The organism is Yinghuangia seranimata (genome assembly GCF_029953285.1).
GTDB classification, from domain to species: domain Bacteria; phylum Actinomycetota; class Actinomycetes; order Streptomycetales; family Streptomycetaceae; genus Yinghuangia; species Yinghuangia seranimata.
In genome coordinates, this window is sequence record NZ_JASAOI010000017.1 from 1 (window position 1) to 230,686 (window position 230,686).

Annotated in this window: 215 protein-coding genes, 4 tRNA genes, 1 pseudogene and 1 riboswitch (1 of these 221 cut by a window edge); of the genes and pseudogenes, 64 read left to right on the top strand and 156 right to left on the bottom strand. The window is 71.7% G+C overall.

Going from position 1 to position 230,686, the window contains the following annotated elements; all coding sequences use genetic code 11:
- The first annotated feature begins 133 nt into the window (after positions 1–133).
- Together QI554_RS11500 and QI554_RS11505 are read left to right on the top strand one after the other, a co-directional pair.
- Positions 134–865 carry a polysaccharide deacetylase family protein gene (locus QI554_RS11500; protein ID WP_281468856.1) on the top strand — a complete coding sequence of 244 codons (732 nt, stop codon included), beginning with the start codon at positions 134–136 and terminating at the stop codon, positions 863–865.
- A gap of 369 nt (positions 866–1,234) precedes the next feature.
- Positions 1,235–2,647: a thioester domain-containing protein gene (locus tag QI554_RS11505; protein WP_281468858.1), complete on the top strand. Its 1,413-nt coding sequence runs from the start codon at positions 1,235–1,237 to the stop codon at positions 2,645–2,647.
- 143 nt (positions 2,648–2,790) lie between these two features.
- On the opposite strand, the gene purH is transcribed toward QI554_RS11505, so the two are convergent.
- Together purH and purN are read right to left on the bottom strand one after the other, a co-directional pair.
- Entirely contained in the window at positions 2,791–4,368 is a 1,578-nt protein-coding gene (gene purH / locus QI554_RS11510) for a bifunctional phosphoribosylaminoimidazolecarboxamide formyltransferase/IMP cyclohydrolase (protein WP_281468861.1), read from the bottom strand.
- Complete coding sequence (gene purN, locus QI554_RS11515) at positions 4,365–5,009, bottom strand: phosphoribosylglycinamide formyltransferase (protein WP_281468863.1); 645 nt, start codon at positions 5,007–5,009, stop codon at positions 4,365–4,367. The genes purH and purN overlap by 4 nt, the downstream gene beginning before the upstream one ends.
- A 333-nt stretch (positions 5,010–5,342) precedes the next feature.
- On the opposite strand from purN, the gene QI554_RS11520 reads away from it, so the two are divergent.
- A complete protein-coding gene (locus QI554_RS11520; protein WP_281468865.1) occupies positions 5,343–6,059 on the top strand; it encodes a hypothetical protein in 717 nt (238 codons plus the stop codon).
- 617 nt (positions 6,060–6,676) lie between these two features.
- On the opposite strand, the gene QI554_RS11525 is transcribed toward QI554_RS11520, so the two are convergent.
- Entirely contained in the window at positions 6,677–8,128 is a 1,452-nt protein-coding gene (locus tag QI554_RS11525) for a cell division protein PerM (protein ID WP_281468868.1), read from the bottom strand.
- A gap of 238 nt (positions 8,129–8,366) precedes the next feature.
- On the opposite strand from QI554_RS11525, the gene QI554_RS11530 reads away from it, so the two are divergent.
- On the top strand, positions 8,367–9,902 hold the full coding sequence (locus tag QI554_RS11530; protein WP_281468869.1) for an RNA polymerase sigma factor: 1,536 nt from the start codon (positions 8,367–8,369) through the stop codon (positions 9,900–9,902).
- An 8-nt stretch (positions 9,903–9,910) separates the two neighbouring features.
- Here QI554_RS11530 and QI554_RS11535 read toward each other — a convergent pair whose 3' ends face one another.
- The 9 genes from QI554_RS11535 to QI554_RS11575 all read right to left on the bottom strand — a co-directional run bounded on the left by QI554_RS11535 (position 9,911) and on the right by QI554_RS11575 (position 20,828).
- On the bottom strand, positions 9,911–10,288 hold the full coding sequence (locus tag QI554_RS11535) for a DUF4259 domain-containing protein (RefSeq protein WP_281468871.1): 378 nt from the start codon (positions 10,286–10,288) through the stop codon (positions 9,911–9,913).
- Between the two features lie 94 nt (positions 10,289–10,382).
- On the bottom strand, positions 10,383–11,045 hold the full coding sequence (locus QI554_RS11540) for an LppU/SCO3897 family protein (RefSeq protein WP_281468873.1): 663 nt from the start codon (positions 11,043–11,045) through the stop codon (positions 10,383–10,385).
- Between the two features lie 341 nt (positions 11,046–11,386).
- Positions 11,387–12,271 (bottom strand): succinate--CoA ligase subunit alpha, encoded by an 885-nt coding sequence (sucD, locus tag QI554_RS11545; RefSeq protein WP_281468875.1) that lies wholly within the window; start codon positions 12,269–12,271, stop codon positions 11,387–11,389.
- A gap of 17 nt (positions 12,272–12,288) precedes the next feature.
- Positions 12,289–13,464 carry an ADP-forming succinate--CoA ligase subunit beta gene (gene sucC / locus QI554_RS11550; protein WP_281468877.1) on the bottom strand — a complete coding sequence of 392 codons (1,176 nt, stop codon included), beginning with the start codon at positions 13,462–13,464 and terminating at the stop codon, positions 12,289–12,291.
- Positions 13,465–13,814: 350 nt separating this feature from the next.
- Positions 13,815–15,170, bottom strand: a complete 1,356-nt coding sequence (locus QI554_RS11555; protein ID WP_425527956.1) for a VWA domain-containing protein — start codon at positions 15,168–15,170, stop codon at positions 13,815–13,817.
- Between the two features lie 143 nt (positions 15,171–15,313).
- Positions 15,314–15,517, bottom strand: coding sequence for a hypothetical protein (locus tag QI554_RS11560; protein WP_281468879.1), 204 nt, complete (start codon positions 15,515–15,517; stop codon positions 15,314–15,316).
- Positions 15,514–18,744, bottom strand: a complete 3,231-nt coding sequence (locus QI554_RS11565) for a DUF5682 family protein (protein ID WP_281468881.1) — start codon at positions 18,742–18,744, stop codon at positions 15,514–15,516. The genes QI554_RS11560 and QI554_RS11565 overlap by 4 nt, the downstream gene beginning before the upstream one ends.
- Positions 18,745–18,791: 47 nt before the next feature.
- Entirely contained in the window at positions 18,792–19,904 is a 1,113-nt protein-coding gene (locus tag QI554_RS11570) for an ATP-binding protein (protein ID WP_281469367.1), read from the bottom strand.
- A gap of 225 nt (positions 19,905–20,129) precedes the next feature.
- Entirely contained in the window at positions 20,130–20,828 is a 699-nt protein-coding gene (locus QI554_RS11575; protein WP_281468883.1) for a hypothetical protein, read from the bottom strand.
- A 199-nt stretch (positions 20,829–21,027) separates the two neighbouring features.
- Between QI554_RS11575 and QI554_RS11580 the strand changes: the two genes are divergently transcribed.
- Together QI554_RS11580 and QI554_RS11585 are read left to right on the top strand one after the other, a co-directional pair.
- Positions 21,028–23,091, top strand: a complete 2,064-nt coding sequence (locus QI554_RS11580) for a sensor histidine kinase (RefSeq protein ID WP_281468886.1) — start codon at positions 21,028–21,030, stop codon at positions 23,089–23,091.
- A complete protein-coding gene (locus QI554_RS11585; protein ID WP_343230779.1) occupies positions 23,088–24,026 on the top strand; it encodes a response regulator in 939 nt (312 codons plus the stop codon). The genes QI554_RS11580 and QI554_RS11585 overlap by 4 nt, the downstream gene beginning before the upstream one ends.
- On the opposite strand, the gene QI554_RS11590 is transcribed toward QI554_RS11585, so the two are convergent.
- The 4 genes from QI554_RS11590 to QI554_RS11605 form a co-directional block, all read right to left on the bottom strand.
- On the bottom strand, positions 24,014–24,379 hold the full coding sequence (locus QI554_RS11590) for a hypothetical protein (protein ID WP_281468887.1): 366 nt from the start codon (positions 24,377–24,379) through the stop codon (positions 24,014–24,016). The genes QI554_RS11585 and QI554_RS11590 overlap by 13 nt on opposite strands.
- Positions 24,380–24,455: 76 nt before the next feature.
- Positions 24,456–25,970 carry a DUF5691 domain-containing protein gene (locus QI554_RS11595; protein ID WP_281468889.1) on the bottom strand — a complete coding sequence of 505 codons (1,515 nt, stop codon included), beginning with the start codon at positions 25,968–25,970 and terminating at the stop codon, positions 24,456–24,458.
- A 74-nt stretch (positions 25,971–26,044) separates the two neighbouring features.
- Positions 26,045–26,512 (bottom strand): helix-turn-helix domain-containing protein, encoded by a 468-nt coding sequence (locus tag QI554_RS11600; protein ID WP_281468891.1) that lies wholly within the window; start codon positions 26,510–26,512, stop codon positions 26,045–26,047.
- Between the two features lie 302 nt (positions 26,513–26,814).
- Positions 26,815–28,386, bottom strand: coding sequence for an SWIM zinc finger family protein (locus tag QI554_RS11605; RefSeq protein WP_281468893.1), 1,572 nt, complete (start codon positions 28,384–28,386; stop codon positions 26,815–26,817).
- A 335-nt stretch (positions 28,387–28,721) separates the two neighbouring features.
- On the opposite strand from QI554_RS11605, the gene QI554_RS11610 reads away from it, so the two are divergent.
- Positions 28,722–29,624 (top strand): esterase/lipase family protein, encoded by a 903-nt coding sequence (locus QI554_RS11610; protein WP_281468895.1) that lies wholly within the window; start codon positions 28,722–28,724, stop codon positions 29,622–29,624.
- A gap of 287 nt (positions 29,625–29,911) precedes the next feature.
- Entirely contained in the window at positions 29,912–31,669 is a 1,758-nt protein-coding gene (locus QI554_RS11615) for a M23 family metallopeptidase (RefSeq protein WP_281468897.1), read from the top strand.
- 176 nt (positions 31,670–31,845) lie between these two features.
- On the opposite strand, the gene pcrA is transcribed toward QI554_RS11615, so the two are convergent.
- The gene (gene pcrA / locus QI554_RS11620; RefSeq protein ID WP_281468899.1) at positions 31,846–34,338 is read right to left on the bottom strand and encodes a DNA helicase PcrA; all 2,493 of its coding nucleotides are present in this window, start codon (positions 34,336–34,338) and stop codon (positions 31,846–31,848) included.
- A gap of 52 nt (positions 34,339–34,390) precedes the next feature.
- Positions 34,391–34,747, bottom strand: a complete 357-nt coding sequence (locus QI554_RS11625) for a hypothetical protein (protein WP_281468901.1) — start codon at positions 34,745–34,747, stop codon at positions 34,391–34,393.
- Between the two features lie 215 nt (positions 34,748–34,962).
- A riboswitch (cyclic di-AMP (ydaO/yuaA leader) is annotated at positions 34,963–35,110 on the top strand.
- An 8-nt stretch (positions 35,111–35,118) separates the two neighbouring features.
- Between QI554_RS11625 and QI554_RS11630 the strand changes: the two genes are divergently transcribed.
- On the top strand, positions 35,119–36,192 hold the full coding sequence (locus QI554_RS11630) for a C40 family peptidase (RefSeq protein ID WP_281468903.1): 1,074 nt from the start codon (positions 35,119–35,121) through the stop codon (positions 36,190–36,192).
- A 137-nt stretch (positions 36,193–36,329) separates the two neighbouring features.
- Here the strand turns inward: QI554_RS11630 and QI554_RS11635 are convergent, their stop codons facing one another.
- Complete coding sequence (locus tag QI554_RS11635) at positions 36,330–37,010, bottom strand: LuxR C-terminal-related transcriptional regulator (RefSeq protein WP_281469371.1); 681 nt, start codon at positions 37,008–37,010, stop codon at positions 36,330–36,332.
- Positions 37,011–37,012: 2 nt separating this feature from the next.
- On the bottom strand, positions 37,013–38,278 hold the full coding sequence (locus QI554_RS11640) for an ATP-binding protein (RefSeq protein WP_281468905.1): 1,266 nt from the start codon (positions 38,276–38,278) through the stop codon (positions 37,013–37,015).
- A gap of 134 nt (positions 38,279–38,412) precedes the next feature.
- Between QI554_RS11640 and QI554_RS11645 the strand changes: the two genes are divergently transcribed.
- Both QI554_RS11645 and QI554_RS11650 read left to right on the top strand, forming a co-directional pair.
- The gene (locus QI554_RS11645; RefSeq protein WP_281468907.1) at positions 38,413–39,684 is read left to right on the top strand and encodes a PspC domain-containing protein; all 1,272 of its coding nucleotides are present in this window, start codon (positions 38,413–38,415) and stop codon (positions 39,682–39,684) included.
- The gene (locus QI554_RS11650) at positions 39,674–40,018 is read left to right on the top strand and encodes a hypothetical protein (RefSeq protein WP_281468909.1); all 345 of its coding nucleotides are present in this window, start codon (positions 39,674–39,676) and stop codon (positions 40,016–40,018) included. The genes QI554_RS11645 and QI554_RS11650 overlap by 11 nt, the downstream gene beginning before the upstream one ends.
- A gap of 2 nt (positions 40,019–40,020) precedes the next feature.
- Here the strand turns inward: QI554_RS11650 and QI554_RS11655 are convergent, their stop codons facing one another.
- Complete coding sequence (locus QI554_RS11655) at positions 40,021–41,259, bottom strand: hypothetical protein (protein ID WP_281468911.1); 1,239 nt, start codon at positions 41,257–41,259, stop codon at positions 40,021–40,023.
- A gap of 198 nt (positions 41,260–41,457) precedes the next feature.
- On the opposite strand from QI554_RS11655, the gene icmF reads away from it, so the two are divergent.
- Positions 41,458–44,676, top strand: a complete 3,219-nt coding sequence (gene icmF / locus QI554_RS11660; RefSeq protein ID WP_281468913.1) for a fused isobutyryl-CoA mutase/GTPase IcmF — start codon at positions 41,458–41,460, stop codon at positions 44,674–44,676.
- On the opposite strand, the gene QI554_RS11665 is transcribed toward icmF, so the two are convergent.
- Positions 44,673–45,581, bottom strand: coding sequence for a helix-turn-helix domain-containing protein (locus QI554_RS11665; protein WP_281468915.1), 909 nt, complete (start codon positions 45,579–45,581; stop codon positions 44,673–44,675). The two genes, icmF and QI554_RS11665, sit on opposite strands and share 4 nt — an antisense overlap.
- 207 nt (positions 45,582–45,788) lie before the next feature.
- Between QI554_RS11665 and QI554_RS11670 the strand changes: the two genes are divergently transcribed.
- Together QI554_RS11670 and QI554_RS11675 are read left to right on the top strand one after the other, a co-directional pair.
- Positions 45,789–46,535, top strand: coding sequence for a dienelactone hydrolase family protein (locus tag QI554_RS11670; protein WP_281468917.1), 747 nt, complete (start codon positions 45,789–45,791; stop codon positions 46,533–46,535).
- The gene (locus QI554_RS11675) at positions 46,532–47,479 is read left to right on the top strand and encodes a nuclear transport factor 2 family protein (RefSeq protein WP_281468919.1); all 948 of its coding nucleotides are present in this window, start codon (positions 46,532–46,534) and stop codon (positions 47,477–47,479) included. The genes QI554_RS11670 and QI554_RS11675 overlap by 4 nt, the downstream gene beginning before the upstream one ends.
- Before the next feature lies 1 nt (position 47,480).
- On the opposite strand, the gene QI554_RS11680 is transcribed toward QI554_RS11675, so the two are convergent.
- Positions 47,481–47,954, bottom strand: a complete 474-nt coding sequence (locus tag QI554_RS11680; RefSeq protein WP_281468921.1) for a MarR family winged helix-turn-helix transcriptional regulator — start codon at positions 47,952–47,954, stop codon at positions 47,481–47,483.
- A gap of 98 nt (positions 47,955–48,052) precedes the next feature.
- Here QI554_RS11680 and QI554_RS11685 point away from each other — a divergent pair, with 98 nt between their 5' ends.
- Positions 48,053–48,871: an NAD(P)H-binding protein gene (locus QI554_RS11685; RefSeq protein WP_281468923.1), complete on the top strand. Its 819-nt coding sequence runs from the start codon at positions 48,053–48,055 to the stop codon at positions 48,869–48,871.
- Between the two features lie 63 nt (positions 48,872–48,934).
- Here QI554_RS11685 and QI554_RS11690 read toward each other — a convergent pair whose 3' ends face one another.
- From QI554_RS11690 to QI554_RS11700, 3 genes are all read right to left on the bottom strand, one after another.
- Positions 48,935–49,492, bottom strand: a complete 558-nt coding sequence (locus QI554_RS11690) for a hypothetical protein (RefSeq protein WP_281468925.1) — start codon at positions 49,490–49,492, stop codon at positions 48,935–48,937.
- Between the two features lie 97 nt (positions 49,493–49,589).
- Positions 49,590–50,702: an MFS transporter gene (locus tag QI554_RS11695; protein WP_281469374.1), complete on the bottom strand. Its 1,113-nt coding sequence runs from the start codon at positions 50,700–50,702 to the stop codon at positions 49,590–49,592.
- 182 nt (positions 50,703–50,884) lie between these two features.
- Entirely contained in the window at positions 50,885–51,166 is a 282-nt protein-coding gene (locus tag QI554_RS11700) for a hypothetical protein (RefSeq protein ID WP_281468926.1), read from the bottom strand.
- Between the two features lie 81 nt (positions 51,167–51,247).
- Here QI554_RS11700 and QI554_RS11705 point away from each other — a divergent pair, with 81 nt between their 5' ends.
- Positions 51,248–52,453: an ROK family transcriptional regulator gene (locus QI554_RS11705; RefSeq protein ID WP_281468928.1), complete on the top strand. Its 1,206-nt coding sequence runs from the start codon at positions 51,248–51,250 to the stop codon at positions 52,451–52,453.
- Positions 52,454–52,466: 13 nt separating this feature from the next.
- Here the strand turns inward: QI554_RS11705 and QI554_RS11710 are convergent, their stop codons facing one another.
- Entirely contained in the window at positions 52,467–52,976 is a 510-nt protein-coding gene (locus QI554_RS11710; protein WP_281468930.1) for a DUF1990 domain-containing protein, read from the bottom strand.
- A gap of 117 nt (positions 52,977–53,093) precedes the next feature.
- On the opposite strand from QI554_RS11710, the gene QI554_RS11715 reads away from it, so the two are divergent.
- Positions 53,094–53,690 carry a Uma2 family endonuclease gene (locus QI554_RS11715; protein WP_281468932.1) on the top strand — a complete coding sequence of 199 codons (597 nt, stop codon included), beginning with the start codon at positions 53,094–53,096 and terminating at the stop codon, positions 53,688–53,690.
- A 30-nt stretch (positions 53,691–53,720) separates the two neighbouring features.
- Here QI554_RS11715 and guaA read toward each other — a convergent pair whose 3' ends face one another.
- A complete protein-coding gene (gene guaA, locus QI554_RS11720) occupies positions 53,721–55,310 on the bottom strand; it encodes a glutamine-hydrolyzing GMP synthase (protein WP_281468934.1) in 1,590 nt (529 codons plus the stop codon).
- Positions 55,311–55,674: 364 nt separating this feature from the next.
- Between guaA and QI554_RS11725 the strand changes: the two are divergent.
- A pseudogene (locus tag QI554_RS11725) lies at positions 55,675–55,980 on the top strand (chorismate mutase); the annotation flags it as partial.
- A 704-nt stretch (positions 55,981–56,684) separates the two neighbouring features.
- Here the strand turns inward: QI554_RS11725 and QI554_RS11730 are convergent.
- The 6 genes from QI554_RS11730 to QI554_RS11755 form a co-directional block, all read right to left on the bottom strand.
- Entirely contained in the window at positions 56,685–58,256 is a 1,572-nt protein-coding gene (locus QI554_RS11730) for a succinic semialdehyde dehydrogenase (protein WP_281468936.1), read from the bottom strand.
- Positions 58,257–58,319: 63 nt separating this feature from the next.
- Positions 58,320–60,191, bottom strand: coding sequence for a serine/threonine-protein kinase (locus QI554_RS11735; protein ID WP_281468938.1), 1,872 nt, complete (start codon positions 60,189–60,191; stop codon positions 58,320–58,322).
- Between the two features lie 775 nt (positions 60,192–60,966).
- Positions 60,967–62,625, bottom strand: coding sequence for a serine/threonine-protein kinase (locus tag QI554_RS11740; RefSeq protein ID WP_281468940.1), 1,659 nt, complete (start codon positions 62,623–62,625; stop codon positions 60,967–60,969).
- A gap of 144 nt (positions 62,626–62,769) precedes the next feature.
- Positions 62,770–64,620, bottom strand: coding sequence for a serine/threonine-protein kinase (locus tag QI554_RS11745; RefSeq protein WP_281468942.1), 1,851 nt, complete (start codon positions 64,618–64,620; stop codon positions 62,770–62,772).
- Between the two features lie 96 nt (positions 64,621–64,716).
- Complete coding sequence (locus QI554_RS11750; RefSeq protein ID WP_281468944.1) at positions 64,717–66,792, bottom strand: serine/threonine-protein kinase; 2,076 nt, start codon at positions 66,790–66,792, stop codon at positions 64,717–64,719.
- Between the two features lie 169 nt (positions 66,793–66,961).
- Positions 66,962–68,671 carry a glycerol-3-phosphate dehydrogenase/oxidase gene (locus QI554_RS11755; protein ID WP_281468946.1) on the bottom strand — a complete coding sequence of 570 codons (1,710 nt, stop codon included), beginning with the start codon at positions 68,669–68,671 and terminating at the stop codon, positions 66,962–66,964.
- 207 nt (positions 68,672–68,878) lie between these two features.
- Between QI554_RS11755 and QI554_RS11760 the strand changes: the two genes are divergently transcribed.
- On the top strand, positions 68,879–69,724 hold the full coding sequence (locus QI554_RS11760; RefSeq protein WP_281468948.1) for an HAD family hydrolase: 846 nt from the start codon (positions 68,879–68,881) through the stop codon (positions 69,722–69,724).
- Positions 69,725–69,819: 95 nt separating this feature from the next.
- On the opposite strand, the gene QI554_RS11765 is transcribed toward QI554_RS11760, so the two are convergent.
- From QI554_RS11765 to QI554_RS11785, 5 genes are all read right to left on the bottom strand, one after another.
- On the bottom strand, positions 69,820–70,935 hold the full coding sequence (locus tag QI554_RS11765; RefSeq protein WP_281468950.1) for a GuaB3 family IMP dehydrogenase-related protein: 1,116 nt from the start codon (positions 70,933–70,935) through the stop codon (positions 69,820–69,822).
- 137 nt (positions 70,936–71,072) lie between these two features.
- The gene (guaB, locus tag QI554_RS11770) at positions 71,073–72,575 is read right to left on the bottom strand and encodes an IMP dehydrogenase (RefSeq protein ID WP_281468952.1); all 1,503 of its coding nucleotides are present in this window, start codon (positions 72,573–72,575) and stop codon (positions 71,073–71,075) included.
- Positions 72,576–72,822: 247 nt separating this feature from the next.
- A complete protein-coding gene (locus QI554_RS11775) occupies positions 72,823–73,047 on the bottom strand; it encodes a hypothetical protein (RefSeq protein WP_281468954.1) in 225 nt (74 codons plus the stop codon).
- Positions 73,044–73,637: an RNA polymerase sigma factor ShbA gene (gene shbA / locus QI554_RS11780; protein ID WP_281469376.1), complete on the bottom strand. Its 594-nt coding sequence runs from the start codon at positions 73,635–73,637 to the stop codon at positions 73,044–73,046. Before shbA ends, QI554_RS11775 begins: the two co-directional genes overlap by 4 nt.
- A 130-nt stretch (positions 73,638–73,767) precedes the next feature.
- Complete coding sequence (locus QI554_RS11785) at positions 73,768–74,379, bottom strand: response regulator transcription factor (protein WP_235054757.1); 612 nt, start codon at positions 74,377–74,379, stop codon at positions 73,768–73,770.
- A 516-nt stretch (positions 74,380–74,895) separates the two neighbouring features.
- On the opposite strand from QI554_RS11785, the gene QI554_RS11790 reads away from it, so the two are divergent.
- Positions 74,896–75,207, top strand: coding sequence for a WhiB family transcriptional regulator (locus QI554_RS11790; protein ID WP_281468958.1), 312 nt, complete (start codon positions 74,896–74,898; stop codon positions 75,205–75,207).
- Positions 75,208–75,310: 103 nt separating this feature from the next.
- On the opposite strand, the gene QI554_RS11795 is transcribed toward QI554_RS11790, so the two are convergent.
- The 4 genes from QI554_RS11795 to QI554_RS11810 form a co-directional block, all read right to left on the bottom strand.
- Complete coding sequence (locus tag QI554_RS11795; protein ID WP_281468960.1) at positions 75,311–76,120, bottom strand: SDR family oxidoreductase; 810 nt, start codon at positions 76,118–76,120, stop codon at positions 75,311–75,313.
- A 172-nt stretch (positions 76,121–76,292) separates the two neighbouring features.
- On the bottom strand, positions 76,293–77,927 hold the full coding sequence (groL, locus tag QI554_RS11800; RefSeq protein WP_281468961.1) for a chaperonin GroEL: 1,635 nt from the start codon (positions 77,925–77,927) through the stop codon (positions 76,293–76,295).
- 166 nt (positions 77,928–78,093) lie between these two features.
- Positions 78,094–78,402, bottom strand: a complete 309-nt coding sequence (groES, locus tag QI554_RS11805; RefSeq protein ID WP_235054761.1) for a co-chaperone GroES — start codon at positions 78,400–78,402, stop codon at positions 78,094–78,096.
- 217 nt (positions 78,403–78,619) lie between these two features.
- Complete coding sequence (locus tag QI554_RS11810; RefSeq protein WP_281468964.1) at positions 78,620–79,012, bottom strand: DUF6193 family natural product biosynthesis protein; 393 nt, start codon at positions 79,010–79,012, stop codon at positions 78,620–78,622.
- 75 nt (positions 79,013–79,087) lie between these two features.
- On the opposite strand from QI554_RS11810, the gene QI554_RS11815 reads away from it, so the two are divergent.
- Positions 79,088–80,281, top strand: coding sequence for a class I SAM-dependent methyltransferase (locus QI554_RS11815; protein ID WP_281468967.1), 1,194 nt, complete (start codon positions 79,088–79,090; stop codon positions 80,279–80,281).
- Here QI554_RS11815 and QI554_RS11820 read toward each other — a convergent pair.
- The 4 genes from QI554_RS11820 to rimI form a co-directional block, all read right to left on the bottom strand.
- Positions 80,269–81,159, bottom strand: a complete 891-nt coding sequence (locus tag QI554_RS11820) for a polysaccharide deacetylase family protein (protein WP_281468970.1) — start codon at positions 81,157–81,159, stop codon at positions 80,269–80,271. The genes QI554_RS11815 and QI554_RS11820 overlap by 13 nt on opposite strands.
- Positions 81,160–81,492: 333 nt before the next feature.
- Positions 81,493–81,765, bottom strand: coding sequence for a hypothetical protein (locus QI554_RS11825; RefSeq protein WP_281468971.1), 273 nt, complete (start codon positions 81,763–81,765; stop codon positions 81,493–81,495).
- Positions 81,762–82,802, bottom strand: a complete 1,041-nt coding sequence (gene tsaD, locus QI554_RS11830; RefSeq protein WP_281468973.1) for a tRNA (adenosine(37)-N6)-threonylcarbamoyltransferase complex transferase subunit TsaD — start codon at positions 82,800–82,802, stop codon at positions 81,762–81,764. Before tsaD ends, QI554_RS11825 begins: the two co-directional genes overlap by 4 nt.
- Entirely contained in the window at positions 82,792–83,289 is a 498-nt protein-coding gene (gene rimI / locus QI554_RS11835; RefSeq protein ID WP_281468975.1) for a ribosomal protein S18-alanine N-acetyltransferase, read from the bottom strand. Before rimI ends, tsaD begins: the two co-directional genes overlap by 11 nt.
- A 434-nt stretch (positions 83,290–83,723) precedes the next feature.
- On the opposite strand from rimI, the gene QI554_RS11840 reads away from it, so the two are divergent.
- Positions 83,724–86,180, top strand: a complete 2,457-nt coding sequence (locus QI554_RS11840; protein ID WP_281469377.1) for an endonuclease/exonuclease/phosphatase family protein — start codon at positions 83,724–83,726, stop codon at positions 86,178–86,180.
- A 114-nt stretch (positions 86,181–86,294) separates the two neighbouring features.
- Here QI554_RS11840 and tsaB read toward each other — a convergent pair whose 3' ends face one another.
- On the bottom strand, positions 86,295–86,957 hold the full coding sequence (gene tsaB, locus QI554_RS11845; RefSeq protein WP_281468978.1) for a tRNA (adenosine(37)-N6)-threonylcarbamoyltransferase complex dimerization subunit type 1 TsaB: 663 nt from the start codon (positions 86,955–86,957) through the stop codon (positions 86,295–86,297).
- A 190-nt stretch (positions 86,958–87,147) separates the two neighbouring features.
- Here tsaB and QI554_RS11850 point away from each other — a divergent pair, with 190 nt between their 5' ends.
- The 3 genes from QI554_RS11850 (at position 87,148) to QI554_RS11860 (ending at position 91,722) form a co-directional block, all read left to right on the top strand.
- Positions 87,148–88,299, top strand: coding sequence for an alpha/beta hydrolase (locus tag QI554_RS11850; protein WP_281468980.1), 1,152 nt, complete (start codon positions 87,148–87,150; stop codon positions 88,297–88,299).
- Between the two features lie 111 nt (positions 88,300–88,410).
- On the top strand, positions 88,411–89,076 hold the full coding sequence (locus QI554_RS11855) for a hypothetical protein (RefSeq protein ID WP_281468982.1): 666 nt from the start codon (positions 88,411–88,413) through the stop codon (positions 89,074–89,076).
- Between the two features lie 258 nt (positions 89,077–89,334).
- A complete protein-coding gene (locus QI554_RS11860; protein WP_281468984.1) occupies positions 89,335–91,722 on the top strand; it encodes a transglycosylase domain-containing protein in 2,388 nt (795 codons plus the stop codon).
- Positions 91,723–91,736: 14 nt separating this feature from the next.
- Here the strand turns inward: QI554_RS11860 and tsaE are convergent, their stop codons facing one another.
- The 6 genes from tsaE to QI554_RS11890 all read right to left on the bottom strand — a co-directional run bounded on the left by tsaE (position 91,737) and on the right by QI554_RS11890 (position 98,562).
- Positions 91,737–92,285 (bottom strand): tRNA (adenosine(37)-N6)-threonylcarbamoyltransferase complex ATPase subunit type 1 TsaE, encoded by a 549-nt coding sequence (tsaE, locus tag QI554_RS11865; protein WP_425527957.1) that lies wholly within the window; start codon positions 92,283–92,285, stop codon positions 91,737–91,739.
- 114 nt (positions 92,286–92,399) lie between these two features.
- Positions 92,400–93,623 (bottom strand): alpha/beta fold hydrolase, encoded by a 1,224-nt coding sequence (locus tag QI554_RS11870; RefSeq protein WP_281468986.1) that lies wholly within the window; start codon positions 93,621–93,623, stop codon positions 92,400–92,402.
- Positions 93,620–94,744 carry an alanine racemase gene (gene alr / locus QI554_RS11875; RefSeq protein WP_281468987.1) on the bottom strand — a complete coding sequence of 375 codons (1,125 nt, stop codon included), beginning with the start codon at positions 94,742–94,744 and terminating at the stop codon, positions 93,620–93,622. Before alr ends, QI554_RS11870 begins: the two co-directional genes overlap by 4 nt.
- Before the next feature lie 776 nt (positions 94,745–95,520).
- Positions 95,521–96,990, bottom strand: a complete 1,470-nt coding sequence (locus tag QI554_RS11880; protein ID WP_281468990.1) for an NAD(P)H-hydrate dehydratase — start codon at positions 96,988–96,990, stop codon at positions 95,521–95,523.
- Positions 96,991–97,068: 78 nt separating this feature from the next.
- On the bottom strand, positions 97,069–97,449 hold the full coding sequence (locus QI554_RS11885) for a holo-ACP synthase (protein WP_281468992.1): 381 nt from the start codon (positions 97,447–97,449) through the stop codon (positions 97,069–97,071).
- 138 nt (positions 97,450–97,587) lie between these two features.
- Positions 97,588–98,562: an EamA family transporter gene (locus QI554_RS11890; RefSeq protein ID WP_281468994.1), complete on the bottom strand. Its 975-nt coding sequence runs from the start codon at positions 98,560–98,562 to the stop codon at positions 97,588–97,590.
- A 138-nt stretch (positions 98,563–98,700) separates the two neighbouring features.
- On the opposite strand from QI554_RS11890, the gene QI554_RS11895 reads away from it, so the two are divergent.
- On the top strand, positions 98,701–99,228 hold the full coding sequence (locus QI554_RS11895) for a MarR family winged helix-turn-helix transcriptional regulator (RefSeq protein WP_281468996.1): 528 nt from the start codon (positions 98,701–98,703) through the stop codon (positions 99,226–99,228).
- 61 nt (positions 99,229–99,289) lie between these two features.
- Here QI554_RS11895 and QI554_RS11900 read toward each other — a convergent pair whose 3' ends face one another.
- Entirely contained in the window at positions 99,290–99,862 is a 573-nt protein-coding gene (locus tag QI554_RS11900; protein ID WP_281468998.1) for a GNAT family N-acetyltransferase, read from the bottom strand.
- A complete protein-coding gene (gene glmS, locus QI554_RS11905) occupies positions 99,859–101,709 on the bottom strand; it encodes a glutamine--fructose-6-phosphate transaminase (isomerizing) (protein ID WP_281469000.1) in 1,851 nt (616 codons plus the stop codon). Before glmS ends, QI554_RS11900 begins: the two co-directional genes overlap by 4 nt.
- Positions 101,710–101,887: 178 nt before the next feature.
- On the opposite strand from glmS, the gene coaA reads away from it, so the two are divergent.
- The gene (gene coaA, locus QI554_RS11910; RefSeq protein ID WP_281469002.1) at positions 101,888–102,856 is read left to right on the top strand and encodes a type I pantothenate kinase; all 969 of its coding nucleotides are present in this window, start codon (positions 101,888–101,890) and stop codon (positions 102,854–102,856) included.
- Positions 102,857–102,943: 87 nt separating this feature from the next.
- Here coaA and glmM read toward each other — a convergent pair whose 3' ends face one another.
- The 3 genes from glmM to rplM form a co-directional block, all read right to left on the bottom strand.
- Positions 102,944–104,296 (bottom strand): phosphoglucosamine mutase, encoded by a 1,353-nt coding sequence (gene glmM / locus QI554_RS11915; RefSeq protein ID WP_281469003.1) that lies wholly within the window; start codon positions 104,294–104,296, stop codon positions 102,944–102,946.
- 183 nt (positions 104,297–104,479) lie between these two features.
- A complete protein-coding gene (gene rpsI / locus QI554_RS11920; protein ID WP_281469005.1) occupies positions 104,480–104,965 on the bottom strand; it encodes a 30S ribosomal protein S9 in 486 nt (161 codons plus the stop codon).
- A gap of 38 nt (positions 104,966–105,003) precedes the next feature.
- Positions 105,004–105,447 carry a 50S ribosomal protein L13 gene (rplM, locus tag QI554_RS11925; RefSeq protein ID WP_281469007.1) on the bottom strand — a complete coding sequence of 148 codons (444 nt, stop codon included), beginning with the start codon at positions 105,445–105,447 and terminating at the stop codon, positions 105,004–105,006.
- A 340-nt stretch (positions 105,448–105,787) separates the two neighbouring features.
- On the opposite strand from rplM, the gene QI554_RS11930 reads away from it, so the two are divergent.
- Complete coding sequence (locus QI554_RS11930; RefSeq protein ID WP_281469009.1) at positions 105,788–106,978, top strand: hypothetical protein; 1,191 nt, start codon at positions 105,788–105,790, stop codon at positions 106,976–106,978.
- A gap of 51 nt (positions 106,979–107,029) precedes the next feature.
- Here QI554_RS11930 and truA read toward each other — a convergent pair whose 3' ends face one another.
- From truA to QI554_RS12165, 47 genes are all read right to left on the bottom strand, one after another.
- Complete coding sequence (truA, locus tag QI554_RS11935; protein ID WP_281469011.1) at positions 107,030–107,899, bottom strand: tRNA pseudouridine(38-40) synthase TruA; 870 nt, start codon at positions 107,897–107,899, stop codon at positions 107,030–107,032.
- Positions 107,900–107,996: 97 nt separating this feature from the next.
- Positions 107,997–108,521, bottom strand: a complete 525-nt coding sequence (rplQ, locus tag QI554_RS11940) for a 50S ribosomal protein L17 (protein WP_281469013.1) — start codon at positions 108,519–108,521, stop codon at positions 107,997–107,999.
- A 167-nt stretch (positions 108,522–108,688) separates the two neighbouring features.
- Complete coding sequence (locus QI554_RS11945; protein ID WP_281469015.1) at positions 108,689–109,705, bottom strand: DNA-directed RNA polymerase subunit alpha; 1,017 nt, start codon at positions 109,703–109,705, stop codon at positions 108,689–108,691.
- A 125-nt stretch (positions 109,706–109,830) separates the two neighbouring features.
- Positions 109,831–110,457, bottom strand: coding sequence for a 30S ribosomal protein S4 (gene rpsD, locus QI554_RS11950; RefSeq protein WP_281469017.1), 627 nt, complete (start codon positions 110,455–110,457; stop codon positions 109,831–109,833).
- Between the two features lie 28 nt (positions 110,458–110,485).
- Complete coding sequence (gene rpsK, locus QI554_RS11955) at positions 110,486–110,887, bottom strand: 30S ribosomal protein S11 (protein WP_235054792.1); 402 nt, start codon at positions 110,885–110,887, stop codon at positions 110,486–110,488.
- A 69-nt stretch (positions 110,888–110,956) separates the two neighbouring features.
- Positions 110,957–111,337, bottom strand: coding sequence for a 30S ribosomal protein S13 (gene rpsM / locus QI554_RS11960; protein ID WP_281469021.1), 381 nt, complete (start codon positions 111,335–111,337; stop codon positions 110,957–110,959).
- Positions 111,338–111,540: 203 nt separating this feature from the next.
- Positions 111,541–111,654, bottom strand: a complete 114-nt coding sequence (gene rpmJ / locus QI554_RS11965; RefSeq protein WP_009740505.1) for a 50S ribosomal protein L36 — start codon at positions 111,652–111,654, stop codon at positions 111,541–111,543.
- Positions 111,655–111,754: 100 nt separating this feature from the next.
- Positions 111,755–111,976 (bottom strand): translation initiation factor IF-1, encoded by a 222-nt coding sequence (infA, locus tag QI554_RS11970; protein ID WP_018382544.1) that lies wholly within the window; start codon positions 111,974–111,976, stop codon positions 111,755–111,757.
- A gap of 178 nt (positions 111,977–112,154) precedes the next feature.
- Positions 112,155–112,493 carry a DUF1707 SHOCT-like domain-containing protein gene (locus QI554_RS11975; RefSeq protein WP_281469046.1) on the bottom strand — a complete coding sequence of 113 codons (339 nt, stop codon included), beginning with the start codon at positions 112,491–112,493 and terminating at the stop codon, positions 112,155–112,157.
- Positions 112,494–112,504: 11 nt separating this feature from the next.
- On the bottom strand, positions 112,505–113,293 hold the full coding sequence (gene map, locus QI554_RS11980) for a type I methionyl aminopeptidase (protein ID WP_281469381.1): 789 nt from the start codon (positions 113,291–113,293) through the stop codon (positions 112,505–112,507).
- A 174-nt stretch (positions 113,294–113,467) separates the two neighbouring features.
- A complete protein-coding gene (locus QI554_RS11985) occupies positions 113,468–114,124 on the bottom strand; it encodes an adenylate kinase (protein ID WP_281469048.1) in 657 nt (218 codons plus the stop codon).
- Entirely contained in the window at positions 114,125–115,447 is a 1,323-nt protein-coding gene (secY, locus tag QI554_RS11990; protein WP_281469050.1) for a preprotein translocase subunit SecY, read from the bottom strand. It abuts the gene before it with no gap.
- A 214-nt stretch (positions 115,448–115,661) separates the two neighbouring features.
- Complete coding sequence (rplO, locus tag QI554_RS11995; protein WP_281469052.1) at positions 115,662–116,114, bottom strand: 50S ribosomal protein L15; 453 nt, start codon at positions 116,112–116,114, stop codon at positions 115,662–115,664.
- A gap of 1 nt (position 116,115) precedes the next feature.
- Positions 116,116–116,298: a 50S ribosomal protein L30 gene (gene rpmD / locus QI554_RS12000; RefSeq protein WP_235054798.1), complete on the bottom strand. Its 183-nt coding sequence runs from the start codon at positions 116,296–116,298 to the stop codon at positions 116,116–116,118.
- Positions 116,298–116,903 (bottom strand): 30S ribosomal protein S5, encoded by a 606-nt coding sequence (rpsE, locus tag QI554_RS12005; protein WP_281469054.1) that lies wholly within the window; start codon positions 116,901–116,903, stop codon positions 116,298–116,300. Before rpsE ends, rpmD begins: the two co-directional genes overlap by 1 nt.
- A 46-nt stretch (positions 116,904–116,949) precedes the next feature.
- Positions 116,950–117,333: a 50S ribosomal protein L18 gene (gene rplR / locus QI554_RS12010; protein ID WP_281469056.1), complete on the bottom strand. Its 384-nt coding sequence runs from the start codon at positions 117,331–117,333 to the stop codon at positions 116,950–116,952.
- A gap of 2 nt (positions 117,334–117,335) precedes the next feature.
- Positions 117,336–117,872: a 50S ribosomal protein L6 gene (gene rplF, locus QI554_RS12015; protein WP_281469058.1), complete on the bottom strand. Its 537-nt coding sequence runs from the start codon at positions 117,870–117,872 to the stop codon at positions 117,336–117,338.
- Between the two features lie 20 nt (positions 117,873–117,892).
- Positions 117,893–118,291: a 30S ribosomal protein S8 gene (gene rpsH, locus QI554_RS12020; protein ID WP_281469061.1), complete on the bottom strand. Its 399-nt coding sequence runs from the start codon at positions 118,289–118,291 to the stop codon at positions 117,893–117,895.
- Between the two features lie 184 nt (positions 118,292–118,475).
- On the bottom strand, positions 118,476–118,661 hold the full coding sequence (locus QI554_RS12025) for a type Z 30S ribosomal protein S14 (protein WP_179814568.1): 186 nt from the start codon (positions 118,659–118,661) through the stop codon (positions 118,476–118,478).
- A gap of 1 nt (position 118,662) precedes the next feature.
- Complete coding sequence (gene rplE / locus QI554_RS12030) at positions 118,663–119,232, bottom strand: 50S ribosomal protein L5 (protein WP_281469065.1); 570 nt, start codon at positions 119,230–119,232, stop codon at positions 118,663–118,665.
- Positions 119,232–119,555, bottom strand: a complete 324-nt coding sequence (rplX, locus tag QI554_RS12035) for a 50S ribosomal protein L24 (RefSeq protein WP_281469383.1) — start codon at positions 119,553–119,555, stop codon at positions 119,232–119,234. The genes rplE and rplX overlap by 1 nt, the downstream gene beginning before the upstream one ends.
- 16 nt (positions 119,556–119,571) lie before the next feature.
- Positions 119,572–119,940 (bottom strand): 50S ribosomal protein L14, encoded by a 369-nt coding sequence (rplN, locus tag QI554_RS12040; protein WP_235054803.1) that lies wholly within the window; start codon positions 119,938–119,940, stop codon positions 119,572–119,574.
- A 62-nt stretch (positions 119,941–120,002) separates the two neighbouring features.
- Positions 120,003–120,284 (bottom strand): 30S ribosomal protein S17, encoded by a 282-nt coding sequence (gene rpsQ / locus QI554_RS12045; RefSeq protein ID WP_269453204.1) that lies wholly within the window; start codon positions 120,282–120,284, stop codon positions 120,003–120,005.
- On the bottom strand, positions 120,281–120,517 hold the full coding sequence (rpmC, locus tag QI554_RS12050) for a 50S ribosomal protein L29 (RefSeq protein WP_281469068.1): 237 nt from the start codon (positions 120,515–120,517) through the stop codon (positions 120,281–120,283). Before rpmC ends, rpsQ begins: the two co-directional genes overlap by 4 nt.
- Positions 120,517–120,936, bottom strand: a complete 420-nt coding sequence (gene rplP, locus QI554_RS12055; RefSeq protein WP_235054805.1) for a 50S ribosomal protein L16 — start codon at positions 120,934–120,936, stop codon at positions 120,517–120,519. The genes rpmC and rplP overlap by 1 nt, the downstream gene beginning before the upstream one ends.
- Positions 120,937–120,941: 5 nt before the next feature.
- Entirely contained in the window at positions 120,942–121,778 is an 837-nt protein-coding gene (gene rpsC / locus QI554_RS12060; RefSeq protein ID WP_281469070.1) for a 30S ribosomal protein S3, read from the bottom strand.
- Complete coding sequence (gene rplV / locus QI554_RS12065; RefSeq protein ID WP_231778761.1) at positions 121,778–122,122, bottom strand: 50S ribosomal protein L22; 345 nt, start codon at positions 122,120–122,122, stop codon at positions 121,778–121,780. The genes rpsC and rplV overlap by 1 nt, the downstream gene beginning before the upstream one ends.
- 47 nt (positions 122,123–122,169) lie before the next feature.
- Positions 122,170–122,451: a 30S ribosomal protein S19 gene (gene rpsS, locus QI554_RS12070; protein WP_235054808.1), complete on the bottom strand. Its 282-nt coding sequence runs from the start codon at positions 122,449–122,451 to the stop codon at positions 122,170–122,172.
- An 11-nt stretch (positions 122,452–122,462) separates the two neighbouring features.
- Entirely contained in the window at positions 122,463–123,299 is an 837-nt protein-coding gene (rplB, locus tag QI554_RS12075) for a 50S ribosomal protein L2 (protein WP_281469077.1), read from the bottom strand.
- A gap of 34 nt (positions 123,300–123,333) precedes the next feature.
- Entirely contained in the window at positions 123,334–123,660 is a 327-nt protein-coding gene (gene rplW / locus QI554_RS12080; protein WP_281469079.1) for a 50S ribosomal protein L23, read from the bottom strand.
- Complete coding sequence (rplD, locus tag QI554_RS12085; RefSeq protein WP_281469081.1) at positions 123,657–124,340, bottom strand: 50S ribosomal protein L4; 684 nt, start codon at positions 124,338–124,340, stop codon at positions 123,657–123,659. Before rplD ends, rplW begins: the two co-directional genes overlap by 4 nt.
- A 4-nt stretch (positions 124,341–124,344) precedes the next feature.
- Positions 124,345–124,989 carry a 50S ribosomal protein L3 gene (rplC, locus tag QI554_RS12090; RefSeq protein WP_281469083.1) on the bottom strand — a complete coding sequence of 215 codons (645 nt, stop codon included), beginning with the start codon at positions 124,987–124,989 and terminating at the stop codon, positions 124,345–124,347.
- Positions 124,990–125,002: 13 nt separating this feature from the next.
- Positions 125,003–125,311, bottom strand: a complete 309-nt coding sequence (gene rpsJ / locus QI554_RS12095; protein WP_066889903.1) for a 30S ribosomal protein S10 — start codon at positions 125,309–125,311, stop codon at positions 125,003–125,005.
- Positions 125,312–125,769: 458 nt separating this feature from the next.
- Positions 125,770–126,963 (bottom strand): elongation factor Tu, encoded by a 1,194-nt coding sequence (gene tuf, locus QI554_RS12100; RefSeq protein WP_281469089.1) that lies wholly within the window; start codon positions 126,961–126,963, stop codon positions 125,770–125,772.
- A 117-nt stretch (positions 126,964–127,080) separates the two neighbouring features.
- Positions 127,081–129,219, bottom strand: coding sequence for an elongation factor G (fusA, locus tag QI554_RS12105; RefSeq protein ID WP_281469091.1), 2,139 nt, complete (start codon positions 129,217–129,219; stop codon positions 127,081–127,083).
- Positions 129,220–129,258: 39 nt separating this feature from the next.
- Positions 129,259–129,729, bottom strand: a complete 471-nt coding sequence (gene rpsG, locus QI554_RS12110) for a 30S ribosomal protein S7 (protein ID WP_231778769.1) — start codon at positions 129,727–129,729, stop codon at positions 129,259–129,261.
- Positions 129,729–130,103 carry a 30S ribosomal protein S12 gene (gene rpsL / locus QI554_RS12115; protein ID WP_020549242.1) on the bottom strand — a complete coding sequence of 125 codons (375 nt, stop codon included), beginning with the start codon at positions 130,101–130,103 and terminating at the stop codon, positions 129,729–129,731. Before rpsL ends, rpsG begins: the two co-directional genes overlap by 1 nt.
- 470 nt (positions 130,104–130,573) lie before the next feature.
- Complete coding sequence (locus tag QI554_RS12120) at positions 130,574–131,206, bottom strand: DUF1707 and DUF4190 domain-containing protein (protein WP_281469095.1); 633 nt, start codon at positions 131,204–131,206, stop codon at positions 130,574–130,576.
- A 163-nt stretch (positions 131,207–131,369) separates the two neighbouring features.
- Positions 131,370–135,263 carry a DNA-directed RNA polymerase subunit beta' gene (locus tag QI554_RS12125; RefSeq protein ID WP_281469097.1) on the bottom strand — a complete coding sequence of 1,298 codons (3,894 nt, stop codon included), beginning with the start codon at positions 135,261–135,263 and terminating at the stop codon, positions 131,370–131,372.
- 135 nt (positions 135,264–135,398) lie between these two features.
- The gene (gene rpoB, locus QI554_RS12130) at positions 135,399–138,884 is read right to left on the bottom strand and encodes a DNA-directed RNA polymerase subunit beta (RefSeq protein WP_281469099.1); all 3,486 of its coding nucleotides are present in this window, start codon (positions 138,882–138,884) and stop codon (positions 135,399–135,401) included.
- A 713-nt stretch (positions 138,885–139,597) separates the two neighbouring features.
- Positions 139,598–139,981 (bottom strand): 50S ribosomal protein L7/L12, encoded by a 384-nt coding sequence (gene rplL / locus QI554_RS12135; RefSeq protein WP_281469100.1) that lies wholly within the window; start codon positions 139,979–139,981, stop codon positions 139,598–139,600.
- Between the two features lie 99 nt (positions 139,982–140,080).
- Positions 140,081–140,659 (bottom strand): 50S ribosomal protein L10, encoded by a 579-nt coding sequence (gene rplJ, locus QI554_RS12140; protein WP_281469101.1) that lies wholly within the window; start codon positions 140,657–140,659, stop codon positions 140,081–140,083.
- 394 nt (positions 140,660–141,053) lie between these two features.
- Positions 141,054–141,785, bottom strand: coding sequence for a 50S ribosomal protein L1 (gene rplA, locus QI554_RS12145; RefSeq protein WP_281469103.1), 732 nt, complete (start codon positions 141,783–141,785; stop codon positions 141,054–141,056).
- 111 nt (positions 141,786–141,896) lie between these two features.
- Positions 141,897–142,328: a 50S ribosomal protein L11 gene (rplK, locus tag QI554_RS12150; protein WP_235054823.1), complete on the bottom strand. Its 432-nt coding sequence runs from the start codon at positions 142,326–142,328 to the stop codon at positions 141,897–141,899.
- Between the two features lie 210 nt (positions 142,329–142,538).
- On the bottom strand, positions 142,539–143,360 hold the full coding sequence (gene nusG, locus QI554_RS12155; protein WP_281469106.1) for a transcription termination/antitermination protein NusG: 822 nt from the start codon (positions 143,358–143,360) through the stop codon (positions 142,539–142,541).
- Between the two features lie 128 nt (positions 143,361–143,488).
- Entirely contained in the window at positions 143,489–143,815 is a 327-nt protein-coding gene (secE, locus tag QI554_RS12160; protein WP_281469108.1) for a preprotein translocase subunit SecE, read from the bottom strand.
- A gap of 121 nt (positions 143,816–143,936) precedes the next feature.
- Positions 143,937–144,009, bottom strand: a tRNA-Trp gene (locus tag QI554_RS12165).
- Positions 144,010–144,183: 174 nt separating this feature from the next.
- Between QI554_RS12165 and QI554_RS12170 the strand changes: the two genes are divergently transcribed.
- Together QI554_RS12170 and QI554_RS12175 are read left to right on the top strand one after the other, a co-directional pair.
- A complete protein-coding gene (locus QI554_RS12170) occupies positions 144,184–145,443 on the top strand; it encodes a pyridoxal phosphate-dependent aminotransferase (protein ID WP_425527958.1) in 1,260 nt (419 codons plus the stop codon).
- 143 nt (positions 145,444–145,586) lie between these two features.
- On the top strand, positions 145,587–146,621 hold the full coding sequence (locus QI554_RS12175) for an adenosine deaminase (protein ID WP_281469111.1): 1,035 nt from the start codon (positions 145,587–145,589) through the stop codon (positions 146,619–146,621).
- An 88-nt stretch (positions 146,622–146,709) separates the two neighbouring features.
- On the opposite strand, the gene QI554_RS12180 is transcribed toward QI554_RS12175, so the two are convergent.
- The 13 genes from QI554_RS12180 to QI554_RS12240 form a co-directional block, all read right to left on the bottom strand.
- Positions 146,710–148,176 (bottom strand): DHA2 family efflux MFS transporter permease subunit, encoded by a 1,467-nt coding sequence (locus tag QI554_RS12180; protein ID WP_281469113.1) that lies wholly within the window; start codon positions 148,174–148,176, stop codon positions 146,710–146,712.
- A gap of 146 nt (positions 148,177–148,322) precedes the next feature.
- Complete coding sequence (locus tag QI554_RS12185) at positions 148,323–148,955, bottom strand: TetR/AcrR family transcriptional regulator (protein WP_281469114.1); 633 nt, start codon at positions 148,953–148,955, stop codon at positions 148,323–148,325.
- 45 nt (positions 148,956–149,000) lie between these two features.
- Positions 149,001–150,074 (bottom strand): UDP-N-acetylmuramate dehydrogenase, encoded by a 1,074-nt coding sequence (locus QI554_RS12190; protein WP_281469116.1) that lies wholly within the window; start codon positions 150,072–150,074, stop codon positions 149,001–149,003.
- A gap of 49 nt (positions 150,075–150,123) precedes the next feature.
- The gene (locus QI554_RS12195) at positions 150,124–150,549 is read right to left on the bottom strand and encodes a MaoC family dehydratase (protein WP_281469118.1); all 426 of its coding nucleotides are present in this window, start codon (positions 150,547–150,549) and stop codon (positions 150,124–150,126) included.
- Between the two features lie 3 nt (positions 150,550–150,552).
- On the bottom strand, positions 150,553–151,014 hold the full coding sequence (locus QI554_RS12200; protein WP_281469120.1) for a MaoC family dehydratase N-terminal domain-containing protein: 462 nt from the start codon (positions 151,012–151,014) through the stop codon (positions 150,553–150,555).
- A gap of 95 nt (positions 151,015–151,109) precedes the next feature.
- Positions 151,110–151,274 (bottom strand): 50S ribosomal protein L33, encoded by a 165-nt coding sequence (gene rpmG / locus QI554_RS12205; RefSeq protein WP_004571794.1) that lies wholly within the window; start codon positions 151,272–151,274, stop codon positions 151,110–151,112.
- Positions 151,275–151,355: 81 nt separating this feature from the next.
- Positions 151,356–151,428: transfer RNA gene (locus QI554_RS12210), tRNA-Met, on the bottom strand.
- Between the two features lie 46 nt (positions 151,429–151,474).
- A tRNA-Thr gene (locus tag QI554_RS12215) sits at positions 151,475–151,547 on the bottom strand.
- Positions 151,548–151,641: 94 nt separating this feature from the next.
- Complete coding sequence (locus QI554_RS12220) at positions 151,642–153,846, bottom strand: hypothetical protein (RefSeq protein ID WP_281469145.1); 2,205 nt, start codon at positions 153,844–153,846, stop codon at positions 151,642–151,644.
- A complete protein-coding gene (locus QI554_RS12225) occupies positions 153,843–157,910 on the bottom strand; it encodes a vWA domain-containing protein (RefSeq protein ID WP_425527959.1) in 4,068 nt (1,355 codons plus the stop codon). Before QI554_RS12225 ends, QI554_RS12220 begins: the two co-directional genes overlap by 4 nt.
- A 4-nt stretch (positions 157,911–157,914) precedes the next feature.
- Entirely contained in the window at positions 157,915–159,105 is a 1,191-nt protein-coding gene (locus QI554_RS12230; RefSeq protein WP_281469146.1) for an ATP-binding protein, read from the bottom strand.
- Positions 159,102–164,198: a hypothetical protein gene (locus tag QI554_RS12235; protein WP_281469148.1), complete on the bottom strand. Its 5,097-nt coding sequence runs from the start codon at positions 164,196–164,198 to the stop codon at positions 159,102–159,104. The genes QI554_RS12230 and QI554_RS12235 overlap by 4 nt, the downstream gene beginning before the upstream one ends.
- Positions 164,195–165,049: a DUF4132 domain-containing protein gene (locus QI554_RS12240; RefSeq protein ID WP_281469151.1), complete on the bottom strand. Its 855-nt coding sequence runs from the start codon at positions 165,047–165,049 to the stop codon at positions 164,195–164,197. Before QI554_RS12240 ends, QI554_RS12235 begins: the two co-directional genes overlap by 4 nt.
- A 322-nt stretch (positions 165,050–165,371) precedes the next feature.
- Here QI554_RS12240 and QI554_RS12245 point away from each other — a divergent pair, with 322 nt between their 5' ends.
- Complete coding sequence (locus QI554_RS12245; RefSeq protein ID WP_281469153.1) at positions 165,372–165,635, top strand: hypothetical protein; 264 nt, start codon at positions 165,372–165,374, stop codon at positions 165,633–165,635.
- A gap of 150 nt (positions 165,636–165,785) precedes the next feature.
- Positions 165,786–166,586, top strand: coding sequence for a hypothetical protein (locus tag QI554_RS12250; RefSeq protein WP_281469155.1), 801 nt, complete (start codon positions 165,786–165,788; stop codon positions 166,584–166,586).
- 69 nt (positions 166,587–166,655) lie between these two features.
- On the opposite strand, the gene QI554_RS12255 is transcribed toward QI554_RS12250, so the two are convergent.
- From QI554_RS12255 to QI554_RS12275, 5 genes are all read right to left on the bottom strand, one after another.
- The gene (locus QI554_RS12255; RefSeq protein ID WP_281469157.1) at positions 166,656–167,003 is read right to left on the bottom strand and encodes a S24/S26 family peptidase; all 348 of its coding nucleotides are present in this window, start codon (positions 167,001–167,003) and stop codon (positions 166,656–166,658) included.
- A gap of 111 nt (positions 167,004–167,114) precedes the next feature.
- Positions 167,115–168,233 (bottom strand): winged helix DNA-binding domain-containing protein, encoded by a 1,119-nt coding sequence (locus QI554_RS12260; RefSeq protein WP_281469159.1) that lies wholly within the window; start codon positions 168,231–168,233, stop codon positions 167,115–167,117.
- 92 nt (positions 168,234–168,325) lie between these two features.
- Positions 168,326–169,282, bottom strand: coding sequence for a prolyl aminopeptidase (gene pip / locus QI554_RS12265; RefSeq protein ID WP_281469161.1), 957 nt, complete (start codon positions 169,280–169,282; stop codon positions 168,326–168,328).
- 126 nt (positions 169,283–169,408) lie between these two features.
- Positions 169,409–170,302 carry an arylamine N-acetyltransferase family protein gene (locus QI554_RS12270; RefSeq protein ID WP_281469163.1) on the bottom strand — a complete coding sequence of 298 codons (894 nt, stop codon included), beginning with the start codon at positions 170,300–170,302 and terminating at the stop codon, positions 169,409–169,411.
- Positions 170,303–170,429: 127 nt separating this feature from the next.
- Entirely contained in the window at positions 170,430–171,380 is a 951-nt protein-coding gene (locus QI554_RS12275) for an AraC family transcriptional regulator (protein ID WP_281469165.1), read from the bottom strand.
- A 178-nt stretch (positions 171,381–171,558) separates the two neighbouring features.
- Here QI554_RS12275 and QI554_RS12280 point away from each other — a divergent pair, with 178 nt between their 5' ends.
- A complete protein-coding gene (locus tag QI554_RS12280) occupies positions 171,559–172,260 on the top strand; it encodes an anthrone oxygenase family protein (RefSeq protein WP_281469167.1) in 702 nt (233 codons plus the stop codon).
- 137 nt (positions 172,261–172,397) lie between these two features.
- On the opposite strand, the gene QI554_RS12285 is transcribed toward QI554_RS12280, so the two are convergent.
- The 8 genes from QI554_RS12285 to QI554_RS12320 form a co-directional block, all read right to left on the bottom strand.
- Complete coding sequence (locus tag QI554_RS12285; RefSeq protein ID WP_281469169.1) at positions 172,398–172,580, bottom strand: hypothetical protein; 183 nt, start codon at positions 172,578–172,580, stop codon at positions 172,398–172,400.
- A gap of 70 nt (positions 172,581–172,650) precedes the next feature.
- Positions 172,651–173,094, bottom strand: coding sequence for a hypothetical protein (locus QI554_RS12290; protein ID WP_281469171.1), 444 nt, complete (start codon positions 173,092–173,094; stop codon positions 172,651–172,653).
- 68 nt (positions 173,095–173,162) lie between these two features.
- Entirely contained in the window at positions 173,163–173,444 is a 282-nt protein-coding gene (locus tag QI554_RS12295; protein WP_281469173.1) for an acylphosphatase, read from the bottom strand.
- Positions 173,445–173,541: 97 nt separating this feature from the next.
- Entirely contained in the window at positions 173,542–174,045 is a 504-nt protein-coding gene (locus tag QI554_RS12300) for a VOC family protein (protein ID WP_281469175.1), read from the bottom strand.
- Positions 174,046–174,220: 175 nt separating this feature from the next.
- Complete coding sequence (locus QI554_RS12305; protein ID WP_281469177.1) at positions 174,221–175,060, bottom strand: class I SAM-dependent methyltransferase; 840 nt, start codon at positions 175,058–175,060, stop codon at positions 174,221–174,223.
- 65 nt (positions 175,061–175,125) lie between these two features.
- A complete protein-coding gene (locus QI554_RS12310) occupies positions 175,126–176,670 on the bottom strand; it encodes an ArnT family glycosyltransferase (RefSeq protein ID WP_281469179.1) in 1,545 nt (514 codons plus the stop codon).
- 101 nt (positions 176,671–176,771) lie between these two features.
- Positions 176,772–177,377 carry a hypothetical protein gene (locus QI554_RS12315; protein WP_281469181.1) on the bottom strand — a complete coding sequence of 202 codons (606 nt, stop codon included), beginning with the start codon at positions 177,375–177,377 and terminating at the stop codon, positions 176,772–176,774.
- Between the two features lie 136 nt (positions 177,378–177,513).
- Positions 177,514–180,606: a PQQ-dependent sugar dehydrogenase gene (locus QI554_RS12320; RefSeq protein WP_281469184.1), complete on the bottom strand. Its 3,093-nt coding sequence runs from the start codon at positions 180,604–180,606 to the stop codon at positions 177,514–177,516.
- A 1,122-nt stretch (positions 180,607–181,728) separates the two neighbouring features.
- Between QI554_RS12320 and QI554_RS12325 the strand changes: the two genes are divergently transcribed.
- On the top strand, positions 181,729–182,901 hold the full coding sequence (locus QI554_RS12325; RefSeq protein WP_281469185.1) for a Fic family protein: 1,173 nt from the start codon (positions 181,729–181,731) through the stop codon (positions 182,899–182,901).
- Positions 182,902–183,147: 246 nt separating this feature from the next.
- Positions 183,148–183,510 (top strand): hypothetical protein, encoded by a 363-nt coding sequence (locus QI554_RS12330; protein WP_281469187.1) that lies wholly within the window; start codon positions 183,148–183,150, stop codon positions 183,508–183,510.
- 162 nt (positions 183,511–183,672) lie between these two features.
- Here the strand turns inward: QI554_RS12330 and QI554_RS12335 are convergent, their stop codons facing one another.
- The 3 genes from QI554_RS12335 to QI554_RS12345 are packed head-to-tail and all read right to left on the bottom strand — an operon-like array spanning position 183,673 to position 185,627.
- Entirely contained in the window at positions 183,673–184,101 is a 429-nt protein-coding gene (locus QI554_RS12335) for an NUDIX hydrolase (protein ID WP_281469189.1), read from the bottom strand.
- Positions 184,098–184,847 carry a protein phosphatase 2C domain-containing protein gene (locus QI554_RS12340; protein WP_281469191.1) on the bottom strand — a complete coding sequence of 250 codons (750 nt, stop codon included), beginning with the start codon at positions 184,845–184,847 and terminating at the stop codon, positions 184,098–184,100. Before QI554_RS12340 ends, QI554_RS12335 begins: the two co-directional genes overlap by 4 nt.
- A 12-nt stretch (positions 184,848–184,859) precedes the next feature.
- Entirely contained in the window at positions 184,860–185,627 is a 768-nt protein-coding gene (locus QI554_RS12345; protein ID WP_281469193.1) for a GntR family transcriptional regulator, read from the bottom strand.
- A gap of 468 nt (positions 185,628–186,095) precedes the next feature.
- Here QI554_RS12345 and QI554_RS12350 point away from each other — a divergent pair, with 468 nt between their 5' ends.
- The 13 genes from QI554_RS12350 to QI554_RS12410 all read left to right on the top strand — a co-directional run bounded on the left by QI554_RS12350 (position 186,096) and on the right by QI554_RS12410 (position 196,580).
- Positions 186,096–186,365: a hypothetical protein gene (locus QI554_RS12350; protein WP_281469195.1), complete on the top strand. Its 270-nt coding sequence runs from the start codon at positions 186,096–186,098 to the stop codon at positions 186,363–186,365.
- Positions 186,362–187,714: a hypothetical protein gene (locus QI554_RS12355; protein WP_281469197.1), complete on the top strand. Its 1,353-nt coding sequence runs from the start codon at positions 186,362–186,364 to the stop codon at positions 187,712–187,714. The genes QI554_RS12350 and QI554_RS12355 overlap by 4 nt, the downstream gene beginning before the upstream one ends.
- Entirely contained in the window at positions 187,711–188,415 is a 705-nt protein-coding gene (locus QI554_RS12360) for a DNA cytosine methyltransferase (RefSeq protein WP_281469199.1), read from the top strand. Before QI554_RS12355 ends, QI554_RS12360 begins: the two co-directional genes overlap by 4 nt.
- Positions 188,412–188,795 (top strand): RRQRL motif-containing zinc-binding protein, encoded by a 384-nt coding sequence (locus tag QI554_RS12365; protein WP_281469201.1) that lies wholly within the window; start codon positions 188,412–188,414, stop codon positions 188,793–188,795. The genes QI554_RS12360 and QI554_RS12365 overlap by 4 nt, the downstream gene beginning before the upstream one ends.
- Before the next feature lie 73 nt (positions 188,796–188,868).
- Positions 188,869–191,100, top strand: a complete 2,232-nt coding sequence (locus tag QI554_RS12370) for a P-loop NTPase family protein (RefSeq protein ID WP_281469203.1) — start codon at positions 188,869–188,871, stop codon at positions 191,098–191,100.
- Between the two features lie 141 nt (positions 191,101–191,241).
- Complete coding sequence (locus tag QI554_RS12375) at positions 191,242–191,523, top strand: hypothetical protein (protein ID WP_281469205.1); 282 nt, start codon at positions 191,242–191,244, stop codon at positions 191,521–191,523.
- 44 nt (positions 191,524–191,567) lie between these two features.
- A complete protein-coding gene (locus QI554_RS12380) occupies positions 191,568–191,837 on the top strand; it encodes a hypothetical protein (RefSeq protein ID WP_281469207.1) in 270 nt (89 codons plus the stop codon).
- A 95-nt stretch (positions 191,838–191,932) separates the two neighbouring features.
- A complete protein-coding gene (locus QI554_RS12385) occupies positions 191,933–192,184 on the top strand; it encodes a hypothetical protein (RefSeq protein ID WP_281469208.1) in 252 nt (83 codons plus the stop codon).
- Between the two features lie 33 nt (positions 192,185–192,217).
- Entirely contained in the window at positions 192,218–192,661 is a 444-nt protein-coding gene (gene ssb, locus QI554_RS12390; RefSeq protein ID WP_281469210.1) for a single-stranded DNA-binding protein, read from the top strand.
- 93 nt (positions 192,662–192,754) lie between these two features.
- The gene (locus tag QI554_RS12395) at positions 192,755–193,816 is read left to right on the top strand and encodes a bifunctional DNA primase/polymerase (RefSeq protein WP_281469211.1); all 1,062 of its coding nucleotides are present in this window, start codon (positions 192,755–192,757) and stop codon (positions 193,814–193,816) included.
- Positions 193,813–194,958: an AAA family ATPase gene (locus tag QI554_RS12400; protein ID WP_281469213.1), complete on the top strand. Its 1,146-nt coding sequence runs from the start codon at positions 193,813–193,815 to the stop codon at positions 194,956–194,958. The genes QI554_RS12395 and QI554_RS12400 overlap by 4 nt, the downstream gene beginning before the upstream one ends.
- A complete protein-coding gene (locus tag QI554_RS12405) occupies positions 194,958–195,146 on the top strand; it encodes a helix-turn-helix transcriptional regulator (RefSeq protein WP_281469215.1) in 189 nt (62 codons plus the stop codon). The genes QI554_RS12400 and QI554_RS12405 overlap by 1 nt, the downstream gene beginning before the upstream one ends.
- Positions 195,147–195,209: 63 nt before the next feature.
- On the top strand, positions 195,210–196,580 hold the full coding sequence (locus tag QI554_RS12410; protein ID WP_281469217.1) for a tyrosine-type recombinase/integrase: 1,371 nt from the start codon (positions 195,210–195,212) through the stop codon (positions 196,578–196,580).
- A 171-nt stretch (positions 196,581–196,751) separates the two neighbouring features.
- On the opposite strand, the gene QI554_RS12415 is transcribed toward QI554_RS12410, so the two are convergent.
- A tRNA-Tyr gene (locus QI554_RS12415) sits at positions 196,752–196,834 on the bottom strand.
- Positions 196,835–197,044: 210 nt separating this feature from the next.
- Here QI554_RS12415 and QI554_RS12420 point away from each other — a divergent pair.
- The gene (locus QI554_RS12420) at positions 197,045–197,533 is read left to right on the top strand and encodes a YajQ family cyclic di-GMP-binding protein (protein WP_281469219.1); all 489 of its coding nucleotides are present in this window, start codon (positions 197,045–197,047) and stop codon (positions 197,531–197,533) included.
- 140 nt (positions 197,534–197,673) lie between these two features.
- Here the strand turns inward: QI554_RS12420 and QI554_RS12425 are convergent, their stop codons facing one another.
- From QI554_RS12425 to QI554_RS12485, 13 genes are all read right to left on the bottom strand, one after another.
- Positions 197,674–198,675: a glycosyltransferase family 2 protein gene (locus tag QI554_RS12425; protein WP_281469221.1), complete on the bottom strand. Its 1,002-nt coding sequence runs from the start codon at positions 198,673–198,675 to the stop codon at positions 197,674–197,676.
- Between the two features lie 215 nt (positions 198,676–198,890).
- On the bottom strand, positions 198,891–199,295 hold the full coding sequence (locus QI554_RS12430) for a YccF domain-containing protein (RefSeq protein WP_281469223.1): 405 nt from the start codon (positions 199,293–199,295) through the stop codon (positions 198,891–198,893).
- 73 nt (positions 199,296–199,368) lie between these two features.
- Positions 199,369–200,226: a zinc metalloprotease HtpX gene (gene htpX, locus QI554_RS12435; protein ID WP_281469225.1), complete on the bottom strand. Its 858-nt coding sequence runs from the start codon at positions 200,224–200,226 to the stop codon at positions 199,369–199,371.
- A gap of 110 nt (positions 200,227–200,336) precedes the next feature.
- A complete protein-coding gene (locus QI554_RS12440; RefSeq protein WP_281469227.1) occupies positions 200,337–201,977 on the bottom strand; it encodes an NADH-quinone oxidoreductase subunit N in 1,641 nt (546 codons plus the stop codon).
- On the bottom strand, positions 201,974–203,548 hold the full coding sequence (locus tag QI554_RS12445) for a complex I subunit 4 family protein (protein ID WP_281469229.1): 1,575 nt from the start codon (positions 203,546–203,548) through the stop codon (positions 201,974–201,976). Before QI554_RS12445 ends, QI554_RS12440 begins: the two co-directional genes overlap by 4 nt.
- On the bottom strand, positions 203,545–205,467 hold the full coding sequence (locus tag QI554_RS12450; RefSeq protein WP_281469231.1) for an NADH-quinone oxidoreductase subunit 5 family protein: 1,923 nt from the start codon (positions 205,465–205,467) through the stop codon (positions 203,545–203,547). Before QI554_RS12450 ends, QI554_RS12445 begins: the two co-directional genes overlap by 4 nt.
- The gene (gene nuoK, locus QI554_RS12455) at positions 205,464–205,838 is read right to left on the bottom strand and encodes an NADH-quinone oxidoreductase subunit NuoK (RefSeq protein ID WP_281469233.1); all 375 of its coding nucleotides are present in this window, start codon (positions 205,836–205,838) and stop codon (positions 205,464–205,466) included. The genes QI554_RS12450 and nuoK overlap by 4 nt, the downstream gene beginning before the upstream one ends.
- Positions 205,839–205,842: 4 nt before the next feature.
- Positions 205,843–206,439: an NADH-quinone oxidoreductase subunit J family protein gene (locus tag QI554_RS12460; protein WP_425527960.1), complete on the bottom strand. Its 597-nt coding sequence runs from the start codon at positions 206,437–206,439 to the stop codon at positions 205,843–205,845.
- Entirely contained in the window at positions 206,436–207,023 is a 588-nt protein-coding gene (locus tag QI554_RS12465; protein WP_281469235.1) for a NuoI/complex I 23 kDa subunit family protein, read from the bottom strand. The genes QI554_RS12460 and QI554_RS12465 overlap by 4 nt, the downstream gene beginning before the upstream one ends.
- Positions 207,020–207,979, bottom strand: a complete 960-nt coding sequence (locus QI554_RS12470; RefSeq protein WP_281469237.1) for a complex I subunit 1/NuoH family protein — start codon at positions 207,977–207,979, stop codon at positions 207,020–207,022. The genes QI554_RS12465 and QI554_RS12470 overlap by 4 nt, the downstream gene beginning before the upstream one ends.
- The gene (locus QI554_RS12475) at positions 207,976–209,037 is read right to left on the bottom strand and encodes an NADH-quinone oxidoreductase subunit C (protein WP_281469239.1); all 1,062 of its coding nucleotides are present in this window, start codon (positions 209,035–209,037) and stop codon (positions 207,976–207,978) included. Before QI554_RS12475 ends, QI554_RS12470 begins: the two co-directional genes overlap by 4 nt.
- Entirely contained in the window at positions 209,034–209,666 is a 633-nt protein-coding gene (locus QI554_RS12480) for an NADH-quinone oxidoreductase subunit B (RefSeq protein ID WP_281469241.1), read from the bottom strand. The genes QI554_RS12475 and QI554_RS12480 overlap by 4 nt, the downstream gene beginning before the upstream one ends.
- Positions 209,657–210,034: an NADH-quinone oxidoreductase subunit A gene (locus tag QI554_RS12485; protein ID WP_281469243.1), complete on the bottom strand. Its 378-nt coding sequence runs from the start codon at positions 210,032–210,034 to the stop codon at positions 209,657–209,659. Before QI554_RS12485 ends, QI554_RS12480 begins: the two co-directional genes overlap by 10 nt.
- 244 nt (positions 210,035–210,278) lie before the next feature.
- On the opposite strand from QI554_RS12485, the gene QI554_RS12490 reads away from it, so the two are divergent.
- The 5 genes from QI554_RS12490 (at position 210,279) to QI554_RS12510 (ending at position 216,470) form a co-directional block, all read left to right on the top strand.
- Complete coding sequence (locus tag QI554_RS12490) at positions 210,279–211,610, top strand: sensor histidine kinase (protein ID WP_281469245.1); 1,332 nt, start codon at positions 210,279–210,281, stop codon at positions 211,608–211,610.
- Between the two features lie 149 nt (positions 211,611–211,759).
- On the top strand, positions 211,760–212,404 hold the full coding sequence (locus tag QI554_RS12495) for a response regulator transcription factor (RefSeq protein WP_281469247.1): 645 nt from the start codon (positions 211,760–211,762) through the stop codon (positions 212,402–212,404).
- A 247-nt stretch (positions 212,405–212,651) separates the two neighbouring features.
- Positions 212,652–214,514, top strand: coding sequence for a 2-oxoacid:acceptor oxidoreductase subunit alpha (locus QI554_RS12500; RefSeq protein WP_281469249.1), 1,863 nt, complete (start codon positions 212,652–212,654; stop codon positions 214,512–214,514).
- Complete coding sequence (locus QI554_RS12505) at positions 214,507–215,601, top strand: 2-oxoacid:ferredoxin oxidoreductase subunit beta (protein ID WP_281469251.1); 1,095 nt, start codon at positions 214,507–214,509, stop codon at positions 215,599–215,601. The genes QI554_RS12500 and QI554_RS12505 overlap by 8 nt, the downstream gene beginning before the upstream one ends.
- 119 nt (positions 215,602–215,720) lie before the next feature.
- The gene (locus QI554_RS12510; protein WP_281469253.1) at positions 215,721–216,470 is read left to right on the top strand and encodes an ANTAR domain-containing protein; all 750 of its coding nucleotides are present in this window, start codon (positions 215,721–215,723) and stop codon (positions 216,468–216,470) included.
- A gap of 52 nt (positions 216,471–216,522) precedes the next feature.
- Here QI554_RS12510 and QI554_RS12515 read toward each other — a convergent pair whose 3' ends face one another.
- From QI554_RS12515 to QI554_RS12540, 6 genes are all read right to left on the bottom strand, one after another.
- Complete coding sequence (locus QI554_RS12515; RefSeq protein ID WP_281469256.1) at positions 216,523–217,092, bottom strand: hypothetical protein; 570 nt, start codon at positions 217,090–217,092, stop codon at positions 216,523–216,525.
- 340 nt (positions 217,093–217,432) lie between these two features.
- Positions 217,433–218,410 (bottom strand): ABC transporter permease, encoded by a 978-nt coding sequence (locus tag QI554_RS12520; RefSeq protein WP_425527961.1) that lies wholly within the window; start codon positions 218,408–218,410, stop codon positions 217,433–217,435.
- Positions 218,397–219,398 (bottom strand): ABC transporter ATP-binding protein, encoded by a 1,002-nt coding sequence (locus tag QI554_RS12525; RefSeq protein WP_281469258.1) that lies wholly within the window; start codon positions 219,396–219,398, stop codon positions 218,397–218,399. Before QI554_RS12525 ends, QI554_RS12520 begins: the two co-directional genes overlap by 14 nt.
- Positions 219,395–220,675, bottom strand: a complete 1,281-nt coding sequence (locus tag QI554_RS12530) for a LolA family protein (RefSeq protein WP_281469260.1) — start codon at positions 220,673–220,675, stop codon at positions 219,395–219,397. Before QI554_RS12530 ends, QI554_RS12525 begins: the two co-directional genes overlap by 4 nt.
- Before the next feature lie 158 nt (positions 220,676–220,833).
- Entirely contained in the window at positions 220,834–221,727 is an 894-nt protein-coding gene (locus tag QI554_RS12535) for an MBL fold metallo-hydrolase (protein ID WP_281469262.1), read from the bottom strand.
- A gap of 106 nt (positions 221,728–221,833) precedes the next feature.
- Positions 221,834–222,247, bottom strand: coding sequence for a winged helix-turn-helix transcriptional regulator (locus QI554_RS12540; RefSeq protein WP_281469264.1), 414 nt, complete (start codon positions 222,245–222,247; stop codon positions 221,834–221,836).
- Positions 222,248–222,453: 206 nt separating this feature from the next.
- On the opposite strand from QI554_RS12540, the gene QI554_RS12545 reads away from it, so the two are divergent.
- The 9 genes from QI554_RS12545 to QI554_RS12585 all read left to right on the top strand — a co-directional run bounded on the left by QI554_RS12545 (position 222,454) and on the right by QI554_RS12585 (position 229,723).
- Positions 222,454–222,918 (top strand): MarR family winged helix-turn-helix transcriptional regulator, encoded by a 465-nt coding sequence (locus tag QI554_RS12545; RefSeq protein ID WP_281469389.1) that lies wholly within the window; start codon positions 222,454–222,456, stop codon positions 222,916–222,918.
- 153 nt (positions 222,919–223,071) lie between these two features.
- Positions 223,072–223,662, top strand: coding sequence for a dihydrofolate reductase family protein (locus QI554_RS12550; protein WP_281469265.1), 591 nt, complete (start codon positions 223,072–223,074; stop codon positions 223,660–223,662).
- A gap of 168 nt (positions 223,663–223,830) precedes the next feature.
- Positions 223,831–225,336: an MFS transporter gene (locus QI554_RS12555; RefSeq protein WP_281469267.1), complete on the top strand. Its 1,506-nt coding sequence runs from the start codon at positions 223,831–223,833 to the stop codon at positions 225,334–225,336.
- Positions 225,337–225,516: 180 nt separating this feature from the next.
- Positions 225,517–226,068 carry a DUF6328 family protein gene (locus tag QI554_RS12560; protein ID WP_281469269.1) on the top strand — a complete coding sequence of 184 codons (552 nt, stop codon included), beginning with the start codon at positions 225,517–225,519 and terminating at the stop codon, positions 226,066–226,068.
- 1,212 nt (positions 226,069–227,280) lie between these two features.
- On the top strand, positions 227,281–227,484 hold the full coding sequence (locus QI554_RS12565; RefSeq protein WP_281469271.1) for a hypothetical protein: 204 nt from the start codon (positions 227,281–227,283) through the stop codon (positions 227,482–227,484).
- A complete protein-coding gene (locus QI554_RS12570; RefSeq protein WP_281469273.1) occupies positions 227,468–227,989 on the top strand; it encodes a DUF6879 family protein in 522 nt (173 codons plus the stop codon). The genes QI554_RS12565 and QI554_RS12570 overlap by 17 nt, the downstream gene beginning before the upstream one ends.
- The gene (locus QI554_RS12575; protein ID WP_281469275.1) at positions 227,986–228,798 is read left to right on the top strand and encodes a helix-turn-helix domain-containing protein; all 813 of its coding nucleotides are present in this window, start codon (positions 227,986–227,988) and stop codon (positions 228,796–228,798) included. Before QI554_RS12570 ends, QI554_RS12575 begins: the two co-directional genes overlap by 4 nt.
- Positions 228,799–228,945: 147 nt before the next feature.
- Complete coding sequence (locus QI554_RS12580; RefSeq protein ID WP_281469277.1) at positions 228,946–229,191, top strand: DUF397 domain-containing protein; 246 nt, start codon at positions 228,946–228,948, stop codon at positions 229,189–229,191.
- Positions 229,192–229,270: 79 nt separating this feature from the next.
- Positions 229,271–229,723, top strand: a complete 453-nt coding sequence (locus tag QI554_RS12585) for a hypothetical protein (protein WP_281469279.1) — start codon at positions 229,271–229,273, stop codon at positions 229,721–229,723.
- Between the two features lie 26 nt (positions 229,724–229,749).
- On the opposite strand, the gene QI554_RS12590 is transcribed toward QI554_RS12585, so the two are convergent.
- Positions 229,750–230,223 (bottom strand): GtrA domain-containing protein, encoded by a 474-nt coding sequence (locus QI554_RS12590; protein ID WP_281469281.1) that lies wholly within the window; start codon positions 230,221–230,223, stop codon positions 229,750–229,752.
- Positions 230,224–230,517: 294 nt separating this feature from the next.
- On the opposite strand from QI554_RS12590, the gene QI554_RS12595 reads away from it, so the two are divergent.
- Positions 230,518–230,686, top strand: the 5' end (the start) of a protein-coding gene (locus QI554_RS12595) for a hypothetical protein (protein WP_281469282.1). It continues 287 nt past the right edge of the window; the window shows 169 of its 456 coding nt (coding positions 1–169); its start codon is at positions 230,518–230,520; its stop codon lies beyond the right edge, outside the window.

The window sequence follows — 230,686 nt, forward strand, 5'->3', positions numbered from 1 at the left end:
GATCTGGCCCGCGCGCCCCCGGGCACCCCGCGGGGCGGCCCGGGGGGCCCCCCCCCGCGGGGCCCCGCCGACGCGTCTGCTCCCGCACAACGTCCAGCACCGCAACGCCTCAGGCAAGGACGCGATGCCCCGCATGACTTCGTTCTCCCGGCAGCGCCGCCGGATCGCCACATGGCTGGCCGCCGTCGCCGCACTCGTCGGCTTCGTCACGGTCGGCCCGGCGGCCCCGACGGCCTCCGCCGCCACACCGTGCTCCAACGGCTACGTCGCGATCAGCTTCGACGACGGGCCGAGCGCGATGACCCCGCAGTACGTCCAGGCGCTGCACGACGCCGGCTACGTGAAGGCGACCTTCTTCCTCACCGGCGCCCACGCCCAGGACTACCCGCAGTACGTCAACCAGATCGCCGCCAACGGCAACTGGATCGGCAACCACTCGTACTCGCACCCGTTCCTCGACGAGGTCGGCGAGCCGAACGCGTTCAACGAACTGCTCGGCACGAACCAGATCCTGCAGTCGATGACCGGCCACGCGCCGACGCTCTTCCGCCCGCCGTACGGCCGGACGAACGCGCAGATCCGTCAGGACGCCACCAGCCTCGGCATGACCGAAGTGCTGTGGACCAACGACACGTTCGACTACAACGGCGTCACCACCCAGGAGATCGTCGACAACGCGCTCCAGGTGAAGCCGGGCGGCATCATCCTGATGCACGAGGGCTACGAGACCACCCTCGCGGCGATCCCGCAGATCATCAACGGGCTCGCCGAACGCGGCCTGTGCGCGGGGAAGATCGTCCCCAGCGCGACGCCGGTGACCGCGTGGGAAGGCACCACGTACTACGCCGTAGCCGCACACTGGTGACCCGGCGCAGCGAATCCGCTTAAAAGCCACGAAGGCGGGCCCCCTGATTCCAGGGGGCCCGCTTTCGCGTGTTTTGCCGCCCGTTCCCCGGATTATCCACCACGAAATTCGCCCAATATTTGTCGACAGCTCGACAGGTTTATGTCCCGAAATCCGACAAACCCCGGGGCAGGTAAAAGAATGGGAACAAGGCTGTGACAATTCTCGGAGCGCGCAACCTTCGGCCCCTAGGCTGCCTAGGTCGATCGGCGGCCCCGTCATCTGTCCCCGCCGCACGCCCCCCATAGACGGTCCCAAATTGAGGGAGTGCAACACATGTCCCATTTCCCGGAACGGAGGACGGCCGTTCGCCGGCTGTCCGCTCTCGCGATGGCCTCGTCCCTGGCCGTCGGCGGAGCGATCCTCGCCGCCGCACCCGCGCACGCTGACAGCGGCGTCAAAGGCACCTACGAGAGCTTCGCCGACGTGACGGGCGACGGCAACCCCGACGACTCGATGCCGCTGATCGTCACCGGCAGCAGGCACAAGACCGTCCGCGCTGGTCTGATGAACCTCAAGCTGGACACGGGCGAGACGCTCAAGGTCTACTGCGTCGACATCGACACGGACACCGAAAAGGGCAACCAGTACTCCGAAAGCCCGTGGGACAACCAGGACGACAAGAGCACCTGGCCCAAGGGCGACAACTCCGCGCAGCGCCGTGCGAAGCTGAAGTGGATCCTGCTCAACTCGTTCCCGACCGTCGGTGTCGACAAGCTCAAGACCTACGCGGACATCCCTGACCTCGACGCGCAGGAAGCCGCAGCCGCGACGCAGGCCGCGCTGTGGCACTTCAGCGACAACATCACGCTGAACGACGACGGCAAGGTCGACGTCACCAAGCTGTACAAGAAGCTCGTGGCGGACGCCGACACGCACGGCATGGACACGTCCGAGCCGCCGACGACGCTCGCGCTGACCCCGGCGGAGTTGGGCCTGCAGCTCGACAAGGCGCCCAACGGGATCGGCCCGTTCACGGTGAAGACCAGCGCCAAGGGCAAGACGATCGACGCGGCGATCAAGAACAACCTGCCTGCGGGCGCGAAGCTGGTCGACAAGAACGGCGCGGCGGTCTCGAAGGTCGGCGACGGCGACGATGTCTACGTCAAGCCCGCCGCAGGCGACACCAACGGGCAGGCCACCGTCCAGGTGTCCGGCAAGTCCAGCGCCGAGGTCGGTCGGCTGTTCACGGGTACGCAGAAAGGCAAAAAGGACGAGCACGGCAACGAGGTCGCGGCTCAGAAGCTGATCCTCGCGCAGCGCAGCGACACGCAGGTGCAGGCCACCTCGGTCGCCAAGTGGGGGAAGGGCCCGCTGCCCGCCTACGCCGCCGAGGTGCAGTGCAAGCAGGGCGGCGTCGAGGTCACCGTGACCAACAACGGCGACCAGGACTTCGTCTTCACCCTCGACAACAAGCAGTCGACCGTGGCGAAGAACGGCGGCAAGATCACGCAGCTGGTCAAGGTCAACGAAGACCAGGCCTACACCATCCAGATCATGCGCGACGGCAAGGTCGACAAGGAGTTCAAGGGCGTCCGCGACTGCGAGACCGCGTCCACGCCCACCACTCCCCCGACCACCCCGCCCGCCACGCCGGCTCCGCCCGCCCCCAAGGGTCCCGAGCTGGCCCAGACCGGTGGTGACGGCAGCGGCAACACGGCCCTCTACCTGAGCGGCGGCGCGGTGCTGCTGCTCGGCGGCGGCCTGGTGTTCTTCGTCGTGCGTCGCCGCACGGCGCAGTAGCCCGCCCCTGAAGGACTGAGACAACGGAAGGCCCCGGACACGGAGTTCGTGTCCGGGGCCTTCCGCGTTGTGTCGATCAGGCCTTCAGCTGTTCGGTGTTCGACCAGTCCGACCGTGCCGCCGTTCGGGACCGGTCGGACCGGTCAGTGGAAGAAGTGCCGCGTCCCGGTGAAGTACATGGTCACGCCGGCCGCCTTCGCCGCCTCCACGACCAGCTCGTCGCGTACCGAACCACCCGGCTGCACAACGGCCTTGATGCCCGCCGCGGTCAGCACCTCGAGCCCGTCGGGGAACGGGAAGAACGCGTCGGACGCCGCGACCGAGCCGAGCGCCCGCTCGCCGGCCCGCTGCACCGACAGGCGCGCCGAGTCGACCCGGTTGACCTGGCCCATGCCGACGCCGACCGTCGCGCCGCCGGAGGCCAGCAGGATGGCGTTGGACTTGACGGCCCGCACCGAGCGCCACGCGAACACGAGGTCGCGCAGCGTCGCCTCGTCGGCGGCCTCGCCGGTGGCGAGCGTCCAGTTCGCGGGGTCGTCGCCCTCGGCCTGGAAGCGGTCGGCGTTCTGCAGCAGCAGGCCGCCGTCGATCTGCCGGAACTCCGCGGACCCCGAAGAGACCGCGGGCGCCTCGGGAGCGCGCAGGACGCGGATGTTCTTCTTGCGGGCGAGCACCTCGACGGCGCCGTCCTCGTAGTCCGGGGCGACGATGACCTCGGTGAAGATCTCCGCGACCTGCTCGGCCATCGCCACCGACACCGGGCGGTTCACGGCGATGACGCCGCCGAACGCCGAGACGGGGTCGCACTCGTGGGCGAGGCGGTGCGCCTCCGCGACGTCCGCGCCGATCGCGATGCCGCACGGGTTGGCGTGCTTGATGATGGCGACGCACGGCTCGGTGTGGTCGTACGCGGCGCGGCGGGCCGCGTCGGTGTCCACGTAGTTGTTGTACGACATCTCCTTGCCGTGCAGCTGCTCGGCGCCCGCGAGGCCGCCGGTGCCGTTGCTGTACAGCGCGGCCGCCTGGTGCGGGTTCTCGCCGTACCGCAGCACGTTCTGGCGCTCGCGCACGGAGCCGAGGAAGGCCGGGAACTGCTCGTCGTCCGCCGGGGCGTAGACGTTGGAGAACCAGGACGCGACGGCGACGTCGTAGGCGGCGGTGTGCGCGAACGCCTCGCCGGCCAGGCGCTTGCGGGTGGCCAGGTCGAACCCGCCGTCGGTGACGGCGGCGAGCACGTCCGCGTAGCGCGCGGGGCTGGTCACGACGGCGACCGACGGGTGGTTCTTGGCGGCGGCGCGGACCATCGACGGGCCGCCGATGTCGATCTGCTCGACGCACTCGTCCGGCGTCGCGCCCGAGTCGACGGTCGCCTGGAACGGGTAGAGGTTGACCACGACGAGGTCGAACGGCTTGACGTCGAGCTCCTCGAGCTGCGCGCGGTGCGACTCGAGGCGCAGGTCGGCGAGGATGCCGGCGTGGACGCGCGGGTGCAGCGTCTTGACCCGGCCGTCGAGGCACTCGGGGAAGCCGGTCAGCTCCTCCACCTTGGTGACCGGGACGCCGGCCGCGGCGATCTTCCCGGCGGTGGAGCCGGTCGAGACGAGCTCGACCCCGGCGGCGTGCAGCCCCTGGGCGAGCTCCTCAAGCCCGGTCTTGTCGTACACGCTGACCAGCGCGCGGCGGATCGGACGCTTGTTCGGGGAGCTCTCGGGGGTGCTCATGATCCGAGTCGGACCTTTCTTCCTTCGATGCGGTAGCCCTCGCGGGCGAGGCGGCCCACGATGTCGACGAGCAGGGAACGCTCGACAGTCTTGATGCGCTCGTGCAGCGCGTCTCCGCCGTCGGCGTCGTCGCCGTCCTCGACCGCGACCACGCCCTGGGCGATGATCGGGCCGGTGTCGACGCCCGCGTCGACGAAGTGGACGGTGCAGCCGGTCACCTTCGCGCCGTACGCGAGCGCGTCGCGCACGCCGTGCGCGCCGGGGAACGACGGGAGCAGGGCGGGGTGGGTGTTGACCGTGCGGCCCTCGAAACGGGCCAGGAACACCGGCCCGACGATCTTCATGAAGCCCGCGGACACCACCAGGTCCGGCTGGTACGCGGCGACCGTGTCGGTCAGCGCGGCGTCCCACGCGGCGCGGTCCTCGTACGCCTTGACCGCGACCACGTGCGTCGGGACGCCGGCCTTCTCGGCCCGCTCGAGGCCCAGGATGCCGTCGCGGTCCGCGACCACGGCGACGACCTCGGCGCCGTACGCCGTGTCGGCGGTCGCGTCGAGCAGCGCCTGGAGGTTGGAGCCCGATCCGGACACAAGGACGACGAGCCGCGCGGGCCCGGGAATGCGCGGGGCGTAGACGGCCACAGCGGGGGCTCTTTCCGAACGGGGCGGAACGGGGTGAATAGGCACGCCGGGAACACGCGGGCGGCGCCCGAACGTCAGCAACGATAGCGTCAGGTGGTGTGCGGTACCGAACCAGGGACCACCACCGGGACCGGGGTCGGCGCACACACGTACGATCCCGGGTAAAGAACGGCACCGGCCGGCTCGCACAGCCGCGCCCGTAGTACGGAGGTCGGGCGCACTGCTGGACGAGGCCAGGCGCGGCAGGTACGCGGCAACCCGTGGGATGGACGCCGTGAGGCATTGGGAGCGGGTGCCCGTTGGGGATCCGGCACGACGAGGGCAGGCACACACATGAGTACGGGCAACGAGACCGACGAGCGGGATCCGTACGCCCCGCCGCCGGAGGGGGCGCCCGATCGTCCGCCGGCCGCGCCGTGGAACCTCCCCGGTTCGGGGGGCTCCGGCTCGGACGGCCAGGGCGGCGGCCCGTGGGGCGACCCGCGGTCCGGCCGCGACCAGCGCCCTGACCGGGACCGCGACCGGGACCGGGACCGCGAGCGGCGCGACGACGAGCGCACACCCGTCGACCCGCGGAAGCGCAACGCGCGCATCGCCGTGTGGCTCGGCGTGTGGGGCCTCGTCATCGCCGTGACGGTCCGCGAGGAGATCGGTCTCGTGATGGGCATCGCGGCGACCGTCCTGGGCGTCCGCTCCCTCCGCGGCACCTCCCCCGCCCGCGTCGGCCCCCGCATCGAGCAGGGCCCCGGCGGCACCGCCCGCACCCCGGGCCGCGCCCGCCGCCTCGCCCGGCCCGCCCGCGTCGAAACCCCGCCCACCGCCTCCGTCCAAGGCACCATCGCCCGCCCCCAGGGCGCCCTCGCCGGGCTCGTCGCCGGCGCCCTGACGGTGGTCTTCGTCCTGGGCGTATGGGGCTTCCGCACCTGGCAGAGCGACTACTACGACTGCATGGACGCCGCCCTGACGAACACCGCTGAGAAGCAGTGCAAGCAGGAGCTCCCGAGCATGTTCCGCAGCCTGGTGGACGAGGTCGACAACAAGTACGTCTGACCCGACGGGCCTCCGACAACCACCGAGGCCCACCGAACACCGACCGGGGCCGCCCACGCGCAAAGCGCGAAGGCGGCCCCGTTCGCTGTGTAGGCGCTGCTAGGGCATACGAGCGCCCAGGCGGCGCCCGACGCAGGCGGCGCAAACGACGGCACGACCACGAGCCGACCGCCACCGCCACACCGCCACACCGCCACCGCGAAGGGTGCCGCCCGAACGGCACCGGATCGCAACCCCGGCCGCCCTGACCCGACACCCCGTCAGACCACGGGCCCACCCTCGGTGTTCGCACTTGCGCGAAGTACGCCGCCTGGGCACAGTCGCAGCGCCCCCACCTCACACACACGAAGCCTTCCGCCGCGCGCTCCAAGCTCCCCGCCCAGACACCGTCAGGTTGTCCCGCGCCGCGGGCGAGCGGACGTCAGACCGTCATCGACGCCGAAGGCCGGTGTCCACGACTCGCCCGCTGCGCGCCGCTCGCCGCCCCTTCGCGGCGGCTACGCCGTCAGATCGCAGACTCGCCCGGCACCCCGCGCCGAGTTGCCGCAGCGCGGGCACTCGTACACCGTCGAAGCGCCCCTCGCCTCGTCTGCGGGTGGGCTCTCGTCGGGGCGGGGTCATGGCGTCGGGGTGGGCTGTTCCGGGACTGCGACCACGACTGTTTCGAGGGCCGCGGCGGATTTCACGGTTCGCCAGCGGTACCAGGCGGCGATCAGGGCTGTCAGGGCGGCGACGGTCGTGACCTCGGCGGTGATGGCGGCGGCGGTGGTCAGGACGTGGGGGCCGACGCGGGTCAGGCGGTGGGTGCCGGCCGCGCCGGTGGAGAGCCAGGTGGCGGTGGCGGTGAGGGCGCCCGCGACGGGGCCTGCCGCGGCGGCGGTGGCTGTGGCGGTCCAGAGGCGGCCTGCCTGGCCCGTGCGAGAGGCGAGGAGGCCCGCTGTGAGGCCCGCGGCGAGGGGGACAGCGAGGGTGCACCAGCCTGCCGGGGTCGGGCCGCCCGGGAGGGCGCCGAGGAGCGGTAGGGCCGGAAGGGCGCCGAGCTTCACGCCGGTGGGTGCCACGGTCGTGCCGACGCCGACCGCGAACCCGGCGCACGACGCGTACGCGACGGCGCACGCGATCGCGTTCGGCATGAGCGCGGCGCACAGCAGCGCGAGCCCGATGGTGTCGGGTGCCCGCTCCGCGACCTGGTCGGCGAGCGCGGTGACCCGGTCGAGGTGGGTCACCAGCGCGGCCGAGACGACGACCGCTCCGCCGGCCGCGAGGGTGGCCGCGGCGGCGGCGCCCGCGCGTACCGCAGTCCCTGCCGGAAGGGCGAACGGTCGGAGCCGGTCCGCGACCTGACGGGGCATCCGGTCCGGCAGCGCCTCGAACGCTCCCGCCCGCGCCGCACCGTACGTCGCCAGTACGAGCGCGGCGGCGCCGGCCGCGAGCGGGGCACGTTCGCGTACGGGCTGGATGGCGTCGGTGCCGCAGATGACCGCGAGGCCGTACGCGCATGCCGCGTACACCCCCGTGCACGCGGCGAGGGCGAGCGCCGCCGCGCGGACGGGGTGCCCGTCGGGCCCGGCGGTGTCGGGCGAGGCGGCCGCGGCGCAGCGGCGTCCGGCCCGGATCAGGACGACGACGAGCGGGACGGTGACGCCGAGCGGCACGATCCCGAGCCGCACCGGCGCCGCGCCCGGCTGGTCGCCCGCGACGTCGAGGCCGACGCGCTGTGCGGCGAGCCAGATCTGCCCGGCCGTGCGCAGGATCGCGCCGGGGTCGGTGAACCCGCCCGCGAAGGCGTCGGCGAGCACGGCGACGAGGACCGGCGCGACGGCGATGCCCATGCCGAGGCCGACCGCGGTCAGTCCGGCGAGCGCGCCGTCGAGTGTCGCGCGGAGGTCGGCGGCGTGTTCGCCGAGCGGTCCGGCGTCGGCGTCGAAGCCGCCGTCGGGGTCGTCGTCCGGGCCGTCGTCGGGATGAAGGTCCGTCGCGAGGACGGCGTCCTCGACATCGGTGTGGAGGCCCGCGCCGCGGTCGGCCCCTGGGTGGCTCGGCGGCGCTGGTACGGGGGTGTCGCTCACGATCACTCATGCTGCCAATGCCGAGGCGATCCGCCCGGTATATGGCGTTCGCTCCGATCGTGTCGGCCGATATCGGCCTCGGTTGATCAGTTTTGATTAGAAATATTGCATTACTAATCATTCAAGGGGGTATCGGCGCACCCAGGCGGATGCTCCACCCGTCCCGTTCCGCACGGTCCGGCACACGAGCAACCGGGACCGACGCACCACCGGAGCGAGCACGGGGAGCACCGCAGGCATGAACGACGAGCCCATCGAGGACTTCGACGCGTTCTACGAGCGCACCGCCCCCGACGTGGCCAGGCACATCTACCTGCTCACCGCCAGCCCGCACCGCGCCGCACACGTCACCCATCAGGCCTACGCGAAGGCCTACACCGACTGGGACACCGTCTCGCGCATGCCCTCACCGCTCGCGTGGATCCGTATGGCGGCCTCCGACCTCGCCCTCGACCACGTGCGCCGCGGCCTCCAGAAGGTAGGCGGCTGGATACCCCACCCGGACCGGCTCGCGACCAAGGTCCGCCGCGAGCCCGCGACACCCGCCCCGGCACGGGACGACGAGCCGACACCGCCGGAGGCCGTCGACATCGAGGACATCGAGAACGTCGAACCCGAGGCGCCCGAGCCCGAACCGGCCGACGCCGACCTTGAGGCCCACGACGCCGAGCCCGAGGACCACCCCAAGCCCGTCCGCGACAACCGCAGCAAGAAGAAGGGCCGCAAGCAACGCACCTCCCGTCAGGCCCCCGCGCCCGAGCCCGACGCCACCGCACCCGAACCCGAAGCCGAACAACCCGAACGGCCCGGAGAACCCGAGGGACCCGAGGAACCCGAACCCCTCGCCCCCCTCACCCCCCTCCCCCTCCCCCTCCCCCTCCCCGTCCCCGACCTCTCCGACGAACCCCTCGACGCGCCCGGCGACCTGACCTGGAAGGCGGACGTCGCGCTGTTGCGTGCGCTGCGTCGGCTCCCCGCGCATCGCCGCCGTGCCGTCGTCCTGCACCACCAACTCGGGCTGTCCGCGGAGGAGATCGCCGCCGAGACCGAGGCCACCACCGCCGCGACCCGCGACCGTATCGCCCTCGGCAACGCACAACTGGCCCGCAAGGTCGGTGAGTTGACCGGGCCCAACCCTGACGGCCCGGAGGCGCACGAGCGGCTCGGCGCGGTCCTGAACGACCTGACCGGCCGTTACGAGCCCAAACTGCACTCGCCCCGCACCGTCCGCAACGGCGCGCGCACGCGCACCGGCGTGCTGGTCGCGGTGGTGGCCGTCGTGGTGCTCGGCCTCGCCGGGCTCGCGCTGTCGGCGATGACGACCAGCGGCCTGCCGAACAAACGCGCCGAGGTCCAGGCGTCCATGTCCGCCCGCGAGGCGGCAGGCATCCGGATCGTCGTGACGCCGCCGCCCGCGCCGTTCAAGTTCGGCCGCACCAACGCGAAGGCGGAGCGGATCCCCGACGAGCGCAGGGAACTCGTCTACGTGCAGGGCACGGTCGACCGCGACGGCGGCACCTTCCTGACCGTCAAAACGGCACGCGACGCCGACGGCACCGGCGGCACCGACGGCGTACCGGACGTCCGCGACGTCCCCCTGGCCCCGATCGTGAGCGTGCGCGGCGCGCAGGCGTTCGGCCTCCCGGAGCCGAAGTCGGTGACACCGCAGGACTTCCTGGCCGCGCTCGCCGACGGCAAGCTCACGAACACCGCGTTCGACCTGCACTTCAACATGGACGACCAGGTCGACCGCATCAACGAGTACGTCCGCTGACGACGGCCCTAGCCGGCTTCCTTCGCCACGCAGACCTCGACGAGGCGGTCGAACGTCCCGACCAGCACCTCGCGGCGCTCGGCCTTGTACTCGGGCCGCGGGCCCAGGTCGTCGATGGTCCGGTCCCACACGTCCATGAAGACCCGTTTCCACTCCACGACCACGTCCGCCGCGGGCAGTTCGGTGCCGACGTAGCCGCGCAGCGCGATCAGGTGCAGCAGCTCCAGGTTGCACGGCACGGCGACGCCCCAGTACTCGTCGGGCTCCAGCTCGACGGGGTCGCCCTCCATCGCCTCCGCGACCTCGGCCACCAGCCGTCCGGTCAGCTCCCCGAGATGGTCGGCCGCCGTGTCACTGTCGAAGTTGCCCCTGCCCCAGGTCCCCACGGCTCTCCCCGTCGATGAAGTCGATGGCCTCGCTGTCGCCCAGGCATTGGACACCACCGCTACGACAGCAAGCCCCGACCACGCACACCGCCACCTACCGAGCCGAGTCCACCGCGACCAGACACAACACGTACTTGTCGTCGTTGCGGTCGTTCCGGTACGTGAACGCCGCCGTGGACTCGTTCGGGCAGCCGGCATCCGACGTGGCACCGTCGAGCCGCCCGACCACCCTGAACACACCCGGCTCCGTCGAGTCGCACGCCACGAAACGCATCTCCGGGTCGTTCTCCGTACCGGAGTTCACGACGCAGTCACCACGCTCGGCGAAGCGCATGTCATCGCCATCGTCCCGAGTGGCCGCGTACACCAGCGCCGAGACGAGCAGCAGCGGCACCACGAGCATCGCGATCGCGAACCGCTTGTGCACCGGCTTCCCGACCCGCAGCGGCGACCGCGGGCTGCCGGGCACCGGCTCGGGCAGCTTGCGGATCTTCCGGTAGGCGTTCAGGTTGGCGAGCAGAGTCACCGGAGCGACGAACATCGAGAACACGCCCCACCAGCCCCTGAACAGGGTGGCCGACGTCATGTCGCGGAACTCCGACAGACCGCACGAACGGCAGAACGGCCCGTTCAGCTTGATGCGTTCCATCCACACCACGGCCCCGTGGTGCTGCCGCAGGTTCACGTCCGCCGCGGGGTAGGAGCCGCAGATCGAACACACGAACGGCACGCCGTCCGCATAGCCGGTGTGCACCACAGGCACGTGATACGCCGGCCCGAGCATCCCGGGCTTACGCGGCGGATCCGCCTCGGGCTGCTGCTCGTTCCGTGGTTCAGCCTGCGGGTCCGCTTCGACGGACGGTTCCGGGGCCAACTCTTCGGACGGTATGTGCGACGGGGTCGTCAACGAGGCCTCATGGTGGTCGCATTCGGGGACAGCGGCACACGATAGCGCCGCGCCCCCGCTAGCGCTCCAGCGCCGCCCCGTCGATCGCGAACGTCGATCGGGTGGCCGCGCGGAACGGTTGGGCGCGGGAACGCGGAACGCCCCCGCCGGGAGTCCGGCGGGGGCGTTCTTCACGCGGGCGGAGGGGCTGGTCAGCCCTCCATGATGGCGCGCATGAGACGGGCGGTCTCGGACGGCGTCTTGCCGACCTTGACGCCGACGGCCTCGAGCGCGTCCTTCTTCGCCTGGGCGGTGCCGGCCGAGCCGGACACGATCGCGCCGGCGTGGCCCATCGTCTTGCCCTCGGGGGCGGTGAAGCCCGCGACGTAGCCGACGACCGGCTTGGTGATGTGCTCGGCGATGTAGGCCGCCGCGCGCTCCTCGGCGTCGCCGCCGATCTCACCGATCATCACGATCGCGTCGGTGTCCGGGTCGTCCTGGAACGCCTGGAGGCAGTCGATGTGCGTGGTGCCGATGATCGGGTCGCCGCCGATGCCGACCGCGGTCGAGAAGCCGATGTCGCGCAGCTCGTACATCATCTGGTACGTCAGCGTGCCCGACTTCGAGACCAGGCCGATGCGGCCCGGCTTGGTGATGTCGGCCGGGATGATGCCGGCGTTCGACTGGCCCGGCGTGATCAGGCCGGGGCAGTTCGGGCCGATGATGCGGGTCTTGTTGCCCTTCGCGCCGGCCAGCGCCCAGAACTGGGCGGTGTCGTGCACCGGGACGCCCTCGGTGATGACGACCGCGAGGCCGATCTCGGCCTCGATCGCCTCGACGACCGCGTCCTTGGTGAACTTCGGCGGAACGAAGATGACCGTGACGTCGGCGCCGGTGGCCTCGATCGCCTCGGCGACGGTGCCGAACACCGAGATCTCGGTGCCGTCGACGTCGACCTTCTCGCCGGCCTTGCGCGGGTTCACGCCACCGACGATGTTGGTCCCGGAGGCCAGCATGCGGCGGGTGTGCTTCATACCCTCCGAGCCGGTCATGCCCTGGACGATGACCTTGCTGTCCTTGGTCAGGAAGATAGCCATGGCTGGTTCAGGCTCCCTTACTTCGCAGCCGCGAGCTGAGCGGCACGGTCGGCCGCGCCGTCCATGGTGTCCACCTGCTCGACCAGCGGGTGGTTCGCGTCGGTCAGGATCTTGCGACCCAGCTCCGCGTTGTTGCCGTCGAGACGCACGACGAGCGGCTTGGTGACCGCCTCGCCCTTGCTCTCCAGCAGCGCGAGGGCCTGCACGATGCCGTTGGCGACCGCGTCACACGCGGTGATGCCGCCGAACACGTTGACGAAGACCGACTTGACCGCCGGGTCGCCCAGGATGATCTCGAGGCCGTTCGCCATGACCTCGGCCGACGCGCCGCCGCCGATGTCAAGGAAGTTCGCGGGCTTGACGCCGGAGTGGTTCTCACCGGCGTACGCGACCACGTCGAGGGTGCTCATGACGAGGCCCGCGCCGTTGCCGATGATGCCGACCTCGCCGTCGAGCTTGACGTAGTTGAGGCCCTTGGCCTTGGCCGCCGCCTCGAGCGGGTCCGCCGAGTCCTTGTCCTCGAGGGCCGCGTGGTCCTCGTGGCGGAAGTCGGCGTTCTCGTCCAGCGTGACCTTGCCGTCGAGCGCGATGATCTTGCCCTCGCCGGACTTGATCAGCGGGTTGACCTCGACCAGCGTGGCGTCTTCCTTCACGAAGACGGTCCACAGCTGCTGCAGCACCTCGACGAGCTGGTCGTGCAGCTCGGCCGGGAACTTCGCGGCCTCGACGATCTCGCGGGCCTTGGCCGGCGTGACGCCCTCGATCGCGTCGACCGCGATCTTCGCGAGCGCGTCGGGGTTCTCCTCGGCCACGACCTCGATCTCCACGCCGCCCTCGACGGACGCCATGGCGAGGAAGGTGCGGTTGGTGCGGTCGAGAAGGAAGGAGACGTAGTACTCCTCCGCGATCTCGCCCAGACCGGCCAGCATGACCTTGTGGACGGTGTGGCCCTTGATGTCCATGCCGAGGATGTCGGTGGCCTTCTCGACCGCCTCGTCCGGGCTGAACGCGAGCTTCACGCCGCCGGCCTTGCCGCGGCCGCCGACCTTCACCTGCGCCTTGACCACGGCCTTGCCGCCCAGGCGCTCGGTCGCCGCACGCGCGGCCTCCGGCGTGTCGACGACTTCACCGGGGAGAACCGGCACCCCGTGCTTGGCGAAGAGGTCCCTCGCCTGGTACTCGAACAGGTCCACGCGCGTCCGTCCTTGTGATCGCGGTTGTTGTCGGAAGACATTCGCGCCACGTTCGTCGACCATGAAGGTCCCGCGGAGGCCAGGAAGGCTCGCCCCCAGAACCCTGGTGGACGGCGTCCGTACGCGCAGCTGATCCGCCTTGCAGATTAACCGGGGCGGCGACGTGCTCTGAACCGGGGGCTTGATCACACGTGCGAACGTGTCGAGCCGCCGGCTCCGAGCGAGCCCCGCACCAGGCCGGGTACGTCCCGTTTACACCCGATCCATCGTCGCGCAACCCGCACGCTCGTGCACACTCCGGACAAGAATCCACCCGGCCGATGTGGCGCAGGCCACGTCACTCACACGGCCTACCCCGCATTGTGAGCGCCGCGGGGTGTCTCGTGCGGGATCGGGCGGCCGGCGAGGGCCGCCGCCATCACCTCCGGGAACAGGTCCGGCGTGCACGCGAAGGCGGGGCTGCCGAGCGCGGCCAGGGCTGCGGCGTTCTGGTGGTCGTACGCCGGGGCGCCCTCGTCGGACAGGGCCAGCAGCGTCACCACCTGGACGCCCGCCCGGCGCAGGGCCGCGACGCGGCGCAGCATCTCGTCCCGGATCCCGCCCTCGAACAGGTCGCTGACCAGCACCAGGACGGTGTCGGCGGGACGGGTGACCAGCGACTCGCAGTAGGCCAGCGCCCGGTTGATGTCGGTGCCGCCGCCCAACTGGGTGCCGAACAGGACGTCGACGGGGTCGGCCAGCTGGTCGGTCAGGTCGACGACGGCGGTGTCGAAGGCCACGAGCGACGTGCGGAGCGAGCGCATCGACGCGAGCACCGCGCCGAACACCGACGCGTACACGACGGACGCGGCCATCGAGCCCGACTGGTCGACGCAGAGGATGACGTCCTTCCGCACGCCGTTGCGGCGCCGCCCGTAGCCGACGAGCCGCTCGGGCACGACGGTCCGGTGCCCCGCCTGGTAGTGCCGCAGGTTGGCGCGGATCGTCGCGTTCCAGTCGATGTCGTGGTGCCGGGGCCTCTGCACGCGTGCCGAACGGTCGAGCGCGCCCTGCACGAGGCTGCGCGTGCGCTGCTCGACGCGCCGCTCCAGGTCGTCGACGACACGCCGGACGACGGCGCGGGCGGCGTCCTTGGCGGCCTCGGGCATGATCCGGTTCAGCGACAGCAGCGTGCCGACCAGGTGCACGTCGGGTTCGACGGCGGCGAGCATCTCCGGCTCCAGCAGCAGCCGCGTCAGGTCGAGGCGCTCGATGGCGTCCTGCTGCAGGATCTGCACAACGCCGGACGGGAAGTACTCCCGGATGTCGCCGAGCCACCGCGCGACCGACGGCGCAGACGCCCCGAGCCCGGCCCCACGGGCCCCACCCCCGGCGGCACCCCGGCCCTCCGACGGGGCGGGCCGATAGAGCGCGGCCAGCGTCTCGTCGATCCGCCGGTCCTGACCGGTGAGGGCTTGGCCGGTGCCGTCGGCATCGCCGCCGAGAATGAGCCGCCAACGCCGCAACCGCTCCCCGTCCTCGGCGGGCGGGGTAGAGGCCTGGGCGAGGGGGGACGGGACGGTGTGGCGGGCGGGTGCGTGAGCCGGGTGCGCGGGGTCGGGACGGCCCGCGGCAACGCCGGGCGCGGCGGTGTCGGCGGGAGACGGCTCCGGCGCGGACGGGTTCGCAATGCCACCGGGCCGGGGCGGGGTGGTCGGCGTGCTCACTTGGACACCTCCGCGGCGCGACCGCGTGGGCGGCGTGTCGTGGGCGGGTCGCGTTGGGTCGGGATGGGTCACGGCGACGACGGGCGCGGTGTCGGTGGCGGGCGACGGCTCGGGGGCATCCGTTGTGGGCGTGCTCGGTGTGCTCACCTGGGCACCTCCGCGGGGCCGGTTCGGGGCAGGGTGGTCGAGGCCCGAACGTCGGCCGCGCGCGTGGTGGCCGGGTCGGCGGCCGACCCGATACCCGCGACCGCATAGGCGGCCACAGCGTCGACCGGGTTCGGCTCGGAGGCTTCCGCAGCGAGCGTGCTCGCCTTCGTCGGCGAGCTCGGCGTGGTCGGAGTGGTCACCTCGACACCTCCGCGGGGCCGGTTCGGGGCGGGGGTGTCGGGGCGCCGAGGAGGTAGGCGACCAGGGGGAGCGCGGCGTCGGCTCGGGCGGGGTCGAAGGGGAGCGGGTCGGTGTCGCGGGCGGCGCGGCGGGCGGCGGAGGCGGCCGGTGCGCGCAGGCGCTCGCCCAGCGTGCGCCGCTCCGGGGCGGCGAACGACGCGAACGTGCGGCGCAGCAGCGGCAGCACGTCGGTGAAGTCCTCCGGCGGGATGCCCGCCACCCAGTCGTCGACCAGTGCCAGCAGGTCCTCGTCGTGCACCAGCAGCAGCCCGCCGCCTGACAGGAAACCCTCCACCCACGCCGCCGCGTCGCGGTATGGCGTGCCTCGGGTCAGCGCGCGGGCCAACCGGGGCGCGGCGTCGGCGGCGGTGAGCCGGTCGCCGTCCAGGAGAAGGCGCACGGCACGCCCGGTGAGCAGGCCGGGCACCGCGGGGCGGTCGGCCAGGCGGACGAGCGCGGCGTACCAGTGCTCGCGCAGGTCGTCCGTGGAGTCCGGGGGTCGGGTCGGGCCGGCGGCCCCTCCGGACCCTCCCACTGCTTCGGAATCTCCCGCTCCCCCGGCCCCGCCGGTTCCTCCGGCCCCACCGGCGGCCGCGGCGACCCGTGCGGGCTCGCGCGCCGCGGCCAGGAGCCGTACCGCGTCGTGCACTTCGTCGACGCGTCGGCACATGTCGCGCGCCCCGTCCGCGTCGAGGCCCGCGCACGCCGGGACCAGGCCCACGCAGACGCGCAGCAGCAGGCCCTCCACGACGGTCGCCAGCGCCGCCGTGTCGGTGCCCCGTACGTCGCCGTACCGCAGCGCCCGCACGAGCGCCGGCAACGCCTGTGCCATGCCCGCCACGTCGGAGTGCAACGCGGCGCGTTCCTCCAGGACGCGCATGACCAACGGCAAGGCATCCGGCAGGTCGGCGCGCAGGCACTGTTCCGCGACCGCCGTCACGTCGGCGAGCGACTCGGCGCGGTAGGCCAGTTCGGCGGCGCGGTTGGTCGCGGCCGCCGCCACCGTCGTGCCCCACACGCCCGCCTCCGCGACGCGGATCGCCAGCTCGGGCTGCCAGTGCAGCGACCACGCCTCGCGGAAGGTCCCGGTGCCGCGGCGTGCGGTGGACGGCACGCCCCACGGGACGTCGAGCAGGTCGAGCCTGGTCAGCAGTCGGCTGCGGTCGGCGTCGACGGGCTTGCGCAGGTCGAGTTCGAGCTCGCGCGGGGCGGCCTCGGGCTTGAGCCGCAGCCGGTTCTGCTCGCGGGTGAGGTCGCGTTGCAGGGGTACGGCGGGCACGCCGTCCGGGACGGTGCCGATGCGGTCGCCGACGACGATGTCGTCGACGACGAGCGCGAGCGGGGCGTCCTCGCCGTCGCACATGACCGCGCGCACGGCTTCGAGGGTCTCGTCGAGGCCGGCGAGCGGTCGGCCGCGCAGCATCGCGAGCGCCTCGGCGTGCCGCACCGCCTCGATCACGTGCGCGGGCGACACCGGCCGGCCCGCGTCGCGGAACAGTTCGGCGATGCGGACGAACCACGACGGCAGCAGCGTCTCCCGCGGCCGGTCGGCGGCCGCGAACAGGTGCCCGTACCAGCCCGGCGAGGCGACGCCGGCCCCGTAGCCGGACGCGTGCGCAAGCCGCCGGTGCGTCCACGGCACCCACGTCGTCTCGACTTTCACTCGCGGCAACGCCCCGCCACGCCCGAACGGCGCAAGCACCGCCCGGTCCTCCGCGGCGGGCCGCGGCTCGACGAGCGCGGGCACGTGCCACGCCCCGCACACCACGGCGACCTCGCGGAACCCTTGCCGGTAGGCGGTGGCGACGGCCAGCCGCATATGCGCCTCACGCGCGGCTTCGAGGCCGGGCAGGTCCGCGGTGGCAACGGAGCCGACCGCCCGCGAACCGGGTCGCACCGACGCGGGGGCCGCCGACGGAGAGGTGGCCGACGCGGGGATGACCGACGCAGGGCTGACCCCTGGCAGGCCGGTCGCGCGTGACGTGGCCATACCCGCGGTGTCCCGACCAGCCGCGGCAGCGAGACCTGCCTGAGTGTCCAGGCCGTCCGGCGCGGGGCCGGTACGCGCGGACGGGCTCGGCGTGTGGTGTGCACCGGCTGCCTGCGCGGTCGCGCCCCAACGTCCCTCCCGCACAGGCCCTGTCGCGCTCCCATCGCGATCAGCCACACCATCGTGGCCAGGGGCGGCCAGAGAATCGGCGTCGGCGGCGCCGCGTTCGTTCGCGCCCTCGCCCGTAGCCGAAGCGGTACCGCGCCCGGGCATCGCCGGACTGCCCTGCAGCGGCCGTCCCGTCGTGTGCCCGTCCGTCACGTTCGCCTGTCGCGCGGTGTCCTCGTGAGCGCCCAGCGTCGCAGCGGAGCCCGCCCCGCTTGCCCGGAGTTCGGCCATCGCCTCGGCCAGGAGGGCGAACGGCGCCATCGGGTCGGCGTGGTCGGTGTGGTCGGTGTGGTGCTCGACCGCGTCCTCCCACCAGCGTTCGGGGTCGTCGTGGCCGGCGACGTGGGCGAGGGCGGCTATCGGGTCGGCGCGAGGAGCGGGGGCGGAGGCGGGGTCGGCGTCCGGTTCGTCCTCGTCGGCGGCGTCGGCCCGCGCGCGGTCGAGGGCGAAGGTGCAGCCTGCCGGGAGGTCGATGAAGCGGACCGGGACACCCTTGTCGAGCGCGTAGCGGATGGCGACCCACTCGGGGCTGAACTCGGCGTACGGCCAGAACCCGGCCTGCGCCGGGTCGTCGGCCGCGTGGGCGAGGAGCGCGACCGGCGGGCGCATGCCGGGGTCGGCCGCGTAGGACAGCAGCAGGTCCGCTTCCGGCGGCCCTTCGATCAGCACGATGTCGGGGGCGAGCGCGGTCAGAGCGGCGGCGACCGCGCGGGCCGAGCCGGGGCCGTGGTGCCGGACCCCGAGCAGGTGCGGCCGGGGCGCGGGGCGCCGGGCGGAACGCCCGGCCGGACGCGCGGTCGTGGGCGCGGTCGTACGCGCGGCGGCCCGTCCGGACACCGCGCCGGGACGCCGGGCCGGGCGCACGGCTGACGCACCCGCCGTGGCCGGGCGCTCGTCGGACGCACCCGCATCGGCCAGGCCCTCCTCGGCCGCGACCACGTCGACGGGAGCCTCATCCGCCGGCCCCACCTCGGCGTGCCCCGGCCCCGCGCGGCCCACACCGGTACGGCGCGCGCCGGCAAGGCCCATGTCAACCGGGCGCGCCTCCGTCGGGACGCCCGTCGGGGCGTCCGCCATCAGGCCGCCCCCGCCTCGCGGCAGGCCCGGTAGAAGTCCTGCCAGCCGTCGCGGGACCGCACCACGGTCTCCAAATACTCCTGCCACACGACCCCGTCGGCGGCCGGGTCCTTCACCACCGCGCCGAGGATCCCGGCGGCGGTGTCGGCGGCCCGCAGCACGCCGTCGCCGAAGTGGGCGGCGAGGGCCAGGCCGCCGGTGACGACGGAGATCGCCTCGGCGGTGGAGAGGGTGCCCGACGGCGACTTGAGCTTTGTGCGTCCGTCCTCGGTCAGTCCGGCCCGCAGTTCGCGGAACACCGTGACGACGCGCCGCAGTTCGGCGTCGGCGGCGGCGACCTTCGGCAGTTGGAGGGACACGCCGAGCTGTTCGACGCGGCGGGTGACGATGTCGACCTCGGCCTCGGCGGTCGCGGGCAGCGGCAGGACGACGGTGTTGAAGCGCCGGCGCAGCGCGCTGGACAGGTCGTTGACACCGCGGTCGCGGTCGTTGGCGGTGGCGATCAGGTTGAAGCCGCGGACCGCCTGGACCTCGTCGCCGAGTTCGGGGATCGGCAGGGTCTTCTCGGACAGGATCGTGATGAGCGTGTCCTGCACGTCGGCCGGGATCCGGGTGAGTTCCTCGACGCGGGCGACGCGGCCTTCGGCCATGGCGCGCATGACGGGGCCGGCGACGAGCGCGTCGCGGCTGGGACCGTGGGCGAGCAGCTGGGCGTAGTTCCAGCCGTAGCGGATGGCTTCCTCGGGTGTGCCGGCGGTGCCCTGGACGAGCAGCGTGGAGTCGCCGCAGACGGCCGCCGCCAAGTGCTCGGACACCCACGTCTTCGCGGTGCCGGGCACGCCGAGCAGGAGCAGCGCGCGGTCGGTGACGAGGGTGGTGACGGCGACCTCGACGATGCGGCGCGGGCCGACGTACTTGGGGCTGATGACGGTGCCGTCGGGCAGGACGCCGCCGAGCAGGTACGTGGACACCGCCCACGGCGAGAGCTTCCAGCGCGGCGGCCTCGGCCGGTCGTCGGCGGCGGCCAGTGCGGCGAGTTCGGCGGCGAACGCGTGCTCGGCGTGCGGCCGCAGCGCCGCACCCGCCTGCTCGTCGGCGTGTTCGCCGGTCACGGCGGAGGACGCGGCAGAGGTCACGGACAGCCCCCGGAGGTCGAGTTCGGAACGCGGTTGCACGTCCAAGCTTGCCGGTCCGTACCGACATACAGGCGACCCGGGGAACGTGACAAGCGCCCGAGGACACCGGCCGACCGGTGTCCTCGGGCGCGTCGCGCGTCGGCCCGGACGGGGACTAGTGCCCGGGCCCGCGCCCGCTGTCCGGCGGGGTCCGGACAGCCGTCATCGGGTGATGGTGCTCTTGCCGAACGTCAGGCCGAGGCCGGTGATCAGCAGCCACGGCTGCGCCACCAGGGCCGGCAGGCCGGGGACCGGCTCGAACGCCCAGAAGACGAGCAGCGCCAGGATGAGCAGGACGGACACGACGCCGATCCAGCGCGAGACGGTCCGTTCGCGCAGCGCCATCCACGCGATGGCGCCCGCCGCGACGACCACGCCGAGCCAGCCGATGTAGCCGCCGAAGTCGGTGAGCATGTAGTAGACGTAGCGGCCCTGCTCGTCGAACGCGTCGTCCTCCTTGCCGCCCTGGGCGTAGATGGCCAGCGCGCCCTTCCAGCCGTAGCCGTACGTGAGCCCCGCGGCCGACGCGGCCACGCCGAGGCTGACCACGCGGGCCGCGGTGCTGCCGGGCACGCGCGGTTCGACGTGCCGGCGCCACATCGCGGCCAGTACGAGCAGCAGCGTGACGGTGACGACGCCGGCGTAGAAGCCGAACCTCGCCGTCGTGACGTTGACGTCTTTCACCATCGCGGACGTCACCGTGACGCCGCCGTCGGGATCGACGTGGACGTCCGTCAGGATCGTCGCCGTGAGCCCTGCGAGGCCCGCGGCGGTGAAGACCAGCGGCCAGTAGGTGCGGCGCGCCGGGGTCTCCCCCACCCCGGCGCGCCCGCCGACGGGACCGGATTCCGTGTACGTCATGTGGTGTTTTATCCCCCCACACAAGTCGCCGCTTGCGATACCGCCCCCCAGCGGTGCGTACTCGGACCCTGTGCCCGGTGCGGCGAGGTATACGTTCGCCGGACCGGTGTCCCGGGTACCAGGGACACCCGCACCGGGTCTCCGGGATTCCGCACGGGGGCGGTGTCGGGCGGCGCGGCCGCTGCGGCAGCATGACGGCGTGACCACGCACCAGCCGCCCGCCACGGACCTCGCCGACCTGCCCACGCCCCCGGTGGGGCGGGTGCGGGCGGCGGTGCGGCGCGTCCCCGAGCCGGTGCTCGTGCGGACGGCCGCGGTGCTGGCGGTGGTCGCGGTGGTGGCGATGGCCGCCTACATCCCCGTGTACGACTGGGTCGCGGCGCGGGCCGACGTGGTCCCGCTGTCGTGGGGCGACGTGATCCTCGGCTCGGCCTGGCCGGTGATCGGCGCGTTCGTCGTGCGGGGACGGCCTCGCAACCCGGTGGGCTGGCTGCTCATGGTGCCGTCGTCGTACGGCCCGTACCTCCTGGTCTCGCTCTACGGGGTGGCGTCCGCGCGCATCGCCGACGACCCGCTGCCGCTCGGGGACTTCGCGGCGTGGATCGGGACGTGGGGCTTCGCGCAGTACTTCGTCGTCGTCCCGATGCTGCTCCTGCTGTTCCCGGACGGGCACCTCCCGGGGCGGCGCTGGCGGTTCGCGGCGTACGGCGTGTTCTTCTGCGCGGCCGTGGCGGCGCTGTCCGCGGCGTTCCACGAAGGCCCCGTGGACATCAGCGACGAGGTCGACAACCCGTACGGCATCCCGGGCACGCGATGGCTCATGTACGGCGTCATGGCGGGCGCGCTCATCACGCTGCTCCCGGGCACCCTGGTCGGCGTCGCGTCGCTCATCGTGCGGATGCGGCGCGCGGTCGGCGTGCAGCGCGCCCAGTTGCACTGGCTGGCCCTGGGCGCCGTCGGCATGGTGACCAGCTGGCTCGTGTCGTCGGTGCTGAACGACGGGCAGCTCACGGACGCGCTCTTCAGCGTCGGACTGCTGTGCCCGCCGATCGGCATCGCCGTCGCCATGCTGCGGCACCGCATGTTCGACGTGGTGGTGGTGCTCAACCGGACGATCGTGTCGATCGTGCTGACGGCGCTCATGGTCGGCGTGTACGCGGTCCTGGTGATCGGCGCCGGGCAGGTCGTGCCGAAGTCGACGATGGGGATCGTCGGGGTCGCGTTCATAGCGCTGTTCGCCTCCTTCGGGCACGACGCGGTGCAGCGCGTCGTCGACCGCTGGCTGTTCGGGCACCGGCACGACCCGTACGCGGTCGTCGCGCGCGTCGGCCGGCACGTCGCGCCGGCGTCCGAACCGACCGAGGCGCTGCAACGGCTCGTGGACGCGCTGCGCAAAGCGCTGCGGCTGCCGTACGTGGCGTTCCACGGCGACGGCGTCGAAGCGGTCAGCGGAACCGCGGTCGCGGGCTGGCACACCGTCCCGGCCCGGGCCCTCGGACAGGACATCGGCGAACTGCACGTCGGCATGCGCACCAGCAAAGAACGCTGGACCCCCGAGGAACTCGCCGCCGTCGAAGAGGTCGCCGCACGCGCCGCCACCCTCGCCTACGCCGCCAACCTCGTCGCCGACGTCGCCGCGAGCCGCGCCCGCATCGTCGTCGCCCGCGAGGAGGAACGGCGCAGGCTGCGTGCCGACCTGCACGACGGCGTCGGCCCGGCGCTGGCCGGCACCGCGCACCAGCTCGACGCCCTCGCGCGGCGCATCGACGCCGCCGGGCAGCCCGAACTCGCCGGGCGGGCCCGCGGCGTCCGCGACCGGCTCCGGCAGACCGTCACCGACCTGCGGTCCGTCGTGCACGGACTGCGCCCGCCCATCCTCGACCAACTGGGACTCACCGGCGCCCTGCGCGACCTGATCGCCGGCTACGAGACACCGCGCTGCACCGTCGACCTCGGGCCCGGCCTGGACACGGTGCCGGCCGCCGTCGAGGTCGCGGCGTACGCCATCACCGCCGAAGCGGTCAACAACGCCGTCCGCCACAGCGCCGCCGGAGAACTCCACGTCGGCGCACACCTGCGCGGCGGGAACCTCGTCGTCCACATACGCGACAACGGCTGCGGCATGCCGGTGCACCCCTCCGCCGGGGTCGGGCTCCGCAGCATGGGCGAACGCGCCGGCGAGGTCGGCGGCCGCGTCGACATCCTCCCGACGCCCGGCGGCGGCACAACGGTGCGGGCGAGCCTGCCGGGAGGACAACAGTGAACGCCGGCACCGACGAGCGCTACCAGCTGGCGCAGGCCGGCGGTGTGGACGAGCCGGGCCCTCCGACGCAGTCCGGCGTTGTGGACGGGGCAGACCGCTTGGCCGAGCCCGACGCGACGCCCGCACCGCACCCGTCGTCCGACACCTGCCTGACTTTCGAACCGCATCCGCACGCCGGAGCGGTCTTCTTATTACGCACTGTGGACACCCCACCCACCTCCGAGACCCCCCAGAGGCCCGACATCTCCACGCAGTCCGAAACCCCGTCCCCGTCCGGCGTCCGCGTCCTGGTCGTCGACGACCACCCCGTGTTCCGCGCCGGGATGGTCACCGTGCTCGAGGACCTCGACGACCTGGACGTCGTCGGTCAGGCGGGCGACGGCGCCGCCGCCCTCGCCGAAGTGGCCCGCCTCGCACCCGACGTGGTCCTGATGGACCTGCGCATGCCGGGCATGGGCGGCCTCGAAGCCACCGCGCAGCTCAGCACCACGCACCCCGACACCGCGGTCATCGTCCTGACCATGGACGAGGACGACGACTCGGTCTTCGCGGCCCTCCGCGCGGGCGCCCGCGGCTACCTCCTCAAGGAGGCCGACGGCGACGACATCCGCCGCGCCATCCTCGGCGTCGCCCGCGGCGAGGCGGTCTTCGGCCCGCGGATCGCCCAACGCGTCCTGTCCTTCTTCGCCGGCGCCCCCGCGCACGCCCGCGGCGCCGTCCCCTTCCCCCAACTCACCGACCGCGAACGCGAGGTCCTCGACCTCCTGGCCCACGGCCTCGACAACGCCTCGATCGCCCGCCGCCTGGTCCTGTCGGAGAAGACCGTCCGCAACCGCGTCAGCGACGTCCTGGCCAAACTCCGCGCCCGCAGCCGCGCCGAAGCCGTAGCCATCGCCCGCGACGCCGGCCTCGGCCCGGCGCCTCAGTCGTCGTAGGCGTGGGCCTTCCACCAGGTGACGTCGATCCGGGCGTCCTCGATCTCCTGCGCCCGACGCAGCACATGCTCGACGAACTCACGGGGCAGGCGCACGGCATGCTCGATGACGTAGTGCCCGAGCCCGCTGGGCCAGATATAGGTGCCGTCCGTGCGCTCGTCCCCGCCGTTCGCCTGCCCGCAGATGCGGCACCGCGAAGCACCCATGAACTGCCTGGCCACCTGCCCGTCGTGCAGATAGGTCTCGACGAGTACCCGCTCCTCCATGTCCCAGCCGGGATCCACGAGCACCTTCGGATCGGGGTAGGCGGAGGCGTCCTCTGACCACCAGTAGCCGACCATACGCAGGTCCATGTCAGCCTCCGCTCCGCGTGACGACGGGTGTGCCGGCCCGGACTTCGTTGATGACGGCGGCCACCTGGTCCTCGGCCTACTCCGCGTCGAACTCGGCGCGCATGGTGGCGCGTTCGCGGAGGGTGCCGGCGAGGTCGGTGAAGACGCGGGGCCAGTAGCCGGCGTCGTCTGTGGTGGTGGTCAGGGTGTGGACGGCGGGGAGCAGACCGGGGTTCATGGAGCGGCCGGCCATGCCGGTGACGCCGCTGTAGCTCCAGGGGTAGGCGGATTCGCGGGCGGCGGTGGCGAGGGCGTCGAGGACGGCGTGGCCGAGGACGTCGGGCCAGACGGCGGGGCAGCCGGCGAGGAGTTGGAAGGCTTCGGAGAGGCCGTGTTCGGCGACGTGCGCGGCGACATGGGCGGCGCGTTCGTCGACGGGGAGGACGGACAGCAGGCGGGTCGGGGCGCCGCGGCCGGCCTGGGCGCGGGCCCAGGCGGTGTCGTGTTGGGCGACGGCGGCGCGGGCCCAGCCGTCGCGGACGTCCTCGGCCCAGCGGGTCGGGAGGCGGCGGGCGAGGATGGCGGCGGGCGGCTCGGCGAAGGCCTCGGTCCATGCGGAGAGCGGGGTCGCGGCGACGATCTCGCCGAGCCACCAGGCGCGTTCCTCGCGGCCGGTCGGGGACTTGTCGGCTATGCCGTCGCGGCGCATGGCCTCGTCGCAGGCCTCCGGCGGGACGACGGTCACGGCGTCGGTGCCGTTGGGGCGTACGCAGGCGAGGGCACGCTCGGCCATGCGTCGGGCGAACGCCGAGCCCGGCAGGGTCGCGAGCAGTGCGGCGGCGCCGACGCGGACGGCCTTGCCGCGGTCGTCGAGGGCGGTTTCGAGGAAGGCCTCGTCGGCGTGGGAGAGGCCGGTGGCGAGGGCGGCGAGGAACTGGGCGCGGTCCTCGGCCGGTTCGCCGCGCCAGGTCTGTTCGAGCAGGTCGCGGGCGGCGTCGGGGCCGCGGCCGCGCAGGGCGGTGAGGAAGGCCAGGCGCTCGCCGAACAGGCCGTGGCGCCACACGTCCGGGTCGGCCGAGGTGTCGGCGGCGGCGACCCGTGCGGCCCATCCCCAGTCCGGGTTCAGACGGGCGAGCCAGCGGCCGCGCGGTCCGGCCAACGCCGCGACGTCGCTGCGTAGTTCGCTGTGCGCGCGGGCGATGTCGAGCAGGGCGGGGAGCTCCGACTCGGGTGCGCGGAAGCCACGTGCGCGGGCTTCGGCGAGCCATTCCGGCAGGAGTTCGGCGATCGCGGTACGGCCGGCCGGGGCGCCGCCTCCGCCGAGGAGGATCCGCAGGCGGACGCGGGCCCGGTCCGGGACCGTCGGCCGCGGGTCCGGCGGGCACCGGTCGGGGAGGGCCGCACCGGTGCCGGGCCGCCGTCCGGCACGGCGGTGGACGAGCGTCAGCGCGGCCAGGTCGAGGAGGCGTTCGGCGGGGTCGGCGCGCCCGACGCTGAGAGCGGCGGCCCCGAGCGGGCCGGCCGGGTCGACGCCGGGCACGGCCCGTTTGCCGGTGCCGACGAGCGCGGTGGAGACGAGGTCGTCCCACAGCGCCTCGGTGTTCGCAGTCATCGCCACCCCGTTGCTTTGACTCTCGGTGAGACTCGGCAATCCCGGTGTTTCCGCCGGGATGGTTCGTGACGGTGTCACCCAAGCACGACCTGCGTTCGGGTGCCCTGTCGACGATGTACCGCTTCCTCCCGCCGCTGGTGCGGCGGGATTGCTCGGGCACCCTCGCGCTGGCCCCGCTTGGAGTTGGCGTAGTTGTCGAACGCGGCAGACGCGTTCGCCGGCCCGGTGTTGTACGCCTCCTTGGAGTTCTCCGCCCACCAGCCGGCGAACCTCCGGTCGGTGTGCTTGACACGGTTGAACTCCCGGCGCAACGCGGGCAGCGCCCACGACCGCCACGCGGTCAGCCCGTCCTCGGGGACGCCGTAGGTCTCCTCGGCGGCACGCTGCCGCCACACCGCCTCGACCCACGCCACCGCCCAGTTGAACGCCGCCCGCGCCGCACCGCAGTGTGAGCGAAACCCCGCCTCCCGCGCCGCGTTCGGGTCCAACGCGAACCGGAACGCCTGCACGACGCAACCCTCGCGCACCACGATCCGCTTCACCGTGCACCCCCGCCCAACGTTTCGGACACGCCCTGACTTCCAGCCCCCCGTTGTCGCAGAGTTCACCGCCGGAGCGGCAAATCCGCTGCGAACCAGCCTAAAGGGACGGTCTGACAGTGTGGGTCAACGGTGGGACGGGTGCTCGACGGCGCGGCGCAGGCGTGTGCAGGCCGACGAGCCGTCGGCCTGCGGCGGTCCTCGTCGAGACGAATCTCGTTGTCCGGGTCCGATGCCGGGCCTCCACTTGCGCGGATGACGCGCGGCACCTATCGACCGTCACTCGGACCGTGTTCGTCCTCGCGTTACAGCGGGACCGCCCGGCCCTCGTGCCAGCAGGTCACCGGGGCGAAGCCCCGTGCGCCGTACTCGCCGAAGACCGTCATGCCGGCTCCGCCCGACATCGCCGCAAGGCGCCACAAGGCGTCGTCGCGGCAGCGGGAGCGGTCGACCGGGAGCCAGAAGCCCTTGTCGCCCGCGAAGTTCGGCAGGCCGCCCATGTCGGCGGCGTCCTGCGACAGGTCGCCGCCGAGGGCGACGATGCGCCAGCCGAGGACGTCGGGGACGGCGGCGACGTCGGCGAGGACGACCGGCCAGGTGTCGAGCCAGGGTTCGCGGCGCAGCGCGTCGGCGTAGGCGAGGGCGGCGTCTTCGGCGCCGCAGCCGGCCGGGACGTCGGCGGGCTCGGGCGGGCCGTGGCGTTCCGCGAGGTGGGCGCGCAGGGGTGCGGCCGCGTCGTGGAAGACCAGGTCGGCTTCGAAGCGCTCGCCGACGGGGAGGGCGAGCGGTGGGGCCTGGCCGGCGGCTCCGTAGGCGAGCACGAGGGCGGTGCGCCCGGTGCGTTCGCCGAGGAGCCATATCTGGCGGCGGACGGTGGGGTTGTCCTCGTCGTCACGACTGCCGAGGACGGTCCAGTGGTCGCGTACGGCGGTGCCCTGTTCGGCGGCGCGCTTGACGAGTTCCGCCGAGTCGACGTTCCAGCCGATGCGGGCCCGCAGGGACGCCGCCAGCGGCGCTTCGAGGCCGGCCAGCCGCTCGGCACCGTCGAGGCGTTCGCCGTCGAGACGTTCGCCGTCCAGGCCGGGGTCGGCGGCGTCGTCCGGTCCGCCGAGCCGGTCGTGGGCGCGCAGGACGAGCCACATCAGCGCGTAGTCCTCCAGCAGCCGGCTGGGCCAGCCTTCGCCGGAGCCCGGTCTGGTGCCGGCCTCGCGGAGCCGTTCGGCCAGCCGCGGGGCCTGCGCGTCGACCATGCTGCGCGCCTCGTTCTCCCAGTGCGCGTAGCCGGCGCGTTCGGCGCCGGCGAGGCCCTGGCGGACCTGGTCGGTGAGCCAGCGGCCGAGTTCGTCGACGCCTTCCGCGACGCGCGCGGCCTTCTGCGCGGCGCGGCGCCGCGCGGCCTCGGGGTCGGCGAGGCCGCCGCCCGCGGGCCGCTCCGTTTTCGGGCGCGCCGTCGCGGGCTCGCCGCCGTAGCGCGCGGTCAGCCATGAGGTGACCCACGCGGGCGCGCCGACGGCGCCGCGGTCGTCCGTGTCTGCGGCATCCCCCGCGACCCCGCCGGCCGACCACAGCAGCAGCAGTCCGAGCGCGTGCTTGCACGGCTGCTTGCGGCTCGGGCATGTGCACGACCACGCGGGCGCGTCTGGGTCGACGACCGTGCGGTACGCGGTTGCGCCGCTTCCCGTGCACAACCCCCACACACCGCCGCGTGCGGTGCCCGGCGCGCCCCCTTGTTCGTCGCCGGTCGTGTCGCCGAGGGGTATGAGTCCTGCTCCGAGCCCCGTCCACGGCCCGGGGGCCGCCAGCTTCGTTCCGGCCTTCTGCGACGCGGCGTCGGGTGCCAGTGCCAACACCCGGTCCGCGGTCCAGCGTTCCAGCATGACGGTCACGGTACGGGTTTGCGCCGACACCTGCACCGTGGGGCCGGAATCCGGCCATTACCGCCACCCCTACCGGTCATGTCGGCACTGTGCGTGAACCGTCGCGCGCCCGCCGCACGTGTTCGTTGACATGACCGGGACGGTGCGCGGACGGGTCCGCGACGTCCCCCAAATGCCATACGCATAAAGGGGATTCATCCCCAACCATGATGTTAACGGGGTGTTTCGTGACATCCCCGGCCGGGGATACCGGCCGGTAGGGACCCGCGCCGGCGCTCGGCTCGCGGCGTCGCCACCACGGGGGACCTCTCCTTGATGACGCACGGAGGTGGGTCATGGCTGCGTCCTCGGACCCGGAAGCGATCGACACAACGCCCGGCGAAGCCGTCCCGCCGGCCCCGCCAGCGGACCCGCCGCGCCGCACCGGCATCCCGCCCGCCGGACTGTTCGTCGGCGTGGCGCGTGAAGTCGCGTGGCTGGTCGGCCATCTGGCGCTCTACCCCACCGGCCTGCTCCCCTTCCTTCCCGCCGCCCTGTCGACGTGCCCCGCCCGGGAACCCGCGGCCGTGCCGCCGCCGGCACCGGGCACGCTGCCCGTCGTCCTGGTGCACGGGCTCGCCGACAACCGGTCGATCTTCGCGGTGCTGCGGCGCGCGCTGCGCCGCGCGGGCTGCGCGTCGATCCATCCGTTCGACCACAACCCGCTGGGCGGCGACATCCGCACCAAGGCGGAGCTGCTGGACCTGCACATCGCGCAGGTCTGCGCGCGCACGGGCGCGACCGCCGTGCACGTCGTCGGGCACAGCCTCGGCGGCCTCATCGCCCGCTACCACGCGCAGTTCGTCGACCGGGGCGTACGGGTGCGCACGGTCGTCACCCTCGGCACACCGCACCGCGGCACCGCGGCGGCGCACCTGCTGCGCGCGCACCCGCTGGTCCGCGAGCTGTGCCCGGACAGCCCGGTCGTCGCCGAGCTCGCCGGGCCGGCGCCCGGCTGCGCGACCCGATTCGTCGCGTTCTGGGGAGACTTGGACCCGTTCGTCATCCCGCTGGCGTCGGGCGCGCTGGCGCATCCCGACCTGGACGCGACCAGCGTCCTCGTCCCGGGCGCGGGGCACCTCACGCTCCCGGCGTGCCGCGCCGTGGTCTCCGAGGTGTGCGCGCTGGCGGCCGCCGCAAGCGATGCGGCACCGGTACGCGACGGCCTCCTGCGAGGCGAGGTCCGCGCGGCGGCCTGACGCGCCACGACCACGCCGACGGGCCACGACCGCGAGCGGGCCCCGGCGAACCGCGTGCCGGTGGTGACGTATTGAGACGTCCCGAACCCCCCGATCGGTTGCCGGGTTTCCCCACGTTCATCCGTTCGGGGGAGCGGCTGATCGCCACGCGGGTGAGCCCCGATGGATTGTCCCGGCCGCGCACGGCGGGCTAGAGTCCCCCCTTGATTGCAGTTGAGGACCTGTTGAGCTGAGCCCGCCGCCGTGCGCGGAGGGTCGTATTTGCCCCCGAGACGAAGGCGAATCAGGTGACGGACGGCCGCTATCCGGACGGCGACCCCTACGGTCGCGGCGTTCCGGACGACGGCATGGCCTACACCTCCGGTGACTACGCCGCCTACCAGGCCCACGACTCGGGCGCCTACAACGCAGGCGGGTACCAGCAGGCCGCACCCGGCGGATACGCCGCGGACGCCTACGCGGGCTACGACTCCGGCGCCTACAACGCCTACCAGGCCACCGGCTCCTACTCCACCGGCTACGACGCCTCCTACGCGTCGGGCACGTACGAGGCGAGCGCCTACGAGGCCGCCTCCTACGACGCCTCCGGCCAGTGGCAGACCGCCGGTTACGGCACCGCCGACACGACCGGCGGCTACGCGGCCGACGGCTACGGCACCGCCGTGCAGAGCGGCTACGACTCGGGCGCCTACAACGCCTACCAGGCCACCGGCTCCTACGACGCCCCGTACGACAGCGGCGGCTACCCCGCGGCCGGCTACGGCGAGATGGACCCCAACGCCGCCGCGACCGCCGCCTACGCCGCGTTCCCGCACCAGGCCTCGTACGACACGGCGTACGACGCCGCCGCCTGGTCCGGCGACGTCATGACCGCGACGGCCGCGCCCCAGCAGGCCGACCCGTGGTCCGCCGACGCCGCGACCACCGCGTGGCCGTCCACAGCCGCGGGCACCGACCTGTGGACGGGCGGCGACAACCGGCTGGGCTCGGACGCCTTCACCGACGCGCACCGCAACGAGAGCGGCGCCGCGGCCGGCTGGTACGACGAGGCGACCATCGTCCAGCAGGCCGTCCCCGCCTACGACTCCGACGGGTCCGGCACGTGGGACGCCCCCGAGCCGTGGGCGCACCAGGCCGTCACGGCCGAGGCGGACGCCCCGGGCGACCTCCAGGCCGACGCCGACGAGGACGACGACGCACACGACGAGACCCCGGACGGCACCGCCGACGCGGACACCGACGAGGACGCACCCCGCGCCAAGGCGGCCTCGGTCGCGACGGCCGCGAGTGCCGCCGCCACGGCGGCCGAACTGCGGTCCCGCGCCGCACGCCGCAAGACCACCAAGCGCACCCGCCCGATGGCCAAGGTCGCCGGCGGTTCGCTGGCGGTCATGGGCGCCGCCGCGATGGCCGTCGCCGCGGCGGGCGGCATCCAGGCCGCGGACGCGCAGGGCGACTCCTCCGCGTCGGGCCGCGACGTACCGCTGGCCGCCTCGCCGCTCGACCAGCAGTTCACCGATCTCCGGGACGGCGCCGAGGACTTCGCCGACCGGGCGAGCCGCGCGCAGGCCCGCGTCGCGCTGCAGGAGCGCCAGGAGGAGATCGCCCGGCAGCAGGACGAGGACCGCAAGAAGCGCGAGTCGCTGCGGCCCAAGTACGTGCTGCCGGTCAGGCCGGGCCTGTCGGCCTACTTCGGCCAGGCGGGTGGCCGCTGGTCGCACCTGCACACCGGCATCGACTTCCCGGTGGACCGCGGCACGCCGGTGCGGGCGGTCACCGACGGCGTCGTGCGGACCGAGTGGAACTCGGCCTACGGCAACATGGTGATCGTGACCGCGCCCGACGGCACCGAGACGTGGTACTGCCACCTGACCCGCGCCAAGGTCGTGTCCGGCCCGGTGAAGGCCGGCGACGTCATCGCCTACTCGGGCAACAGCGGCAACAGCACCGGCCCGCACCTCCACCTTGAGGTGCGCCCGGGCGGCGGCCAGCCGATAAATCCCATACCGTGGCTCCGCGACCGAGGCCTCGACCCGACGGGCTGAACGGACCGCGCGGGCTGCACGGGCCGAACAGGCCGCACGGGCCTCGGCCTACACCCCTATTCAACGATCAGGCGGCGGACCCGGTTGGGTCCGCCGCCTGTTTCGTCTTCCTCTGACGCCTGCCTCCGACGTCTTCGCCCGGCGCCCCCGTACGACGCCGGACGCCTCCGTCCGCCCTAGAGCTTCTCCACCGGCGCGTACCGCAGCAGCAGCTGCTTCGTCCCGCCCGCGCCGAAGTCGATCGTCGCCTGGGCCTTATCGCCCTCGCCCTGCGTCGCGACGACCGTCCCCAGCCCGAACTTGTCGTGCGTGACCCGGTCCCCGGCCTTCAGGGCGACGACCTCGCGCTCGACGATGCGGCTCGGTCCGCTCAGCCGGCCACCGCTCGGCGCCGAGCGCGGCGTACGCGTCGCGGACAGGGTCTGCCCGGCGGAGCGGCTCAGCCCCTTCCACTCGACCAGCGACTCCGGCAGCTCGCCGATGAAGCGCGACTCGGGGTTGTAGGCCGGCGCGCCCCACGCGCTACGCAGCTTCGCGCGCGTCAGGTACAGCCGTTCGCGCGCGCGGGTGATGCCCACGTACGCCAGCCGCCGCTCCTCCTCCAGCTCCTTCTTGTCGCCGATGGCCCGCATGTGCGGGAACACGCCGTCCTCGAGCCCGGTCAGGAACACCACCGGGAACTCCAGGCCCTTGGCCGTGTGCAGCGTCATCAGCGTCACGACGCCGCCGTCGTCGTCCGGGATCTGGTCCGAGTCGGCGACCAGCGACACCCGCTCCAGGAAGTCGGCGAGCGTCCCCTCGGGCTCGGACTGTTCGAACTCCAGGGCCACCGCCGCGAGTTCCTGGAGGTTCTCGATCCGGGTCTCGTCCTGCGGGTCGCTCGACGCCTGCAGCTCGGCCAGGTAGCCGCTCTGCTCCAGCACGGCCTCCAGCACCGTCGCGGGCCCCGAGCCGGCGTCCACGAGGGTGCCCAGCTGGTCCAGGAGCGTCACGAAGCCGGCCACCGCCTTCGCGGACCGGGTCGCCATCCCCGGCGCCTCGTCCGCCCGCCTCAGCGCCGCGGCGAACGGGATCCGGTCGCGGGCCGCGAGCACCTCGACGCACGCCTCCGCGCGGTCGCCGATGCCGCGCTTGGGCACGTTCAGGATGCGCCGCAGCGACACCACGTCGTCGGGGTTCGCGAGCACCCGCAGGTACGCGAGCGCGTCGCGGACCTCCTTGCGCTCGTAGAACCGCACGCCGCCGACGACCTTGTACGGCAGGCCGACGCGGATGAAGACCTCTTCGAACACACGCGACTGCGCGTTGGTGCGGTAGAAGACCGCGACCTGGCTCGGCGTGACCTTCTCGGCGTCGGAGAGCCGGTCGATCTCGTCGGCGACGAACTGTGCCTCGGCGTGCTCGTCGTCCGCGACGTAGCCGACGATCCGGGCGCCCTGCCCCGAGTCGGTCCACAGGTTCTTGGCGCGCCGGTTGCTGTTCCGCTCGATGACGGCGTTCGCCGCCGCGAGGATCGTCTGCGTCGAGCGGTAGTTCTGCTCCAGCAGGATCGTCGTCGCGTCCGGGTAGTCCTCTTCGAAGTCGAGGATGTTGCGGATCGTCGCGCCACGGAACGCGTAGATCGACTGGTCGGCGTCACCCACGACGCACAGCTCGGCGGGCGGCACCTCGGACAGCCCCTCGGCGGCCGGGTTGACCAGGTCGCCGTCGACGGTGCGCTTGGGGGCCTGCCCCGCCGCGCCGCCGACCAGCTCGCGGACCAGCACGTACTGCGCGTGGTTGGTGTCCTGGTACTCGTCGACGAGGACGTGCCGGAAGCGCCGCCGGTAGTGCTCGGCGACGTCGGGGAACGCCTGGAGCAGGTTGACCGTGGTCATGATCAGGTCGTCGAAGTCGAGCGCGTTGGCCTGCCGCAGCCGCGCCTGGTAGAGCGTGTACGCCTCGGCGAGCTTGCGCTCGGTGTCGTTCTGCGCGGTCGCCGCGTAGGTCTCCGGGTCGATGAGCTCGTTCTTGAGGTTGGAGACCTGCGCGTTGAACTTGCGCGGCGGGTACTGCTTGGCGTCCAGGTCTAGGTCGCGGCACACCATCGCCATGAGGCGCTGGGAGTCGGCGGCGTCGTAGATCGAGAAGCTCGAGCCGAGGCCGAGCTTCTTGTGCTGCTGGCGCAGGATGCGGACGCAGGACGAGTGGAACGTGGAGACCCACATCGCCTTGGCGCGCGGCCCCACGAGCGCCTCGACGCGCTCCTTCATCTCGCCGGCGGCCTTGTTGGTGAACGTGATCGCCAGGATCTCGCCGGGGTGCGCCCCGCGCGCGCCGAGCAGGTACGCGATGCGGTGGGTCAGCACGCGGGTCTTGCCGGACCCGGCGCCCGCGACGATGAGGAGCGGCGAGCCCTCGTGCACGACCGCGGCGCGCTGCTGCGGGTTCATCCCGTCGAGCAGGCGGTCCGGGTCGATGACGGGCTTGCGGGCGCCGTTGCGGTAGTACTCCTCGTACGGCTCGGCCGGCGGCGGCACGTACGCGCCGTCGAACAGGTCGTCCGGGGCCGGGTCGTACTCGGGCGGCGGGGGCGCGTCGTCGTATCCCGGTTCGGCGGGGGGCTCCGCGGGCGGCGGGATCGCGGCGTCGAATCCGGGCAGCGGCATGTCGTCGAAGAGGTTGCTCATCGTCTGCCGAGTCTACGAGGGCCGGACCCCCGCCGGATTCCAGGCCGCGAACTCAGGTCCACATGACGGCGATGGCGATGTTCGCCACAGTGAGCAGCCCGACGGCGCCGAAGACCTTCACGCTGACGCGCTCCTTCATGCGCTCCGTCCACACCAGCAGCAGGACCGCGACCAGGATGACCAGCTTGGTGGCGATCTTCGCGTTGTCGACGGGCAGGTCGAGGGCGCTCTGCCGGACGCCGACCAGCGCGACGCCGGTGACCAGCATCGTGAGGGCGCCGTGCGTCATGGCCGGCACGATCCGCACGTCGCCGGTCTTCATGCCCTTCATCTGCGTGAAGAAGCCGCCGAGCAGCGCTCCGATCCCGACGATGTGCAGGACGAGCAGGAGTTGACGGACGACGTCCACGGGTGGGCTCCTCTGAGTCGACTGACCCGCAGCCTACAAAAATGACAAACCGGACAATGAAACGGGTCCCAAGGTAAAGAATTCGCAATACGCGCCGGAATCCTGGGGGCCGTGACACAGCTGTGACTAATGTTCTCGGCCAAGTGGCCGTACGTCCGCACTCCGACAGGAGCGCGCGGCCGCTACCGCCGAGTCCGGCGACGACCGGGCGGCCTCCCCCAAGGCCGTCGGGACCGAGCCGGAGCCGGGGACCCACGTGTTATCTGAGGCGAATCGGGGACCAGGCCGCTACCTGGGAACCGTAGGGCGTCTTCTTCCGCCCGAGCCTGTCAGCTAACCCGGTAGGCGGCAGAGGAAGGAGTGACGCTTTCGTGGCGTCCCATCGCCGTCCCCCGCAGCACCGCCGCACGAAATCGCGCACCGCCCAGCGCGGAGCCGCGACGCTGGCCACCGCGGCCGCAACCGTCACCGGTGTCATCGCGTTCGCCGCCCCGTCGCACGCGGACCCCGCGCCGACCGTCGCGCAGGTGCAGGAGCAGGTCAACCAGCTCAACCACGAGGTCTCCAAGCAGACCGACCTGTTCAACGGCGTCCAGGAGAAGATCGAGAAGCTCCAGAAGGACTCCAACGCCACGCAGGACCGCGTCGCGCAGGAGCAGGCGGCGATGTCCCAGCTGCGCGACCAGCTCGGCACCATGGCCTCCGAGCAGTACCGCACCGGCGGCATCCCGCCCGAGCTCCAGCTCGCGCTGAGCGGGAACCCCGGCGACTACCTCAGCCGCGCGCAGATGATCGACCAGCTCGACTCGCAGCAGGCCACCAAGCTCCAGCAGATCGCCGCGCAGGCGCGCATGCTCCAGCAGGACCGCGCCGAGGCGTCCGCGCAGCTCGCCGAGCTCGACGGGCTCCGCCAGGATCTCAACGCCAAGAAGGGCGAGATCCAGGAGAAGCTCAACAAGGCGCAGACGCTGCTCAACACGCTCACCGCCGCCGAGCGCCAGAAGGTCCTGGACGCCGCCGACCAGGCCGACAGCCGCACGACGGACCGCAGTTCGCGCGACAACAGCCGCACCGACCTGCCGAACGTCCCGGCCTCGCCGCGCGCCGCGGAGGCCATCGCCTTCGCCCGGGCGCAGATCGGCAAGCCGTACGGCTGGGGCAAGGAAGGCCCCGCGTCGTTCGACTGCTCCGGCCTGACCAAGGCCGCGTGGGCCGCCGCGGACGTCTCGCTGCCCCGCACCACGTGGGACCAGATCAACGCCGGCACCCGGGTCTCCAAGGCCGATCTGCAGCCGGGCGACCTGGTGTTCTTCTACTCGGACATCAGCCACGTCGGCCTGTACATCGGCGACGGCCTGATGATCCACGCCCCGCACTCCGGCACGACCATCAAGATCGCGCCGATCAGCCAGATGCCGTTCTACGGCGCGGTGCGTCCCGGCTAGGACCACCCCCACCCTCCGGCCGAGGGCGACCCACCCCACCGCGCCACCGGAAGCCCGCCCGCCCCACCGGGCGGGCTTCCGCACGTTCCGGCGGGGTCAGGGCGGCCGCACAGACGGCCGGAAGGACGACCGGACCGTCAGACCAGGCGCCGGTCCGTCGCCCACCGCGTCAGCTCGTGCCGGTTCGACAGCTGCAGCTTGCGCAGCACCGCCGACACGTGCGTCTCGACCGTCTTGATCGAGATGACCAGCCGCCGCGCGATCTCCTTGTACGCGTAGCCGCGCGCGATCAGCCGCAGCACCTCGCGCTCGCGCTGCGTCAGCCGGTCCAGGTCCTCGTCGATCGGCGGCACGTCGGTCGCCGCGAACGCGTCCAGCACGAAGCCGGCCAGGCGCGGCGAGAACACCGCGTCGCCGTCCGCGACCCGGCCGACCGCGCGCACCAGTTCGTCGCCGGTGATGGACTTGGTGACGTAGCCGCGCGCGCCGCCGCGGATCACGCCGATGACGTCGTCGGCCGCGTCCGACACCGACAGCGCCAGGAACCGCACCTGCTTCAGGTCGGCGCACTGCTTGAGCACCTCGACCCCGCCGCCGCCCGGCAGGTGCACGTCCAGCAGCACCACTTCGGGCAGTTCGGCGCGCACCACGGCGACCGCGGACGCGACGTCGTCGGCCTCGCCGACCACGTCGACCCGGTCCCCGATCTCGGCGCGCACGCCCGTGCGGAACATGCGGTGGTCGTCGACCAGGACGACCCGCACGAGGGCGCCGTCCCCGCCGCCGCCCGCGCCCTCCGGTCCCGTGCTGTCCGGCATGCTCACGACCTGCTCCTGTTCGACTCGCTGCGGGCCATCTCCAGCTCGACCTCGGTGCCTTCGCCGGGTTCGCTGCGGATGACCGCGGTGCCGCCGTTGCGGCGCATCCGCCCGATGATCGACTCTCGCACACCCATGCGGTCCTCGGGCAGCGTCTCGGGGTCGAAGCCCGGCCCACCGTCCCGGACGAACACCGTCACCATGCGGTCCTCGACCTCCGCGAAGACCTGGATCGGCGCGCCGGGCGCGTACTTGGCGGCGTTGACCATCGCCTCGCGGGCCGCGGCGATCTGCGCCGCGAGCCGCTCGTCGACGGGGCAGTCGCCGACCGGCACGATCTCGATCGTCGCGCCGTGCAGGTCCTCGACCTCGGCGGCCTGCTTCCGCAGCGCCGCCGCGAACGTGCGGTCCGGCTCCTCGCCTTCCGGCCGATACAGCCACGCGCGCAGCTCGCGTTCCTGCGCGCGGGCCAGTTTCGCGACCTCGCGCGGGTCGTCGACGTGCCGCTGGATGAGGGTGAGCGTGTGCAGCACGGAGTCGTGGACGTGCGCGGCCACTTCGGCGCGTTCCTGGGCGCGGATGCGGGCCCGGCGCTCGGCGCTCAGCTCGCGGGTCTGGCGCAGCGCGTACGGGCCGAAGATGACCAGCAGCCCGAAGAACAGCAGCAGCGCGCCGCGCAGCGCGGCGAACGCGTCGCCCAGTCCGCCGCGGTAGGCGACGAAGATGCCGATGCCGATCGCGAAGACGATCAGGCCGAACACGGTGCGGATGATGCCGAGCGTGCGGCTGCGGCCGTCGAGCGACAGCCAGCGGGTGCGCTGCGTGTCGTCGGCCTGCCGCCACACCACGGCGACGCCGAGCGCGGCGAGCATCAGCGGCCAGATCCACCCCTTGCCGCCGATGCTGCCGATCATCATCACCATGGCGAACGCGAGGAGCACCGTGACGACGGCCAGCGCGGCGTGCCGCGACTTGCGCTCGGGCCCGGTCGGCGGCGGAGGCGCCTCCCCCTCGGGGACGTTGAGCCACAGCAGCCCGTAGAGCACCACGCCCAGTCCGCCGCCCGCGGTCAGCACCGCGAAGCCGATGCGCAGCCATGCCACGTCGACGCCGAGGTGGTCGGACAGGCCGCGGGCGACGCCCGCGACGATCCGGCGCTCGGGATTGCGGTAGAGCGTGGGCGCGGGGCGCCACGAGGCGTTCTTGGGCGTGGCGGTGCCGCTCCCGGTCGGATGTCCGGACAGCGGCGGGGGTGGTGCGGTAGTCACGCGACCGATCGTCTCGCGCGGCACGCCGTCCGCGCATCAGGGTGCGACCCTGATACGCCCTCAGGGTCCGTTCGGGGTAGCCCCGGGGCCCCACCCGATAGGCCCGCACGCCTGCGGCCGGAACGATGGACCACATGAGCGAGACGACCTCTTCCGCAACGCAGAACCCGCCCCCGGGCCCGCCGGGCGACCGCGGCAACCCGCCGCTGGTCCGCACCGTCGACGACCGGGTCGTCGCGGGTGTCGCGGGCGGCGTGGGCCGGCACTTCGGCGTCGACCCGGTCATCTTCCGGGTCGTGTTCGCGGTCCTGACGCTGTTCGGCGGCCTCGGCGTACTGCTGTACGGCCTGTCGTGGCTGCTGATGCCCGCGGACGACCAGCCGGTGCCGCTGGCCCGCGACGTCCTCAACGGCCGGCACATCGGCCAGGCGGTCCTCCCGATCGCCGTGGCGGGCATCGGCACCGGCGTGTTCTTCTCCTATGTCGACGACGGCTTCGACGGGGCGTTCCCGCTGCTGATCGTCGCGGCGGTGCTCCTCTACATCTCGCGGGCGCACACCAGACGGGGTCAGGCGAAGACGCTCGCCCAGTCCCCGGTGGCGTGGTCCGACGGCCCCGGCACGGCGGCGTACGCCGAGGCCGCCGCGGGCACGGCGACCGCCCCGGGCGCGGCCGACGCCCCTGTCGGCGGCACCGGCGGGCCGGCGGCCGGGCCGGGGCTGGCTCCCGGCCCGGCGCCGTGGTGGCAGCGCTCGACGCCCGAGCAGGCGGAGCCGGCCCCGAAGAAGCCGAAGCCGCGCTCCTACCTGGCCCCGGCGACGCTGTCGCTGGCCACGGTCGCCGCCGGCGTCATGTGGTGGCTGGACGCGACGACGAGCGTGAACATCACCGCTCAGGTGGCCCTGTCGGTGGTCCTCGCGATCCTCGCGTGCGGGCTGCTGGTCGGCACGTTCGTCGGCCGCGGCCGGTGGCTGGTGGTGCCCGCGCTCGTGGTCTCCGCGATGGTGACGGCCGTGGCGGCGATCAGCGTGCCGATCACCGGGTCGCTCGGGGACCAGACGTTCCACCCGACCACGCCGGCGGCGGTGCACTCCCCGTACCGGATGAAGGCCGGGGACATGCGGGTCGACCTGACCGACCTGGCGCCGTACGACGGCGTGAAGGTCACCGCGACCATCGGCGCGGGGACGGTCCGCGTCTTCGTCCCGAACGACGCCCGCGTCGTGGTGCACGCCACGTCCGACGCCGGCGAGATCCGCCTCGGGGACGACCAGCGCAGCAGCGGCTGGCACCCCAAGCGCGACACCGTGCTCGAACCGGCCGCCGGCGGAACGCCGGGCGGGACCATCACGCTCGACCTGGGAGTCGGGCTCGGCGACGTCGAGGTGATCCAAGGTGGACCGTGACCCGCTGACCAGGCCCGGCCTGATCACCCCCGACGACCCGATCTGGTCGGAGCCCCTTCCGGGTTCGGCCGCGCACCCCGACCAGGGCCGCACGGCCCGCTCATCCTGGAGGCTCCCCGTGGAACGCCACGACTTCGACCCCATGGCGATGATCGCGGGCGGCGTCTTCATGGCGATCGCGGTCATGTACATGCTCGACGCGAACGGCGCGATGGACGCCCGGCCGGGGCTGATGCTCGCGCTCGCCGTGATCGGCGTCGGAGCGTCCGGCTTCGCCGGTGCCGTATGGGCAGTCGTCACGGGCCGCCGCCGCAAGCGTGAGGCGGCCGAGTAGCCCTACTCGGCGACCTCTATCTCATAGGGATTCGACTCGACCCCGGACGCCGTCACCACGCACAACTCGACGCGTCCGGGGTCGACGTCTACCGGGATGGGCACGACGACCACCGCGTCGCACGGGTTGGCGAAGCCGGTCTCGGTCGGCACCAGCGGCGCGTACACGTGCACCGCCCCGAACCGCACCACGACGCGGGCGAGCTGGTCGGGCTCGCGGCCCCCGGCGCCGACCAGGTTGGTGCCGCGGATCTCGATGTCGTCGCCCTGGCGCAGCGCGGTGTCCAGGTTGCCGGGCACGTGCACGCGCACCACGGACAGGATCACGGGGCGGTTGTTCTCCACCAGTTTGGCGACCAGGTACACCACCGCCGAGACGACCGCGAGGGCGACCAGGGTGGCCGGGATGTCCGGCAGGCCGTTCGGGTCGCGGGCGAGCTCGACGACGACGAAGCCGGCCGCGACCAGGTTGACCAGCAGGTACTGGGCGTCGGCGAGCGCGCTGCGGCCGGTGTCCTCGGTCACCAGGTCGAGCAGCCGGGCCCGGTCGGAGTACGGCTTCTGCAGGACGCGGCGGGTGACCTTGTCCCCCACGACGCGACGGACGAGCACCGCGGCGAACAGCGGCGCCCCGACCAGCAGAAGCATCTCCGCCGAGACCGAGCCGAGGTTGTCGAGCAGGTCCGAGCGGTCGCCGCCGTCGGACGCGGCCGCCAGGCGCACGGCGAAGAACACGAACGTATAGGTGAGCGCGACCGCCCACAGCCCGGCGACCGCCTTCGAGGTCGACAGCCGCCCGTCCAGGCCGCGCACAGGCGCGTACATCCCGGCGCCGGTGCGGGTCCAGTACGCGAGGGCGCTCAGCGCCACGACCGTGACGACGGCGGCGACCAGGGCGGCGGTGCGGGTGACCGTCCAGCCCGTGCCTATCGCGGTCAGCGCCTGGACGAGCAGCAGCACGACGACCGCCGCCCACACCGCGCTCAGCGTGCGGGTGCCGAGCAGCCGCAGCGCCGCCCGGCCGTGTGCGCGCCGCTTGGCGGCGAGGTCCTTCGACCTGCCGCGCAGCTCGTCGTCTATCCACTGGCGGGTGGCCGGCTCGGACGGCGCGACGACGGTCGGCACGCCTTCCCGGCGGGCCAGCGCGCGGCGGGCGTCGTCGAAGTCCGCGCGGGCGCGCCGGTACTCCTCCCGGATCACGCAGTGGCAGTCCGGTCCGTGCACGCTGAGGCCGTGCGCCATCAGGAAACCCTCCCCTGGGACGGCGGCGCGTCGTTCGCGGGACCGGGCGGCGTTCCGGAAGCGCACCTGCCAGCGGGCATTCTGCCGCATCGGCAGGCCCAGAAGTTCACTCTTGCCCCACCATGCTTAACCTGGGAAATAGTTGGACTTCCTAGTATCTTGGGAGGTGACCCGCTCCATGCGTCAACGGAGGCTTCGGTGGCCCTGTACGTCCCGGTTCGACCCGTGCGGTTCGTGACCGCGTCCGCCCTCTTCGACGGCCACGACGCGGCCATCAACATCATGCGGCGCATCCTGCAGGCGCAGGGCGCGGAGGTCATCCATCTGGGCCACAACCGCTCGGTGAGCGAGGTCGTCGACGCGGCGCTGGAGGAGGACGTCCAGGGCGTCGCGGTCAGCTCCTACCAGGGCGGCCACGTCGAGTACTTCGAGTACCTCGTCGAGCGGCTCCGGGCCCGCGGGGCCGGCCACGTCAAGGTGTTCGGCGGCGGGGGCGGCGTCATCATCCCCGAGGAGATCGCCCGCCTCGCGCAGTCCGGCGTCACCGTCTTCTCGCCCGAGGACGGCCAGCGGCTCGGCCTCGCCGGCATGATCAACACGCTGGTCCAGGCGTGCGACACCGACCTGACCGAGCACCCCGCGCCGCTCGACGCGCTGCTGGCCGGCGACCGCGCGGCCCTGGCCCGCACGCTGACCGTGGTGGAGAACCGCGGGCTCGACGACGAGACGCTCAAGGCCGTCGAGGCCGCCGCCGCGCCCCGGCACGTCCCCGTGCTCGGCATCACCGGCACCGGCGGCTCCGGCAAGTCCTCGCTGACCGACGAGCTCGTCCGCCGGCTGCGCACCGACCAGCAGGACAAGCTGCGTATCGCGGTGCTCGCGGTCGACCCGACCCGGCGCCGCGGCGGCGGCGCCCTGCTCGGCGACCGCATCCGGATGAACGCGCTGGACGGCGAGCGGGTCTTCTTCCGCTCCTTCGCCACCCGCCGCGCCGGCTCGGAACTCCCCGAGCGCGTCGAGCAGTTGCTGAGCGTGTGCAAGGCGGCCGGATACGACCTGATCATCCTGGAGACCCCCGGCATCGGCCAGGGCGACGCCGCGGTGACGCAGTACGCGGACACCTCGCTGTACGTCATGACCCCCGAGTTCGGCGCGGCGTCCCAGCTCGAGAAGATCGACATGCTCGACTTCGCCGACGTCGTCGCGATCAACAAGTTCGAGCGCCGCGGCGCCCAGGACGCGCTGCGCGACGTGTCGCGCCAACTGGTGCGCAACCGCGAGGCGTTCACCTCGCGCCCCGAGGACATGCCGGTGTTCGGCACCTCCGCCGCCACGTTCAACGACGACGGCGTCACCGCGCTCTACCAGCACCTCGCCGAGCGCCTCGGCGGCCAGGGCCTGCCGCTGGAGCCCGGCGTGCTGCCGCGCGTCACCGGCCGCACGTCCACCGGCGCGGCGCACATCGTCCCGACCTCGCGGGTCCGCTACCTGGCCGAGGTCGCCGAGACGGTCCGCACGTACCACGCCGAGACCGCCGGGCAGACGGCCGCGGCGGCGCGGCTGCAGCGCGTGGACCTCGTCCGCGGCGAACTCCCGGAGCCCGTACCGTCCGTCGAGGCCCTGCACGCCGACGCGGAGGCGGGCGTCACGCCGGCCTCCCGCGACCTCCTCGCCGGGTGGCTGGCCACGGTGGAGGCGTACTCGGGCGACGAGCAGGTCGTGAAGATCCGCGACCGCGAGCTGCACACGGTGCTCACCCGGGAGTCGCTGTCGGGCAACAAGATCCGCCGCGTCGCGCTGCCGCGCTACACCGACCACGGCGAGCTGCTGCGCTTCCTGCGCGAGGAGAACCTGCCGGGCCACTTCCCGTTCACCGCGGGCGTGTTCCCGTTCAAGCGGGACGGCGAGGACCCCGCGCGCATGTTCGCCGGCGAGGGCGACCCGTTCCGCACCAACCGGCGCTTCAAGCTGCTGTCGCACGGCGGCGAGGCGACCCGGCTGTCCACCGCGTTCGACTCGGTCACGCTGTACGGCCGCGACCCCGACGAGCGCCCCGACATCTACGGCAAGGTCGGCACCTCCGGCGTCTCCGTCGCCACCCTCGACGACATGAAGGCGCTGTACGACGGCTTCGACCTGACCGCGCCGTCGACGTCCGTCTCGATGACCATCAACGGCCCCGCGCCGACCATCCTCGCGTTCTTCCTCAACACCGTCGTCGACGCCGAGGTGGACAGGTTCCGCGCCGCCGAGGACCGCGAACCGTCCGCCGACGAGGCCGCCGCCATCCGCGCGAAGGCCCTCGCGACCGTGCGCGGCACCGTGCAGGCCGACATCCTCAAGGAGGACCAGGGCCAGAACACCTGCCTGTTCTCCACCGAGTTCAGCCTGCGGATGATGGCCGACATCCAGGAGTGGTTCATCCAGAACCGGGTGCGCAACTTCTACTCGGTGTCGATCTCCGGCTACCACATCGCCGAGGCCGGGGCGAACCCCATCTCGCAGCTCGCCTTCACCCTCGCGAACGGCTTCACCTACGTCGAGTCGTACCTCGCGCGCGGCATGGACATCGACGACTTCGCGCCGAACCTGTCGTTCTTCTTCAGCAACGGGATGGACCCCGAGTACTCGGTGCTCGGCCGCGTCGCCCGCCGGCTGTGGGCGGTGGCGATGCGCGACAAGTACGGCGCCAACGAGCGGTCGCAGAAGCTCAAGTACCACGTCCAGACGTCGGGCCGGTCGCTGCACGCGCAGGAGATGGACTTCAACGACATCCGCACCACGCTGCAGGCGCTCATCGCCATCTACGACAACTGCAACTCGCTGCACACCAACGCGTTCGACGAGGCCGTCACCACGCCGACCGAGGACTCGGTGCGCCGCGCACTGGCCATCCAGCTCATCATCAACCGCGAGTGGGGCCTCGCGATGAACGAGAACCCGCTCCAGGGCTCGTACATCATCGACGAGCTGACCGACCTCGTCGAGGAGGCCGTGCTCGTCGAGTTCGACCGCATCTCCGAGCGCGGCGGCGTGCTCGGCGCCATGGAGACCGGCTACCAGCGCGGCCGCATCCAGGACGAGTCGATGCTGTACGAGCAGCGCAAGCACGACGGCACGCTGCCGATCGTCGGCGTCAACACCTTCCGCAAGGAGCACGCCGGCGACGAGGCCCACGGCCCGGTCGAACTGGCCCGCGCGACCGAGGCGGAGAAGGAGTCGCAGCTCGGCCGGGTACGGGACTTCCGCTCCCGCCACCACTCCGCGGCCGACGAGGCCCTGGCCGCCCTGAAGCACGCCGCGACGCACAACGAGAACGTCTTCGCGGTGCTCATGGACGCGGCGCGGGTGTGCACGCTGGAGCAGGTCACCAACGCGTTCTTCGAGGTGGGCGGCCAGTACCGCCGCAACGTCTAGGCGTTCCGGCCGGCGGGCGGGCCGGTGAGCGGTTGGCTCACCGGCCGCCCCGCGCCGTACGGGTCCGGGGCCGCGTCCGGCGCCGCCCACGACGTGAGCAGTTGGAGGGCCGCCTCGGTCGGGCCGTCCGGCTCGGGTTCGAGGGTGACCAGGCGCTGCCGTGCGTCGCCGGGGAGTTCGAGGTTCTCGTACCGGAACGTCAGTACACCGACGGCCGGGTGCCGGAAGCTCTTCGTGCCGTGTGCGCGGACCGCCACGTCGCCGCGCGCCCACAGGCCGGCGAATTCCAGGCTTCCCTCGCGCAGTTCGGCGAGCAGCCGGGCGAGCTCGCGGTCGGCGGGGAAGCGCCCTGCGACCGAACGGAGTTGGCCGACGGTCGCGGACGCCACGTCGTCCCACTCCACGTAGAAGTCGCGCCCGGCCGGGTCGAGGAACAGGAACCGCGCGAGGTTCGGCATGCCGCCCGGAGCCGTGGCGAACGGGCCGAACAGGCGGCGGGCGAGCGGGTTCAGGGCCAGCACGTCGAACCGGTCGCCGACCACCATCGCCGGGACCGAGACCCGGCCGAGCAGACTCGCGAGCTCGGGCCGCACCACCGCCGCGTCCGGCGCGGCCGGCTCCGCCGCCTTCGGCGGCCGTGCCAGCCTGCGCAGGTGGTCGCGCTCGGTGGGTGTCAGGGACAGGGCGTCCGCGAGCGCGTCGAGGATCGCGTCGGACGGATGCCGCGCCCGGCCCTGCTCCAGGCGCTGGTAGTACTCGACGCTGATCCCCGCCAGGTGCGCGAGTTCCTCGCGGCGCAGGCCCGCGACCCGGCGCCGGGTACCCGCGCGCAGCCCCGCGGCCTCCGGGGTGATCCGGGCGCGCCGCGCCTTGAGGAATCCGCCCAGGTCCTGACGATCGTCCATGCCCGCCAGTATGCCGAGCGGCGCCGCGCGCAGCGTGGCCCTGCGAGTACCCGGAAAACCAGGGACCTGGGTACGTCCGGACGGGCCCGGCAGGCTCGGTGGCGTCGCCGGAGCGGCCGGCCGCGGCAGGACGCGGAGCCGGTCCGGCGCCCTCCCGACCGCCTTGTGCCGCCGCCGCGCGGCCGCCCAACGAACCGAGGCCCGCCCATGTGCCACACCACCGACAGCTGCCCGCCCGCTTCCCCCGTCGTGACCGGCGGCATCGCCGACAGCGGCGGTTTCGAGCTCGGCGCCGCGGACGGCAACCGCTTCCGCGCCTTCCACGCCGCGCCGACCGAGCCCAACGGCCGCGCGATCGTGCTGCTCCCTGACCTGCGCGGCCTGCACCCGTTCTACGAGGCGCTCGCCGGCCGCTTCGCCGAGGCCGGGTTCGACACGCTCGTGATCGACTTCTACGGCCGCACCGCCGGCACCGGACCGCGCGACGACGACTTCGACGGCATGGCGCACCTCCCGCTGCTGGAGCCCGCACACGTCGAGGCCGACGCCGCCGCGGCCGTCGCCTGGCTGCGCGAACGCGGCCACGGCACCGTCTTCAGCGTCGGCTTCTGCCTCGGCGGCGGCTACTCGTGGCGGCTGGCCGCGGCCGGGCTCGGACTCGCCGGAGCCGTGGGCTTCTACGGGCCGCCGCGCTTCTTCGGTGACCGCACCGACGCTCTGGCGGCGCCCCTGCTCATGCTGCTGGCCGGGGACGACGTGGCCACCGGGCAGGCCGAGTTCGACGCGCTGGCGGCGGGGTTCGCCGCGGCCGGCAAGCCGTACGAGATGCACGTGTACGAGGGCGCCCCGCACTCGTTCTTCGACGCCGCCTACGCGGACTGGCGCGAGGCCTGCGACGACGCCTGGCACCGGCTCGTCGACTTCACCGAGCGCCACGCGGCGGCCGCGGCATGAGCCGGCCGACAACGGGAGCCGCCGACGACAGGTACGCGCGCGGCCTCGCGCGGCAGGCCGAGCTCGGCGGCCCCGGAGCCGCACGCGCCCAGGCGTACGACGCGCTCGCCGACATCGCGCCCGATCTGCGGCGCCTCGCCCTTGAGTTCGCGTACGGCGACATCCACGCCCGCCCCGGCCTGGACGCCGGCCGCCGCGAACTCGTCGTCCTGGGCGCGCTGATCGCCCTCGGCGGTGTCGAACCGCAGTTGGAGGCCCACCTCGGGTCCGCGCTCGGCGCCGGACTGACGGCGCCCGCGCTGGTCGAGGCGATCCTCCAGGCGCTGCCCTACGCCGGGTTCCCCCGGGTGTTCGCGGCCATGGGCGTCGCCCGCCGCGTCTTCGCCGAGCGCGGGCTGCTGCCGGTTGCGGCGTCCTCGCACGACGCCCCCTGCCCCCCGAAGACCCCCTGCTCCGAGGAGACTTCCGTGAGCCGGCCCGCACACCCCGACACCGACCGGAACGCCGTCGTCGACCTGGCGTCGCGCATGATGCACCTGATCGACACCCGCGACTGGGAGCGGCTCGGCGACGTCTTCGCCGACCGGGTCCTGCTGGACTACACGAGCCTGTTCGGCGGCGAGCCGGAGGAGTTGGCGCCCACGGCGATCGTCGCGAACTGGTCGGCGCTGCTGGGCGCGTTCGACGCTACGCAGCACCTGCTCGCGAACCAGCTGGTCTCGGTGGACGGCGACCAGGGCGAACTGACCGCCGCGTTCCAGGCCACGCACCGGCTCGCGAACCCCTTCGGGTCGCCGCTGTGGACGCTGGGCGGGACGTACCGCGTCGGCGTGGTCCGGGTGGCCGACACCTGGCGTGTCGACCGCCTGGTCATGACCGCGACCTGGGCGGACGGCAACAAGGACCTGCTCGCCCTGGCGACCGCGTCCGCGGCGGCTGCCTGAGCTACGCCTGACCGCCCCCGGCCAGGCGCGCTGCCTGGTCCCGGCCGACCGCGGCGGCCTTGCGCAAGTAGTCGGCGATCAGCCGCAGTTCGTCGTCCGAGTAGCTGTCGAGCACAGCGACGAAGGCCCTCCCCGGCTCGTCCCACGCCGCCCCGATCCGCGCCCGGGCCTCGGGTGCCAGCGCCACCAGCTGGCGCCTGCGGTCGTGCGGGTCAGGGTGGCGTTCGACCAGTCCGGCCTTCACCATGCGGTCGACGAGCCGGGTCGCCGAGCCGGACGTCAGCCCCGTCAGGCGCGCGACGTCGCCGACACTGACCGGAGCCGACTCCAGGTCCAGCAGCGAGACGCACTGCAGGTCGGTCGGGTGCAGCCCCAGATGGTCGGCCATCGCCTGGTTGAACAGCATGTAGTCGGCGTAGTGCCGCTGACTGTCGTCCGCCACCTGCTCCAACAGCCGCGCACGGGTGGTTGACACTCCGCACCTCCCTGCCTAGATTTATCTGCGTTACGCAGATACTTCTCAACGCAGAAGCTGCGTCACACATCATGCTACCGCTCCGAAGGAGACCTCTCGTGACCGTCCTCGTCACCGGCGCCCGCGGCGCCGTCGCCCGCCACCTCATGCGCCTGCTCGACGAACGCGGCATCGCCTACCGCGCCGCGTCCGCCACCCCGTCGGACACCGCCGTCGCCTGCAACCTCAACGACCCGGCCACCTTCGCCGCCGCCCTCGACGGCGTCGAGTCGGTGTTCCTGTACGCCAACCCGACGCACATCGACGCGTTCCTCAAAGAGGCCGCCGCCGCGGGCGTCCAGCACATCGTGCTGCTGTCGTCGTCCGCGGTCCTCGCCCCCGACGCGTCCGTCAACGTCATGGCGAAGTCCCACCTCGACGTCGAGACCGCCCTCGTCGCCTCGCCGATCCGCGGCACGCTGCTGCGCCCCGGCTCGTTCGCGTCCAACGCCGGGGCGTGGGCCTGGTCGATCCGCTCCGGCGCGCCGGTGAGCCTGCCGTACCCGGGTGCCCACAACGACCCGATCCACGAGGCCGACGTCGCCGAATGCGCGCTCGCCGTCCTCACCGACCCGGCGCTCGCCGGCCGCGCCTACACGCTCACCGGCCCGGAGTCCGTCGACTTCACGACGCAGATCGCCACGCTCGCGCGCGTCACCGGCACCGACATCGCGACCGCGCACGTCACCCGCGACGCGTGGAAGACCGCGATGGCCGACTACATCCCGGCGCAGTACGCCGACGCGCTGCTCGACTGGTGGGAGTCCAACGACGGCAAGCCGGTCGACCTGACGGACTCCGTCGCCGCCCTCACCGGGCACGCCCCGCGCGACTTCGCCACCTGGGCCGCCGACCACCGCGCGGACTTCACCGCCTGACCGGCGGGCGCGCTCCGCGCCCGCCCGGTCGCACCACCCGCGCCTGTTCGCGCCTACCCGCGCCTACCCGCGCCCCAGCATCCGCCTGGCCGCGTCCCGCAGCGACGCGTAGTGCTCCGGGTCCCGCCACACCCACGGCTGCAGGCCGACCATCTCCCCGATCCGCTGGACGAACAGCTCAGCGGTCGGCTCCGGGCCCGCGCCGAAGTTCAGGTGCCCGTCCTTGGCCCACTCGCCGACGACCGTCGCCGTGCCGCCGTCGAGCGTCCTCGTGAACTCCAAGGTGAAGTACCGGGCTTCGAGCGTCTTCGGGAAGAGCGCGGCCGTGAAGTACGCCTCCGTCATCCGCTCCGGCGCCGGAAACGCCATGACCGCGAGCATCTCGTCGCCGGGTCCCCAGTAGAGCGTCGACCCGAGGCCGTCGGGCGCCAGCCGCTCCTCCTCGGGGAGTTTGTCGCCCTCGCCCTGCCAGATCCGCCCGAGCAGTTCGTCCAAGAGCCCGGCGAGCGCGAACGCCGCCAGGTCCGTGGGCTGCTGCAAGGCGATGGCACGCACCACGCCGTGCGCGACCGTGTAGTGGTGTCCGCGCGGGCGGCCGGCCGCCCAGTCCGAAGTCGTCACGTCGTCCGGTCCCCCTGCCGGCGGCACCTGCGGCCGCCCGGCCACAGCGTAGGCCTGCCCCACCGGTCCCCACAGAGGGCGAACCCTCAAGCCCGGCTCAAGCCTTCGCCTTCACCCGCAGCACGTTCGCGCCCACGATCAGGCCGAACGACAGGGCCGTCACGACACCGAACGACACCACCAACGACGTCGCGTGCGCCAGGCCGCCGATCAGCGACGGGGCGACCAGGCCCGACGAGTACGTGACCGTCGCGACGCCCGCGATGGCCTGGCTCGGGTTGGGGCCGCTGCGGGCCGCCGCCGCGAACGCCAGCGGGACCACGACCGCACAGCCGAGGCCGAGCAGCGCGAACCCGGTGATCGCCAACGCCGGACCCGGTGCCAGCACCACCAACAGGCCGCCCGCGGTGGACAGGACGCCGCCGGCCCGCACCGTCAGCACCCCGCCGAAGCGGTCCACCACGCGGTCGCCCGCGAGCCGGGCCACCGCCATCATGAGCGCGAACGCCGTCGTGGTCGCGGCCGCGAGGCCCGCCCCGGTGTCGATCACGTCCTTCAGGTAGACCGCCGACCAGTCCAGGCTGGCGCCCTCCGCGAACACCGCGCAGAAGCTGATCATGCCGATCAGCAGCGCCGACTTCGGCGGCAGCGCGAAGTGCGGCGGGGCCTCCTCGTCCGGCTCGGGCCGGACGTCGAGCACCGCACGCGAGACCAGCAGGCCGATCACCAGCAGGACGCCGGAGGCGACCGCCTGGTGCAGGCGCGCGTCGACGTCGAGGTGCGCCGCGAGCGTGCCGACGGCGGAGCCGACCAGCACGCCGACGCTCCACATCCCGTGCAGGCCCGACATGATCGACCGGCCGAGCCGGTTCTCGGTCTCCACGCCGAGCGCGTTCATCGCGACGTCGGGCATCCCGGCCGCGGCGCCGTACATGAACAGGGCGATGCACAGCACCACCAGGTTCGGGGCCAGCGCCGGGAGGACGAGCGCGAGCGTCCATCCGCTCAGCAGGATCCGCAGCGCGCGGCGGGCGCCGAGCCGGTGGCTGATCGCGGCGGCGAGCGGCATCGCGAGCGACGCCCCGATCGCCGGGAACGCGAGGGCGAGCCCGAGCTGGCCCGGGCCGATGCCCGTGTGGTCCTGGATCCACGGCACGCGGGTGGCGAAGTTGCCGGTCACCGCGCCGTGCACGGCGAACACGGCGGCGATCGCCCACCGGGCCCGGACGAGCCGGGCCCGGTCGGTCCCGTCGCCCGAGGTCTCCCCTGTGGTGACGCGCGGCGCGTCGAGCCCCACCCCGTGTGGAGCTTCCGCGCCGCGCGCCACCAGGCCCTCCCCGGGGGCGGCCTCCTCCGCGGCGGCCCGCCCGTCTTCCGTGGTCCCGATGTCGGTCACCGACGCCCCTCCGTGCCGCACCGCAGGTCCGCGTCGGCCGGGTCCGCGTCACCGGCGACCGGGTCGGCCTCCCAGACGTGGACCCGGTCTCGGCCGCGCGGCGTCCTTCGCCGCCGCACTCGGCCGGCGTGCGGCTCGTCGGCCACGCGCGGGCCGGGCGTCGGGGTGACGGCGGCGACGCCGGTGGAGCCGCCGATGCCGAACTCCCGTCCCTTCCCGCACCGCACGGCCTGGATCGCGCCGACGATGCCGGCGGCCTGGATCGCTTCGTACGCCATGACACCCTCCCCGGGTCGTTCTCCGTGACGGTAAACTATCAGGAACCCTTCATGAAAGAAATATCTGCGAGGATCACCCCCATGCCCCCCGCCTCTCCCAGCACCGCCCGGGCCCACAACGACCGGCTCGCCCTGCGGCTCCTCCAGCAGCAGGGCCCGCTGACGGCAGGGCAGCTCAAGGACCTCACCGGGCTGTCCCGCCCGACCGTGGCCGACCTCGTCGACCGCCTGCAGAGCTCGGGCCTCATCCACGACGTCGGCGAGTCCGCCACCGGCCGCCGCGGGCCCAACGCGCGGCTCTACGGCATCGTCGCCGACGTGGCGCACCTCGCCGCGCTCGACGTCCGCACCGAGACCGTCAGCGTCGTCGTCACCGACCTCCTCGGCACCCGCCTCGGCGAAGCCACCGCCCCCATCGACGCCGAAGACGGCATCCAGGCCGCCGTCGACCAGACCCTCGCGCTCGTCGAGAGCGCCGTACGCGACGCCGGCGCCACCCGCCTGCACAGCATCGGCATCGGCGCGCCCGGCCTCATCGACCCCGCGACCGGCGAACTCCGCCAGGCCCCCGGCCTCCCCGCGTGGCACCGCAGCCTGGCCGCCGCGCTCCGCGTGCGCCTCGGGGCCACCGTCCGGGTCGAGAACGAGACCAACCTCGCCGCGCTCGCCGAACGCCGCAACGGCGTCGCCCGCGACATCGACACCTTCGTCCTGATGTGGCTGGCCAACGGCATCGGCGCCGCCGTCATCCTCGACGGCGAACTACGCCGCGGCGCCTCGGGCGGCGCGGGCGAACTCGGCTTCCTGCCGGTGCCCGGCACCGACGGCCTGCCCTCCCGCAACGGCTGCGAAGGCGGCTACCACTCCCTCGTCGGCAACCCCGCCGTGTGCGAACTCGCCGAACAGCACGGGCTCGGCCACCTCATCCCGTCCGTCCACAGCGCGCACGACGAGGCCGTCGAACCCCTCGGCGCCACCCTCGTCCGCGCCGCGCGCCACGCGGGCCCGGCCGGCTCCGCGTTCCTCGACGAGTTCGCGGCGCGCCTCGCACTCGGCGTCTCCGCCGTCGCCGCCGTCCTCGACCCGGGCTGCGTCGTCCTCGCCGGCGAACTCGGCCACGCCGGCGGCACCGACCTCGCCGCCCGCGTCCAGGCGAAGGCCGCGGCCCTCTCCCCCGTCAACACCGTCGTCCGCGCCACCACCCTGGGCGGCTCCGCGATCCTCCAAGGCGCCCTCTACGCCGCCCAACAGGCCGCCCAGGACGCCCTGTTCCCCTCCGGCGACTGACGGTAGCCCGCGCTCAGCCCGCGAACCGCCGTGCAGCCGCGACGTATTGCTCTGTCACCCGGCGCTGCATCAGCCGCGTGACCGGCGCACCCAGCTTCGCCCACCACGTCCCCGGCCGGCTGAACGCCTTTACCGTGAACCAGACTTCGCCGTCGGCATCGATCTCCGCGAGGAACGCCTCCTCGCCGCGGGCCGGATGCCCCGGCAGCGTCCCGTACGCGAACCCGCCCCGCCGCGGCCCGTCGACGACGGCCACCACCCGGCACGGCACCTTCACCCGCACCGGCCCGACCCGCGTCACACACACGACCCCGACGCCTTCGCCGACCCGCTCCCCCTCGGCCCGCACCTCAAGGCCGGCGCCGCGCTGGACGTCCCACCGCATGATCCCGTCGACGAGCGCCCGGTACGAAGCCTCCCCGGCCCCGACCCGCACCCGCCGCTCCACGTGCCGGTACCCCGACGGCATCGCCTCGGCGAACGTGCCCCCGACCTCGTCATACGTGAGTTCCGCGCGTGTCATGCGGCCATTCTCCCGCTCAGCCAACCGTCTAGCCCGAAAGGGTGATCTATTCGCTTTTGCCTGCGGCACGCTCCCCACCTCTAATCTGATGGCGTCGGTCTCGACGGAGGAGGGCATATGACCGTCATGGTCGACGCCGAGCAGGAGCACCGCATCACCGATCTCCTCGATGCCATCGACACGCCCGAGGGCTGGCGTGTCGAGTACATCGAGGAAGGAATCATCGTGACGCCACCCGCCGGGCCGTACCACGAGTCGATCCTCACGAACCTGCTGTACCAGCTGATCCCAGGCGTCGCATTCGTACTGCAGGCGGGGCGTGGCTACTGCCTGGACGCCGGTTCGGAGAAGCACACCGGCGACCACGTGATCCCGGACCTGGCAATCGGATCCAGGGCGTTCAGCCCCGAGGAGATGGCAAGGTCGGCCGAGACTCACAGCGGCTGGCTACCGGCTGACGCCCTGGCCGTCGTGTTCGAGGTGACCAGCTCGAACCGCAGGACCGACGTTCGCGACAAGCTCGTCGCTTATGGCCGAATGGGCATTCCGCACTATGTGCTGATCGACCGCGCTACCGGAACCGTCGTCGTTCACTCGGACCCCACCGGCGACTGCGACTCTCCCGGCTACGCGTCGAAGAAGACCACCAAGTTCGGTCACGACGTGCAACTGCCCGCCCCCTACCCCGTCCTGGAGACCAAGACCTGGCAGTGAGCGGGCAGTCGCCTCGCGGTCAGAGGGAGGTCACTCCCACTCGATGGTGCCCGGGGGCTTGCTGGTCACGTCGAGGACGACGCGGTTGATCTCGCGGACCTCGTTGGTGATGCGGTTGGAGATCCGGGCCAGCAGGTCGTACGGGAGGCGCGACCAGTCCGCCGTCATGGCGTCCTCGGAGGAGACCGGGCGCAGGACGACCGGGTGGCCGTAGGTGCGGCCGTCGCCCTGGACGCCGACCGACCGGACGTCGGCCAGGAGCACGACCGGGCACTGCCAGATCTCGCGGTCCAGGCCCGCCTTCGAGAGCTCCTCGCGGGCGATGGCGTCCGCGTCGCGCAGGGTCTCCAGGCGGTCGGCGGTCACCTCGCCGATGATGCGGATGCCGAGGCCGGGGCCGGGGAACGGCTGGCGCCACACGATCTCGGACGGCAGGCCCAGCTCCTCGCCGACCGCGCGGACCTCGTCCTTGAACAGCTTGCGCAGCGGCTCGATGAGCTTGAACTGCAGGTCCTCGGGCAGGCCGCCCACGTTGTGGTGCGACTTGATGTTCGCGGTGCCGGTGCCGCCGCCGGACTCGACGACGTCCGGGTAGAGGGTGCCCTGCACGAGGAACTCGACCTGCTCGCCGTGCGCGCCGGCCTCGGCGACGACCTCGGCGGCCGCCTGCTCGAAGACGCGGATGAACTCGCGGCCGATGATCTTGCGCTTCTCCTCGGGGTCGGTGACCCCGGCCAGCGCGTTGAGGAACCGCTGCTGCGCGTCGACGACCTTGAGCGACACACCGGTCGCCGCGACGTAGTCCCGCTCGACCTGCTCGGCCTCGCCCTTGCGCAGCAGGCCGTGGTCGACGAACACGCAGGTCAGCTTGTCGCCGACGGCGCGCTGGACGAGCGCCGCGGCGACCGCGGAGTCGACGCCGCCGGACAGCCCGCAGATGACGTGCTTGTCGCCGACCTGCTCGCGGATGAGCTCGACCTGCTCGTCGATGACGTTGGCCATCGTCCAGTCGGCGCGCAGCCCGGCGCCGACGTGCAGGAAGCGCTCGAGGGTCTTCTGGCCGTACTTCGAGTGCAGCACCTCGGGGTGGTACTGGACGCCGTACAGCTTGCGCTCGTCGTCCTCGAACGCCGCAACCGGCGCGCCGCCCGTGGTCGCGGTGACGGCGAACCCGGCCGGGGCCGCGGCGACCGAGTCGCCGTGCGACATCCACACCGACTGGTCGGCGGGCTGGCCGTCGAAGAGCGTGGACGCGGTGTCGGTGACGGTCAGCGGGGTCGCGCCGAACTCGGCCAGACCGGTCTTGGCGACGTCGCCGCCGAGCGCCGCGGCCATCGCCTGGAAGCCATAGCAGATGCCGAACACCGGGACACCGGCGAGGAACAGCTCCGGACCGACCGCCGGGGCGCCGTCGGCGTACACCGACGAGGGGCCGCCGGACAGGATGATGGCGGCGGGCTTCTTCGCGAGCATCTCGTCGACCGGCATGGTGTGCGGGACGATCTCGCTGTAGACGCGGGCCTCCCGGACCCGGCGGGCGATCAGCTGCGCGTACTGGGCACCGAAGTCGACGACGAGAACGGTTTCGGTTCCGCTCGCGTCCGGACTGGTCGAGGTCACGAAGGGCCTTCCGGCGATGTAGTGCGGGGGTCACCTCGATTCTACGGGCTGCCCGCGAGGCGCCCGGCCGCAGCCTCACGGCCACCCTTCGGCCACTGCCCGGCCACCCGCAACCAACCGGAACGCCTGGCGCCCATAGCCCCTGTTCGGAGGGGGTCTCGGCATCCGGATAGTTGTGGCAGGCACGCATCGGGCCGGGCATACTGGCGGCATGTTCAGCGGCACGCACCTCAGCTTTACCTATGGCACCGGGCAACCCGGCGCCATCGCTGCCGCCTGAACGACATCAGGCCTCGACGACGCCCCGGGTTCTCGGAACCCGGGGCGTTCGTCTGTCGCGGCCGGGGCACCCGAGGACTCCCGAAGCACACGCCAGCAGGACAGGAGACCCGACATGAGCGCCACGCAGAGCAGCACCGAGCAGACCCCCGAGCAGGTCATCGCGGACGCCCGCGCCCGCATCGACGATCTGGACCGCCGCATCATCGCGTTGATCACCGAGCGCGTGACCGAGTCCCGCGAAGTGCAGCGCACCCGCATCGCGGCCGGCGGCCGGCGCGTGCAGCTGTCCCGCGAGATGGAGGTCATCGCGCGCTACCGCGAGGCGCTCGACAAGCCCGGCACCGAGGTGGCGATGGCGCTGCTGGAGCTGTGCCGCGGCCGCGTCTGACAGCGGTACGCACGGGCGGGTCCGGGCCCTCGCGGCCGGGCCCGCCCGACCCGCCTGACGATCTCTCAGGCCCCGGCCCGGCAGGGCTTCGCACCCTGCGTCACTCGAAAGAGCACCGGGACTGACCCGACCGCGTAACCTCCCCGCGCCGACCGTCGTTGTGCCTGCTGACCAGCCCGCCGCGGGGCGGCCCTGGTGCAAGATCGCCGGCGCGATGAGGCATGCCGTTGACGGCTGCCGTGGGACCTCGCGTCGGCGCCGTGACCGGGACGCAGGGGACAGCAATCCGGTCACGACCCCGCCGGCGGCCGGTGTCGGGGACGCCCGACATCGGCCGCCGAGCCACGGCGGCGGCACGGCACGACACCCTGCGGCACCGAAGCACGGTGACGCTCCGCCGAGAGGTCACACACTATCCGCTATCGGCCCGGCCGCGCGCGGTTCGGCGCGCACGCCGCGCCTTGCCGACCCCGGCCGCCCGCGGAAAGCGCGGAGTGAGGGCAGGCCGCCTCCACAACGCACCAACGAGGCACAGGAGCGGTACGACGGACGCGCGCCGGGCGGCGACCCTGCCCGATACGACCGTCGTCCCGCGTCACAGGACCCCCACCCGGTGCGCCCACCCGCCGCCGTGGACCGGCCGCACGGCTCCCGCCGGGCCGGTGCTCACGCCGGGCCGGTCCCCCGTCCCGGCCCGGCGGGGTTCAGCGCATCCCGAGCGTCTTGAGGATCCGCAGCGACAGCGTCAGCGACCGCGCCCACTGCTCGTCCGTCAGCCCGAACGACGCCGCGATCGGCACCAGGCGCTGCGTCGCGACGGTCTGCGCCTCGGTGAACTTCGCGATGCCCTCGACGCCGTGCCGGCGCCCCAGGCCCGAGTCGCCCATGCCGCCCATCGGGGCTCCCGCGCTGCCGTAGGCGGCCGCGTAGCCCTCGTTCACGTTGACGGTGCCGGCGTGCAGGCGGCGCGCGATCTCACCGCCGCGGCGGGTGTCGCGCGTCCACACGCTCGCGTTGAGGCCGTACGCGGTCGCGTTCGCGCGCTCGACGGCCTCCTCGACGTCGGTGAACGGGTACACCGACACGACCGGGCCGAACGTCTCGTCGCCGCACACCGCCATGCCGGGCGTCACGCCCTCCAGCACCGTCGGCTCGTAGAACAGCGGCCCGACGTCGGGGCGCGCCCGCCCGCCGGCGAGCACCTTCGCGCCGAGCTCACGGGCCTGGTCGACGTGCCGCGACACGGCGTCGAGCTGGCGGCGCGACGTGAGCGAGCCCATGTCGGTGTCCCAGTCGTAGCCGGCGCCGAGCCGCATGTTCCCGACCCGGGCGAGGAACCGCTCGAGGAACCGGTCGACGACGTCGGCGTGCACGTACATGCGCTCGATCGACACGCACAGCTGCCCCGCCGACGAGAAGCACGCGCGCACCGCGCCCTCCGCCGCCCGGTCCAGGTCCGCGTCCGCGAGCACGATCATCGCGTTCTTGCCGCCGAGTTCGAGCGACGCCCCGACCAGCCGCGCGGCGGCCTGCTGCGCGACCTGCCGCCCGGTGCGGGTCGACCCGGTGAAGCACACGTAGTCGGCGCGCTCGATAACGGCGGGGCCGATGACCGGGCCGTCGCCGATCACGATCTGCCACAGGTCCTCGGGCAGTCCGCACTCGGTGAGCAGGTCGAGCGCCCACAGCGCGGTCAGCGCGGTCTGCGTGTCCGGCTTCATGACGACCGCGTTGCCCGCGATCATCGCGGGGATCGCGTCGCCGATGGACAGCGCGAGCGGGTAGTTCCACGGCGACACCAGGCCGACGACGCCCTTGGGCTGCCGCACCTCGACCGCCTTCGTCAGCACCGGCAGCGCGCCCGCGCGGCGCCGGTCGCGCAGGTAGCCGCCGGCCCGCCGACCGTAGTGACGGCACGTCAGCGCGACGTCCAGGACCTCCTCGAAGGCGTGCTTGCGCGCCTTGCCGGTCTCGGTCTGGATGATGTCGAGGATCTCGTCCTGGCGCGCCAGCAGCCTGTCGTGGAAGCGCAGGAAGACCGCGGCGCGCTGCGCGACGGGGCGTTCGGCCCAGCGGCGCTGGGCGACGCGCGCCCGCTCGTAGGCCGTGGCGACGTCCTCGTCGGTCGACTCCGGCAGGTCCGCGACCGCGGCACCGGTGAACGGCGCCCGGGTCGTGACACGGGTCGGCATCGGTCCGGCGACGACCCGACGCACGAGGCGGTCGACGGGGACGTCGGGGTGGGCGGCGGCCGCTTCGCGCGCAGTGTCCGTCATGCGTTCAGCCTAAAGCGGGCTACTTCACGGTAACAAGGCTTCCGGCACCCGCCGTCGCGCGCGTCACCCCTGGCGGAAGTTCGCCACCGCGGTGTCGAAGATCGGCTTCGCGGTCGACCAGTCCGCCTCGAACGACGCGACGTAGATCGCGAAGTCCTTGCCCTTGTCCGTGCGCATGCCCAGGTCGATGGCGTGGCTCGGCTTCAGGGTCGCGCTCTGGGGGTCGAACGGATTGCCGATCCACTTGAACTCCCAGACCGCGGCGTCCCAACCGGGCACGCCCACCTGGTACGCCCCGAGCTGCAGCGTCGCGTACTCCTGCTTGACGCCCGCGAACTGCTTGTCCAGCGCCGTGAAGTTGTCCAGCGGCTTCTTGTTGCCGGTGGTCGTGCTCACGCGCAGCAGCGTCTTGCTCTTCGGGTCCATGAAGTCGACCCCGGTGTTGTTCGTCACGCGCGTCCACCCGGACGGGACCATCATCGAGAACCCGGCCGGGTCCTGCACCCAGGTGTAGCCGGCCGGCGTCGGGGGCGCGCCCGACCCGGGCGGCTTGAGCGTCGTCGGGGCGCCGCTGCTCGCCGACGGGGTCGGCGTCTGCGGCCCGACCGGCAGGTTCGCGTCGTTGCTCGCGGGCGGGTTGGACTGGTGCCCGGCGTTCCCGGCCTTGTCGTCCTTGCCGTTGCCGCGCAGCACCACGACGACCACCACCGCCGCCGCGATCAGCGCGACGACCAGGGAGACGACGCCCAGAATCATCGGCTTACGCGAATGCCGCGCCGGGGCCGGGGCGGCCTCGAACGCGGTGTCGTAACCGGAGGGCGTGTCGTACGGGGCCGCCGGGCCGGTGGCGTAGCCCGCGCCGCGCGACGGGTCGTTCGGGTAGCCCGCGTCGTACGCCTGCGCCGCGTACGGCTGCGGCGTGGCCGCCGACTGTGTCGGTGCCTGCGCCTGTGACTGTGCCTGAGCCTGTGTCCACGACTCGGCGGCCGGCGCGGACTGCGTGTGCGACGTCGAGGCGCTCTGCCCCGCCGGGGTCGGCGGCAGCACCGGCGCGCCGGCCGGCACCGCAGCGGAGTGCGACTGCGTCTGGTCGCCGCGGACGATCCCGACGAGCAGCCGCTCGACCTCCTTCGCCGGCAGCCGGTGCGCGGGGTCCTTCTGCAGCAGCCCCTCGATCACCGGCAGCAGCACACCCGCGCGCCGCGGCGGGTCCGGCTCCTCCAACATGATCGAGTTGAGCGTGCTGATCATCGTTGGACGGTCGAACGGGTTGCGGCCCTCGACCGCCATGTACAGCACCAGGCCCAGCGACCACAGGTCCGCGGCGAGGTTCGGACGCAGGCCCTGCGCGCGCTCGGGCGCCAGGAAGTTCGGCGAACCGACGAGCATGCCGGTCGCGGTGAGCGTCTGACCGCCCATCTCCGTGGCGATGCCGAAGTCGGTCAGCACGACCCGCCCGGTCTCCGTCACCAGGATGTTGCCGGGCTTCACGTCACGGTGCAGCACGCCCTTCGCCTCGGCGGCGACCAGCGCACGCAGCACCTTCACACCGATCTCGGCGGCCTCGACGGGCGACAGCATGCCGCGCTTGAGGATGTCGGCGAGCGACTCGGCCTCGACGAGCTCCATGACGATCCACGGGATGCCGCCGTCCTCGACGACGTCGTGGATCGTGATGACGTTCTCGTGCCCGATCCGCGCCGCGGTACGGGCCTCGCGCAGCGTGCGCTGCTGCTGGATGTCGCGTTCCTCGTCGTCGAGGTGCTCGGGCAGGCGCAGTTCCTTGACGGCGACGTCCCGGTGCAGCATCTCGTCGACGGCCCGCCACACCGTGCCCATGCCGCCGCGTCCGAGCACCGACGTGAGCCGGTACCGCCCCGCGACTACGCGCGTCCCGCTCGCACGCGCACCGCCGGGGGTCGCCCCGTCCGCCATGCCTAGCCCTCCCCATCACTCCGGTGGCCCGACCTCCCCGCCGCACTCCACCGGGGTCCGCAGTCGCCCGATCAGGTTAACGGCCTCCCCAACCCCCCGCGCCCCGCGCCCAGGCCTGAACCGAATAGTGATGTCCCGATCCCGCCCCGCCACCCACCCCACGAGCCCCGTTTCCGACGTCTGCCCCCTCCCCGACCGACGAGCACCCCCGCCGTCGCAGACGGTGGGGACGCCCTGCCGCCCACAACACCACAGCCACACAACCCTGTTGCCCAGCAGACGACAGATCGCCAGGTAGCAACACGCAGACGCACCGTTCCGAGCCACCGTGCGAGCCCTGCCCCAGACGGGTGCCGTTGGCGGGTGCTTGTCGCGGGCTGCCCTCTGGGGCCACACACTCGTCGTGGCCCCCGCGTCGTCGTGCTCTGCGCCGGGCGGCTTCGTTGGAGCTGTTCCGCCTGTCCTCAGACCGAGCCCGGCGGCAACGCCTCAGCCGCGCTGCCGACTTGCCACGTCGGTGCCCGCAGCGGCCGCTGCCTCGACGCCGGTCGCATGCGCCGTTCCGAGCCACCGTGCGAGCCCTGCCCCAGACGGGTGCCGTTGGCGGGTGCTTGTCGCGGGCTGCCCTCTGGGGCCACACACTCGTCGTGGCCCCCGCGTCGTCGTGCTCTGCGCCGGGCGGCTTCGTCGGACCTGTTCCGCCTGCCCCCGGACCGAGCCCGGCGGCAACGCCTCGGCCGTGCTGTTGACTTGCTCTCCGCTGGTCGGGGCCTGCTCAGCCGCCGGGGGCTGGTTCGGGCGGTGGGGCCGCTGCGTTGCCGCCGGCGGCTGGGGGCGGGGGTGCCACGGCGGTCGGGGACTTGGAGGTGGTGGTCGGCGGCTTCGAGGTTGTCGTCGACCAGGTGGGCTTGGTTGTCGTGGTGGTCGGCTTTGTCGTGGTCGGCGCCGGGCGGGTTGTCGTCGGGCGGTGGGTTGTTGATGTGGTCGTGTCCGACGTGTCGTCGTCGGTCGGGGTCGCGGAGCGGGCGGAGGTCGTCGACGGGCTGCCGGCCGCGCCGAGGCCCGCTCCCGGGTCCGACGAGGACGATGTCGCCACCGACGATCCGCTGTCCTTGCCCCCTCCCCCGCCGCTGTTCTGGTCGCCGAGGGCCGGGACGACGAAGAACGCCGCCGCGGCCACGCCCGCCACCGCCAGGCCGCCCAGGACCGCGTAGAGGCCCTTCGCGCGGCGCCGCGGCGGGTACTGCTCGACCTGCGGGACCGGCCGGGTGCCGTGGAAGCCGCCTACCGCGAACGGCGGCGGGGTGTCGCCCATGCGCGGGTGCCCCGCGCCCGCGGTGCGGGTCTCGTCGGCGTGCCCGTGGGCTGAGGTGTCGTACGCGTCCACCGCGCCGGTACGAGGGCCGAGCCCGGCCGCTGCCCCGCCCGCCGCTGCCGCCGCCGCCTCGTGTCCGGACCGCGCCGCGCCCTGGCCGAACGTCGGCCCGCCGGGACCGCGCGGGTCCTCGACGGTCAGCGCGGAGTCCGCCCCTGGCGGCCCGGGTATCGGCGGCGCCGGAATCGACGGCAGTGCCGCGGAGGCCTGCCCGGTGCCTTGCTGCTTCCCCTTCAGCGCGGCACCGAGCAGGAGTTCGGTGGCGGCCTCGTCCGGCCGCTCGTCGGGCTCCTTGCGCAGCAGCTGCTCCAGCGCGGGGCCGAGCGCACCCGCGTGCCGGGGCGGGTCGACGCTGTCCGTCAGCACCGCGGTCAACGTCTCGATCGGCGTGATCCGCTTGAACGGCGAACGCCCCTCGACCGCCTGATACAGCGTCACGCCGAGCGACCACAGGTCGGACGCCGGCCCGGGCCGCCGCCCCAGCACCCGCTCTGGCGCGAGGTATTCGGGCGAGCCGACGAGCATGCCGGTCGCGGTCAGCGTCGCCGACCCCAGCACGGTCGCGATCCCGAAGTCGGTGAGCACGACCCTGCCGCCTTCCGACAGCAGGATGTTGCTCGGCTTGACGTCGCGGTGCAGCACGTCGGCGATGCGCGCGGCGCGCAAGGCGGCCAGCACTTTCAGGCCGATCTCGGCGGCCTCCGACGGCGACAGCCGCCCCTCGTTCTCGATGACCTCCTCGAGCGACCGGGCGCGCACCAGCTCCATGACGATCCAGGGCCGCCCGCCGTCCTCGACGACGTCGAAGATCGTCACGACGTTCGGGTGCGTGACCCGCGCCGCGGCGCGCGCCTCGCGCATGGCGCGCTCGCGCCGCATCTCCTGTTCGCCGGGGTCGAGGTCGTCCGGGACCCGGACCTCCTTGACCGCCACCTCACGGCGCAGCACCTCATCGACGGCGTGCCACACCGTGCCCATTCCCCCGCGGCCCAGCGATTCGCCGAGCCGATACCTGCCGTTGACCACGCGGCCGGCTGTGCCGCCGCTCGCCTCCGTCACGGTTCCTCCCCATCGGACCGTGGAGTCGTCGCTCCCCCAGACGACAACGTAAGGAGACACCTGCCCACTCGGGTGCCGCGCAACCGGATCCGGACGTCCCCGTGACGGAACCGGCACACGCGGCGCGCACTCCGGCGCGGATGATCAACGTGTAGGCGTGAAGCTGGACTTCGCCTGGTCGAAAGCGCCCCGCACGGTTGGCGACTGGGCCTCCGGACCGGACACCCAGAAGTCGTACGTGTGACCGTTCGCCGTGTAGCGCAGGTTGACGGTGCGCCGCTGCACCCCGGAGTCCGACCAGGTGAACTCCCAGACGACGGCCGGGTTTCCCTTGTACGTCGTCCGGGTCAGCTGGATCGGCGTGTAGCCGGGGTAACTGCCCGCTCCGGTGCCGGCCTGCGCGGCCAGATCCTTGTACGCGTCGCCGGACGCGTCCGCCGGGTCCATCCGCACGCCGAGCCGCAAAGAGTCGTCGGACGACCGGAAGAACACCCGGTCGCCCTTCGGGTCACGGGTCCACCCGTCCGGCACCAGCACGCTGAAGCCGGCCTGGTCGTTCGCCTGGTGGTAGCCGGCGGGGTTGGTGGACGACGGCGGCACCGGCGACGCCGACGGACCGGTCCCGGCCGGCGCGGACGGCGACGCCGCGGCCCCGGACGCGGCCGGCGAGGCCGCGTCGTGCGAGTCCTTCGAGTCGCCGCCGACCACCTTGAGCAGCACGACGACCACCGCGGCCGCGACCACGAGCGCCGTACCGCCCAGCACCAGGGGCAGCCGACGACGGCGCCCGCCGCCACCCGACCCGGCCCCGTCCGACCCCGCGGTCGGCGTGACCGCGGGGCCGCCCTGACCGGCTGCCACCGCCGGCCCCCACGTGGCGGCGTCGCCCAGGTCCGCCCCCGACGAGCCACCCTGGCCGGACGTCTGGGACACCGGGGCGGTGTACCCCACCGCCGCCGAAGCCGAGGTCCGCTCCGGCCGCGTCACGCGCGGCGCCGGAACGCCGTCGACGGTGACCGCCGCCGCGGCCGGGTCCACGCCGCCCCGCACACGGCCGCCGTCGGTCGCGCCCGCAGGCACGCCGTCCAAGACCACCGCGCCCGGCGTCCCGGCCTCCACCGCCGTCAGCAGCTTGATCGCCGCCTCCGCCGTCATCCGCTGGTCGGGGTCGGCGGTCAGCAGTCCGGCCAGCACGGGCTCGAGCGCGCCCGCGTGCCGCGGCGGGTCGTACTGGCCGTCCATCACGGCCTGCAGGGTCGCGAACTCGCCGTTGCGGCGAAACGGGGAGCGGCCTTCGACCATCTCGTAGAGCGTCGCCCCGGCCGACCACAGGTCGGACGCCGGCCCCGGCCGCACCCCCAGGGCGCGCTCCGGGGACATGTACTCCAGGGTCCCTATGGTCGTGCCGGTGGCGGTGATGGTCGTCGACCCGACGAGCGTGGCGATGCCGAAGTCGGTGAGCACGGCCCGCCCGTCGCGCGCCAGCAGCACGTTGGCGGGCTTGACGTCGCGGTGCACCACGTCCGCGGCGTGCACGGCCCGCAGCGCGTCGATGATCTGGCGGGCCACACGCGCCGCCTCGCGCACCGGCAGGCGGCCCTCGTCGAGGTCCTCGGCGAGCGTCCGGCCGGGCACGAACTCCATGACGATCCACGGCCGTAGGTCGTGCTCGACGACGTCGTACACGACCACCACGTTGGGGTGCGCGACCAGCGCCGCCGCCCGGACCTCGCGCATGGCGCGGGCCGAGCGCCGCCCGCGTTCCTCGTCGTCGAGCTCGTCGGGGACGCGCACTTCCTTGAGCGCCACGATCCGGTCGAGGACCGCGTCGTGGGCCTGCCACACCGTGCCCATGCCGCCGCGGCCGAGCATCTCGCCGAGCCGGTAGCGGCCGGCCACGACCCGCTCGCCGCCCTGCCCGCCGCCCCGTTCGGCACCCCGCTGGGCACCGTGGGCGCCGCGCTCGGCGCCGCGCCCACCGTCCGGTTCCGTCATGTCCGCCTACCCCGCCCGTTACGCCGCGACCTCCACCATGCGCGCCCCGTCGGCTCCGCACGCCCCCCTTGTGGGGGGCCAACCTATCCAGGGACGTCACCGGACGATCGACAGGTTCTCCTTCGCGTGCTCGAAGTACGCCCCCGCGGTCGGCCACAGCTCTTCGCGGCAGCGCACGGTCATCCAGTAGCGCACCCCGTCCTCGGTCCGGACGACCAGGTCCTTGCCGTGGAACGCGGCGCCCTCGGGGCCGCGCCACACGTACTCCCATTCGGCGGCGTCGTGGCCCTTGTAGTCCATGGACGCCAGTTCGACGCGCCGGTAGCTCTCGCTGTCGCGGTAGTCGCGCGAGGCCAGCGTGCCGTGCTCGCGGTGCAGCACGGACTCCTCGGGCGGCATGACGATGCCCTTGTCCACGGCGACGGTCACCGAGACGAGCCGGTCGGGGTCGTACACCGACAGGCCGCTGTCGGTGGTGGTGCAGCTCCAGCCCTCCGGGACCGGCAGCGCGAAGCCGAGCCCCGACCCGGTACGCAGCCGTCTGAGCACCGCGCCGTCGATGAGCGGTCCGAGCAGGAGGCAGCCGCCGACGACCGCGAGCACCTCGACGAGGTTGGGGTTGATGTCGCGCAGCTGCAGCACCCCGCCGCCGATCACCCCGACCAGCATCGCCGCCGGGACCGACCGGGAGAGGCGGCGGTGCGGCAGGAAGAGCCACACCGCGAGGATCGCGGCGAGCAGCGAGATCGTGTACATGCCGGCCCAGCTGCCGTAGTCGGCGAGCCAGCGGGACACCGCGGCGCTGCAGATCGCGACGACGACCAGGACGGTCGCCCAGTGCCTGATCCACCAGCGCGGCCAGCGCCGGTAGCGGGCCCGGAAGCCGCCGCCGCGGCGGGCCCGGGCGCGTTCCGCGCGGGTGGGCTTGCCGGTCCGGCTGACCGGCAGGACTTCGGTGGGGTCGGACACGCGTTCGCCCGCGTGCGTGCTCTGCACGCGCAGGTTGGTCTGGGTCACGCCGGCGGGCGGTGTCGCGCCGTCCGCCTCGGCCTCGACGCTGTGCCCGGCGGGCTCGACCGTGCCGACGGGCCCCTCGTGCCCGGTGCGCCCGGTCGCGTGGCCGCGCCGCGCGCCGCCCGGCTCCAACGGGGAGTGCCGCACCGCCGGGGCGCCGTCCCGGACGCCGCGCAGCGCGCCCGCCGCACCGCTCACACCGTGCGGCGGCCCGTGCCCGGTGCCGTGGACGGCGTGCCGGCGCCCGGTCACCCCCGCGGCGCTGCCGACGGCCGTCCGGGCCCGGCCGGGAAAGCTCCGCGCGCCGGGCGTGCCGGGCGCGACGGCGGGCGCCGTGTCGGCGGCCTCGATCAGGCGCTCGCGCAGGAGCGCCGAGTCCGCCCGGGCGGTCGGGTCCTGGACGAGGACGGTACGCAGCGCGGGCATCAGCGGCCCGGCGAGCTCCAGGTCGGGGAACCGCGCGGCGGCGACCGCGGCCAGCGTCGCCGCGTGCGTGGCGCGGCGGTAGGCGGCCTTGCCCTCGACCGCCTCGTACAGCGTCACGCCGAGCGACCACAGGTCGGAGCGCGGGCCCGGCATCTGCCCGTCGATCTGCTCGGGGGCCAGGTACTCGGGCGAGCCGACGAGCGCGCCGAGCTGGGTGAGCGTCGCGCTGTCCTCGACGGAGGCGACGCCGAAGTCGGTGAGCACGACCCGTCCGTTGCGGGCGAGCAGCACGTTGGCGGGCTTGACGTCGCGGTGCAGGACGCCGGCGGCGTGCGCGGCGTCCAGCGCGGACAGCAGGCGCAGCCCGAGCTCCGCGGTGCGGCCCGCCGGCAGCGGGCCCTCCTTCTCGATCGCCTGTGCGAGCGAGAGGCCGCGGACCAGCTCCATCACGATCCACGGCCGGCCGTCCTCCTCGACGACGTCGAAGATCGTGACGACGTTGGGGTGGTCGATGCGCGCCGCGGCCCGGGCCTCGCGCAGCATGCGGGAGCACAGCGTGTCGCGCTCGTCGTCGTCGACGTTCCGGGGAACGCGCAGCTCCTTGACCGCGACCTCGCGGTCCAGCACCTCGTCCAGCGCGCTCCAGACCGTGCCCATGCCGCCCCGACCCAGCCGCTCCCGCAGCCGGTACCGGCCCGCGAGCAGGCGCCCGTCGGACTCGGGGTCGGTCATGCGCGTCTCCTGGTCTTCGGGTTCGCGACCCTTCCAGTCAACCACCCCGAGAGCGCTTCGGCGGTCCGTCCGGCGGGGAACCACCCGCGCCGCCGAGCGGACCGCCGACCTGACGATTCGTCACCTTTGGCCGGTTCGCGACCGTCGCGCACCCGGCGCGCGCGCGAGGTCACACCAGCGGGACGACCTCCTCCGCGCCCATACGCACAGCGTCCGCCGTGCGGTCGTCCGGCTGCTCCTGCGACTCGCGTTCGGCGTCCACCCGTTTGAGGTAGTAGTCGACTTCGCGCGCCACCTGCTCGTCGGTCCAGCCGAGCACCGGGGCCATCAGCCGGGCGCACTGCTCGGCCGCGCCGACGCCGCGGTCGAACGTCTCGATCGAGATGCGGGTGCGCCGGTCGAGGACGTCCTCCAGGTGCAGCGCGCCCTCGTGCGTGCACGCGTACACCACCTCGGCGCACAGGTAGTCGTCCGCGCCGGTCAGCGGCCGTCCCAGCGCGGGGTCCTCCTCGACGAGCGCCAGCACCTCGTCGACGAGCGCCCCGTACCGGTTCAGCAGGTGCTCGACGCGTGCGACGTGCAGGCCCGAGCGGGCCGCGATCGTGGCGCGGGCGTTCCACAGCGCGTGGTAGCCCTCGGCGCCCGCCAGCGGCACCGTGTCCGTGCAGCTCTGCGCGACCTTGCGGTCGAGCCCGTGCACGGCCGCGTTCACGGCGTCGGCCGCCATGACGCGGTACGTCGTGTACTTGCCGCCCGCGACCACCACCAGGCCCGGCACCGGGTGCGCCACGGTGTGCTCGCGCGACAGCTGGCTGGTCGCGTCGGACTCGCCGCGCAGCAGCGGCCGCAGGCCCGCGTACACGCCCTCGACGTCCTCGCGGCTGAGCGGCACCGCGAGCACCGCGTTGACGCGCTCCAGCAGGTACTCGATGTCGGTGGCGCTGGCCGCCGGGTGCGCCTTGTCCAGGTCCCAGTCGGTGTCCGTGGTGCCGATGATCCAGTGCCTGCCCCACGGGATCACGAACAGCACCGACTTCTCGGTGCGCAGGATCAGGCCGGTCGACGAGTGGATGCGGTCCTTCGGCACCACCAGGTGGATGCCCTTGGACGCGCGCACGTGGAACTGGCCGCGCTCGCCGACCAGCGCCTGCGTCTCGTCCGTCCACACGCCCGTCGCGTTGACCACCTGGCGGGCGCGGATCTCGTACTCGCGGCCCCGTTCGAGGTCGGCGACCTGCACGCCCACGACACGCTCGCCCTCGCGCAGGAAGCCGGTCACCGTCGCGCGGTTGGCGACGTGCGCGCCGTAGCCGGCGGCGGTGCGCACGAGCGTCATGGTGTGGCGCGCGTCGTCGACCTGCGCGTCGTAGTACTGCACGGCGCCGACCAGCGCGTCCTTGCGCAGCGCGGGGGCCAGGCGCAGCGCGCGGCGGCGGCTCAGGTGCCGGTGCCCCGGCAGGCCGCGCGCGTAGCCGCTGGACACGCCCATCGTGTCGTACAGCGCCACCCCCGAGCCGACGTAGACCCGCTCCCACGCGTGGTGCTGCAGCGGGTACAGGAACGGCACCGGCTTCACCAGGTGCGGTGCGAGCCGCTGCACCATCAGCCCGCGCTCACGCAGCGCCTCGCGCACCAGCGCGAAGTCGAGCATCTCCAGGTAGCGCAGCCCGCCGTGGATCAGCTTGCTGGACCGGCTGGACGTGCCCGACGCCCAGTCGCGCGCCTCGACCAGGCCCACGCTCAGACCCCGGGTGACCGCGTCGAGCGCCGTGCCGGCGCCGACCACGCCGCCGCCGACGACGACCACGTCCAACTCCCGTTCGGCCATCCGGTCCAGTGCGTCCCCGCGCGCCCGCAACCCCAACGCCGTGGTCCTCAACGCGTCGTCACCCGCTCCCGTTCGCCGGCGCCTGTCGGTGCGCCGGCCGCCTGCTTGATCAACAACCCGATCATCACCCGTGCCCGCGTCTGCCGCGCGGAACCGCGCTCCCCGGCCGTGTCTCGCCCGGATCCTCTATACCCCGCCCGGGTGAACACCGCGTGAGCCGGCGGGTACCGTCGAATCCCAACGAGAGCGAGGCCTCCCGTGACCCAGCCGCCGCTGATCGTCTGCGACCTGGACGGCACCCTCCTGAGGCCCGACGCGACCGCGTCCGGCTACACGCGCGACGTGCTGAACCGCCTCATCGCCGCGGGCATTCCGACGACCATCGCAACGGCACGCGGCCTGCCGTCCATCCGGGCGCTCCTGCCGGACGTCGAACTGGCCCTTCCGGTCATCGAGTTGGGCGGCTCGTACGTCTCCGACCCGGCGACCGGCAGGCACCTGTCCCACCACACCCTGGACCGAGGCCTCGCCGCGCGCGTCGTGGACCACCTGCTCACCGCCGGCATCGAGCCGTCGCTGACCGCGTGGGACGGCGAGACCGACACCGTCGCATACGGCGACCTGACCACCCCCGGGACCCGCTGGTTCTACGAGGAGAAACGCGACCTCGGCGACCCACGGCTGCGCTACTGCGCCGACTTCCGCGCGCTGACCGCCGAGCAGCGGATCGCGCTGATCCGCGTGTCCGTCCCCGACGCCGACGCCGAGTCGTTCGCCAAGACGCTCGACACGCTGTGCCGCGGCCAGGCGTCGATCGTCTCCATGAGCAACGGCTACTGCCCCGGCCAGACCGAGTTCGGCGTGCACAGCCCCACCGCCGACAAGGGCGCCGCGGTCCGCGACCTGCGCGAGCGCGTCGGCCACACCGGTGAGCTGCTGGTGTGCGGCGACCACCTCAACGACCTGGCGATGTTCGCGCTCGCGGACCGCCGCGTGGCGCCGAGCTCGGCGCACCCGGACGTCCTGGCGCTGGCCACGGACGTGACCGGCCCGAACGACGAGGACGGCGTCGCGCGTTTCCTGGAACGGGAGTTCCTCGCCTGAGCCCCCGGGCTCACCGGCCGACGTGACGAGCCCGGAAAACACCGACGGCCCGGCCCCCTCGCGGGGACCGGGCCGTCGGAGAACCGCAGAGCGCGTCAGTGCGCCGGCGACACCGTCACCTCGACCTGCTGGAACTTCTTCAGGTCCGTGTAGCCCGTCGTCGCCATCGCGCGGCGCAGCGCGCCGAACAGGTTCATCGAGCCGTCCGACACGTGCGACGGCCCGGTCAGGACCTCCTCCAGCGTGCCGACCGCGCCCAGGTCCATGCGGCGCCCGCGCGGCAGTTCGGGGTGGTGCGCCTCGGAGCCCCAGTGGTGCCCGTTGCCCGGCGCGTCGGTCGCGCGCGCCAGCGCGCTGCCGATCATCACCGCGTCGGCGCCGCACGCGACGGCCTTGGCGATGTCGCCGCTGTTGCCGACGCTGCCGTCCGCGATGACGTGCACGTAGCGGCCACCCGACTCGTCGAGGTAGTCGCGGCGCGCCTCGGCGACGTCGGCCACCGCGGTCGCCATCGGCACCGCGACGCCCAGCACGTTGCGCGTGGTGTGCGCCGAGCCGCCGCCGAAGCCGACCAGCACGCCCGCCGCGCCCGTGCGCATCAGGTGCAGCGCGCCCTGGTAGGTCGCGCACCCGCCGACGATCACCGGCACGTCGAGGTCGTAGATGAACTGCTTGAGGTTCAGCGGCTCGGCCCGGCCCGACACGTGCTCGGCCGACACCGTGGTGCCGCGGATCACGAAGATGTCGACGCCCGCGTCGATGACCGCCTTGTGGTACTGCGCGGTGCGCTGCGGCGACAGCGCCGCCGCGGTGACCACGCCCGCCTCGCGGATCTGCTTGATCCGGGCGCCGATCAGCTCCTCCTTGATCGGCTCCGCGTAGATCTCCTGCATGCGGCGCGTCGCGGTCGGCTCGTCCAGCGTGCCGATCTCCGCGAGCAGCGCCGCCGGGTCCTCGTAGCGGGTCCACAGGCCCTCGAGGTTGAGCACGCCCAGGCCGCCCATGCGGCCCACCGCGATCGCCGTCTCCGGGGAGACCACGCTGTCCATCGGCGCGGTCAGGAACGGCAGCTCGAACCGGTACGCGTCGATCTGCCACGCGATCGAGACCTCTTCGGGGTCCCGGGTGCGCCGGCTCGGGACGATGGCGACGTCGTCGAAGTGGAAGGCACGCCGGCCGCGCTTGCCTCGTCCGATCTCGACCTCAGTCACGTTGCGCCTCTCCTGCCGTTCTCAAGTGGTTGGGCCGCCGTTCATACGACATGCCCGGGGACAAGCGTACGGGGCGGCCCGGAACCTCCGGTTCCCGACCGCCCCGTACGGAAAACCCGCCGGATGCCCCCGCCGCGTCAGCGCGACGAGTAGTTCGGCGCCTCGACCGTCATGTTGATGTCGTGCGGGTGCGACTCCCGCAGGCCCGCCGCGGTGATCCGGACGAACCGGCCCCGCACCTTCAGGTCCGGGACGGTCGGCGCGCCCGCGTACCCCATCGACGCGCGCAGGCCGCCGATGAGCTGGTGCGCGACGGCCGACAGCGGGCCGCGGTACGGCACCTGGCCCTCAATGCCCTCGGGAACCAGCTTGTCCTCGGACAGCACGTCGTCCTGGAAGTAGCGGTCCTTCGAGAACGACTTGGCCTGGCCGCGCGACTGCATGGCGCCCAGCGAGCCCATGCCGCGGTAGCTCTTGAACTGCTTGCCGTTGATGAAGATCAGCTCGCCGGGGCTCTCCTCGCAGCCTGCCAGCAGGCTGCCGAGCATCACGGTGTCCGCGCCGGCCGCGATCGCCTTGGCGATGTCGCCCGAGTACTGCAGGCCGCCGTCGCCGATCACCGGGACCCCGGCCGGGCCGCACGCCAGCGACGCCTCGTAGATCGCGGTGACCTGCGGCGCGCCGACGCCCGCGACGACGCGCGTGGTGCAGATCGAGCCGGGGCCGACGCCGACCTTGACGCCGTCCACGCCCGCGTCGATCAGCGCCTGGGCGCCGTCCCGCGTCGCGACGTTGCCGCCGACGACGTCGACCTTGGTGTTCGCCTTGACCTTGGCGATCATCTCCAGCACGCCGCGCGAGTGGCCGTGCGCGCTGTCCACCACGATGAAGTCCACGCCCGCGTCGACCAGCGCCTGCACGCGGCGGAAGCTGTCGTCGCCGGTGCCGACCGCGGCGCCGACCACCAGGCGGCCGTCGGCGTCCTTGGTGGCGTGCGGGTACTGCTCGCTCTTGACGAAGTCCTTGACGGTGATCAGGCCGCGCAGCCGGCCCGCGTCGTCGATGAGCGGAAGCTTCTCCACCTTGTGGCGGCGCAGCAGCTCCATCGCGTCCTCGCCGCTGATCCCGACCGGCCCGGTCACCAGCGGCATCGGCGTCATGACCTCGCGGACCTTGCGCTGGTGGTCCACCTCGAAGCGCAGGTCGCGGTTGGTGACGATGCCCAGCAGGCGGCCCGTCTCGTCGGTGACCGGGACGCCGCTGATGCGGTAGCGGCCGCACAGCTCGTCGGCGTCGCGCAGCGTCGCGTCCGGGCCGATGGTGATCGGGTCGATGACCATGCCGGCCTCGGACCGCTTCACCAGGTCGACCTGGTTCGCCTGGTCCTCGATCGACAGGTTGCGGTGCAGCACGCCGACGCCGCCCTGACGGGCCATCGCGATCGCCATGCGCGACTCGGTGACGGTGTCCATCGCCGACGACAGCAGGGGGATCCGCACGCTGATGTTGCGGGTGACGCGCGAGGAGGTGTCGACCTCACTCGGCACGACGTCGGACGCGCCCGGCAGCAGCAGGACGTCGTCGTAGGTCAGCCCGAGCATCGCGAACTTCTCGGGTACGCCGTCGGCCGTGAGACTCATGACACCTTCCGGTTTCCGGTTCGGTTGCGTGGGACTCGAAGGGGGATCGAGCCGGAGCGATCTGCTGGAGCCCGGCGACACGCGGCCGTTCCCGCCGGGCCGCGGGAAAACGACGACTCCACCGGTCCGCCGCCGCCCGCGTGGGACGGCCGCCCCGGAGGTGTGTCCATGGGATGGGGCCCAATGTTACTCGGCTTCAACAGCGCGCGGGCCCGGGTGCTTCCCGCACCGGCTCGCCCGCGCCCGCTCACGCGCGGTCGGAGACCGCTCGGCGCACCGCCGGACCCGCGTCGACCTCGGCGAGCAGCGCGTGGAACAACCGGGTGACGCGGTCGCCGGACGACCACGTGGCGCGCAGTCGCAACGTCTCCACGAGTTCGTCGTCCCGGCGCAGGAGTCCCAGGTCGGCCAGGGCGCGCGGCGTCGGGGCGCCCATCCGCACCTGGCGCATACCCGGCACTCGTGCAGTCACGCGGTCATCTCCTCCTCCGCCAGCGCGCGCAGCCGGGTCAGAGCACGGTGCTGCGCGACCCGCACCGCGCCCGGCGACATGCCCATCGCGCGCCCGGTCTCCTCGGCGGACAGGCCGACCGCGACCCGCAGCACGAGCAGTTCGCGGAGGTTGTCGGGGAGCCGGCCGAGCAGGGCGCGCGCGTGTGCGGCGTCACTGCGGCGGACCACCTGGTCCTCGGGCCCCGGATAGTCGTCGATCGCCTCGGGGAGGTCGCAGGTCGGGACTGCGGCGCGCACCGCGGCGCGCTGCACGTCCACCACCTTGTGCGCCGCGATGCCGAACACGAACGCCTCGAAGGGGCGGCCCTCGTCGCGGTAGCGCGGCAGCGCCGACAGCACCGCGAGGCACACTTCCTGAGCCGCGTCGTCCGCGGCGTGCTCGGCGCCGGACACCCGCCCGAGCCGGGCCCGGCAGTACCGGAGCACCAGCGGGCGTACGTAGGCCAGCAGTTCGTCGGTGGCCTGAAGATCCCCTTGGACAGCCCGAACCACCACAGCCCGCAGGCCGTCGTCGACCCGGCTGTCGGCCCGTTCCGGTCTGTCCGGCATGCGCTCGGCGGTCCCGCCCATGAGATTCAGTATGCCGGGCCCGCGGCCCTGCGGTTCGCACGAGGGGCCGGGCACGGCCTGTGCCGGGCCCGCCGTCCGCCGTTCCGCAGGGTCCGCGAACACCGTCGGATCACCGCACGAGGCCCCAGCGGAAGCCCAGCGCGACCGCGTGCGCCCGGTCCGACGCGCCCAGTTTCTTGAACAGCCGCCGCGCGTGCGTCTTGACCGTGTCCTCGGAAAGGAACAGCTCACGGCCGATCTCCGCGTTGCTGCGGCCGTGGCTCATGCCCTCGAGCACCTGGATCTCGCGCGCCGTGAGGGTCGGCGCCACACCCATGTCCGCGGACCGCAGCCGGCGCGGCGCGAGGCGCCACGTCGGGTCCGCGAGAGCCTGCGAGACGGTGGCACGCAGTTCCGCGCGCGACGCGTCCTTGTGCAGGTAGCCGCGCGCCCCGGCGGCGACCGCGAGCGCGACCCCGTCGAGGTCCTCGGCCATCGTCAGCATGATCACCCGGGCACCCGGGTCGCCCGCGAGCAGCCGGCGCACCGCCTCCACACCGCCGAGCCCGGGCATCCGCACGTCCATGAGGACGAGGTCGGAGCGCTCGGCGCCCCAACGGCGCAGCACCTCCTCGCCGCTCGTGGCCGTGGTCACCCGCTCGACACCGGGGACCGTCGCCACCGCACGCCGGAGCGTCTCCCGGACCAGCGGGGAATCGTCGCAGACCAGGACGGTCGTCATCGCCGGCCTCCGCAGCAGATCCGCGTCACGTTGAGCCTCCACGCCTGTACGTTCCGTTGCCTATGCGATCGTGATCAGGAGTCTCCACCCGCGCGATGCACCCACGGGGTCCGAACCGCCGACCGCCTCACCCATCCCCAACGACCGTCACTCGAAAGGGTTACGGGATTGTTCAGGGGGCCGTCCGGCCACCCGCTACCACAACGAGCCGACCCCTCCTGAGGGCACGCCGACGCGGTGACCTTTCCGAGCGACACGACCTCACTCTGGCGAGCGCCCGGCGGCCGCCAGGCGCACATCAGCCAACCGCAAGCCAACCGCTTCGCGGGTCCAGGCCACAGATTTTTTACTGGTTTTCGCGCATAAGACCGATATATGCATGGAACTGATCAACTTGTGGCACTTTCGCACCATCCTTTGATCGGATGGATCCGCCACCACTGCGGAGGGATCCGCTAGTGACCGTGAACGCACGGCTACGACCCTGCAACTGCCCCTGAACACGAGGGACGACTCATGGCTGATTTCTCACGGCTGCCCGGCCCCAACGCCGACCTGTGGGACTGGCAGCTCTCGGCCGCCTGCCGCGGTGTCGACAGCGCTCTGTTCTTCCACCCCGAGGGCGAACGCGGCGCGGCGAGGGTGGCGCGCGAGGCCGCGGCCAAGGAGGTGTGCCAACGCTGCCCGGTCCGCGTGCAGTGCGCCCAGCACGCGCTGGCGGTACGCGAGCCCTACGGCGTCTGGGGCGGCCTGACCGAGGACGACCGCGTCGAGATGGACGGCCGGCGCCGGATGCTCAACCGCACGGACGTGACCACCGCGGGCTGACCCGCGACAACGACGGCGACCCCGTCCCGAACGGCTCGGGACGGGGTCGCCGTCTTCCCGGGGCGGCCGGGCGACACGTGTCGCCCCTGGCCGCGCGCCGGACTCACATGCCGAACGCGGACAGGTCCAGCTCCCACATCTTCGGCCAGTCCTTGCCGCGCAGCAGCGCGTCCGTCCCGCCGTCCGAGAACACCACCGAGCCCACGAAGAACGTCGACTCGGGGCCGAGCAGGAACGCGGTGAGCGCGGCGATCTCCTCGGGGCGGCCGCCGCGGCCGATCGGCAGCGGGAACATCTTCATGCCCTCGGCGGTCAGCGGGTCGACCTTGCCGGCCGCCGTCATCGGCGTCTCGATCAGGCCCGGGGCGATCGCGTTGAGGCGGATGCCCGCGCCGATCCACTCCTCGCCGACACCCTTGGTGCGCACGTAGTACGCGAGCGCGGCCTTGGCCGCCGGGTAGGAGCCAAGCGGGTCCTTGTCCGCCGCCTCGCGCGCCGCCGCCTCGTCGCCGGCCAGGCACAGCTCGGCCAGCTCGACCGGCCAGTTCGGCTGGCACGTCGTCGAGTTCGAGCTCACCAGGACCGCGGACGGGTTGGTGCCGTTGGCCAGCAGCGGGCGGACGCCCTCCAGCACCTCGACGGCGCCGAAGTAGTTCACGGACACCATCAGCGAGCCGGGCCGGCCGGTGGCCGCCGCGAGGCCCGCGAACGGAACGAAGCCGTCGAGCGCGCCGCCGGACAGCTCCGTGACGCGGGCGACCGCCTCCGCGCGGCCGTCCGCGGTCGACAGGTCCACGTTCACGTCGCTGTCGCGCAGGTCCACGCCGATGACCCGGTGGCCGTCCGCCTCCAGCCGGGCCTTGGTCGCCGCGCCGAGGCCGGACGCCGCACCGGTGATCGCGTACGTACCCATCGTTCTCCCTTGCGTCGGGCAGCTCTGACGGACTGTCAGATTGCGTGCACGGCGCACTCTTCCAGATGAGCCGGGCACACAAAAGGCCGAGTGCCCGGCGACACGCAGGGTGTCGCCGGGCACTCGGCCCAGCGTTTGCCGTCAGGCGGCGTCAGGCCGCGTCAGGCGTACGTCAGTGGCTGTGGCCGTGGCCGCCGTGGCTGTGGCCGTGGCCCGCCGCCTCGGCCTCGGCCGGCTTCTCGACGACCAGCGACTCGGTCGTGAGCAGCAGCGACGCGATCGACGCGGCGTTCTGCAGCGCGGAGCGGGTCACCTTGACCGGGTCGATGACGCCGGCCTTCAGCAGGTCGGTGTACTCGCCGGTGGCCGCGTTGAAGCCGTGGCCGACCTCGAGCTCCTGCACCTTGTTGACGATGACGTAGCCCTCGAGGCCCGCGTTCTCGGCGATCCAGCGCAGCGGCTCGACCATCGCGCGGCGCACGACCGCGACACCGGTCGCGACGTCGCCCGCCAGGCCGAGGTTGCCCTCGAGCACCGACGCGGCGTGCACGAGCGCGGCGCCGCCGCCCGCGACGATGCCCTCCTCGATGGCCGCACGGGTCGCGGAGACCGCGTCCTCCAGACGGTGCTTCTTCTCCTTGAGCTCGACCTCGGTGGCCGCGCCCACGCGGATCACGCACACGCCGCCGGCCAGCTTCGCGAGGCGCTCCTGGAGCTTCTCGCGGTCCCAGTCGGAGTCGGTGTTCTCGATCTCGGCCTTGATCTGGCGCACGCGGTCCGAGATCTTCTCGGAGTCGCCGGCACCGTCGACCACCGTGGTGGCGTCCTTGGTGATGGTCACGCGGCGCGCGGTGCCCAGCACGTCCAGGCCGACCTGGTCGAGCTTGAGGCCGACCTCGGGGGCGATGACCTGGCCGCCGGTGAGGATCGCCATGTCCTCCAGCATCGCCTTGCGGCGGTCGCCGAAGCCCGGGGCCTTGACCGCGACGGCGTTGAACGTGCCGCGGATCTTGTTGACCACCAGCGTGGACAGGGCCTCGCCCTCAATGTCCTCGGCGACGATCAGCAGCGGCTTGTTGCCACCCGCCTGGATGATCTTCTCGAGGATCGGGAGCAGCTCGGCGATCGCCGAGATCTTGCCCTGGTTGATCAGGATGTACGGGTCGTCGAGGACGGCCTCCATACGCTCCTGGTCGGTCACCATGTACGGCGACAGGTAGCCCTTGTCGAACTGCAGGCCCTCGGTGAACTCCAGCTCCAGGCCCATGGTGTTCGACTCTTCGACGGTGATGACACCGTCCTTGCCGACCTTGTCCATGGCCTCGGCGATGAGCTCGCCGATCTGACGGTCCTGGGCGGACAGCGCGGCGACGTTGGCGATGTCCTCCTTGCCGTCGATCGCGCGGGCGGTGCCGAGCAGCTCGTCCGACACGGCCTTGACCGCGGCGTCGATGCCCTTCTTCAGGTCCATCGGCGCGGCGCCGGCCGCGACGTTGCGCAGGCCCTCGCGGACCAGCGCCTGGGCGAGCACCGTGGCGGTGGTGGTGCCGTCACCCGCGATGTCGTTGGTCTTGGTCGCCACCTCCTTCGCGAGCTGCGCGCCGAGGTTCTCGTACGGGTCCTCGAGCTCGACCTCGCGGGCGATGGTGACACCGTCGTTGGTGATGGTCGGCGCGCCGAACTTCTTGTCGATGACGACGTTGCGGCCCTTGGGGCCGATCGTCACCTTGACCGCGTCGGCGAGCGCGTTGACGCCACGCTCAAGCGAACGACGGGCGTGCTCGTCGAACTGCAGAATCTTCGCCATGGAAAGTGAGTCCTCTTGTTCCTTGGTCCTCGTCAGCGGAAGCCCGGCCGGGGGCCGGGCCTAGCCTTGGCGCTCAACGACACCGCCCCGGGCGCCCCAGTCGGGGTGCCCGGGGCGGGTCGATGAATCAGCGGCCCCTAGCGCAGTGCCTGCTGGGGCCGCGATGTCACTTCTCGATGATCGCGAGAACGTCGCGCGCCGAGAGGACGAGGTACTCCTCGCCGTTGTACTTCACCTCGGTGCCGCCGTACTTGCTGTAGAGGACTACGTCGCCGACCTTCACGTCGAGCGGCAGGCGCTGCCCGTCCTCGAACCGGCCCGGACCGACGGCCAGGACGACGCCCTCCTGGGGCTTCTCCTTCGCCGTGTCCGGAATGACCAGGCCCGAGGCCGTGGTCTGCTCGGCCTCGAGCGTCTGGACCACAATGCGGTCCTCAAGCGGCTTGATGGCAACCTTGGTGCTGGCGGTCGTCACGATCCGACCTCCCCCTTCGGAGATCTCACGGGGTAATTGTCAGGTGGCGACCAGGTAAGCCCGTCGTCGCGGGTGCCGGACCTGCCCGTCGCGTTGGCACACTCATAGGGAGAGTGCCAATCACAGACCCTAGGCCGCGCTTAGCACTCAGTCAACTAGAGTGCCAACGCCTCGCCCGCCGTGTTGCCCCGCGAGGCAGCCTGGGCCCGGTTCCGCATCACCCGCCCTGGGCTGCCCCTGGACCGTGACCTCGGGAAATCAACCGCTCTACCTGAGCGATCGCAACAGCCGCGTCGTCCGTTCTGAGGATCTCCGTATGCGGGGCCCCCGGCGCGGCGTCGTCCCTGCTGTAGACCAGGTAGCCGCCCTCACGAGTCGGCGCGATTCCCACGGACAGCAGATCGTCCTCACCCAGATACCAGCGAGGTCCGGTGCCGAAGCGGACTTCATAGTGGCTCGTGAACGGGTAGAAGCGGCGCAGCGAACTGTCCCGTGCAGCGCGGATCAGCGCGAGCTCGAGGGCCGGATACCCGGCTTGTCGGGACTGTCCGTCACGTGCCGCCGAGGCTTCCTCTTGAAAGTCCCAGGCCGATCCCGAGGGGTCCGTCATCCAGTGATGATGCCGCGACCACATGTGCGGGCGAAAGCTGCGCGGAGGTCTGAGCGCTGCTGATCCGTTGGGAGAATGGGGGGTGTGGATCTCGACGCCTTTTCTCGACTGCTCGCGCCCGAGGGGCAGGGGCTGCTTGCCGTGCTCGCCGATTACCGGGTGGAGGAGGAGATCGGGTGGGCCACGCGGTTGCGGCGGGAGCATGAGGCGGGGTTGGTCGCGGCGGCGTTGACGCAGGCTCGGTTGCGGCAGCGGGCGCGGGTGAAGTTCGGGGCGGACGCTGGGCGGATGTACTTCACGGCGAACGGGGTGGAGCAGTCGACGCGGGCCGAGGTGGCCGCGCACCGGGCGGAGCGGATCGCGGGGGCCGGGGTGCGGACGGCGGCCGACCTGTGTTGCGGGATCGGCGGGGACGCGTTGGCGCTCGCGCGGGCCGGGGTGCGGGTGACGGCGGTGGACATGGATCCGCTCACGTGTGCGGTGGCGGAGGCGAATGCGGCAGCCCTCGGCGTCGCGGATCTGGTCGAGGTGCGGTGCGGGGATGTCGCTCACGCGGACGTGTCCGGCGTGGACGCGGCGTTCCTGGATCCGGGGCGGCGGACGGCGCGGGGGCGGGTGTTCGATCCGGAGGCGTATTCGCCGCCGCTGTCGTTCCTGGACGTGCTGGCCGCGAAGGTGCCGTGCGGCGCCGCGAAGGTCGCGCCGGGCATCCCGCACGAGGCCGTGCCCAAGGGCATGGCCGCCGAGTGGGTGTCGTACGGCGGGGACGTCAAGGAGGCCGTGCTGTGGTGGGGCCCGTTCGCTGAACGGCCGTTGCAGGCCACGTTGTTGCCGGGTGGCGCGGTGCTGGCCGCGGACCGGGCCCGGCAGGCGCCCGACGGTCCGGTCGGGCGCTACCTGTACGAGCCGGACGGCGCCGTCATCCGCGCGCACCTGGTCGCCGAGGTGGCGGAGGAGGTCGGCGGCCGACTCGTCGATCCGACGATCGCCTACATCACGGCGGACACGCTGACCCCGACCGCGTTCGCGACGGCGTACGAGCTGACCGACGTCCTGCCGTTCAATCTGAAGCGCCTCAAGGCGATCGTGCGCGAGCGCGGCATCGGTGCGCTCACGGTGAAGAAGCGCGGGTCGGCGGTGGAGCCGGAGGAGGTGCGCCGCAAGGTGAAGCCGAGCGGCCCCGCGTCCGCGACGGTGTTCCTGACGCGGGTGGCGGGCGCCCCCACGATGCTGCTGGGGCACCCGCTGAAGGCGGCTCAGCCGATGTAGTCGTCCAGACGCGCGATGGTGAAGCCCTGGTCCTGGATCTTGCGGAACAGGTTGACCATCATCTGGGTCATCGTCGTGCCCTTGAGCTCGGACGGGCCGCGGAAGTGGGCGAGGATGATGTCGCCGGGCTTGAGCTGCTTGCCCTCGGCGTACTGCATGTCGTTGATCTGCATCGACTCCTTCCACAGCACCACCGCCCCCATGCCGCACTGCCCCGTGGCGGTGAGGGTGGCCGGGTTGTAGTTGCCGAACGGCGGCCGGAACAGCCGCGGGCGCGTGCCGTACGCGGTCGCGATGCGGTCGGAGTCGTCGCAGATCTCGCGCTTCTGGGCGGCCGCGTCGAGGGTCTTCAGGTTGGGGTGGTCGACGGTGTGGTTCTGGATCGAGTTCCCCATCGCCTGCAACTGCCGGAAGTAGTCCGGGTTCTGCTTGATGTAGGTGTCGTTGAGGAACATCGTGACCGGGATGTTCATGTCCCGCATCAGGTCGAGGAACTTCGGGTCCTTCTCCGCGCCGTCGTCCAGCGTCACGAACACGACCTTCTGGTCGGTGGGGATCTGCTTGACGACGGGCGGCGCGGCCGGGTTCGCCTTTATGGGCTTCACGGCAGGTGCCGCGGGCGGGACCGCGAACGGCTTGAGCCCCCACTTCTCGGCGCGGGCCGCGGCGTCCGGCACCGCGGCGGGGGCCGCCTGCGTGGTGGTCCCGTTGCCGTTCTTCGCCGCCGGCCCGGGCGCCCCGGGATCCGCGGAGTGCGCCGACCCGCCGCCCTGGAACGGCGCCGAGTCCCCCGACCCGCTGCCGCAGGCCGTGAGGAGCAGTGCGAGCGCGGCGCCCGCGACCGCCGTCCGAACCCGAACCCTTGTGCGTGCAGCCACCGTTCCCCGAGCCTCTCGGTCAACCCCGCGCGCCGTCCACGCCGGGCGTACGCCGGTCCACGCTACGCGACCCGCATACACCACCGTGCGCGCCACGAACACGGGAATGTCGATACGGGTGTAAACAGCACCGCGGTCGGGGCACACTCATGTCCTGAAGGCATGGCGCGTGCGGCGGCGCGACGCCATGAGTGCGGCCCTCCCGTCCCCGGCTTGTGAATCAGGCCTCCTCGCCGGGGGCGGGACGGAGTTCCGCCCCTAGCCAACGCCCTTGCCATGCAAGGGCGTTCGCTTTTCCCCCGACCGGCGGCCGCGATCGTCACGCGACGAGGATCAGCGCAGCACCTGCTCGAACTCCCACGCGTGCGGCGGCCGCGCGATCAGGTCGAACGGGGGGTCGGGCAGCCCGATCGGCTCTCCGCCTTCACCCCAAAGGCTGATGACGACGACGCGGTGGTCGGCGCTCTGGAACACCTCGACGCGGCGCAGCCCGTCCGCCCCGTCCAACGACGGCACCGCGACGTCGTACACCCAGTCCACCAGCGCGTCGGCCCGCCCCGGGTTCGCCTTCGCCTCCCACATGGCGGCGGTCACGCGCGCGGTCATGCCTGAGTCACCGTGACCGGCATCGACGAGTCGGCCGGGATGTCGAGCATCGACGGCGCCCGGTCGCGCCACACCATCTCGGCGCCGAGCGCCGCGACCATCGCGCCGTTGTCCGTGCACAGCTTCGGCCGCGGCACACGCAGCGAGACGCCGGCCGCCTCGCAGCGCTCCGCGGCCAGCGCGCGCAGCCGCGAGTTCGCCGCGACCCCGCCGCCCAGCAGCAGGTGCTCGACGCCGTTCTCGCGGCACGCCCGGATCGCCTTGCGGGTCAGCACGTCGACGACGGCCTCCTGGAACGACGCGGCGACGTCGGCGACCGGCACCGGGTGCCCGGCCCGCTCCCGCGCCTCCACCCACCGCGCCACGGCCGTCTTGAGGCCGGAGAAGGAGAAGTCGTACGCCGCGTCGCGCGGCCCGGTCAGCCCGCGTGGGAACGCGATCGCGTCGGCGTCCCCGTCCCGCGCCGCGCGGTCGATGATCGGCCCGCCGGGGAAGCCGAGGCCGAGCACGCGCGCGACCTTGTCGAACGCCTCGCCCGCGGCGTCGTCGATGGTCGAGCCCAACGGGCGTACGTCGGAGGTCACATCCGGCACCAGCAGCAGCGACGAGTGCCCGCCCGACACCAGCAGCGCCATGCACGGCTCCGGCAGCCGGCCGTGCTCGAGCTGGTCGACGCACACGTGCGCGGCGAGGTGGTTGACGCCGTAGACCGGCTTGTCGAGCGCCATCGCGTAGCCCTTGGCGGCCGCGACGCCGACGAGCAGCGCGCCCGCGAGGCCGGGGCCCGAGGTGACGGCGATGGCGTCGATGTCGGCCATCGTCACGCCGGCGTCCTTGAGCGCGCGGTGCACGGTCGGCACCATCGCCTCCAGGTGCGCGCGGCTGGCCACTTCGGGCACGACGCCGCCGAACCGGGCGTGCTCGTCCACGCTGGAGGCGACCGCGTCCGCGAGCAGCGTCGTGCCGCGCACGATGCCGACGCCCGTTTCGTCGCACGAGGTCTCGATGCCGAGGACCAGGGGTTCGTCAGCGGCCACCGTCGGTGGCTCCTTCCTGCGTTTCATCCGAACGAGTGAGGTCGCAGCGCATCACGAGCGCGTCGACGTTGGCGGGCTGGTAGTAGCCCCGGCGCACGCCCAGCGGCTCGAAGCCGAAGCGCTCGTACAGCCGTTGCGCGCGGGTGTTGTCGACCCTGACCTCCAGCAGGACGTGGTGGCAGCCGCGCCGCCGGGCCGCGTCCAGCAGGTCGCGCAGCAGGGTCGCGCCGAGCCCGGTGCCCCACTGGTCGCGCCGTACGCCGATCGTCTGAACGTCCGCCTCGCCGCCGATCGCGGCGAGCCCCGCGTATCCGGCCAGGCCGCCGCCCGCGTCCTCGGCGACCACATAGTGCCGCGTCTCGGGATCGGCCAGCTCGGACCAGAACATGCCCGCCGACCAGGCGTCTTCCGGGAACAGGTCGTGCTCGAGGTCGAGCAGCGGTCCGATGTCCCACCACCGCAGCGGGCGCAAGGTGCAGGCGCTCATGCCCGCGAGTCTACGGCGGTGCCCCACGGGCCTCGGCCGCACCAGAAGCACGGCCCGTGCCCGGCGGGGCCGCCCGGGCGGCCGCTCCGGAGGGACGGCCGCAACGGCGCGGTCCGTCGAAACGGTTCCCGTCGGGCCCGCTCGCCGCTAGTCTTCGCGCGTAGAACGCACGCCCGGCGCCACGCGTGCTACGCGCGAAGATCACGCACCGACTTGTCCGGTTTCCCCGTCGATGTTCCGCCGTGCACGCCTTCTCCGTCGCCCGCGCGACGAACCGCGTTCACCGGCGGTCCCGAGGATTTCGCCCACGCCCCGCCGACCTCAGGAGGACCCGGGTGACACCCCGTCAGCCCAGCAGCACCGGCCCGGACCACGCGTCCGGACCGGCCGACCAGGAAGCGCCCCGGCCGCGCCGGCGGCGCGTGTCAGGGCCCGTGGCGACGGCCGTCGCCGGGGCCCTCGCCGCGGCCCCGGCGGTCTTCGTCCCGGCGTCCGCCGCGGCCGCGCCGTCCGCCGACGCGGTGATCGCCGAGGTGTACGGCGGTGGCGGCAACTCCGGCGCCACGCTGACCTCCGACTTCGTCGAGCTGGCCAACCGCGGCGCGGCCGCCGTCGCGCTCGACGGCTGGAGCGTGCAGTACCTGCCCGCCGCGCCGTCGCCCACGAGCAAGTGGCAGGCCACCCCGCTCACCGGCGCGCTCGCGCCCGGCGCGCGCTACCTGGTCGGCGAGGGCAAGGGCGCCGGCGGCACGGTCGCACTGCCCACGCCCGACGCGTCCGGCGGCATCAACATGTCCGGCACGGCCGGCACCGTCGCGCTCGTCCAGGGCGCCACTCCGCTCACCTGCCTGACCGCCGCGGACTGCCTCGCCGACCCGCGCGTGCGCGACCTGGTCGGCTACGGCACCGCCGTGGTCCGCGAGGGCACCGGCGCCCCGGCCGCGAGCAACACCACGTCGGTGGCCCGCGGTTCGTCGCTCGCCGACACCGACGACAACAGCGCCGACTTCACCGCGGGCGCCCCGACGCCGCTCAACTCACGCGGCGAGGGCCCGACCGACCCGGGCCCCGGGCCCGGCCCCGACCCGACCCCTTCGGCGCGCATCCACGACATCCAGGGCCCCGGCCGCCTGTCGCCGCTCAAGGGCACGCAGGTCTCCGCCGTCCCCGGAGTCGTCACCGCGGTGCGCGACTTCGGCTCGGCGCGCGGCTTCTGGATCCAGGACCCCACCCCGGACAACGACCCGCGCACGTCCGAGGGCGTGTTCGTGTTCACCGGCTCGGCGTCGCCGAAGGCCGCGGTGGGCGACGCGGTCGCCGTCACCGGCAAGGTCGAGGAGTACTACCCGGGCGCGGCCGACAGCAACGGCCAGTCGCTGACCGAGGTCACGGGCGCCACGTGGACGGTCAAGTCGTCCGGCAACGCGCTGCCCGCCCCGGTCGTGCTCGACGCGGCCACGGTGCCCGACGCGTACACCGCCGACGGCGACCTGGAGGCGCGCCCGCTCCAGCCGGACGCCTACGCGCTCGACCTGTACGAGGCGCTGGAAGGCGAGCGCGTGCAGGTCGCCGACACCCGCGTGGTGGGCGCGACCAACACCCACAACGAACTGTGGGTGACCGTCGAGCCGACGCAGAACGCGACCGCCGCGGGCGGCACGCTGTACGGCTCGTACGACGCGCAGAACGGCGGCCGCCTCAAGGTCACGTCGCTGATCCCGTTCGCCGAGCGGCCGTTCCCGGCGGCGAACGTCGGCGACACGCTGTCCGGTGTGACCGCGGGCCCGCTGACGTACGACCAGTTCGGCGGCTACACGGTGGCCGCGACGACGCTCGGCACGCTCACCTCGGGCGGCCGCGCCGCCGAGGTGACGCGCGGCCAGAAGACCACCGAGCTGGCGATCGCGACGTACAACGTCGAGAACCTGTCGCCGAAGGACCCGCAGGCGAAGTTCGACCGCCTCGCGCACGGCGTGGTCGACAACCTCGCGCGGCCCGACATCGTGGCCCTGGAGGAGATCCAGGACAACAGCGGCCCCACGAACGACGGCACGACCGCCGCCGACCAGACGCTCCAGCAGCTGGTCGACGCGATCGTGGCGGCGGGCGGCCCGCGCTACGAGTGGCGCTCGATCGACCCGCAGGACGGCAAGGACGGCGGCCAGCCGGGCGGCAACATCCGCACCGCGTTCCTGTTCGACCCGGCACGCGTGCAGTTCGTCGACCGCGCCGGCGGCGACGCGACCACGCCGGTGGGCGTCCGCAAGTCGTGGCTCGGGCAGACCCAGCTGACCCTGTCGCCGGGCCGCATCGCGCCCGCGGACGAGGCGTGGACGAGCAGCCGCAAGCCGCTCGCGGCCGAGTTCCGGTTCCGCGGCCGCACCGTGTTCGTGGTCGCCAACCACTTCAACTCCAAGGGCGGCGACCAGGGGCTGGACGCGCGCGTCCAGCCGCCGCAGCGCTCGTCCGAGGTGCAGCGGCTCAAGCAGGCCGCGCTGGTGCACCAGTTCGTCGGCGACGTCCTCAAGTCCGACCCGCGTGCCAACGTCGTCGTGCTGGGCGACCTGAACGACTTCGGGTTCTCGCCGGCGCTCAAGACGCTCACCGACGACGGTTCGCTGCGCGACCTGGTGACGACGCTGCCCGCGAACGAGCAGTACGGGTACGTCTACAACGGCAACAGCCAGGTCCTGGACCACATCCTGACCAGCCCGCGGGTGACCCGTTTCGAGTACGACATCGTGCACGTGAACGCGGAGTTCGCGGACCAGGCGAGCGACCACGACCCGCAGGTGCTGCGGGTCCGCCCGAGCACCGGCAGCGACCTCCTCGACTGGATCGACCAGCACGTGTTCGAGGGGTGGCTGGACGGCACCCCGCCGCGTCCCTGAGCGGCGGTGTGAGACCCGTCCCGCGTCGGCCGCCAGGCGCACGGCGGCCGGCGCGGGGCGTCAGCCCGGCAGTTCACGCAGCGGCACACCGGCGCAGGACACCGGTGCGGTACGTCAGTTCGGGGTGACCGGCTTGTAGTTCGCCGGCACCTTGGCGTCCGGCCGGCGCAGGTACAGCGGCTCCGGGGGGAGGAACTCGCCGCCGTTCTTCAGGCGTTCGACGGCGAGCTCGGCCAGCGCCGCCGCGTCGACGTGCTCGGGGCCGGCCACCGAGGCGAAGGACTCCGCGTACAGCGCGGCGCCCGCGCCGAAGGCCGGCAGCCCCGCGACGCCGTCCGCGATGTCTGCGGCGCGGTCGACCCCGGGGCCTTCCAGGCGGGTTCGGGCGTCGGCGTAGCGCGCCCAGTAGACCTCTTTGCGGCGCGCGTCGGTCGCGGCGACGAACGGGCCCTGGTCCGCGGTGCGGCCGGTGGCGTACGCGAGGGCGTCCAGCGTGCACACGCCGTGCACGGGGATGCCGAGCGCGTCGCCGAGCGCGCGGGCGGTCATCAGGCCGACGCGCAGGCCGGTGTAGGGCCCCGGGCCGACGCCGACCGCGATGTCGGACAGCTCGGCACGGTCGCGGCCCGCGTCGGCGAGCGCCGTCACGATCCCCGGTACCAGGAGCTCGCCGTGGCGGCGCGCGTCAATTTGTGTGCAACCGGAGACAACCCGGGATCCGTCGTGTAGAGCGACGGTCACGGCGGGGGTGGCGGTATCGAAGGCGAGCAGCAGCACCGGGCCAGGCTATCCCGATCGCGCGGTGCGGCCGCCCGCGTCCGAAGCATTGATCTTGATGGGTGACACTGGATGGACCTTGCCGGATAGGGGCAAAGCGGACTACCCGTCCGCCCGCTCTCATCCGGTTTGTCCTGTAGGGGACCCACGGTGACCACCGTGGCCTGCGAGAACACGAGGAGCACAACCGATGGGTCCTGCCGGCACGCCGTTCATGTGGCTGACGGTGCTTCTCCTCGTGGCCGCACTGGTGTCCACGGTCCTGCTGTGGCCGAAGCTGGCCGGGCGCACGCCGCTGCACTTCGCGGGGCGCACCGGACTCGTGGTCACCGGGCAGCTCTTCGCGGCGCTCGCCGCGCTGATCATCGTCAACAAGACGCTCGGCCCGTTCTACGTGACCTGGGCCGACCTCTTCGGCCAGGACGTCGGCCAGGTCTCCCCCGGCACGGCCTCGGGCCCCAACTCGGGCGGCCCCGGACCCGGCGGCGGCAAGACGGCGCCGGGCGGCGGCGGGCACAGCGGCGTGCCGCACAACGGCACACAGCAGTTCGAGTCGTACTCGGGCCGCTTCGTGAAGACCGACTTCGCCGGCCCCAAGTCGGGCGTGACCGGCGAGGTCGACGTCTACACGCCGCCGCAGTACGACGACCCGGCCAACAAGGACCGTGAGTTCCCCGTCGTGATGCTGCTCCACGGGATACCGGGCACCAACTCCGGCTGGGTCGGGGACAAGGCGATGAACGTCCAGAAGCAGGTCGAGCCGCTGGTCGCGAGCGGCAAGATCCAGCCGTTCATCCTCGTGGTGGCCGACATCGGCAACAACAGCAACAACACCCAGTGCAGCGACGTGCCCGGCAAGGGCAACCGCGGCACGTGGCTGGCCGACGACGTCCGCACGATGGTCATCGGCAACTTCCGCGCCGCGTCCGACCCCAAGCAGTGGGCCACACTCGGCTACTCGACCGGCGGCACATGCGCGATCAAGCTCGCGGTGCAGCACCCGCAGGCGTTCCACTACGGCATGAGCATGGCCGCCGACGACTACAAGGGCGACGGCTCGGCCTTCAAGGGCGACAACGACCTGCGCAACAAGAACAGCGCGCTGTGGCTGCTCCAGCACCAGAAGCCGGCGCCCGACGTGTCGCTGTGGCTGATGACCAGCAAGGAGGACGAGGTCGGGCAGACGCGGTTCAGCGACGAGCTCATCCAGGCGGCCAAGGAGGCCGGCGTGCAGGCCGAGGCCTTCACCGTGCCGCGCGGCGGCCACGTCACGGCGACCTGGCGGCAGCTCGTGGAGCCCGCGTTCGTCTGGCTGAACGGGAAGATGCAGCAGGGCCGCTGAGCCCGACACGCACGGCACGGCCGCCCGTACTGGCACGATGTGTCCTGACGGGCCGGCTCGGGGGACGACGGCGGGTCCGCGCGGAAGAGGCGGCAGGAGAGGCACACGGTCATGGCGAATCCGGGGACGACGGTCGCGGGCATCACCATCGCGGCGCTGATCGGCGTGGGCGCGTTGGCGTGGCAGGCGGCCGACACCGCGCCCAAGGACCGCAGGGCGGGGATAACCGCGTCCGAGTCGCCGTCGCCGTCCGGCAGCGGCGGCCCCGCGCCGACGGCCCCGGCAACGCCGCCTCCGCCGTCCGTGCCCGCGAACTCGGGCACCGGCCTGCGTGTCGTCTACTCGGTCGGCCAGAACCACGTGTGGCTCGTCGACGCCAACAACGGCGTGCCGCGCGAGTACGCGGTGGCGCCCGGCACCGTGCTGACCCCGGTCGGGCAGTACCGCGTGCAGCGGAAGGCCCCCGGCCCGCAGACCGGCGGCGACGGCCTCAAGATCGTCAACACCGTCGTGTTCGGCACGTCGAACGGCATGACGCTCGGGTTCAGCGGCACCGACACGCCGCTGGCCGACATACTCGCGGCCAACGCGCCGGCGACCCCGTCCGGGTCGCCCTCGGGCACGGCGACCGGCGGGACCCGCAAGCCGACCGGCACGGCGACCAAGTCGCCGACGAGCACCAAGGCGAAGAACGCGGGCGTGCGCGAGGCCGTCGACACGAGCAAGGCGATGTACGAGTTCGTCGACATCGGCACGCTGGTCGTCGTCGTCCCGTAGGACCCGCCGGCGGACCCCTGGGCGGACCCGGGGCGGACCCCCCGCGCGCGTGAAGATCGTCACGTCCGCGCGCCGGAACCGTCCCGCGCGCACTTCACCTGATCAGCGCAGGAGCACCCGACGGCGGGTTCCCCGCGCTCCCGGCATCGCCGCCATAACATCACCTTTACGGACTTGTCCGCTTAGCATCGCCTGCAGACTCGGGACGATACGCAGGTAAATGTCGGTAAAACGACGGCAGCGGAAAGCGGTGACTCAGTGGCAGACCAGACCCCGGCCCCCGGCGGACCGGCGTTCGGGCCGCCGTCCGCCCCCGCCGTCTCGGTCCCGCGTCGCCGCCCCGTCATCGACTACCCGCGCGCCGGCAGGGGCCCGCTCCGCCGCTGGGTGCCGTCGTTCAAGCACCTGGTCACGCTGAGCCTGTTCCTGCTCGGCCTGCTGTTCATGGGCGTCGGCGTCGTGTACGCGATGACCCCGATCCCGTCGCAGGCCAACGCCGACGCCACCAAGCAGAGCAACATCTACCAGTGGAGCGACGGCACCGAGATCGTCCGCACCGGCTCCACCAACCGGCAGAACGTGCCGCTGTCGTCGGTGCCCCTCGAGGTCCAGCGCGCCTTCCTCGCCGCCGAGAACCGCAGCTTCTACTCCGACTCCGGCATCTCCGTCACCGGCACCCTGCGCGGCCTGTTCAACTCGGTCACCAGCGGCGGCTCGTCGCTGCAGGGCGGCTCGACGATCACCCAGCAGTACGTCAAGAACCTGTACCTGACGCAGGAGCAGACGGTCTCGCGGAAGCTCAAGGAAGCGATCATCGCGACCAAGATGGACCGCACGGAGTCGAAGGACGACATCCTCGAGGGCTACCTCAACACCGTCTACTTCGGCCGCGGCGCGTACGGCATCGAGGCCGCCGCGCAGGCCTACTACGGCGTCCCCGCGACGCAGCTGAACGCCGAGCAGGGCGCCTACCTCGCCGCGCTCATCAACGCGCCCGGCGCGTACGACGTCAAGAACACCACCGAGCGCGCCCGCGAACGCGCCGTCGCGCGCTGGAACTACGTGCTCGACGGCATGGTGAAGTCCAAGTGGCTGACCCCCGAGCGGCGCGCCGCGATGGCCTTCCCCGAGCCGGTCGACCCCAAGACCGCGCCCGGCCTGCAGGGCATGAACGGCTACCTCGTCGAGACCGCCAAGCAGTACCTGCTCGACCACGACGTGCTCACCGAGCAGGAACTGGCGGCCGGCGGCTACACGATCAAGACGACGTTCGACAAGGACAAGACGCAGGCGATGTACGACAGCGTGCAGAAGACGCTGTCGGACAACCTCGACACCGCGAACAACAGCAAGGACGTCGGCGTGCGCGTCGGCGGCGCGTCCGTCGACGTGGCCACCGGCAAGATCGTCGCCATCTACGGCGGCCCCGACTACGTCAAGCAGTACGTCAACAGCGCGACCCGGCGCGACATCCAGGTCGGCTCGACGTTCAAGCCGTTCGTGCTCGCCTCCGGCCTGCGCGACGGCGCGCAGGACGGCAAGTCGCGCGTCTCCGTGACCCCGCAGAGCCGCTACAACGGCGACGACGACGTGACGATCACCTACCCGAACGGCAAGCCCGTCCTGAACGGCGGCAAGCCGTGGCAGCCCGGCAACGAGGACGGCCGCAGCTACGGCGACATCACCCTCAAGCAGGCCATGCAGGTGTCGTCCAACACCGTCTACTCGCAGCTCGGCGTCGACGTCGGCATGGACCGCGTCGTCGAGGACACCGTCCGCGCGGGGATCCCGAAGGACACCCCCGGGCTCGGCACGAACCCGGCCACGACGCTCGGCACCGCGACGCCCAGCGCGCTCGACATGGCCGGCGCGTACGCCACCTTCGCCCGGCAGGGCACCCGCGTCGAGCCGTACTCGGTCGAGAAGCTGACGCACAACGGCGACGACGTCGACCTGCCGTCGCACGACGGCGAGAGCGCGTTCGACCCCGACGTCGCCAACAACGTCACCGGCGTGCTCGAAGGCGTCGTCGACAACGGCACCGGACGCCGCGCCCAGGCGCTCGGCCGCCCCGCGGCCGGCAAGACCGGCACCACCGACGACAACAAGTCCGCGTGGTTCGCCGGGTACACGCCGCAGCTGTCGACGACGATCGGCATGTTCCGGCAGAACCCGACGACCAACGCGTTCGAGTCGATGAGCGGCACGGCCGGGCAGTCCCGCGTCGACGGCGGCAACCTGCCGACGCGCATGTGGACCACGTACATGAAGACCGCCCTGCAGGGCGAGCCGACGGTCGACTTCGCGACCCCGTCCGACTCCGACAACGGCGACCTGCCGACCGAGACGCCGACGACCGCGCCGCCGACCACCACCGCTCCCCCGACCACGGCGCCGCCGACGACCGACGCCCCGACGACGGCCCCGCCGACCACGGACGACCCGACCACGCCCCCGACCAGCACGCCGCCCACGACCCGGACGCCGACGAAGCGGCCGCCGACGACCGCACCTCCGACGACGGGGGCGCCCAGCACCTCCGGCGGCACGTCTGACGGAACATCGGGCGACACGTCGGGCGGAACGTCCAGCCAGACGGAACGCAAGGCCGCACGGGAGTCCGAGCGCGCGCTCGTGCCGCGCTAGCGGACCGGCGCGGTTCAGTCCTCGGCGAGCGCCTTCGCGACGTCGACACCCGACCAGCGCGCGCCGACGCCGATCAGCGTCACCGTGCGCACGTCGTCGGCGCCGTCCGGCGCGTCGTCCGCTTCCGCGCGCGAGATCAGCACCTGCAGGCGGTCCTCGGCGAGCTCCTCGACCTTGCCCTCGCCCCACTCGACGACCGTCACCGATTCGTCCAGCGACGCGTCAAGGTCCAGGTCGTCGACCTCGCTGACCACGTCCGAGCCGCCGCCGAGCCGGTACGCGTCCACGTGGACCAGCGCCGGGCCGCCCACCAGCGACGGATGCACCCGCGCGATCACGAACGTCGGCGAGGTCACCGCGCCGCGTACCCCCAGCCCCGCGCCCAGGCCCTGCGTCAGCGTCGTCTTGCCCGCCCCCAAGCCGCCGGACAGCAGCACCAAATCGCCGCCGCGCAGCAGCCCCGCGAGCCGCCGACCGAGGTCGCGCATCCCCTCGCCGGTCGCGACCGACACCCGCGTGGCGTCCGCCGACGCCACCGTTTCCTGACCCTGCACGCGCAACATCCCCACACGCCTGAACGACAGTCGAACTTCCGGACCCGAACCTACGCCCAACGAGCTTCACCCGGACGCGTCACGGCCCGCCCTTTACAGACCCGATCCCCGGCCCACCGGGCGTCACCCGGAGGTGTCACGGCCGGTCCCCTGCGGACCCGGGCCCGGCGGGCCCTTCGGCCCGCCCTGGCTCGGCGGACGCGCCTGCGAACCGGCGGAACCCGAGGATCCGCTTCGCCGCGACCCACCGCCGGTACCGTTTCGCCGGGCGCATGCGCGCGCGGCGCGCGCGAGAAGCCCGCGCAGCGCCGCGTTCACCACCTCCGGATGCTCCAGCGGCGTCAGATGCCCCGACTCGGGCACGACCACCAGCTCCGAGTCCGGAACCACCTCGTGGATCGCCTCGCTGTGCGACGCCGGCGCCATCAGGTCGCCCTCGCCGCCGACTACCAGCGTCGGCACCCTGCCCAGCACCGGGAGCGCCGCGAGCTTGTCGTGCGTCTCGAACGCAGGGAAGAACTCGGCGATCACGTCGATCGGCGTCGCCGAGATCATCCGGTCGGTGAACCGCACGATCGCCGGGTCCACCTCCGAGTCGAACGCGTACCGCTCGGTGAACACGTAGACCAGGTCGCGCGCCGCGCGCCGGCCCGCCTCCACGAGGCCCGCCCGTTTGCCCAGCGTGCGCAGCACCCCCGGCGCGACCCGGTGCACCAGACGCGCACCCGCCGCCGGGATGCCCAGCGTCACCGTCGCCCACTTGCCCGACGAGGTGTTCATCAGCGCGACGCCGACCACCCGCGTCCCGAACAGCTCCGGGTGCTGGTCGGCCAACGCCATGATCGTCATGCCGCCCATCGAGTGCCCGACGAGCACCATGGGACCGTCCGGCACCAGCTCCTGCAGCACCGCGTACAGGTCCGTGCCCAGCTGGTCGATCGTCGACGTCTCCGGCGCGCCGCGGCCCGACCGGCCGTGGCTGCGCTGGTCGAACAGCACCAGCCGGTACTCGCCCATGAGCTCGGCCCGCTGGAAGTGCCAGCAGTCCATGTTGAGCGTGTAGCCGTGGCACAGCACCACCGTGAGCGGCGCGTCCGGGACGCCGTCGACCTCCGCGTACAGCTCGACGCCGTCCGGGGCGGACACCACGTGCGTTTCGCCGCGCAGCGTGCCGTACTCGGCCATAGCGTCCAGCTCGGCCTCGGCCCGGCGGCGCACCCGGCCCACCGTCATCCGCTCGATCGCCACACCCGCGGCGGCACCCACCGCCAGGACGCCGACCGCCGCACCGAAGATCCCGGCCCGGCGGCCGACCGCGCTCGCGGCGCTCGCCGCGGCGTCCGTCATCGGGCCCCCAGGTACACCCGCGGCACGCGCGACCCGATCCGCGTGACGATCTCGTAAGCGATCGTGCCGGCCGCCCGCGCCCAGTCCTCCGCCGTCGGCTCGCCCCGGTCGCCCGGGCCGAACAGCACCACCTCGTCGCCGGGCAGCGGCGTGTCGTCGCCGAGGTCCACCACGACCTGGTCCATCGCCACGCGGCCCACGACCGTGCGGCGGTGGCCTCCGACGAGCACCGGGCCCGCGTTGCCGGCGTGCCGCGGAACGCCGTCCGCGTAGCCGACGGGCACCAGGCCGAGGTTCGTGTCGCGCTCGGTGTACCAGGTGTGGCCGTAGCTGACGCCGTGGCCCGCCGGGACCTGCTTCACACCGGCCAACGACGCCACCAGCGTCATCACCGGGCGCAGGCCCAGCTCGGCGGGCGTCGCCAGATCCGGGATCGGGGAGACGCCGTACGTCGCGAGACCGCAGCGCACCAGGTCGAAGTGCGACTCGGGCAGGAGAAGTGTGGCCGGCGAGTTCGCCATGTGCCGTACCTCGGGCGTGACGCCCCACTGCTCGGCGAGGGCCACGGCCTCGTGGAAGGCGGCCAGCTGGATCCGCACCGACGGATGTTCGGGCTCGTCGGCACACGCGAAGTGCGACCACAGCCCGACGACCTGCACCAGCCCGTCGGCCTGCGCCTTGAGCGCGGCCTCGACGAGGGCCTCCCAGTCGTGCGGCTGGCAGCCGTTGCGGCCGAGGCCGGTGTCGGCCTTGAGGTGGATCCGCGCGGTCCGGCCCGTGCGGCGGGCCGACGCCTCGACCTCGCGCAGGGCCCACGACGCGCTCACCGAGACGTCGACGTCGGCCTCGATCACCTCGTCGAACGGGTCGCCCGGTACCCAGAGCCAGGTGAGGATGCGTCCGACGAGGCCTGCGTCACGCAGTTCCAACGCCTCACCGGGCAGCGCCGCGCCGAGCCATGAAGCCCCTGCTTCCTGCGCGGCCTTGGCGCAGGCCACCGCCCCGTGCCCGTACGCGTCGGCCTTCACCACGGCCATGACCTGGGCCTTGCCGACCCTTGCCTGGACCGAGGAGATGTTGTGCCGAACCGCGTCGAGGTCGATCCGGGCTTCGGCTCGCATAGGGCGGTGGATCCCCTCGTTAGGCAGGCGTCGCGGTCGTCCGGGACCCGAGGGTGCGGGCGACGGGCGCACAATCGGGGTTCCCAGTGTGGCAGGCCTGTTGGCATCACGCTGTCGCACGTACGTCCGACCGGCCGGGCTTCGGTCACTGGGGGCCTGGGTTCGGGGGGCTGTTGGGGGGACGGGCTCTTGTCGGGGGTGGTTTGGGGATGGGCCGAACGGTTCAATTTCGGGTGCTCGGCTGCACGATTCCTGACCTGGTTTGTGGTGTTGGCCTGACGCCCCTCCCGCTTTGGGATTTTCGCTTGGACGGCCCGCGCGTCAAGGCGCGGTGGGGTCTTCTTCGTGCTGTTGGCCTGTCCCGGGGTTCGGGGGGCGCCTTGACCCGCGGGCCGTCCGCGCTGACTACCTCGGCGACTGGCGGGAGGGGCGCGGGGTGTGGACGCGCTTTCCTTCGTTTTCCCTGCCGGGCTGCGGTTTGCGTGTGGTGCGGGTTTTGTTGCTGGGGTTCGTTGCGCTGCCGGGCTGCGGTCGTTCTGTGGGTGCGGTGCGGGGTTTGTTGCTGGGGTTCGTTGCGCTGCCGGGCTGCGGTCGTTCTGTGGGTGCGGTGCGGGGTTTGTTGCTGGGGTTCGTTGCGCTGCCGGGCTTCGTTCCAGCGTGGGGCCGCGCTTGTCCGACTCGGTCGGGGGCACGGCCTCGACCCCCCATCACTTTGCCGTCACGTATGCGAATCACCAGAACTCCCTCATTGGGGGGGTGTTCGCGTCACACTTGCGTCACTCGCGGTTCGTGGTCTCTCGCCAGGCTTCGCCCAGTGCGGCTGTCACGTCGGAGGCGGCGCAGGGGGTTCCGTCGTCGGAGGCGAGGCGGCCGGCGAGGCCGTGGAGGTAGGCGCCGGCGATCGCGGCCCGGGTCGGCGGGAGGCCGGTCGCGAGGAGGGCTCCCGTCAGGCCGGTCAGGACGTCGCCGCTGCCGGCCGTGGCCAGGAACGGGGTTCCCGTCGGGTTCACCCACACCTCGCCCGACGGGTCGGCGATCACCGTCGTGCTGCCCTTGAGCAGGACCGTCGCGCCGTAGCCCGAGGCCAGGCGGGTCGCGTGGGCGATCCGCGCGGCCTCGACCTCGTCGCGGGTCGCCTCCTCGCCGAGGCCCTGGAGCAGGCGCACGGCCTCGCCCGCGTGCGGGGTCAGCAGCGCTGCCGGGACGCCGTCGAGGGCCTTCGGGCCTTGTTCCGCCAGCAGGGTGAGGCCGTCCGCGTCGACGAGCACCGGGACGGCGGCGGCGAGGGCGTCGGCCAGGCGCTGCCGCGATTCGTCCGTGGTGTCCAGGCCCGGGCCGACCGCGTACGCCTGCACACGCCCTGCGCCCACCATCACCTCCGGGTGGGCCGCGACGACGGCCTGGCCCACGGGGTCCGGTCCGACGTACCGCAGAGCGCCGATGCCGCCCCGCAGCGCGGCCCCTGCCGCGAGCACCGCCGCGCCCGGGTAGCGCGTTGATCCGGCGGCCAGGCCGAGCACGCCGCGCCGGTACTTGTCGGTCTCCCGTTCGGGGGTCGGCAACAGTCGGGCGATGTCGGAGTGTTGGGCGGCCCGGAGAACCGGCTCCGGCGTGTCGAGTCCGATGTCGACGAGTTCGACGACGCCCGCGTGTGTCGCGCCGGGGTCGACGAGCAGGCCGGGCTTGTGGGTGCCGAACGTGACGGTGACGTCGGCCCGTACGGCGGGTCCGGCGACCGCGCCGGTGTCCGCGTCGACGCCGCTCGGCAGGTCGACCGCGACGACGAGCGCGCGTGCCCGGTGGGCGGCTCCTGCGAGCACGTCTGCGGGTGCCCGGAGTGCGCCTCGGCCGCCGATTCCGACGATGCCGTCGAGCACCAGGTCGGCCGTGTCGATCAAGGCCAGGATGCCCGTCAGGCCCTCCGCCTCGGCGGCCCGGTGGTCACGTCCACCTGCCGCCCGCAAGGCCGCCAGGCCGGCCGTGTGAGCCCGTTCCGGGCTGAGCAGGACGGCGTCGACCCGCGCGCCGCGCCGGGCCAGGCGTTCGCCTGCGTAGAGGGCGTCACCTCCGTTGTCGCCGCTGCCTACCAGCAGGACGACGCGGCTGCCGTAGACCCGGCCCAGCAGTCCGGCACAGCTCGCGGCGAGCCCCGCCGCGGCCCGCTGCATGAGCGTCCCGTCCGGCAGCTTCGCCATGAGCGCGCCCTCCGCCGCACGCACCTGCTCGACGCTGTGGGCCTGTCGCATCCGCCGCTCCTTTGCGTCGCTTCCCGTTTGCGTCGCTTCCCGCCGCTCGGCTTTGCGCGCGGGAGGACCCGCCGCTTGTCACGCCTCGGCGATCACTACCGCGGAAGCGATCCCCGCGTCGTGACTCAACGACACATGCCAGGTCGTGACCCCGAGTTCGGCCGCGCGCGCGGCGACGGTGCCGCGGACGGTGAGTATCGGTCGGCCCGAGTCCTCGGTGCTGATCTCGGCGTCCTGCCACTGGAGGCCTGGGGGCGCTCCGAGCGCCTTGGCGAGGGCTTCCTTGGCCGCGAACCTGGCGGCGAGCGACGCGCCGCCGCGTTCCTGGCCCGGCCGCACGTACCGCTCGGCCTCGGTGAACAGCCGGTCGGCGAGCCCCGGCGTCCGTTCGAGCGACTGCTCGAAGCGCCCGATGTCCGCCACGTCGATACCCACGCCCACGATCACGTGCGCCAGCATCCCACGCCTGGTCGGCGCGGATGACCGCACGGGGATGGGGAGTTCCCCCTCATGTTGGTTACCTGCGACGCCGACAACGGTGAAGGGCGGGCCTCTTCGAGGCCCGCCCTTGTGTGTCCGCTTGGTTTTCGTTCGGCGTCAGCGCGTTGCGCCTGCCGGGATCCGCTCTTCGGTGAGTTCCGCCGTCGCCGGGGCGGACTCGGCGACCGTCCGCTCGGCCTCCTTGCCCTTGCCGCGGGCCGGCGCCTGGCCGACCAGCAGGGCGCCCAGGGCCAGCAGCAGGCCGACGATCTGCATCGCGGTCAGGGTCTGGTCGAGGACGATGATGCCGCCCGCGGTGGCGACCAGCGGGTTGACCAGGCCGAGGAAGGACGCCGGGCCGGCGCCGAGCTGCTCGATGCCGCGGAACCACAGGACGTACGCCAGGCCGGTGCCGAACAGTCCCAGGTAGGCGAAGCCGGCCCAGTTGGCGCCGGTCAGCGCCGGCGGCGCGCCCTCGGTGACGGCGGCCAGCGGGGCGAGGAACAGTCCGCCCGCGACGAGCTGCCACGCGGTCAGGTCCAGCATGGTGACGCCCTCGGGGCGGCCCCACTTGCGGGTGAGCACGGTGCCGAGCGCCATGATCACGATCGCCGTCACCATCGCCAGGAGGCCCAGGCCGTTCAGGGTGGCTCCGCCGGTGAGGACCAGCAGGCCGACGCCGACGACTCCGACGCCGCCCGCGACCAGTGTGCGTCCCGTGGGCCGCACGCCCAGGACCAGGGCGGAGAAGCCCGCGACCAGCAGGGGCTGGATGGCGCCGATCGTCGCGGCGACGCCTCCGGGCAGGTGGTAGGCGCCGATGAAGATCAGCGGGAAGAAGAAGCCGATGTTCAGCATCCCGAGGATCGCGGCCCTGCCCCACCACCGGCCCTTCGGGAGCTTGCGGCCGAGCAAGAGGAGCAGCACGCCGGCCGGCAGCGCGCGCATCGCCGCGAGGAGCATCGGGCGTCCGTCGGGCAGCAGCTCGGTGGTCACCAGGTACGTCGTGCCCCACGCCGCGGGAGCGAGGGCGGCCGCCGCCGCGACACCGATCCGACCGGCGGAAGCCTTGCCCGCGAGAACCCCACCCATGACGACCACCTCAGCGTTGAGTATCTGAACGTTGAGATAATTATGCGGCACGGGGAAGGCGAACGTCAAGTATGTGAACGTTGAGATAGTGAAGGTGATAGAAAGACTCCCGACGGTCCCGGGAGAGGTGACGGAGACATGACGGACAGCGACATGACGCACAGCGAGGAGCGTGACGCCGTGGACGACATCGTCGACCAGTGGGCTCGCGAACGCCCTGAACTCGACCTGCGCCCGATGGCACTGGTCGGCCGCTACAACCGCTTCCACGCGTACGTCGAATCGGCGCTGCGCGAGTACTTCGCGAAGGCCGGGCTCGACTTCTCCGAGTTCGACGTCCTCGCGACCCTGCGCCGCTCCGGCGCGCCCTACGAGCTCAAACCCGTCGAGCTGCTCAAGTCGGCGATGGTCACGTCCGGCGCGATCACCAACCGCGTCGACAAGCTGTCCGCCAAGGGCCTCGTCGAGCGCCGCCCGTGCGAGACCGACCGCCGCGCCGTGCTCATCCGGCTCACCGACGCCGGCAAGGAGCTCATCGACAACATCGTCGCCGGCCACGTCGAGAACGAGGCCCGGCTCGTCGACGTCCTCACCCGCGACGAACAGGAGCAGCTCAACGGCCTGCTGCGCAAACTGCTCATCGCCCGCGAGCCGGCCGCGCGCTGAAAAGCACCGGGCCGGGCCCGTTTTCGCGAGCCCGGCCCGGTGCGACCACGTCCTGCGCGGCTCAGTCCAGCGCCCACCGCAGCACATGCTGCGGCCCGGCGTCTCCGCCCAGGTACAGCCGCCCGGTGTCGGCGAACCCGCACGCCAGGTAGGCCGCCGTCGCGCCCGTGTTGCGCACGTTCACCGTGAGCGCGAGCGCCCGCGCCCCCGGCAGCGCCTTGCGCGCCGCCTCGGGCAGTGCCCGGATCGCCGCTCCGCCTATGCCGCGTCCCTGCCACGCCACGCCCACGTAGAACGCGCGCAGCAGCACCACCGGCACCGGGCCGCTCGGCGACGCGTGGCCCGCGTCCACCGCCGCCAGTTCGTCGGGGTAGCCCTGGACGTCCAGCACGCCGAACCCGGCAGCATCGCCGTCGCACACGATCGCGAACGGGCTGCGGTACGGGTCCTGGTCGGCCACCGGCAGCGTGTCCCGCGCCCGCCCGGAGAACTCCTCCTGGTCGGCCCGCGGCGCGAGCGCGAGCACCGCGTCGCGGAGCCGCGCCACACGCGGCTCCGCGAGGTGCCCGGTCGCCTGGTCCGGCACCGAGATGTCGACCAGCTCGACGAGCGGGGTCGTCCGGGACTGCGTCACTCGACGGTGACCGACTTCGCCAGGTTGCGCGGCTGGTCCACCTCGTGGCCCTTGGCGGTCGCCAGCTCGCACGCGAACACCTGCAGCGGCACGGTCGCCACCAGCGGCTGCAGCAGCACCGGCGTCACCGGGATGCGGATGAGGTGGTCGGCGTACGGAACGACCGCCTCGTCACCCTCCTCCGCGATCACGATGGTCTTCGCGCCGCGCGCCCGGATCTCCTGGATGTTCGACACGATCTTGTCGTGCAGCACGCTGCGCCCGCGCGGCGACGGCACCACCACGACGACCGGCAGCCCGTCCTCGATCAGCGCGATCGGCCCGTGCTTCAGCTCGCCCGCCGCGAAGCCCTCGGCGTGCATGTACGCCAGCTCCTTGAGCTTGAGCGCACCCTCCAGCGCCACCGGGAATCCGACGTGCCGACCCAGGAACAGCACCGACGTGGCGTCCTTGAGCGACCGCGCCAGCTCGCGCACCGGCTCCATCGTGTCGAGCACCTTGTCGACCTGCTCCGGCATCGCCGCGAGCTGCTCGATCACCTCGGTGATCTCGTCGCCCCACTTGGTGCCGCGGGTCTGCCCCAGGTACAGCGCCACCAGGTAGCACGCCACCAGCTGGGTCAGGAACGCCTTGGTCGACGCCACCGCGACCTCGGGGCCCGCGTGCGTGTAAAGCACGGCGTCGGCCTCGCGCGGCATCGTCGAGCCGTTGGTGTTGCAGATCGCCAGCACCTTGGCGCCCTGCTCGCGCGCGTGGCGCTGCGCCATCAGGGTGTCCATCGTCTCGCCGGACTGCGAGATCGTTATCACCAGCGTCTGCCGGTCCAGGATCGGGTCGCGGTAGCGGAACTCGCTCGCCAGCTCGACCTCGCAGGGCACGCGCGTCCAGTGCTCGATCGCGTACTTGGCGATCATCGCGGCGTGGAACGACGTACCGCACGCGATGATGACGACCTTGTCGACCTCGCGCAGCACCTGGTCCGGGATCCGCACCTCGTCCAGCGTCAGCCGGCCGTCCGCGCCGATCCGGCCCAGCAGCGTGTCGGCGACCGCCTTCGGCTGCTCGGCGATCTCCTTGAGCATGAAGTAGTCGTAGCCGTCCTTCTCGGCGGCCGACGCGTCCCAGTCGACGTGGTACTCGCGGAACGTCCCCGGGCCGCCCGCGAAGTCGGTGATCGTCACACCTTCGCGGCGCAGCTCCACGACCTGGTCCTGGCCCAGCTCGACGGCCTCGCGGGTGTGGGCGATGAACGCCGCGACGTCGGACGCCAGGAAGTTCTCGCCCTCGCCGCGCCCCACCACCAGCGGCGAGTTGCGGCGCGCGCCCACGACGACGTCCGGCGCGTCCGCGTGCACCGCGACGAGCGTGAACGCGCCCTCCAGGCGGCGGCACACGCGGCGCATCGCCTCGGCCAGGTCGCGGCCCGACGGCTCGAACTGCTCGGCCAGCAGGTGGGTGACCACCTCGGTGTCCGTCTCGGACAGCAGCGTGTGGCCGCGCTCGGCCAGCTCCGCGCGCAGCGCGGCGAAGTTCTCGATGATGCCGTTGTGCACCACCGCGACCTTGCCCGCGTTGTCCAGGTGCGGGTGCGCGTTCGCGTCGGTCGGCGCGCCGTGCGTCGCCCACCGGGTGTGGCCCAGGCCGGTCTTGCCGACCGGGAGCGGCGTGTCCTGCAGCGCCTTCTCCAGGTTCTGCAGCTTGCCCGCGCGCTTGTCGCTGACCAGAACGCCGTCGGTGAGCACTGCCACGCCCGCCGAGTCGTAGCCGCGGTACTCCAGGCGCCGCAGTCCCTCTATGACGACGTCGAGCGCCGACTTCTCACCTACGTAACCGACAATCCCGCACACAGATTGTTTCCCTTCCGTGGGATCTGCCCCACGTCGCCGCACTTGGGGCCCAGACTACGGGTTCCCTTCTCACGCCCGCCCACCCGTCGCCCCCCACCGCCCATACTCGAGGTCGCTTCGCTCCCGCCCCCTCTGACCCGGCGGCACCCGCGTGAACCGGGCGGGGACAATATGTGCCGTGCACACAATCGCCACACCCGGCACGGCACGCGACCTGTCTCCGTACGTCGAACTCGACCGCGAGGCGTGGAGCCGACTTCGGGCGAACACACCGCTCCCGCTCACCGCGGACGAGCTCGAACGGCTGCGCGGCCTCGGCGATGTCGTCGACCTCGACGAGGTCAGCGACGTCTACCTGCCGCTCTCCCGCCTCCTCAACCTCTACGTCGGCGCCACGCGCGGCCTCAACTCCGCCCTCACCACGTTCCTCGGGAACGACGAGCGCCGCACCACCCCGTTCGTCATAGGGGTCGCCGGCAGCGTCGCCGTCGGCAAGAGCACCACCGCGCGCATCCTCCGCGAACTCCTCGCCCGCTGGCCGGACCACCCCCACGTGGCCCTGCTCACCACAGACGGCTTCCTCTACCCGAACGCCGAGCTCGAACGGCGCGGCATCATGCACCGCAAGGGCTTCCCCGAGTCGTACGACCAGCGCGCCCTCGTCCGCTTCGTCGCCGACGTCAAAGCCGGCAAGCCCGAGGTCACCGCCCCCGTCTACTCGCACCTGAGCTACGACATCGTCCCCGACGAACGGCTCGTGGTCCGCCAGCCCGACATCCTCATCGTCGAGGGCCTCAACGTCCTCCAGCCCGCCCGGGTCGGCGCCGACGGCCGCCCGCGCCTCGCCGTCTCCGACTTCTTCGACTTCAGCGTGTACGTCGACGCCCGCACCGACGACATCCGCCGCTGGTACCTCGACCGCTTCCTGAAGCTCCGCCAGACCGCCTTCCGCGACCCGGCCTCGTACTTCCGCCGCTACGCCGCCATGACCGAGGAAGAGGCGGTCGCGTACGCCCAGGGCGTCTGGCGCGACATCAACGAGCTCAACCTCCTCCAGAACGTCCTGCCGACCCGCGGCCGCGCGACCCTCGTGCTGCGCAAGGGTGCCGACCACTCGGTGAGCCGGCTGCGCCTGCGCAAGCTCTGACGCCGCCGCGCCGCCACGGCTCCGGAAACGCAAAGGCCCCGTACCGCGTGCACGCGGTACGGGGCCCTCCGCTTCTCGGGCGTCGGCTCAGACCGCCAGCTCGATGCGCACGACCTCGGCCAGCACTCCGGCTTCGTGCACCGCCTGCTCGTGCGTCTGCGCCTCGACCATGACCCGCACCAGCGGCTCGGTCCCGGACGGACGCAGCAGCACCCGGCCGCCGCCGCCCAGCCGCGCCTCGGCCTCGGCCACCGCCGCCGCCAGACCCTCCGACGCCTGCACCCGCGTACGGTCCACACCGGCCACGTTCACCAGCACCTGCGGCAGCCGCGTCATCACACCGGCCAGCTCGTGCAGCGGCCGCCCGGTCTGCGCCACCCGCGACAGCAGCAGCAGCGCCGTCAGCGTGCCGTCGCCGGTCGTCGCGTGGTCGAGCATGACCACGTGCCCGGACTGCTCGCCGCCCAGCGAGAACCCGCTCGCCTGCATGGCCTCCAGCACGTACCGGTCGCCGACCGCGGTCTCCACGATCTTCACGCCGGCCGCCTGCATCGCCAGCTTCAGGCCCAGGTTCGACATGACCGTCGCCACCAGGGTGTCCTCGACCAGCCGGCCCGCGTCACGCATGGCCAGGGCCAGCACCGCGAGGATCTGGTCGCCGTCGACCTCGTTGCCCAGCGCGTCCACCGCCAGGCAGCGGTCCGCGTCGCCGTCGTGCGCGATACCCGCGTCCGCGCCGTGCTCGACGACGGCCGCCTTCAGGTCGTCCAGGTGCGTCGAGCCGCAGCCCTCGTTGATGTTGAGGCCGTCCGGCTCGCAGTGGATCGTGATGACCTCGGCACCGGCCTGGCGCAGCGCGTCCGGCGCGACCCGCGACGACGCGCCGTTTGCGCAGTCGAGCACGATCTTCAGGCCGTCCAGGCGGTGCGGCAGCGCCGACAGCAGGTGGTCGACGTACCGCGCGTGGCCCTCGGGGTGGTCCTGCACCCGGCCCACCGCCACGCCCGTCGGCCGCTCCCACTCGGTACCGAGCAGCGCCTCGATCCGGTCCTCGACCTCGTCGGGCAGCTTGTGCCCGCCGCGCGCGAAGAACTTGATGCCGTTGTCCGGCATCGCGTTGTGGCTCGCGGACAGCATCACGCCCAGGTCGGCGCCCAGCATGCCGGTCAGGTACGCGACCGCCGGCGTCGGCAGGACTCCCGCCCGGTACACGTCGACCCCGGCGCCCGCGAGACCCGCGACCACCGCGGCCTCCAGGAACTCGCCCGACGCCCTGGGGTCGCGCCCGACCACCGCGAACGGCCGGCGGCCGTGTCCCGCGGTACGCCCCTGCGACCCGAGGACCCGGGCCGCGGACACCGCGAGATCCAGGGCCAGCTCGGCCGTCAGCCGGCCGTTGGCCAGACCGCGTACCCCGTCCGTACCGAAGAGTCGTCCCACCTTCGGACCTCCCACGTGGAAAGCATCGAGAACATGGCGAACTTCAACCAGCCACGCGTCAGGGCACGCACCGGCAGGCGGGGCGTGCGTCGCGGACGCGCGAAGCATCAGGAAAAGCATCGGACCCCGGGGCACAGACTGTGCCCCGGGGTCCGATGCAAAATGCAGGCAGCGCGCCGGGATTTAGCGCTTGCTGTACTGCGGAGCCTTACGGGCCTTCTTCAGACCCGGCTTCTTGCGCTCGGTGGCGCGCGCGTCACGGGTCAGGAAGCCGGCCTTCTTCAGCGCCGGGCGGTTCAGCTCGACGTCCGCCTCGTTCAGCGCACGGGCGACGCCCAGGCGCAGCGCACCGGCCTGGCCGGACACGCCGCCGCCGGAGATGCGGGCGATGACGTCGTACTTCTCGTCCAGCTCAAGGATCTTGAACGGCTCGTTGACGAGCTGCTGGTGAACCTTGTTCGGGAAGTAGTTCTCGAGCGTACGCCCGTTGATCTTCCACTTGCCGGTGCCCGGAACGATCCGGACACGGGCGATGGCCTCCTTGCGGCGGCCGGTGGCGGCACCCGGCTGCGGGTCGCTGAAGCGACCGGCCAGGGACTCCGACGTGTAGCTCTCGAGGGCGACCTCTTCGGTCTCCTCGATGGGGGCCTCGGCGATGGTCTCGGCCACGATTCTCCTTATTTGCTCGTCAGGCGATGTGGCCGTGACTACTGCGCGACCTGGGTGATCTCGAACGGCACGGGCTGCTGCGCCGCGTGCGGGTGCTCCGGACCCGCGTACACCTTGAGCTTCGACAGCATCTGCCGGCCCAGGGTGTTCTTGGGGAGCATGCCCTTGACGGCCTTCTCGACGGCCTTCTCCGGGTTCTTGGAGAGCAGGTCGTCGTAGCGGACCGCGCGGAGACCGCCCGGGTGACCCGAGTGGCGGTACGCCATCTTCTGGGTCCGCTTGTTGCCGGACAGGTGCACCTTGTCCGCGTTGATGATGATGACGAAGTCACCGGTGTCGACGTGCGGCGCGTACACCGGCTTGTGCTTGCCCCGGAGCAGGGCAGCGGCCTGGGTGGACAGACGGCCGAGCACGACATCGGTCGCGTCGATGACGTGCCACTGACGCTGGACGTCGCCGGGCTTAGGGCTGTACGTGCGCACGGTCGATAGCCTTCGCTTCTTCGTGAGTGTGTGCTGACGGGATGGCGCTTAGGGCTTGGCCCGGCAACTTCCGCGCGGTGCTGGAATCACACAGTGCGAGGTGCTGCCAGGGGCCCCTCTTGCGGCGCCCGGCGTACCGACTTCACTCAAGCAAGCCAATACGCACAACGAACCGGCAGAATACCGGGTTTTCGGGGTGCCGGTCAAAACGAGCATCGGGGGGCTGTGCTCCCCGAGCCCCCTCCCCTTCTGCCCTATCGTATCCGCCCTGGCGAGCGAAACCGACCACGCCAGTATGCTGCGCGCGAAGAGTGGGGGCGCAGACCTTGGGGAGGCTGCCGTGAGTGGTGACAACAACGGGTACGGCGGCGCGTACGGACAGCCCGGCGGCCCCGGGCAACACGGCGCTCCGGGCGGCCCCGACGAGCCCACGCAGTCGCCGTGGACCGTGCGGCCGGGCCAGCCCAACTACTCGGGCTCGGGCCAAGACCCTTACGCGGCAACGCAGTCCGCGCCGTACGGCGGCCAACAGCAGCCGCAGGGCGGCCAGTACCAGCAGGCCCAGTACCCGCAGCAAGGCCAGTACGCGCAGCAGCAACAGCAGCCGTACGCCCCGTTCGCGCAGCCCACGCAGAGTTACCCCGGGCCCGCGTCCGCGCCGGACAACGGCGAACCGGACTGGAGCGCGCTCGCCGACCGGGAGGGCCGCCGCGGCCGCCGCCGCAAGACGGTCGTGTGGACGACGTCGATCGTCGTCGGCCTCGGCCTCGTGGGCGGCCTGGTCGCCGCGTCCATCGCCATGTCCGGCGACGACAAGAAGCCGGCCGCCAAGCAGTCCGCGGCGCCCTCGCCGTCCGCCGCGCTCCCGTCGGCCCCCAAGCCCACGTTCAAGCCGGCCCCGAGCGTCCCGCCGGCACCGGGCTCCGCGAAGGTGCTCGCCGACCCTGCCCTGGACACCGACCCGTTCACGCCCGAGGCGCTGTTCGGCGCGACGCAGTTCACGACGGACGGCCGCAGCTACTCCGTCGTCGGCACCAAGCTCGACAACAGCTGCCCCGACGCCGCCAACACCGACCTGGGCAAGGTCCTGCGCGCGCACAGCTGCGTCCAGGTGCTCCGCGCCACAGTGACCGGCCCCAACGGCACCGCGGCGACCGTCGCCCTCGGCTCCTTCGGCGCCGTCGACGACGCCAAGGGCGCCGCCAAGGACGGCGACAACAACACCGCGGCGGTGAGCGGCCTGCCCGGCGGCGCCGTCAAGGTGCTGTGTCCGGAACCGACCCCCGGCAAGCCCGGCGTGCTGTGCCTGCGCACCACGAACTCCTATGGCCGGTACGGGATCTTCGTGGTCGCCGGCTACCCGGGCACGGAGAACAAGCTCACCCCGCCCGACCCCAAGGTCGACCAGATCGCCCAGGACATCGACGCGTACGTGCGCGGCCTGCTCACCGCGCGCGGCGAGAAGACCTCGCAGGCCATCTACGACAAGGCCAAGGCGGACGCCGAGAAGCAGCTGCAGGGCACGCCCTGACCGGCACCCGCTAGACGCCTACCGGCCAGCCGTACACCCGCGCGGCCCGGCTCACACCACGTCGAGCCGGTGCCGCTTGGCCTTGGCCGCCCGCTCGGCGAGCCGCTCGTCCGACGGATAGGCGACCTCTTCGAGCACCAGCCCGTGCGCCGGCGCCACGTGCACAGACGAGTCGCGCACCCCGCGCGCCAGTATCTCCGCAGGCCAGCGCACCTCACGGCGCCCCGAACCGACCGCCAGCATCGCGCCGACCAGCGAGCGCACCATGTTGTGGCAGAACGCGTCCGCCCGCACCGACGCCACCAGCAGCGGCAGGTAGCCGGGGCCCGCGTCCGCCTCACCGGGCGTCTCACGCACCCAGTGGAACTCCTTCAGGCAGCGCACCGTGCTCGCGCCCTCGCGCCGCTTGCAGTACGCCGCGAAGTCGTGGTCGCCGAGCAGCAGGCCGGCCGCCTCGTTCATGCGCGCCACGTCCAGCGGCTGGTCGTACCAGACCACGTGCGCGCGCCGCAGCGGGTCGACACCGCCGGGAGCGTCGCTGACGCGGTACGCGTAACGCCGCCACTCGGCCGCGAAGCGCGCGTCGAAGCCCTCCGGGGCCACCGACACCGCGCGGACCCGCACATCGCGCGGCAGCGTCCCCGACAGCCGCCGCACCAGCTGGTGGCCGTCCATCGTCCACGTGTCCGCGGGGATGTCCACATGCGCCACCTGGCCGCGCGCGTGCACGCCCGCGTCCGTCCGCCCCGCCACCGTCAGCTGCGCCGGCTCGGGCAGCCTCAGGACCGTCGTGAGCGCCTGTTCCAGGACGCCCTGCACGGTCCGCAGCCCCGGCTGGCGCGCCCAGCCCGAGAACTCGGCCCCGTCGTAGGCCAGATCGAGGCGCAGCCGCACCGGATCCGTGGTCACGTTCGTCGTCATCCCCATCACATCGCCGCCCACCGCACCCCCGACAACGCCACGGGCCCGCCCCCGCCCCGAAGGGTGGGAACGGGCCCGCATGCTGTCAGAGAGACGCTCAGGCGTCCTTCTCCGTCTCGGCGGCCTCGGGGGCCTCCTCAGCGGCCTCGGCGGCGGGGGCCTCGGTCTCCTCGACCTTGGTCTCCTCGGCCTTCTTGGCCTCCTGCTCCTTGACGGAGCGCTTGGTCGCGGCCTCGGCCTCGCCCACCGCGGTCTGCGCCACGGTCAGCGCCTCGACCAGCTCGATGACGGCCATCGGCGCGTTGTCGCCCTTGCGGTTCCCGATCTTGGTGATGCGGGTGTAGCCGCCGGGACGGTTCGCGTAACGCGGGCCGATCTCCTCGAACAGCGTGTGCACGACGCTCTTGTCGCGGACGACCGTGAGCACCTGACGACGCGCGTGCAGGTCGCCGCGCTTCGCCTTCGTGATCAGCTTCTCCGCGACCGGACGCAGGCGGCGCGCCTTCGCCTCGGTCGTGGTGATGCGGCCGTGCTCGAACAGCGCGGTCGCCAGGCCCGAGAGGAGCAGACGCTCGTGGGCCGGACCGCCGCCGAGACGGGCTCCCTTTGCGGGACGGGGCATTGCTTTCTCCTTGGTATCCCTGCACCGGCCGTATCAGGTACCGGTGTCAGTCCGCCCGGGCCGGACGGCCCGGGCGCGAGCCCCCGGCGGGTGCGCAGGGGGCGGTCCGCACCGGCGGGCCCGAGGGCCCGCCGACACGACGTTCTTGTGAGTCCCTAAGCGGGGGCTCAGTACTGCTCGGTCTCCGCGAAACCGTGGTCGTCCTCGTCGCCGAAGCTGTCGGCCGCGGCGGTCGGGTCGAATCCGGGCGGGCTGTCCTTGAGCGCCAGGCCCATGCCGGCCAGCTTCGCCTTGACCTCGTCGATGGACTTCGCACCGAAGTTGCGGATGTCCAGCAGGTCCGCCTCGCTGCGCGCCACGAGCTCACCCACGGTGTGGATGCCCTCGCGCTTGAGGCAGTTGTACGAGCGGACGGTGAGCTCGAGCTCCTCGATCGGCAGCGCCAGGTCGGCCGCCAGGGCGGCGTCCGTCGGCGACGGGCCCATGTCGATGCCCTCGGCGTCGACGTTGAGCTCGCGGGCCAGGCCGAACAGCTCGACCAGGGTCTTGCCGGCCGACGCCATCGCGTCACGCGGACGCATCGACGGCTTGGTCTCGACGTCCACGATCAGCTTGTCGAAGTCCGTGCGCTGCTCGACACGGGTCGCCTCGACCTTGTACGTGACCTTCATGACGGGCGAGTAGATCGAGTCGACCGGGATCCGGCCGATCTCCTGCCCCGCCTGCTTGTTCTGCACCGCGGAGACGTAGCCGCGACCGCGCTCGACGGTCAGCTCCATCTCCAGCTTGCCCTTGGCGTTCAGCGTCGCGAGGACCAGGTCGGGGTTGTGCACCTCGACACCGGCGGGCGGCGCGATGTCGCCGGCGGTGACCACACCCGGGCCCTGCTTGCGCAGGTACATCACGACCGGCTCGTCGTGCTCCGAGGAGACGACCAGCTGCTTGATGTTGAGGATGAGGTCGGTGACGTCCTCCTTGACGCCCGGCACGGTGGTGAACTCGTGCAGGACGCCGTCGATGCGGATGCTGGTGACAGCGGCACCCGGGATCGACGAGAGAAGCGTGCGACGGAGCGAGTTGCCGAGGGTGTAGCCGAAGCCGGGCTCCAGCGGCTCGATGACGAACCGGGACCGGAACTCGTCGACGACGTCCTCGGTCAGCGTGGGACGCTGCGCGATAAGCATGGTTTTCCTCCATGTCTTCGGTGCCCGCTATATGACACCGACGGCTATGGCAAGGGTACGGGCGGAACGGTCGAAACCGTTCCGCCCGAGCCCTTTTTCCCGGCTTGCGCCGGGATGTCGGCCTACTACTTGGAGTAGAGCTCGACGATGAGCTGCTCCTGGACCTGCGTGTCGATGACCTGACGCGCGGGCAGGGAGTGCACGAGGATGCGCATCTTGCTCGGGATGACCTCAAGCCACGCCGGAACAGGACGCTCGCCGGCCTCGGCACGGGCGACCACGAACGGGGTCAGCTCGAGCGAGTCCTTGCGGACCTCGACGATGTCGTTCTCGCTGACGCGAGCCGACGGGATGTCCGTCTTGGTGCCGTTGACCAGGATGTGGCCGTGGCGGACCAGCTGACGGGCGTGGTCACGCGACTTGGCGAAGCCCGCGCGGTAGACCACGTTGTCCAGACGGGACTCGAGGATGCGAAGCAGGTTCTCGCCGGTCTTGCCCTGCTTGCGGTTCGCCTCCTCGTAGTAGCCGCGGAACTGCTTCTCGAGGACGCCGTAGATGCGCGCGCACTTCTGCTTCTCGCGCATCTGCAGCAGGTACTCGCTGTCCTTGGTGCGGCCGCGGCCGTGCTCACCCGGCGGGTACGGACGGATCTCGATCGGGCACTTCGGGCCCTCACACTTGCTGCCCTTGAGGAACAGCTTCATCTTCTCGCGACGGCAGCGCTTGCAGTCAGCGCCGGTGTAACGCGCCATGGTTCTAGTACTCCTACTCAGCTACAGGTCAGACGCGGCGGCGCTTGGGCGGGCGGCAGCCGTTGTGCGGCACGGGGGTGACGTCCTGGATGGAACCCACCTCGAGGCCGGTGGCCTGGAGCGAGCGGATGGCGGTCTCACGACCGGAACCCGGGCCCTTGACGAAGACATCGACCTTGCGCATGCCGTGCTCCTGGGCACGACGGGCGGCCGACTCGGCGGCCATCTGCGCGGCGAACGGGGTCGACTTGCGCGAGCCCTTGAAGCCCACGTGGCCCGCGGAGGCCCACGAGATCACGTTGCCGTTGGGGTCCGTGATCGACACGATCGTGTTGTTGAACGTGCTCTTGATGTGGGCGTGCCCGTGAGCGACGTTCTTCTTTTCCTTGCGGCGCACCTTCTTGGCGCCGGTGCGGCTCTTGGGAGGCATCTGCTGGAAACTCCTGAGGTCGTCGGTCCGCTGACGTAATGCGGGCCGTCATGATCCGGCCTAAGCGGACTACTTCTTGCCCGGCTTCTTCTTGCCGGCGATGGCGCGACGCGGGCCCTTGCGGGTACGCGCGTTGGTGTGGGTGCGCTGACCGCGGACCGGGAGGCCGCGGCGGTGACGCAGGCCCTCGTAGCAGCCGATCTCGACCTTGCGGCGGATGTCGGCCTGGACCTCACGGCGGAGGTCACCCTCGACGCGGTAGTTCGCGTCGATCCAGTCGCGCAGCTTGACGAGGTCGTCCTCGGTCAGGTCGCGCACGCGCGTGTCCGGGTTGACGCCGGTGTTGCTCAGGGTCTCCAGCGCGCGGGTGCGACCGACGCCGAAGATGTAGGTGAGTGCGACCTCGACCCGCTTTTCGCGGGGCAGGTCTACGCCGACGAGGCGTGCCATGTACAGGCTCCTGTAGTTGTCGGAGGTCTTGCGCAACACCGGTCCGGAAGGCCGATAGCAACGGTCCTTCGGTCCCCGGCCTCCTGCCGGGGGTGGCGTCCCGCGCCTGGTAACTGCGGGGGTCGGGTGCTGCGTCTCTTACGTGGTGCGTCGCGCGACGATCTCGTGCCGCGTGCGCGGTGCTCTGCTCGGGGACCCGGAGGTCAGCCCTGGCGCTGCTTGTGACGCAGGTTCTCGCAGATCACCATGACCCGGCCGTGACGGCGGATCACCTTGCACTTGTCACAGATCTTCTTGACGCTCGGCTTGACCTTCATGGATTCTCCGGTACGTGCTGACGAGGGCGCCGTCAGGCACCCTCATCGCCGAGGCGGTTGTCGGGCTCGCTCCCGCACCCAGCAGGGCGCGTCGGCTCGCCTACTTGTAGCGGTAGACGATGCGGCCACGGGTCAGGTCGTACGGGCTCAGCTCGACGACAACCCGGTCGTCCGGGAGGATCCGGATGTAGTGCATCCGCATCTTCCCGCTGATGTGCGCGAGGACCTTGTGCCCGTTCTGCAGTTCTACGCGAAACATTGCGTTGGGCAGAGACTCGATGACGGTGCCCTCGATCTCAATGGCCCCTTGCTTCTTGGGCATGTCCTCCGCGCTTCATCTACTCGGGATCATCTACCGTCGGCTCTGACTGCTCCGCGGACACCCTCGGACCACCCACTCGGTGAGCGTCTGCCTGAGGCGTGCCAAAAAGCGGCTACAGATAAGCCGACGAGTCAGTCTAAGGCACGCACCCGTGTGATGGGAAACCGGGCCCGGGACCCTAGACCAAAAGCAGCGTGACGCACAACGCGACGAGCAGGAGCAGCATTCCCGCGCAGCCGCCTCGCCTGGCCGGGGCCGCGCCGCCGTCGGAGGACGTGCCGTCCACGGGGAGCCCGCCTCCCGCGGGCCGCGGCTGCTCGCTGTCGTGCGATGTGTCGCGCCGCGTCGGCAGGCCGTGCAGCACCGCGTCCAGCTCCCCGGCGGTCGTCGCCGCCCGGACCCGGCGCAACCGCGCCTGGTAGTCCGTCAACGACAGCCGGCCGGCCGCCATGTGCTCGCGCAGGACCGCCGTCACCCGCTCGCGGTCCGCGTCCCCCACCGCCCCGTCAGCACCCATGGCACCGAAGGCTACTTCGGCAGGCTGGTCAGGACGACCGGGCCGTCCTCCGTCACCGCGATGGAGTGCTCCCAGTGCGACGCGTAACCGCCCGCGCTGGTCTTGACCGTCCACTCGTCCGGCATGGTGAACGTCGCCGGCTTGCCCAGCGTCACCATCGGCTCGATCGCCAGGCACACGCCCGGCAGCAGCTCGGGACCCTGGCCCGGACGGCCGTAGTTGAGGATGTGCGGGTCCTGGTGCATCTCGGTGCCGATGCCGTGGCCGCCGTAGTCCTCGACGATGCCGTACTGGCCGCCGCCGAGCGGCGTGTTCGCGCGGATCGCCTTCTCCACCGCGTGGCTGATGTCGGTGAGCCGGCCGCCGGGCTTCGCCGCGGCGATGCCCGCCCACATCGACTCCTCGCACACCCGGCTGAGCTCCGCCAGCTCGTCCTCGACCGTGCCGACCGCGACGGTGATCGCCGAGTCGCCGTGCCAGCCGTCGAGGATCGCGCCGCAGTCGATCGAGATGAGGTCGCCCTCGCGCAGCGGCGCGTCGTCCGGGATGCCGTGCACCACCACGTCGTTCACGGACGCGCAGATCGACGCCGGGAAGCCGTGGTAGCCCTTGAACGACGGGATCGCCCCGGCCCCGCGGATCGAGGCCTCGGCGAGCGCGTCCAGCTCACGCGTCGTGATGCCCGGCACCGCGGCCGCCCGCAGCTTCTGCAGCGTCTCCGCCACCACCGCGCCCGCCAGCCGCATCTTCTCGATCTGCTGCGGGGTCTTCCGCTCGATCTTGGAACGCCGCCTCTTGATCACTGGGCCGCTGTCCTTCCGCGCCGCCTAGGGCGCTCTCGTGCCGCCGGCGATGCCGCCGGGCCGGAATGTGCCGAGGTCCTCTACCCGCTCCGAAACGCGAACATGGGCGACCCGGATTCCCGGATCGCCCACGCCCCGCGGCCGCGGACGGCCGCTCGGTCCCGCGTGTGCTCAGTCCTGCTTGTACGGCTTGAGCGCGGTCATCGCGCGCTCGGTCACGTCACTCACCCGACCGGTGGCTTCGATGACCACGAGGATCCCCTGCTCGGAGTAGTAGCCGATCAACGGCTCGGTCTGCTCCTTGTAGACGTCCAGACGGTGCTTCACCGTCTCCTCGCGGTCGTCGTCGCGCTGGTAGAGCTCGCTGCCGCACTCGTCGCAGATACCGTCGACGGCCGGCGGGTCGAACACGATGTGGCACACGTGCCCGTGCGCACGGCACTGCCGGCGCCCGGACAGCCGCTGGATGATCTCCTTGGACGGCACCTCGAGCTCGAGGACCGCGTCAAGCTGCGTACCGTGCTCGGCCAGTATCTCGTCGAGCACCTTCGCCTGCGCCGTGTTGCGCGGGAAGCCGTCCAGCAGGAAGCCGTCCGCGGTGTCCGGCTGACCGAGCCGGTCCCGGACCATGCCTATGGTCACTTCGTCGGGGACGAGGTTGCCCGCGTCCATGTACTTCTTGGCTTCGAGGCCGAGGGGAGTGCCCTGGCCGACGTTGCTCCGGAAGAGGTCGCCCGTCGAGATCGCGGGGATCGACAGGTTGGCGGCGATGAACTGGGCCTGGGTTCCCTTGCCCGCGCCCGGGGGGCCCACAAGAACGATACGCATTTAGCGGAGGAAGCCTTCGTAGTTGCGCTGCTGGAGCTGGCTCTCGATCTGCTTCACAGTTTCCAGACCCACTCCCACAATGATCAGGATGCTCGTACCACCGAACGGGAAGCTGTTGGTGGAGTCGAAGAGCACGAGCGCGATCATGGGTACGAGCGCGATCATGCCCAGGTAGAGCGATCCGGGCCACGTGATCCGGGTAAGGATGTAGTTCAGGTACTCCGCAGTCGGTCTGCCGGCGCGGATGCCCGGGATGAACCCACCATACTTCTTCATGTTGTCCGCAACTTCCTCGGGGTTGAACGTGATCGCCACGTAGAAGAAGGCGAAGAACACGATCAGCAGGAAGTACGTGACCATGTAAATCGGGTGGTCACCCTTGACGAAGTTGTTCCTGATCCACAGCGCCCACCCCGACTTGCTGCCGCTGAACTGAGCGATCAGGGCCGGGATGTAGAGCAGCGAAGAGGCGAAGATCACGGGGATGATGCCCGCCTGGTTGACCTTCAGCGGGATGTAGGTCGAGGTTCCGCCGTACGCGCGCCGCCCGATCATCCGCTTGGCGTACTGAACCGGGATGCGGCGCTGCGCCTGCTCGACGAACACCACCAGGCCGACCATGAGCAGACCCACCGCGATGACGGTGAAGAACGCCACCCAGCCGCCGCCGAGGGTGCCGGTCTGCTTGATGTTCCAGAGGGCGGAGGGGAAGCCGGCCGCGACCGACACGAACATCAGGACGGACATGCCGTTGCCGATGCCGCGGTCGGTGACCAGCTCGCCGAGCCACATGATCGTCGAGGTGCCGGCCGTCATCACGCACACCATCACGACGATGCGGAACAGGCTCTGGTCCGGGACGATCTGGGACGGTACGCACTCACCGCCGCCGGCGCTGCTAAACAGCGCGCCGCTGCGGGCGGTCGCGACCAGCGCGGTCGACTGGAGGATCGCCAGGGCGATCGTCAGGTACCGGGTGTACTGGGTGATCTTGGCCGTGCCGGCCTGGCCCTCCTTCTTGAGGGCCTCGAGCCGCGGGATCACCACGGTGAGCAGCTGGAGGATGATGCTCGCCGTGATGTACGGCATGATCCCCAGCGCGAAGATCGTGAGTTGCAGCAGCGCGCCGCCGCTGAACATGTTCACCAGGCCGAAGAGGCCGCCCTGGTCCGCCGCGTCGACGCACTTGCGGACCATCTGGAAGGAGACGCCTGGGACCGGGATGTGCGACCCGATCCGGAACAGGACGATGATCCCCAACGTGAAGAGGAGCTTCTTCCGCAGGTCGGGCGTGCGGAACGCCCGGGCGAACGCGGTGAGCACACTGCCTCCTGCGCCTCACCCGTCTGGGGCGAGTCGTTTGATGATCGGTCCCGTGGTGTACGGGCGGGTTCCCTATGGAACCTCACGGACAATAACAGCGTCAGGCCGCGGAAGTGTCGCACGGACTGTGGGATTTGCGCGCCCACGGCCGGAGACGACGCAGGGGCGCCACCACCTTACCGGCGTGGCGCCCCTGCAAAGAAGCCGTTGGCTCTCAGACCTCGTCGGTCGAGCCGCCGGCCGCCGCGATCTTCTCCTTCGCGGAGCCGGAGAAGGCGTTGGCCTTCACGCGGACCGCGACGGTGATCTCGCCCGTACCGAGCACCTTGACCAGCTGGCCCTTGCGGACCGCGCCCTTGGCCACGAGGTCGTCGACGGTCACGTCGCCACCCTCGGGGAACAGGGCACTGATCTTGTCCAGGTTCACGACCTGGTACTCGGTGCGGAACGGGTTCTTGAAGCCCTTGAGCTTCGGCAGCCGCATGTGGAGGGGCATCTGCCCACCCTCGAAGCGGGCCGGAACCTGGTAGCGGGCCTTGGTGCCCTTGGTGCCGCGACCGGCGGTCTTGCCCTTGGAGCCCTCACCACGACCCACGCGGGTCTTGGCGGTCTTGGCGCCGGGGGCGGGCCGCAGGTGGTGCACCTTCAGCGGGTTCTCAGCACCCATGTCAGTCCACCTCCTCAACGGTGACGAGGTGCGACACCGTGAAAATCATGCCGCGGATCTCCGGGCGGTCCTCCTTGACGACCACGTCGTGGACGCGCTTGAGGCCGAGCGAACGGAGAGTGTCGCGCTGGTTCTGCTTGCTCCCGATCTTCGACCGGGTCTGCGTGACCTTGAGACGCGCCATCACGCACCCACTCCCGCGCGGGCACGCAGCAGGGCGGCCGGGGCCACGTCCTCCAGCGGAAGCCCGCGGCGAGCCGCGATCTCCTCGGGACGCTGGAGACCCTTGAGGGCCGCCACCGTCGCGTGAACGATGTTGATCGCGTTGTCCGAGCCGAGCGACTTGCTCAGCACGTCGTGGATGCCGGCGCACTCGAGCACGGCGCGCACGGGGCCACCGGCGATGACACCGGTACCCGGCGAAGCCGGCTTGAGCAGCACGACACCGGCCGCAGCCTCACCCTGGATCGGGTGCGGGATGGTGCCCTGGATACGGGGGACCTTGAAGAAGTGCTTCTTGGCCTCCTCCACACCCTTGGCGATGGCGGCCGGCACCTCCTTGGCCTTGCCGTAACCGACACCCACGGTGCCGTCACCGTCGCCCACCACGACGAGCGCGGTGAAGCTGAAGCGGCGGCCACCCTTGACTACCTTGGCCACACGGTTGATCGCGACGACGCGCTCGACGTAGGCGGTCTTCTCGACGGCGGCGCCGCCATCGCGCCGATCCCGCCGGTCCCGACGCTCGCCGCCGCCGGCGCCGCCACCGCGGCGCTGGGGTCCAGCCATCAGAAAATCCTCATCTGTCGTACGAAGCCTGTCCGGACCAGCGGGCTCAGAAAGCCAGCCCGTTCTCGCGCGCGGCATCGGCGAGCGCGGCGATACGGCCGTGGTACTTGTTGCCACCACGGTCGAACACCACGGTCTCGACGCCCGCAGCCTTGGCCCGCTCAGCGACGAGCTCGCCGACCTTGCGCGCCTGTGCGGTCTTGTCGCCCTCGCCGCCACGGATGGACGTGTCCATCGTCGAGGCGGACGCCAGGGTGACACCGGCCAGGTCGTCGATGACCTGCGCCACGATGTGACGCGTGGAGCGGGTCACGACCAGACGAGGCCGCTGGGGGGTACCGGAAACACGCTTCCGGACCCGGATGTGCCGACGCTTCCGGGAGGTGGCCTTCTTGGCCACGCCCTTGCCGGCCTTCACACCGACGGCCATGCCTACTTACCAGCCTTTCCGACCTTGCGGCGGATGACCTCACCCGCGTACTTCACGCCCTTGGCCTTGTACGGGTCGGGCTTGCGAAGCTTGCGGATGTTCGCGGCGACCTCGCCGACCTTCTGCTTGTCGATGCCCTCGACCGAGAACTTGGTCGGGCTCTCGACGACGAAGGAGATGCCCTCGGGGGCGTCCACGACGATCGGGTGGCTGTAGCCGAGCGCGAACTCCAGCGAGGAGCCCTTCGCCGCGACACGGTAGCCGACACCGCTGATCTCGAGCTTCTTCACGTATCCCTGGGTCACACCGGTGATCATGTTCGCCACCAGGGTCCGGGACAGCCCGTGCAGGGCCTTCGAGAGGCGCTCGTCGTTGGGACGGGACACCGCGAGGGTGCCGTCCTCGAGAGCGATCTCGATCGGAGCGGCGAGATTGTGCGACAGGGTGCCCTTGGGGCCCTTCACGACGACCTCGCGGCCATTGATGGTGACGTCCACACCGGTGGGAACCGGGATGGGCAGCCGTCCAATACGCGACATTGCCTATCCTCCTTTCCCGGTTACCAGACGAAGGCGAGGACTTCCCCGCCCACGCCCTTCTTGGCGGCCTGACGGTCGGTCAGGAGACCCTGCGACGTCGAGATGATCGCGACGCCGAGCCCTCCCAGCACCTTCGGCAGGTTCGTGGACTTCGCGTACACCCGCAGACCGGGCTTCGAAACGCGGCGGATGCCGGCGACCGAGCGCTCGCGGTTCGGGCCGTACTTCAGGTCGATGACGAGGCTCTTGCCGACCTCGGCGTCCTCGACGCGCCAGCCCTGGATGTAACCCTCCTGCTGGAGGATCTCCGCGATGTGCGACTTGATCTTGCTGTACGGCATCACGACGTCGTCGTGGTATGCCGAGTTGGCATTCCGCAGACGCGTGAGCATGTCTGCGATGGGGTCGGTCATGGTCATGACGGCCTCAGGGCCTTTCTCGCCGCGGTTTCCCGAAATGCGATCTCTCCCGGGGCCGCCCCTCCGGAACGGAGGGGCGGCTCACAGGACGACTGCGGTACGGGACCTACAGCGTTTGATACGGCCACCCCGCTGGGAGCGGGATGGTGTGCCGGTCTCGCGACCTCCCGGTGAGGGGAGGTGCTTACCAGCTGCTCTTGGTGACGCCGGGCAGCTCGCCGGCGTGCGCCATCACGCGAAGGCACACACGGCACAGACCGAACTTGCGGTACACCGAGTGCGGGCGACCGCACCGCTGGCAGCGCGTGTAACCGCGCACCGCGAACTTCGGCTTGCGAGCGGCCTTGGCAATCAGGGCCTTCTTCGCCACGTCAGTTCTCCTTGAACGGGAATCCGAGGAGACGCAGCAGCGCGCGGCCCTCGTCGTTGTTCGTGGCCGTGGTCACCACAGTGATGTCCATGCCGCGAACCCGGTCGATCTTGTCCTGGTCGATCTCGTGGAACATCGACTGCTCGGTGAGACCGAAGGTGTAGTTGCCGTTGCCGTCGAACTGCTTCGGCGAGAGCCCGCGGAAGTCGCGGATACGCGGAAGCGCGATCGACACCAGGCGGTCCAGGAACTCCCACATGCGGTCGCCGCGCAGCGTGACGTGCGCGCCGATCGGCTGACCCTCACGCAGCTTGAACTGCGCGATGGACTTGCGGGCCTTCGTGACCTGCGGCTTCTGGCCGGTGATGGCCATCAGGTCCTTGATCGCACCGTCGATGAGCTTGGAGTCGCGGGCGGCGTCGCCCACACCCATGTTCACGACGACCTTGACGACGCCGGGGATCTGCATGACGTTCTCGTACGAGAACTCCTCACGCATCTTGCCCGCGATCTCGTCCCGGTAGCGCTGCTTCAGACGCGGAAGCGCCTTTGCCTCAGTGGTGACAGTCATCAGATGTCCTCACCGGTCCGCTTGGCGATCCGGATCTTGTTGCCCTCGTCGTCGAATCGGTAGCCGACGCGCGTGGGGACCTTCTTGCCGTCCTTCTCCACGACCAGCTGAACGTTGCTGACGTGAATCGGGGCTTCCTGCGTGATGATGCCGCCGGTCTTGGCACCCTTGGCGGACTGGCCGACCTTGGTGTGCTTCTTGATCCGGTTGACACCCTCGACGAGGACTCGCTCGAGCTGCGGGTAGGCCGCGATGACCTTGCCCTGCTTGCCGCGGTCCTTACCGGTGATGACCTGAACCAGGTCACCCTTCTTGATCTTCATGCTCTTCGCCATGGTGTTACAGCACCTCCGGCGCGAGCGAGATGATCTTCATGAACTTCTTCTCGCGCAGCTCACGGCCGACCGGGCCGAAAATGCGGGTGCCACGGGGCTCACCGTCGTTCTTGAGGATGACGGCGGCGTTCTCGTCGAAACGGATGTAGGAACCGTCGACGCGGCGACGCTCCTTAACAGTCCGCACGACGACAGCCTTGACCACGTCGCCCTTCTTCACGTTGCCACCAGGGATCGCGTCCTTGACGGTGGCCACAATGACGTCCCCGATGCCCGCGTAGCGCCGGCCGGACCCGCCGAGCACACGGATGCAAAGGATCTCCTTGGCACCCGTGTTGTCGGCGACTCGCAGTCGCGACTCCTGCTGGATCACGTCTAACTCCTGATCATCACGTCGCGGTGCAGGCCCACCTCAGTGGGCCTGCCCGGCGCTCGCTACTTGGCCTTTTCGAGGATCTCGACGATGCGCCACCGCTTGCTGGCGGACAGCGGCCGGGTCTCCATGAGGAGGACGCGGTCGCCGACGCCGCAGGCGTTCTGCTCGTCGTGAGCCTTCAGCTTGCTCGTGCGGCGGATGACCTTGCCGTAGAGCGGGTGCTTCACGCGGTCCTCGACAGCGACGACGACGGTCTTGTCCATCTTGTCGCTGACGACGAGGCCCTCACGGGTCTTGCGGAATCCCCGGGTCGTCTCAGTCATCTCAGTCTTCTCGCTCACGCCGCGCCTCCGGTCTCCTCCACGCTGACGATCCCGAGCTCGCGCTCGCGCATCAGCGTGTAGATGCGGGCGATGTCCTTGCGGACCGCCTTGAGCCGCCCGTGGTTCTCGAGCTGCCCGGTCGCCGCCTGGAAACGGAGGTTGAACAGCTCCTCCTTGGCCTCACGCAGCTTGGCGACGAGCTCCTCGTCCGCCAGGTCGCGCAGCTCGGACGCCTTGGTCCCGGCCGCCATCACGCCTCACCTGCCTCGCGCCGGACAATCCGGCACTTCATCGGCAGCTTGTGCGTGGCGCGCAGAAGCGCCTCGCGAGCCACCTTCTCGTTCGGGTACGACAGTTCGAACATCACCCGACCGGGCTTGACGTTCGCGACCCACCACTCGGGCGAGCCCTTACCGGAACCCATGCGGGTCTCGGCCGGCTTCTTGGTCAGCGGACGGTCCGGGTAAATGTTGATCCACACCTTGCCGCCACGGCGGATGTGCCGCGTGATGGCGATACGGGCGGACTCGATCTGCCGGTTGGTCACGTACGCCTGGCCCAGGGCCTGGATGCCGTACTCGCCGAACGCGAGCTCGGTACCGCCCTTGGCGCGACCACCACGCTTGGGGTGGTGCTGCTTGCGGTGCTTGACCCTACGGGGGATCAGCATCGGGGTCAGGCCTCCGTTCCGGATTCAGCGGGCGCGGGAGCCGGCGAGTCAGCGGACTCGGCGGCAGGCGCCTCGTTCTGCGGGCGACCGCCGCGGGCACCGCCGCGACCGCCGCGCTCGCCACCACGGCCACCGCCACGGGGGCGGTCGCCGCCGGGGCCACGCGACGGGCGGTTGCCCGCACGCGCCGCGGCGTTCTCGGCACGGACCTCGGCGATGTTCTTCACGTCGCCCTTGTAGATCCACACCTTGACGCCGATGCGGCCGAACGTCGTGCGGGCCTCGAAGAAGCCGTACTCGACGTTGGCGCGGAGCGTGTGCAGCGGCACACGACCCTCGCGGTAGAACTCGGAGCGCGACATCTCCGCGCCGCCGAGACGGCCACCGCACTGGATCTTGATGCCCTTGGCACCCGACTTCATCGCGGTCTGCATCGCCTTGCGCATCGCGCGGCGGAAGGAGACACGCGACGACAGCTGCTCGGCCACGCCCTGCGCGACGAGCTGCGCGTCGACCTCGGGGTTCTTGACCTCGAGGATGTTCAGCTGGACCTGCTTGCCGGTCAGCTTCTCGAGGTTGCCGCGGATCTTGTCGGCCTCCGCGCCGCGGCGGCCGATGACGATGCCCGGCCGGGCGGTGTGGATGTCGACGCGGACGCGGTCACGGGTGCGCTCGATCTCCACCTTGGAGATGCCGGCCCGCTCCATGCCCGTCGTCATCATCCGGCGGATGGCGACGTCTTCCTTGACGTAGTCCTTGTACAGCTTGTCGGCGTACCAGCGCGACTTGAAGTCCGTGGTGATACCGAGGCGGAACCCGTGCGGGTTAACCTTCTGGCCCACTAGCGGGTCCTCTCCTTCTCGGCGACAACCACGGTGATGTGGCTGGTGCGCTTGCGGATGCGGTACGCGCGGCCCTGGGCACGCGGCCGGAACCGCTTGAGGGTCGGCCCCTCGTCCACGTAGGCCTCGGACACGTACAGGTTGTTCGTGTCGAGGTTGTGGTTGTGCCCGGCGTTGGCGATGGCGCTGTCCAGCACCTTGCCGACCGGCTCGCTCGCGGCCTGCTGCGCGAAGCGCAGGATCGCCTGCGCCTCGGCGGCGTCGACGCCACGGATCAGGTCGACAACCCGGCGAGCCTTCATGGGCGTGACGCGGATGTACCGCGCCTGGGCCCTGGCTTCCATTGAAGTCCCCTTGTTCATCTCAGTTCGGTTTCCTTGTAGCTCGCCGGTCAGCGACGACGCGACTTGCGGTCGTCCTTCTCGTGGCCACGGAAGGTCCGGGTCGGGGCGAACTCGCCGAGCTTGTGGCCGACCATCGCCTCGGTGACGAACACCGGGACGTGCTTACGGCCGTCGTGCACCGCGATGGTGTGTCCCAGCATCGCCGGAACGATCATCGAACGGCGGGACCAGGTCTTGATGACGTTCTTGGTTCCCTTTTCGTTCTGCACGTCCACCTTCTTGATGAGGTGGCCGTCGACGAAGGGTCCCTTCTTCAGACTGCGCGGCATCAGACCTGCTCCTAGCGCTTCTTGTTCGTCTTGCGGCGGCGGATGATCAGCTTGTCGCTGGCCTTCTTGGGCCGGCGGGTGCGACCTTCCTTCTGGCCCCACGGCGACACCGGGTGGCGACCACCGGAGGTCTTGCCCTCACCACCACCGTGCGGGTGGTCGATCGGGTTCATCGCCACACCACGAACGGTCGGGCGCTTGCCCTTCCAACGCATGCGGCCGGCCTTGCCCCAGTTGATGTTCGACTGCTCGGCGTTGCCGACCTCGCCGATGGTGGCGCGGCAGCGGACGTCGACCAGGCGGATCTCACCCGACGGCATACGGAGGGTCGCGAACGCGCCTTCCTTCGCCAGCAGCTGGATGCTCGCGCCCGCGGAGCGGGCCAGCTTGGCGCCGCCGCCCGGACGGAGCTCGATCGCGTGAACGACCGTACCGACCGGGATGTTGCGGAGCTGCAGGTTGTTGCCGGGCTTGATGTCGGCCGCGGGGCCGTTCTCAATCCGGTCGCCCTGGCGCAGCTTGTTCGGGGCCAGGATGTAGCGCTTCTCGCCGTCCGCGTAGTGCAGAAGAGCGATGCGCGCGGTGCGGTTGGGGTCGTACTCGATGTGAGCGACCTTGGCCGGCACGCCGTCCTTGTCGTTACGACGGAAGTCGATGACGCGGTACGCGCGCTTGTGACCGCCACCCTGGTGGCGGGTCGTCACGCGACCGTGGTTGTTACGACCACCCTTGCTGTGCAGCGGGCGGACCAGCGACTTCTCCGGCGTGGACCGCGTGATCTCGACGAAGTCGGCGACGCTGGCGCCACGACGGCCCGGAGTCGTCGGCTTGTACTTGCGGATGCCCATGGCTTCTCTTAGTCCTCGTCCGTATCAGCGGCCGTCAGCCGACGGGTCCACCGAAGATGTCGATCCGCTCGCCCTCAGCCAGGGTGACGATCGCTCGCTTCGTGTCCTTGCGCTTGCCGAAACCGGTCTTGGAGCGCTTGCGCTTCCCCTGCCGGTTGATGGTGTTCACGTCCTTGACCTTGACCCCGAAGACCGCCGCGACGGCCTGCTTGATCTGGGTCTTGTTCGCGTCCGGGTGGACGAGGAACGTGTACTTGTTCTCGTCGAGAAGGCCGTAGGACTTCTCCGAGATCACGGGCTTCAGCAGCACGTCACGCGGGTCGGTGTAGGTCTTGCTGGTGACCTGGGTCGTCTCGCTCACGCCTCGTCGCTCCCTTCGAGCTCGCTCGAGGTGGCAACGGCGGTCGCGGTCTTGCCCTTGGGCGAGCCGGCGATGAACCGCTCCAGAGCGGCCTTGGTGAAGACCACGTCGTCGGAGACGAGCACGTCGTAGGTGTTCAGCTGCCCGGGGTCGAGCACGTGCACCTGCGGGAGGTTGCGCGCGCTGAGCCAAGCGGCGGTGTCGTCCTTCTCGACGACCAGGAGCACGTGCTTGCGCTCGCTGATCTTGCCGATCAGGGTGCGGGCGGCCTTCGTCGACGGGTCGCCGTCGACCAGGGCGGACACGCAGTGGATGCGCGAGTGGGTGGCCCGGTCGGTGAGGGCACCGCGGAGCGCGGCGGCCTTCATCTTCTTCGGGGTCCGCTGCGAGTAGTCACGCGGCACGGGGCCGTGGACGACGCCACCACCGGCGAACTGCGGCGCGCGGGTCGAGCCCTGACGGGCGCGGCCGGTGCCCTTCTGGCGGTACGGCTTCTTGCCGCCACCACGGACCTCGCCACGGGTCTTCGTCTTGTGCGTGCCCTGGCGGGCGGCGGCCAGCTGGGCCACGACGACCTGGTGGATCGTCGGGATGCTGACCTGGACGCCGAAGATCTCCTCGGGGAGGTCGACGGTCCCGGTCTTCTCGCCGGCCGGCGAGAGAACGTCAATGCTGGTCATGAATTCACGCCCCCTTGGCCGCGGTGCGGACCAGGACGAGGCCGCCGTTCGGACCGGGGATCGCACCCTTGATCAGGATGAGGCCCTTGTCGGCGTCGACAGCGTGGACGGTCAGGTTCTGAGTGGACACGCGCACGTTGCCCATGCGGCCCGCCATGCGCACACCCTTGAACACGCGGCCCGGGGTGGCGCAGCCACCGATGGAGCCGGGCGAGCGGTGCTTGCGCTGCGTACCGTGCGAGGCGCCGAGGCCCTTGAAGCCGTGACGCTTCATGACACCCGCGGTGCCCTTGCCCTTGCTGGTGCCCGCGACGTCGACCTTCTGGCCGGCCTCGAACACGTCCGCGGTGATCTCCTGGGCCAGCGAGTACTCGGCGGCGTCGGAGGTGCGGAGCTCCACCAGGTGGCGGCGGGGCGTCACGTCGGCCTTGGCGAAGTGCCCGGCCAGCGGCTTGTTGACCTTGCGCGGGTCGATCTGTCCGTACGCGATCTGGACGGCCTCGTAGCCGTCGGTCTCGGAGGTACGGATCTGGGTCACGACGCACGGCCCGGCCTGGACGACGGTCACCGGAACGACGCGGTTGTTCTCGTCCCAGACCTGGGTCATGCCGAGCTTGGTGCCCAGAATGCCCTTCATCTGCTTCGTCATCGTCGGTGCGTCCTCAGAGCTTGATCTCGATGTCGACGCCCGCCGGCAGGTCGAGACGCATGAGCGAGTCAACCGTCTTCGGCGTGGGGTCGAGGATGTCGATGAGCCGCTTGTGAGTGCGCATCTCGAAGTGCTCGCGCGAGTCCTTGTACTTGTGCGGCGAGCGGATGACGCAGTACACGTTCTTCTCGGTCGGCAGCGGCACCGGGCCCGCGACCTGCGCACCCGTCCGGGTCACCGTCTCGACGATCTTGCGCGCCGAGCTGTCGATGACCTCGTGGTCGTAGGCCTTGAGCCGGATGCGGATCTTCTGTCCCGCCATGGCTGCTTCGAATTCCTTCTCTCGTACCGCTGCGGATCACCCCCGCTGACGCGGGACTGAAGTCTTACGACCGACCCCCGCGGTCGGGCGTGTCGCCCTGCTACTCACAAGGCACCCTTGAAAACCCCCTAGGAGGGGCTCTGGGCGCCGAATAGCGGATCGCACTGTCCTTGTCGCTGCGGCAAGCGACCGGACATCGATGCGACCACCAGGCTGTCCACGCGCACTAACTGCGGTGGGCGGCGGGGGAGGCAAATCCTCTGCTGCCTGAGCCAGGATTTTGCGCACCTACAGGTGCACACAAAAATCCCTTGGCCGAACAGGCAACTCGACCAGTATGCAGTACCAGGTACTGCCTTGGCCAATCGAGGTTTAACACCCCGCCATACGGGGGTGGAATCTCAACCTGAACAAGGCCCCGCCCGCCGACCCGAGTGGGTCGGCGGGCGGGACGTTGATCACTTGAGGATCTTGACGACCTGGCCGGCGCCAACGGTGCGGCCGCCCTCGCGGATAGCGAAGCGCAGGCCCTCCTCCATGGCGATCGGCTGGATCAGGGCGACGTTCATGCCGGTGTTGTCACCCGGCATGACCATCTCGGTGCCCTCGGGGAGGGTCACCACGCCGGTCACGTCCGTCGTCCGGAAGTAGAACTGCGGACGGTAGTTGTTGAAGAACGGCGTGTGGCGGCCACCCTCGTCCTTGGACAGGATGTAGACCTGCGCCTCGAACTCGGTGTGCGGCGTGACCGAACCCGGCTTGATGATGACCTGGCCGCGCTCGACGTCCTCGCGCTTGATGCCGCGGAGGAGCAGACCGACGTTCTCGCCCGCCTGGCCCTCGTCGAGCAGCTTGCGGAACATCTCGATGCCGGTGACCGTGGTGGTGGTCTTGGTCTCCTTGATGCCGACGATGTCGACAGTCTCGTTGACCTTGACGACGCCACGCTCGATGCGGCCGGTGACGACCGTGCCACGACCGGTGATCGTGAAGACGTCCTCGACGGGCATGAGGAACGGCTTGTCGACGTCACGCTCGGGGGTCGGGATCGCCTCGTCGACGGCGGCCATGAGCTCGAGGAGCTTGGCGCCCCACTCGGCGTCGCCCTCGAGCGCCTTCAGCGCCGAGACGCGCACGACCGGCAGGTCGTCGCCCGGGAACTCGTACTCGGAGAGCAGCTCACGGACCTCGAGCTCGACGAGCTCCAGGATCTCCTCGTCGTCCACCATGTCGGCCTTGTTCAGGGCGACGACGATGTACGGAACGCCGACCTGGCGGGCCAGGAGCACGTGCTCCTTGGTCTGCGGCATCGGGCCGTCGGTGGCGGCGACCACGAGGATGGCGCCGTCCATCTGGGCGGCACCCGTGATCATGTTCTTGATGTAGTCAGCGTGACCCGGGCAGTCAACGTGGGCGTAGTGACGGTTCTCCGTCTGGTACTCCACGTGCGCGATCGAGATCGTGATACCGCGCTGACGCTCCTCCGGCGCCTTGTCGATCTGGTCGAACGGCGTGAAGGGGTTCAGGTCCGGGAATGCGTCGTGCAGCACCTTGGTGATCGCCGCGGTAAGGGTCGTCTTACCGTGGTCGATGTGACCGATGGTGCCGATGTTGACGTGCGGCTTAGTCCGCTCGAACTTCGCCTTCGCCACTGGGGTCCTCCTGTGGACTCGTTCTTTACGCCGTACGACGTCGGGGTGGTCAGATGGGGCGGGCCGACGGCCCGGGATCCTGACGAATCCCGGGCCCCCTGGTTCCCGGTGAGCTGATTACTCGCCGCGAACCTTGGCAATGATCTCGTCCGCCACGTTCCGGGGAACCTCGGCGTACGAGTCGAACTGCATGCTGTAGCTGGCCCGACCCGAGGTCTTGCTCCGGAGGTCGCCGACGTAGCCGAACATCTCCGACAGCGGGACCAGCGCCTTCACGACACGGGCACCACTGCGCTCGTCCATGGCCTGGATCTGGCCACGACGCGAGTTGAGGTCGCCGATGACATCGCCCATGTAGTCCTCGGGCGTGATGACCTCGACGGCCATCATCGGTTCAAGAATCGCCGGGCTCGCCTTGCGGGCCGCTTCCTTGAACGCCATCGAGCCGGCGATCTTGAAGGCGAGCTCCGAGGAGTCGACGTCGTGCGCGGCACCGTCGAGCAGGTAGACGCGCACGCCCACCAGCGGGTAGCCGGCGAGGACGCCGAACTCCATGGCCTCCTGGCAGCCGGCGTCCACCGACGGGATGTACTCCCGGGGGATGCGGCCACCGGTGACCTTGTTGACGAACTCGTAGTTGTCGTCGCCGCCGGCGTCGAGCGGCTCGATGCCGATCTGCACCTTGGCGAACTGACCCGAGCCACCGGTCTGCTTCTTGTGCGTGTAGTCCACGCGCTCGACAGCCTGGCGGATCGTCTCGCGGTAGGCCACCTGCGGCTTACCGACGTTGGCCTCGACCTTGAACTCGCGCTTCATGCGGTCGACCAGCACCTCGAGGTGCAGTTCGCCCATGCCGCCGATGATGGTCTGGCCGGTCTCGTCGTCGGTGTGCACCTGGAACGACGGGTCTTCTTCGGCGAGCCGCTGGATGGCGACGCCGAGCTTCTCCTGGTCGCCCTTCGACTTGGGCTCGATGGCGACCTGGATGACCGGGGCCGGGAAGGTCATCGACTCGAGGATCACCGGGTTCGACGCGTCGGACAGCGTCTCGCCCGTGGTGGTGTCCTTGAGGCCCATGACGGCGACGATGTCGCCGGCGCCCACGCTCGGGATCTCCTCACGCTTGTTCGCGTGCATGCGGTAGATCTTGCCGATGCGCTCCTTCTTGCCCTTCACGGAGTTGAGCACAGCAGAGCCCGACTCCATGCGGCCCGAGTACACCCGGACGAAGGTGAGCTTGCCGAGGTGCGGGTCGCTCATGATCTTGAACGCGAGGCCCGCGAACGGCTCGCTGTCCGCCGGCTTGCGCTCGATGACCGTGGCCTCGTCGCCGACCTTGTGGCCCTCGATGACCTCACGGTCGAGCGGCGACGGCAGGTAGCGCACGACCGCGTCGAGCAGGGGCTGGACGCCCTTGTTCTTGAACGCGGTGCCGCAGAACACCGGGGTGAAGGTGGCCTCGCCGGCCTTCTCCGGGCTGGTCGACGCGATGGTGGCGCGGCGGATCGCCGCGTACAGCTGCTCCTCGGTGGGCTCGGTGCCCTCCAGGAACATCTCCATCATCTGCTCGTCGTTCTCGGAGATGGTCTCCACGAGCTTCTCGCGCCAGGTCTGCGCGATCTCGGTGTGCGAGGCCGGGATGTCGACGACGTCGTACATCTCGCCCTTCGCCGCCTCGGCGGACCACACCAGGGCCTTCATGCGGACGAGGTCCACGACGCCCTGGAAGTCCATCTCGGCACCGATCGGCACCTGCATGACCAGCGGGGTCGCGCCCAGGCGGTCGACGATCATGTCGACACAGCGGAAGAACTCCGCGCCGGTGCGGTCCAGCTTGTTCACGAAGCAGATGCGCGGCACGCCGTAACGGTCGGCCTGACGCCACACCGTCTCGGACTGCGGCTCGACACCCGCGACACCGTCGAACACGGTGACCGCACCGTCGAGGACGCGGAGCGAACGCTCCACCTCGACCGTGAAGTCCACGTGGCCCGGGGTGTCGATGATGTTGATGGTGTTCTCTACACCCTCGAGGGACCAGTGGCAGGTGGTCGCAGCGGACGTGATCGTGATGCCACGCTCCTGCTCCTGCTCCATCCAGTCCATCGTGGCGGCGCCCTCGTGGACCTCGCCGATCTTGTAGTTCACACCGGTGTAGAACAGGATCCGCTCAGTCGTCGTGGTCTTGCCCGCGTCGATGTGAGCCATGATCCCGATGTTGCGGACCTTGGCCAGGTCAAGAGCAGTGGTAGCCATGTGGCTTTCTCTCTCGTATCTCGTTCGACGGGGGGACGACTACCAGCGGTAGTGCGCGAAGGCCTTGTTGGACTCGGCCATCTTGTGGGTGTCCTCGCGCTTCTTGACGGAAGCGCCGAGGCCGTTGCTGGCGTCGAGCAGCTCGTTCATCAGGCGCTCGGTCATGGTCTTCTCGCGGCGGGCGCGCGAGTAGCCGACGAGCCAGCGCAGCGCGAGCGTCGTGGAGCGGCCGGGGCGGACCTCGACCGGGACCTGGTAGGTCGCGCCACCGACACGGCGGCTGCGGACCTCGAGGGTCGGCTTCACGTTCTCGAGCGCGCGCTTCAGCGTGATGACCGGGTCGGTGCCGGTCTTCTCACGGCAGCCCTCGAGGGCGCCGTACACGATCCGCTCGGCGGTGGAGCGCTTGCCGTTCAGCAGGACCTTGTTCACCAGCGAGGTGACAAGCGGCGAGTTGTAGACCGGGTCGATGATGACCGGTCGCTTCGGGGCCGGGCCCTTGCGAGGCATTAGCTCTTCTCCTTCTTCGCGCCGTAGCGGCTGCGCGCCTGCTTGCGGTTCTTGACACCCTGGGTGTCAAGCGAGCCACGGATGATCTTGTAGCGGACACCCGGGAGGTCCTTCACACGGCCACCGCGGACGAGCACGATCGAGTGCTCCTGCAGGTTGTGACCCTCACCGGGGATGTACGCCGTGACCTCGATGCCACTCGTCAGGCGAACACGCGCGACCTTGCGAAGCGCCGAGTTCGGCTTCTTCGGGGTCGTCGTGTAAACACGGGTGCACACGCCGCGACGCTGCGGGCTCCCCTTGAGCGCAGGAGTCTTGGCCTTGTCGACCTTGTCCTGGCGGCCCTTTCGGACCAGCTGCTGGATCGTGGGCACCGCATCTCCGTCTTCTTCGTGCCAAAGCGGTCTTGTACTACGACTGCATCTTCAATGTGCTGCTGGATGGCCTCGAATCCCTGGGTGTTGGGCCATCGCCTACCTCGCTAATCCGGCCCCCGCGGTCGGGCGTGTCGCCCGCTCTACGGCGTGTTCCGGCATCGGGAGGTATGTGTTTCGGTCTCCTGCACCCTCTCAAAGACCGATCCGAACCGGATGGCGGTGAGAGCAGGCGCAAGAACCCGGGGACACCCCAGGCACAAGGAAAGAGAGTACCTACCACACGAGCCGAGGTCAAAGCGAAAGCCAGGCCCCGGGACGCCACCATGGATTCGCACGCCGAAGCGTGCCCTGACCACCGGTTTTACCGGTCGCCGTCGCGGTACATCCGATTCTTCGGCCACGCTACCCGGACGGAGCAACGGACGCTATTCGGGTGCCCCTGACAGCGCGCTCCAAACCCCGTGCGGTCAGCCGCCGAGCAGGTGGATCAGTCCGAAGAAGGACTCCAGCGAGCCGATCACGACGCCGGCCGCGGCCTGTGCGCTGCCGCCGTTCTCCGGATACGGGCGCTGACGGTTCTGGCGCAGCGCGAGCGCGCCGGTGAGGACCGCGATCAGGCCGAACACGATCGGGAACGGGTTGCCGTGCGGGTACAGCACCGTCTGCGTGTAGATCCAGCCCGGCCCGATGGTCAGGATCGCGGTCAGCAGCGACACCACCGCGAGCGGGTTCGTCTTCGCCGGCGGCCGGGCCGGGACCAGGTGCGGGTAGCCCCACACCGGCGGCGCCGCGTACGGGTTGTACGCCCTGGGCCCGTACGGGCCCGCGTACGGGTTCACGTACGGAGCCGGCGGCTGCGCCTGCGGCGGCGGCTGCGGCGCGGGGGCCGTCGGCGTCGGCCCGGTCGGCAGGTCCCGCACCAGCGCGCGCAGATCCCCGTAGGTACGCGCCTTCAACGCCAGTTCGAGCCGCTCGTGGTACTCCGCGTCGGTCAGCCGGCCCTCGGCCCAGCCCGCCTTCAGCACGTCCGCACAGCGGTCCCGGTCCGCCGAGGCACACCGCATGTCGTCGGGCACCGTGCCGCCCCAGCCGTCGCTCATCACGCCCCCTGTGCTCCGCGTCCCTCCCATGGTGCCCCGCGAACCGGCCTGCCGCCGCCCGTACTTCTACTCATTCCCGCCACTCACCGCCCCCGGGTACGCGGCAGGGCCGCCACCACGGATGTGGTGACGGCCCTGACGTCGTGCCCTGGGTGACCCGGGATCAGCCCTGGTACCCGCCGAAGTCGTACTCCTCCAGCGGAACGGCCTGGCCCGAGCCGGTGCCGAAGGCGGAGTAGTCGGCCTCGTCGTACCCGGACATCGAGTACATCGCGGCCTTCGCCTCTTCGGTCGGCTCCACCCGGATGTTGCGGTAGCGGGGCATGCCCGTACCGGCCGGGATCAGCTTGCCGATGATCACGTTCTCCTTCAGGCCGAGCAGCGGGTCCGACTTGGCGTGGATCGCCGCGTCGGTGAGCACCCGGGTCGTCTCCTGGAAGGAGGCCGCCGACAGCCACGACTCGGTGGCCAGCGACGCCTTGGTGATACCCATCAGCTGCGGACGGCCGGAGGCCGGCGAACCGCCCTCGGACATCACGCGGCGGTTCTCGGTCTCGAACCGGCCGCGCTCGACCAGCTCGCCCGGGAGCAGCTCGGCGTCGCCCGACTCGATGATCGTCACGCGGCGCAGCATCTGCCGGATGATGATCTCGATGTGCTTGTCGTGGATCGACACGCCCTGCGAGTTGTACACCTTCTGCACTTCGGCGACCAGGTGGACCTGGACCGCGCGCTGGCCGAGGATGCGCAGCACGTCGTGCGGGTTGACCGCACCCAGCGTCATCGGCTCGCCGACGCCGATGTGCGTGCCCTCCTCCACGAGCAGCTTGGCGCGCTTGGAGACCGCGTACGCCAGCTCCTCCGAGCCGTCGTCGGGGACGATGACGACCTTGCGGGTCTTGTCGGTGTCCTCGATGCGGACCCGGCCGGCCGCCTCGCTGATCGGGGCCACACCCTTGGGGGTACGGGCCTCGAAGAGCTCGACGACACGCGGCAGACCCTGCGTGATGTCGTCACCCGCCACACCACCGGTGTGGAAGGTACGCATCGTCAGCTGGGTGCCGGGCTCACCGATCGACTGGGCCGCGATGATGCCGACCGCCTCGCCGATGTCGACGAGCTTGCCGGTCGCCAGCGAACGGCCGTAGCACATGGCGCAGGTGCCGACCTTGGACTCGCAGGTCAGGACCGAGCGGGTCTTCACCGTCTCGACGCCGTTGGCGACGAGCTGGTTGATGATGACGTCGCCCAGGTCCACGCCCGCGGGGGCGATGACCTTGCCGTCGACCGTGACGTCCTCGGCGAGGCTGCGCGCGTACACGCTGGTCTCGACGTCGCCGGCCTTGCGCAGGACACCGTCCGCGCCGCGAGTGGCGATCGCCAGCGCGAGGCCGCGGTCGGTGCCGCAGTCCTCCTCGCGGATGATCACGTCCTGCGACACGTCCACCAGACGACGGGTCAGGTAACCCGAGTCGGCGGTACGCAGCGCGGTGTCCGCGAGACCCTTACGGGCACCGTGCGTGGAGATGAAGTACTCCAGCACGGAGAGACCCTCACGGAACGACGCCTTGATGGGCCGCGGGATGGTCTCGTTCTTCGCGTTCGACACCAGACCACGCATACCGGCGATCTGACGCATCTGCATCATGTTTCCGCGGGCGCCCGAGTCGACCATCATGAAGATGGGGTTCGTCTTCGGGAAGTTCTGGACCATCGCCTCGGCAACCTCATTGGTCGCCTTGGTCCAGATCTGCACCTGCTCCTGCGCGCGCTCGTCCTTGGTGATCAGACCGCGCTCGTACTGCTTCTGGATCTTGTCGGCCTGCGCCTCGTAGCCCTCGAGGATCTGCGCCTTGTTCGGCGGCACGACGACGTCCGAGATGGACACCGTGACACCGGAACGGGTGGCCCAGTGGAAGCCCGCGGCCTTGAGGTTGTCCAGCGTCGCCGCGACCTCGACCTTGGGGTAGCGCTCCGCGAGGTCGTTGACGATCGTGGACAGCTGCTTCTTGCCGACCTCGGTGTCGATGAACGGGTAGTCCAGCGGCAGGAGCTCGTTGAACAGCGCGCGGCCCAGTGTGGTGTTCAGGCGCAGCGGCTGGCCCGGCTCCCACGCGACACCCTCGGGGCCCGGGTCCGGCGCGACCCAGCCGCGCGGCGGAACCGTGCCGGCCGGCAGGCGCAGGTCGACCTTCGCCTGCAGGTCCAGCTCGCGGGCGTCGAAGGCCATGATGCCCTCGGCGACCGACGAGAACTGGCGGCCGACGCCCTTCATGCCCTCGCGCTCCGAGGTCAGGAAGAACAGGCCGAGCACCATGTCCTGGGTGGGCATGGTCACCGGGCGGCCGTCGGCCGGCTTGAGGATGTTGTTCGAGGACAGCATCAGGATGCGGGCCTCGGCCTGCGCCTCCGCGGACAGCGGAAGGTGCACGGCCATCTGGTCACCGTCGAAGTCCGCGTTGAACGCGGTGCAGACGAGCGGGTGGATCTGGATGGCCTTGCCCTCGACCAGCTGCGGCTCGAAGGCCTGGATGCCGAGGCGGTGCAGCGTCGGCGCACGGTTCAGGAGAACCGGGTGCTCGGCGATGACCTCTTCGAGCACGTCCCACACCACGGGGCGGGCGCGCTCGACCATGCGCTTGGCCGACTTGATGTTCTGCGCGTGGTTCAGGTCGACCAGGCGCTTCATCACGAACGGCTTGAACAGCTCCAGCGCCATCTGCTTGGGCAGACCGCACTGGTGCAGCTTGAGCTGCGGGCCGACGACGATGACCGAACGGCCCGAGTAGTCGACGCGCTTGCCGAGCAGGTTCTGGCGGAACCGGCCCTGCTTGCCCTTGAGCATGTCGGACAGCGACTTGAGCGGACGGTTGCCGGGGCCCGTGACCGGGCGGCCGCGGCGGCCGTTGTCGAACAGCGCGTCGACCGCTTCCTGCAGCATGCGCTTCTCGTTGTTCACGATGATCTCGGGCGCGCCGAGGTCGAGAAGCCGCTTGAGGCGGTTGTTGCGGTTGATGACGCGGCGGTACAGGTCGTTCAGGTCGGAGGTCGCGAAGCGGCCACCGTCCAGCTGCACCATCGGACGCAGGTCCGGCGGGATGACCGGGACGCAGTCCAGCACCATGCCGGTCGGGCTGTTGCGGGTCTGCAGGAACGCCGAGACGACCTTGAGGCGCTTGAGCGCGCGGGTCTTCTTCTGGCCCTTGCCGGTGCGGATGATCTCGCGGAGCTTCTCGGCCTCGGCCTCGAGGTCGAAGGACTCCAGGCGCTTCTGCAGCGCCTGCGCGCCCATCGAGCCGAGGAAGTAGGTGCCGAACCGGTCCCGCATCTCGCGGAACAGGATCTCGTCGCCCTCGAGGTCCTGGACCTTCAGGTTCTTGAACCGGGTCCAGACCTCCTCGAGACGGTCGAGCTCGCGCTGGTTGCGGTCGCGCAGCTGCTTCATCTCGCGCTCGGCGCCCTCACGCACCTTGCGGCGCACGTCGGACTTGGCGCCCTCGGCCTCGAGCTCGGCCAGGTCGGCCTCGAGCTTCTTCTGGCGCTCCTCGACCATCGAGTCGCGGCGCTGCTCGATCTGCTGGCGGTCGACCGAGATCTTGGCCTCGAGCGAGGGCAGGTCGCGCTGGCGGCGCTCGTCGTCGACGTACGTGATCATGTACGCCGCGAAGTAGATGACCTTCTCGAGGTCCTTGGGAGCCAGGTCGAGCAGGTAGCCCAGTCGGCTCGGGACGCCCTTGAAGTACCAGATGTGGGTGACCGGCGCGGCCAGCTCGATGTGGCCCATCCGCTCACGACGCACCTTGGCGCGAGTGACCTCGACGCCGCAGCGCTCACAGATGATGCCCTTGAAGCGGACGCGCTTGTACTTGCCGCAGTAGCACTCCCAGTCCCGGGTCGGACCGAAGATCTTCTCGCAGAAGAGCCCGTCCTTTTCCGGCTTCAGGGTGCGGTAGTTGATGGTCTCCGGCTTCTTGACCTCGCCGTGGGACCACGTGCGGATGTCGTCGGCGGTGGCGAGGCCGATACGCAGCTCGTCGAAGAAGTTGACGTCGAGCACTGTTTCGTCAATCCCTCTTTCGGGGTTTGGTCCCGGCGGCGGCGGACGGGGTGATCCGCCGCCCCGGGGGTGTCTTCATCAGGTCTGTGGTCCGGGAGTCCGGGGCCTGGCTCTCACCAGGTCCCGGGCCGGACATCAGACCTCTTCGACGCTGCTCGGCTCGCGCCGGGACAGGTCGATACCGAGCTCCTCCGCCGCGCGGAAGACGTCCTCGTCGGTGTCGCGCATCTCGATCGACATGCCGTCGCTGGACAGCACCTCGACGTTGAGGCAGAGCGACTGCATCTCCTTGATGAGCACCTTGAAGGACTCGGGGATGCCGGGCTCCGGGATGTTCTCGCCCTTGACGATGGCCTCGTACACCTTCACGCGGCCGAGGACGTCGTCGGACTTGATCGTCAGGAGCTCCTGGAGGGCGTACGCGGCGCCATACGCCTCGAGCGCCCACACCTCCATCTCACCGAAGCGCTGGCCACCGAACTGCGCCTTACCACCCAGCGGCTGCTGCGTGATCATCGAGTACGGGCCGGTCGAACGGGCGTGCAGCTTGTCGTCGACCAGGTGGTGCAGCTTCAGGATGTACATGTAGCCGACCGAGATCGGGTGCGGGAACGGCTCGCCGGAGCGGCCGTCGTACAACCGCGCCTTGCCGGTGCCGTCGATCATCCGGACGCCGTCGCGGTTCGGGATCGTCGAGTCGAGCAGACCGGTGATCTCCTCCTCGCGCGCGCCGTCGAAGACCGGGGTGGCGACGTTGGTGCCGGGGTCCGCCGCGTCCGCGCCGATGGCGCGCAGGCGGCCCTTCCACTCCTCGTCGTCGCCCTCGACCTGCCAGCCGCGGCTGGCGACCCAGCCGAGGTGCGTCTCGAGGACCTGGCCCGGGTTCATGCGGGACGGGACACCGAGCGGGTTGAGGATGATGTCGACCGGGGTGCCGTCCTCCAGGAACGGCATGTCCTCGACCGGCAGGATCTTCGAGATGACGCCCTTGTTGCCGTGCCGGCCGGCGAGCTTGTCGCCGTCGGTGATCTTGCGCTTCTGGGCGACGTAGACGCGCACCAGCTGGTTGACGCCCGGGGGCAGCTCGTCGCCGGCTTCGCGGTCGAACACGCGGACGCCGATGACCTTGCCCATCTCGCCGTGCGGCACCTTCAGCGAGGTGTCGCGCACCTCGCGCGCCTTCTCGCCGAAGATCGCGCGGAGCAGGCGCTCCTCGGGGGTCAGCTCGGTCTCGCCCTTGGGCGTGACCTTGCCGACGAGGATGTCGCCGGGCACGACGTCGGCGCCGATGCGGATGATGCCGCGCTCGTCGAGGTCGGCGAGGACCTCCTCGGAGACGTTCGGGATGTCCCGGGTGATCTCCTCGGGGCCCAGCTTGGTGTCGCGGGCGTCGACCTCGTGCTCCTCGATGTGGATCGAGGAGAGCACGTCGTCCTGCACGAGGCGCTGCGACAGGATGATCGCGTCCTCGTAGTTGTGGCCCTCCCACGGCATGAACGCCACGAGGAGGTTCTTGCCGAGCGCCATCTCGCCGTCTTCGGTGCACGGGCCGTCGGCCAGCACCTGGCCGGCCTCGATGCGGGCGCCCTCTTCGACGATGACCTTCTGGTTGAAGCTCGTGCCCTGGTTGGAGCGCATGAACTTGTGGACGCGGTAGGTCGTGTACGTGCCGTCGTCGTTCATGACGGTGACGTAGTCGGCCGACACGTCGGTGACGACGCCGTCCTTCTCCGCGGAGATGACGTCCGCCGCGTCGACCGCCGCGCGGTACTCCATGCCGGTGCCGACGAGCGGCGACTCGGCCTTCAGGAGCGGCACGGCCTGGCGCATCATGTTCGAGCCCATGAGCGCGCGGTTCGCGTCGTCGTGCTCGAGGAACGGGATCATCGCGGTCGCGACCGACACCATCTGGCGCGGCGAGACGTCCATGTAGTCGATCTCGTCGCCGGGCAGGTAGTCGATCTCGCCGCCACGGCGGCGGACGAGCGCGCGGGCCTCGGCGAACGTGTTGTCCGGGTTCAGCGGCGCGTTCGCCTGGGCGATGACGTAGCGGTCCTCTTCGTCGGCCGTGAGGTAGTCGACGTCGTCGGTGACGACGCCCTCGACGACCTTGCGGTACGGGGTCTCGACGAAGCCGAACGCGTTGACCCGGCCGTACGACGCGAGCGAGCCGATCAGACCGATGTTCGGGCCTTCGGGCGTCTCGATCGGGCACATGCGGCCGTAGTGCGACGGGTGCACGTCGCGGACCTCGAAGCCGGCCCGCTCACGGGACAGACCGCCGGGGCCGAGCGCGGACAGACGGCGCTTGTGGGTCAGGCCCGACAGCGGGTTCGTCTGGTCCATGAACTGCGACAGCTGGCTGGTGCCGAAGAACTCCTTGATGGAGGCGACGACCGGCCGGATGTTGATCAGGGTCTGCGGCGTGATCGCCTCGACGTCCTGCGTGGTCATGCGCTCGCGGACGACGCGCTCCATACGCGCCAGACCGGTGCGGACCTGGTTCTGGATCAGCTCGCCGACGTTGCGCAGGCGGCGGTTGCCGAAGTGGTCGATGTCGTCGGCCTCGACGACGAGGTCCTGACCGCCCAGACCGGCCATGTCGGTCTCGCCCGCGTGCAGCTTGACCAGGTACTTGATCGTCGCGATGACGTCTTCGACGGTCAGCGTGCCGGCGTCCAGCGGACGCTCGACGCCGAGCTTCTTGTTGATCTTGTAGCGACCGACCTTGGCCAGGTCGTAGCGCTTCGGGTTGAAGTACAGGTTCTCGAGCAGCGTCTGCGCGGCCTCACGGGTCGGCGGCTCTCCCGGACGCAGCTTGCGGTAGATGTCCAGCAGCGCGTCGTCCTGGCCCTGGGTGTGGTCCTTCTCCAGGGTCTGGCGCATGGACTCGTACTCGCCGAACTCCTCGAGGATCTGCGAGTCGGTCCAGCCGAGCGCCTTGAGCAGCACCGTGACCGACTGCTTGCGCTTGCGGTCGATACGGACGCCGACGGTGTCGCGCTTGTCGATCTCCAGCTCGAGCCAGGCGCCCCGGGACGGGATCACCTTGGCGCTGAAGATGTCCTTGTCGGAGGTCTTGTCGATCTGCTTGTCGAAGTAGACGCCCGGCGAGCGGACCAGCTGCGACACCACGACACGCTCGGTGCCGTTGATGATGAACGTGCCCTTGTTGGTCATGAGCGGGAAGTCGCCCATGAAGACCGTCTGGCTCTTGATCTCGCCGGTCTCGTTGTTCGTGAACTCGGCCGTCACGAAGAGCGGCGCGGAGTACGTGAAGTCGCGCTCCTTGCACTCCTCGATGGAGTTCTTCGGCGGCTCGAAGCGGTGGTCGCGGAAGGTCAGCGACATCGACCCGGAGAAGTCCTCGATCGGGGAGATCTCCTCGAAGATCTCCTCAAGGCCGGACTTGGTGGGGACGTCAGCTCCCGACGCGAGCGCGTCCTCGACCCGGGCCTTCCACACGCTGTTGCCGAGCAGCCAGTCGAAGCTCTCGGTTTGCAGCGCGAGAAGGTTCGGTACCTCAAGAGGCTCGCGGATCTTTGCGAAGGAGATGCGGAGCGGGGCGGTACTGGCGGCGCCGGGGTTCATAGCGTTCGTGGCGTTGCGCGAGGCGGCCAAGAGGGGTCCTTCCGAGGGCTCGGACTCACTGTGCGCATGCCGGACAGCCTCGGTGGGAGTACCGCGGACGGGTCAACAGGCAGCGCAAAGGGTCAGTGTAGCCACACGGCACACCGCTGTCCAGCGCCTGGAACGGGCGCTCGCCATCTCGGGGGCTTCTGCCACCCGGCAAGTGCTCTTCGGGACGCGTCCGAAGAATTGCGCGCCGCGTTGGGTTCGTCAAGAGGCAGGCGACCGATCGAGGCGCGAGGACCACTCTTGCACAGCTGACCGACAGTGCGCCGCACAACCGTCGGCGCGTTGCGAATCCGTTCGAAATCTGCACGCAGGCGCAGGTCACAGCCTCGCGCGAGTTCCGGCGGCCGGCGTCGGGCGCGTCGGCGGCCGCGGGATTCCGGGCCGGACGGACACCCGGGCGGGTGCCTCCGCACGGGTGTGCGGAGCGTCACCGGGAGGCGGAGCGCGGACCCGCGAGGCCTCCGGAGAGTGTCGTCGAAATCACTCGGAAGAGTGAATCCGATCCGGTGACTCCGGTGTGTCGCAGGCCTCTCGGAGATCGTTTCCGGTCGACTTTCGGGTCGACTCCGGAGTCTGCATCGGGATCCGCGATGGTGCCGTGAGAGGGCTCCACAGCGCCCGGGAACGCCGTCGGGCGGCCCTCCAGAGGAGGACCGCCCGACGGTGTGAAGCAGGTGTGCAGTAAGCGTGGAAACTTACTTCACGGAGACGGTGGCGCCGGCACCCTCAAGGGCGGCCTTCGCCTTCTCCGCGGCCTCCTTGTTGACACCCTCGAGCAGCGGCTTCGGGGCGCCGTCGACCAGGTCCTTGGCCTCCTTGAGGCCGAGGTTCGTGAGGGCACGGACCTCCTTGATGACCTGGATCTTCTTGTCGCCCGCACCCTCGAGGATGACGTCGAACGAGTCCTTCTCCTCGGCCTCTTCGGTCACGGCCGGGCCGACCGGGCCCGCGGCGACGGCGACCGGGGCGGCAGCCTTGACGTCGAAGGTCTCCTCGAAGAGCTTCACCAGGTCGGAGAGCTCGATGAGGGTCATTTCCTTGAACGCCTCGATGAGCTCGTCGTTGCTGAGCTTCGCCATGGTGGCGGTCCTTCCTAATAAGTTCGGCAGGTGCCGGGTGGTGTGTGTGGCGGGGGCAGGGCCCCCAGCGACCGTGGTCGCGAGGTGCTGCGGACCGAATTACTCGGCCGCGGCCTCCTCGGTGGCCTCGGCGGCGGGAGCCGGCTCGCCGGCACCGCCCTGCTCGGCCTCGCGCTTGACCCGGAGCGCCTCCGCGGTGCGGACGAACTCCGTGAGCGGGGCCTGGAAGGTCGCGGCGGCCTTGGCCATCGACGCCTTCATGGCACCCGCCAGCTTGGCGAGCAGCACCTCGCGGGACTCGAGGTCCGCGAGCTTCTTGATCTCGTCAGCAGTGAGGGCCTTGCCCTCGAGGACACCGCCCTTGATGACGAGAAGGGGGTTCGCCTTGGCGAAGTCACGCAGGCTCTTGGCAGCCTCGACCGGGTCGCCGGTGACGAAGGCAACGGCGGACGGACCCACAAGGAGGTCGTCCAGCTCGGTGATGCCCGCCTCGTTGGCCGCGATCTTGGTCAGCGTGTTCTTCACCACGGCGTACTCTGCGTTCCCAGCGAGAGAACGGCGCAGCTCCTTGAGCTTCGCCACGCTGAGTCCGCGGTACTCGGTCAGCACGGTGGCGTTCGAGCCGCGGAACTTGTCCGCGATCTCGGCAACCCCGGCCGCCTTGTCGGGCCTCGCCATGGGACGGGCCTCCTTCCGCGATGCGATCGTTTCGGCCGGTCGTGAGACCGACCGGGCGCCTGGGACACCGCCGGAGCTGGAGAGCCGCAAAACAAAACGCCCCGGCGCAAGCGCACGGGGCGGACCTGCCCTCCAGAGGAGGACGGAGAACGTCTCACGAACACCTGCGCAGGTCGCCCGCTTCGCGGAACCTTCGGTCACGGGACCCTTCGAGAAGGGCACACCAGTGACGACCGGCGGTCTTTGGCTTCGGTACAAGGTACGTGACGACGGCGCGTCGGTGCAAATCGGTTGGGCGACAAACGCACGCGGCCCGTACGCCCCTCGGAAGGGGCGTACGGGCCACGGGAGTTCGCTGCCTGACGGCAACCGGTCCAGCGTCCGATCAGAGTGATCAGACGGCGGCCGGGTCCTCCTCGACGAGGAGGTTGCGGGTGCGGTTCGGGTCGACCGGGATGCCCGGGCCCATCGTCGTCGTGAAGGCGACCTTCTTGACGTACCGGCCCTTGGCGGCGGACGGCTTCACACGCAGGACCTCGTCGAGGGCCGCGCTGTAGTTCTCCACCAGCTGCTCGTCGGAGAACGAGGTCTTGCCGATGATGAAGTGCAGGTTCGAGTGCTTGTCGACGCGGAACTCGATCTTGCCGCCCTTGATCTCGTTCACGGCCTTGGCCACGTCCGGGGTCACGGTGCCGGTCTTCGGGTTCGGCATCAGGCCACGCGGACCGAGCACGCGGCCGAGGCGGCCGACCTTGCCCATCAGGTCCGGGGTGGCGACGACCGAGTCGATCTCGTTGAGCAGCTGGCCCTTGAGGATCTGGTCGATCAGCTCGTCGGAGCCGACGATGTCGGCGCCCGCAGCCTTCGCCGCCTCGGCACGCTCACCGGTCGCGAAGACCAGGACCCGGGCGGTCTTGCCGGTGCCGTGCGGGAGGATGACGGTGCTGCGGACCATCTGGTCGGCCTTGCGCGGGTCGACGCCCAGGCGCAGGGCGACCTCGACGGTCGCGTCGAACTTGGTCTTCGAGGTGGCCTTGGCCAGGCGGACGGCCTCGAGCGGCGCGTACAGCCGCTCCTTGTCCACCTGGGCGACTGCCTCGCGGTAGGCCTTGCTGTGCTGCGTCACTTCTGCTCCTGAAGGTACGGAAGGAGTCGTGGTGGTGTCGGGCCGACGCACGGCCCTGCCACGGAATTTCGGGGTCCGCGCCCTAGCGGGTCACGGACGGGGGGTGAGGTCTCAGCCCTCGACCGTGATGCCCATGGAGCGGGCGGTGCCGGCGATGATCTTCTCGGCGGCGTCCAGGTCGTTCGCGTTGAGGTCCGCCATCTTGGTCTCGGCGATGCCGCGGACCTGGTCGCGGGTGATCTTGGCGACCTTGGTCTTGTGGGGCTCGCCGGAGCCCTTCTCGACACCGGCGGCCTTGAGGATCAGGCGCGCGGCCGGCGGCGTCTTCGTGACGAAGGTGAAGGAGCGGTCCTCGTAGACCGAGATCTCCACCGGCACGATGTCGCCACGCTGCGACTCGGTCGCCGCGTTGTAGGCCTTGCAGAACTCCATGATGTTGACGCCGTGCTGGCCCAGCGCCGGACCGACCGGCGGGGCCGGGGTGGCGGCGCCGGCCTTGATCTGCAGCTTGATGATCGCTGCAAGCTTCTTCTTGGGAGGCATGTTTCCGGGTCCTTCGACGAGATGTACTTCCCTGTCGCCGCTCGGTACGCACGGCTCCGCAGGGAACCGATTCGAGCGACGTGTGCGCCACGCGGCGCCGCCCCTGAGGGGTGGCACACGCGGCGTGGCGCCCCCACAACGATAACCACCGTTGCGAAGGCGCCATAATCCGCGTCCCCGGCGGGCTCGCCGCCGGGGCTTCGGAAGCCGTTAGTTCTTCTGGATCTGGTTGAACGAGAGCTCCACCGGGGTCTCCCGGCCGAAGATCTCCACCAGGCCCTTGACCTTCTGCGAGTCCGGGTTGATCTCGTTGATCGTCGCCTGGAGCGTCGCGAACGGGCCGTCGATGACCGTGACCGAGTCGCCGACCTCGAAGTCGAGGACCTTGACCTCGGCGGGCGCCTTCGTCGAGGTGCCGCCGCCGGCGGCCGCCTGCTCCTCCTCGGGCGCCAGGATCTTGGCGACCTCGTCGAGGGTGAGCGGGAAGGGCTCGTGGGCGTTGCCGACGAAGCCGGTGACGCCCGGGGTGTTGCGGACCGCGCCCCACGACTCGTTCGTCAGGTCCATGCGGACCAGGACGTAGCCGGGGAACTTGTTGCGCTTGACGGTCTTCCGCTGGCTGTTCTTGATCTCGACGACCTCTTCCATCGGCACCTCGACCTGGAAGATGTACTCCTCCATGTTGAGGGAGGTCGTGCGGGACTCGAGGTTGGCCTTCACCCGGTTCTCGTAGCCCGCGTACGAGTGGATGACGTACCACTCGCCCGGGGCGCGGCGCAGCGCCTCGCGGAACTCCTCAAGGGTGTCGACCGGGGCGACCTCCGCGAGCTCGGCGGCGTCGTCCTCGGCAGCCTCGTCCTCGTCCTCTTCCGCGTCGACGGCCTCTTCGGCGTCGGCGTCGGTGCCCTCGTCGAGGATGTCCGCGTCGGCCGGCTCAGCGGTCTCGGCGCGCTCGGCGGCGTCCTCCGCCTGCTCCGACAGGGACCCCGTCTCCTCGACGGCCTCGTCGGGGAACAGGTTCGGGTCTGACACGGTGGCTGCTTCTTCCTGGTGGGGATCAATCGAGGGGGCCCGGCTCGGCGGCATCGCCTCCGGGCACCGCGCTACCGCGGAGCCCAGGGCCGTGCCCTACGCACCACAGTAGCCGGACGGCCGTCGGATCAGCCGAAGACTTCGAGCGCGGCGCGCGCGAACCCGAGGTCGAGCGTGTACACGATGCCGATGATGATCAGACAGAACACGATCACGACGGTGGTGTACGTGACGAGCTCGTTGCGGGTGGGCCAGACGACCTTGCGCAGCTCGGCGATGATCTGCCGGTAGAAGACCGCGAGGCGCGCGAAGACCGACTTCTTCTTCGGCTCCGGCTTCTCCGCCGCGGCCCGGCGCCCCTTGCGGTCCTTGCCGCCAGGCGGGGTCTCGTCCACGCCGAGGTCGTCCGAGCTCTCGTGCTCGGGCGTGGCCGTGGAGCCGTGGGCCTCCGTCACTCGTCCTCACCTGGATCCGGTCTGACTGGATCACCGACGGTGTCGTCGGCGCTGATTTCTGGCGCTGACTGCATATGCGCGCCCCGGGCGATCGTCGATGCGATCCCGGGACGGCACATCGCAGGGCACGAGGGACTTGAACCCCCAACCCCCGGTTTTGGAGACCGGTGCTCTGCCAATTGAGCTAGTGCCCTTCGGTGGTCCCCAACCTAGCTGAAGCACGGCCCGGTAACCATGGGGTTTCCGGGCGCGACGACAGCGAGGTGTGATCCGCCAGAGGATGAGTGTACGGGTTGAGGTGCCCGAGGTCGAACCCGTCGTCTCGGATCGTAAATCCGGTGTGCCCGCGTGCGGGGGCCAGTGGGACGATGGGCGGCATGACGGCTCCTTCCTCAGGCCCCCGGGCCAGCTCTTCCACGTCCCCCACAGAACGCCGTGTCTCGCAGCGGATCGGGGCGATCGCCGAGTCGGCGACGCTCGCGGTCGACGCCAAGGCGAAGGCCCTCAAGGCCGCCGGCCGGCCGGTCATCGGCTTCGGCGCCGGCGAGCCGGACTTCCCGACGCCGGGCTACATCGTCGACGCCGCGGTCGAGGCGTGCCGCACGCCCAAGTACCACCGCTACACGCCGGCCGGGGGGCTGCCGGAGCTGAAGGCCGCGATCGCGGAGAAGACGCTGCGCGATTCCGGGATCAAGGTCGAGCCGTCCCAGGTGCTGGTGACCAACGGTGGCAAGCAGGCCATCTACGAGGCGTTCGCGGCGATCCTCGACCCGGGCGACGAGGTCATCGTGCCGGCGCCGTACTGGACCACCTACCCCGAGTCGATCAAGCTCGCGGGCGGTGTTCCGGTCGAGGTCGTGGCCGACGAGACCACCGGCTACCTGGTGAGCGTCGAGCAGCTCGAGGCCGCGCGCACGCCGAACACCAAGGTGCTGCTGTTCGTGTCGCCGTCGAACCCGACGGGCGCGGTGTACTCGCGCGAGCAGGTCGAGGCGATCGGCCGCTGGGCCGCCGAGCACGGCCTGTGGGTGCTGACCGACGAGATCTACGAGCACCTGGTGTACGACGACGCGGAGTTCGTGTCGATCGCCGCCGTGGTGCCGGAGCTGATCGACCGCACCGTCATCGTCAACGGCGTCGCGAAGACGTACGCGATGACCGGCTGGCGCGTCGGGTGGGTCATCGGCCCGCAGGACGTGATCAAGGCCGCGACCAACCTGCAGTCGCACGCGACGTCCAACGTCTGCAACGTGGCGCAGGCCGCGGCGCTGGCCGCGATCGCCGGCGACCTGTCCGCCGTCGACGAGATGAAGGTGGCGTTCGACCGCCGCCGCCGCACCATCGTGCGCATGCTCAACGAGATCCCGGGCGTCGACTGCCCCGAGCCGAAGGGCGCGTTCTACGTGTACCCGTCGGTCAAGGCGCTGATCGGCAAGGAGATCCGCGGCAAGGTTCCGGCGAGCTCGGCGGAGCTGGCGGGCCTCATCCTCGACGAGGTCGAGGTCGCCGTGGTGCCGGGCGAGGCCTTCGGCACGCCGGGTTACCTGCGGCTCTCGTACGCGCTCGGCGACGACGACCTCGCCGAGGGCGTGTCGCGCATCGCGAAGCTGCTGTCCGAGGCGAAGTAGCCGTTCGGCGCAGTCGCCCGAGGAGTCCGGCGCCGGGCCCCAACAGGGTTAAGTAGGTGCCCGGCGCTTTTCGCTGTCATCCGGTAGAGGCAAACCACGCGGACTCCACCCGTTCGGCCGCCGGGTCGGCCATGATCGGGGAGATGGATCACCCCGATCGCCCCGCGCGCGACGTCAGCGCCCTGCCGAAGGCCCATCTGCACCTGCACTTCACCGGCTCCATGCGAACGTCGACGCTGCTGGAGCTCGCCGACCGGTACCGCGTCCAGTTGCCCGGCGCGCTCACGTCGGGCACTCCCCCGCGGCTGCGCGCGACCGACGAACGCGGGTGGTTCCGGTTCCAGCGGCTGTACGACATCGCCCGATCGTGTGTGCGCGGCGAGGACGACGTGTACCGGCTGGTGCGGGAAGCCGCCGAGGACGACCTCGCGGAAGGGTCGCGGTGGCTGGAGATCCAGGTCGACCCGACCTCGTACGCGCCGCGGCTCGGCGGACTGTCGCCTGCGGTCGAGGTCGTCCTCGGCGCCGCGGAGGAGGCCGAGCGCGCCACCGGCGTCGGCATCGCGGTGGTGATCGCGGCGAACCGCACCAAGCACCAGCTGGAGGCGCGCACGCTGGCGCGGCTGGCGTCGCGGTACGCGGGGCGCGGGCGGATCGTCGGGTTCGGGCTGTCCAACGACGAGCGGCGCGGGCGGGCGCTGGACTTCGAGAAGGCGTTCTCGATCGCGCGCCGGTCGGGGCTGTTCGCGAACCCGCACGGCGGCGAGCTGGACGGGCCGCGCAGCGTCCGCGAGTGCGTCGACGTGCTGGGCGCCAAGCGGCTCGGGCACGGCGTGCGTGCGGCGGAGGACCCGGTGCTGATGGCTGAGCTGGCGCGGCGCGGTGTGGTGTGCGAGGTGTGCCCGGCGTCGAACGTCGCGCTCGGGGTGTACGACAAGCCGGCCGACGTTCCGCTGCGGAAGCTGTTCGACGCGGGCGTGCCGATCGCGCTGGGCGCGGACGACCCGCTGCTGTTCGGGTCGCGGCTCACCGAGCAGTACCGCATCGCGCGCGCCGACCACGCCTTCACGGACGAGGAACTGGCCCAGCTGGCACGGCAGTCGATCCGCGGTTCCGTCGCGCCCGACGCGGTGCGGGACCGGCTGCTGGCCGGTGTGGACGCGTGGCTGGCCGGCTGAGCGGCCGGCCGTACCGACACATGACGACGCCCCGGCCGGGTTCCGTGGTGGAACCCGGCCGCGGCGTCCGGTGTGGTGGTCGGGGTGGTCAGGCCGCGACGCCGACCTTCTCCGGAGCGGCGGCGGTAACGGTCTCGGTGTCCGCGGACTTCGCGACGGTCCTGCCGAGGCCCCGCGGGATCAGGGCGGCGGTGACCGCGCCGACCATGGCGATCGCGGCGCCGACCCACAGGGCGGGGACCAGGCCGTCGACGAAGTCCTGGCCGGAGGCGTAGCCGCCGTTCGAGGAGAACACCGAGGCGAGGACCGCGACACCGAACACGCCGCCCAGCTCGCGCATCGCGTTGTTGGTACCGGAGGCGACGCCGTGCAGCTCCTGCCGGACGATCGACATCATCAGGCTGGCGGTCGGGATGAAGTACAGCGACATCCCGATGCCGCACAGCAGCAGCGCGGGGATCTGCGCGGCGTACGAGACGTCGGTCGAGGCGATCGCGGCGAACCAGGCGAGGCCCGCGGCGGACATCGCCATGCCGGTGACGACGAGCGGGCGTCCGCCGATCTTCGCGGCGAGCGGGCCGGCGAGCGGCGCGATCAGGACCGGCATCGCCGTCCACGGGAGGATGCGCAGGCCCGCGCCGAGCGGCGAGAAGCCCTGGACGCCCTGGAAGTACTGGGTGAGCAGGAAGATCGAGCCGAAGACGCCGGCGAACATCAGCAGGCCGGAGAAGGTGAGCGCGGTGAAGCCGCGGTCACGGAACATCGTCAGCGGAAGCATCGGCTGCTCGGTGCGGCTCTCCCAGACGACGAACGCGGCGAGGAGCGCGACGCCCGCGGCGATCGAGCCGACGATCTGGGCGCTGCCCCAGCCGGCCTCCTGGCCGCGGACCAGGCCGAAGACGACGCCGAGCATGCCGAGGCTGACCAGGGTGGTGCCGACCAGGTCGAGGCGGCTGTTGGGGCCGTAGCTCTCCTCGACCTTGAGGCGGGTCAGCGGGACGAGGACCAGGCCGATCGGGACGTTCAGCAGGAAGATCCACTGCCACGAGCCGCTGTCCACGATGGCGCCGCCGACCAACGGGCCGAGGGCGACCGCGAGGCCGTTGACGCCGCCCCACAGGCCGAGCGCGAGCGGGCGCTTCTCGGGCGACACGGCGCGGGTGAGGATCGTGAGGCTGAGCGGGAGGATCGCCGCGGCGCCGGCGCCCTGGATGGCGCGGGCGGCGATCAGCGTGCCGGTGTTCGGCGCTATGGCGGCGAGCGCGGAGGCGACGGTGAAGATCGCGATGCCGGACGCGAAGACCTTGCGGCGGCCGAAGCGGTCGCCGAGCGCGGCGCCGAGCATGAGCAGGACGGCGAAGCTCAGCGTGTAGCCGTTGACCGTCCACTCGAGCTCGGAGATGTCGGCGCCGAGGTCCTCCTTGATGGACGGCAGCGCGGTGGTCACGACGAGGTTGTCGAGTCCGGCCATGAACAGCGCGAAGCTGCTGGCGAGGAAGGTCCACAGGGCGGTCCGGGGACCGGGGCGGGCCGCGGTGGGCTGGGTGGTGCTCATGGCGGGTGACATCCCCTCGGAGGCGATGGAAGTTATCGATGACTAACTTTTGACCACAGATTTAGTTATTGGTCACTAAGTTTGCGGGGCGGAGGAGTCCCCTGGCGCGGTACAGGCAGGTCCCGCGGCGGTGCGGTCGGCGTGGCTCAGCCGGCGTCGGCGGCCTTGGCGGCCGCGGCCGCCTCGGCCTCGCGGCAGTAGTCGCAGTGCACGACGTCGCCTTGCTCGTCGTAGGTTTCCTCGAAGTAGATCTGCTTCGGCAGGTCGAGCGCGGCGATCACGTTGCAGAGCATGCCGCGGGCGAAGAAGTTGGTCAGCTCCTCGCCGGTGATGCCGGTGCGGACCCGGACCAGCTCGTCGAGCTTGGACCAGCAGGCGCGGATGTCGGCCTGCAGATCCGGGTCCATCCCCGCGACGTACGCCTGCATCTGCATCCGCAGCAGGGTCGGCTCGCGGTCGAGCAGCTCCTGGTAGGCGTGCCCCATCGCGTGCGTCGCCGCGATGCCGTCCAGACCCTCGGTGGCCTGGTCGAACGTGACGACGACCCGACGGAAGCACTCCTCCACGGCGGCGAGGAACAGCTGCCGCTTGTCGTCGAAGAGCCGGAACAGGTACGGCTGCGAGACGCCGATGCGCTTGGCGATCGCGGCCGTCGAGGTGCCGTTGTAACCGCCCACGGAGAACTCCTCGACCGCCGCGCGCACGGCGGCGGTGCGGCGCTCGTCGGCGCTCATCCGGACCGTGCCCGCGTTGTGCGGGGCGTTCTTCGTCGCTGTCATGAGTAGTAAGTTATTACTCAATAACCAGCGTGTCAACAGCCCCGGTCAGAGCTCCGCGCCGACGAACACCGGCTCGTTGACCAGCTCGACGCCGAACGCCTCGCGGACCCCGTCGCGCACCTCGCGGGCCAGCGCGAGCAGGTCCTCGGTCTTGGCGCCGCCGCGGTTCGTCAGGGCCAGCGTGTGCTTCGTCGAGATGCGGGCCGGGCCGGTGCCGTGGCCCTTCGCGAAGCCGGCGCGCTCGATGAGCCAGGCCGCCGAGGTCTTCGCGTGCCCCTCCCCCGCCGGGTAGCGGGGGGCCGCCGCGTCGGCACCGAGGCGGTCCGCGACACGCTGCTCCAGCGCGGCGAACTCCGCGTCGGTGAGGACCGGGTTGGTGAAGAACGAGCCCGCGCTCCACGTGTCGTGGTCGGCCTCGTCGAGCACCATGCCCTTGCCGCGGCGCAGCCCGAGGACGGTCTCGCGCGCGGTCGCCAGCGGGACGCGCCCGCCCGGCTCGACGCCGAGCACCCGGGCCACCTCGGCGTACCGCACGGGCGCCGACAGGCCGCCCTCGTCGCGCAGCTGGAAGTGGACGCGGAGCACGACGAAGCGGCCCGCATCGGCCGGGTCCGCGGGGGTCTTGAACATGCTGTCGCGGTACGAGAACCCGCACTCCGACGCGTCCAGCATGTCCATGCGGCCGGTCTTGCGGTCGTACACCTCGACGAGGGAGATCGTCTCGGCGACCTCCTGGCCGTACGCGCCCACGTTCTGGATCGGCGTCGCGCCGGTGCTGCCCGGGACCCCGGACAGGAACTCGACGCCCGCCAGGCCCGCGTCGACGGCCGTCTCGACCAGGTGGTCCCAGCGCACGCCCGCGTCCGAGCTGAGCAGGCCGCTCGGGCTCAGCGTGTGGCCCTTCGTGGCGACGCGCACGACGATGCCGTCGAACCCCTCGTCCCCGATGACCAGGTTGCTGCCGCCGCCGATCAGCAGCAGCGGCGTGCCGTGGTCGTCGGCGTCGCGGACGACCGCGACCAGTTCGGCGGTGGTGGTGGCCTCGTAGAGGCGCCGCGCCGGTCCACCGAGGCGGAGCGTGGTCAGCGGGGCGAGGGGGGAGTCGGCGAGATGCTGCACCCGAACAGGGTACGGGCAGCCACGCCACGGACAGGCCGTGGCGCGGGCGTTACGCCAGCTGGACCACCGCGCGCGGCACGCCCAGCACCTTGCCCGCGTCGCTCGTCACGGTCAGGTCGACACGCACCCGGCGGTCGTCCAGCTTCTGCGCGACCTTCCCGGTCACCTCGACGACGGCGCCCTCGGGGTCGGGAACGACCACCGGACGGGTGAACTTCACGCTGTACTCGACCACCGCGGCCGGGTCCTCGACCCAGTCGGTCACCACGCGGACCGCCTCGGCCATCGTGTACATGCCGTGCGCGATGACGTCGGGCAGGCCGACCTCGGTCGCGAACCGCTGGTTCCAGTGGATCGGGTTGAAGTCACCGGACGCGCCCGCGTACCGGACCAGGTTCTCGCGCTTGACCGGGAAGGTCTGCGCGGGCAGCTCGGTGCCGACCTCGACGTCGTCGTAGCTGATGCTCGCGGCCATCGGTCAGGCCTCCCCTTCCGCCGCGGTGCCGCGGGCTGCGAGTGTCGAGTGCGCGGTGACGACGTGCTCGCCGTCCTCCGTCGCGATGTCCGCGCGGGTGGTGATGATGTCGTTGCCGGCCATCGACTTGATGTTCTCGACGGTGACCACGGCCACAAGGCGGTCGCCGGCGCGCACCGGGCGGGCGTACGCGAACCGCTGGTCGGCGTGCACGACGCGCGAGTAGTCCAGGCCCAGTTCGGGGTCCATGACGATCTGCTCGGCGGCCGTCATCGACACGACGATCGGGAAGGTCACCGGGGCGATCACGTCCGGGTGGCCGAGCTTCCGCGCGGCCTCGGGGTCGCGGTACGCCGGGTTGGCGTCGCCGATGGCGTCCGCGAACTCGCGGATCTTCTCGCGACCCACCTCGTACGGCGCGGTGGGCGGGTAGGTCCGCCCGATGAACTTGGGGTCCAGCGGCATTCTCGGGTCGCCTCCTCGGGCGTCGGACAAAACGCCGACGAGGCCACCCCCGTGCAGGGGTGGCCTCGTCGAAAGTGTGGGATCCGCGACCGGGGTCAGCGGGTCTCGCGGTGCGCCGTGTGGGCGTTGCAACGCGGGCAGTGCTTCTTCATCTCAAGACGGTCCGGGTCGTTACGCCGGTTCTTCTTGGTGATGTAGTTCCGCTCCTTGCACTCCACACAGGCAAGCGTGATCTTCGGGCGGACATCTGTGGCAGCCACGGGAGCGCCTTCCTGACAGTCGTGGACGTGATTTCAGCAAAAGCAGCCGACCTGGGGTTCCCCCCACATCGGCTCCTTGGGTAGCGGCGACCGGACTTGAACCGGTGACACAGCGATTATGAGCCGCTTGCTCTACCGACTGAGCTACGCCGCCTCGACGAAGACCCCCGCCCGCGATCGGGCGGGGTCTTCCTCGTCAGAGCCCCAATACGGAATCGAACCGTAGACCTTCTCCTTACCATGGAGACGCTCTGCCGACTGAGCTATTGGGGCGAGCAGGTGAAACCATACACGGCTCATGCCCCGCATCGGAAATCGGTTGTCCGGGCGGTGTCGCGGCGGGTCTTCGGCGGACCTCCGGGCCGGGTCAGACGGGGTCTGGCGCGGCCCAGGCGTGCGCGGTCAGGGCCGCGTCGACGGCCCTCGTATAGGTGGTGGCGGCCAGCCACGCACGGGCCAGCGCGTCGGCGTCTCCCGGCAGCAGCCGGCCGAACACGTCGCGCCCCCGGTCGGCGGACGCGGCGACCAGCGCCTCGAGGAGGTCCGCCCCTGTGACCAGGCCGTCTCGGCGCAAACGGGCGGCGTCGCGGGCCATAGGGGTGAGAGGCGCGGCCGCCGGGGAGGCGGTGGCGGAGACCGGTGCGGCGGCGAGGGCCAGCGCGGCACGGCCGCCCGAGACGGCGCGCTCGACGTGCCGGGACAGCAGATAGGCGGGGGCCTGGTCGGGGGTGGCGAACGCCGGCGCGGGGGCGGGCTGCGGGGGGCGTGCGCCGGAGTGATCAGGGGACGGGGCGTGCTCCCGGCGGGCCGGCGCGGCCTGCGAAGTCGGCGAAGTCGGTGTGGGCGCGGTGACGTCGGCGCGTTGCAGACGGTCGAGGCCGAGGTTGACGCGCACGCGGAGGGTGTCGGGGGTGGGGTCGTGCGCCGTTTCGCCGGATGGGGCGACCGGGGCCGGGCCTGCCGCGAGTGCTCGTACGGCGGGCTGCGCGCCGGGTTCGAGACGGCCGACGATGCGGAGGCGCAGGCCCGGGCGGGTCGCGAGGAGGCGGAGGTTGTCGCGGTACGGCAGCGCGGGGTGGTCGTCGGCGACCAGGAGATGGACGGTCAGTCCGCCGCACCGGGCCGCGACGCGGTCGGCACCGGACGCGGACGCCACCGGGCCGAGCAGCTCGACGTCCAGGAAGACCAGGTCGGAGCCTGCCGGGCGGGCGTCCGGCGGAAGGTCGGCGAGGGTGCGCAGGACGCGGGCGACCTGGTCGGCAGGGGGCTCCGCCCACAGCGCGGCGAGCGGGTCGTCGTGCCAGGCGGCGCCGGACGCGCTCACGGCACGGACCGAGGCGCCCGCGCCGAGACGTCCGGTCGGCGACTCGGTGGCGCCGGAGACGATGAGGCCCGCGCGGGAGAGCTGGTGGTGGTCCAGAGCGGTGTCGCCCAGGCGTACGGCCCGCGCGGCGGCACCGGCGATGCGGGCGGCGCCGCCCGGCATCACGTCGGACACGGTGCGCAGGGCGCGACTGCCCGGGGCGAGCGTGTAGGTGACGACGCCGGCGTGGCCGGTCGCGGTGTTGATCGGCTCGGTGAACACGCCGTAGAGGCGCAGGGAGCCGGCGTGGGTGTAGGGCTGACGCGCGGTGCCGATGAGGACGGCGGTCGCGTCGGGGGTGGGCCGGTCCCTTTCCGAGCCGGGTTCCGGGCCTTCGGAGATCCGGGACAACTCGCGAGCGGTGTCGAGGAGTTCGTGGGTTGCGGCGATGAGGTCGGCGAGCCGGTGGGAGGGGTCGTCGGCGCGGGCGGCGCGGAGCCCGGTGGTCACGGCGACGGCCGCGGCGGCGGGCCTGTGCAGACCCGCGAGCTTGGCGGCGTGCGCGGCGCGGAGCAGGCCGGCCTGGAGCACGGCGCCGGAGCCGGAGACCCCGGCGTCGAGAACGGTGGCGGCGGCGGACCAGAGGGCTTGGGCGGCGGATGAGGCCTGTGTGGTGAGCGCGGCGCCGGCGGATGAGGCCTGTCCGGTGAGCGCGGCGCCCGCTGCTGAAGCGGGCACGGAGACCGCAGTGTCGGCCGCCGAGGCGGATCCAGGAGCGGCGGTGTGATGATCGCACCGCGAACTCGGGCCCCCACCTTGGGGGTTTAGCACGGGTGAGGCGAGAGCGACCCCGCACTGTGCACAGGTGCCGTGTGATGATCCGACCGGGGCGGCGGTGGCGTCGTCGGCGGCCGGTGCGGGCGCCGACGGGTCGGTCGTCTCCGGTTCCGGTGCGGCGGGTTCGTCGTCGACCGACGGCGTCAGGGACGACACGGCCGCGGCACGGTGCACGCACGCCGGGGCCAACAGGCACGAGCACCGCACGTCTTCGGCGGTGCGCACGAGCGATCCGGGCGCGTGCAGCGTCAGTTCGGCGTCCTCGTCGACGGCGATACGGACCGTGTCGGCGTCCTGGGTGACGGGTCGGGCGGCGAGCTTGTCGACGGCGGCGTCGAGGCGCTTGCGCAGCCTCGGCGACAGGGCGTCGACGATCTCCGCGACCGCCTCGGGGCGTACCGCGATCGCACGCAGGTCCACGGTGTCGGTCAACGGACTTTCTCCCCTACCCAGCGGGCCAGTTCGGTCGGGCTGAGGGCCGCCACCGGCATGCCCGCGCCGACGAGTTGCGAGGCGACGGCCGTCGAGTAGCGCGGCTTGCCGCGGTCGTCGAGGCTCGCGCAGCCGAGGACGTGGCAGCCGGAGCCGACCAGCGTGCGCACCTCCGCGAGCAGTCCGCCGAGCGGCCAGCCCTCCTCGAAGTCGCTGACCACGGCAACGAGGGTGCGCGACGGCACGGTGACGAGCTCGCGGGCGTACCGCAGGCCCGCGGCGATGTGCGTGCCGCCTCCGACGCGGACGTCCAGGAGCAGGCCCAGCGGGTCGTGGACCTGGTCGGTGAAGTCGACGACCTCGGTGGAGAACGCGACGAAGTGCGTGGTCAGCGCGGGCACTCCGGCGAGGATCGAGGCGGTCAGGGCCGACCAGATCGTCGAGGCCTCCATCGAGCCGGACACGTCGACGACGAGGATGAGCCGCCAGTCGGCGGCCCGGCGGGCCTTCGTACGGAAGACCGGCCGCTCGGGGACGACGGTGACCACGCCGTCCGGGCCCATGGGGCGCGCGGTGGCGAGGTTGGCGCGGATGGTGCGCGGAAGGTCGAGGCCTCCCCCGGGGCGGCGGCTCGGGCGCGGGACGGACAGCCCGGAGAGCGCCGGCCGCATGCGGGTGGCGAGCTCGCGGGTCAGCTCGGCGACGATGCGGTCGACGAGCGGGCGCAGCGCGGCGATCCGCGACTCGGGCAGGCCACCCGCGTGTTCGAGGACGGCCCGCAGCAGGTCGACGGACGGCCGGGCGGACCCGGGGTCGAGCTCGGAAACGGCGTCACGGCGCCCGGCGGCCACGGCGGCCGCGAGGACCTCCTCGCGGACCCCGGGCCCGAACAGCGCCGCGAGGTCCTCCGACCAGTCACGGGCGGACGGATAAGCAGGTTCCCGCCCGGCCCCCGCCCCGGGAGCGCCGCCGCCGAGATCCCCACGCGACCCTTCGCCGCGCCCGGCCCCGTAGAGCTCGTCCAGCGCGGCCCCGAGCCGCGCGACCCGCGCCCCGGACCGGTCGACCCGCCGGCCGAGGACCAGCCGCCAACGAGCCTCGGGAGCGAGTGTGAGGGGGGCCGACGAGGTGGGTGCGGGCTGCGCAGACGAGGAGGGCGTGTCCGCCGCGGGAGGCTCGCCCGACGCGGGGGGCTCGCCCGACGCAGCGGTGGAGGGCTGAGCAGGTGCAGGTACGGCGGCCTTCGAGGCGCCCGACGCGGTCTGATCGTCACACCGCGAACACAGGCCCCCAGCTTGGGGGTCTACCGCAGACGGCACGAGAGCGGCCCCGCAGCGTCCACAGGACCGGGGTGATGATCCGACCGGAACGGCGGCGGGAGCGGACAGCTCTGGTTTCGGCGAGGTCGTCTCGTGCGGGTCGGGGTGGGGTGTCAGGGCGGGGGCGGACGAGCCTGGATTCGGGGAGCCGGGTTCGGGCTGCGGCGGCGTCGTGGTCGGCAGTAGGCCGCGTTCGCGCAGCGCCGTGCGGCCGGCCAGGTCGGCTGCGGCCCAGGAGGCGAGGGTTTCCGGGGACGTGTCCGTCGTGGTGTCGACCGTGGACTCCAGGCGGTCCTCGATCACCGCCAGGAGCCTTTCGCGGGCCGCCGGGCTGAGGGTGTCGAAGCCGCCGCGCAGGGCCGGGAGGCGGGTGAGGAAGTCCTCGTCGGGGAGCTCCGCGACGCGGTCGAGCAGGGGCTCCAGGGCGGCTCCGCCGGCGCTCAGGAGTGGGCCGGCGGCGGTCAGGAGGCCGGTCATGCGGCGGACGAGGTCGGCGCGGCGGTCGGGCGTGGTGGCCTCGTCGAGCCACGAGGCGACGCGTTCGCCGAACCGTTCGGCCGGCTGGTGGCCGAGCAGGACCCGTACGGCGCCCGCCGCAGCGGCCATCATCGGGGCTGCGTCGGTGTCCAGGCGGGTGAGGGCGTCGGCGAGCCTGAGACCGCCGAACGTGTCGGCTCGGCGGGCGAGTTCGACGACGGCGCGGGCGTCGGCGGGGTCCTCGGAGCCGCTGAGCCCGTCGAGCCGTCGGACGGCGGCCGCGGTGAGGTCGGCGCTGACGTCGGCGGTCTCGTCGGGGGCGTCCGGCAGGCCGGGGATGTGCCCGTTCGCCCACCGGTCCAGCAGCGCGAGACCGGACAGGAGTTCGGGCAGTGTCGCGAGTCCCGGCACGAACGCGTCGACCTCGGCGAGGCGTTCGGCGGCGAGCGCCTCCAGGCCGCACTGGGCGGCCTCCTCCAGCCCCGCGAGCACCTGGGCCGCGGTCGGCCCGCCGTCCTCGTGTTCGCGGCGCCTACGCTCGCGCAGCACGCCTTCCGCGGCCTGTTCGGGGGTGACGCCGCGGATGCCGGCGACGTCCAGCATCGCGGCGGTCGACGGCGACCAGCGGACCCGCCAGCGGGTGGTCAGCGCGTCGGCGCCGCCGGTGCCGACCACGTCGACGGGTTCCGCGTACGGGATCCGGCACACGTCGAGCCGCCGCAGGAGCAGTTCGCGGTGCCGGTCGAGGTCGGCGCGCAGCGGGTCGAGGCGCAGGTCGCGCTCGTCGTCGCCGGCCGCCGTACGCGAGCCGCCACGCCCGCCGGCCGGGCCGCCGCCGGCCGGGCGGCGGCGTGCGGTGCCGGGCTCGGGTGCGGGCTCGTGCGGGCCCGGCAGCCCGAGTTCGGCGAGTTCGGCCTCGACGGCGGGTCCGAGGCCGCTGCGCGGTGTGCCGGGCGCGCGGCGTCCGGCGCGCGTGCCGACCAGCACGCGTTCGAGGGCGCGCGCGACGGCGCGGCCCCGGCCGAGGGGTTCGCCGTGGGTGAGCGCGGTCTGCGCGGCCTCGGCGAACTCGCCGCGTCCGGCGGCGGGGAGGCCGCGCAGGGCGGCCAGGTCGGTCGCGATGCGCACGACCTCGCGGGCGTCGGCGGGTCCCGACGGGTGGCCCTGGGCGCGCAGTTCCGCGCACACGCGGGTGGCGGTGCGGGTGAGGGCGTCGTACAGCCGTGCGGGGTCGCCGCCGGCCTCGAACACCTGCTGCTGCCACTCGGGGTCGCGGATGCCCGCCGGGTAGCCCGAGCGCTCGTCGAGGAGCGCGTGGGTGTACGGGACGAGGGAGGTGACGACGGGTTCGGCGTCCTCGGCGAAGTCGCCTTCCACGTCGGCCTGTTCGGCAACCGTTCCGAGCAGGAGCGCCGGGGCGTGGAAGGCGCCGACGACCGCGGTGGCGCGGGCTCCGTCGGCGGTGGCCTCGCGTACGGCCCGCCGCATCCACGCTTCGCGGCGCAGGTCGACCGGGTCGACGCCGGGGCCGGCGGCGGCGTCGCGGCGGAGCGCCCAGCCGACCATGAGCGCGGCCCGGCGTACCGCCTCGGGCGTCGAACCCGGGGCGGACGCCTCGACGAGGCGGTCCCACAGGTCGTCGCCGGGGCGCCCGGAGAGGCGGCGGCTGAGCGCGGCGTGCAGCGTGGGCGCGGCGGCCGCGCCGGCGGGCGGCTCGGACGGTTCCCAGCCGCGGTGTGCGAGGGGCAGGTCGCACGCGACGACGGGGACTCCGGCGCGGGCCGCCCAGCGTACGGCGGCCAGTTCCGGCGAGAAGTCCGCGAACGGGTAGAACCCGAGCCCGTGCGGCCCGGACCCGGCGAGCGCGACCGGCGCCTCGGTCTCGGGGTGCGCCAGCCACGGCAGCCAGTCCTGGAGGTCGGCCGGGAGCTCGACGAGCACGACGTCGGGCTTCGCGGCGTCGAGCAGCGCGGGCATGGCCGCCGCGAGTGACGGCGCGTGGTGCCGGACGCCGACCAGGTGCGGCCGGTCGGCGGCGGCGAGCCGGGCCGCGGCCGCATCGGGGGCGTCGTCCGCGGCGAGCCGGTCCGCGGCGGCATCGGAGCCATTGGCCGCAGCGAAAGCGCCGGCCGCGACGGACGCACCGACCGCGTCGAAGGCACCGGCCTCGTCGAAAGCGCCGGTCGCGTCGGGGGTACCGACAGCCGCCCCGCGAGAGGCCGGGACCGGCCCGGCCTCTCGCGCGAACTCGTCGAAATCACTCGGCACTTGGTCAGCCTTCCAGCACGTGCCGCAGGTCCCACAGCGTCCGCCACGTCGCCGACCCCTGCTCGGCTCGGCGGCGCACGGCGGCGTCCCAGTACCCCAGCAGCCGTGCCGCGTCGGTCGGGTCGTCCTTGCGCACCACGCCGAGCAGGTGGCCCGGCAGGAGCCCCAGCACGTCGCGGTCGCCCGGGAAGTACGCCGACGCCAGCCCCAGCGCGGACGCGACGGCGACCGCCTCGGCGGTGCTCATCACGGTGGACGGGCGTTCGACCTCCCAGCCCTCGGCGCTGCGCCCGGTGCGCAGGTCGCGGAACGCCGTGACCAGCGCTTCGAGCACCGCGTCGTCGACCGAGAACGCCGCGCCCGCGCGTTCGACCGAGCCGCGGGCCTGCCGCCGCACGAGGTCGGTCTCGGCGTCGAGGTCGGCGATCGGGCCGATGGTCTCGAAGTTGAACCGCCGCTTGAGCGCCGCGGACATCTCCGAGACGCCGCGGTCGCGCAGGTTGGCGGTGGCGATCAGGGTGAAGCCGGGCGCGGCGTGCGCCTGGGCGTCGTCGGTGCCGGCGAGTTCCGGTACGGCGATCCGGCGTTCGGAGAGCAGCGACACCAGGGCGTCCTGCACCTCCGGGAGGCAGCGGGTGACCTCCTCGACGCGGGCGACCGCGCCGCGCGCCATGGCGGTCAGCACCGGCGACGGGACGAGCGCCGCCCGGCTGGGGCCCTGCGCGAGGAGCATCGCGTAGTTCCAGCCGTACTTGAGCTGGTCCTCGGTGGTGCCGGCGGTGCCCTGCACGGTGAGCGCGCTGGTGCCGCACACGGCGGCGGCCAGCAGCTCGGAGAGCATGGACTTGGCGGTGCCGGGTTCGCCGACGAGGAGCAGCCCGCGTTCGCCGGCGAGGGTGACGACGCAGCGTTCGACGAGCGCGCGCTCCCCCACGAACTTCTGGCTGATCGTCATGCTCGCGGAGCCGTCGGGGAGTTTGAGCTGTTCACCGGCGCTGCCGAGGATGAACGTGACGACCGCGCGGGGCGTCAGCCGCCAGGCCGGGGGCCGCGCCCCGGTGTCGTACGCGGCGAGGAACTCCAGTTCGGCGGCGTACGCGTCCTCGGGCGGCTGGACCTGGCGGGCCGCCTGCGGGCGGTCCGCGCCGTCGGGCTCCGGCGTGCCGGGCCCAGGCGTGATGGTGGCGGTGCTCATCGGCGGCGTCCCCTCCGGGTGGTGCGGGTCTCGAGCTGTTCGAACGCGGGCGCGTCGCCCTCCTGGACACGCTGCCATGCGGCCCGGAACAGGTCGGGAACGGGCTGCCGCGGGGTGATCGCCCGGTTGCCGTCGACCTCGTAGAACGCGTCCTTCCACGTCTCCAGCGGCAGCGCGCGCTTGAGCTCGTGCCAGCCGCCGGGCAGGAACAGGGTCCGGGAGGCGCGGGACCGCTTCGCGGAGACCACCAGGTCGGTCGCCTCCAGGGCGGCCTTGGCGGCCTTGAAGCGGGCGGGCTTCCAGCCGTTCCAGCGGACGACGTTGCGGTCGGTCGGGTCGGGCAGGGCGAGCAGCTGGAGGTAGAGCGCGGCGGCGTCGGCGGACAGGTCGTGCGTCTTCGCGACCTCGTCGACGAGGTCGGGCACCGACCAGGCCGGGTCCTGGGCGTACCCGACGGGACCGTCGGCGCCTGCCGCGGCCAGTCCGTCGAGTTCGGTGCCGAGGAGGGTGCGCACGGCGGCCGCGGCCCCGGTCGGCGCACCGCGCAGGGCGATGACGTGGGCGAGGTCCGGGTCGTCGGGCCCGGTCAGGTTGCCGGTGCGGACCCACACCTGCTCGGCCTCGCCGTGCCACGGGGTCAGCACGATGACGTCGTTGACGTGCACCATGCCGTCCTCGGCGGCGCCGCCGGTGGCCGGCAGGCCGGCGGCCTCGCGCAGTGCGACGGAGGTGTAGGCGCCGCGTTCGGTCCACTCCAGGTCGAGGTCGAGGAGCAGCCCCGGGTCGGCGAGGCGGGCGCGCACGGCGGCCAGCAGGCGGGGCAGCGCGGCGCGCAGCGGGTCGCCGTAGGGCAGCCGGTAGGCGAGCCAGCGCACGGCGCGGGCGTAGGTGCCCAGCTGGTGCGGCGACAGCATCGCGTCGCTGTCGTCCGCGACGAGGCGCTGGTGCTCGTCGAGTCGCTGGGTGGTGGTGCGGGACAGCTCCGCGCTGGTGTCCGGGTTGAGGACGCTGTCGATGAACGTCTCGCCGAACGACGCCGCGACGGCGTCGGCGGCGATGTCGTCGGGCAGCCGCAGGAGGTGCCCGAAGTGGGTGTTCCAGGCGGCGGCGCCCGCGTCGACGTCGGGTCCGGTGTTCGCCAGGTCCGCCGGGTCGGCGGGCAGGAGTGCCCCGAGGACGCCGCTGAGGGCCTTCGTGTCGAGGCCGCGCAGGCGGTCCCGTGCGGCGGTCGCCTCGGCGCTCTTGAGGCCGAGGAGGGTGCGCTGGTCGGTGTCGAGGTCGATGCGGCCGTAGCGGGCGGCGTCGGGGAGGCCGGCGAAGAGCAGCGCGGCTTCGGTGCGGCGGGCGGTGGTCGCGGCGGCGAACCGGTCGACGGAGTCCGGCCACCACGCGGCCGCTTCGGCGGCGCGGATGGCGGTGACGTAGTCGCCGACGCGCGCGGCCCGGTCGTCGCTGTCGAGGTAGTCGACCGGCCAGGCGTCGTGCGACCTGAAGTCGGCGACGGCGTCGAACCGGCCGCTCGGGTCGTAGTCCAGCGCCGTCCAGTGCTGGCGGCGGTCGCTCCCCCAGCCCGCCGGTCCGATGATCACCACGACGCGGCCGCCGCGGCGCATGACCTGTCCGACGCGGGTGGCGTCGCGGTGGTCGGCGCACAGCACGACGCGGCGCAGCAGCCCGGGGCGGCGGAACACGTCGGCGGACAGCTCCTCGACGAACAGCAGGAGCGCTTCGCGGTTCGCGGGCGCGGTGAGCGGGGACGCGGCGCGGTAGAGCAGCGCGCCGAGGCGGCCGATGGCGCCGATCCAGGTGCCGGAGCCGTCGGCGAGCCGGACCTGGGTGGTCGTCCACGCGTCGGCGGCTTCGCCGTCGGCAGGTCCGCCGTCGGCGGCTTCGCCGTCGGTCGCGGTCTCCGCGTCCGCTCCGGGCGCCGCGAGGAGCGCCGCGACCTGTCGGATCTGGTTGAGGACGTTCCAGCGGGGGGCTCCGCCGTAGTAGCCGTAGCCGCCCTGCTCCCCGATCCCGCGCAGGCCCTCGTGGACGAGGCTGTCGGTGCCGTGCTCGGGCCGGTACTCGTCCTGGTCGTCGCCGGTGCGCTTATTCGCGACGACCGTGCCGTAGCCGTCGAGGCGGCGGACGAGCGAGGCGGCGTCGCGGGTGATGCCGGCGACGCCCGCGCGCAGGCCGGGGTGGGTGATGCCGGGCAGGAGTGCGTCGACCTCGGCGAGCGGCACCGGGTCGGGGCGGGCCGCCGGTTCGCCGGTGGCCGCGGCGGCCTCCTGCGCAGCCTCGACGGCCGCGTCGCGCGCCCGCTTGGCCGCGGCGAGCAGGCCGCGCGCGTCGTCGTCGGTGACCGCGCGGAGCACCGCCGAGCCCGCCTCGTCGCGGGGGCGCAGCGCGTGCCAGAACGCGGTGTCCGGCACCAGGCGGGTGCCGGCCGCGTGGACGCCGCCCCGGCGCCACGCGTCGGCGCTGCCGAGCATGACCTCGCCGTCGGCCCACCGAAGGCTGCCGTCGTCGGCGAACACGGTCGGGCACGCGCCGCCGGGCAGGCGCAGCGCGCCCATGGGCAGCCGCTGCGGGCGGCCGTCCCAGCGGCGTGCGCCGACCGGGAGGGTGACGGCGGTGCCGTCGACGCTTCCGGCGGTGACGGTGTCGTTGTCGTCGACCCGCACCCAGTGTCCGAGCAGGGTGCCGTCGGTGCCGAACGGGCTGTTCTCCAGGCCCGGTTGCAGCGGCATGAGGCGGCAGGCCTCGTGGACGAGGCGTCCGCCGTCGGCGACCGCGGCGGCGAACGGCGCGGGCAGCGACGCACGGCCGCGCGTTCCTGTCGCGGGGTCGTACTCGTGCCAGGTGAGGACGTCGCGCCAGTGCAGCACCCAGTAGTTCGCGCCGTCGCCGATCACGTGCTCGCGGCCCGGCAGAGCGGTGTCGCCGGCGTGCAGGACACGGCCGCCGCTGACCCGGCCGCCGCCGGGGAACGGGAGCGACATGACGCCGCCGGACTCGCCGCCCCACCGGCCGGGGGTGTCGCCGCCGACGGTGAAGACCTCGGCGGGCCGCGACGACCAGTAGCCCTTCTGCTCCTCGTCCCACCACATCACCAGCAGGTCGCCGTCGACGTAGCGGAACTTCGGCCTGACCCAGGAGTCGAGGCCGCTGGGCAGCCGCAGGTCGTGCTCGAGCAGCACGCCGTCCGGGCCGATGACGACGGCCTTGCCGCCGCTCGCCAGGACGAGCGCCGGCCACGCCTCGGAGATCAGCAGCTCCGACTTGTCGGTGGACGCGTCGTCGTGCAGGCCGGGCGTCGGGGTGCCGGTGGTCAGGCCGAGGCGGTCGAACGCCTCGTCGAGGGCGGGCCAGCCGAGTTCGTCGAGCAGGCCGACGCGCAGCGTGCGGGCCAGCAGCGGGGCCATGTCGAACGCCTGGACGCGGGCCACCACGTCCGGGTTGACGTCGGCGCACACCGCGTTGAACGGGTGCAGTGCGTCCAGCGCGGCGCGGGCGCCGGGCAGCGCGGACTGCGTCTCCAGGTCCGCGGCCCGGTCGGCGAGCCACGCGTGCATGACGCCGCGCAGCACCGGGTGGGCGGCCGCCTTGACGAGGTGGTTGCCGTTGCCCTGGCTGCCGAGCGCGCCGACGGCCTTGCGCAGCACCGGTTCGTAGCGGGTGTCGGCAGCCACGGCGGCCAGGTCGCGGCGGCCGGGCTCCTCGTCGTCGTACCAGTCCCCCAGGGCGAACTGCGCGCTGTTGTTCGGGTCGGCGACCGGGATGCCCGCGGCGAGGCACACGTCGAGCAGGTCGGCGTCGATCGGGTGCCACGACTTGTCCCCGAGCGAGACGGGGGCGCCGTCGGCGCGCAGCGCCTCGGCCATCCGCGCCGCGAGGCCGAGGGCGGCCGCGTCGCGCTTGCGGCCGCGCCAGCTGCTGCGGCGCATGTGCTTGGCCCAGCGGGTCAGCCAGGCGGCGGACTGGCCGGACTCGCGTGCGCCCGGGGTGGTCAGCAGCGCCTCGGCGCCGGTGTCGGCGAGCAGTGCCAGCCAGAAGGCGTCGGCCTCGGCCGGGGCGCCGGTGTTCGGCGTCGGGAAGATCTCCAGCAGGCGGGCGCGGGCCGCGGGTTCGTCGGCGCACAGCGCGACGAGGGCGGGGCGGAACGCCTTCCAGAAGGTCAGAGGGGCGCGGGTCACGGCGGGCGTCGGCAGCAGGTCGGCGAGCAGCGCGCGTTCCTCGGCCGCGACGACGGCCGCGGACTCGGCGGCGGACTGCCGCTTGCCGTCCTTGGCGGCCGCGGTGCCGACCGCCTTGATCATGGAGCGGGCGTCCTCGGCGAGGCCGGCGTAGGGCGGCATGCCGGCCGCGCAGCGTTCGACGCACAGCTGGCGGAACTGCGCCCACGCCTCGGCCGCTTCGAGGCGGCGGGACAGGTCGCGGGCGTACTCCTTGAGTGCCTTCGCGGTCAGCGCGCCGGCGAACGCGAACTCGAGGAAGACGGCGCGCAGCCGCTGTTCCTCGACGGGCAGGTTGTGCACGCGCTCGGCCTCGCGGGCCTTGCCGAAGAAGGTGGCGGCGTACGTGGTGTTCTCGTGCCCGAGGAACACGCGCGCGGCCTGCTCGTAGAACGTCGGCAGGAAGTGCGGGACGGCGCGCCCCAGGCGGGTGCCCAGCACGTCGAAGCCGTCCTTGGCGGTGCCGGGCTTGCTGCGGGCCTGGCGGCCGAGGCGTTCGATGTCGCGGACCAGGGCGAGCGCGTGGTGGCCGTTGGCGGGGTCGTTGACCAGTGCCCAGGCCGGGAAGCCGAGCGTCTCGCGGCGGACCAGGCCGACGGTGGGGGCGGTGTCCTTGCCGGCCGCGTCGGCGGCGGGGACGTCGTCGCCGGTGTCGCGGGTCAGGCCGAGGAAGTCGAGTGCGAGGTCCTCGGCTTCGCCGAGGGTGCCCGGCACCAGCCGCACTATCGGCCGGTCGCCGAGCGCGGGGTGCGTGTACGTGCGGGCGGTCAGCGTGTCGACGTCGTCGCCGGTCGCGGCGCCGAGCGGCAGGACGGCTCCGGCGTCGAGCAGTGCGGCGGCCTCGGCCTGGGTGTTCGGGTGGGCGCTCACGCGGCGTCCTCCTGGTTCTCGGTCGAGCGTCCGGCGTACAGCGCGGCGGCCATGCGCATGCCCTCGGACCACGCGACGGGTCCGACCTCGGGCGCGCTCAGCACGCGGCCTTCGGCGCTCGTCCAGGACAGCGCGCCGGTCTCGGTGCTCTCGTAGGGGTCGAAGTCGCCGAGCCACACACGGGCCTCGACGGTGTGCCCGTCCTCGGTGACGGGACAGACGGCCTGGCCGCCGCGCACCTGGTAGCCGAGCGACGTGGCTCGGCCGAAGAGGAAGCGCAGCTGGTCGAACTTGCCGCCTGCGTAGTCGTCGACGTGGGTCGTGTCGGCGGCGAGGTCCGCGGGGCGGAGCCACACCTCGCGGTAGAGCTGCCCGGCGCGCTGCTCGACGCCCAGTTCGGCGGCGAACTCGCGCAGGTCCTCGAGGTCTTCGAGGAGCACCGGGTGCGGGATGCGGATCCGGTCCGGGGTCACGCGGACGGTGTCGCCGTCGAGGTCGACGAGGCCGATGCCGCGCTCGGGGTCGGCGTCCCGCAGGAACCCGACCGCGGCGCCGTCGTCCGCGCTGACCACGAGGTCGCGCAGCACGCCCTGCCACGCCGGGTCCGGCCACACGCGGGCGACGACCGCGGTCGGGACGGCCAGCGAGCGCACCATCCACCGCTCGACGTCGGCGAGGCAGGTCCGTTCGTGGCGTTCCAGCCACTCGGTGAGCTGCCGCAGTCCGACGACCGCGGGGTCGTCGGCGAGCTTGGAGGGGACGCTTTTCAGCCGCCGTCCCGCCGCGTTGCGGCACACCACCGTGCCGTCTTCCAGGGCGACTTCGTAGTCGCCCGCCCGCACCCACGCCATGGAATGAAGTCCTCCCGCCGAGCCCGCTGGACCCCAGGCCGCGCATAGGTGCGCCGGTCGCCTGTGGGTCCTGACCGCGGCCGCTCACGGCCGAGGGCCGCCGGGGCAAGTGGATGGTGGCACCGAAGCGGCCACGACCGCGATCAGGATGGCGGGAACGTTAGCGGTATCGGCTGACAACGGACGGCGAACCTCCGACGAACGCCCCGCGTCCTGACGGAATGGGGCGTAGACGCGGCCTTCGGGCGGGCGGCACGCTGGAACCGCCGCACCCGCGACCGCGCGGGCGCGGTCGGATGCATCGGGCGCTGGGGAGCTCACCATGCGGATCCTGGGCGGGCTGATCGCCGCGGCGATCGTGGTGGCCCTTGTGGCCCTCGCGGGCTCGCGGCTGCGCGCCAAGTGGAAGGACGACGAGGAACTGTTCGACGGGTCGCCGCGGGTGGTCGTCCCCGAGCAGGGCGGGACGGTGCGCGTCGACATGCTGGTGCGGCTCGCCAACAGCCGGGGCTACACGCTGGCGGCCAAGCAGCCGACCGACGAACCACCCGGGAGCGAGCTGGTCTTCGTGCGCGACGAACGCTGACGGGCCGCGCGGCTCGGCCGACGGAATGAGGGCAACCCGTTCGGCGCAGGCGGCAACCCGTTTGCCGCATTAATCACACCAAAAATTGCGAACTTCACGCGGAAGAGTGACCTTTTCATCACATCTGTACGTGTGATGGAGGAAAATCCCGTGCGTAGTAAGAAGCTTGTCGCCGCCGTGTCGGGCACGGCCCTGCTCGGGGTGGTGAGCCTCGGCGGATTCGCCGCGGCGGACACGGCGGGACCGGGGTCGAGGTCCGCGCTCCCGGCCGGTGTCGTCGCGAAGACCGGCACATCGGCGGACGCCTCGGCGGTCGCCGCCCCCGACGCGGCGGCGCAGGCGCGCCCCGACCAGGCGCGGCAGCTCGCCGAGCTCGAGGACCGCGTCGACCGGGGCGTCCCGGGCGCGTCCCCCGAGCTGACCGCGCGGCTCAAGCACGCGCTGGCGGCGGTGGAGAACACCACGGCGCTGGAGCGGAACACGGCCGCGCGGCAGGCCCGCGCGTCCCGGGCGGCGGGCACGGACGCCGCGGAGCTGCCCGGCCTGCGGGCGCTCGACGCGGTGACGGAGACGCCGCCGCTGCCGGACCTCGACCTGGGCAAGCTGCTCGACGCGGTCAAGAGCGGGGACCTCGGCAAGATCGTCGGCTCGCTGACCGACCTGCTGGGGAAGCTCGTGTCGTCGCTGACCGGACTGTTGAGCGGGATCGTCAGCGGAGGCGGCGACGCCGCCAAGCCGGCACTGCCCGACCTGGCGGAGCCGGACGTCCCGACGGTGGAGCTGCCGAAGCTCCCGGACCTGCCGCCGCTGCCCAAGCTGCCCGAACTGCCGGCGATCCCGGGTGTTCCGGACGTGTCCAGCCTGATCCACATGCCGGCCGTGCCGCAGTACCCGGCCATGCCGGTGATGCCTGCGATGCCGCAGTTCCCGAGGGTCGCGGAGCGCGGCTGATCCGGGTCCGCCCGCCGGGCCCGCGGCCGTGTTGTACGAGCGCGGTCTCCGGGCCCGGCGGGCGGGCGCTCAGACGTTCAGCACCTTGCCCTTGGCGGTGGCGCGCTCCTGGCCGTCGACGGCGACGCAGATCCCGTACACCCGGGTCGCGGCGGTCCACCCGTTGGCCCGGCCCCGGTTGTTGCTGATCTGGACCCGGCCCCGGGTGCGGTCCAAGGCGGAGACCAGGTGGAGGTAGACGGTTCCCGCGACGCGCGCCAGGACGATGTCCCCGATCTCCAGCTTCGCGGGGTCGACCGGTGCGACGGAAACCAGTTGGCGGCTCATGATCAGCGGCGTCATCGACGAGCCGGTCGGACGGAACTCGACGGTGGCCCCGTCGGCGACGCGCGAGGCCATGGAATCCAGCAAGCCCATGCTCCGCAGCATGGCTCACGGATTGCGGCGGAGCCACCGGTTTTCCGCGTGGTTGGAGACGTGCGGGGGCGGACGGAAGCGGACGGGAGCGCGAGGGCGCGAACGAGGGGCTTACGCCGGGTCGGAGATCCGCACGTCGTACGCCTCGGGGTCGGCCTCCGCAGCCGCGAAGCGGAGCAACTCCCGGCCCTCCTCCTCCGCCTCGGCGCGCCGCGCCGCGTCCAGCGGACGGAACGGGTCGATCTGCAGGACGGCCGTGCCGCCCTTGCGGACGATCTTCCACATGCCCTCGAAGAACCCGTCGACCAGCAGCGTTCCGGTCGTCCCGCCGTTGCCCGGCGGCAGGGGCACGCGGCGCTTGCCGACGATGACCCGGGAGCGGTCGGCGTGGGACAGCAGCAGGTTGTCGTACTCCGGCAGGAACCGCAGCGGCGCCGGCGTCTCGGCGGGTGGCCGTGGGGCGTCCGGGAGGTCGAACAGCTCGGCGCCGTCCGGGCCGCGGAACCGGACGAGCCGGGGGCCGAGCCGGTCGAAGACCTCGCGCAGACGGGTCAGCCCTGACCACATCTGCGCGTCCTTGACCGAGGCGGGCCCGAACGCGCCCAGGTAGCGCAGGACGAACGCGTCGAGCGACGGCGCCGCATCGAACACGCCGCCCAGCCACGTCTCCGCCGGCGTCCACCGCGGCGGGCCGCTCTGGCCCCACAGCCCGCGAGGCGGCACCTGCACGTTCGGGCGCAGGTGGGTGGCCGCGTAGGCGAGCGCCATCGGGTCGGCGTCCGGCCAGCGCTCGGACAGCCGTTCGGCGAGCTCGGCGCGGGTGAGCGGCGTGTCGGTGATCAGGGTCCGGCCGTACGCGGACACCGCCTTGTAGTCGGTCCCGGCCAGCGCCTTGCCGAACACCGAGATCGCGAAGGACCGTTCGAACATCGGGCTGAGCAACGGAACCATCACCCGCGCGTCCGCCGCCGTGACGAGGTGGACGGTCACGCGCATCAACGGCATCCGCAACGCGTCGCGTGCGGCGAGCAGACCGGCGAGGTCGTCGGTGGCGAAGTCGGCGAGCCGCGTCCACAGCCCGACGTAGGGGGCGTTGGGCGCCTGCCCCTGCATGCCGACGAGGTGCTGGATCGCCTCGGCGGCACTGCGCCGGTCACGACGCAGCAGCAACTGCCGGTCGAGGGTCGCACGGCTGAGCGCACGCACGTCCAACTGCGGCGCGCCGGTCATGGCCGCTCCCTCCGCCTCGGGTCCTCGGGTCCTCGGGTGATCCTTCCGTATCGGCGCGCTCGCGGCTGGGGCAAGGAGGGTGCGACCGGCCGCTACCCACGGAAGCGGTCGGTCGCGGTGATCAGCGCGTCGAGGATGCCCGGCTCGTCGTAGGCGTGCCCGGCGTCGTCGACGACCACGAACTCGGCCTCGGGCCACGCCCGGTGCAGGTCCCACGCGGTGCGCGGCGGCGTGCAGACGTCGTAGCGGCCCTGCACGATGACGCCCGGGATGCCGCGGAGCTTGCCCGCGTCGGCGATGAGGCGGCCCTCGTCCATGAAGCCGCCGTTGACGAAGTAGTGGTTCTCGATGCGGGCGAACGCCAGCGCGTAGTCCCGTTCGCCGTGCACCGCGATGACGTCCGGGCGAGGCCGCAGCGAGATCGTCGAGCCCTCCCACACGCTCCACGCGACCGCGGCCTCGGCGCGCACGTCGGGGTCCGGGTGGTTGAGGCGGCGGTGGTAGGCGGCCATCAGGTCGCCGCGCTCGTCCTCGGGGATCGGCGCGAGGTAGGTCTCCCACACGTCCGGGAACAGCTGCGAGGCGCCTTCCTGGTAGAACCAGTGCAGTTCGGAGGCGCGCAGCGTGAAGATGCCGCGGACGACGAGCTCGCTGACCCGCTCGGGGTGCGTCTGCGCGTACGCGAGCGCGAGGGTGCTGCCCCACGAGCCGCCGAAGACCATCCACTGCTCGACGCCGACCATCTCGCGCAGCCGTTCGATGTCGTCGACCAGATGCCAGGTGGTGTTGGCCGCGAGGTCCACGTCGTGGCCGCTGACGTGCGGCGTGCTGCGCCCGCAGCCTCGCTGGTCGAACAGCAGCACCCGGTAGACCTCGGGGTCGAACAGCCGCCGGTGATTGGCCGTGCATCCGCCCCCGGGCCCGCCGTGCAGGAACACCGCGGGCTTGCCCTCCGGGTTCCCGACCAGCTCCCAGTACACCCGCTGGCCGTCGCCGACCTCGAGCATCCCGTGCTCGTACGGCTCGATCTCCGGATAGAACGCCCGCATCCGCCGGCCTCCCTGCGCGTATGTCCCGCTTGGTCACCCCCGACCCTATGCGGGGCGTGCGGCCGCCACCCGGCCGAGCCGGTCCGTGTCGGGGCCGGGGCGCTCGGGGGCGGGCACGGCGTGGCGCTATCGGTTGTCGGTGCCCTGGGTGGCGCGCTCGCGCTCAGTGGTGCGGGCCGCGCGGGCGGCCTCCCAGTCGAGGTGGGTGGCGTGGACGCGGTCCCAGAGCTTGTGGCGGTCCTCCGGGGTGAGGTCGGTCAGGGGGAGGCCGAACACGTCGGCGACTGCGGCGTACCAGTCGCGTTCGGTGGTCAGGTAGGTCGTGGTCTCGCCCGACGCGTCGATCCGGCGCAGGGCGCAGCCGGTGAGCGAGTCGGTGCCCTTCGCGTCGCGGCGCAGGATCGCGCAGGTGCGGACGAACGACGACTCGGGCGACGTCGACAGCCACTCGTGCTTCTCGGCGAACGCGTCCATCTCGGTCGTCTCGCGCGCGAAGTCCATGCGCGGGAAGGACCCGCGCGGGTCGTGCGTGAAGCGCCACCCGCCGGGGACCACGTCGGACGGCGCGAGGGCGTACGAGAACGGGCCCTGGTCGTAGACGCCGGCGCGCAGCGGGAGCGGCTCGTAGATGCCGTCGCCGAGGCCCACGTCGACGAACCAGTCGCGGGCGTCCACGCGCACGGTGAGCGCGAGGTGGTTGCCGAGCACGCCCGGCGGGTCCTCGAAGCGCGGCTGGACGCCCCCGGCGTGCCGGGTGACGTGGAAGCCGAGGTGCTCCAGGAGGGCCGCGAAGGCGCCGTTGAGGTGGAAGCAGTAGCCGCCGCGGCCGGCCGCGATGCGTTCCACCGACGCGGTGGGGTCGATGCTCGCGGGGTCGCCGAACTGCGCGTGCAGGCCCTCGTACGCCACGCGCTCGACGTGCGCGCGGTGCAGGGCGAACAGCAGTTCGCTGGACGGCGGCCCAGGTATGTCGTCAAGGCCCAGTCGGGTGAGATATCCGTGCACGTCGATGGTCCTCATGATCCCGGACTGTATGCGAACGAGGTGACGGGAGCCGAGGATTTCCGGAGGACGTCGTTCCGGCTTCACGCGCACGTCGCACACCGCGGCCCGCCGGGCCGGGGCCGGCGGGTCGCGCGGGAGGCCGTCAGCGGGTCGCGCCGACCAGAGCCCGGAACTCCTTCGGGCTCACGCCGCGTACCCGCTTGAACGCCGTGCTGAGTGCGAACGGACTTCCGTAACCGACCTGTTGGGCGACCGCCCCGACGGTCGCGTCGGGGGCCCGCAGCAGGTCGGCGGCGAGCGCGAGGCGCCAACTCGTCAGGTAGGTCATGGGCGGCTCGCCGAGCAGTTCCGCGAACCGCCGGGCGAGTGCGGCGCGCGACACACCGGCGGCGCGCGCGAGGCTCTCGACCGTCCACGGGTGCGCGGGGTTGCCGTGCAGCATGCGCAGCGCGCGGCCGACGACCGGGTCGCTGTTGGCCTTGTACCAGGCGGGCGCCTCCGCCTCCGGGCGGGCGAACCAGGCGCGCAGGACGGCGATCAGCAGCAGGTCGAGCAGCCGGTCGAGGACGGCCTCCTGGCCCGGCTCGTCCCGCACGACCTCGCTCTCGAGCAGCGGGATGATCGGGTTGCTCCACTCGTCGGCGCGCACGGCGAGGAACTTCGGGAGTGCGGCGAGCAGCCGCTGGGTGATCTCGCCTTCGAGCTGGTAGGTGCCGGTCAGCATGATCGTGTCGCCGTCCGGGTCGTTGCCCCACGAGCGGACGCCGAGGTCCATCATCTCGGACACGTCGACGCCGTCCGGGGTCGTGCAGCGCTGACCCGGGTGAATGATGATCTGCGGCGGGGTCTCGGGGGCGTCCGCGACGACGTACGGGTCGGGCCCGAGGATCACCGCGACGTCGCCCGGCGCGAGGTGCACGGGCTCCATGCCGTCGGCTTCCGGCAGGAACCACGCGCTGCCGCGGACCATCGCGACGAGCGTGAGCGGGGCCTCGTCCTGGATCCGGATCGACCAGGGCGGGGCGAGGAGCGAGCGGAGCAGGAACGCGCCTTGCGCGCGAGGGCCGTCGAGGAGTCCCGCGAGTGCATCCATGCGCACCAGCCTAGAACACGCGTGAGACGAACGCTTATGCAATTGCGCTTCACGGCCATGGGAAGTCTCGCCGATCCGGCCTTGAATAGAGACATCGAAAGGGCGGGACACACCGCCGGAGGCACACAGACACCGCTCGCCGCGGACCGCGGCGGACCGCGAACTCGGAGGACACCCCATGACCGCGACCCACGACAGCCCCGCCCCGCAGCAGACCTACCTGACCGGCGGCCCCGCGTACCGTCACCCCGAGCAGCCGAACCACCAGCAGCCGGCCGACCCGTGGTCGCGGTGGACGCAGCGCCGCGACGAGTACGGCCAGGAGCACATCCCCGCGCCGAGCGGCCGCGGTTCCGGCGCGGAGGCCGCGGCCGGCGGCGGCAAGCGCGACGCGCTCGACATCGTGCTGGTCGCCGCGACCGTCGCGATGGGCCTGATCGCGGGCGTCTACTACGCGTTCTCGGTCGCGGTCATGCCGGGCCTGGGCGCGACCGACGACCGCACCTTCATCGGCGCCATGCAGCAGATCAACGTAAAGATCGAGAACCCGCTGTTCTTCGCGAGCTTCTTCGGCGCGTTCGGCCTCAGCCTGGCGGCCGCGATCATGCAGCGGAAGCGCGGCGGCGGCCAGGTGTTCAAGATGATCGTCATCGGCCTGGGGCTGTACACGCTCGGCCTGGTCACCACGATGGGCTTCAACATCCCGCTGAACAACGGCCTCAAGGACGCCGGCGACCCGGCCGCGATCGCCGACCCGGCGCACGTCCGCGACACGTTCGAGAACCCGTGGCTGGTCTGGAACGCGGTGCGCGCGCTGGCCTCGACCGCCGCGATCGGCTTCCTCGGCTGGGCGCTGGTGCTCCGCGGCCGCCGCGGATGAGGCGGGTAGTACGAGACGCACGGACGGTACGGAGCCCGCGGACGACGCGGGACAGCCGGGCGGGCCCGGTCGTTCGAGGGAGACCTCGGGCGGCCGGGCCCTTCGGCGTGTTCGGCCCCGTGCGCGTGCCGGGCCGGTCAGGGGGCGGCGGCCGCCTCCTCGGGCACGGCCACGGTGATGCTGCGCCAGCCGTAGTCCGGGTTGTCGCTGTTGCGTACCAGGTCCCGCGCCGAGACCAGGACCTCCATGTCGCGCAGGCGCGCGACGATGTGGGCCACGGCGGCGGCCGGCCCCACCAGGTCGACGTCAATATGCTGCACGCCTGATCAACGAGCCGGACGCGGCGACGCAACGGCCGGTTCGGTCGCGTATGGACATCTGCCGCGCAGGCTAGGGGTGGTACGTGTCCGCGATCGAGCTCACCGCGGCCCACATCACGACAAGGCCGACCATCCAGCCGCCCACGGCCGCGTACCGCAGCGTGCGCCACCGCGACAGGATCGCCAGCGTGCCCGCGACGGCCAGGGGGAAGCCGCCGAACCACGGGATCTGCCCGCACAGCGCCTGCCCGTGCGCGGTGCAGATGAGCGCCGTCGACTGCGACGGGCACGGGTCGCTCATCAGGGCGAAGAGCGGCAGGATCATCATCGAGAACACGGTCGCCGACCACAGCGGGATGAGGGCGAGCGCCTTCATCCAGGCGCGGCCGTGCGCCGGGACATCCGGCGGGTAGGCCGGCGGCCAGACCGCCGCCCCTGTGGCGAACGCGCCGGGTGCCAGGCCCCATCCGGTGTACGGCGCCGGCCGATCCGTGTGCTGCCCCCGTGTCGTCATGTGTCCAGCCTCGCCGGGAGACGTGCTCGCGGGGACCGCACGGGTACTCAGATTCCGGCCCGGGGTACTCAGACGGTCGTGGGCCAGACCTCGAACACGCCCATGCCCTCGGGCGGTTCGTCGTGCCGTTCGACGGAGTCGACGGCCGACTCCGGAGAACCGTGCGCGACCCACGCCTCCATCGTCTCGACCTGGTCGCGGGTGCCCTCGAACACCGCCTCGACGCGGCCGTCACGGCGGTTGCGCACCCAGCCGGCGACCCCCGCGGCGCGCGCCGCCGCCTCGCAGTCGGCGCGGAAGTACACGCCCTGCACGCGGCCGGACACCAGGACTCGAACGCGGACGACCATCACCGCATTGTCCGGTACCCCGGGCGCCCGCCCGCGGGGGACACGCCGCCGGTGAGGCGGCGTCCTCGACCGTCTGTTCGTCCGTCTGAACGTCCGCCTACTCGCCGGTCGTTTCGCCCGCGAACGCGCGGCGCAGTCCGGCCAGGTCGATCTTGCCCATCTTCAGCATGGCCTCCATGGCGCGCGACGCCTTCGCCGGGTCGGGGTCGCTCACCATGTCGTCGAGTTCCTTGGGGAACACCTGCCAGGACACCCCGAAGCGGTCCTTGACCCAGCCGCACGGGCCCTTCTCGCCGCCCTCGGACAGCCGCTCCCAGTAGTAGTCGACCTCGTCCTGGTCGTCGCACGGGACCTGGAACGAGATCGCCTCGTTGAACGTGAACATGGGGCCGCCGTTGAGGCCGACGAAGCGCTGGCCGTTGACCTCGAACTCGACCGTCATGACGCCGCCGGCCTCGCGCATGCTGTTCTCGGGGTAGCGGGTGACGCGGCCGATGCTGCCGTTCTTGAAGACGGCCATGTAGTGCTCGGCGGCCTCCTCGGCCTGGGTGTCGAACCACAGGCACACAGGGAAACCGTTGCCGTTCGCGGTGCCGGTCATGGGGACCTCCTCGGGGGCTGGGTGGGCCTTCCTACCCCCTTAGACCGGGCGGGCACCGCGGACTCATCGGTGTCCGCCCGGACAGCCCAAGATTTTCTTTGCCGGGATTCCCCGCGGGGTCCTCTACCGCGATTCCTTGCCCCGGTTCCTTGCCCCGGTTCCCTTCCCCGGTTCTCTACCGGGTTCCGGACGGCGCCTCGGCCCGCAGCGAGTACAGGACGGGCAGGTACGAGTCACCGAACGGGAGCCGGTAGCGGCCGTCCCCGCCCTCGGGCAGCAGGCCGCGCGGGTCGAACTCGGCGTCGGTGTGCTCGGCCAGGTGCCGCACGACCAGCCCGGCGTTCGCGGCGGCGGTCACGATCTCGCCGAGCGAGTACGGGTACTGCACGGTCTCCTGCGCCGGCATCTCCAGGTCGGCGTCGGCGTACGTGCCGGTCACGGTCTCGCGGTGCGGGGCGCCGCCGCCGTACGGCCAGTCGACGAGCAGCGGGTCGAGCCGGCCGACGGTCTGGTACGCCGGGTGCAGGTCGACCAGCACCAGGCTGCCGCCGGGACGCAGCGCCGCGGCGGCCCCGCCCATCCAGGCGGCCAGGTCGCCGATCCAGCACAGCACGCCGTACGTGGCCACGACGACGTCGAAGCGTCCCGCGAGGCTCGCGGGCAGCCGCTGCGTGTCGGCCTCGACGAACGCGGCGTCCACCCCGGCGCGCCCGGCCAGTTCGCGCGCGCGTTCGACGGCGACGGGCGAGAAGTCCACGCCGGTCGCGCGGGCGCCGAGCCTCGCCCAGTTGACCGTGTCCATGCCGAAGTGGCAGTGCAGGTGCAGCAGGTCCTTGCCGGCCACGTCGCCGACGAGCTCGCGCTCGAGCGCGTAGAGGGTCTGGCGGCCGGTCAGGAAGGAGTCGACGTCGTAGAAGCGGTCGGCTTCGGTCGACCCGTGGCGTGTGGCACGGACATCCCACAGCGCCCTGTTGAGCGCGGTTCCGGCGTCCATGGCCGTGTGTTCTTCACCCATGCGAGGACCCTGTCATACCGGGTCAACAGGTATATCGACCGCCGGTGCCGTGCGGGCAAGTCGGCTCAGTAGTACTTCCGCAGCTTCGGCCAGAGCGTCGACCACGGCTCGGCGGGGCCCGCGCACAGCAGGACGACCGCGTGCTGTTCCTCGTTGTCGACGCCGTGGCCGTTGTCGACCAGGCCCACCTGGCGGCAGTCGGTGAAGTGGGACTCCTGGCGGGCGATCTTGTCCTTCTTCGCGACGATCAGGACCGGACCCGGGGTGGTGTCCGACGGGCGGCCCCAGGCGTAGAAGTTCACGTGGCCGGAGTAGGGGTACGGGAGGCCCAGGTCGGGGCCGTAGCGGGCGAGGGCGCCGGCTTCGCCGTAGTTGCTCGCGTAGAGCACGGCGTGCGGGCGCTCGTCCGCCGGTATCTGCGCCCAGCCGTCGGCCACCGTGTGTACGAATGTCTGCCAGCCGACCTGCTCGCCCTGCTCCTGGTCGATCGCGTTGGGGATGGCCAGGTGCTCGGGCGGGAGCAGCGGAAGGGCGAGCACGGCGTTGGACGCCGCCAGCGCGACGCCGAGCGCGACCACCAGCCGTCCCCGCGCACGGCGACGACCTCCGCCACGGGCGACCCAGTCCAGCACCGGCTCGCAGCCCGCCGCCATGATCACGATCAGCAACGGCAGGGCGTAGTAGGCCTTTCCGCCCACCGCGACGACGAACACGCAGGTGATGCCATACGCGTACGCGATCGACCGCGCCCACTGCAGCTCCGGATCGCGCAGGAGCCGCCGCAGCCCGGCCACCCAGACCGGGATCAACAGTGGGGACAGGAACAGCAGTTGCTGCGGAACGAACATGGTGCGGTTCATCGCACCGTCCCTGCCGCTGATCCCGTGCGCGACGGCCAGCTGCGGCCACCCGTGGGTCGCCTGCCACCACAGGTTCGGCAGCACCAGCACCAGCGCGACGGCCGCACCGGCGAGCGGCCACCACCCCGCGAGCACCCGTCGAGGCCCGGCGACCAGCACCCCCGCCAGCAGCGCGCCGACGAGCAGCACCACCAGGTCCTTGTTCTGCCCGCCGACGCCGACCGCGAGCCCCAGCGCGAACCACCAGCGCACGTCGCCGGTCCGCAGAAGCCGCAGGGCGACCCAGGTGACGACGAGCCACATCAGCACGTCGAACGTCGCCGTCGACACCATGTGCCCGACGGCCAGCACCAGTCCGGACACCGCGGCGCACCCCGCGGCGGCCACCTGCACCCGCGCCCCGCCGCCGAACTCCCGTGCCACCAGGCCGACGACGACCACGATCGCCATCGCGGCCAACGTGGCGACCACCCGCAACCCGGCCGGCGACTCCCCGAACAGCTCCGTCGACGCCCGCGCCAACAGCGGTGTCAGCGGCGGCTGGTCGTCGTAGCCCCAGTCGAGGTGCCGTCCGGCGGCGAGGAAGTACAGCTCGTCGCGGTGGAACCCGTACCGCCCGGACACCGCGGTGAGCACCGCCCCGAGCCCGACCGCGACCCCGCCCACTCCGCGGCCGGCGAACGCCCTTACGCCCGGCCGCGAGTGGTCGGCCACCGTCGGCCTCACCGCCGCTCTGACGTCCTCCACCATGCGCAGTGCCCCCCGCCCCCACCCGTCTCGATTCGACAGACCCCCTGTCTACCTCCCGGGGGTCCGTCTTCGGAGGGTGTTCGCGAAAGCGCCCGCGCTAATTACTTCGGCGACCTCAGCCACGGGTCCCGCAGGTCGAAGTACGCCACGTCCTCCATGATGGCCATCGACTCCTCGAAGGCCTGGCGCAGTTCCGCCGGGAGCTCCTTGCCCTCGCCTGCGCGGGCCTCGGCCTCGGACGTGAAGTAGACCGTCTCGGTGAAGCCGCCGTCGCCGTGCAGCGCGGTGGTGCTGCCGATGACGTCGGGGCGGAACTGCCGTACCTGGGCGTCCATTTCGCGGCCCATGCGGCGCATGCGCTCCACGTCGGTCACGCGGCCCTGGATGACCTGCACGAAGCCCGCGTCGTCCGAACCGCCCCCGGTGTGCGTCTCGACGTCCGGGCAGTCGTGGAAGGTCACGTCGCCGCTGAACAGCTTCGACGTCTCCTCCCACCACGCGGACTGCTCGGGGCGGTCGCTGTTGCGGCGCGCGTCCTCCTCGGAGGCGAAGCGCACGACGCCGACGAAGACGCCCTTGTCCGTCACCCCGCCGGTCGCGCCGAGCCACCCCGTGGCACCGGGGCCCACCTCGGTCTGCCAACGGTCCAACCGCGCCTTCAACGCCGCCGGATCCGTGACCCGGCCCTGAATCACCTGGATGAACACCGCGCGCTCCTCCGCTCCGGGGCGCCCTGGCGCGCGCCCAGCCGTCCGAGTGCCACGCGCGGCGCCCCCGTAACCCTTCGCGCGGAAGGATCACCTGAATGCCTTGGGGGCGCCGCTGCGTCACGGCATGCGAGGGTCAGGGGCCGTCGGTGGTGCCGCCCGTCGACGCGTCCCAGCTGACCGACCCGCCCTGGAAGTTCGAGCGGCGGCCGCCCGTGATCGAGAACTCGTCGGTGACCGGGTACTTCAGGTACGACTTCTCCCAGCCGAGTTCGGCCCAGCGGTTCCGGATCGCGCCGTGCACCTCGTGGGCGCTGGTGTCGGGCGTCCAGTAGATGGAGCCGGCTTCGAAGTGGTTGTAGCGGCCGACGCCGTCGGGGGTGCCTGTCTCGTCGGTGAGCGGGAAGCCGAGGACGCTGCTGTCCCAGCCGAGCGCCGCGTACTCGTCGAAGACGTAGCCGTGCACGCTCTGCGCGCCGATCGTCGAATTCAGCCAGTAGACCGCGCCGTTCTGGAAGTTGTTGTACCGGCCGCGGCCGTTGGCCGTGGTGCCCTCGTCGGTCACGGGGTAGCCGTTCGGGCCCTGCTCCGCGCCCAGCGCCAGCCATTTCGTGTGGATGTCGCCGTGGATCTCGTGGGCGTTCGTGCTCGGCGTCCAGTAGATGGAGCCGGCCTCGAAGCGGTTGAACCGGCCGACCCCGTCAGCCGTCCCCGTCTCGTCGCTGAGCGGGAAGCCGAGGACGCTGCCGTCCCAGCCGAGCGCCGCGTACTCGTCGAAGACGTAGCCGTGCACGCTCTGCGCGCCGATCGTCGAATTCAGCCAGTAGACCGCGCCGTTCTGGAAGTTGTTGTACCGGCCGCGGCCGTTGACGGTCGTGCCCTCGTCAGTGACGGGGTAGCCGTTCGGGCCCTGCTCCGCGCCCAGCGCCAGCCATTTCGTACGGATGTCGCCGTAGAGCATGTGCGCGCCGGTCACCGGCGTCCAGTACGAGGAGGCCGCCCCCGTCGCGCTGGTCCCGGTGAAGTGGCTGAACCGGCCCACGCCGTCGGCGGTCGCCGTCTCGTCCGTGGTCGGGCCGCCGAACCGTGCGTGCCCGCCCTGTGCGAGGTAGTCGGCGAGGATCGCGCCGTGCACCTCGTGCACCCCGGTGGCCGGCGTCCAGTACGCCCGCCCGCCGACGAAGTCCCGGTAGCGCAGGGAAGCGTCGCCCGTCTCGGGCCCGGTCGGAGCGCCCAGCAGGGTGCGGAAGGCGGCGTCGGAGGCGTACCGCTGGTCGATCGGCGACCCGTAGGTCACCGCCAGGTCGAGGTCGCTGTCCGGCATCACCAACTGCCGTGCGCGCGGCGCGCCGTCGTTCCAGCCGAGGAACGTCGTGACGCCGTCCGCCGCGGTGACCGGCGCGATGACCGCCACCGACGCTCCGACGGTCTGCTCGGAGGTCTGCCGTGCCTCGCCGTTGACGGTCACCGCCGCCGGATAGTTGCTGGTGACGGTGAGCGTGCGCTGCTTGGGCAGCGCGGTGTACTCGGCGCTCGACACCACGCCGAAGTGGTCGGTCGCCGACGCGGTGACCACCCACTTCGTGTTGTCGCCGTGGTCCTCGAACAGCGACGAGTACGACGGCCCGTCGGTCGACGTGCCCGGGTGCTCATGGCACGTGCTGACACTGCAGTGCACGATCTTCGACGTCCAGTGCACGGTCAGCGGGCCGTCCTCGGCGTCGTTCGCGGTCGCGGTGAGCGAGACGGTGTCGCCGACCCGGTACAGCGTGCCGTCCGGCGGTCTGTTCAAGGTGAGCACGGGGGCGGCGTTCGCGGGCACCACCGTGAACGAGACGTCGCCGGACGCGCCGACGGCGTCGGTCACCGTCAGCTTCGCGGTGATCGGGCTCGTGCCGGGCGCGGCGTACTGGTGCGTGGTGCGCACGCCCGTCCCGGTGTTCCCGTCGCCGAAGTCCCATCTGTAGGTGAGGGCGTCGCCGTCCAGGTCGTACGACTCGGACCCGTCGAAGGTGACCGTGCGCGTGGCCGGGTCGGTGCTGGTCGTCTGCTTCGCCACCGGCGCCCGGTTGCCGGCCGCGTAGACGAGGCGGCGCAGCTTCGAGGAGATGATGTCGGCGAAGACGATGTCGCCGTTGACCGCGCTGGCGAACTTCACCGGACCGCCCAGGCCGGAGCCGAACCCGTCGGGCTCGGGGGCGCGGGTGAGGACGCCGGTCGCGTCGTAGGCGAGGGTGTACAGCCGGTTCGAGACGTAGTCGCCGAAGAAGTACGCGCCCTGGTACTGCGCCGGATAGGCCTTGCCGGTGTAGAGGATGCCGCCGGTCACCGACGAGCCCTGCGGGCCGTGCGGGTACTCCCACAGCGGCGCCGCGCCCGTCACGCCGCGGCATCCGTCCAGGTCGTGGTAGCCGGGTGTGGCGTGCGTGCCTTCCCAGCAGGGCCAGCCGTAGTTGGTGCCGGGGCGCACGATGTCGACCTCCTCCCAGTCGTTCCAGCCCACGTCGCCGACCACGGGGCCGCCGGTGGCGGGGTCGAGCGTGAAGCGGAACGGGCTGCGGAGGCCGTACGCGTAGACGCGGCTGCGCCACGACGTCGGATTGGCCGAGTCGTAGTACGGGTTGGACGACACGCCGCGGCCGTCCGGGTACATGTGCAGCATCTTGCCGAAGCCCTGGTCGAGGTCCTGGGCGCGCAGCGCGAGAGGGTCCACCGTCGACGGCTGGGCGTTGTCGCCGATCGCGATCCACAGCGTCCCGTCGTCGGGCGCGAGGACCGTGTTGACCGCGTGGCCCCCGGCATCGCCGATCAGGTCGACGATCTCCCGGTTGTCGGTCAGCCCGACCGGCTCACCGGTGCCGGTGACCGCGTAGCTCTCCACCCGCAGATGCCGCGAGCCGGTCGCCCGGCAGATGTAGATCCTGCGCGACGTCGCGTAGTCGGGCGCCACGGTCACACCGGTCAGGCCCAGGTCGCCGACGGTGTCGACGCTCAGCGTCGCGATCGTCTTGGCCACCCCGCCAGGCGAGACCCACGCGAGGACGCCGTTCTTCCCCGTCGTGAAGTAACCGCCGTCCGGCGTCCACGCGAAGTCGGTGAGCAACTCCGTCTGCCCGGTGGGCATGTCGACCAACGAAAACCCGGCCGGCAACGTCACCGCCGCCTCGGCCCGACCGCCCCCGATCACCGTCCAGGGGACGGCCAGAAGCGCGGCAAGCAAAACAGTCACCACCCGACGGTGCAGAACAGCCACCACCCGACGGAGCGGAACGTTCAGTACCCGACGGCGTCGGCAAGGCAGTGCGGCGGTCTTCGGCACGGGCGGATGCTCCCTGCTTCCTCGGCGTGTGGCCCACCCCCGACGACCCGCCGGGACGCGGCCGGGGACAGCCGCACTCAGCCCCTCGACCACCCGTACGCCGTAGCCGAGTTGCGTTCTCCACGGCCATGCGGTCCCACGCCCGCCCCACCCCAAAACAACAACCGCCCCCCTCCAACCCAACTGGCGCAACCCCAAAATCTGTGCTGCCCCCACCCCCACCCACCCACCCAGCCCGCCCCCACCACACCCCCGACCCCCCGACGGCCCCGCACAGCCCTACCAGTTGCCGACCATGGAGGACGCGCACGCCAATGCTGAGACCCACGTCGGCAACGCGGTCGGGGACAAAGACAACGTCGAGAGCGACTGTGCCCCGGTCGGCTACCGCCCGATCGGCGCCGTCAATCGGACCACTGGCCTGGCCTGACTCCTGGACAGACGCAGTGAGCACCGCGCAGGCGCTTCTCGTCCACGGATAGTCCGCACGCGCCGGACAGGGCGCGAGCACCGCCGAGACAGAGTCAGATAGTCCCGGCATTACGGGCACTGGGTCGAGCCGACGAACGAAAACAGCCCCTGACCGCGAACATGCTGGTCAGAGGCTGTTTCTTAAGGGTGGCGGGTGCAGGGTTCGAACCTGCGTAGGCATCAGCCGACAGATTTACAGTACGCGGCCTGGTTCGGCCATCGGGGCACCTGACCTGCGCAAATGAACAGCAGGCCACGCACGGTGAGCGCACGTCCGCACGGTGTCCGCATCCGTGGAGACCCCCCGGAGACCTCTGAGGCGGGCGCCATCTGGACAGCAACGATCCTGGCAAGCGCCCGCTCAGGCCCCACCCCCCTTCACCTGAACAGCCGCCGAAACATGCAGGGCAACCTGAACAACCTCGCACTTGTTCAGGCCCCACCCCCCTTCACCTGAACAGCCGCCGAAACATGCAGGGCAACCTGAACAACCTCGCACTTGTTCAGGCCCCACCCCCCTTCACCTGAAGACGATCTGTAGAGACTCTGTACACTCCGCGCATGGACGTTGAAGCCCTCCGGAGCTCTCCAGTTGGCCGGCTGGAGCCGATCAGCGGAGTAGACCCCTCAACTGGTCGCGACTGGCAGTACTGGGCCTTCGTTCCCACGCCTCTCCCGTCCGAACCACCCCTTAACCTGAGCGCGATCCACGCGGCCACGGAAGCGGGAATGGAAGTCGCGCGGCTTGATCAGGCTGCCACTCAATTGCCGAACGCCGAGATCCTGGTCCGTCCAATCGTCAGGCGCGAGGCCGTGAGCACTTCAGCGCTCGAAGGTACATACGCCACGTTCGACGAGGTGCTAGAGGCAGATTTCATTGACGAGAGTCGCCAGTCTGCAGAACAGCGCGAAGTCCACAACTACGTTCGCGCCACTGAACAGGCGATGGACCTACTGCATAAGTACCCGATTAGCCGCCGAATGCTCGGGACCCTACAGCACACCATCGTGCGGGGCACCCCCGGCGAAACCTACGACGCCGGCGACATCAGACGACGCCAAGTATGCATCGGCCCCAAGCACAGACCCATTGAGGAATCGCGCTTTGTTCCCCCGCCTCCGGGCCCCGGCCTCGAAGAGCTTTTCAGCGACTGGGAGAAGTGGGTTAATGCGCAGGACAACATTCCGGCAGTAATTAAGGCCGCCCTGGCTCATTATCAGTTCGAGACCATGCATCCATATGCCGATGGAAACGGGCGCCTCGGGCGCCTCATCGCGCTGCTCCAGTTGATTCAATCGAACGTCCTCAGGCTACCGATTCTCAGCATCGCACCGTGGCTTGAGGAAAATCGAGATGAATATCAAGACGGACTCCTCAGGGTGACGAAATCTGGAGATTTCAACGACTGGATCACGTTCTTTTCAAGGGCAATCAGCATTCAGGCCCGAGCAGGAGTAAGGAAAATTGCACTCCTTATTCAATTTCGAGACGAAATGCTTGCGAAACTTCGCTCGTCGGGCTACAAGGGCGCCGCAATTCAGATCGCCGAGAACCTGATCGGCTTCCCGGTTATTGACGTACAGACGGCCACGAAGCTAACCGGAAAGACCTTTGAAACAACCAACCAAGCCGTAGCAAAGTTGGTCAGCATGGGCTATTTGCAGGAGATCACCGGACGCCCAAAGAACAGGCTCTTTGCATGCCCGACAGTGATCTTCATCATCAATTCTTAGGAGCAGCGTCGAGGGGACGTCACACTGTGAAATGAAACATCGGGGAGGCTCCCCCTGACCTGCATCATCGCCGCGCGGAGTGATGGCGCCCGGTCGCTGTCCTGCGTTTGTCCCGAACGCCTGGCATACGCGGCGGCATGACCAAGCCAGGGGGCGCGCAACGGCGCGAACGAACGCTTCAGTTGCTCGGGTAGCCCATCGCGTGTCGGCGAGGCTTACCTACAGATTGATGGTCCGCTGATTCCCATGACCGGACGCTTTGAGGGACTGGATCCCGCTCAGAAACGCCTCTACGGCATGATGCAGACATTGATGGTCTACCGGGCCCAGGGGGCTACCCCGCCGCCTGGCGCGCCCCGCAATGTTGTGTCCCAGCAGGACGCCCTTGAAGCCGTGTTGCTCATCGCAGAGCATGTGGACGCCTTGACCCAGTCAGGCCGCATTCACGTAGCTGACGGCGGGACGCTGGCGTCGATGCTCATGCTCGTTCGCGATTACATCGAGCCCCTGCCGCATGGCGCGGATGAGTACTCAGAGGCCGACGGCGTGAAGCCAGACCTAGAGGCCACCATCGAAGTCCTGCGCGCGGCCCAGGAAGCTACGAGTTAGAACCGCGGGACCACAGGTACACGGGGAGAGGACTGAAACATTGGGGTGCTGTCCGGCAAGCTGTCCGCCGCGTTTCCGCTGGTCAGGGACACAGCCGGACAGCCGGACACCCCGGACAGCCAGGACATGCCCCCATGTTTCAGTCCCCCCGCTCACAGGGACTCAGAGCAGGGCCCGCCCGTCGTGAGAGCGGATGGCGGGGGTGCTTTCCTCCTCAAGCGCGTCCGTGACACGTACTCGGTACGCCTCTGCCATCAGGTCGCCGAGTTCGCCGCGGTGGGCCCACCGGAATTCGGTGACCTCGCTGTTCGGCGTCAGTACTCCGCCGACCGCACGGCACCGAAACACCAGCGCGACGACACCAATCCGCATGTTCTTGTAGACGCCGGTCAGGCTGACGGGCTCAACTTCGAGACCGGTTTCCTCGCGCAGCTCGCGCCGCAGCCCGTCCGTGATGGTCTCGTTCACTTCGAGTACGCCGCCGGGAGCTTCCCAATTGCCGTTGTCCCGTCGCCGCGTGAGCAGGCAGCGTCCGGCGTCGTCAACGACGACACCGGCGACGCTGACTGAGTGCCGGGCGGGGTCCGTCACGACCCGAACTCCCGGCAAAGGACGATCGTGGCGTCGTCGTACTGCTTGCCGCGAAACGTTCCTGGGGTCGTATCGCGTTCAGCGTCGCGCACTGCTCGGACGGCCGCCGCAGCGCCGTCGTTCTCGACTACGTCCATGAGGCGGGACCAGGACCAGCCGTACCGCTCAACAAGCCGGGACATGCCGTCAGTCATCAACGCCACGCGTCGCACTTCTGCCGCGGGAACCGAGCCAATGACCGCGTGCTCTGCCGCTTCGGGCTTGGTACTTGCCACCCAGAACCCCCCGGGCTGATTGCGCGTAAGTCGCAGGTCATCCGGCTTGTAGCCCGGAAGGTAGGACGTGGCGTCGTCTGTGACGGCCTGCACCTTCCCGTCCGTCGTTTCGATGGCCATGGGCGAGTCGCACAGGATGAGGTAGTCCACCGTTTCGCCGCTGTGCCGCAACAGTGCCACCGTGCTAGAAGGGCTGTCCGGGTTGGACAGGTCGCAGGTGTCCGCGTGCATCGCGCAAACGCGATCGATGGCGCCCCCGAGAATCGCGGTGAGGGACGTGTCCGGCTCCGTCGCAAGGCTCGTCGCGAGCTGCGTGCCGAGCCTTGCGACCAGCCACGGCACGCCATGAATGCAGCCGGAGGCACTGAGCTGCGTTGCCCCGTCAAGGACGACGACGAATCGCTCCCCCGCGATCACGAAATCGTCGTTCACTCCGCCGGGTGTCGGATCGCTGATGTAGGTGACCTGCAAGGGTCTTCCTGTCTACTCGGGTGCGGGGAACTCGTAACAGAACACGTGTCGGTCTCCGGCGACCACCGATGTGAGAACTTCCACCGGGCCGTCTGCGGTGAACGCGATACGCCGCAGCTCTGCGACGGGGATTCCGGGGGAAAGCCGCAGCGACTTGGTTTCCGCCGGCGACGGCATGCGGATCGCGATTTCCTCGCGGAACCGCTCCAGCCGGTGGCCCTGCTCTTCCAGCCGCGCGTAGCTCCCGCCGGGGCCGGTGTTCTCCGTGCGGATGGCGGTTCCGGCAACCGTCTCCTGGCGATAGTAGCTGTCCGCGATTTGGGTGGGATCGTCGTCGACCCAGTTGCGCCGGCGCCGTACGAACACCGGGGTACCCGGTTCGATGCCGAACCACTTGGCGACCCAGGCAGGCGCGGGAACGTCGGCGAGTTCCAGGATCTCTTGGCCCCACTTGCGGCCCTGTGCCTCTATCTCCGCCTCAAAGGCAGCCTTGCCCTCCTCTCGCGTCCTGCGCGAGAAACGATGAGAGCCCATGTGGATCGTGGGTGGTTGCTTCTTGACGAAGACGCCGCGGCCGGGTTCGGACACGACTAGCCCCTCCTGCTTGAGGAGACGAACGGCCTGCCGGGCCGTCGTGGGCGACGTGCCATAGGTGCTGACCAGCACACTCTCGGACGGCAACGGCTGTCCTGGCTCAAGCTCTCCGCTGACGATCTGCTCTCGCAGCTCGTCAGCGATCTGGCGTGATGGCGGTCGCGGATCGGTCGGATCGATACCCATGACAGCCATCGTATGCCTACTTCACTAGTGAGGTATTGCGGTGGCTTGACTTGTCGCGCTACGGTGACGTCACTACCTCACTAGTGAGGCAGTGACGTAGCGGACTTGTCGTCCGTCGCAAGAGCTTGACCTGCACGTTTGCGCGACGAATGGGCTCGCTTCAGCGAGTCAAGGGACCCGGGACAGATCGGGTCGAGGGCACCGGACCCCTGGGCAGCCGGATGGCACGAGGCGGCGGCAACCCCGCCTCACGTCCCCAGCCTGAACCGGCAGCGCGCTGCCGAAGGGGACACCTGAACCAGTGCTCATAGTCCCGGGCGACCGCAGTAAATGCGGGTGCGTCCGGGGCCATGACCACTCGTCAGATCGCAAGACGAGGCACACGCATCGTGTGCCGGGGCGACCGCCGACACCTTGGCCGGACGGCGGTCGCCCCGTGGGTCGCTCCTACGTGAGAGGAGTACGACCGTGCGAACCATTGTCGCCGGACACACGGTGTTCTCGGATTCCGAGTTCGCCGAGCTGGCGTTGGGCATCGACCCGGAATTGTTCACCGGTGTCGAGGGGGAGAGTGCGAGCGAGCGCACCGCGCGGCTGGATGCCGCGAGGGATGTGCTCGCCGACCTGCGGCGCGAGGACCCCGAGCTCGCCGCGTACGCGGCGGGCCTGTTGGACGAGTCGGCGGAGGTCATCGACCTGCCGGCGCGACGCACCGCCCCGGGGCGGTGGGCGGCGTGACGGAGACCATCTACACGCTGCGCGCCGGCGCCAAGATGGACCGGGCGCGGATCGCCGCGGCGAACGCCGAAGCGTCGGAGAAAACCGCGGCGGCGTCCGTGGTGCAGGCGGAGATGGCGGCGCGCGTCGCGGCGATCCGCCGGCAGCAGGAGCGCGACATCCGCGCGGAGACCGGCCGCGACAAGGCCGAGCAGCGCGCGGCGCGGCGAGCCCGCTGGTCCGCGTCGCTCGCGATGGTGCGCGGGCGTCGGGACTTCACGCTCGTGACCGGCGTCATGACGGCGTCCGTGGGCACCGCGTGGCCGGCGCAGATGGGGTTCTACCTCGCGATGGGCATGCACCCGGTGCTCGCGGTGCTGGTCACCGCGATGACCGAAGGTGCGGCGTGGGCGGGCGCGGCGATGGCCTCCAAGGCGATCGAGGAGCAGCGTCCGGCGGGCATGTACCGGGCGATCACGTGGGGCTCGGCGCTGTTCGCCGCGACCTTGAACGTGGTGCACACGTGGGCCAAGAGCCCCGCGCTCGCCGCGGTGCTCGGCATGGCGAGCCTGCTCGGCGTTTTGCTGTGGGAGGCGTACGCGCACTCGCGCACCCACACCGCCGGCGGGAAGTCCGGCGCGCAGATCCGCGCCGAGATCTACCGCAAGGCACGGTTCCGCAAGGTGGCGCGGCGCACCCGCGACCTGATCGCCGCGGTCCCCGGGATGGACGAGGACGCGGCGTGGGTCATCGCGTGGCGGTCGGTCCACGGGGCCGACCCCGGCGTGACCCACCGGACGCTCAAACAGCACCACAAGGCCGTGGCCGGGATCGCCGAACTCCTCGACAAGGCGCCCGTGGCGAACCCGTGCGCGATCGGACTCAACTCGCTTCAGACGCTGTCCGCGTCGCTCCCGGACATGGCGCCCGGCGGAACGGTCGCCGACTCGCAGCGCGCCGTGCGTGACGCGGTCGTGGTCGCGTTCGATGCGTCGTACCCGATTGAAGAGCTGATCGGCGTTCCCGAGTCGGCGGACGAGTCGGCCGAACAGTCGGGGCCTGAACAGCGCGTTTCCGGCGAATCTCCACAAACCCTCGCAAACGCGAGTCGGCCGACTGGCGCGCGGCGTCGCCCGACCGGTCCGGTGCCGCCGGCCGCGAAGTCGGCCGCGCCGAAGCGCACCGCGGACGAACTGCTCGCGGACGCGCGTCGGATCACCGCCGGGTGGCCGATCGGGCACCTGACCGCCGACCGCATCCGCAAGTCGGTGCGCACATCAGCGGAGTCGGCTCGGACGCTGCGGGACACGCTGCGCGCCGAGCGCGCCGACTCCGCCGCGCCGGAGGACTCCGAAGGTGAGGCGGCATGACCGCCCGACCGGACCGGCCGCGGCTGTTGGACCTGTTCTGCTGCGCTGGCGGCGCGGCCCGCGGCTACCAGCGCGCCGGATGGCACGTGACCGGCGTGGACATCCGTCCGCAACCGCGGTACGCGGGTGACGTGTTCGTACGGGCGGACGCGATCGAGTACGCCGCCGAGTACGGGCACCTCTTCGACGCGATCCACGCGTCTCCGCCGTGCCAGTTCCGGTGCACGCTCAACCGGGGCACCAACCGGTGGCGCGACCACCCGGACCTGATCGGCCCGACCCGGGTCGTCCTGGACGGGCTCGGCGTTCCGTACGCGATGGAGAACGTCCCCGGGTCCGGGATCCGCCGCGACGTCACCTTGTGCGGCGAGATGTTCGGGTTGCTGGTGACCCGTCACCGGTACTTCGAACTCGGCTTCTGGAGCACCGCCAAACCGGCGCACGTCGCCCACCGCGGGCGCACCATCGGGTGGCGGCACGGCGAGTACTTCGGCCCCGAAGACGGTGCCGTCTACTACGCCGTGTACGGCGACGGTGGCGGCAAGGGCACGGTCGCCGAGTGGCAGCACGCCATGGGCATCGACTGGACCGACCAGCGCCGCGAACTCGCCGAGGCGATCCCCCCGGCGTACGGGCAGTGGATCGGGGATCGCCTGCTCGCCGCGGTCACCGGCACGGCCGGTGCCGAGCAGGCGGCATGACCCGGTTCCGCCGCCGCTTCTGGGACCCGACCGGCGCGCGGTACGGACTCCCCACCTACCCGTGGCAGTTGGCCCCTGAGGGACTGGCGACCCGTCGTCAACTCCGCTCGTCGGACCTGCGGCCCGGTGGTCAGGAGCCTGCCGCACAGGTCATGTGGCAGACGCGCCGCGGTGTCCGTGTCGCGTTCCTGTACCTCACCGACCGCGCGCTGCCGGTTCGGCCGATGACCGAGCCGAAGCGCCGCGCGCTCGCCGCGGCGATGCTCGCACGCCGCACCTGCCCGATGTGCCGCACCGACCGCGGTTACGTCATCTCCGTCCGGCTCGGCATGTGCGTGCCGTGCGCGGACTCCTCCGACTCGTACAGCGCCGCCGCATAGTCGCGCGGCCCCGGCCAACGCCTGGACAGCACGCCGGGGCCGCTCCCCAACCTGTGATTGGAGAACCCCCAGCATGACGCACACCGACCTGTTCGGCCCCGACTCGCAGGACAACACCCCTGCCGAGATCGAGGAGCCGACCGCGGAGGTCATCCCCCTCCGCAAGGAGCGCCCGCCCGCCGAACCGGCCAACACGGACCCGGCGGACACCGCCGAGCCCGAGACGGAGCCGGACACCGGCGACGAGGGCGAGCAGGAGACCACGGTTCCTGTAGATGGTCCCGCGCTGGCCCGCCCGTCGTGGCAGCAGGCCATCGCCAGCGGCGAACGGCGCGAGGTGCTGCCGGCATGGCTGCTCTCGCAGGACGAGTTGCGCGAGCGGGCGCGCTGGACCCTGGACCACTTCATGCACGTGTTCGCGTTCCACGCGGTGCGCACGCCGGTCTACGCCGGGACGCTCGCCATCCGCTCGCCGCTCGGCGCGGCGCGGCTGGTCGGCGGTGCGTTCCGGTGGGTGTCGGATGCGGACTCCCGTCCGATCCGGGCGAACGCCATTGCGCACAACGACGCCGCCGAGTACCTGCGGCTCGCCAAGCACCGCGACGGCAAGGTGCGGTTGCGGCTGACGATCCTGCTCGCGGCGATGCTCGGCACCGCCGTGCTGTTGACCGCGCTCATCGTGGCCGGGCCGACGTGGGGCACGCTGCTCGCGCTCGCCGGGATCGTCGGCGGTCTCGGGTGGTTCGGCGCCCCGCAGGACCGGCCGCTCATCGGCCCCGCGGTGGTCAAGCCGCAGGTCCAGAAGCTCACCAGCCACATCGTGCTGCGGGCACTCGGCGCGCTCGGGATCGCCGAGATCAACAAGGCCGTGACCAAGGGGTGGGGGCCGCGGGCGTTCGTCGCCCCGATCACCCGCGACGGCCCCGGATGGCGCGCGGATGTCGACCTGCCGTACGGCGTCACGGCAGTGGACATCATCGAGCGGCGGGACCGGCTCGCATCCGGTCTGCGCCGGCCGATGGGCTGCGTGTGGCCCGAGCCCGTCCACACGCAGCACACCGGACGGCTGGTCATCTGGGTTGGCGACCAGGACATGAACCAGCTCAAGCAGCCCGAGTGGCCGCTGGCGAAGTCCGGTACCGCGTCGCTGTTCAAGCCGATCCCGTTCGGCACCGACCAGCGCGGGCGCACGGTCGCGTTCACGCTGATGTTCGCGAACATGCTGATCGGCGCCATGCCCAGGTTCGGCAAGACGTTCTCGCTGCGCGTGGCGATGCTCGCGGTGGCGCTGGACGTGCTCGCCGAGCTGCACACCTGGGAGCTGAAGGGCACCGGCGACCTTGAGGCCCCGGGCCGGGTGTCGCACACCTACGGCTCGGGCCCGGACGACGAGACCCTTGCCGGCTGCATGGACATGCTCCGGTACGTCTACGGCGACCTGGAGCGCCGCGCGAAGGTGATCCGGGGCCTGCCCCGGGACGTCTGCCCGGAGAACAAGGTCACCCCGGAGCTGTCCGCGAAGAAGTCGCTGCGGCTGCACCCGCTCGTCGTGGCGATCGACGAGTGCCAAGAGCTGTTCTCGCACCCGAAGTTCGGGGCGGAAGCGGCCGACCTGTGCACCGGCATCATCAAGCGCGGTCCCGCGCTCGGCGTCATCCTGCTGCTGGCGACGCAGCGCCCGGACAAGGACTCCATGCCCACCGGCGTCTCCGCGAACGTGGGCATCCGCTTCTGTCTGCGGGTGATGGGTCAGACCGAGAACGACATGGTGCTGGGCACCTCGTCGTACAAGAACGGCCTGCGTGCCACGACGTTCACCCGCGCGGACACCGGGATCGGGTACCTCGTCGGGCACGCCACGGACGCCGAGATCGTCCGCTCGTTCTACATCGACGGACCTACCGCGGACCGGATCTGCGAGCGCGCCCGCGCCGCGCGGATCGCCGCGGGCACCCTGTCCGGCTACGCCGCCGGCGAGACCACCGGTACCGAGCAGACGCCCGCGCATGACCTGCTCGCGGACGTGCTCGCGGTCGTCCCCGCGTCCGAGGAACGGGTGTGGAACGAGACCGTGGTGGACCGGCTCGCCGAGCTGCGGCCGGACGCCTACGGCCCGTGGGCCACGCTCGGGACCAAGGCCAAGTCCGCGCAACTCACCGCGGCGCTCAAGCCGCACGGTGTGGCGGTCGATCAGGTCTGGGGCACCGACGAGACCACCGGCAAGGGTGCGAACCGGCGCGGGATCGAGCGCGAGCACATCGCCGCGGCCATCACGAAGCGTGACGCTCGGCGCCGCTCGGACTGACCGGAGGTGGCTGCTAGGTCTAGCAGCATCCCTTGCTAGACCTAGCAGCCTTGCTAGCAACCCATTCCCGCGCTGATCAGCGCACTAGTCCCTAGCACCGCCATGCCCGGAACCAGCGAAAACGCCCTCCGGAGGCCCCTGATGACCCCTAACGCGCTCGCTAGCCTGCTCGTCCTCGCCCTGCCCGCCGGTTACGCACTGTTGTGCTGGCTCAGCCCGTTCACGGCGTGCCGGTTCTGCGACGGCACCGGCAACCACGTCTCGTGGTGGGACCGCAGGCAGGCCCGGACCAACCCGAACCACAAGCCCAAGCGCCGCATCCGCAAGCCGTGCCGCCGCTGCAAGGGCACCGGCGCCCGGCTCCGGATCGGCCGCCGCATCCACAACGCCGGCCGCCGCCTGCACCACGACGGCACCCGCTGACCACCCACCCGAGCACCACCCTGACAAAGCATCAGGAGACTGCCATGGGAACCGACTTCTACACCCTCGCCGCGGGCGACGGAACCACGCCCGCCGGAACCACCGGCGGCACGGTCACCCTCGCCATGCCGGTCATCTGCATCATCCTCGCCGCGGTCCTGCTCGCGAACGGCAAGGCCCCCAGGCTCGCCGGGTTCCTGCTGTTCATCGCCGGCGTCGGCCTGTCCGGCACGCAGTTCGCCGGATCGCTGTCGACGTCCACGCACGCGATGTTCACCAGCATCGTCGACGGGTTCACCAACGCCCTGTCCTGACCCGGCCGCCCGCCGTGGCCCCGGAGCACCCCACGTGCCCCGGGACCGCGGGGGACGACCGGACGGACCGGTCTCCCACTCGGGAGGCACACCCCATGCGCATCCGACGCTGGTTCATCTACCGCGAGCACGGCGCGCTGCACATCGAGCGCGGCGCCGACCCGAAGTGCCGCCACTGCAACGGCGACGGGGGGTGGTTCGTGGGCGGCATCCTCCCGGACGAACCGGAGTTCGCCGCGTGCCCCTGCAGCGACGGCCCGTCGCTCCGTATCCGCTACCGCCCGCTGCGCCGCCGCACCACGGGCCCGGTCGGCGACCCGTGGCTGAGCCACCAGTCCCGCTTCTAACCCCTGCACTTCACCTGTGAGAGGAGCAAGGCCGTGGCCAACAACGCCACCTACCTGACCATCACCGGGAACCTCACCCGCGATCCCGAGATGGCGTACACCACGTCCGGCGTGGCCCGGACCCGGCTCGCCATCGCGGTCACCCCGCGCCGCTTCGACAAGAACGCGGGCGAGTGGACCGACGGAGAGACCACCTACTGGGAGTGCACCCTGTGGCGCGGGCTCGCGGAGAACGCCGCGGAGTCGCTGCGCAAAGGGGCCCGCGTCATCGCCACCGGCACCGTGACCACCCAGAGGTGGGACGACAAGGAGACCGGCGAGCCGCGGTCCCGCGTCGTGCTCGACCTGGAGGACATCGGCCCTTCCCTGACGTGGGCCACCGCGAGCGTCAGTAAGGCCACCCGCTCCCGCGCGTCCGGACCGGCGCGCGACCAGTGGTCCAGCGAGCCGCCCGCGCAGGACGAACCGCCGTTCTAGCCGCGCCCCGGGGCACCCGCCACTTCCGCCAAGAACCGCCGGGTGCCCCGGGTCTCTCACCGCCCCTCACAGGGCAGACAGGAGACCTCCAGCATGACCCATGGCTCGCTCATGCGTCCCGTGGCGGAGCGTGGCGGTACGCCCGTTCCGCAGAACCTCACGGGCCCGGTGTGCTCGCGATGGACCGGCCATCCCTGCCCCCAGACGGTGGGGCTGCGCCGCTTCACGAACGGGCACTTCTGCCCCAACCACGCGCCGCGTGGCGGGCACTACGCGCCCGACCCGAACCCGCTCAAGTCGGCCGCGCTCGTCTACGCCGCCCGCGGGTGGCACGTCTTCCCGCTCGTCCCCGGCCAGAAGCGCCCGGCGGTCTCGGACTGGGAGAACCGCGCGACCACGAACCGGGCTCGTATCGATCGGTGCTGGGACCACGCCGCGTACAACGTCGGGATCGCCACCGGCCCGAGCGGGCTGGTCGTGGTGGACCTGGACGTGCCCAAGAACGGCGAAGAGCCGAAGGAACCGTGGTCGAGTCGCAACGTCGCGTGCGGGGCGGATGTGCTCGCGGTCATCGCCGACGAGCACCAGGCGGCATACCCGCACGGCACCTTCACCGTGTCGACGCCGAGCAGGGGAACGCACCTGTACTTCGCGGCGCCCGCCGGGGCCGAGCTGCGGAACACGTGCGGCTCGCTCGGGTGGAAGGTCGACACCCGAGCCCACGGCGGGTACGTCGTCGCCGCGGGCAGCACCGTGGACCGCACGCCGTACACGGTGGTTCCCGACTGCGACCCGGCACCCGCGCCGCTTCCGGCGTGGCTCGCCGAACTGCTGCTGCCCAAGCCGCTCCCGCCGCAGAAGCCCGTCGTCCTGACCCTGCCGAACGACCGGCGTGGCGCGTACGTCAACGCCGCGGTCAACGCCCAAGTCGGGTACGTACTCAAGTCCGGCGACGACGAGCACAACACCGCGCTGTACCGCTCGGCGTGCGCGCTCGGACAGCTCGTCGCCGGCGGCGCGCTCGCCGAGCAGCAGGCCATGACCGCGCTCGCGAACGCCGCGGCGCAGGTCGGTCAAGGCTCACGGGAAGCGGAACGGACGATCCGCTCCGGGCTCAAGGCCGGGGCGAAGCGCCCGCGGTCGGTGGCGGCATGAGCACCGCGCCGCGCCCCGCGCTCGCCGAGCACCTGCACGCGGTCCCCGCCGATCCACAGCCTGTGGACGGAGCGCCGGCCGCGCCGGGGCGGCGCACCGCGTGGACCGCCGACGAGCTGATGGCCATGGACTTCCCCGAACCGCGATGGGCGGTACCGGGCATCCTGTCCGAGGGCGTCAACCTCCTATGTGGCCCGCCCAAGGTCGGCAAGTCCTGGATGTCGCTCGGACTCGGGCTGTCCGTCGCGGCCGGCGGAGTCGCGTTCGAGTCCATCCCCGTGGATGGCGGACCGGTGCTCTACCTCGCTCTGGAGGACACGCCCCGGCGGCTCAAGACGCGCATGGGCAAGCTCCTGCAAGGCCGTTCGGCGCCACCCGGGCTGACCCTCGCGACGCAATGCCCGCCGCTGCCTGAAGGCGGGACAAAGGCCATCGCGGATTGGCTCGCGCGGCACCCCGACGCGCGCATGGTCGTCATCGACGTGTTCGCCAAGGTCCGCGGCAACGCTCCGCCCGGAGCGTCCGCGTACGACGCGGACTACGCCGCAGTGGGCCACGCCAAGCGGCTCGCCGACGACCACGCCATCGCTGTCGTGCTCGTCCACCACGTCCGCAAGGCGGGCTCGGATGACTTCCTCGCGGAGGTCTCCGGCACCAACGGCCTTGCGGGCGCCGCAGACGCAACGCTCGTCCTGCGCCGCGGACGCGGGCAGGCAGACGGCGTGCTGCACGTCACCGGCCGCGACGTCGACGAGTCCGAGTACGCCCTGACCCTGCAAGCCGAAACCGGGTCATGGAAGTTGCTCCACGGGCGTGCCGACGAGCACACCATGGGCGACACCCGCACCGCGATCCTGCGGCATGTCCGGGACAACCCTGGCGTGCGGCCGAAGGACATCGCGAGCACGCTCCCGCACCTCGATCCGGACACCGTGCGGAAGACCTGCACCCGAATGGCGATCGACGGTCAGATCCGGCGGGACGGCTCCGGCCGGTGCTACGCGGACTCCGCCGAGCAGGGCGTGTCCCAGGTGTCCGCCGTGTCCGACTGTCCGGACACGGCCATTGACCAGCACGAACGGCCCGGACAGCTCAACATCGGCAGTGTCCGGTCTGCCACAACGAACGGGGGAAGCAACTGATGAGCAACCCGGACGAGAAGCTCCCGCTGCGGGCCGTACTGAAGGAGATGGGCGTCTCCCGGGCCGCGTTCTACCGGATGCGTGCACGTGGTCAGGCTCCGACGCTCATCAAGATGCCGAACGGTCATCTCCGCGTGCGCCGCGCGGAGATGGACCGGTGGTGGGACGGACTCGAAGAGACCGCGTAAGCGAGCCGCTTGGGCCCGTGTGCATCCGCGCACGGGCCCTTCGCATGCCCTGGAAAGGAAGTCATGCCCAAGCCGAGCTTTGACGTGCGGATCTGGGAGATCCGTGTGCGCAAGGGGAAGACCGGCCGCACGTCGGCCGAAGTCCGTTGGAAGGTCGCCGGTACCGCGTTCTCCGAGACGTTCCGGACGAAGACTCTCGCCGATGGCCGCCGCGCCGAGTTGCTGCGCGCGCTGCACGGGGGTGAGCCGTTCGACGCCGTGACTGGTCTGCCGATGTCCGAGATCCGCATCCGCGATGACGTGGCGTGGTACGTCCACGCGCGCGAGTACATCGAGATGAAGTGGCCGACGGCGCCGGCGAAGACGCGGACCACGCTCGCCGATGCGCTCGCCACGGCAACGCCCGTGCTGGTCAAGGACCGTCGCGGCATGCCGGACAAGGCGCTCCTACGGCGCGCGCTGTACGGGTGGGCGTTCAACGTCAACCGATGGGAGGAGGAACCGCCCGAGGACATCGCCAACGCGCTCACGTGGGTGGAAGCGCATTCACTGCCGATGAGCGCGCTGGATGACGCCCCGATCATCCGGAAGGCCCTGACCGCGTTCACGCTTCGCCTGGATGGGACGGACGCGTCCGCGTCCACGGTCCGGCGTAAGCGCGCCATCTTCCACAACTCCCTTGGATACGCAGTGGAGATGTCGCGACTGAAGTCGAATCCGCTGCACGCGGTGCAGTGGAAGGCGCCTGACACGGCGACGGAAGTGGAGCCGGCCGCCGTGGTCAACCCCCGGCAGGCGCGGGTGCTTCTGGATGCCGTCCGGGCGCAGAGCAAGCGCGGCGAGCACCTCGAAGCGTTCTTCGGGTGCCTGTACTACGGCGCCATGCGGCCCGCGGAAGCGGTCTGGCTGCGCGTGGAGAACTGCTACCTGCCCAAGCATGGGTGGGGTGTCCTGCGCCTGGATGGGTCCCGTCCGCGCGTCGGATCCGCGTGGACCGACAACCGCAAGGCGCACGACGTCCGCGCGCTCAAGTGGCGCGCCAAGAAGGTCACACGCCCGGTACCGATCCCTCCGGGGATGGTCGCGATGCTGCGCTGGCACGTCTACCGGTACGGCGTCGCGCCGGACGGGCGGCTCTTCCGCACCGCGCGCGGCGGCATCGTGCAGGAGAGCGGGTACGGCGAGGTATGGGCCAAGGCGCGCGCGGCGGCTCTCACGCCGCAACAGGTCGCCTCACCACTCGGCGCACGCCCGTACGACCTGCGACACGCCGGGGTGTCCCTGTGGCTCAACTCCGGGGTAGACCCGGCGGAAGTCGCCAAGCGCGCGGGGCACAGCATCGCCGTGTTGCTCAAGGTCTACGCCAAGTGCATGGACGGCGGGACCGACGCGGCGAACAAGCGGATCACCGACGCGTTCGGCGAGTGGGAGTGACGGGCAATCCGCGGTCCGTCCGCGTCCACAGATAGGCCGCACGCGCTGGACAACACGGGATTTCCGCCGAGACAAGGTGAGACAGTCCCGGCATTTCAGGCACCGGACTGAGTGAGCAAACGAGACAGCCCCTGACCGCAAACATGCTGGTCAGGGGCTGTTTTTCGTGGGTGGCGGGTGCAGGGTTCGAACCTGCGTAGGCATCAGCCGACAGATTTACAGTCTGCTCCCTTTGGCCACTCGGGCAACCCGCCGGGATGTCTCCGCTGGGCGGCGACGGGGATAACAATAGCGGACGTCCGGGGGTGCTCCGCCACTCGGTTGATTTCGGGTGGGCTGTGGCGTGGGGGGCGGGAGGCGGGTCGGCGTGGATACGCTGGGGAGTCGCGCGTCCGGTGGTGCGGGGTCGTGGGCCCGGCCTGGGTGCGCGGATTCCCCAGCCTCACAGAAAGCGATGCGGACCCTTGGCTGACTCCTCTTTCGACATCGTGTCCAAGGTCGACCGGCAGGAGGTCGACAACGCGCTCAACCAGGCGGCGAAGGAGATCTCGCAGCGCTTCGACTTCAAGAACGTCGGGGCGCAGATCGCCTGGTCGGGCGAGCAGATCGAGATGCGCGCGAACACCGAGGAGCGGGTGAAGGCGATCCTCGACGTGTTCCTGTCCAAGCTCGTCAAGCGCGGTATCTCGCTGAAGGCCTTCGACGCCGGTGACCCGAAGCTGTCCGGCAAGGAGTACCGGATCTCCGGCGGTATGCAGGAGGGCATCTCGCAGGAGAACGCGAAGAAGGTGTCCAAGATCATCCGGGACGAGGGCCCCAAGAGCATCAAGGCCCAGATCCAGGGCGACGAGCTGCGGGTGAGCTCGAAGAGCCGGGACGACCTGCAGGAGGTCATCGCGCTGCTCAAGGGCAAGGATCTCGACTTCGCCTTGCAGTTTGTGAACTACCGGTAGGCGGTTGTCGGCAGGTGGCTCTGCCGACTGCTTGTCGGCGGGCGGCTACTGGTGGCGCCTATGGCGCTTCAGGCCGCGTGACCCGCGTGGGGCGGGGTGGTTTCAGGGCCACCCCGCCCCACGGGCTTTTTCCGGCGGGGTCAGGTGTGCGTCGCCGGGTGGGTCAGCGGGTGGGTTGTCATGCGGGCGACGGGTGGGGCGTCGTCGGGGTCGGTGCCGGCGAGGACGGCGGCGGTGCGGGCCGGGACCAGGGTCTCGTCGAGGCGGCCGGTGAAGCCGTCGTACAGGACGCGCAGGGCGCCCTCGTAGGCGAACGGGACCAGGCGCTGCCCGGTGGCCAGCAGGGTCTGGGCGATCTGGAAGGTCTCGAGGAAGAGGGTCCGGAAGCGCGCGACGCGGCTGGCGGGGGTGACCGGCCAACGGGCGATGACGGTGCGGTAGGCGTCCTCGTAGCGGCCGAGCTGGTCGAGGTGCGCGTCGGTGCGGCCGGTGACGGCGACGTCCTCGAGTGCGCGGTGGAAGACCACGCCCGGCTCGGGCGTGCGTTCGAAGCACCACCCGCGGTCGTGGATGAGCCGCAGCCACAGCGACCAGTCGACGAGCACCGGCAGCTCGGGGTCGAAGCGGAACCACGACGCGGGCCCGTGCACCGCCGGGTTGCGGCACACCACGGCGGACGTGGGCACGAAGTTCGCGACCGCGAGCATGCCGGGGTCGTACGGAAAGTCGTAGCGGCACGGCGAGACGTCCGGCAGCCCGCCCGGGGCGCAGCGCCCCTCGGTGAGCACGCAGTCGGCGTAGACCACGTCCGCGCCCGACGTCTCCAGCGCCCTGATAGCGCGTTCGAGGTGCCCGGGCAGGTACATGTCGTCGTCGTCAAGGAAGGCGACGTAGCGGCCCGAGGCGATCTCCAGGCCGGCGTTGCGGGCCGCCGCCTGGCCGCGCGGGCGCGGGTGGGACAGCAGCCGCACGGTGACGCCGGGGACGCCGAGCGGCAGCGCGGCCGCGATGTCGCCGCCCCCGTCGTTGACGACGACGATCTCGATCCCGGGCAGGTCCTGCATCGCGATGCTGCGCAACGCGTCCGCCAAGGACTCCGGGCGGTCTCGGGTGGGGACGATGACGCTCACCGTTGCCGGCACGGCATCCCTCCGAAGGGTCGGCTTCCCCGTGGCTGCACTGAGGCCGAGGCTCGACTCGCGTACGCGCGGGGCGTATGAGCGGACTATCGGCAGGACGGCCGGGCGGATTCAGCGCGGGGCGTCCGGTTCACCCGGAAGGCGCGGGAGAGCACCCTCACGAGTTAAGCCCCGGGCCGCCCCGCACGCGAGTCGAGCCCCGCGCGGCCCGGGCCCGCTCAGCCGTACACGTAGCGCGGGTCGTCGGTGGAGACGATCTCGCGGCCGAGCGGGGTGAGCGAGATCGGGATCATCTTGAAGTTCGCCAGGCCCAACGGGATGCCGATGATGGTGATGCACAGCGCCAGGCCGGTGACCAGGTGGCCGATCGCCAGCCACCACCCGCACAGGATGATCCACAAGACGTTCCCGATCATGGACCCGACGCCCGCGGTGTCCTTCCACACCACCGTCCGGCCGAAGGGCCACAGGGCGTACGCCGCCATGCGGAAGGCCGCGATCCCGAACGGGATCGTGATGACCAGGAAGAACAACACGAAGCAGATGAGGCCCGCGATGACGTAGGCGATCGCCATCCACAGCCCGCACAGCACCAGCCAGATGATGTTGAGCAGCGTCTTCATGCGGGATGAATGCCCTGGTTGAGGCGAGATGTACCGCATGATCGCGACCGGGTTCGCCCGGACGCGAGGACGGTCAGCGCCCGGCCATCGCCTCGAGGCGCCGGATCCGCTCGTCCATCGGCGGGTGCGTCGAGAACATCTTCGTCAGCCCCTGCCCCCGCCGGAACGGGTTGGCGATCATCAGCGAGCTGGTCGCCTCGATGCGCGGCTCGGCGGGCAGCGGCAGCTGCTGGGTGCCCGCCTCGAGCTTGCGCAGCGCGCTGGCGAGGGCGAGCGGGTCGCCGGTCAGCTGGGCGCCGGACGAGTCGGCCTGGTACTCGCGGCTGCGGCTGATGGCGAGCTGGATGAGCGACGCCGCGATCGGCCCGAGGATCATCATCAGCAGCAACCCGAGCAGGCCCGGGCCCTCGTCGTCGTCGCCGCGGCCGATCGGGATCAGCCACGCGAAGTTGACGAGGAACATGATGACGCTGGCGAGCGCGCCCGCGACCGACGAGATGAGGATGTCGCGGTTGTAGACGTGCGCGAGCTCGTGGCCGATCACACCGCGCAGTTCGCGCTCGTCGAGGATGCGCAGGATGCCGGTGGTGCAGCAGACCGCGGCGTTGCGCGGGTTGCGGCCGGTGGCGAACGCGTTGGGCGCCTCGGTCGGCGAGATGTACAGCCGCGGCATGGGCTGCCGCGCCTGCGTCGACAGCTCGCGCACGATCCGGTACAGGCCGGGGTTCTCCGCCTCGCTGACGGGCCGGGCGCGCATCGAGCGCAGCGCGATCTTGTCGCTGTTGAAGTACGCGTAGCCGTTCGTGGCGAGCGCGACGATGAACGCGATGATCAGGCCGGTCCGGCCGAACGCGCTGCCGATCAGCAGGATGACCGCGGACATGCCGCCGAGCAGGGCGGCGGTCTTGAGCCCGTTGTGCTGGCGGTGCACGGCGAGTCCTCTCGGGGTGGCGGGGCGCTGGATCTCACCAGGGGAACGTCGGAACAAATCGCATGGTTCCCCCACAGAGCCGACGTCACGCCTGCCCGGGCCCCGCCCGGTCAGCCCAGCAGCCCCGGAACCGTCAGCACCCGCAGCACGATCTGCGGCGCCACCGACAGCACGACGCCGAGCCCGAAGGCCAGGCCGATGGCGACCGCGAAGGGCGCTGGTACGCGCAACGTCCCGCCCGAGCCCAGGGTTCCCGCGGCCTCGCCGTCGCCCGCGACCGGCGGCGGGCCCGGCACCGGCGGCTGGAACAGCAGGGCCGTCCACACCAGGTAGTAGTAGAGCGCGACGACGACGTTGACGGCCATGACGACCGCGAGCCACCCCGTGCCGCCCGCGACCACCGACTGGAACACCGCGACCTTCGCGAACAGCCCCATCAACCCCGGCGGGAGCCCGGCCAGGCAGAGCAGGAAGAACGCCATCGCGAGCGCGAGCCACGGCCGGACGCGCACGAGGCCCCGGTAGTCGCCGACCACGCCGGTCGGCCGGTCGCGGCCGACCGTGGCGACCACCGCGAACGCGCCGAGGTTCATGACGGCGTACACCGCGAGGTACGCGACCGACGCGGGCAGCCGGTCGGCGAGGTCGGCCCCGTCCCCCGCCGCCGTCCCGAACGGCACCAGCACGTAACCCGACTGCGCGATGGACGACCACGCCAGCAGCCGCACCGCGTCGCCGGAGCCCGTCGCCACGCGCACCGCGACCACGTTGCCGACCGTCATCGTGAGCGCCGCCAGCACCGCCAGCGCGGGCCCCCACACATGCGCGTACGGCCGCAGCCCGATCCCCGCGACCAGCAGCAGCCCCGCGAACCCGGCCGTCTTCGACACCACAGACAGGTACGCGGCCACGGGCACCGGCGCGCCCCGATAGGTGTCCGGCAGCCAGAAGTGGAACGGCACCGCCGCGACCTTGAACGCGAAACCGACCAGCACCAGCCCTGCCCCGGTCGCCGCGACGGTGTCGAGCTTCGGGTCGAGCGTGGTCAGCGCCGCCGCGATCCGGTCGAGGTGGACGGCGCCGGTCGCCCCGTAGAGCAGGCTGACGCCGAACAGCAGCACGGCGGTCGCGGCGACGGACAGCAGGAAGTACTTGAGCGCGGCCTCGCCGCCGCGCGCGTCGCGGCGCAGGCCGACCAGCGCGAAGGCGGGCAGCGACAGCGTCTCGAGCGCCACCACCAGCGTCACCAGGTCGCGCGCGGCCGCGAGGGTGACCGCGCCGGCCACGGAAGCCAGCAGCAGGAAGTGGTACTCGCCGCCCGGCACGGCGCGGTCGGAGCCGCTCTCGTCGGCCCACGGCCGCGGCGCGGTCATCGGCATCGACAGCAGCACGACGACCGCCGCCGAGCCGATCAGCACCAGTTGCAGCACGAGCGTGAGGTCGGAGACGACGTACGAACAGGCCGGCGGCCCGCCGGTGGCCGGGTCCGCGGGCGCGCAGAACGTCGCCCGCCCGCCGCCGCGCAGCGGCAGCAGGAGCCCGAGCGCGGTCGCCAGCCCCGCGAGCGACAGCCACGCCAGCCACACCTTGCGCGGGCCGCTCAGGAACAGGTCGGCGAGCAGCACCACGAGCGCGGCGGACGCGACGGCGAGCGGCGGCGCGATGGCCGCCCAGTCGATGTCCTGCACGAGCGACAGCGGCCCGTGCGCCGCCGCGAGCACGGAACCGCCGGTCGGCGGAACGGGGTTCATGCGCCGCCTCCCAGCAGTGCGCGCACGGCGGGATCGGTGACGGCGAGCAACGTCGCGGGCCACAGGCCGAGGACCACGGTGAACGCGACGAGCGGTGCCCACGCGACGACGTCGACGCGTCCGACGTCCGGCAGCGGGTCGACGCGCACCAGCGGCGCGCCCTCCGCCATGGGCCCGACGTCGTCGGTCTCGGACGTCCCCGACGCGGCGAGCCCGGGGCCGCCGCAGACAGCGCGCACGATGCCCAGCATGTACGCGGCGGTCAGCACCGTCCCCAGCGCCGCCGCGACGAGCAGCACCAGGAACAGCCCTCGGCTGAGCTCGTCCGCCGGGTGGTAGGCGCCGTACATCGCGAGCAGTTCGCCCCAGAACCCGGCGAGCCCCGGCAGCCCCAGCCCCGCGACGGCCGCGAAGGCGAGCAGCCCGCCCAGGCGCGGCGCCCGCGCGTACAGGCTGCCGCCGATGCGGCCGAGCAGCGCGGTGCCGCTGCGTTCCTTGACCGCGCCGGCGAGGAAGAACAGCAGGCCGGTGATGAGGCCGTGCCCGATGTTGACGAACAGCGCGCCGTTGATGCCCTGCGCGGTCAGCGTCGCGATGCCGAGCAGCGCGAAGCCCATGTGGCCGACGGACGAGTAGGCGATGATCCGCTTCAGGTCGCCGTCGGGCGAGCGCAGCAGCGCGAGGCACACCAGCGAGCCGTACACGATCCCGACGGCGCCGAACGCCCCCAGGTAGGGCGCGAACTCCTCGGCGCCCTGCGGCAGCGCCGGCACCGCGATGCGGACCAGCCCATACGTGCCCATCTTGAGCAGCACCCCGGCGAGCAGCACCGAGCCGCCGGTCGGCGCGGCCGTGTGCGCGTCGGGCAGCCAGGTGTGCAGCGGCCACATGGGCACCTTGACCGCGAGGCCGAGCCCGATCGCGAGGAACGCCGTGATCTGGACGCCGCGCGACATGCCGTCGCCGCCGCGCGCCGCCAGCTCGGTGATGTCGAACGTGCCGGTGTGCGCCTGGACGAGCAGGAAGCCCAGCAGCATGAGCGCCGAGCCGAGCAACGTGTACAGGATGAACTTGAAGGCCGCGGGGCCGCGTTCGCCAGGGGTGCCCCATCGCGCGATGAGGAAGTACATCGGGACGAGCACGACCTCGAACGCCAGGAAGAACAGGATGAGGTCGAGCGCCGCGAAGGTGCCCAGCACGCCGGCTTCGAGGACGAGCACGAGCGCGACGTACGCGCGGGCGCTCCCGCCGTCCGGAAGTTTCCCCAGGCTGTGGACGGCGACCAGGAACGTCAGCAGCGCGGTCAGCACGATCAGCGGCAGCGAGATGCCGTCCACGCCGAGGTGGAAGCGCAGCCCGAGCGACGACGCCCACGCCCGGTCGGTCTCGAACTGCATGGTGCGCGCGTCGTCGCGGTCGAACGCGCCGGCGAGCACGACGGTCAGGCCCAGCACGGCGCCGGTCACGGCGACCCCGGCGTACCGCGCCCGACGGTCGTCCACAGGGAACGCGATGAGGGCGGACCCGGCGATCAGCGGCAGCACGATGGCGACGATCAGCACGACGCTCATGCCCGCACCGCCACGGTGACCGCGAGCACCACGAATCCGGCGAGCACTCCGGCGAGGTACACCTGCACGTTTCCGTTCTGGCTGCGTCTGACGCCGCCGCCCGCGAGCCAGGTGCCCTGGGCGGCGGCGTGCACGTAGCCGTCGATGACGACGCGGTCGACGAACCGGGTGGCGCGCGCGGCGAGCCACACCGGGCGTACGACGACCGCGTCGTACAAGCGGTCGACGTCGAAGCCGCGTTCGGCGGGCCCGCGCAGGCGCCCGAGGACGCGCGCCGGGTCGGCCGCCGGGTCGCGGCGCCACAGCGCGTACACGGCGCCCGCGCCCAGCGCGAGGAGCGCGACGGCGGCGAGCGACGTGCCCAGCCGGGGCGCGAGGTCGTAGTACGCCGGGGCCTGCAGCAGCAGGCCGTTCGCCGCGTCGGCGCTGCCGTACGCGCGTCCGTCGGCGTCGCCGAGCCACGCCGGCAGCCACGATTCGTTCAGGCCGATGACGCCGAGCAGCACCGTCGGGACGGTCAGCACGGCGAGCGGCCACAGCATCAGGACCGGCGTGGGCCCGTGCGGTTCGGGCGCCGGCTTGCGCGCCTCGCCGAAGAACACCCGCAGCCACAGCCGCGTCGCGTACGCCGCGGTCAGCCCGGCCGTCAGCACGCCCGCGACGATCACCAGCCAGCCCGTGACGGCGGGCGGCGCCCCCGCTCCCCCGTCGATCGCGGTGTGCTCGGCCGCGCCGAGCACCGCCTCCTTGCTGAAGAAGCCGGACAGCGGCGGAACGCCGACCAGCGCCCCGAGCCCGGCCGTCATCGTCCAGAACACCAGCGGTTCGCGCCGCCGCAGCCCGCCCATGTCGCTGATCCGGCCGGTGCCCGCCAGGTGGATGACCACGCCCGCGGCGAGGAACAGCAGCGCCTTGAACGCGCCGTGCGTGAGCAGGTGGAAGACCGCCGCGTCGCGCCCGCCGGCCGCCAGGCCGCCGGTCATGTACGCGAGCTGGCTGACCGTCGACCAGGCGAGCACCCGTTTGAGGTCGTCCTGCGCGAACGCGAACAGCGCCGAGGAGACCATGGTCAGCGCGGCCATGACGGCGAGCACGACGAGCGTGGCGTCCGACGCGAGGAACACCGGGTACAGGCGGGCCACGACGTACGCGCCCGCCGCGACCATGGTGGCGGCGTGGATGAGCGCGCTGACCGGTGTCGGGCCGGTCATCGCGTCGGGAAGCCAGGTCTGCAGCGGGACCTGCGCCGACTTGCCGGCCACGCCGCCGAGCATGAGCAGCGTCCCCGCGGTCGCCCAGCCGGCGCCGCCCGGCGGCACGCCGTCGACGATCGCGCCGATGCGGAACGAGCCCGCGCCGACCCCGAGCACCAGGACGCCGATGAGGAACGGCACGTCGCCGAGCTTGGTGACCAGGAACGCCTTCACCGCGGCGGCGCGCGCGACCTCGGTCTCCCAGTAGTGCCCGATCAGGAAGTACGAGCACACGCCCATGACTTCCCAGCCGACCAGCAGCACGATCAGGTCGCCGGTGTAGACGACCAGCAGCATCGCGGCGCTGAACAGCGAGATCAGCGCCGCGTACGACGAGTAGCGCGGGTCCTTGCGCATGTAGGCCGCGGAGTAGACCTGCACGAGCAGCGCGACCGTCGCGACCAGCGCGGCGACGATCGCCGAGAGTCCGTCGACCCGCATGGACAGCGTGATGTCGAGCGCGCCGGTCGGGGTCAGCTCGGTGCCGTGCTCGGTCACACCGCCGGAGTCGTGCCGTACCGCGACCGCCCAGGTGAGCAGCACGGAAGCGGCGAGCGGCAGGGTCGCGAGCGCCCGTGCGGCCGCAGGGAAGCGGCGGCCGAACGCCAGTCCGAGGACGGCGGCGAGGAACGGCAGGCCGGTGGCCAGCGCCGCTGCCGTGGTCATGCGGCCTCGCTTCCGGGTCGGGTCCTGGCGGTACGGAGCCGGCGCCGGGCCCGCGGCACCGCGCCCGGCTCGGCGAGGTCGCGCAGCGCCGACACGTCCGACGTCGCGCGGTTGCGGAAGATCATGAGCACGATCGCCAGGCCGAGTCCGATCTCGGCGGCCGCGATCGTGATGACGAACAGCGTGAGCGCCTGACCCGCGTGCAACGTGTCGCGCAGCCACATGTCGAACGCGACGAGGTTGACGTTGACGGCGTTCAGCATCAGCTCGACCGACATCAGCACCAGGACGGCGTTGCGGCGCGCGAGGACGCCGTACAGGCCGATGCCGAACAGCAGCACCGCGAGCACCAGCGGATAGACGAGGTGCATCGGATCACCGCCCCTTGCCGTCGGCGTCGGCGCGGCCCCGCGACAGCACGATCGCGCCGATCAGCGCCGCGAGCAGCAGCACCGACAGCACCTCGAACGGCAGCACCCACACCCGGAACAGGCTCTCGCCGGTCACCCGCGCCGAACCGTCGTCGGTCTTCCCGAGGTCGAGGTACGCGCTGTGGAACGCGTCGACGACGACGGTCAGCAGCGTCGCCGTCGCCCCGACCGCCACCAGCACGGCCGGCCACCGCTTCAGCGAGTCCAGCTCGGTCGACCGGCCGATCGGCGCCCGGGTCAGCATGAGGCCGAACAGCAGCAGCACGACGACCGCGCCGATGTAGATGAGCACTTGCACCCACGCGATGAACTCGGCGGTCAGCAGCAGGTACTCGGCGGCCAGGCCGCCGAGGGTCACGACGAGCCACAGCGCGGCGTGCACGATCTGGCTGGTCGTCACGACGAGCAGCGCCGAGCCGAGCACGACCAGGCCGATGAGGACGAACGCCACCTCGGCCCCGGTCGGCGACAGGAACCCCGGGCCGCCGCGGCCGGACAGGTCGGCGGCCGCGACCGTGGCCGCGGCGAGACCGGCGGTCACGCGTCACCGCCGGGGGACGCCGGGCCGTTCGGCTCGCGCCCCTGCGGCTGCTCCTGCTCGAGCTCCTTGGCGAGCTTGGCGGCGTTGCGGCGCGCCATCGCCAGCTCCTTCGGCTCCTCGGCCCGCTCGTCGAGCGGGGGCGGGGCGGGCACCGTCCACATCCACTCGCGCAACGTGTCCTTCTCGTGGGTCAGCGCCTGAATGTCGTCGGTCGCGTACTCGAACTCCGGCGACCAGAACAGCGCGTCGAACGGACACACCTCGACGCAGATCCCGCAGTACATGCACAGCGCGAAATCGATCGCGAAACGGTCGAGGACGTTGCGGGTCCGGTCGCGCGCGCCCGGCTCCTTCGCCGGCACGACCTCCTTGTGCGAGTCGATGTAGATGCACCAGTCCGGGCACTCGCGCGCGCACAGCATGCAGACCGTGCAGTTCTCCTCGAACAGCGCGATCACCCCGCGCGAACGCGGCGGCAGCTCCGGCAGCACCTCGGGATAGCCCTGGGTGACGGAACGCTTCGTCATCGTCTTCAGCGTGACGGCCAGGCCCTTGGCGAGACCCGCGCCGGGGATCCTGCTCATGCGATCGCCACCCTCACGACACCCGTCAGGACGAGCTGCGCCAGCGCGAGCGGGATGAGGCCCGTCCAGGCGAGCTTCTGGAGCTGGTCCTCGCGCAGCCGCGGGTAGCTGACGCGCAGCCAGATCACGACGAACGCGAGGACGCCGGTCTTCAGCAGCGTCCACAGCCAGCCGAGGTCGTCCGACCAGGGCCCGTGCCAGCCGCCGAGGAACAGCACCGTGGTCAGCGCGCACAGGACGAGGATCCCGGCGTACTCGGCGAGCAGGAACAGCGCGAACCGCAGGCCGGTGTACTCGGTGTACGCGCCGAAGATGATCTCCGAGTCGGCCACCGGCATGTCGAACGGCGGCCGCTGCAACTCGGCGAGCCCCGCGGTGAAGAACACCACGCCGCCGACCGCCTGCCAGGGCAGCCACCACCACTCCCACTGGCCGAGGATGCCGGTGAGCGACAGCGTCCCGGCCGCCATGGCCACGGACGCGCCGGCGAGCAGCATCGGCAGCTCGTACGCCATCAGCTGCGCGGCGGTGCGGAGCGATCCGAGCAGCGAGAACTTGTTGGCGGACGCCCAGCCGCCCATCAGCGACCCGAGCACCCCGACGCCCATGACGGCGAGCACGAAGAACACGCCCGCGTCGATGCTGCGCCCGACGAGGTCGCCGGACCCGACGGGGATCGCGATGAGCACGACCATGTACGGGATGAGCGCGATCGCGGGAGCGAGCCGGAACACCCGGCGGTCGGCCCCGGCGGGGACGACGTCCTCCTTCTGGGCGAACTTGACCCCGTCGGCCACCAGTTGCGCCCATCCGTGGAACGCTCCGGCGTAGATGGGGCCGACGCGGGCCTGCATGTGTCCCATGACCTTGTGCTCGGTCTGCCCGATCACCAACGGGAAAACCAGGAACGCGGCGAGCACGAGCGCCAGGCGGACGAGCACCTCGACGACGGTCACGCGTCCTCCTCGGACGAGGGGCTGGGCGGCTCAGCAGTGGGCGGCTCGACGGACGGGGGCTCGGCACCAGGCGGCGCGGAGGACGGCGGCTCAGGCGCGGGCGGCGCGGCAGGCGGCACGTCCTGACTCGCGGAGCCGTCGGACGCACGCCGAGCGCGGCGCGGCCGACCGGCGGGCGGCTGCGGCTCTGGCCGCGACTCCGGCTCCGGCGATGGTGGCGCTTCCTCCGGAGCCGGGGTCTGCCGGCTCGTCGAGCCGTCGGACGCACGCCGGGCGCGGCGTGGCCCGTCGGCGGGTGGCTGCGGCGCCTGCTCCGGCTCCGATTCGGGCGACGGCGGTGCTTCCTCCGCGTCTCCGGGCTTTTGGCTGGCGGAGCCCTGGGAGGCGCTTCGGGTGCGGCGGGGGCGGTCCGGGCGGGCGGGGCGGTCGCCTGGGGTGCGGCCTGCACGGCCGACGCGGGGGGCTTCGGGCTCGTCGGGGGCCGGTTCGGGCGCGGGCTCGGTGGCGTGCGGGCCCCACTCCGCCGGGTCGGGGACGCCGGGAGGCAGTATGCGGCGGCGACCCGGCGAGCGGGCCGCGCCGGTGTGCGCGTCGGACTCGCCGGGCTCCTTGGCGCCCGGCCACGGCTTGGCGACGCGGGAGGCCAGGATGAAGTCCTTGCGCAGCGGGTGGCCTTCGAAGCCCTCGGGCAGCAGCAGCGGGACCGGGTGCGGGTGGGCGTCGAAGACGACGCCGAACATCTCGGCGGTCTCCCGCTCGTGCCAGGCGGCGCCGGCGTAGACGCCGGTCGCCGTCGGGAGGTGGGCGGCGTCGCGGGGGACGCGGGTGCGCAGGAGCAGCCGCGGGCCCGGCGCGGTGCACAGGTGCGCGGCGACGGTGAACCCGTCGGCGAGCTCGTCGACGGCGGTGAGCCAGTCGAAGTACGTGAGGCCGAGCTCGTCGCGGGCCGCGGTGAGCGCCTCGATCCAGCGGTCGGCCGGCACGTCCACGGTGGTGAGGCCGTACGCGTCGGACACCGCGACGTCGCCGAGCGCGCCGCGGATCTCGTCGGGTGTCACACCGCACCGCCGGGGGGCGTCTCGTCGGTGCCGCCCGCGCCCGGGGCGGCCGGGGGCTCGACCAGCGGGCGGCGCAGCGCCGCCGCCGGGACCGCGGGTGCCGGGGCGGGTGCTGCGTAGCGGTCCGCCAGCGACTCCGTGGCGATCTTCTCCTGGAGTTTGAGGATGCCCTGGAGCAGCGCCTCGGGGCGCGGCGGGCAGCCCGGCACGTAGACATCGACGGGGATGATCTGGTCGACGCCCTTGGTGACGCAGTACGAGTCCCAGTAGGGGCCGCCGCAGTTCGCGCAGGAGCCGAACGAGATCACGTACTTGGGCTCCGGCATCTGCTCGTAGAGCCGCTTGATCGCGGGGGCCATCTTGTCGGTCACCGTGCCGGACACGATCATCAGGTCGGCCTGCCGCGGCCCGGGCGCGAACGGGATCACGCCGAGCCGGATGAAGTCGTGCTTGGCCATCGACGACGCGATGAACTCGATCGCGCAGCAGGCCAGCCCGAAGTTGAAGACCCACAGCGAGTAGCGGCGCCCCCAGTTGAGGACCAGCCGCATCGGGTCGGGGGCCAGGCGCGAGAGCGGACCGAGCTTGGGGGTCGGGAGGGCGACCGGAGCACGCCGGGTCACGTCCACGTCAGCACGCCCTTCCGCCAGGCGTAGAGGAGGCCGACGGCGAGGAAGCCGACGAACACGAACATCTCGACGAGCGTCGTGGTGCCGAAGCCGGGGTCGGCGAAGACGGTCGCCCACGGGAACAGGAAGATCGCGTCGACCGCGAAGATCACGTACAGGTAGGCGTAGATGTAGTAGCGGATGTGGGTCTGCGCCCAGCCCTCGCCGACGGGGTCGACCCCGCACTCGTAGGTCATCAGCTTCTCGACGTTCGGCGCGTGCGGCCGCAGCAGGCGGTTGGCCGCGAACGCCACGGACACGAAGCCGCCGCCGACGAGCAGGACGAGGCCGACGAGCGCGTACGTACTGAAGTAGCCGTGTGCGGTCACCTTGGTACGTCCTCTCGCTGCCCTTCTGTTGCCCCTGTGGCACGGGAGTCTAGGGGGATTGGCCCCGGACTGTCCGCACCGTCCATACCTGTGTCTCCCCCGTAATCTGCCGCTCGCACACCCGCGGGGGTAGGGACAGCCCTACCCCGAAGACTCCGACTCGCGCCATGGGACCTCCGGCCTGTGCCGAGCACAGTGGTACTGCAAGGATCGACCGCAGACCACCCGAGCGAGGACAGCCCCGATGTCGACTGCTGGTACTACCGTGCCCGATGCCGAGCGCCGCGCCCGGGTGCCGCGCCCCGGGTTCTGGCGCGCGCCGATCAGCGCGCGCACGTGGGGCGAGACGATCCACCTCACGCTGAACCTGTTCGTAGGCACCGTCGGCTTCATATTCGTCGTCGTGCTCGTCACGCTCGGCGTGGGCCTGACGCCGCTGTTCCTGGTCGGCCTGCCGATGCTGGCCGGCACCGTCATCTCGTGCCGCGGCTGGGGCGCCATGGAGCGCGCCCGGGCGCGCGCCCTGATGGGCGAGGACACACTCGCCCCGGCACCGTTCAAGCAGAAGTCGTCGGGCGCGTGGGGCTGGATCAAGAGCGGGCTGGGCGACGGCCCTGGCTGGCGCGCAGCGCTCTACCTGTTCCTGATGCTGCCGTGGGGCATCTTCACCTTCACCATGGCGGTGACGCTGTGGGCGGTGACGCTGTCGCTGATCGCCTATCCGGCGCTGCAGCCGCTGTACCGGATGGCCGACCAGCCGGGCGCGATGCTGTGGGGCGACGGGCCCAAGCAGCCGGGCGACGACTTCTACGTCGCGGGCCCGCTGTGGGTGACGGTGACGGTGCTGATCGGCGTCGTGATGCTGTTCCTGACGCCGCAGCTGATCCGCGGCCTGGCGTGGGTCGACCGGGTGATGGTGCGCGCGCTGCTGGGCACCGCGTTCCTGTCGCAGCAGGTGCAGGAGCTGACTGAGAGCCGCGGCGCGGCACTCGACACCGGCGCGGCCGACCTGCGGCGCATCGAGCGCGACCTGCACGACGGCGCGCAGGCCCGTCTGGTGTCGCTGGCCATGGACCTGGGCCTGGCCAAGGAGAAGATGAACGAGGACCCCGAGTCGGCGCAGCGCATGGTCTCGGAGGCGCACAACGAGGTGAAGCTCGCGCTGCGCGAGCTGCGCGACCTGGCGCGCGGCATCCACCCGGCGGTGCTGACCGACCGCGGCCTGGACGCGGCGCTGTCGGCGGTGGCCGCGAAGTGCACGGTGCCGGTCCAGGTGACGGTGGACCTGCCGCTGCGGCCGAGCGCGCCGGTGGAGACGGCCGCGTACTACTGCGTGAGCGAGCTGCTGACCAACGTGTCGAAGCACAGCGGCGCGACGTCCGCCAAGGTGACGGTTTCCGCGCGCGGCAAGCAGCTTTACGCGGTGGTGGAGGACAACGGGCGCGGCGGCGCCGACCCGGCGCACGGGACCGGTCTCGCGGGGCTGGGCGAGCGGGTGCGCGGCGTCGGCGGGGCGCTGCACGTGGACAGCCCGGTGGGCGGCCCGACGCGGGCGACGGTCACTCTTCCGCTGTAGTCCCCCCGCATCGGCGGCTAGGACGCGGCGGGTGCCCGGGCGGGCTGTCCGGGAACCGCCGCCGGTGCCACCGCAGCCTCCCGCATCCGGAAGACTGGTGTCCGCCGGGGCACGGGGTCCCGGCGGGTCGCTGGGAGGCTGCGAGCGTCGTGCGCGTCGTCATCGCTGAGGATTCCGTACTGCTGCGGGACGGGCTCACCCGTCTGCTGGTCGATCGCGGGCACGAGGTGGTGGCCGCCGTCGACGACGCCGAGCAGCTGCTGGCCGTGGCCGCGGAGTTGAAGCCGGACGTGTGCGTGGTCGACGTCCGGATGCCGCCGTCGTTCACCGACGAGGGGATCCGCGCCGCCGTGCGGATGCGGGAGCGGCTGCCGGACGTCGGCGTGCTGATCCTCTCCCAGGCGGTGGAGGAGCAGTACGCGACGGAGCTGCTGGCCGGCAACACCAGCGGGGTGGGATACCTGCTGAAGGACCGGGTCGCCGACGTGGGCGACTTCGTCGACGCGGTGGTGCGGGTGGCCAACGGCGGGACGGCGCTCGACCCCGAGGTGGTGTCGCAACTGCTGGGGCGCAGCCGCAAGCAGAACGTGATCGTCACGCTGACCCCGCGGGAGCGCGAAGTGCTCGGCTATATGGCCGAGGGCCGCAGCAATACGGCGATCGCGCAGGCGATGGTCGTGTCCGACGGGGCGGTCGAAAAACACGTCAGCAACATCTTCGGAAAGCTGGGACTGGCCCCCAGTGAGACCGATCACAGAAGGGTGCTGGCGGTACTCGCTTATCTCGGATCCTGACACTCTGGTGAACGGATTACCGGACCCATGCCATCATCCCCGCGTTCGGAGGCTGGTCCGTCATGGGCCAGTTCTCACCCCGGAAAACGGACAAAATCCACACTCTTGGGTGAAATCCGGCATCGAATCGCTCCCGTGCACCACCTGGGGCCCGCTCAGGGCTCTTCTTGTACAGCCGTACGATGAAACTGCGACATCCGCGCGGTGCGCGGACGACTCTGCCGCAGCGCCGAGGAGGTCCTCACCAGTGACCAAACAGGTCAAGCAGATCGACCGGGTCGTCATCCGGTTCGCGGGCGATTCCGGTGACGGAATGCAGTTGACCGGAGACCGTTTCACGTCCGAAACCGCAAGTTTCGGAAACGACCTGTCGACTCTGCCCAACTTCCCCGCCGAGATCCGCGCGCCAGCCGGAACCCTGCCGGGCGTCTCCAGCTTCCAGCTCCACTTCGCCGACCACGACATCCTCACGCCGGGCGACGCCCCGACGGTCCTGGTCGCGATGAACCCCGCCGCACTCAAGGCCAACATCCGCGACCTGCCCCGCGGAGCCGAGATCATCGTCAACACCGACGAGTTCTCCAAGCGCGCCATGGCCAAGGTCGGGTACGCGACCAACCCGCTCGAAGACGGCTCGCTGGACGCGTACAACATCCACGCCGTGCCGCTCACGACGCTCACGGTCGACGCGCTCGCCGAGTTCGACATCTCCAAGAAGGACGCCGAGCGCGCGAAGAACATGTTCGCGCTGGGCCTGCTGTCGTGGCTCTACCACCGGCCGACCGAGTCGACGATCGCGTTCCTCAAGAAGAAGTTCGCCAAGCTCCCCGTGATCGCCGAGGCCAACGTCGCGGCGTTCAAGGCGGGCTGGAACTTCGGCGAGACCACGGAGGGCTTCGCGGTCTCCTACGAGGTCGCGCCCGCAAAGCTGCCGGCCGGCACGTACCGCAACATCACCGGCAACCTGGCGCTGTCGTACGGCCTGGTCGCCGCGGGTCAGCGCGCCGAGCTCCCGGTGTACCTCGGGTCGTACCCGATCACCCCGGCCTCGGACATCCTGCACGAGCTGGCCAAGCACAAGAACTTCAACGTGCGTACGTTCCAGGCGGAAGACGAGATCGCCGGCATCGGCGCGGCCCTCGGCGCCGCTTTCGGCGGAGCTCTCGGCGTCACCACCACCTCGGGACCGGGTGTCGCGCTGAAGTCCGAGGCGATCGGCCTGGCGGTCTCCCTCGAACTGCCGCTGCTGATCGTCGACGTCCAGCGCGGCGGCCCGTCCACGGGTCTGCCGACGAAGACCGAGCAGTCCGACCTGCTGCAAGCCATGTTCGGCCGCAACGGCGAGGCGCCGGTGCCGATCGTCGCGCCGCGCACCGCGGGCGACTGCTTCGACGCCGCCATCGAGGCCGCCCGGATCGCGCTGAAGTACCGCACGCCGGTCTTCCTGCTGTCCGACGGCTACCTGGCCAACGGCTCCGAGCCGTGGCGCATCCCGAACGTCGACGAGCTGCCCGACCTGCGCGTGGAGTTCGCGACCGAGCCGAACCACGAGACCGAGGACGGCACCAAGGTCTTCTGGCCGTACAAGCGCGACCCCGAGACGCTCGCGCGTCCGTGGGCCGTGCCCGGTACGCCCGGCCTCGAGCACCGCATCGGCGGCATCGAAAAGGCGGACGGCACCGGCGCGATCAACTACGAGCCGGCGAACCACGACTTCATGGTGCGCACGCGCCAGGCCAAGGTCGACGGCATCGCCAAGGACATCCCGGCGCTGGAGGTCGACGACCCGACCGGCGACGCGAAGGTCCTCGTGGTGGGCTGGGGTTCCACCTACGGCCCGATCGCCGCGGGTGTGCGGCGGGTGCGGAGCCAGGGCGGCAAGGTCGCCCAGGCGCACTTCCGGCACCTCAACCCGTTCCCGGCGAACACCGAGGAAGTCCTCAAGAAGTACGACAAGGTGATCGTCCCCGAGATGAACCTGGGGCAGCTGGCGATGCTGCTGCGCGCCCGGTACCTCGTGGACGCCATCTCGTACAACCAGGTCCGCGGCCTGCCGTTCAAGGCCGAGGAACTGGCCCATGTGATCCAGGGGGTCATCGAAGATGTCTGAGGCCACGGCTTCCGCAAACGGGGCCGGCGCGAACGGCCGCAGCGGCTTCCCGTCGCTCACCCTCGTCCCGAAGACGGACGAGAAGCAGACCATGAAGGACTTCAAGTCCGACCAGGAAGTGCGCTGGTGCCCTGGCTGCGGTGACTACGCGATCCTCGCCGCGGTCCAGGGCTTCCTCCCGGAGCTCGGGCTGCGCAAGGAGAACATCGTGTTCGTGTCGGGCATCGGCTGCTCCAGCCGGTTCCCGTACTACATGAACACGTACGGCATGCACTCGATCCACGGGCGCGCCCCGGCCATCGCGACCGGCCTGGCGTCGTCGCGGCAGGACCTGAGCGTGTGGGTGGTCACCGGCGACGGCGACGCGCTGTCCATCGGCGGCAACCACCTGATCCACGCGCTGCGCCGCAACGTCAACCTGAAGATCCTGCTGTTCAACAACCGGATCTACGGTCTGACCAAGGGCCAGTACTCGCCGACGTCGGAGTCCGGGAAGATCACGAAGTCGACCCCGCTCGGGTCGCTCGACCACCCGTTCAACCCGATCAGCGTGGCGATCGGCGCCGAGGCGACCTTCGTCGCGCGCACGATCGACTCCGACCGCAAGCACCTCACCTCGGTGCTGCGCGAGGCGGCCGCGCACCCGGGCACCGCGCTGGTGGAGATCTACCAGAACTGCAACATCTTCAACGACGGTGCGTTCGACCAGCTCAAGGACCCGGACACGCGTGACGACGTCACGATCCGGCTCGAGCACGGTCAGCCGATCACCTTCGGCAAGGACGGGCAGTTCGGCGTCATCCGCGGCGCGTCCGGCTCGCTGGACGTCGCCGAGGTGGCGAAGGTCGGCACCGACGCGCTCGTGGTGCACGACGCGCACGCCGAGAACCCGGAGCTGGCGTTCGCGCTGTCCCGGCTCGGCGACCTGACGAGCAACTTCCACACCCCGATCGGCGTGTTCCGCAACGTCGAACGGCCGGTGTACGACACCCTGATGGCCGAGCAGCTGGCCACCGACACCGCGAACCGCGGCGCCGGCGACCTGGCCTCGCTCATCTCGGGCAACGACACCTGGACGATCGCCTGACGGTCCGTCATAGTGCAGGTCGAGGCCCCGGCATCCTTCGCCGGGGCCTCGGCCGTTTCCCGACGGGTTTTTCGCGGTGTCCACCTCCCCCGGCGGCGTGCACGCCTACCGTGGAACGCGTGACCGACGAAGCGACGACGCTCCGCCGCCCTGACCCGCACGCCCGCAGCCGCGCCGAGGCGATCCGCGCGTGGGAGGTCCTCGCCGTCCCCCCCGACTGCTACCACGAGATCGCCGCTTTGGCGGCACGGCTGTTCGACGTGCCGTACTGCGTCGTCACCGTCGTCGACGAGGACCACGTGTGGTTCCACGGCAGACACGGGCTCGACCTGCCGGGCGTCCCGATCGCGCCGGGGCTGTGCCACGAAGTCGTGGTCACCGGCCGCGCGTGCGGCCTCGACAACGCCGCCGCCGACCCGCTGGCGTGCGCGAACCCGCTGGTCGCCGGGGAGTTCGGGCTGCGCTTCTACATCGGGGTCCCGCTGCGTACCGCCGACGGGCACGACATCGGCACGCTGTCGGTGTTCGACACCAAGCCGCGCCCCGTGCCGCACGAACGGCTCGACGTGCTGGTGTCGCTCGCCGGGCTGGTGGTCCGCGAGTTCGAGATCCGCCTCGCGGCCCGCGAAGCGGTCGCCCGCGAGCAGGAGGAACGCCTCGCCGTCCAGGGCCGGTTCGCCGACCTCACCGCGGCACTCGGCACGCACGGCACCATCGGGCAGGCCATGGGCATCCTCATGGCACAGCGCAAGATGGACTCGCAGGCCGCGTTCGCCGCCCTGCGCGACGTGTCGCAGCGCAACAACATCAAACTCGCGGAGGTCGCGCAGCGGCTGGTCGCCGACGTGGAACGGCAGTTGGGGCGCTGACGGGGAGCGGCACTCGGGGCGCTGACGGCGAGTCCGCCGCGCCCCTTCCCGCTCACACGACGCCGCGCACCCGGCTGCGCACCACCGCGGACACCCAGTCGGACAACAGTGCGGACAGGTCGGTCTCGGCCTCGACCAGATCCGGCGCCATCGAGTACACCACCACCGCGAGGCTGAACCGCGGCCTGCGCAACGCGGCCACCGCACACGACCGCACGCCCTTGCCGCGTAGCGCACGCGCGGCGTCCGGCCAGCGCGACTCGCGCTCCAGATCGGGCAGCCGCACCGCGCCACCCCGGCACAGTACTTCGGCGACCGGCCCGGGCCGCGCCACGTCGTGCGCGCCCACCAGTTCGCTCAGCTGCTCGTCGGTCGCGACCTCGGCGAGCAGCCGGTCCTCGCGCCAGAACACCAGCGTGACGTCCCGCGCGTCGGGGAGCCTGCGCAAAGCCAGTTCGCCCACCGCGGAGAGCAACTCCGCCGCGTCGAGCGACTGCGGCGGCCGCACCTCGCGGAGCGGATAGGCGAGCACCGAGTCGCGGGCCAGGTCGAACGGCCGGGTGCCGAAGTCACGGTTCGGCTGCGACGGGAACGGACGGGCGCGGAACGGGTCGGTGGTCATGGCCCCACCCCTTGAGCGTGCGGGCAGACTCGGGCCGGACCCGCACGCCGCCGTCGGCGCGCGGGCGAATGCCCGCCGGGCCACGGCAGCGGAGTCCGGTGCGGCTGACTGTCCAACCGAACACCAGCCTACGACTTCCGGGCCTGTCACTGCGCCCCCGCGAGGGACATCCGGTGAAGCGGACCACTGCCGGACCGGACCGCGAAAGCGGACCAACCAACCGGCGAACCCGCATTTCCGACGGGGTGCGGGGGTGTGCGGCGGGCCGGCGGCCGTACTCGGGTTCGGCACGAGGGGCGGCGCGCGGGCGGCTCCGTGGCGGGCCGCCCGCGCGGTCGGGTCAGCAGGTGACGTCGCGGTCCGTCATGCGCGCCCACGCCGCCGCGCCGAACACGAGCGTGTACGCGGCCTGCACCTCGATGTTCCGCACCACGTGCGAGGTCTCGACGGGTGCCCGGAGCAGGTCCCCGAACGACATCCACTGGTCGCTGAACAGCCACGGGTGCAGCGCGTGGAACTGCGGGATGGACGCGAGGATCGCCGACACGATCACCAGGCCGACGGTGGTCGCCATCGCCGCCACCGGCACCCCGGTCAGCGTCGACACGAACAGGCCGATCGCCGCCAGCCCGAGCAGCGACACCGCCACGCACGCGGCGATCAGCAGCGCGCGGACGAGCGCCTCGTCCATCGCGATGGTGTCGCCGTTCAGCAGCGGCACATCGCCCATCGGGAACAGCACCGCACCGGTCGCCAGAGCGGACAGCGCGACCGTGAACGTCGCGGCGAAGCAGAACGCCACCAGACCCGCGTACTTGACCAGCAGCAGCCGCACCCGTCCGGCCGGCGCCACCAGCAGGTAGCGCAGCGTCCCGCCGTGCGCCTCGCCCGCGATCGCGTCGCCGGCCACCACACCGACCGTCATCGGCAGGAAGAACGGCAGCGTCGCGGCGAGCGACGCGAACACCAGGAACAGCCCGTTGTTGGTCACCTGCGACACGAACTCCAGGCCGCCGCCGTCCTGTCCGCCCCCGCCGCTGGTGAAGTACCGCAGCGCGACACCGAGCAGCACCGGCACGACCGCGAGGAAGCCCAGCATCGCGTAGGTGCGCGGCCGCCGGAACACCAGCCGCATCTCGCTGAGCAGCAGGCCGCGGGCGCGCGGCAGGTACGGGTGCGTCGCGTGTTCGGCGGCCTTCGCCTCTGGCTCGGGCGCGACGGGGCCGAGGGTGGGTTTGGCCACGTCGCCCCCGCGTTCGGCCACCTCTGCGGCGGTGCCTTCCGTCGGCGCGACCGCCGCGACATCAGTCGGCGACATCGAAGCCCTCCCCGGTGAGTGCGACGAAGGCGTCTTCCAGCGAGCCGCCCTTGGTGGTGAACGAGCGCACGCGCACGTCCGCGCGCACCAGCGCGGCACACGCCACGTCCGGTGCCAGGTCGCCGAGTTCGGCCTCGACGCCGGTCGGCGTCGTCTGCACCGAGACGGCCTTGAGGTCGGCGAGCACGAGCGCGGCGCGCCCGGCGTCGGGCGTCTCGACGACGAGCCGGCCGCGCACCGCGGCGCGCAGGTCGTCGACGGTGCCCTGGGTGATCAGCCGGCCCCGGCTCATGACGGCCGCGTGCGTGCAGACCTGCTCGATCTCGTCCAGGAGGTGCGAGGACAGGAACACGGTGGTGCCGTCGGCCGCGAGCGAGCGGATCAGCGCGCGGATCTCCCGCATGCCCTGCGGGTCAAGGCCGTTGGTCGGCTCGTCGAGCACCAGCAGGTCGCGCGGCCGCAGCAGGGCGGACGCCAGGCCGAGGCGCTGCTTCATGCCCAGCGAGTAGGCGCGCGCCTTCTTGTCGCGGGCCGCCGTGAGCCCCACGCGCGCGAGCGCCTCGTCGATGCGGGCGGCGCGGGTGCGCGGGTCCGCGGTGCGGTCGGCGGCGTCCAGGCGCGCGAGGTTCTCGCGTCCGGTCATGAACCCGTAGTGCGCGGGCCCTTCGATGAGCGCGCCGACCCTCGGCAGGACCGTGCCGGCGGCCCCGGGCATGGGGCCGCCGAGCACGGCCGCGGTGCCCGACGTGGGGGCGATCAGCCCCATCAGCATGCGGATCGTGGTCGTCTTGCCGGAGCCGTTCGGGCCCAGGAAGCCGAACACCGAGCCCGCGGGCACCACCAGGTCGAGTCCGTCCACGGCGAGCCGGTCGCGGCCGTATCGCTTGGACAACCCCCGTGTGACGACCGCGGGTTCGCGGCCGTCCGCCACGTCGTGCTGCCGGGTCGCGGTGGTGCGGGGCGCCCGGACCGCCGTGGACGTGCTCATCGGCCCGCCGTCCCCGGGGCGGGGGCGAGCTCGCCGGCGGCGGCGCGCTGCAGCGTCGCCGCGTCGACGGCGCCGACGAGGACCCGGCCGTCGTCGGTCACCATCGCGGAGACGACGCGGGTCGTGTACACGGTGCCGTTGCCCCACGGGCCGGTGACCTTGGTGCCGGCCTTGCCGAGCAGGGCGGCGACGCCGTTGTGGTCGCTCTTGCCCTTGTCGTTCTTGTCGCTGTCCTTGTCCGTGCCGGGCAGGGCCTTGTCGTTCAGCGCGCCGAGCATCGTGCTCAGGCCCTTGGGGACGTGGAACTCGACGACGGTGCCCCAGCCCTGGCCGTACGCCTTCGGCGCGGCGCCGCCGGACAGGCCGGCGGTGAGCTGGTTGAGGTCGGGGAGGCCGAACCTGCCGTCCTTCCCGTCCTTCCCGTCCTTGCCGCCCTTTCCGTCCTTGGTGTTCTTGCCGTCCTTGTCGAGGCTCTTCTCCTCGACCTTGGCGCCGGACGGCGGCTTGAAGTCGAACGTGTCGCGGGACGGCGCGTTGAACGACACCTCGGTGAAGCCGACGTCGACCGCCGGGGCGCCGCCCTTCGCGGTGTCCACGACGACGCGCAGCGGCACACCGGTCTCCGCGTCGACCGAGACCGTCGCGCCCGCGAGCAGGCTGCCGGGCTGCGCCGGGGCCACGCGCAGCTGGTACACCGAGCGGCCGGCGACCTTCGCGGTGCCGTCGACGGTGACCTTCGTGCTCGGGCCGGCCGCGTCGAGCAGCTTCTTCGCGGCCTCCTGCGGGGTCGCGGCGAGTCCGAGGTTCGACGGCAGGCCGTCGAGCCCCGGCAGCGCGGCCTTGGCGCCGCCCTCGGGGAGGGTGGTGTGGGTGACGGTGTTGCTGTGGCTGTCGTACGTCCACACGTCGCGGCCGTTGTGGACGACGTTGTACTCCGCGAGTTCGGCCTGGATGCCGACCCGCTGGCGGTCGGGGCCGTCCACCGCGACGCGCAGCGTGTGGGTGCCGGACAGCAGGCCGGTCGGCTTGGTGTCGCCGCGCCCGGGCAGTGCCGGGAGGCCGAGGTCGGTGCTGATCTTCACGGCGCCGGACAGCGTCTCGGTCTTGGCGTCCGCGATCTTCGCGACCACCTGTTCGGCGGTCAGGGTGGGTAGTTGGGGATGCGGGTCGGAGTCGTCGGCGAACGCGCTGGGTCCGTACGCGATCGCACCCGCGGCGAGCCCCGCGACCCCGAGCGGGAGCGCGATCTTGCCTGCGGTGCGGAGTGTTGCGGGCATGGAACCGCCTTGTCTGGACGGGCGGCGCTGCGGCCCGGATGGCCGTCGTGCCGGTGTATCCAGGGGATCACCGCGGACAGGGTCGGAACATCGACCGCTGGTCAGACCGTGGCGTACGCCTGCGGGAGCAGACGTACGCCGCGCGGACTACTTGACGACTATGCGGGTGTCCTCCGCTGCCACGTGCGGACGGCGCGCGGAGGCAGGACGCGGCCGAAGACGTGGCCCGCGAAATGGCCGCCGGCGAGCAGCGTGTGCTCGTCCTCCAGCTCCTTGAGCAGGAGTTCGCGGGTCGCGACGCTCTGGGCGGGGTCGACGTCGAAGGCGAAGTTCCAGGAGCTTTCGGTGACTTGGACCTGGCAGTGCATGACGTCGCCGAGGATGACGAGACGGTCGTCGTCCTCGCCCGTGGGATCGGTGACGACGAGGCTGATGTGTCCCGGGGTGTGGCCGGGGGTCGCCAACACGCGTACACCGGGCGCGACTTCGTCGCCGTCGGCGAGGAAGGCGATGTGCTGTGCGAGCGGCGCTTGGACGGCGTCGGGGTGCGGGCCGACGGGGTCGTCCGTACCGGCCCAGTGCCGCCACTCGGCCTCGGCGACGAGGTGGCGTGCGCTCGCGAACGTCAGGCCGGTGACGCACTGGTTTGCAACGGTGTCGGGTGCCGGCGCGACGTTGGTCGTCCAGCCGACGTGGTCGTGGTGGAGGTGGGTGTAGACGACGGTGTCGATGTCGTCGGGGGTGAGGCCTTCCTCGGCGAGGCTGTCGAGCAGTGCGCCGCCGCGGAAGTCGGCGACGCCGGGGATGCCGAACGCGACGTCGCCCAGGCCGAGGTCGACGAGGATCGCGCGGTCGTGCGTGCGGACGAGGAACGCGCCGACGCTGACCGGGAACCGGCCGTCGTCGTCGAGGTAGGCGGCGTGCGTGGACCAGCCGTCGGGGGCGCTGGCAGGGAAGAGCACGTCGGGGTTGAGCCGGCCGTAGCCGTCGGGGAGGAAGGTGACGCGCGCGCCGCCGATACGGACGGTGGCGCGGGGGGCCGCTGCGACCATGGGAGTGCTCCTGCCGCTGATCGTTCCGGAGGGGATGGCCCAACCCTCGGACAGCGGCGGGACGGCCGGAAGACGGCACTTTGAAGTGCCCGCCCCCGGCGTCGTCTCAGGCGGGTCGGGTGGGGTGGACGGGCCGGGCGGCGGCGTGCTCGGCGCGGGCGCGTTCGATGTCGTTGATGTGGCTCTCGGTCCAGTCGCGGATGGCCGCGATGGGTTCGCGCAGGCTGCGGCCGAGGGGGGTGAGCGCGTAGCTGACCTCGGGCGGCACGGTCGGGGTGACGGTGCGTACGACGAAGCCGTCGGCCTCGAGGAGGCGGAGGGTCTGGGTGAGCATCTTCTGCGTCACGCCCTCGACGCGGCGGCGCAGGTCGGCGTGCCGGCGCGGGCCGTCGCCGAGTGCGTCGACGACGAGGACGGTCCACTTGCTCGCGATGTGGTCGAGGACCTGGCGGGTGGCGCACTTCGCGGAGAAGACGTCGGCGGGGAGGCCGCTGGAGGCGACGATGACGCGGGTGTCCATGGGTGGGAGGGTAGGGCAAAACAATCTGCTGCGGGATAATCCGTTGGCGGATCGATGGCGCTACGCTGGGGCGCATGAGCGCCGACCTGAGCACCCCCGCCGCACCGGACACCGCCGCCGACTCGCCCGCCGCTGTGGGCTCCGGGGGTGCCGCCAGAGGTGCCGCCGGGGGTGCCGTCGCTGGGTCGAGCAGCGGTGACCTGCGCATGCCCGACCTCAGCTTCCTGTTCGCGCACGCCGGGCACGTCCTGGCCACCGAGATGCACGCACGGCTGGCCGAGATCGACCTGACGCCGCGCGGGCAGTGCGTCCTCACGCACGCACAGCAGGGCGAGTTCACCCAGATCCAGCTGGCGGAGCAGAGCGCGCTCGACAAGACCACGATGGTGCTCACCGTCGACGAGCTGGAGAAGCGCGGGTTGGCCGAGCGCCACCCCTCCCCCACCGACCGGCGCGCCCGCATCATCGCGGTGACGGACACCGGGCTGGCCAAGGCCGCGGAGGGCGCGCGGGTGGTCGACGAGGTGCACCGGGACGTGCTGGCCGCGATCCCGGAGGCGGAGCGCGAGGCGTTCGTCCGCAACCTGGAGCTGCTGGTCGGCGGGCGGCTGTCGACGCCGGTCGAGTCGGGGCGCCCGGTGCGCCGGGGAGGGCACACGGGCAAGGGCTGAGCCCTCCGGACCCCTGTTGACCTGCGGCTTTCCCGTCGCGGGAAAATCTTCGAAGAAATCCCGCCGACGCTGTCGAGAAGGCGTCGGCGGGTTCGACGTCCCCTGTGAGAGCGCGCCGGAGCGGCGCGGCACACGGACAGACGGGACGCGGCCATGACCTCGACGAACACCACCGCCGGCACCACCACCGGCAAGCTCATCCACTTCGTGCACCAGTCGCTGGACGGGTTCATCGAGGGCCCGAACGGGGAGTTCGACTGGCCGGCCATGGGGCCGGAGCTCTCCGCCTACTCGCAGGAACTGACCGGTGGCGACAAGGTCTTCCTGTACGGGCGTCCGGTGTGGGAGTTCATGGCGGACTACTGGCCGACGGTCGAGCAGCACTCCGACCACCCGCACGACCTGGCGTTCGCGCCGGTGTGGCGGAAGGCCGAGAAGGCCGTCGTGTCGCGGACGCTGACCGAGGACGACCGGGCCACGCACATCATCAACACCGACGTCGCCGAGCGGCTGAACGCGATGAAGGCGGTCGGCAAGACGCTGCTGCTGTTCGGCGGCTCGAACCTGGCCGGGTTCCTGACCGAGGAGGGCGTCATCGACGAGTACCGGGTCTTCGTGCACCCGGTGCTGCTGGGCGGTGGCAAGCCGGTGTTCCAGCCGTCTGCGCTGCGGCACCGGCTGGAGCTGGTGGAGACGCGGACGTTCGACGAGCGGGTGGTGCTGCTGCGGCACCGCCGCGCCTGACCCCCTGGTCTGCACGGGCGTCGGGCCAGGGAGCGCTCGGCCCGACGCCCGCCCGTCCCGAGAAAAACAAATCCTCAAAATATCGTCTCTAACGAAACCATCTGCTAGCGTCGTTCTTGTCGCAGACCACCGGTCCCCGGACCGGTACCACCTCGGGAGACACGAACCATGGCGCAGCCCGCCGGCACGGCACCGAACACGCGCGACCGCCGCGCGTACCCGCGCACCCTCGCCCTCGCACTGCTGTGCGCGGGCATGCTGATGGTGATCCTCGACGGCACGATCGTGACCGTCGCGCTGCCGTCGATCGGCGACGACCTCGGGTTCTCGCAGGCCGACCTCGCCTGGGTCATGAACGTCTACATGATCGCCTTCGGCGGCCTGCTGCTCCTCGCCGGACGACTCGGCGACCTGTTCGGGCGCAAGCGGATGTTCCTCGCCGGGCTGGCCGTGTTCACGGTCGCCTCACTGCTGTGCGGCGTGGCCACCAACCCCGAGACGCTGCTCGCGGCGCGGTTCCTGCAGGGCGCGGGCGGTGCGATGGCGTCCGCGGTCAGCCTCGGCATGATCGTCACGCTGTACCCCGAGCCCACCGAACAGGGCAAGGCCATCGGCGCGTTCAGCTTCATCGGCGCGGCCGGCGCGTCGCTCGGACTCGTGCTCGGCGGCGTCCTCACCGAGGCGGCGAACTGGCACTGGATCTTCCTGGTCAACCTGCCGATCGGCGTCGTGACGCTGGTGCTCGCGGCGCGCGTCCTGGACGCCGACGGGACTCCTGCGGGCGACCGAGGCAAGGCGGACGTGGTCGGCGCGGCACTGGTCACCGGCGGGCTGATGCTGCTGGTGTACGCGGTGGTGAAGGCCGAGTCGTACGGCTGGAGTTCGCCGAAGACCTGGGCGCTGGTGGCGGGTTCACTTGCCCTCCTGGCCCTCTTCACGCTCCGCCAGGCCCGCACGTCCACCCCGCTCCTCCCCCTGCGCACGTTCCGCTCCCGCAACGTGTCCGGCGCCAACGCCCTCCAAGTCCTCACCATCGCCGCGATGTTCGGCTTCCAGGTGCTCGTCGTGCTCTACATGCAGCACGTGCTGGGCTACGGCGCGGCCAAGACCGGCTGGGCGATGTTCCCGGCCGCGTTCGCCATCGGCGCCGTCTCCCTCGGCGTCTCCGCCCGCGCCATCGGCCGCTTCGGGGCCCGCAACGTGCTGGTCGCGGGACTCCTGCTGCTCACCGCGGGCATGGCCTACCTGGCGCGCGTCCCGGTCCACGGCTCCTACGCGGTCGACCTGCTCCCCGTCTTCGTCCTGCTCGGCGGTGGCGGCCTGGTCCTCCCGGCCCTCGCCACCCTGGCCATGTCCGACGCCCGCCCCGAAGACGCGGGCGTGGTCTCCGGCCTCTTCAACACCACCCAACAAATCGGCGCCGCCCTGGGCGTGGCCCTCCTGAACACCCTCTCCACCTCCCGCGCCGACACCCTCGCCTCCCAGGGCAGGTCCACCGCCGAGGCCCTGACCGGCGGCTACCACCTCGCCTTCACCGTCGGCACGGTCCTCCTGGGCGCCTCCGCCGTCCTGGCCCTCCTGATCCTCCGCACCCCGCCCACCACCACCGTCATCGCCTCCAACCCCACCCAGGCCCCCGAACGCACCACCACCCCGGCCGTCCACGTCGGCTGACCCCGTGATCCAGGCCGGGCGGTGGCCGTGAGCCTCCACCGCCCGGCCTGTCCGCGCGATCCGTCGTTCCGGTTGGGAGGCCGCGACGTCCAGCGCGGCGAACCTGCTACCGTACGGAGACTTTTAGATGAACAGAATCTGAACTCCAGTTGAACTGAAGGCGGATCCAGGAGGCGGTCGATGGTCGACGCCACGGACGGGATTGGCGTACAACGAGGCGCCCCCACACCCGAGACGCACGGCGGCGAGTCGCCGAGAGCGCGCCTGAACCGGGAGTACGCCGAGCTCCTCCAGGAAGTGCGCATCGCCCAGGGCGGGATCCAGATCATGTTCGCCTCGCTGCTCGCGCTCGGCGTCACTCCGGCGTTCACCCGCGGCGACACTTTCGAACGCGTCGCCTACTGCGCCTCCCTCCTCTGCGCCGTCGGCGCGGCCGGGACCCTCATGGCTCCCGCCGTCCTCCACCGCCTGATGCACGGCCGCGGCCTGAAGCGCGAACTCATCACCGCCGCCCACCGCTACCTGCTCACCGGCATGTGCTTCCTCGCCCTCGCCATCAGCCTGGCCCTGGTCGTGACCCTCGACTTCGCCCTCGGCCTCCTCCCCGCCCTCGTCGGCGGCACGGCGGCCCTCACATGGTTCGCGGCGATGTGGCTCCTGACCCCCGTCCTCACCCGCAACCGCGCCGAAGCCGCCCGCAACCGCACGGAGTTGGCACCGGACACGAGGTAGCCCCCGCTCCGCGCCACCAGCCCCCCGTCGCCCGACGCGGCCAAGAGCCTCGCCGCGCTCCAAAGACCGCCTCTTGGAAGCTCCCCTGGTGAGCTCGCGGCCCGAGCCGGTCGGTCTTGCGCGAACGCGATACCTGCTGATGCACAGCAAACACAGGGACCGCACCGCGCCATCAGGCCCGGCGATACTCAAAGACCCGCACGGGTAGGCCGGTTGGAGTGCGCTCAACACACGCTCGAACCACACCAGGATTACGCGACGCGGCCCAGGGCCGCGTCGCGGTAGAACCCGCTGCCAACAGGCTGCCAACCCGCGCCGCAACGACCAGATCTGTGAAAATTCGCAGATTTCCGCGCCGCGCCATCCGGCGCGGCGCGGCCAAAAGCCCCACGTACGTACACCGGTGGGCCAGAAACTGCCGCCCGCTGCTCAGCGCGCTGCGCGCGCGACCGGCGGGGCTCGTGGCCCGAGCAGGTTGGTGTTCTTGCGCCGCCGCCCTGGTCGGGCGGCGGCGCGCCAAAACCCCATGGGGTACGTCGCCCAACGCGCGCTTCGCGCCGTCGAGGCGGGGTGCATAGCCTGCACCGACGCCCGCTTGCGCGATGAGACCCGAACGTGCGGGAACGAACCTCGGATCCGATCAGCACATGTCCCCGGAGGCACAACGCGAGGTTCCGCGCCGCGCCGGACGGCGCGGCGCGGCGCGGTCCCAACACCCAGCTAGGTACGCCGGTTGGACCCACGTGATGTCCCCGCAGAACCACATCACGGTGACGCCGTCGTCAACCGCAAAGGACCCGTTCGTACAACCATCAGAGTTGCGGGGGGGGGCCGGGGGGGGGGCCCCCCCCCGGGGGGGGGGGGGGGGGGGGGGTGTTTATAACAGCCAGGGGGGTGGGCCCCCCCGGCGGGGGGGGGGGGGCGCCCCCCCCCCCCCCCCCCCCCCGCCCCGGGTCTAGGCGTGACGGTTGTGCAGGTTAACCAACGGCGCGTGGTGCGACGAGCCGGCGGAGTGAGCTCTCGGAACGGGCCGGTTGCACTGCCGACGGGTAGAGGAACCGGTCTCACTCCAGACCGTCGGTCACCCGTGGTCGTCACTCGATCGGCTGAACAGAGCCGATTGCGCGTTGTCGCAACACCCCACTCTTGCTCTGGCCGCCGTGCCACCGAGAACATCGAACGAATCACAGCCAACCGACCAGAGGGGGAGCAGTGAAGCTGACCGAGCTCGACAGCGAGTGCGAGACCGGGCCGTGTCCGACGATCTACTTAACGGACACTGGTGAGCTAATCGTGCAGGGATTCAAGGTCGACGATCCGGAGGCACTGGCCACGATGCAGCTTCCGGAGAGCGAGTCGGCCGTGCGGATCCCTGTTGCTCTTCTCAAGCGGGTGGCTCGTGACCATCTCGCCTGAGGCGTTCGGAGCTCTGTTCGACTCCTTTCACCGTGAGGCCTTTCGGCTCGAAACCCTGGACGACTACACAGGGTCTTCGAGTGCCGAGTACCTGCGGGCCTACTTCGCCGGCGAGCCCATGCCGGAGGGCTATAACGCCGGATGGCTGGCCCAGGTCCGCGGCAACACGGACGCCGGTCGGCGCATGTACCGGGTCCACGTCGTGACCCGACCGCTCTCCGACTACCTTCGGTACGAGCTGGATTGGGGCTACCGGACGAACATCACGGCCGGCGAGGAGTTTTTCATTCTCGACCTGACGGAACAGCCCAATCCACTCGAAGGCGTACCGGACTACTGGATGTTCGATGACACGTCCGTGGTCTCGATGACGTACGACCAGCACGGAGTCTTTCTCGGTGCCGAGTTGGAAGCCGATCCGGCAAAGTGGCAGCACTGGCGGGACGTGGCCGTGAGCCATGCTGAGCCGTTCACTGACTGGTGGGAGCGGTACGGGACGGCGTGAAAGGCAACATCGGCGGCACGTTGCGAGAGCTGCGCCAGGCGAGCGGGAAAGAAGCCAAGGCGGTGGCCCGCAGTGCTGCGATGTCCGCGTCCAAGCTGAGCCGGATCGAGACCGGCAGGCTTGTCCCGAGTGCGATGGACGTCGACCGCATCCTGACGGCACTCGGCGTCTCTCCCGAGATACGAACCCGGTTGACCGAGCTGGCCCGCAAAGAGGCCACAGAAGCCACCGCGTGGCGCCTGTACCGGCGCGCCGGGCTCCACCATCACCAGGAAGCCATTGGTGCCGTCGAGGCAGAGACGGCGGTTCAACGGGTATTCCAGCCGTCCTGCATTCCCGGCCTGTGTCAGACGCCGGAGTACGTGCGGGGCATCCTGGCTCCGAAGGCACTGAGCGACGACGTCCTCGCCCGCACCGTAGGGGCCAGGCTCGAGAGGCAAGAGGTTCTGTACGACCCGGCCAAGTCGTTCCGCTACCTGATCACCGAATCGGTGCTCCGCTGGCGGCTGCTGCCCGCTCCGGCCATGGCAGTACAGCTTGATCGGCTGATCACGCTGTCCCGGCTCCCGAACGTCTGGATCGGGGCGGTACCGCTCTCAGCGCCCATGACCGAGGTGCCGACGTCGTCCTTCGTGATCTTCGACAGCCGCATGGTGATCGTGGAGATCCCCCACGCGGAGATCACCACCAGCGAGCCGAAAGACGTCGAGCTGTACCTGGCGAAGTTCGAACGCTTCGAGCAGACGGCCGTTACCGGCGAAGAAATGCGCGCCCTGGTCGGCGGCATCCGGGACGAGTTTTTGCGGTAACAGGCAACGATCTGGATGGCGGCCCGAGGCCGACCTACGGTGAGTTCCCGTCAGCGCTGACGGCTCATCAATCCATCCAGACATTCCGCCCGATTCGGGGGCGGGGCAGGGCTCTTGCCGCCCTGACAGCTACAGGAGGTTCCAGCGATGCGTGAGCTCAACCTCTACGAGATCGAGATCCCGGACGGACTGCCCGCATACAAAGCGTGCGGCGGCAACCAGGGCGGCGGAGACGACACCGAGACGTGTCCGACGCTCCGAGAGGTGCCCGGCGTCGACGGTGGGCTGTGGATCATGGGCGACACCAAACGCCCCGGTGCAGAGCTGCGGTTCACCACAGTCGAGCTGCTGAACGCAGGGATCGACCCGGCACGCTTCGACAAGGCCGTGTGATCCGACCCCTGACAGCCCCGGTCGCCCGGTTCCGGCAGAACGAGGCGGCCGGGGCCTCGCCGGCCCGTGAGGGGGCAAGGTGCAGCACCACGTTCACGGCTACCGGTGGACCGGCCGAGGGGCCGATCTGGCAAGCGACGAAGGTCGGCGTCCGGAACACCCTGACTTCGATCCCAGGCATCCGGGCATTGCCGAAAGGAAGCGACCGGTCCTGCTGTTCCGGCAGGATGACCGGCCGCCGCTCGTCGTCCACCACTGGTTGCTGAAGCCGATCCAACCGCACGCGACGTTCGAGCACCCGAAGCAGGCCGTTGACTGGCTGGCCGATGAGTGGCGAACGTCCGGCGCCGAAGCCGCCGACCACGTAGCCGCACAGGACCGGCGGGAGTACGCCGAGGGCTCCCTGGCGCAGGGGAACGACGTGGTGTGGTCTGTGTGGATGCCTGGTGGCAACGTCGTCTACCGAGCAGCCGTCCCCTGCCCTACCCGTGGCATCCACGGCCCGGTGGTGTCGTGCCCCATTGGGCTGTGAGACCAACTGCCGACAACTCGGTCCGGTCAGGCGGCGGTGGTGAGGGCGGTGCGGGCGAGGGGGGCGGTTGCCGGGGTGAGGGTGACCGGGGTGGTGGGCTTCGGGCGGGCGAAGACGAAGAGGCGGAGGATGGCGAAGCGGCCGATGCCGGCGAGGCCTGAGGCGGTGAGGTAGACGGCCTGGCCGGTGAGGGTGCCGGCGTTCGGGGCGACCGCGTCGAGGGCCAGCATCGCGACGGTGGTGAAGAGGTAGCAGACCACGGCGGTGCCGGTCGATTCGACGTGGACGCGCCAGCTCGCGCGGCCGTTGCGGAAGGTGAAGCGGCTGTGCAGCTCGTTCGCGAGGAGGGTCGAGACGACGGTGATGACGGCGTTCGCGACGGCCACCGACATGCCGGCGGAGAGGTACACGAGGGCCGCGCTCGAGGCGATTCCGGTGCCGCCGCCGAAGACCACGAAGCGGATGAACGACCCGATGGCTCCCGGCTGGCGGCTGTTCACTGGTGTGCTCCCTCGTCCCCTGGCGGCCCCGTTGTCCGCGTGCCTCAAATCTAGAAATTGAGGCTCGTCGGCCCCATGGGGGACGCTGCCGTCTTGGGGTGGGGCCAGCCCCCCTTCGGACAGGGGGGTTCAGTCACACGGCGGCGCCGGGAAATGAACTGCCGGTCTCCGCGCGGTGCTGGTCATCCTCGCGGAATGGGGAGCTCGGATACGGCGTACCGCGGGTGGGGGTTCTGGGCCTGGGACTCTCAGGTCGAGGTGTGGCTACATCTGCTCGCGGAGGAGTCCGCTGGGGTGGTCGAGCGGGTGGGATGGCTCGACGAGGCCGCGCGGGACTGGCGGGTGCAGGCGACGGCGGGGTACGTGGGATGCGTGTCCGCGGGCCTCGATCGGCACCTGGGCGGGGACGCTGATCGGGTCGCCGTCGTGCTCGGGCTGTCGGGACGCGCCCGGGCCCGGCTGA

Bases quoted from the DNA above. Each gene is read 5' to 3' on its own strand.
- nuoK (WP_281469233.1), bottom strand. From the start codon at position 205,838: ATGCACCTCGTCTATCCGCTGGTGCTCGCGGTGCTGCTGTTCGGCATC.
- rplQ (WP_281469013.1), bottom strand. From the start codon at position 108,521: ATGCCCCGTCCCGCAAAGGGAGCCCGTCTCGGCGGCGGTCCGGCCCAC.
- rpsD (WP_281469017.1), bottom strand. From the start codon at position 110,457: ATGGCGCGTTACACCGGCGCTGACTGCAAGCGCTGCCGTCGCGAGAAG.
- QI554_RS11880 (WP_281468990.1), bottom strand. From the start codon at position 96,990: ATGCGACAGGCCCACAGCGTCGAGCAGGTGCGTGCGGCGGAGGGCGCG.
- QI554_RS12360 (WP_281469199.1), top strand. From the start codon at position 187,711: ATGACCGCCCGACCGGACCGGCCGCGGCTGTTGGACCTGTTCTGCTGC.
- QI554_RS11645 (WP_281468907.1), top strand. From the start codon at position 38,413: ATGAGCGAGACGACCTCTTCCGCAACGCAGAACCCGCCCCCGGGCCCG.
- QI554_RS12170 (WP_425527958.1), top strand. From the start codon at position 144,184: ATGGGCGGCATGACGGCTCCTTCCTCAGGCCCCCGGGCCAGCTCTTCC.
- rplF (WP_281469058.1), bottom strand. From the start codon at position 117,872: ATGTCGCGTATTGGACGGCTGCCCATCCCGGTTCCCACCGGTGTGGAC.
- QI554_RS11500 (WP_281468856.1), top strand. From the start codon at position 134: ATGACTTCGTTCTCCCGGCAGCGCCGCCGGATCGCCACATGGCTGGCC.
- QI554_RS12535 (WP_281469262.1), bottom strand. From the start codon at position 221,727: ATGGTCGCAGCGGCCCCCCGCGCCACCGTCCGTATCGGCGGCGCGCGC.
- QI554_RS12445 (WP_281469229.1), bottom strand. From the start codon at position 203,548: ATGAGCGTCGTGCTGATCGTCGCCATCGTGCTGCCGCTGATCGCCGGG.
- rpmJ (WP_009740505.1), bottom strand. From the start codon at position 111,654: ATGAAGGTCAAGCCGAGCGTCAAGAAGATCTGTGACAAGTGCAAGGTG.
- rplV (WP_231778761.1), bottom strand. From the start codon at position 122,122: ATGGAAGCCAGGGCCCAGGCGCGGTACATCCGCGTCACGCCCATGAAG.
- QI554_RS12450 (WP_281469231.1), bottom strand. From the start codon at position 205,467: ATGACCACGGCAGCGGCGCTGGCCACCGGCCTGCCGTTCCTCGCCGCC.
- rplL (WP_281469100.1), bottom strand. From the start codon at position 139,981: ATGGCGAAGCTCAGCAACGACGAGCTCATCGAGGCGTTCAAGGAAATG.
- QI554_RS11635 (WP_281469371.1), bottom strand. From the start codon at position 37,010: ATGCCGGACAGCACGGGACCGGAGGGCGCGGGCGGCGGCGGGGACGGC.
- purH (WP_281468861.1), bottom strand. From the start codon at position 4,368: ATGAGCACCCCCGAGAGCTCCCCGAACAAGCGTCCGATCCGCCGCGCG.
- QI554_RS11745 (WP_281468942.1), bottom strand. From the start codon at position 64,620: ATGACGGAACCGGACGGTGGGCGCGGCGCCGAGCGCGGCGCCCACGGT.
- QI554_RS12365 (WP_281469201.1), top strand. From the start codon at position 188,412: ATGACCCGGTTCCGCCGCCGCTTCTGGGACCCGACCGGCGCGCGGTAC.
- fusA (WP_281469091.1), bottom strand. From the start codon at position 129,219: ATGGCTACCACTGCTCTTGACCTGGCCAAGGTCCGCAACATCGGGATC.
- QI554_RS11945 (WP_281469015.1), bottom strand. From the start codon at position 109,705: ATGCTTATCGCGCAGCGTCCCACGCTGACCGAGGACGTCGTCGACGAG.
- rpsH (WP_281469061.1), bottom strand. From the start codon at position 118,291: ATGACCATGACCGACCCCATCGCAGACATGCTCACGCGTCTGCGGAAT.
- QI554_RS12240 (WP_281469151.1), bottom strand. From the start codon at position 165,049: ATGGCGTGGGTGCGGGCGGGCGACTACGAAGTCGCCCTGGAAGACGGC.
- QI554_RS12380 (WP_281469207.1), top strand. From the start codon at position 191,568: ATGGGAACCGACTTCTACACCCTCGCCGCGGGCGACGGAACCACGCCC.
- rpsG (WP_231778769.1), bottom strand. From the start codon at position 129,729: ATGCCTCGCAAGGGCCCGGCCCCGAAGCGACCGGTCATCATCGACCCG.
- QI554_RS12520 (WP_425527961.1), bottom strand. From the start codon at position 218,410: ATGTCGCCGACTGATGTCGCGGCGGTCGCGCCGACGGAAGGCACCGCC.
- QI554_RS12175 (WP_281469111.1), top strand. From the start codon at position 145,587: ATGGATCACCCCGATCGCCCCGCGCGCGACGTCAGCGCCCTGCCGAAG.
- QI554_RS11815 (WP_281468967.1), top strand. From the start codon at position 79,088: ATGGGGGGTGTGGATCTCGACGCCTTTTCTCGACTGCTCGCGCCCGAG.
- rpmD (WP_235054798.1), bottom strand. From the start codon at position 116,298: ATGGCGCGTCTCAAGGTCACGCAGACCCGGTCGAAGATCGGGAGCAAG.
- rpsK (WP_235054792.1), bottom strand. From the start codon at position 110,887: ATGCCTCCCAAGAGCCGCACCGGCGCCAAGAAGGTGCGCCGCAAGGAA.
- QI554_RS12325 (WP_281469185.1), top strand. From the start codon at position 181,729: ATGGACGTTGAAGCCCTCCGGAGCTCTCCAGTTGGCCGGCTGGAGCCG.
- QI554_RS12430 (WP_281469223.1), bottom strand. From the start codon at position 199,295: ATGAAGACGCTGCTCAACATCATCTGGCTGGTGCTGTGCGGGCTGTGG.
- QI554_RS12515 (WP_281469256.1), bottom strand. From the start codon at position 217,092: ATGACCACCGACCCGTTCCGCGCCCGTCCGTTCCCGTCGCAGCCGAAC.
- QI554_RS11705 (WP_281468928.1), top strand. From the start codon at position 51,248: ATGCCCCCCGCCTCTCCCAGCACCGCCCGGGCCCACAACGACCGGCTC.
- QI554_RS12550 (WP_281469265.1), top strand. From the start codon at position 223,072: ATGACCTCGACGAACACCACCGCCGGCACCACCACCGGCAAGCTCATC.
- QI554_RS12530 (WP_281469260.1), bottom strand. From the start codon at position 220,675: ATGCCCGCAACACTCCGCACCGCAGGCAAGATCGCGCTCCCGCTCGGG.
- QI554_RS12580 (WP_281469277.1), top strand. From the start codon at position 228,946: ATGCGTGAGCTCAACCTCTACGAGATCGAGATCCCGGACGGACTGCCC.
- QI554_RS11825 (WP_281468971.1), bottom strand. From the start codon at position 81,765: ATGACCGCGCGCGTGACCGCCGCCATGTGGGAGGCGAAGGCGAACCCG.
- rplD (WP_281469081.1), bottom strand. From the start codon at position 124,340: ATGACCAGCATTGACGTTCTCTCGCCGGCCGGCGAGAAGACCGGGACC.
- QI554_RS12440 (WP_281469227.1), bottom strand. From the start codon at position 201,977: ATGAACCCCGTTCCGCCGACCGGCGGTTCCGTGCTCGCGGCGGCGCAC.
- rplC (WP_281469083.1), bottom strand. From the start codon at position 124,989: ATGACGAAGCAGATGAAGGGCATTCTGGGCACCAAGCTCGGCATGACC.
- QI554_RS12405 (WP_281469215.1), top strand. From the start codon at position 194,958: ATGAGCAACCCGGACGAGAAGCTCCCGCTGCGGGCCGTACTGAAGGAG.
- QI554_RS12180 (WP_281469113.1), bottom strand. From the start codon at position 148,176: ATGAGCACCACCCAGCCCACCGCGGCCCGCCCCGGTCCCCGGACCGCC.
- QI554_RS11785 (WP_235054757.1), bottom strand. From the start codon at position 74,379: ATGACGACCGTCCTGGTCTGCGACGATTCCCCGCTGGTCCGGGAGACG.
- QI554_RS12555 (WP_281469267.1), top strand. From the start codon at position 223,831: ATGGCGCAGCCCGCCGGCACGGCACCGAACACGCGCGACCGCCGCGCG.
- QI554_RS12290 (WP_281469171.1), bottom strand. From the start codon at position 173,094: ATGACGACACGGGGGCAGCACACGGATCGGCCGGCGCCGTACACCGGA.
- sucD (WP_281468875.1), bottom strand. From the start codon at position 12,271: ATGGCTATCTTCCTGACCAAGGACAGCAAGGTCATCGTCCAGGGCATG.
- rpmC (WP_281469068.1), bottom strand. From the start codon at position 120,517: ATGGCGGCCGGGACCAAGGCGTCCGAGCTGCGCGACCTGGCGGACGAG.
- QI554_RS12280 (WP_281469167.1), top strand. From the start codon at position 171,559: ATGACCGCGACCCACGACAGCCCCGCCCCGCAGCAGACCTACCTGACC.
- QI554_RS12345 (WP_281469193.1), bottom strand. From the start codon at position 185,627: ATGGGTATCGATCCGACCGATCCGCGACCGCCATCACGCCAGATCGCT.
- QI554_RS11675 (WP_281468919.1), top strand. From the start codon at position 46,532: ATGAGCCGGCCGACAACGGGAGCCGCCGACGACAGGTACGCGCGCGGC.
- rpsJ (WP_066889903.1), bottom strand. From the start codon at position 125,311: ATGGCGGGACAGAAGATCCGCATCCGGCTCAAGGCCTACGACCACGAG.
- pip (WP_281469161.1), bottom strand. From the start codon at position 169,282: ATGCGGGCGTTCTATCCGGAGATCGAGCCGTACGAGCACGGGATGCTC.
- QI554_RS12330 (WP_281469187.1), top strand. From the start codon at position 183,148: ATGACCGGACGCTTTGAGGGACTGGATCCCGCTCAGAAACGCCTCTAC.
- QI554_RS11985 (WP_281469048.1), bottom strand. From the start codon at position 114,124: ATGCGTATCGTTCTTGTGGGCCCCCCGGGCGCGGGCAAGGGAACCCAG.
- rplB (WP_281469077.1), bottom strand. From the start codon at position 123,299: ATGGGCATCCGCAAGTACAAGCCGACGACTCCGGGCCGTCGTGGCGCC.
- QI554_RS12545 (WP_281469389.1), top strand. From the start codon at position 222,454: ATGCCCGACCTCAGCTTCCTGTTCGCGCACGCCGGGCACGTCCTGGCC.
- rplK (WP_235054823.1), bottom strand. From the start codon at position 142,328: ATGCCTCCCAAGAAGAAGCTTGCAGCGATCATCAAGCTGCAGATCAAG.
- QI554_RS12230 (WP_281469146.1), bottom strand. From the start codon at position 159,105: ATGAGCACCGCCACCATCACGCCTGGGCCCGGCACGCCGGAGCCCGAC.
- QI554_RS11870 (WP_281468986.1), bottom strand. From the start codon at position 93,623: ATGACGGACGCCGCGGCGAGCGCCGCGAGCGCGGTCGGCCGCCGGGCC.
- rpsM (WP_281469021.1), bottom strand. From the start codon at position 111,337: ATGGCACGCCTCGTCGGCGTAGACCTGCCCCGCGAAAAGCGGGTCGAG.
- rplR (WP_281469056.1), bottom strand. From the start codon at position 117,333: ATGGCCGTCGGTGTGAAGGCCGGCAAGGGCGTGGCCAAGAAGGCCACC.
- QI554_RS11670 (WP_281468917.1), top strand. From the start codon at position 45,789: ATGTGCCACACCACCGACAGCTGCCCGCCCGCTTCCCCCGTCGTGACC.
- rplO (WP_281469052.1), bottom strand. From the start codon at position 116,114: ATGGGTGCTGAGAACCCGCTGAAGGTGCACCACCTGCGGCCCGCCCCC.
- QI554_RS11610 (WP_281468895.1), top strand. From the start codon at position 28,722: ATGGCTGCGTCCTCGGACCCGGAAGCGATCGACACAACGCCCGGCGAA.
- QI554_RS12375 (WP_281469205.1), top strand. From the start codon at position 191,242: ATGACCCCTAACGCGCTCGCTAGCCTGCTCGTCCTCGCCCTGCCCGCC.
- QI554_RS11700 (WP_281468926.1), bottom strand. From the start codon at position 51,166: ATGGCGTACGAAGCGATCCAGGCCGCCGGCATCGTCGGCGCGATCCAG.
- QI554_RS11595 (WP_281468889.1), bottom strand. From the start codon at position 25,970: ATGACTGCGAACACCGAGGCGCTGTGGGACGACCTCGTCTCCACCGCG.
- QI554_RS11790 (WP_281468958.1), top strand. From the start codon at position 74,896: ATGGCTGATTTCTCACGGCTGCCCGGCCCCAACGCCGACCTGTGGGAC.
- QI554_RS11895 (WP_281468996.1), top strand. From the start codon at position 98,701: ATGACGGACAGCGACATGACGCACAGCGAGGAGCGTGACGCCGTGGAC.
- QI554_RS11530 (WP_281468869.1), top strand. From the start codon at position 8,367: ATGAACGACGAGCCCATCGAGGACTTCGACGCGTTCTACGAGCGCACC.
- rpsE (WP_281469054.1), bottom strand. From the start codon at position 116,903: ATGGCTGGACCCCAGCGCCGCGGTGGCGGCGCCGGCGGCGGCGAGCGT.
- QI554_RS11590 (WP_281468887.1), bottom strand. From the start codon at position 24,379: ATGGACCTGCGTATGGTCGGCTACTGGTGGTCAGAGGACGCCTCCGCC.
- QI554_RS11730 (WP_281468936.1), bottom strand. From the start codon at position 58,256: ATGACGGACACTGCGCGCGAAGCGGCCGCCGCCCACCCCGACGTCCCC.
- QI554_RS12120 (WP_281469095.1), bottom strand. From the start codon at position 131,206: ATGAGCGACGGCTGGGGCGGCACGGTGCCCGACGACATGCGGTGTGCC.
- QI554_RS12370 (WP_281469203.1), top strand. From the start codon at position 188,869: ATGACGCACACCGACCTGTTCGGCCCCGACTCGCAGGACAACACCCCT.
- shbA (WP_281469376.1), bottom strand. From the start codon at position 73,637: ATGCCGGACAGACCGGAACGGGCCGACAGCCGGGTCGACGACGGCCTG.
- QI554_RS11795 (WP_281468960.1), bottom strand. From the start codon at position 76,120: ATGGGTACGTACGCGATCACCGGTGCGGCGTCCGGCCTCGGCGCGGCG.
- QI554_RS11710 (WP_281468930.1), bottom strand. From the start codon at position 52,976: ATGACACGCGCGGAACTCACGTATGACGAGGTCGGGGGCACGTTCGCC.
- QI554_RS12245 (WP_281469153.1), top strand. From the start codon at position 165,372: ATGCGGATCCTGGGCGGGCTGATCGCCGCGGCGATCGTGGTGGCCCTT.
- QI554_RS11850 (WP_281468980.1), top strand. From the start codon at position 87,148: ATGGGTCCTGCCGGCACGCCGTTCATGTGGCTGACGGTGCTTCTCCTC.
- QI554_RS12540 (WP_281469264.1), bottom strand. From the start codon at position 222,247: ATGGACACCCGCGTCATCGTCGCCTCCAGCGGCCTCCCCGCCGACGTC.
- QI554_RS12275 (WP_281469165.1), bottom strand. From the start codon at position 171,380: ATGGATGCACTCGCGGGACTCCTCGACGGCCCTCGCGCGCAAGGCGCG.
- QI554_RS12560 (WP_281469269.1), top strand. From the start codon at position 225,517: ATGGTCGACGCCACGGACGGGATTGGCGTACAACGAGGCGCCCCCACA.
- QI554_RS11520 (WP_281468865.1), top strand. From the start codon at position 5,343: ATGAGTACGGGCAACGAGACCGACGAGCGGGATCCGTACGCCCCGCCG.
- QI554_RS11750 (WP_281468944.1), bottom strand. From the start codon at position 66,792: ATGACCGACCCCGAGTCCGACGGGCGCCTGCTCGCGGGCCGGTACCGG.
- tsaE (WP_425527957.1), bottom strand. From the start codon at position 92,285: ATGTTGCGCGTGCAGGGTCAGGAAACGGTGGCGTCGGCGGACGCCACG.
- guaB (WP_281468952.1), bottom strand. From the start codon at position 72,575: ATGAGTCTCACGGCCGACGGCGTACCCGAGAAGTTCGCGATGCTCGGG.
- QI554_RS11715 (WP_281468932.1), top strand. From the start codon at position 53,094: ATGACCGTCATGGTCGACGCCGAGCAGGAGCACCGCATCACCGATCTC.
- truA (WP_281469011.1), bottom strand. From the start codon at position 107,899: ATGACGACGAACGTGACCACGGATCCGGTGCGGCTGCGCCTCGATCTG.
- QI554_RS11665 (WP_281468915.1), bottom strand. From the start codon at position 45,581: ATGGACGATCGTCAGGACCTGGGCGGATTCCTCAAGGCGCGGCGCGCC.
- rpsS (WP_235054808.1), bottom strand. From the start codon at position 122,451: ATGCCGCGCAGTCTGAAGAAGGGACCCTTCGTCGACGGCCACCTCATC.
- QI554_RS12385 (WP_281469208.1), top strand. From the start codon at position 191,933: ATGCGCATCCGACGCTGGTTCATCTACCGCGAGCACGGCGCGCTGCAC.
- QI554_RS12465 (WP_281469235.1), bottom strand. From the start codon at position 207,023: ATGAGCAGGATCCCCGGCGCGGGTCTCGCCAAGGGCCTGGCCGTCACG.
- QI554_RS12410 (WP_281469217.1), top strand. From the start codon at position 195,210: ATGCCCAAGCCGAGCTTTGACGTGCGGATCTGGGAGATCCGTGTGCGC.
- QI554_RS11575 (WP_281468883.1), bottom strand. From the start codon at position 20,828: ATGACGTACACGGAATCCGGTCCCGTCGGCGGGCGCGCCGGGGTGGGG.
- rplE (WP_281469065.1), bottom strand. From the start codon at position 119,232: ATGACTGTCACCACTGAGGCAAAGGCGCTTCCGCGTCTGAAGCAGCGC.
- QI554_RS12400 (WP_281469213.1), top strand. From the start codon at position 193,813: ATGAGCACCGCGCCGCGCCCCGCGCTCGCCGAGCACCTGCACGCGGTC.
- QI554_RS12300 (WP_281469175.1), bottom strand. From the start codon at position 174,045: ATGACCGGCACCGCGAACGGCAACGGTTTCCCTGTGTGCCTGTGGTTC.
- QI554_RS12260 (WP_281469159.1), bottom strand. From the start codon at position 168,233: ATGACCGGCGCGCCGCAGTTGGACGTGCGTGCGCTCAGCCGTGCGACC.
- QI554_RS12505 (WP_281469251.1), top strand. From the start codon at position 214,507: ATGTCTGAGGCCACGGCTTCCGCAAACGGGGCCGGCGCGAACGGCCGC.
- QI554_RS12195 (WP_281469118.1), bottom strand. From the start codon at position 150,549: ATGGCCGCGAGCATCAGCTACGACGACGTCGAGGTCGGCACCGAGCTG.
- QI554_RS11565 (WP_281468881.1), bottom strand. From the start codon at position 18,744: ATGGGCCTTGCCGGCGCGCGCCGTACCGGTGTGGGCCGCGCGGGGCCG.
- QI554_RS12270 (WP_281469163.1), bottom strand. From the start codon at position 170,302: ATGAGGACCATCGACGTGCACGGATATCTCACCCGACTGGGCCTTGAC.
- pcrA (WP_281468899.1), bottom strand. From the start codon at position 34,338: ATGAGCAACCTCTTCGACGACATGCCGCTGCCCGGATTCGACGCCGCG.
- QI554_RS12185 (WP_281469114.1), bottom strand. From the start codon at position 148,955: ATGACAGCGACGAAGAACGCCCCGCACAACGCGGGCACGGTCCGGATG.
- QI554_RS11505 (WP_281468858.1), top strand. From the start codon at position 1,235: ATGGCCTCGTCCCTGGCCGTCGGCGGAGCGATCCTCGCCGCCGCACCC.
- QI554_RS11810 (WP_281468964.1), bottom strand. From the start codon at position 79,012: ATGACGGACCCCTCGGGATCGGCCTGGGACTTTCAAGAGGAAGCCTCG.
- QI554_RS11975 (WP_281469046.1), bottom strand. From the start codon at position 112,493: ATGGGTGCTGACGGGGCGGTGGGGGACGCGGACCGCGAGCGGGTGACG.
- QI554_RS12490 (WP_281469245.1), top strand. From the start codon at position 210,279: ATGTCGACTGCTGGTACTACCGTGCCCGATGCCGAGCGCCGCGCCCGG.
- QI554_RS12310 (WP_281469179.1), bottom strand. From the start codon at position 176,670: ATGGTGGAGGACGTCAGAGCGGCGGTGAGGCCGACGGTGGCCGACCAC.
- rplX (WP_281469383.1), bottom strand. From the start codon at position 119,555: ATGAAGATCAAGAAGGGTGACCTGGTTCAGGTCATCACCGGTAAGGAC.
- QI554_RS12200 (WP_281469120.1), bottom strand. From the start codon at position 151,014: ATGCCGCTGGACCCCAAGTTCATCGGGCGGACCTACCCGCCCACCGCG.
- QI554_RS11605 (WP_281468893.1), bottom strand. From the start codon at position 28,386: ATGCTGGAACGCTGGACCGCGGACCGGGTGTTGGCACTGGCACCCGAC.
- infA (WP_018382544.1), bottom strand. From the start codon at position 111,976: ATGCCCAAGAAGCAAGGGGCCATTGAGATCGAGGGCACCGTCATCGAG.
- rplJ (WP_281469101.1), bottom strand. From the start codon at position 140,659: ATGGCGAGGCCCGACAAGGCGGCCGGGGTTGCCGAGATCGCGGACAAG.
- QI554_RS12525 (WP_281469258.1), bottom strand. From the start codon at position 219,398: ATGAGCACGTCCACGGCGGTCCGGGCGCCCCGCACCACCGCGACCCGG.
- QI554_RS12295 (WP_281469173.1), bottom strand. From the start codon at position 173,444: ATGGTCGTCCGCGTTCGAGTCCTGGTGTCCGGCCGCGTGCAGGGCGTG.
- QI554_RS11885 (WP_281468992.1), bottom strand. From the start codon at position 97,449: ATGCTGGCGCACGTGATCGTGGGCGTGGGTATCGACGTGGCGGACATC.
- QI554_RS12395 (WP_281469211.1), top strand. From the start codon at position 192,755: ATGACCCATGGCTCGCTCATGCGTCCCGTGGCGGAGCGTGGCGGTACG.
- QI554_RS11890 (WP_281468994.1), bottom strand. From the start codon at position 98,562: ATGGGTGGGGTTCTCGCGGGCAAGGCTTCCGCCGGTCGGATCGGTGTC.
- alr (WP_281468987.1), bottom strand. From the start codon at position 94,744: ATGCGAGCCGAAGCCCGGATCGACCTCGACGCGGTTCGGCACAACATC.
- QI554_RS11735 (WP_281468938.1), bottom strand. From the start codon at position 60,191: ATGGCGGACGGGGCGACCCCCGGCGGTGCGCGTGCGAGCGGGACGCGC.
- QI554_RS12255 (WP_281469157.1), bottom strand. From the start codon at position 167,003: ATGGGCTTGCTGGATTCCATGGCCTCGCGCGTCGCCGACGGGGCCACC.
- groL (WP_281468961.1), bottom strand. From the start codon at position 77,927: ATGGCGAAGATTCTGCAGTTCGACGAGCACGCCCGTCGTTCGCTTGAG.
- QI554_RS11855 (WP_281468982.1), top strand. From the start codon at position 88,411: ATGGCGAATCCGGGGACGACGGTCGCGGGCATCACCATCGCGGCGCTG.
- rplP (WP_235054805.1), bottom strand. From the start codon at position 120,936: ATGCTGATCCCCCGTAGGGTCAAGCACCGCAAGCAGCACCACCCCAAG.
- QI554_RS12305 (WP_281469177.1), bottom strand. From the start codon at position 175,060: ATGGGTGAAGAACACACGGCCATGGACGCCGGAACCGCGCTCAACAGG.
- QI554_RS11655 (WP_281468911.1), bottom strand. From the start codon at position 41,259: ATGGCGCACGGCCTCAGCGTGCACGGACCGGACTGCCACTGCGTGATC.
- rimI (WP_281468975.1), bottom strand. From the start codon at position 83,289: ATGAGCGCCTGCACCTTGCGCCCGCTGCGGTGGTGGGACATCGGACCG.